The organism is Pseudomonas sp. NPDC086251 (assembly GCF_044746405.1).
Classification (GTDB): Bacteria; Pseudomonadota; Gammaproteobacteria; order Pseudomonadales; family Pseudomonadaceae; genus Aquipseudomonas.
Genome location: NZ_JBIVBY010000008.1, coordinates 1 through 169,851, shown reverse-complemented (window position 1 = coordinate 169,851; position 169,851 = coordinate 1). Strand labels below are relative to the sequence as shown.

166 protein-coding genes, 1 tRNA gene and 3 pseudogenes are annotated in these 169,851 nt (G+C 59.6%); 64 read left to right on the top strand and 106 right to left on the bottom strand.

The features are described 5' to 3' along the window. Positions 1-324: 324 nt before the first annotated feature. From der to trmJ, 19 genes and pseudogenes are all read right to left on the bottom strand, one after another. Positions 325-1,793, bottom strand: a pseudogene (gene der / locus ACIPL2_RS12330) (ribosome biogenesis GTPase Der). Positions 1,794-2,034: 241 nt separating this feature from the next. Then, positions 2,035-3,186, bottom strand: coding sequence for an outer membrane protein assembly factor BamB (gene bamB / locus ACIPL2_RS12325; protein WP_401356486.1), 1,152 nt, complete (start codon positions 3,184-3,186; stop codon positions 2,035-2,037). Further along, positions 3,179-3,820 (bottom strand): tetratricopeptide repeat protein, encoded by a 642-nt coding sequence (locus tag ACIPL2_RS12320; protein ID WP_401356483.1) that lies wholly within the window; start codon positions 3,818-3,820, stop codon positions 3,179-3,181. Before ACIPL2_RS12320 ends, bamB begins: the two co-directional genes overlap by 8 nt. 40 nt (positions 3,821-3,860) lie before the next feature. After that, positions 3,861-5,150 (bottom strand): histidine--tRNA ligase, encoded by a 1,290-nt coding sequence (hisS, locus tag ACIPL2_RS12315; protein WP_059403388.1) that lies wholly within the window; start codon positions 5,148-5,150, stop codon positions 3,861-3,863. 23 nt (positions 5,151-5,173) lie between these two features. After that, positions 5,174-6,283, bottom strand: a complete 1,110-nt coding sequence (ispG, locus tag ACIPL2_RS12310) for a flavodoxin-dependent (E)-4-hydroxy-3-methylbut-2-enyl-diphosphate synthase (protein ID WP_008147751.1) — start codon at positions 6,281-6,283, stop codon at positions 5,174-5,176. 3 nt (positions 6,284-6,286) lie between these two features. Beyond that, complete coding sequence (locus ACIPL2_RS12305; protein ID WP_401356480.1) at positions 6,287-7,327, bottom strand: RodZ domain-containing protein; 1,041 nt, start codon at positions 7,325-7,327, stop codon at positions 6,287-6,289. Next, positions 7,327-8,085 carry a type IV pilus biogenesis/stability protein PilW gene (gene pilW / locus ACIPL2_RS12300; protein WP_401356478.1) on the bottom strand — a complete coding sequence of 253 codons (759 nt, stop codon included), beginning with the start codon at positions 8,083-8,085 and terminating at the stop codon, positions 7,327-7,329. The genes ACIPL2_RS12305 and pilW overlap by 1 nt, the downstream gene beginning before the upstream one ends. Positions 8,086-8,097: 12 nt before the next feature. Beyond that, positions 8,098-9,246 (bottom strand): 23S rRNA (adenine(2503)-C(2))-methyltransferase RlmN, encoded by a 1,149-nt coding sequence (rlmN, locus tag ACIPL2_RS12295; protein WP_401356475.1) that lies wholly within the window; start codon positions 9,244-9,246, stop codon positions 8,098-8,100. Between the two features lie 28 nt (positions 9,247-9,274). After that, the gene (gene ndk / locus ACIPL2_RS12290; protein ID WP_007916882.1) at positions 9,275-9,700 is read right to left on the bottom strand and encodes a nucleoside-diphosphate kinase; all 426 of its coding nucleotides are present in this window, start codon (positions 9,698-9,700) and stop codon (positions 9,275-9,277) included. 92 nt (positions 9,701-9,792) lie between these two features. Beyond that, the gene (gene iscX, locus ACIPL2_RS12285; RefSeq protein ID WP_017340315.1) at positions 9,793-9,993 is read right to left on the bottom strand and encodes a Fe-S cluster assembly protein IscX; all 201 of its coding nucleotides are present in this window, start codon (positions 9,991-9,993) and stop codon (positions 9,793-9,795) included. Positions 9,994-10,008: 15 nt separating this feature from the next. Beyond that, entirely contained in the window at positions 10,009-10,350 is a 342-nt protein-coding gene (fdx, locus tag ACIPL2_RS12280) for an ISC system 2Fe-2S type ferredoxin (protein WP_059403383.1), read from the bottom strand. Continuing rightward, the gene (gene hscA, locus ACIPL2_RS12275) at positions 10,350-12,215 is read right to left on the bottom strand and encodes a Fe-S protein assembly chaperone HscA (RefSeq protein WP_401356472.1); all 1,866 of its coding nucleotides are present in this window, start codon (positions 12,213-12,215) and stop codon (positions 10,350-10,352) included. The genes fdx and hscA overlap by 1 nt, the downstream gene beginning before the upstream one ends. A gap of 51 nt (positions 12,216-12,266) precedes the next feature. Beyond that, the gene (hscB, locus tag ACIPL2_RS12270) at positions 12,267-12,788 is read right to left on the bottom strand and encodes a co-chaperone HscB (RefSeq protein ID WP_059403381.1); all 522 of its coding nucleotides are present in this window, start codon (positions 12,786-12,788) and stop codon (positions 12,267-12,269) included. 8 nt (positions 12,789-12,796) lie between these two features. Further along, entirely contained in the window at positions 12,797-13,120 is a 324-nt protein-coding gene (gene iscA, locus ACIPL2_RS12265) for an iron-sulfur cluster assembly protein IscA (protein WP_007903589.1), read from the bottom strand. Between the two features lie 34 nt (positions 13,121-13,154). Further along, positions 13,155-13,541, bottom strand: a complete 387-nt coding sequence (gene iscU, locus ACIPL2_RS12260) for a Fe-S cluster assembly scaffold IscU (RefSeq protein ID WP_003443374.1) — start codon at positions 13,539-13,541, stop codon at positions 13,155-13,157. An 82-nt stretch (positions 13,542-13,623) separates the two neighbouring features. Continuing rightward, positions 13,624-14,838, bottom strand: coding sequence for an IscS subfamily cysteine desulfurase (locus ACIPL2_RS12255; RefSeq protein WP_401356469.1), 1,215 nt, complete (start codon positions 14,836-14,838; stop codon positions 13,624-13,626). 51 nt (positions 14,839-14,889) lie between these two features. After that, complete coding sequence (iscR, locus tag ACIPL2_RS12250) at positions 14,890-15,381, bottom strand: Fe-S cluster assembly transcriptional regulator IscR (RefSeq protein ID WP_007903581.1); 492 nt, start codon at positions 15,379-15,381, stop codon at positions 14,890-14,892. A gap of 254 nt (positions 15,382-15,635) precedes the next feature. Next, positions 15,636-16,397, bottom strand: coding sequence for a serine O-acetyltransferase (gene cysE / locus ACIPL2_RS12245; RefSeq protein WP_401356467.1), 762 nt, complete (start codon positions 16,395-16,397; stop codon positions 15,636-15,638). A gap of 2 nt (positions 16,398-16,399) precedes the next feature. After that, positions 16,400-17,170: a tRNA (cytosine(32)/uridine(32)-2'-O)-methyltransferase TrmJ gene (trmJ, locus tag ACIPL2_RS12240; protein WP_059403378.1), complete on the bottom strand. Its 771-nt coding sequence runs from the start codon at positions 17,168-17,170 to the stop codon at positions 16,400-16,402. A 146-nt stretch (positions 17,171-17,316) separates the two neighbouring features. Here trmJ and suhB point away from each other — a divergent pair, with 146 nt between their 5' ends. Further along, positions 17,317-18,135: an inositol-phosphate phosphatase gene (gene suhB / locus ACIPL2_RS12235; RefSeq protein ID WP_008057724.1), complete on the top strand. Its 819-nt coding sequence runs from the start codon at positions 17,317-17,319 to the stop codon at positions 18,133-18,135. 248 nt (positions 18,136-18,383) lie between these two features. Here suhB and ACIPL2_RS12230 read toward each other — a convergent pair whose 3' ends face one another. The 6 genes from ACIPL2_RS12230 to queA all read right to left on the bottom strand — a co-directional run bounded on the left by ACIPL2_RS12230 (position 18,384) and on the right by queA (position 24,475). Then, positions 18,384-18,932 (bottom strand): glycine zipper 2TM domain-containing protein, encoded by a 549-nt coding sequence (locus ACIPL2_RS12230; protein WP_064392076.1) that lies wholly within the window; start codon positions 18,930-18,932, stop codon positions 18,384-18,386. A 122-nt stretch (positions 18,933-19,054) separates the two neighbouring features. After that, complete coding sequence (gene secF, locus ACIPL2_RS12225; protein ID WP_401356464.1) at positions 19,055-19,969, bottom strand: protein translocase subunit SecF; 915 nt, start codon at positions 19,967-19,969, stop codon at positions 19,055-19,057. Positions 19,970-19,978: 9 nt separating this feature from the next. After that, positions 19,979-21,847 carry a protein translocase subunit SecD gene (gene secD, locus ACIPL2_RS12220; protein WP_401356462.1) on the bottom strand — a complete coding sequence of 623 codons (1,869 nt, stop codon included), beginning with the start codon at positions 21,845-21,847 and terminating at the stop codon, positions 19,979-19,981. 63 nt (positions 21,848-21,910) lie between these two features. Then, positions 21,911-22,246 (bottom strand): preprotein translocase subunit YajC, encoded by a 336-nt coding sequence (gene yajC, locus ACIPL2_RS12215; protein WP_007982729.1) that lies wholly within the window; start codon positions 22,244-22,246, stop codon positions 21,911-21,913. Positions 22,247-22,289: 43 nt separating this feature from the next. Then, complete coding sequence (tgt, locus tag ACIPL2_RS12210) at positions 22,290-23,405, bottom strand: tRNA guanosine(34) transglycosylase Tgt (RefSeq protein ID WP_185076698.1); 1,116 nt, start codon at positions 23,403-23,405, stop codon at positions 22,290-22,292. A 5-nt stretch (positions 23,406-23,410) separates the two neighbouring features. Then, positions 23,411-24,475, bottom strand: coding sequence for a tRNA preQ1(34) S-adenosylmethionine ribosyltransferase-isomerase QueA (gene queA / locus ACIPL2_RS12205; protein WP_401356459.1), 1,065 nt, complete (start codon positions 24,473-24,475; stop codon positions 23,411-23,413). A 108-nt stretch (positions 24,476-24,583) separates the two neighbouring features. Here queA and ACIPL2_RS12200 point away from each other — a divergent pair. Next, positions 24,584-24,668: transfer RNA gene (locus tag ACIPL2_RS12200), tRNA-Leu, on the top strand. A gap of 164 nt (positions 24,669-24,832) precedes the next feature. Then, entirely contained in the window at positions 24,833-25,162 is a 330-nt protein-coding gene (locus ACIPL2_RS12195; protein WP_401356456.1) for a hypothetical protein, read from the top strand. A 118-nt stretch (positions 25,163-25,280) separates the two neighbouring features. Here the strand turns inward: ACIPL2_RS12195 and ACIPL2_RS12190 are convergent, their stop codons facing one another. Together ACIPL2_RS12190 and ACIPL2_RS12185 are read right to left on the bottom strand one after the other, a co-directional pair. After that, positions 25,281-26,192, bottom strand: coding sequence for a hypothetical protein (locus ACIPL2_RS12190; RefSeq protein WP_401356454.1), 912 nt, complete (start codon positions 26,190-26,192; stop codon positions 25,281-25,283). A 55-nt stretch (positions 26,193-26,247) separates the two neighbouring features. Continuing rightward, the gene (locus ACIPL2_RS12185) at positions 26,248-27,789 is read right to left on the bottom strand and encodes an ATP-binding protein (protein WP_401356452.1); all 1,542 of its coding nucleotides are present in this window, start codon (positions 27,787-27,789) and stop codon (positions 26,248-26,250) included. Positions 27,790-28,782: 993 nt separating this feature from the next. Between ACIPL2_RS12185 and ACIPL2_RS12180 the strand changes: the two genes are divergently transcribed. The 5 genes from ACIPL2_RS12180 (at position 28,783) to ACIPL2_RS12160 (ending at position 34,927) form a co-directional block, all read left to right on the top strand. Further along, positions 28,783-29,094, top strand: a complete 312-nt coding sequence (locus tag ACIPL2_RS12180) for a DUF3077 domain-containing protein (protein WP_401356449.1) — start codon at positions 28,783-28,785, stop codon at positions 29,092-29,094. A 715-nt stretch (positions 29,095-29,809) separates the two neighbouring features. Next, positions 29,810-30,286, top strand: a complete 477-nt coding sequence (locus tag ACIPL2_RS12175; RefSeq protein WP_401356446.1) for a formate dehydrogenase subunit gamma — start codon at positions 29,810-29,812, stop codon at positions 30,284-30,286. Then, complete coding sequence (locus ACIPL2_RS12170) at positions 30,283-31,839, top strand: formate dehydrogenase beta subunit (protein ID WP_401356443.1); 1,557 nt, start codon at positions 30,283-30,285, stop codon at positions 31,837-31,839. Before ACIPL2_RS12175 ends, ACIPL2_RS12170 begins: the two co-directional genes overlap by 4 nt. Then, on the top strand, positions 31,836-34,709 hold the full coding sequence (gene fdhF, locus ACIPL2_RS12165) for a formate dehydrogenase subunit alpha (protein WP_401356440.1): 2,874 nt from the start codon (positions 31,836-31,838) through the stop codon (positions 34,707-34,709). The genes ACIPL2_RS12170 and fdhF overlap by 4 nt, the downstream gene beginning before the upstream one ends. Further along, the gene (locus ACIPL2_RS12160; RefSeq protein WP_401356437.1) at positions 34,706-34,927 is read left to right on the top strand and encodes a formate dehydrogenase subunit delta; all 222 of its coding nucleotides are present in this window, start codon (positions 34,706-34,708) and stop codon (positions 34,925-34,927) included. Before fdhF ends, ACIPL2_RS12160 begins: the two co-directional genes overlap by 4 nt. A 312-nt stretch (positions 34,928-35,239) precedes the next feature. Here ACIPL2_RS12160 and ACIPL2_RS12155 read toward each other — a convergent pair whose 3' ends face one another. After that, on the bottom strand, positions 35,240-35,692 hold the full coding sequence (locus ACIPL2_RS12155; RefSeq protein WP_401356434.1) for a hypothetical protein: 453 nt from the start codon (positions 35,690-35,692) through the stop codon (positions 35,240-35,242). Continuing rightward, the gene (locus ACIPL2_RS12150; RefSeq protein ID WP_401356431.1) at positions 35,689-36,594 is read right to left on the bottom strand and encodes a LysR substrate-binding domain-containing protein; all 906 of its coding nucleotides are present in this window, start codon (positions 36,592-36,594) and stop codon (positions 35,689-35,691) included. The genes ACIPL2_RS12155 and ACIPL2_RS12150 overlap by 4 nt, the downstream gene beginning before the upstream one ends. 91 nt (positions 36,595-36,685) lie before the next feature. On the opposite strand from ACIPL2_RS12150, the gene ACIPL2_RS12145 reads away from it, so the two are divergent. The 5 genes from ACIPL2_RS12145 to ACIPL2_RS12125 all read left to right on the top strand — a co-directional run bounded on the left by ACIPL2_RS12145 (position 36,686) and on the right by ACIPL2_RS12125 (position 40,492). Continuing rightward, on the top strand, positions 36,686-37,234 hold the full coding sequence (locus tag ACIPL2_RS12145; protein ID WP_401356429.1) for an NAD(P)H-dependent oxidoreductase: 549 nt from the start codon (positions 36,686-36,688) through the stop codon (positions 37,232-37,234). A gap of 87 nt (positions 37,235-37,321) precedes the next feature. Continuing rightward, on the top strand, positions 37,322-39,238 hold the full coding sequence (locus ACIPL2_RS12140; protein WP_401356427.1) for an alkaline phosphatase D family protein: 1,917 nt from the start codon (positions 37,322-37,324) through the stop codon (positions 39,236-39,238). Positions 39,239-39,302: 64 nt separating this feature from the next. After that, positions 39,303-39,824, top strand: a complete 522-nt coding sequence (locus tag ACIPL2_RS12135; RefSeq protein WP_401356425.1) for an adenylate kinase — start codon at positions 39,303-39,305, stop codon at positions 39,822-39,824. Between the two features lie 162 nt (positions 39,825-39,986). Beyond that, positions 39,987-40,241 (top strand): type II toxin-antitoxin system prevent-host-death family antitoxin, encoded by a 255-nt coding sequence (locus tag ACIPL2_RS12130; protein ID WP_082069261.1) that lies wholly within the window; start codon positions 39,987-39,989, stop codon positions 40,239-40,241. Then, positions 40,238-40,492 (top strand): Txe/YoeB family addiction module toxin, encoded by a 255-nt coding sequence (locus ACIPL2_RS12125; RefSeq protein ID WP_401356422.1) that lies wholly within the window; start codon positions 40,238-40,240, stop codon positions 40,490-40,492. Before ACIPL2_RS12130 ends, ACIPL2_RS12125 begins: the two co-directional genes overlap by 4 nt. Here ACIPL2_RS12125 and ACIPL2_RS12120 read toward each other — a convergent pair. Then, positions 40,486-41,676, bottom strand: coding sequence for an aspartate aminotransferase family protein (locus ACIPL2_RS12120; RefSeq protein ID WP_401356420.1), 1,191 nt, complete (start codon positions 41,674-41,676; stop codon positions 40,486-40,488). The genes ACIPL2_RS12125 and ACIPL2_RS12120 overlap by 7 nt on opposite strands. Before the next feature lie 102 nt (positions 41,677-41,778). Here ACIPL2_RS12120 and ACIPL2_RS12115 point away from each other — a divergent pair, with 102 nt between their 5' ends. After that, complete coding sequence (locus ACIPL2_RS12115) at positions 41,779-42,684, top strand: LysR family transcriptional regulator (protein ID WP_401356418.1); 906 nt, start codon at positions 41,779-41,781, stop codon at positions 42,682-42,684. Positions 42,685-42,727: 43 nt separating this feature from the next. Here ACIPL2_RS12115 and msrA read toward each other — a convergent pair whose 3' ends face one another. From msrA to msrB, 3 genes are read right to left on the bottom strand one after another with little or no spacing between them, the layout of a single operon-like run. After that, positions 42,728-43,432 (bottom strand): peptide-methionine (S)-S-oxide reductase MsrA, encoded by a 705-nt coding sequence (msrA, locus tag ACIPL2_RS12110; protein ID WP_401356416.1) that lies wholly within the window; start codon positions 43,430-43,432, stop codon positions 42,728-42,730. A 31-nt stretch (positions 43,433-43,463) separates the two neighbouring features. Next, entirely contained in the window at positions 43,464-45,239 is a 1,776-nt protein-coding gene (locus ACIPL2_RS12105) for a cytochrome c biogenesis protein DipZ (protein WP_401356414.1), read from the bottom strand. 32 nt (positions 45,240-45,271) lie between these two features. Further along, positions 45,272-45,790 (bottom strand): peptide-methionine (R)-S-oxide reductase MsrB, encoded by a 519-nt coding sequence (gene msrB / locus ACIPL2_RS12100; RefSeq protein ID WP_401356411.1) that lies wholly within the window; start codon positions 45,788-45,790, stop codon positions 45,272-45,274. Positions 45,791-45,941: 151 nt separating this feature from the next. Here msrB and ACIPL2_RS12095 point away from each other — a divergent pair, with 151 nt between their 5' ends. From ACIPL2_RS12095 to ACIPL2_RS12080, 4 genes are all read left to right on the top strand, one after another. Continuing rightward, entirely contained in the window at positions 45,942-46,658 is a 717-nt protein-coding gene (locus ACIPL2_RS12095) for a response regulator transcription factor (RefSeq protein WP_401356409.1), read from the top strand. Further along, positions 46,655-48,175 (top strand): ATP-binding protein, encoded by a 1,521-nt coding sequence (locus ACIPL2_RS12090; RefSeq protein ID WP_401356407.1) that lies wholly within the window; start codon positions 46,655-46,657, stop codon positions 48,173-48,175. Before ACIPL2_RS12095 ends, ACIPL2_RS12090 begins: the two co-directional genes overlap by 4 nt. A 245-nt stretch (positions 48,176-48,420) precedes the next feature. After that, positions 48,421-49,125: a hypothetical protein gene (locus tag ACIPL2_RS12085; protein WP_401356405.1), complete on the top strand. Its 705-nt coding sequence runs from the start codon at positions 48,421-48,423 to the stop codon at positions 49,123-49,125. Positions 49,126-49,345: 220 nt separating this feature from the next. Further along, positions 49,346-50,776, top strand: a complete 1,431-nt coding sequence (locus ACIPL2_RS12080; protein WP_401356402.1) for a PLP-dependent aminotransferase family protein — start codon at positions 49,346-49,348, stop codon at positions 50,774-50,776. 164 nt (positions 50,777-50,940) lie between these two features. Here the strand turns inward: ACIPL2_RS12080 and ACIPL2_RS12075 are convergent, their stop codons facing one another. From ACIPL2_RS12075 to ACIPL2_RS12030, 10 genes are all read right to left on the bottom strand, one after another. Then, the gene (locus tag ACIPL2_RS12075) at positions 50,941-51,741 is read right to left on the bottom strand and encodes an N-acyl homoserine lactonase family protein (RefSeq protein ID WP_401356399.1); all 801 of its coding nucleotides are present in this window, start codon (positions 51,739-51,741) and stop codon (positions 50,941-50,943) included. A gap of 14 nt (positions 51,742-51,755) precedes the next feature. Further along, the gene (locus ACIPL2_RS12070; protein WP_401356397.1) at positions 51,756-52,715 is read right to left on the bottom strand and encodes a diiron oxygenase; all 960 of its coding nucleotides are present in this window, start codon (positions 52,713-52,715) and stop codon (positions 51,756-51,758) included. A gap of 66 nt (positions 52,716-52,781) precedes the next feature. Then, positions 52,782-53,540, bottom strand: coding sequence for a TauD/TfdA family dioxygenase (locus ACIPL2_RS12065; RefSeq protein ID WP_401356393.1), 759 nt, complete (start codon positions 53,538-53,540; stop codon positions 52,782-52,784). Positions 53,541-53,561: 21 nt separating this feature from the next. After that, positions 53,562-54,434 (bottom strand): branched-chain amino acid aminotransferase, encoded by an 873-nt coding sequence (locus tag ACIPL2_RS12060; RefSeq protein ID WP_401356391.1) that lies wholly within the window; start codon positions 54,432-54,434, stop codon positions 53,562-53,564. Positions 54,435-54,458: 24 nt separating this feature from the next. Continuing rightward, positions 54,459-55,799, bottom strand: a complete 1,341-nt coding sequence (locus tag ACIPL2_RS12055) for a KamA family radical SAM protein (protein ID WP_401356389.1) — start codon at positions 55,797-55,799, stop codon at positions 54,459-54,461. A gap of 31 nt (positions 55,800-55,830) precedes the next feature. Next, a complete protein-coding gene (gene yfcF, locus ACIPL2_RS12050; protein WP_401356386.1) occupies positions 55,831-56,475 on the bottom strand; it encodes a glutathione transferase in 645 nt (214 codons plus the stop codon). A gap of 216 nt (positions 56,476-56,691) precedes the next feature. After that, complete coding sequence (locus ACIPL2_RS12045; protein ID WP_401356384.1) at positions 56,692-57,144, bottom strand: cupin domain-containing protein; 453 nt, start codon at positions 57,142-57,144, stop codon at positions 56,692-56,694. Positions 57,145-57,228: 84 nt separating this feature from the next. Further along, positions 57,229-57,723: a RidA family protein gene (locus ACIPL2_RS12040; protein ID WP_059403340.1), complete on the bottom strand. Its 495-nt coding sequence runs from the start codon at positions 57,721-57,723 to the stop codon at positions 57,229-57,231. A 50-nt stretch (positions 57,724-57,773) separates the two neighbouring features. After that, positions 57,774-59,054, bottom strand: coding sequence for a biotin carboxylase (locus tag ACIPL2_RS12035; protein WP_401356381.1), 1,281 nt, complete (start codon positions 59,052-59,054; stop codon positions 57,774-57,776). 40 nt (positions 59,055-59,094) lie between these two features. After that, positions 59,095-60,195 (bottom strand): hypothetical protein, encoded by a 1,101-nt coding sequence (locus ACIPL2_RS12030; RefSeq protein ID WP_401356379.1) that lies wholly within the window; start codon positions 60,193-60,195, stop codon positions 59,095-59,097. Positions 60,196-60,343: 148 nt separating this feature from the next. Between ACIPL2_RS12030 and ACIPL2_RS12025 the strand changes: the two genes are divergently transcribed. Next, a complete protein-coding gene (locus ACIPL2_RS12025; protein WP_401356376.1) occupies positions 60,344-61,753 on the top strand; it encodes a PLP-dependent aminotransferase family protein in 1,410 nt (469 codons plus the stop codon). Between the two features lie 201 nt (positions 61,754-61,954). Here the strand turns inward: ACIPL2_RS12025 and cyoE are convergent, their stop codons facing one another. From cyoE to hmpA, 7 genes are all read right to left on the bottom strand, one after another. Further along, a complete protein-coding gene (cyoE, locus tag ACIPL2_RS12020; RefSeq protein WP_123435052.1) occupies positions 61,955-62,842 on the bottom strand; it encodes a heme o synthase in 888 nt (295 codons plus the stop codon). Between the two features lie 11 nt (positions 62,843-62,853). Continuing rightward, positions 62,854-63,201 (bottom strand): cytochrome o ubiquinol oxidase subunit IV, encoded by a 348-nt coding sequence (cyoD, locus tag ACIPL2_RS12015; protein ID WP_059403335.1) that lies wholly within the window; start codon positions 63,199-63,201, stop codon positions 62,854-62,856. Continuing rightward, on the bottom strand, positions 63,202-63,828 hold the full coding sequence (locus ACIPL2_RS12010; RefSeq protein WP_059403334.1) for a cytochrome o ubiquinol oxidase subunit III: 627 nt from the start codon (positions 63,826-63,828) through the stop codon (positions 63,202-63,204). Positions 63,829-63,831: 3 nt separating this feature from the next. Further along, complete coding sequence (cyoB, locus tag ACIPL2_RS12005; protein ID WP_401356372.1) at positions 63,832-65,862, bottom strand: cytochrome o ubiquinol oxidase subunit I; 2,031 nt, start codon at positions 65,860-65,862, stop codon at positions 63,832-63,834. A gap of 3 nt (positions 65,863-65,865) precedes the next feature. Further along, complete coding sequence (gene cyoA, locus ACIPL2_RS12000) at positions 65,866-66,810, bottom strand: ubiquinol oxidase subunit II (RefSeq protein WP_401356369.1); 945 nt, start codon at positions 66,808-66,810, stop codon at positions 65,866-65,868. A gap of 829 nt (positions 66,811-67,639) precedes the next feature. After that, positions 67,640-68,149 (bottom strand): disulfide bond formation protein B, encoded by a 510-nt coding sequence (locus tag ACIPL2_RS11995; protein WP_401356367.1) that lies wholly within the window; start codon positions 68,147-68,149, stop codon positions 67,640-67,642. Between the two features lie 290 nt (positions 68,150-68,439). After that, positions 68,440-69,621, bottom strand: coding sequence for an NO-inducible flavohemoprotein (gene hmpA / locus ACIPL2_RS11990; RefSeq protein WP_401356364.1), 1,182 nt, complete (start codon positions 69,619-69,621; stop codon positions 68,440-68,442). Positions 69,622-69,777: 156 nt separating this feature from the next. Between hmpA and norR the strand changes: the two genes are divergently transcribed. From norR to ACIPL2_RS11965, 5 genes are all read left to right on the top strand, one after another. Further along, positions 69,778-71,328 carry a nitric oxide reductase transcriptional regulator NorR gene (gene norR / locus ACIPL2_RS11985; RefSeq protein WP_401356362.1) on the top strand — a complete coding sequence of 517 codons (1,551 nt, stop codon included), beginning with the start codon at positions 69,778-69,780 and terminating at the stop codon, positions 71,326-71,328. Between the two features lie 269 nt (positions 71,329-71,597). Further along, complete coding sequence (locus ACIPL2_RS11980) at positions 71,598-72,500, top strand: chemotaxis protein CheV (RefSeq protein WP_401356360.1); 903 nt, start codon at positions 71,598-71,600, stop codon at positions 72,498-72,500. 27 nt (positions 72,501-72,527) lie between these two features. Further along, positions 72,528-72,986, top strand: coding sequence for a GNAT family N-acetyltransferase (locus ACIPL2_RS11975; RefSeq protein ID WP_401356358.1), 459 nt, complete (start codon positions 72,528-72,530; stop codon positions 72,984-72,986). Between the two features lie 159 nt (positions 72,987-73,145). Continuing rightward, a complete protein-coding gene (locus tag ACIPL2_RS11970) occupies positions 73,146-73,472 on the top strand; it encodes a hypothetical protein (protein WP_401356355.1) in 327 nt (108 codons plus the stop codon). 94 nt (positions 73,473-73,566) lie between these two features. Then, positions 73,567-74,316, top strand: a complete 750-nt coding sequence (locus tag ACIPL2_RS11965) for a YkgJ family cysteine cluster protein (RefSeq protein ID WP_401356353.1) — start codon at positions 73,567-73,569, stop codon at positions 74,314-74,316. 137 nt (positions 74,317-74,453) lie between these two features. Here ACIPL2_RS11965 and ACIPL2_RS11960 read toward each other — a convergent pair whose 3' ends face one another. After that, the gene (locus tag ACIPL2_RS11960; protein ID WP_401356351.1) at positions 74,454-74,711 is read right to left on the bottom strand and encodes a hypothetical protein; all 258 of its coding nucleotides are present in this window, start codon (positions 74,709-74,711) and stop codon (positions 74,454-74,456) included. 191 nt (positions 74,712-74,902) lie between these two features. Between ACIPL2_RS11960 and ACIPL2_RS11955 the strand changes: the two genes are divergently transcribed. Beyond that, positions 74,903-75,877 (top strand): 2-hydroxyacid dehydrogenase, encoded by a 975-nt coding sequence (locus ACIPL2_RS11955; RefSeq protein ID WP_401356348.1) that lies wholly within the window; start codon positions 74,903-74,905, stop codon positions 75,875-75,877. Positions 75,878-75,923: 46 nt separating this feature from the next. On the opposite strand, the gene ACIPL2_RS11950 is transcribed toward ACIPL2_RS11955, so the two are convergent. Further along, complete coding sequence (locus ACIPL2_RS11950) at positions 75,924-76,826, bottom strand: DMT family transporter (protein WP_401356346.1); 903 nt, start codon at positions 76,824-76,826, stop codon at positions 75,924-75,926. A gap of 138 nt (positions 76,827-76,964) precedes the next feature. On the opposite strand from ACIPL2_RS11950, the gene ACIPL2_RS11945 reads away from it, so the two are divergent. Next, a complete protein-coding gene (locus tag ACIPL2_RS11945; RefSeq protein WP_401356343.1) occupies positions 76,965-77,840 on the top strand; it encodes a helix-turn-helix domain-containing protein in 876 nt (291 codons plus the stop codon). Between the two features lie 100 nt (positions 77,841-77,940). On the opposite strand, the gene ACIPL2_RS11940 is transcribed toward ACIPL2_RS11945, so the two are convergent. From ACIPL2_RS11940 to ACIPL2_RS11905, 8 genes are all read right to left on the bottom strand, one after another. Continuing rightward, positions 77,941-80,370, bottom strand: coding sequence for a TonB-dependent siderophore receptor (locus ACIPL2_RS11940; protein WP_401356340.1), 2,430 nt, complete (start codon positions 80,368-80,370; stop codon positions 77,941-77,943). A gap of 217 nt (positions 80,371-80,587) precedes the next feature. Continuing rightward, the gene (locus ACIPL2_RS11935; RefSeq protein ID WP_401356338.1) at positions 80,588-81,577 is read right to left on the bottom strand and encodes a FecR family protein; all 990 of its coding nucleotides are present in this window, start codon (positions 81,575-81,577) and stop codon (positions 80,588-80,590) included. Further along, a complete protein-coding gene (locus ACIPL2_RS11930) occupies positions 81,574-82,137 on the bottom strand; it encodes an RNA polymerase sigma factor (RefSeq protein WP_401356335.1) in 564 nt (187 codons plus the stop codon). The genes ACIPL2_RS11935 and ACIPL2_RS11930 overlap by 4 nt, the downstream gene beginning before the upstream one ends. A gap of 4 nt (positions 82,138-82,141) precedes the next feature. Continuing rightward, positions 82,142-82,468 (bottom strand): DUF3325 domain-containing protein, encoded by a 327-nt coding sequence (locus ACIPL2_RS11925; protein WP_401356333.1) that lies wholly within the window; start codon positions 82,466-82,468, stop codon positions 82,142-82,144. After that, positions 82,469-84,049 (bottom strand): PepSY-associated TM helix domain-containing protein, encoded by a 1,581-nt coding sequence (locus tag ACIPL2_RS11920; RefSeq protein ID WP_401356331.1) that lies wholly within the window; start codon positions 84,047-84,049, stop codon positions 82,469-82,471. It abuts the gene before it with no gap. Beyond that, a complete protein-coding gene (locus ACIPL2_RS11915; protein WP_401356329.1) occupies positions 84,046-84,351 on the bottom strand; it encodes a DUF3649 domain-containing protein in 306 nt (101 codons plus the stop codon). Before ACIPL2_RS11915 ends, ACIPL2_RS11920 begins: the two co-directional genes overlap by 4 nt. A gap of 362 nt (positions 84,352-84,713) precedes the next feature. Further along, positions 84,714-85,124, bottom strand: coding sequence for an HPF/RaiA family ribosome-associated protein (locus ACIPL2_RS11910; RefSeq protein ID WP_059403312.1), 411 nt, complete (start codon positions 85,122-85,124; stop codon positions 84,714-84,716). A gap of 213 nt (positions 85,125-85,337) precedes the next feature. Next, positions 85,338-86,285 (bottom strand): LysR substrate-binding domain-containing protein, encoded by a 948-nt coding sequence (locus ACIPL2_RS11905; protein ID WP_401356326.1) that lies wholly within the window; start codon positions 86,283-86,285, stop codon positions 85,338-85,340. Positions 86,286-86,421: 136 nt separating this feature from the next. On the opposite strand from ACIPL2_RS11905, the gene ACIPL2_RS11900 reads away from it, so the two are divergent. From ACIPL2_RS11900 to ACIPL2_RS11890, 3 genes are all read left to right on the top strand, one after another. Next, positions 86,422-87,798, top strand: coding sequence for an L-serine ammonia-lyase (locus ACIPL2_RS11900; RefSeq protein ID WP_401356324.1), 1,377 nt, complete (start codon positions 86,422-86,424; stop codon positions 87,796-87,798). Between the two features lie 65 nt (positions 87,799-87,863). Beyond that, positions 87,864-89,165, top strand: a complete 1,302-nt coding sequence (locus tag ACIPL2_RS11895; protein WP_401356321.1) for a serine/threonine transporter — start codon at positions 87,864-87,866, stop codon at positions 89,163-89,165. 279 nt (positions 89,166-89,444) lie between these two features. Next, the gene (locus ACIPL2_RS11890) at positions 89,445-89,762 is read left to right on the top strand and encodes a DUF3509 domain-containing protein (protein ID WP_401356319.1); all 318 of its coding nucleotides are present in this window, start codon (positions 89,445-89,447) and stop codon (positions 89,760-89,762) included. Here the strand turns inward: ACIPL2_RS11890 and ACIPL2_RS11885 are convergent. Beyond that, positions 89,759-90,259 carry a phosphate-starvation-inducible protein PsiE gene (locus ACIPL2_RS11885; protein WP_059403308.1) on the bottom strand — a complete coding sequence of 167 codons (501 nt, stop codon included), beginning with the start codon at positions 90,257-90,259 and terminating at the stop codon, positions 89,759-89,761. The genes ACIPL2_RS11890 and ACIPL2_RS11885 overlap by 4 nt on opposite strands. Positions 90,260-90,582: 323 nt before the next feature. On the opposite strand from ACIPL2_RS11885, the pseudogene ACIPL2_RS11880 reads away from it, so the two are divergent. Next, a pseudogene (locus ACIPL2_RS11880) lies at positions 90,583-90,837 on the top strand (YebG family protein); the annotation flags it as partial. Between the two features lie 213 nt (positions 90,838-91,050). Here ACIPL2_RS11880 and ACIPL2_RS11875 read toward each other — a convergent pair. Continuing rightward, positions 91,051-92,070 carry a Glu/Leu/Phe/Val dehydrogenase dimerization domain-containing protein gene (locus ACIPL2_RS11875; protein ID WP_401356315.1) on the bottom strand — a complete coding sequence of 340 codons (1,020 nt, stop codon included), beginning with the start codon at positions 92,068-92,070 and terminating at the stop codon, positions 91,051-91,053. Positions 92,071-92,253: 183 nt separating this feature from the next. Here ACIPL2_RS11875 and ACIPL2_RS11870 point away from each other — a divergent pair, with 183 nt between their 5' ends. Next, complete coding sequence (locus tag ACIPL2_RS11870; RefSeq protein ID WP_401356313.1) at positions 92,254-93,057, top strand: SirB1 family protein; 804 nt, start codon at positions 92,254-92,256, stop codon at positions 93,055-93,057. Between the two features lie 391 nt (positions 93,058-93,448). Here the strand turns inward: ACIPL2_RS11870 and maiA are convergent, their stop codons facing one another. Genes maiA through hmgA form a run of 3 tightly spaced genes read right to left on the bottom strand, consistent with a single transcriptional unit; the run spans position 93,449 to position 96,709 of the window. Continuing rightward, a complete protein-coding gene (maiA, locus tag ACIPL2_RS11865) occupies positions 93,449-94,084 on the bottom strand; it encodes a maleylacetoacetate isomerase (RefSeq protein WP_401356310.1) in 636 nt (211 codons plus the stop codon). 12 nt (positions 94,085-94,096) lie between these two features. After that, complete coding sequence (gene fahA / locus ACIPL2_RS11860; protein ID WP_401356308.1) at positions 94,097-95,401, bottom strand: fumarylacetoacetase; 1,305 nt, start codon at positions 95,399-95,401, stop codon at positions 94,097-94,099. A 3-nt stretch (positions 95,402-95,404) separates the two neighbouring features. After that, the gene (gene hmgA, locus ACIPL2_RS11855; protein WP_401356305.1) at positions 95,405-96,709 is read right to left on the bottom strand and encodes a homogentisate 1,2-dioxygenase; all 1,305 of its coding nucleotides are present in this window, start codon (positions 96,707-96,709) and stop codon (positions 95,405-95,407) included. Between the two features lie 164 nt (positions 96,710-96,873). Here hmgA and ACIPL2_RS11850 point away from each other — a divergent pair, with 164 nt between their 5' ends. Then, positions 96,874-97,668 carry an IclR family transcriptional regulator gene (locus tag ACIPL2_RS11850; protein ID WP_401356302.1) on the top strand — a complete coding sequence of 265 codons (795 nt, stop codon included), beginning with the start codon at positions 96,874-96,876 and terminating at the stop codon, positions 97,666-97,668. 44 nt (positions 97,669-97,712) lie between these two features. Here ACIPL2_RS11850 and ACIPL2_RS11845 read toward each other — a convergent pair whose 3' ends face one another. From ACIPL2_RS11845 to ACIPL2_RS11830, 4 genes are all read right to left on the bottom strand, one after another. Beyond that, positions 97,713-98,036, bottom strand: coding sequence for a hypothetical protein (locus ACIPL2_RS11845; RefSeq protein WP_401356300.1), 324 nt, complete (start codon positions 98,034-98,036; stop codon positions 97,713-97,715). 129 nt (positions 98,037-98,165) lie between these two features. Continuing rightward, positions 98,166-99,386: a LuxR C-terminal-related transcriptional regulator gene (locus tag ACIPL2_RS11840; protein ID WP_401356600.1), complete on the bottom strand. Its 1,221-nt coding sequence runs from the start codon at positions 99,384-99,386 to the stop codon at positions 98,166-98,168. A gap of 1,472 nt (positions 99,387-100,858) precedes the next feature. After that, the gene (locus ACIPL2_RS11835) at positions 100,859-102,226 is read right to left on the bottom strand and encodes a DUF1329 domain-containing protein (RefSeq protein WP_401356299.1); all 1,368 of its coding nucleotides are present in this window, start codon (positions 102,224-102,226) and stop codon (positions 100,859-100,861) included. A 23-nt stretch (positions 102,227-102,249) separates the two neighbouring features. Then, a complete protein-coding gene (locus ACIPL2_RS11830; RefSeq protein ID WP_401356297.1) occupies positions 102,250-104,043 on the bottom strand; it encodes a DUF1302 domain-containing protein in 1,794 nt (597 codons plus the stop codon). A gap of 904 nt (positions 104,044-104,947) precedes the next feature. On the opposite strand from ACIPL2_RS11830, the gene ACIPL2_RS11825 reads away from it, so the two are divergent. Together ACIPL2_RS11825 and ACIPL2_RS11820 are read left to right on the top strand one after the other, a co-directional pair. Further along, entirely contained in the window at positions 104,948-106,996 is a 2,049-nt protein-coding gene (locus tag ACIPL2_RS11825) for an S-type pyocin domain-containing protein (protein WP_401356294.1), read from the top strand. Beyond that, on the top strand, positions 106,993-107,250 hold the full coding sequence (locus ACIPL2_RS11820; protein ID WP_401356292.1) for an immunity protein: 258 nt from the start codon (positions 106,993-106,995) through the stop codon (positions 107,248-107,250). Before ACIPL2_RS11825 ends, ACIPL2_RS11820 begins: the two co-directional genes overlap by 4 nt. Positions 107,251-107,308: 58 nt before the next feature. Here ACIPL2_RS11820 and ACIPL2_RS11815 read toward each other — a convergent pair whose 3' ends face one another. The 5 genes and pseudogenes from ACIPL2_RS11815 to ACIPL2_RS11795 all read right to left on the bottom strand — a co-directional run bounded on the left by ACIPL2_RS11815 (position 107,309) and on the right by ACIPL2_RS11795 (position 110,860). Further along, positions 107,309-108,220 (bottom strand): SDR family oxidoreductase, encoded by a 912-nt coding sequence (locus ACIPL2_RS11815; protein WP_401356289.1) that lies wholly within the window; start codon positions 108,218-108,220, stop codon positions 107,309-107,311. A gap of 239 nt (positions 108,221-108,459) precedes the next feature. After that, a complete protein-coding gene (locus tag ACIPL2_RS11810; RefSeq protein WP_401356286.1) occupies positions 108,460-109,362 on the bottom strand; it encodes an alpha/beta fold hydrolase in 903 nt (300 codons plus the stop codon). Beyond that, entirely contained in the window at positions 109,362-110,144 is a 783-nt protein-coding gene (locus ACIPL2_RS11805) for a class II aldolase/adducin family protein (protein WP_401356283.1), read from the bottom strand. Before ACIPL2_RS11805 ends, ACIPL2_RS11810 begins: the two co-directional genes overlap by 1 nt. Before the next feature lie 131 nt (positions 110,145-110,275). Continuing rightward, positions 110,276-110,383, bottom strand: a pseudogene (locus ACIPL2_RS11800) (LrgB family protein); the annotation flags it as partial. 21 nt (positions 110,384-110,404) lie between these two features. Then, positions 110,405-110,860, bottom strand: a complete 456-nt coding sequence (locus tag ACIPL2_RS11795) for a flavodoxin (RefSeq protein ID WP_401356280.1) — start codon at positions 110,858-110,860, stop codon at positions 110,405-110,407. A gap of 145 nt (positions 110,861-111,005) precedes the next feature. Between ACIPL2_RS11795 and ACIPL2_RS11790 the strand changes: the two genes are divergently transcribed. Both ACIPL2_RS11790 and ACIPL2_RS11785 read left to right on the top strand, forming a co-directional pair. Continuing rightward, on the top strand, positions 111,006-111,482 hold the full coding sequence (locus tag ACIPL2_RS11790) for a PAS domain-containing protein (RefSeq protein ID WP_401356278.1): 477 nt from the start codon (positions 111,006-111,008) through the stop codon (positions 111,480-111,482). Between the two features lie 54 nt (positions 111,483-111,536). Further along, positions 111,537-112,142 carry a hypothetical protein gene (locus tag ACIPL2_RS11785; protein ID WP_401356277.1) on the top strand — a complete coding sequence of 202 codons (606 nt, stop codon included), beginning with the start codon at positions 111,537-111,539 and terminating at the stop codon, positions 112,140-112,142. A 3-nt stretch (positions 112,143-112,145) separates the two neighbouring features. Here the strand turns inward: ACIPL2_RS11785 and ACIPL2_RS11780 are convergent, their stop codons facing one another. Next, the gene (locus ACIPL2_RS11780) at positions 112,146-113,105 is read right to left on the bottom strand and encodes a MerR family transcriptional regulator (protein WP_401356274.1); all 960 of its coding nucleotides are present in this window, start codon (positions 113,103-113,105) and stop codon (positions 112,146-112,148) included. A 212-nt stretch (positions 113,106-113,317) separates the two neighbouring features. Here ACIPL2_RS11780 and ACIPL2_RS11775 point away from each other — a divergent pair, with 212 nt between their 5' ends. The 11 genes from ACIPL2_RS11775 (at position 113,318) to ACIPL2_RS11725 (ending at position 122,265) form a co-directional block, all read left to right on the top strand. Further along, on the top strand, positions 113,318-113,923 hold the full coding sequence (locus ACIPL2_RS11775) for an antibiotic biosynthesis monooxygenase (protein WP_401356272.1): 606 nt from the start codon (positions 113,318-113,320) through the stop codon (positions 113,921-113,923). Between the two features lie 115 nt (positions 113,924-114,038). Then, positions 114,039-114,749 carry a dihydromonapterin reductase gene (folM, locus tag ACIPL2_RS11770; protein ID WP_401356269.1) on the top strand — a complete coding sequence of 237 codons (711 nt, stop codon included), beginning with the start codon at positions 114,039-114,041 and terminating at the stop codon, positions 114,747-114,749. Between the two features lie 21 nt (positions 114,750-114,770). After that, positions 114,771-115,346: a GTP cyclohydrolase I FolE gene (gene folE, locus ACIPL2_RS11765; protein ID WP_401356265.1), complete on the top strand. Its 576-nt coding sequence runs from the start codon at positions 114,771-114,773 to the stop codon at positions 115,344-115,346. A gap of 2 nt (positions 115,347-115,348) precedes the next feature. Continuing rightward, positions 115,349-115,720 carry a dihydroneopterin triphosphate 2'-epimerase gene (gene folX, locus ACIPL2_RS11760; RefSeq protein WP_401356262.1) on the top strand — a complete coding sequence of 124 codons (372 nt, stop codon included), beginning with the start codon at positions 115,349-115,351 and terminating at the stop codon, positions 115,718-115,720. A gap of 68 nt (positions 115,721-115,788) precedes the next feature. Then, positions 115,789-116,085: a DUF1244 domain-containing protein gene (locus tag ACIPL2_RS11755; protein ID WP_401356260.1), complete on the top strand. Its 297-nt coding sequence runs from the start codon at positions 115,789-115,791 to the stop codon at positions 116,083-116,085. Beyond that, positions 116,078-116,416: a HopJ type III effector protein gene (locus ACIPL2_RS11750; protein ID WP_401356258.1), complete on the top strand. Its 339-nt coding sequence runs from the start codon at positions 116,078-116,080 to the stop codon at positions 116,414-116,416. Before ACIPL2_RS11755 ends, ACIPL2_RS11750 begins: the two co-directional genes overlap by 8 nt. A gap of 221 nt (positions 116,417-116,637) precedes the next feature. Continuing rightward, entirely contained in the window at positions 116,638-117,888 is a 1,251-nt protein-coding gene (locus ACIPL2_RS11745) for an aspartate aminotransferase family protein (RefSeq protein WP_401356256.1), read from the top strand. A gap of 289 nt (positions 117,889-118,177) precedes the next feature. Then, positions 118,178-119,152, top strand: a complete 975-nt coding sequence (locus ACIPL2_RS11740) for an amino acid ABC transporter permease (protein WP_401356254.1) — start codon at positions 118,178-118,180, stop codon at positions 119,150-119,152. Positions 119,153-119,158: 6 nt separating this feature from the next. After that, complete coding sequence (locus ACIPL2_RS11735; RefSeq protein ID WP_401356251.1) at positions 119,159-119,950, top strand: amino acid ABC transporter ATP-binding protein; 792 nt, start codon at positions 119,159-119,161, stop codon at positions 119,948-119,950. A gap of 45 nt (positions 119,951-119,995) precedes the next feature. Continuing rightward, complete coding sequence (locus ACIPL2_RS11730; protein WP_401356248.1) at positions 119,996-120,823, top strand: transporter substrate-binding domain-containing protein; 828 nt, start codon at positions 119,996-119,998, stop codon at positions 120,821-120,823. A gap of 158 nt (positions 120,824-120,981) precedes the next feature. Continuing rightward, on the top strand, positions 120,982-122,265 hold the full coding sequence (locus ACIPL2_RS11725) for an NAD(P)/FAD-dependent oxidoreductase (RefSeq protein ID WP_401356246.1): 1,284 nt from the start codon (positions 120,982-120,984) through the stop codon (positions 122,263-122,265). A 177-nt stretch (positions 122,266-122,442) separates the two neighbouring features. On the opposite strand, the gene trxB is transcribed toward ACIPL2_RS11725, so the two are convergent. Continuing rightward, positions 122,443-123,405, bottom strand: a complete 963-nt coding sequence (gene trxB / locus ACIPL2_RS11720; protein WP_401356244.1) for a thioredoxin-disulfide reductase — start codon at positions 123,403-123,405, stop codon at positions 122,443-122,445. A gap of 315 nt (positions 123,406-123,720) precedes the next feature. Here trxB and cysZ point away from each other — a divergent pair, with 315 nt between their 5' ends. Next, positions 123,721-124,476 (top strand): sulfate transporter CysZ, encoded by a 756-nt coding sequence (cysZ, locus tag ACIPL2_RS11715; protein ID WP_401356241.1) that lies wholly within the window; start codon positions 123,721-123,723, stop codon positions 124,474-124,476. A gap of 40 nt (positions 124,477-124,516) precedes the next feature. After that, positions 124,517-125,716 carry a glycosyltransferase family 4 protein gene (locus ACIPL2_RS11710; RefSeq protein ID WP_401356238.1) on the top strand — a complete coding sequence of 400 codons (1,200 nt, stop codon included), beginning with the start codon at positions 124,517-124,519 and terminating at the stop codon, positions 125,714-125,716. A 126-nt stretch (positions 125,717-125,842) separates the two neighbouring features. Here the strand turns inward: ACIPL2_RS11710 and ACIPL2_RS11705 are convergent, their stop codons facing one another. From ACIPL2_RS11705 to ACIPL2_RS11695, 3 genes are all read right to left on the bottom strand, one after another. Beyond that, positions 125,843-126,946 (bottom strand): NADH:flavin oxidoreductase, encoded by a 1,104-nt coding sequence (locus tag ACIPL2_RS11705; protein ID WP_401356236.1) that lies wholly within the window; start codon positions 126,944-126,946, stop codon positions 125,843-125,845. A 205-nt stretch (positions 126,947-127,151) separates the two neighbouring features. Beyond that, positions 127,152-127,634 carry a glutathione peroxidase gene (locus ACIPL2_RS11700; protein ID WP_401356233.1) on the bottom strand — a complete coding sequence of 161 codons (483 nt, stop codon included), beginning with the start codon at positions 127,632-127,634 and terminating at the stop codon, positions 127,152-127,154. Positions 127,635-127,758: 124 nt separating this feature from the next. Further along, complete coding sequence (locus ACIPL2_RS11695) at positions 127,759-128,244, bottom strand: peptidylprolyl isomerase (protein ID WP_007901600.1); 486 nt, start codon at positions 128,242-128,244, stop codon at positions 127,759-127,761. Here ACIPL2_RS11695 and ACIPL2_RS11690 point away from each other — a divergent pair. From ACIPL2_RS11690 to ACIPL2_RS11680, 3 genes are read left to right on the top strand one after another with little or no spacing between them, the layout of a single operon-like run. After that, a complete protein-coding gene (locus ACIPL2_RS11690) occupies positions 128,213-128,539 on the top strand; it encodes a DUF3565 domain-containing protein (RefSeq protein ID WP_401356231.1) in 327 nt (108 codons plus the stop codon). The two genes, ACIPL2_RS11695 and ACIPL2_RS11690, sit on opposite strands and share 32 nt — an antisense overlap. Positions 128,540-128,598: 59 nt before the next feature. Next, positions 128,599-130,698 carry a phosphate acetyltransferase gene (pta, locus tag ACIPL2_RS11685; RefSeq protein ID WP_401356229.1) on the top strand — a complete coding sequence of 700 codons (2,100 nt, stop codon included), beginning with the start codon at positions 128,599-128,601 and terminating at the stop codon, positions 130,696-130,698. Next, a complete protein-coding gene (locus ACIPL2_RS11680) occupies positions 130,699-131,601 on the top strand; it encodes an acyltransferase (RefSeq protein ID WP_401356227.1) in 903 nt (300 codons plus the stop codon). A gap of 185 nt (positions 131,602-131,786) precedes the next feature. Here the strand turns inward: ACIPL2_RS11680 and cysN are convergent, their stop codons facing one another. The 3 genes from cysN to ACIPL2_RS11665 form a co-directional block, all read right to left on the bottom strand. Next, complete coding sequence (gene cysN / locus ACIPL2_RS11675) at positions 131,787-133,685, bottom strand: sulfate adenylyltransferase subunit CysN (RefSeq protein ID WP_401356225.1); 1,899 nt, start codon at positions 133,683-133,685, stop codon at positions 131,787-131,789. Between the two features lie 9 nt (positions 133,686-133,694). Continuing rightward, positions 133,695-134,612, bottom strand: coding sequence for a sulfate adenylyltransferase subunit CysD (gene cysD, locus ACIPL2_RS11670; RefSeq protein ID WP_059403267.1), 918 nt, complete (start codon positions 134,610-134,612; stop codon positions 133,695-133,697). 296 nt (positions 134,613-134,908) lie between these two features. Further along, the gene (locus ACIPL2_RS11665) at positions 134,909-135,667 is read right to left on the bottom strand and encodes a Nif3-like dinuclear metal center hexameric protein (protein WP_059403266.1); all 759 of its coding nucleotides are present in this window, start codon (positions 135,665-135,667) and stop codon (positions 134,909-134,911) included. Positions 135,668-135,769: 102 nt separating this feature from the next. On the opposite strand from ACIPL2_RS11665, the gene algW reads away from it, so the two are divergent. After that, positions 135,770-136,930 (top strand): Do family serine endopeptidase AlgW, encoded by a 1,161-nt coding sequence (gene algW, locus ACIPL2_RS11660; RefSeq protein WP_059403265.1) that lies wholly within the window; start codon positions 135,770-135,772, stop codon positions 136,928-136,930. A 174-nt stretch (positions 136,931-137,104) separates the two neighbouring features. Here the strand turns inward: algW and hisC are convergent, their stop codons facing one another. From hisC to ACIPL2_RS11610, 10 genes are all read right to left on the bottom strand, one after another. Next, positions 137,105-138,157, bottom strand: coding sequence for a histidinol-phosphate transaminase (hisC, locus tag ACIPL2_RS11655; protein ID WP_401356221.1), 1,053 nt, complete (start codon positions 138,155-138,157; stop codon positions 137,105-137,107). A gap of 2 nt (positions 138,158-138,159) precedes the next feature. After that, positions 138,160-139,485: a histidinol dehydrogenase gene (hisD, locus tag ACIPL2_RS11650; protein WP_401356218.1), complete on the bottom strand. Its 1,326-nt coding sequence runs from the start codon at positions 139,483-139,485 to the stop codon at positions 138,160-138,162. Positions 139,486-139,611: 126 nt separating this feature from the next. Continuing rightward, positions 139,612-140,247 carry an ATP phosphoribosyltransferase gene (gene hisG / locus ACIPL2_RS11645; protein ID WP_007901570.1) on the bottom strand — a complete coding sequence of 212 codons (636 nt, stop codon included), beginning with the start codon at positions 140,245-140,247 and terminating at the stop codon, positions 139,612-139,614. A gap of 126 nt (positions 140,248-140,373) precedes the next feature. Continuing rightward, complete coding sequence (murA, locus tag ACIPL2_RS11640; protein WP_059403262.1) at positions 140,374-141,639, bottom strand: UDP-N-acetylglucosamine 1-carboxyvinyltransferase; 1,266 nt, start codon at positions 141,637-141,639, stop codon at positions 140,374-140,376. A 22-nt stretch (positions 141,640-141,661) separates the two neighbouring features. Further along, the gene (locus tag ACIPL2_RS11635; RefSeq protein WP_007912386.1) at positions 141,662-141,901 is read right to left on the bottom strand and encodes a BolA family protein; all 240 of its coding nucleotides are present in this window, start codon (positions 141,899-141,901) and stop codon (positions 141,662-141,664) included. A 114-nt stretch (positions 141,902-142,015) separates the two neighbouring features. After that, complete coding sequence (locus tag ACIPL2_RS11630) at positions 142,016-142,321, bottom strand: lipid asymmetry maintenance protein MlaB (protein WP_401356216.1); 306 nt, start codon at positions 142,319-142,321, stop codon at positions 142,016-142,018. Then, positions 142,318-142,974 (bottom strand): phospholipid-binding protein MlaC, encoded by a 657-nt coding sequence (locus tag ACIPL2_RS11625; protein WP_401356214.1) that lies wholly within the window; start codon positions 142,972-142,974, stop codon positions 142,318-142,320. The genes ACIPL2_RS11630 and ACIPL2_RS11625 overlap by 4 nt, the downstream gene beginning before the upstream one ends. 11 nt (positions 142,975-142,985) lie before the next feature. Next, positions 142,986-143,453 (bottom strand): outer membrane lipid asymmetry maintenance protein MlaD, encoded by a 468-nt coding sequence (gene mlaD, locus ACIPL2_RS11620; RefSeq protein WP_401356211.1) that lies wholly within the window; start codon positions 143,451-143,453, stop codon positions 142,986-142,988. Continuing rightward, positions 143,453-144,250 carry a lipid asymmetry maintenance ABC transporter permease subunit MlaE gene (gene mlaE / locus ACIPL2_RS11615; RefSeq protein ID WP_059403258.1) on the bottom strand — a complete coding sequence of 266 codons (798 nt, stop codon included), beginning with the start codon at positions 144,248-144,250 and terminating at the stop codon, positions 143,453-143,455. Before mlaE ends, mlaD begins: the two co-directional genes overlap by 1 nt. Then, positions 144,250-145,059, bottom strand: coding sequence for an ATP-binding cassette domain-containing protein (locus ACIPL2_RS11610; RefSeq protein WP_059403257.1), 810 nt, complete (start codon positions 145,057-145,059; stop codon positions 144,250-144,252). The genes mlaE and ACIPL2_RS11610 overlap by 1 nt, the downstream gene beginning before the upstream one ends. A gap of 272 nt (positions 145,060-145,331) precedes the next feature. Between ACIPL2_RS11610 and ACIPL2_RS11605 the strand changes: the two genes are divergently transcribed. From ACIPL2_RS11605 to ACIPL2_RS11560, 10 genes are all read left to right on the top strand, one after another. Further along, positions 145,332-146,306 carry a KpsF/GutQ family sugar-phosphate isomerase gene (locus tag ACIPL2_RS11605; protein WP_401356207.1) on the top strand — a complete coding sequence of 325 codons (975 nt, stop codon included), beginning with the start codon at positions 145,332-145,334 and terminating at the stop codon, positions 146,304-146,306. Next, positions 146,306-146,830, top strand: coding sequence for an HAD family hydrolase (locus ACIPL2_RS11600; RefSeq protein ID WP_059403255.1), 525 nt, complete (start codon positions 146,306-146,308; stop codon positions 146,828-146,830). The genes ACIPL2_RS11605 and ACIPL2_RS11600 overlap by 1 nt, the downstream gene beginning before the upstream one ends. Before the next feature lie 7 nt (positions 146,831-146,837). Continuing rightward, positions 146,838-147,410, top strand: coding sequence for an LPS export ABC transporter periplasmic protein LptC (gene lptC / locus ACIPL2_RS11595; protein ID WP_401356205.1), 573 nt, complete (start codon positions 146,838-146,840; stop codon positions 147,408-147,410). Next, entirely contained in the window at positions 147,397-147,945 is a 549-nt protein-coding gene (lptA, locus tag ACIPL2_RS11590) for a lipopolysaccharide transport periplasmic protein LptA (protein WP_401356202.1), read from the top strand. Before lptC ends, lptA begins: the two co-directional genes overlap by 14 nt. Beyond that, entirely contained in the window at positions 147,945-148,670 is a 726-nt protein-coding gene (gene lptB, locus ACIPL2_RS11585) for an LPS export ABC transporter ATP-binding protein (protein ID WP_045061453.1), read from the top strand. The genes lptA and lptB overlap by 1 nt, the downstream gene beginning before the upstream one ends. A gap of 273 nt (positions 148,671-148,943) precedes the next feature. Further along, positions 148,944-150,437 carry an RNA polymerase factor sigma-54 gene (locus ACIPL2_RS11580; protein ID WP_401356199.1) on the top strand — a complete coding sequence of 498 codons (1,494 nt, stop codon included), beginning with the start codon at positions 148,944-148,946 and terminating at the stop codon, positions 150,435-150,437. A gap of 74 nt (positions 150,438-150,511) precedes the next feature. After that, the gene (gene hpf / locus ACIPL2_RS11575; RefSeq protein ID WP_007941242.1) at positions 150,512-150,820 is read left to right on the top strand and encodes a ribosome hibernation-promoting factor, HPF/YfiA family; all 309 of its coding nucleotides are present in this window, start codon (positions 150,512-150,514) and stop codon (positions 150,818-150,820) included. Positions 150,821-150,832: 12 nt separating this feature from the next. Further along, positions 150,833-151,297, top strand: a complete 465-nt coding sequence (gene ptsN, locus ACIPL2_RS11570; RefSeq protein WP_401356195.1) for a PTS IIA-like nitrogen regulatory protein PtsN — start codon at positions 150,833-150,835, stop codon at positions 151,295-151,297. A gap of 2 nt (positions 151,298-151,299) precedes the next feature. Continuing rightward, positions 151,300-152,157 carry an RNase adapter RapZ gene (gene rapZ / locus ACIPL2_RS11565; protein ID WP_401356193.1) on the top strand — a complete coding sequence of 286 codons (858 nt, stop codon included), beginning with the start codon at positions 151,300-151,302 and terminating at the stop codon, positions 152,155-152,157. A gap of 15 nt (positions 152,158-152,172) precedes the next feature. Then, complete coding sequence (locus tag ACIPL2_RS11560; RefSeq protein WP_401356190.1) at positions 152,173-152,448, top strand: HPr family phosphocarrier protein; 276 nt, start codon at positions 152,173-152,175, stop codon at positions 152,446-152,448. A 107-nt stretch (positions 152,449-152,555) separates the two neighbouring features. Here the strand turns inward: ACIPL2_RS11560 and ACIPL2_RS11555 are convergent, their stop codons facing one another. The 6 genes from ACIPL2_RS11555 to pmbA form a co-directional block, all read right to left on the bottom strand. Beyond that, the gene (locus ACIPL2_RS11555) at positions 152,556-153,449 is read right to left on the bottom strand and encodes a ZIP family metal transporter (RefSeq protein WP_401356188.1); all 894 of its coding nucleotides are present in this window, start codon (positions 153,447-153,449) and stop codon (positions 152,556-152,558) included. A 28-nt stretch (positions 153,450-153,477) separates the two neighbouring features. Next, positions 153,478-154,089, bottom strand: coding sequence for a superoxide dismutase (locus tag ACIPL2_RS11550; protein WP_401356186.1), 612 nt, complete (start codon positions 154,087-154,089; stop codon positions 153,478-153,480). A 1-nt stretch (position 154,090) separates the two neighbouring features. Beyond that, positions 154,091-154,519 carry a hypothetical protein gene (locus ACIPL2_RS11545; RefSeq protein ID WP_008148865.1) on the bottom strand — a complete coding sequence of 143 codons (429 nt, stop codon included), beginning with the start codon at positions 154,517-154,519 and terminating at the stop codon, positions 154,091-154,093. A gap of 27 nt (positions 154,520-154,546) precedes the next feature. Then, positions 154,547-155,923: a class II fumarate hydratase gene (locus ACIPL2_RS11540; protein WP_401356183.1), complete on the bottom strand. Its 1,377-nt coding sequence runs from the start codon at positions 155,921-155,923 to the stop codon at positions 154,547-154,549. Further along, entirely contained in the window at positions 155,904-156,311 is a 408-nt protein-coding gene (locus ACIPL2_RS11535) for a FagA protein (protein WP_401356181.1), read from the bottom strand. Before ACIPL2_RS11535 ends, ACIPL2_RS11540 begins: the two co-directional genes overlap by 20 nt. 249 nt (positions 156,312-156,560) lie before the next feature. Beyond that, positions 156,561-157,907 (bottom strand): metalloprotease PmbA, encoded by a 1,347-nt coding sequence (pmbA, locus tag ACIPL2_RS11530; RefSeq protein ID WP_059403244.1) that lies wholly within the window; start codon positions 157,905-157,907, stop codon positions 156,561-156,563. 108 nt (positions 157,908-158,015) lie between these two features. Here pmbA and yjgA point away from each other — a divergent pair, with 108 nt between their 5' ends. Continuing rightward, the gene (gene yjgA, locus ACIPL2_RS11525; protein ID WP_033058015.1) at positions 158,016-158,540 is read left to right on the top strand and encodes a ribosome biogenesis factor YjgA; all 525 of its coding nucleotides are present in this window, start codon (positions 158,016-158,018) and stop codon (positions 158,538-158,540) included. A 59-nt stretch (positions 158,541-158,599) separates the two neighbouring features. Here the strand turns inward: yjgA and tldD are convergent, their stop codons facing one another. The 8 genes from tldD to ACIPL2_RS11485 form a co-directional block, all read right to left on the bottom strand. Further along, on the bottom strand, positions 158,600-160,042 hold the full coding sequence (gene tldD / locus ACIPL2_RS11520) for a metalloprotease TldD (protein WP_401356176.1): 1,443 nt from the start codon (positions 160,040-160,042) through the stop codon (positions 158,600-158,602). 12 nt (positions 160,043-160,054) lie between these two features. Continuing rightward, positions 160,055-160,909, bottom strand: a complete 855-nt coding sequence (locus ACIPL2_RS11515) for a carbon-nitrogen hydrolase family protein (protein ID WP_401356173.1) — start codon at positions 160,907-160,909, stop codon at positions 160,055-160,057. A 190-nt stretch (positions 160,910-161,099) separates the two neighbouring features. After that, complete coding sequence (locus ACIPL2_RS11510) at positions 161,100-164,903, bottom strand: YhdP family protein (RefSeq protein ID WP_401356170.1); 3,804 nt, start codon at positions 164,901-164,903, stop codon at positions 161,100-161,102. Positions 164,904-164,978: 75 nt separating this feature from the next. Further along, entirely contained in the window at positions 164,979-166,436 is a 1,458-nt protein-coding gene (rng, locus tag ACIPL2_RS11505) for a ribonuclease G (RefSeq protein ID WP_059403239.1), read from the bottom strand. Positions 166,437-166,493: 57 nt separating this feature from the next. Further along, positions 166,494-167,090: a Maf family protein gene (locus ACIPL2_RS11500; protein WP_401356166.1), complete on the bottom strand. Its 597-nt coding sequence runs from the start codon at positions 167,088-167,090 to the stop codon at positions 166,494-166,496. 203 nt (positions 167,091-167,293) lie between these two features. Continuing rightward, positions 167,294-167,785 carry a rod shape-determining protein MreD gene (gene mreD / locus ACIPL2_RS11495; protein WP_401356163.1) on the bottom strand — a complete coding sequence of 164 codons (492 nt, stop codon included), beginning with the start codon at positions 167,783-167,785 and terminating at the stop codon, positions 167,294-167,296. Further along, the gene (gene mreC / locus ACIPL2_RS11490; protein ID WP_401356597.1) at positions 167,785-168,921 is read right to left on the bottom strand and encodes a rod shape-determining protein MreC; all 1,137 of its coding nucleotides are present in this window, start codon (positions 168,919-168,921) and stop codon (positions 167,785-167,787) included. Before mreC ends, mreD begins: the two co-directional genes overlap by 1 nt. A 143-nt stretch (positions 168,922-169,064) precedes the next feature. Beyond that, positions 169,065-169,851 (bottom strand): rod shape-determining protein (locus ACIPL2_RS11485; protein WP_401356161.1); only part of this gene is annotated, 787 nt, incomplete at its 5' end.

The following is a 169,851-nucleotide window of genomic DNA, read 5'->3' as shown; positions in this document are numbered from 1 at the left end:
AGCGCTTGTCGCGGTGCCGGCGCCCATAAAAAAGGGCGCCTTAAGCGCCCTTTTCAACCCGATCCTGTAGGAGCGAGGCTTGCCCGCGAAAGCCACACCGCGGTACATCGGTAGACCGCGTCATCGTTCTTCGCGGGCAAGCCTTGCTCCTACGGATTCAATCAGCGCTTGTCGCGGTGCCGGCGCCCATAAAAAAGGGCGCCTTAAGCGCCCTTTTCAACCCGATCCTGTAGGAGCGAGGCTTGCCCGCGAAAGCCACAACGCGGTACATCGGTAGACCGCGTTATCGTTCTTCGCGGGCAAGCCTTGCTCCTACGGATTCAATCAGCGCTTGTCGCGGCGCTTTTTGTCGGCTTTTTTGTTGTGCGACATCATCCGACGCTTCTTGTTGACCTGGCGATCGGTGAGCGAGTTCTTGTTGCCTTCGTACGGGTTCTCGCCGCCCTTGAACTCGATGCGGATCGGCGTACCGACCAGTTTCAAGACACGGCGATACGTGTTTTCCAGGTAACGCACGTAAGACTTCGGCACCTTCTCGATCTGGTTACCGTGAATCACGATGATCGGCGGGTTAGCGCCACCCAAGTGGGCGTAACGCAGCTTGATCCGGCGGTTGTTGACCATCGGCGGCGCGTGCTCACCCACCGCGTCTTCCAGAATTGTGGTCAGACGGTTGGTTGGCCAGCGGGTGACCGCAGACTTGAACGAGTTCTGTACGGAGGCGTAGAGGTTGCCCACGCCTGTACCGTGAAGGGCCGAGATGAAGTGAATGTCGGCGTAGTCAACGAAGAACAGTCGACGTTGCAGCTCGACCTTCACGAAGTCGCGCTCGCTCGGCGTCATGCCGTCCCACTTGTTGATCGCGATCACCAACGCACGACCCGACTCAATGGCGAAGCCCAGCAGGTTGAGGTCGTGATCGACCACGCCTTCGCGGGCGTCCATCACAAAGATCACCACGTTGGCGTCTTTGATCGCCTGCAAGGTTTTGACCACGGAGAATTTTTCGACTTCTTCGTGGATCTTGCCGCGCTTGCGCACACCGGCGGTGTCGATCAGCGTGTACTTCTCGTCGTTACGCTCGAACGGGATGTAGATACTGTCGCGGGTGGTGCCGGGCTCGTCATAGACGATAACCCGGTCTTCACCGAGCATGCGGTTGACCAGGGTCGACTTGCCAACGTTCGGGCGGCCGATGATCGCGATCTTGATCCCGTCTTTTTCGCTAGGGCCAGGAATGCGCTTGGCTTCCTCGCCTTCGGCAACGATCTCTTCCTCGCCTTCTTCCAGCTCGTCATCGTCTTTCGGGAAGTCGCTCAGGGCGATTTCCAGCATCTGGGTGATGCCACGACCATGCGCACCGGCGATCGGGATCGCGTGGCCCATGCCCAACGGGGCGAACTCGGCGCGGGCCATTTCAGGGTCGATGTTGTCGACCTTGTTGGCCACCACGTAGGAACGCTTGTTACGTTTGCGCAAATGCTCGGCGATCATCTGGTCGGCGGCGGTAAAACCGGCCTTGGCATCTACCAGGAACAGAACGACATCCGCTTCTTCAATGGCCAGCAGCGACTGCTCGGCCATTTTTTCGTCCATACCGTGCTCGTCACCGGAGATACCGCCGGTGTCGACCAGAATGTAGGAACGCCCTTGCCACTTGGCCTCACCGTATTGGCGATCACGGGTCAGACCGGACAAGTCGCCGACGATGGCGTCACGCGTCCTGTCAGGCGGTTGAACAAGGTGGACTTGCCGACGTTCGGTCGGCCCACCAGGGCGATTACGGGAACCATGCGGCTCTCCACTTCGTTATTTCAGAAAATACAAAAGCCGCTGCGAGGCAGCGGCTGGTGCTCGGGGCAACACTGCGCGCTTGTCTGTGGGAGCGAGCCTGCTCGCGATAAACGCAAAGGCACCGCGTTCATTCAGGACGCAAACGTTATCGTTGACGTCCATCGCGAGCAGGCTCGCTCCCACATTCATACCCACAAGTGAAGCAGCCTGGGGTGGTTAACCCCAAGCATAGTCAAACCTTTACTTGATGGTCAGGGCTTCCAGTTTGCCGCTGTTGCCATACAGATAAATCGTCTCACCCACCACCAGCGGACGGGCACGCAGGCCGTCGCTGTCGATACGTTCGCGGCCGACGAAACGACCGTCAACCTGGCTCAGCAGGTGCAGGTAGCCTTCCATATCGCCGACTGCAACGTAGCTGGAGAACACTTCCGGAGCCGACAATTGACGGCGGGCCAGCGAATCGTTGCTCCACAAGGCTGTGGTGGAACGTTCGTCGACGCCTTCAACAGTGCCCGAAGACAAGCTCACGTAGACGCTGCCAAAACCTTGGGCGACGCCGGCATAACTGGACGCATCACGCTGCCAGAGCTGACGACCGCTTTGCAGGTCCAGTGCCGCAACGCGACCCTGGTAGCTGGCGACGTACAGCGTTTCGCCGGACAGCAGCAGGCCACCGTCGATATCGACAACGCGCTCCAGTTCCGAACGACCTTGTGGAATCGCTACGCGTTGTTCCCACACCGGCACGCCGTTGGTGATATCCAGAGCAACCACTTTACCGGTCGACAGGCCAGCCACCGCGAGGCGGTTGGTGACGATCGGCGCACTGGTGCCGCGCAGGGTCAGGACTGCAGGAGTGCTGTCGTACAACCAGCGCTGGTTGCCGGTCGCGGCATCCAGACCGATCAGACGGTCATCCTGAGTCTGAACCACCACCACGTCACCGTTGTTGGCCGGCGGTGCAAGCACTTCGCTGGACACGCGAGCGCGCCATTTCTCTTCACCGTTGATGGAGTCCAGCGCAACGATTTCGCCCTTGGTCGTACCGATCAGGAGCAGACCGTAACCGACGCCAACGGCACCGGAAACAGGCAGATCGAGATCTTTCTTCCATTTGACGTCGCCGTTGCTGCGATCCATCGACATCACCACGCCGGTGACGTCGGCGGCATAGATGGTATCGCCCTCGATCGCCGGAACCAGCATGTTGTACGTTTCGCCCTGACCGTCACCGATCGAACGACTCCACTGCTTTTGCAAAACCACTTCTTCTTTGAAGTCGGTCAACTCGGCCGGTGGCAATTCCTTTTTGCTGTTGCTGCTGCAACCCGCGGCCAATATGGCCAGAGCCAGCAATGCTGCATGTTTCCAACGAATCACGTCACGCATCCCCTTTGGCCAGGTCGTCCAGCTTGATTTGAAGGCCACCGACCGCCGCTTCATCCGACAGCGCGGCCTTGGCTTTTTGATACGCCGTGTTCGCTTCGTCGGTACGACCCAACTGCACCAGCAGGTCGCCTTTGAGTTCTTCGCGAGTGGCCAGGAACGCCGTGTCGGCATCGCCTTCGAGCAGTTTCAGGGCTTCATCGGCCTTGTTCTGCGCGGCCAGTACCTGCGCCAGACGCTGACGGGCAATTTCGCCCAGCGCCGGGTTGGCCGGCTTGGCCACGATGGCTTTCAGCTCGGTGCCGGCGTCATCCAGCTTGCCGCTGTCGACCGCGACTTTCGCCACGAACAGGCTGCCGTATTGCGCATAGGCAGTACCGCCGAACTCGCTGTTGAGCTTGCCGGCCAAGTCCGCAACACGGGCCGCATCTGGCTTGCCGTCAGGCGTCAGCGTGGTTTCCAGCAGTTGCTGATAGAGCATCGAGGCGCCTTGCGACTGATTGCTCTGATACTTGTGAAAGGCCTGCCAGCCGAACACGATGACCAGCGCCAACAGGCCACCAGTAACCAGGGGCTTGCCGTTGCGTGTCCACCAGTCCTTCAAATCCGACAGCTGTTCGTCTTCGGTACTCGACACCCCAATACTCCTTAATCGCTAAATCGGCTGTTTGACAGCTTCAACCCTGCACGACGCAGGTGGCCAGGTGTGCAGCAAGCGCATCCCAGGCAATGCTTTGTTGTTCGCCCTGGCCACGCAGGGGTTTGAAACCTACCACTTGCTGGGCCATTTCGTCGTCACCGAGGATCAGTGCGTACAGCGCACCGCTCTTGTCGGCTTTCTTGAATTGGCTTTTGAAGCTGCCGGCGCCCGCATTGACTTGCAGGCGCAGGTTGGGCAATTGATCACGCACACGCTCACTCAGGGCCAGACCGGCGAGCTCGGCGGCTTCACCAAAGGCACAGAGGTAGACGTCGACCTGACGGGAAATCTCTTCCGGGATCTGCTCCAGGGTTTCCAGCAGCAGCACCAGCCGCTCGATACCCATGGCGAAACCAACGCCGGGGGTCGGCTTGCCGCCCATCTGCTCCACCAGACCGTCGTAACGACCGCCGGCACACACGGTGCCTTGGGCGCCCAACTTGTCGGTGACCCATTCGAAAACGGTCTTGCTGTAGTAATCCAGCCCGCGAACCAGCTTCGGGTTGATCACGTAAGGAATGCCGGCAGCGTCCAGGCGAGCCTTGAGGCCCTCGAAGTGCACGCGGGATTCTTCGTCGAGGTAGTCGGCCATTTTCGGCGCATCGACCAGGACCGCTTGAGTGTCGGCGTTCTTGGTGTCCAGAACCCGCAGCGGGTTGGTCTTCAGACGGCGCTGGCTGTCTTCGTCGAGCTTGTCCAGGTGCGCCGAGAGAAACTCGACCAGCGCGTCGCGATAACGACCGCGGGATTCGCTGGTGCCCAGGCTGTTGAGTTCGAGCTTGACCGCATCACGGATGCCCAGCTCGCCCCACAGGCGCCAGGTCAGCACGATCAGCTCGGCGTCGATGTCCGGACCGTCGAGGTTGAACACTTCGCAACCGATCTGGTGGAACTGGCGATAACGGCCTTTCTGCGGGCGCTCGTGGCGGAACATCGGGCCGATGTACCAGAGTTTCTGCACCTGGCCACCGCCAGTGATGCCGTGCTCAAGCACCGCACGCACGCAGGCCGCTGTGCCTTCAGGGCGCAGGGTCAGGGAATCGCCGTTGCGGTCGTCGAAGGTGTACATCTCTTTTTCGACGATGTCGGTCACTTCACCGATGGAGCGCTTGAACAGCTCGGTGAATTCAACGATCGGCATGCGGATCTGCTTGTAACCGTAGTTATCCAGCAGACGCGATACAGTGCCTTCGAAATGACGCCACAGGGGAGTCTGCTCGGGCAGGATGTCGTTCATGCCACGTATGGCTTGCAGAGACTTGCTCACTATAAATCCTTAAATTCGTTCGATCAGCCGCGGGCGATGACTGCCGCGTCGGCTTCGACCTTTTCGGCCGCTTTCTGGCGGATCAAGCGTTCAAGCTCATCCACCAGATTGTCATTCGTCAGTTTCTGCGACGGCTTGCCGTCGATGTAAATCAGGTTTGGCGTGCCGCCGGTCAAGCCGATATGGGCTTCCTTGGCTTCGCCCGGCCCGTTGACCACGCAACCGATGACCGCGACATCCAACGGCACCAGCAGGTCTTCGAGGCGCCCTTCCAGTTCGTTCATGGTTTTGACCACATCGAAGTTCTGCCGCGAGCAGCTCGGGCAGGCGATGAAGTTGATACCACGGGAACGCAGGTGCAGGGATTTGAGAATGTCGTAGCCGACTTTCACTTCCTCGACCGGGTCGGCCGCCAACGAGATGCGAATAGTATCGCCAATCCCTTCGGCGAGCAGCATACCGAGGCCCACGGCGGATTTCACTGTGCCTGAACGCAAACCACCGGCTTCGGTGATGCCCAAGTGCAGCGGCTGGACGATTTCCTTGGCCAGCAAGCGGTAAGCGGCGACGGCCATGAACACGTCGGAAGCTTTCACGCTGACCTTGAAGTCCTGGAAGTTCAGACGTTCAAGGTGCTCGACGTGACGCAAGGCGGACTCGACCAGCGCGGCCGGGGTCGGCTCGCCGTATTTCTTTTGCAGGTCTTTTTCCAGGGAACCGGCGTTGACGCCGATGCGGATAGGGATCCCGCGATCACGGGCGGCATCGACAACCGCACGTACGCGGTCTTCACGACCGATGTTGCCCGGGTTGATCCGCAGGCAGTCGACGCCCAGTTCGGCCACACGCAAGGCGATCTTGTAGTCGAAATGGATGTCGGCAACCAACGGCACCTTAACCAGTTTCTTGATTTTGCCGAAGGCTTCGGCGGCGTCCATGTCCGGCACGGAAATCCGCACGATATCGACACCAGCAGCTTCCAGACGGTTGATCTGGGCCACGGTGGCGGCCACGTCATTGGTGTCGCTGTTGGTCATGCTCTGCACAGCGATAGGCGCATCGCCGCCAACAGGCACGTTACCGACCCAGATCTTGCGAGATTCGCGACGTTTGATTGGAGATTCGCCGTGCATGACTTATTGACCCAACTTCAGGCGAGCAGTCTCGCCACTGGTGAACGGAGCGACATCGACTACCTGACCGTTGTAGCTCACCTGCGCGCCACGGGCGAAGCCCAGACGCACGGAGAACGGCGGTTTGCCGCTGACGGATACGTTTTCGCCTTTGCGCTTGAGACCGCTCAACAGCACTTTGCCGCTGCCGTCGGTCACTTGCGTCCAGCAATCAGCCGTGAACTGCAGTTGCACCTGGCCTTGGCCGGCCACCGGTGCCGCTGCTGCTGGGGCGGGAATGGTCGGAACCGGAGCGGTCACCGTCGCTGGCGGCGCTACTGGCGCCGGTGTGGCTGGCGTGGCAACAACGGGCGCCGCGCTGTGCGTCGGGGCAGCAGGCGCTGGGGCAGTGCTGTGCGTCGGGGCAGCGGGTGCAGTCGGAGCAGCAGCAGGCGCGGTGGCTTCAGCTTCGGCCGGTGCTTCAGTGGCGTTCTCGGCTTGCGGCAATGCCAGTGACGTCGAGCCTTCAGCCTGACCTTCCGCGACAGCCTGGTCTTCCGGCTCGTCCAGCGGATGGATCTGGGTGGTGCCGTCGGCGCCTTCGACTTCTACGTGTTCCGGGCTCAGGCTGATCGGGTCTTTGCTGCGTGATGAGGTTTGATCCTGCCACCAGACAAAACCACCGCCAATCACCGCGATCAGCAACAGCAGGCTGACAATTCGCAAAATGGTGTGGGAAACCCGAACCGGCTCTTCGATGCGACCCAGGCTATGAACGTTGCTGCCCTGGGAATCGGTGCCGGTGGATTGGTCGAACTGCTGGACCAGAACGGTCTGGTCCATGCCAAGCAATTTGGCGTACGCGCGAATATAACCGCGGGCGAAGGTATGCCCAGGCAGCTTGTCGAAAGCGCCGGCTTCCAGATTGCTCAGGGAATTGACGGTGAGGTTGAGCTTGAGGGCCACTTCGGCCAGCGACCAGCCATTGCTTTCGCGGGCCTGGCGCAATGTCTCACCGGGGTTTACGCGATTCGCTGCTACAACTTCGGGATGCGCCGCTTTCATCATTGCTCCGACAGGTATTGCTGATATTCCGGCGTACCGGGATAGAGTCGTTTTAGTTGCAGGCCAAAACTGGCGGCCTTGTCGCGATCTTCAAACACTTTTGCCAGCCGAACGCCGAGCAATAGACTACGTGCATTTTGTTCGGTGAGCAGGCTAAAACGGTCGTAATAGTCACGCGCGGGCACATAATGCCTGTCTTCGAAGGACAACTCAGCCATTTCGAGCAATGCACGGGGCTGTTGGCGATTCAGACGCAGGGCTTTTTCCAGTTGCTGCCGGGCCAGATCACGCTGACCAAGCTTCGAAGCGGTCATGCCAAGGTTTTCGAACACTCGCGAACGCTCAGGATACAGGGTATCGGCGGCGGCCTGTTCGAAGCGCTCGTAAGCCTCTTTGTAACGTTTTTCTTCGTAGAGAAAACTACCGTAGTTGTTGAGGATTCGCGCATCGGCGGGACGAGAGGACAGCGCCTTGCGAAAATGCTGGTCTGCCAGCTCCGGCTCCATCTCGGCCTGGAACACCAAGCCCAACGCCGCGTTGGCGTCCGGATCGGATTCATCCAGGTCCAAAGCTTTCTTCAACGGCACTTTTGCCCGTTCAGTCATGCCTTGCTGCAAGTACCCCAGGCCCAATTGCACGTAAGCGGCACGCGCTTCATCACGGCCCTTGCTGGTCTTCATCGGGTTGAAATCGCCCGACAGGACACAACCAGTACAGAGACTGGCCCACAGCAACAGCAGCGCGAAGCGCAGGGACATAGAGATCCTCTCTTAATTATTGTTCGCAGCGTTCAGTGCGATATCGTTTTCGGCGCTCAACTCGCGCACGGCGATATAACGTTCGCTGCGACGGGTGCGATCCAGCACCTGCCCTACCAATTGGCCACACGCGGCATCGATGTCTTCACCGCGGGTGGTGCGCACGGTGACATTGAAGCCGGCATGGTGAAGCTGATCCTGAAAACGGCGAATCGCGTTATTGCTCGGACGCTCGTAACCGGAATGCGGGAACGGGTTGAACGGGATCAGGTTGATCTTGCACGGGATGTTCTTGAGCAACTCGATCATCTCGACCGCGTGTTCAACCTTGTCGTTGATGTCCTTGAGCAAGGTGTACTCGATGGTCAGCACGCGCTTCTCGCCCAGGGACGACATGTAGCGCTGGCACGACTCGAGCAGCATCTTAAGCGGGTATTTCTTGTTGATCGGCACCAATTGGTTACGCAATGCGTCATTCGGTGCGTGCAGCGACAACGCCAGGGAGACGTCGATGTGCTTGGACAGCTCATCGATCATCGGCACCACGCCCGAAGTGGACAGGGTTACGCGGCGCTTGGAAATCCCGTAGCCCAGGTCATCCATCATCAGATGCATGGCGGCCACGACGTTGTCGAAGTTCAGCAGCGGCTCGCCCATGCCCATCATCACCACGTTGGTGATGGCACGGTCGGCGGTCGCCGGGATGCTGCCGAACGATTTATTGGCAATCCACACCTGGCCGATCACTTCGGCGGCGGTGAGGTTGCTGTTGAAACCTTGCTTGCCGGTGGAGCAGAAACTGCAATCCAGGGCACAGCCTGCCTGGGACGAAACGCACAGCGTGCCGCGTTTGCCCTGGGGAATGTACACGGTCTCGACGCAGCTGCCGGACGCCACACGCACCACCCACTTACGAGTGCCGTCGGTGGAGATGTCCTCGCTGACCACTTCGGGACCACGCACTTCGGCAATGGCCTTGAGCTTGTCGCGCAGGGCCTTGCTGACGTTCGTCATGGCGTCGAAATCATCGACGCCAAGGTGGTGAATCCATTTCATTACCTGACCGGCACGGAAACGCTTCTCCCCGATTGAGTCGAAGAATTTTTCCATTTCCAGCTGAGTCAGACCCAGCAGGTTAGTTTTAACAGTCGATGTAGTCATGGATTCACCTTCACTCTTAAGCCAATGCTTAGCGAGTGGTTACTTCAGTAGCTGCGAAGAAGTACGAGATTTCGCGAGCAGCAGCGGCTTCGGAGTCCGAACCGTGTACAGCGTTGGCGTCGATGGAATCAGCGAAGTCAGCGCGGATGGTGCCGGCAGCAGCTTCTTTAGGGTTGGTAGCGCCCATCAGCTCACGGTTCAGAGCGATAGCGTTTTCGCCTTCCAGAACCTGAACGACAACCGGACCGGAGATCATGAAAGCAACCAGGTCGCCGAAGAAACCACGAGCGCTGTGCTCAGCGTAGAAGCCTTCAGCTTCAGCTTTGGACAGTTGCTTCAGTTTCGAAGCTACAACGCGCAGGCCAGCTTTTTCGAAACGAGTGGTGATCTCGCCGATAACGTTTTTTGCAACAGCGTCAGGCTTGATGATGGAGAAAGTACGTTGAACAGCCATGGTGTAACTCCAGAAACGGTAATTTGTGAAAAATTAAACCCGCGAATTATACGCGGGTTCTTGGGTATTGCCTAACTGCGTACGGTGCAGACTCAGTCTGCTTCTTCGATCCAGGCGGCCTGAATGGCTTCAAGCACCTTCTCGCCACCGCGTGTCGGATCATCACTGAACTCCGGCAATGCCAGCACCCATTTGTGCAGATCGACGAAGTTCACGTAACGCGGGTCCACTTCCGGCTTGGATTCAGCCAGCTGGATCGCGATTTCCAGCACATCAACCCATTTCAGACTCATGTCGGTTCCCTTGAATCAGTGCGGCGCTTCGGCGGCATGGTTGAGCGAGTACTTCGGAATTTCGACGGTCAGGTCTTCAGTCCCGACGATCGCCTGACAGCCTAGACGCGATTGCGCTTCCAGACCCCAGGCCCGATCAAGAAAATCTTCTTCCAGTTCGTCGGCTTCTTCCAGCGAGTCAAAGCCTTCACGAATGATGCAATGACAGGTGGTGCAGGCACAAACGCCGCCACAGGCGCTTTCCATCTCGATATGGTGCTCGTGGGCCAGTTCGAGAATGGAGGTACCAGGCTCGGCCTCCACCACCATGCCGTCCGGGCAAAACTTATCGTGTGGCAGAAAAATGACCTGCGGCATCAGTTATCCTCGATTTCATTCAGGTTGCGCCCCGCCAGAGCGGCTTTCACCGTCGAGTCCAGGCGGCGGGCAGCAAAGGCATCGGTCACTTGCGACAGACGCTTGGTCTGCTGCTCGATGGCGTAACCATCGGTACCTTTCATCAGTTCGCTCAGTTCCTGCATCTGCAGTTCGATGACCATGCGTTCTTCGGCGTCGAGCAAGCGCTCGCCGTCGGCATCGAGGGCGCCCTGCACCGCTTCGAGCAGGCGCTGGGCATCGACCTGCTGCTCACGCAGTACGCGGGCGACTTTGTCGTCGTTGGCATGCTGGAACGAATCCTTGAGCATCTTGGCGATTTCGCCGTCGGTCAGGCCGTACGACGGCTTGACCTGGATGCTGGCCTCGACGCCCGAACCCAGCTCACGAGCCGAAACGCTGAGCAGACCGTCGGCATCGACCTGGAAGGTCACGCGAATCTTCGCCGCACCGGCGACCATCGCCGGGATGCCACGCAATTCGAAGCGCGCCAGGGAGCGGCAGTCGCTGATCAGCTCGCGCTCGCCCTGCAATACGTGGATCGCCATGGCCGACTGGCCATCTTTATAGGTGGTGAAGTCCTGGGCGCGAGCGACGGGAATGGTGGTGTTACGCGGAATCACCTTCTCCATCAGACCGCCCATGGTTTCCAGCCCCAGGGACAACGGAATCACATCCAGCAACAGCAGCTCGCCGCCGTCGCGCTTGTTGCCAGCCAGCGTATCTGCCTGAATCGCGGCACCGATGGCCACCACTTGATCCGGATCGATTTCAGTCAGCGGTTCACGGCCGAAGGCTTCGGCGACTGCTTCGCGAACGCGAGGAACGCGAGTCGAACCGCCAACCATGACCACGGCGTGCACTTCTTCCAGTTCGACACCGGAATCACGCACAGCGCGGCGGCAGGCTTTCAGGCTGCGGGCAACCATCGGCTCGATCAGCGCATTAAAGGCTTCGCGGGTCAGCTCGGCTTTCCAGTCGCCGTAAGCGACTTCAACCGCAGACGCCGTCGTCAGGGCTTCTTTGGCCGCACACGCGGTTTGCAGCAAATTACGTTGCGCCCCCGGATCGAGGTCAGCCGACAAACCGGCGCTCTCGATGATCCAGCCCGCGATCGCGTGGTCAAAGTCATCGCCGCCCAGGGCGCTGTCGCCACCGGTAGCCAGAACTTCGAAGACACCGCCGGTCAGGCGCAGAATCGAAATATCGAAAGTACCGCCGCCCAGGTCATAAATGGCGACCAGGCCTTCGGCATGCTGATCCAGACCGTACGCCACGGCGGCAGCCGTTGGCTCATTGAGCAAACGCAGCACGTTCAGACCGGCCAGCTTAGCCGCATCCTTGGTGGCTTGACGCTGAGCATCGTCGAAATAGGCCGGAACAGTGATCACCGCACCCACCAGCTCACCACCCAATGTCGCTTCGGCGCGCTGACGCAGCACCTTGAGGATATCGGCGGAGACTTCGACCGGGCTTTTCGGGCCCTGGATCGTTTCGATGAACGGCATGTGCGACTCGCCGCCGACAAAGCGGTACGGCAGTTGATCGCCCAATTGCTTGACGTCGGACAGACCACGACCCATCAAGCGCTTGACCGACAGCACGGTGTTCAAGGGATCGGTGGCGGCCGCCAGCTTGGCCGACTCGCCGACTTCGACGCGATCGGCGTGGTAGCGCACGGCGGACGGCAGGATAACCTGCCCGTCAGCGTCGGCCAGAGGCTCGGAAAGACCACTGCGCAACGCAGCGACCAGCGAATTGGTAGTGCCCAAGTCGATCCCCACAGCCAGACGACGCTGGTGCGGTTGAGGACTTTGGCCGGGTTCGGCGATCTGCAGTAGGGCCATCGTAATCAGGACTTATCTGTATATCAGGCGTGCGACCGGAGCGGCACTGGGTTAATCGTCGAGGCGCTCTTCTAACTGGCGCACTTCGTAGGTGAGCTTGTCGAGGAACTGCATGCGCCGCATCAGGCGTTCGGCCTGTTCACGTTGCGCTGCATCATCCCAACAGGCTGCGAAGCTTTCGTTCAGTTCATCCTGAGCTTTCTTCAGGCGACGCTTGAACACTGCAACACCGGCCAGGTCGGCACTGTCTTGCAGGTCTTCGAGCTCTTCACGCAGCTCCATCTGCTGCAGAAGAAACTCCGGATCATGCACCGTGACCTCCAGCGGCAGCTCGCCACCACCCAGCGCGAGCAAATATCGCGCGCGTTTCGGGGGACTTTTGAGCGTCTGGTAGGCCTCGTTGAGGCTCGCGGATTGCTCTAGCGCCAGCCGCTGCTCACGCTCGGAAGCGTCTGCAAAGCGGTCCGGATGAACACCGCGCGCCAACTCACGGTAGCGCGTGGCCAGCTGATCGAGATCCAGACGGAAGCTCGGTTTCAGCTCAAATAAAGCGAAATGACAAGGAGTACCCACGAGCAGCCTCAGATGTTGAAGCTTTCGCCGCAGCCACATTCACCGCGCACGTTGGGATTGTTGAACTTGAAGCCTTCGTTCAACCCTTCCTTGACGAAATCGAGTTCGGTGCCGTCCAGGTAGGCCAGGCTTTTCGGGTCGATGATCACTTTCTCGCCGTGACTTTCGAACACCTGATCCTCTGCAACCACCTCGTCGACAAACTCCAGCACGTAGGCAAGGCCGGAACAGCCTGTGGTGCGGACACCCAGACGAATCCCTTCACCTTTGCCGCGCCCGTTGAGGGAGCGTCGCACGTGTTGAGCAGCCGCTTCTGTCATGCTGATAGCCATCGGTGACTCCTTACTCGTCGCCAAATCTTGAAAGTCAGATCAAGCCTTTCTTCTGCTTGTAGTCGCGAACGGCCGCTTTGATAGCGTCTTCAGCAAGTACGGAGCAGTGAATTTTTACTGGCGGCAGGGCCAGTTCTTCGGCCAGCTGAGTGTTTTTGATGGTCTCTGCTTCATCCAGAGTCTTGCCTTTCATCCACTCGGTCGCCAGGGAACTGGAGGCGATAGCCGAACCGCAACCATAGGTCTTGAACTTGGCATCTTCGATGATGCCTTGCTCGTTGACCTTGATCTGCAGGCGCATCACGTCGCCGCACGCCGGAGCGCCGACCATGCCGGTGCCGACATCAGGGTCTTCCGCGTCCATCTTGCCGACGTTGCGCGGGTTTTCGTAGTGGTCGATGACCTTTTCGCTGTAAGCCATGATTCTTAATCCTCACTCATCAGAGAGTCGCTCTTGAGCCCTGAAACCCGGGTTTACAGGGCCGGTTTGCGGCGACTTGAAATCAGTGTGCCGCCCACTCGATCTTCGAAATGTCGACACCGTCTTTGTACATATCCCACAGCGGCGACAAGGTGCGCAGCTTGGTAACGGCCTCGCAGACTTTCTGCGCGGCGTAGTCGATTTCTTCTTCGGTAGTGAAACGGCCGAAGGTGAAGCGAATCGAGCTGTGTGCCAGTTCGTCGTTGCGGCCCAGGGCGCGCAGTACGTACGAAGGCTCAAGGGATGCCGAGGTGCAGGCCGAACCGGACGAAACCGCCAGGTCCTTGAGCGCCATGATCAGCGACTCGCCTTCGACATAGTTGAAGCTCAGGTTCAGGTTGTGCGGTACGCGGGCCGTCATGCTGCCGTTGATGTACAGCTCTTCCAGGCCTTCGACCTGTTTGAAGAAACGGTCGCTCAAGGCTTTGATGCGCACGTTTTCGGCAGCCATGTCTTCCTTGGCCACACGGAAAGCTTCGCCCATGCCGACGATCTGGTGGGTCGCCAGGGTGCCGGAACGCATGCCACGTTCGTGACCGCCGCCGTGCATGGTCGCTTCGATGCGAACACGCGGCTTGCGGCTGACGTACAGTGCGCCGATGCCTTTAGGGCCATAGGTTTTGTGGGCGGAGAACGACATCATGTCGACTTTCAGCTTCGACAGGTCGATGTCGACCTTGCCGGTGGACTGAGCGGCGTCAACGTGGAACAGGATGCCCTTGGAGCGGGTCAGCTCGCCGATGGCTTCGATGTCGTTGATGGTGCCGATTTCGTTGTTCACGTGCATGACCGATACCAGGATGGTGTCGTCACGCAGGGCAGCTTCGATCATGGCCGGGGTTACCAGGCCATCGGTCTGAGGCTCGAGGTAGGTCACTTCGAAGCCTTCACGCTCCAGTTGGCGCATGGTGTCGAGGACAGCCTTGTGCTCAATCTTGGTGGTGATCAGGTGCTTGCCCTTGGTGGCATAGAAATGCGCCGCACCCTTGATTGCCAGGTTGTCGGACTCGGTGGCACCGGAGGTCCAGACGATTTCACGCGGGTCGGCGTTGACCAGGTCAGCGACCTGACGACGGGCGTTTTCGACGGACTCTTCAGCTTTCCAGCCGAACACGTGGGAACGGGACGCCGGGTTACCGAAGTTTCCGTCGACCAGCAGGCATTCACTCATCTTTTGCGCGACACGCGGATCAACCGGGGTGGTCGCAGAGTAATCAAGGTAAATCGGCAATTTCATGGACTATCTCCTAAATCAGGCTGGCTGGCGTGCCGCTTAGCTCTTCGGCTGTCATTCGACGGCGGACGCTTCAATCTTGTCCAGGCGTGGCGCCTTGCTGTTGCAACGGCGCTGATCCTGACGCTGGGCTACTTCTTGTACCTCACGGCGAGTGACAAGGTCAGCCAAGCTGATACCGCTCAGAAATTCGTGAATCTGCAGGCTCAGATCGCACCACAAGTGGTGGGTCAGACAGGTATCGCCCTGATGGCAATCACCTTGGCCCTGGCATTTGGTTGCATCGACCGATTCGTTTACCGCATCGATCACCTGGGCGACCTGGATGCCCTGCATGTCGCGGGACAGTTGGTAACCACCGCCCGGACCGCGGACGCTGGACACCAGATTGCTGCGGCGCAATTTGGCGAAGAGCTGTTCGAGGTAGGACAGGGAGATGCCTTGGCGCTCGGAGATATCGGCCAGGGACACCGGCCCGTGCTGCGCGTGCAACGCCAGGTCAAGCATGGCGGTCACGGCGTATCGGCCTTTTGTAGTCAGTCGCATGGACAATTACCACGGAGTTCGGAATGGGGCGAGTATGCAATTCCCGAGTATTTAAGTCAACTATAAGACCTAGTACTTTAGTCAGGATTACCCGCAAAAGAGCGCGCGCATCATAGCAAAGGCTGGCGGCGTACAGCCAGCAATTGCGCATTATCGTTCTTCGCGGGCAAGCCTCGCTCCTACAGGGGCGGCGCCGATCCTGTAGGAGCGAGGCTCGCCCGCGAAGAATCCAACACGGTTTAGCTAGCCTGACTCTAATCCTTGTCCTTCACACAGGCGAAGTCTTCTTCGCGCAGTTCAGGCAGATCTTTCGCACAGTAATTACTGCCCAGATCCTTCAACGCTCCGCACATCCCCTCCAGACGCCCATCGACCGCCTGCAGGTGGTCGAGCAACTGATTGATGGCACGAGCCACCGGGTCAGGCATGTCTTCAGTCACGCCGTAGGCATCAAAACCAATCTTCTCGGCCATAGCCTTGCGCCTGGCATCCTGTTCTTCGTCGGATTTGACGATGATCCGCCCCGGAATCCCAACCACGGTCGCCCCCGGAGGCACTTCCTTGGTCACGACAGCATTGGAACCCACCTTGGCACCGGCACCGACGGTGAAGGGCCCGAGCACCTTCGCGCCCGCCCCGACCACGACGCCATCACCCAAAGTCGGATGACGCTTACCCTTGTTCCAGCTGGTGCCGCCCAGAGTCACGCCTTGGTAAATAGTAACGTCGTCGCCGATCTCGGCGGTTTCACCGATGACGATGCCCATGCCATGGTCAATAAAGAAGCGCCGACCGACCTTGGCCCCCGGATGGATCTCGATCCCGGTCAACCAGCGACCGAAGTTCGACACCAGGCGCGCCAGCCACTTCCAGCCCATGCCCCACAACGCCGACGACAGACGGTGGATCCAGATGGCGTGCATGCCCGGGTAGCAAGTCAGGACTTCAAAAGCGTTACGTGCCGCCGGGTCACGATGGAAAACACTCTGGATATCTTCACGCAAACGCTCGAACATCATTAATCCTTCCGCTTTAGAAGCTCACCACGGGCCGCTTTCTGGGTTTCCGTGAGGATGCCACGCAATATATTCATTTCCGCCCGGCTGACCGAGCTTCGTCCGTACAACCGACGCAGGCGCGCCATCAAGTGCCGTGGCTTTTCCGGGTCGAGGAATTCGATGGCCACCAGGGTTTGCTCCAGGTGCTCATAGAATCGCTCCAGCTCATCCATGGTCGCCAGCTCAGCGCTTTTGACGGAGGCCACTTCTTCCTTCTCGACCTTGCTCGGCTGCCCTTGGGCCGCCAGCCAGGACATGCGCACTTCATAACTCAACACCTGCACCGCCGCCCCAAGGTTCAGCGAACTGAACTCAGGGTCTGATGGGATGTGCACGTGATAATGACATCGCTGCAGCTCTTCATTGGTCAGGCCGGAATCTTCACGACCGAACACCAAGGCAATCTCGGCGCCCTGCGCAGCTTCCTCGACCACTTTCGTGCCGCATTCGCGGGGGTCAAGCAGCGGCCAGGGAATGCGCCGGTCACGGGCGCTGGTGCCGAGCACCAGATTGCAGCCGACCAAGGCATCTTCCAAGGTGGCGACGACTTGCGCGTTTTCAAGGATGTCCCCGGCGCCGGACGCACGTGCATCGGCTTCGTGGTGCGGGAACAACCGCGGTTCGACCAGCACCAGCCGCGACAGGCCCATGTTCTTCATGGCACGCGCAGCACCGCCGATATTGCCGGGATGGCTGGTATTGACCAGGACGACACGAATGTTTTGCAGCACGGGAGGCGTTCTCGAACACATTAATGGGGAGCAGAATCTTACAGCTCAACCTACCGTTAAGCTATGAAAGCGAACACCGACCTTCTCCTGTAGAAACTTTCTGATAGAATGCCCGGCTTTCTTTAACAACCTTAGGTGACACATCCATGCAGCCCATGCTGAATATCGCGCTGCGCGCCGCCCGCAGCGCCAGTGAATTGATCTTCCGCTCCATCGAGCGCCTGGATACCATCAAGGTCGACGAAAAAGACGCCAAGGATTACGTATCCGAGGTGGATCGCGCCGCTGAGCAAAAAATCATCGACGCGCTGCGCAAGGCTTACCCGAACCACTCGATCCTCGGTGAAGAAACCGGCATGCACGCTGGTAGCGGCATCGAAGGCGAAGAGTACCTGTGGATCATCGATCCGCTGGACGGCACCACCAACTTCCTGCGCGGCATTCCTCACTTCGCTGTCAGCATCGCCTGCAAATACCGCGGTCGCCTGGAACACGCTGTTGTTCTGGACCCGGTTCGCCAGGAAGAATTCACCGCCAGCCGTGGTCGCGGTGCTCAACTGAACGGTCGTCGCCTGCGCGTCAGCGGCCGCACCAGCCTGGACGGCGCCCTGCTGGGTACCGGCTTCCCGTTCCGTGACGACCAGATGGACAACCTCGACAACTACCTGGGCATGTTCCGCGCCCTGGTTGGCCAGACTGCCGGCATCCGTCGCGCTGGCTCGGCGAGCCTGGACTTGGCTTACGTCGCTGCCGGCCGTTTCGACGCCTTCTGGGAGTCGGGCCTGTCCGAGTGGGACATGGCTGCGGGCGCCCTGCTGATCCAGGAAGCCGGCGGTTTGGTGAGCGACTTCACCGGCGGTCACGACTTCCTTGAAAAAGGCCACGTCGTTGCCGGCAACACCAAGTGCTTCAAGGCAGTACTGACTGCGATCCAGCCGCACTTGCCGGCCTCGCTGAAGCGCTAAGCGCTTAGCCACAAAAAAGCACCCTTCGGGGTGCTTTTTTATGCATGGATTTTGGTTTTGGAAACACCAATAATCCAATGTGGGAGCGGGCTTGCTCGCGAAAGCGGTGTATCAGCCAGCATGAATATAGAATGTTAGACCGCTTTCGCGAGCAAGCCCGCTCCCACATTGGATTAGCGCTGCTCATAAATCTGCGGCACAAAAAAAGCACCCCGCAGGGTGCTTCTTTTTGAATCTGTTTCAGCTGCTTATTGAGCCGGCTCATTCTGCGACAGGATCAGCTTACCTTCCTTGTCGACCGGAATCTGGTTGCCCGGATCGCGATCCATCCGCACTTTGCCTTCCTTGCCATCCAGCGAATAACGCACGTCGTAACCGACAACTTTGTCGCTGATGTCATTTACGGTGTTACAGCGAGTCTGGGTCGTGGTGTAGGTGTCACGCTCCTGCATGCCTTCCTGAACCTTGTTGCCGGCGTAACCACCACCGACCGCGCCTGCAACCGTGGCAATTTTCTTGCCGGTGCCGCCGCCGATCTGATTACCCAGCAGACCACCTGCCAGCGCACCGACCACCGTACCGGCAATCTGGTGTTGATCTTTGACCGGCGCTTGCCGGGTTACTGCAACGTCCTTGCAGACTTCACGTGGCGTCTTGATCTGTGTTTTAACCGGTTCAACGGCCAATACTTGCGCATACTCAGGGCCGCTTTTAACCAGGCTGTAGGTGGCAACAGCGCCCCCGGCAGTCACACCGACAGCACCCAGTACCGCACCAACCAGCAACGACTTGTTCACATGAACCTCCTGACCATCACATGCGGGTCAAAGCCCGCGCTTCTCCCAGCCTTGGAGCACAAAAAAAGGCGCGAGTTCAATACTCGCGCCTTTTCGGCCGACAGCTGGAAAAACGATAGCCGTTATGGGCGGTCGTCGACTTCCTTATCGGTAGCCACTGCAGGAATCAGATCCTCGGTGCTCAGGTTCAGCCAGATCAGCACGACGTTGGCGATGTAGATCGACGAGTAGGTACCCGCCAACACACCGACAAACAGCGCGATAGAGAAGCCGAACAGGTTGTCGCCACCAAAGAACAACAGGGCGGCGATCGCCAGCAACGTGGAGATCGACGTCGCCATCGTCCGCAGCAGGGTCTGCGTGGTCGAGATGTTGATGTTGTCGATCAGGGAAGCCTTGCGCAGTACGCGGAAGTTCTCACGAACCCGGTCGAATACCACGATGGTGTCGTTGAGCGAGTAACCGATAATCGCCAGCACCGCCGCCAACACCGTCAGGTCGAAGGTGATCTGGAAGAACGACAGGATACCGATGGTCACGATCACGTCGTGGATCAGCGAAACAATAGCACCGACCGCGAACTTCCACTGAAAGCGGAAAGCCAGGTAGATCAGGATGCCGCCGAGCGCCATCAGCATGCCGAGGCCGCCCTGGTCGCGCAGCTCTTCACCGACCTGCGGGCCGACGAACTCGACGCGCTTGACCGTCGCCGGGTTATCGCCGCCGACCTTCAGCAGCGCTTCAGCTACCTGATGACCCAGTTGCGGGTCTTCGCCAGGCATACGCACCAGCAAATCGGTGGTCGCACCGAAGCTCTGCACGATGGCCTCGTGATAACCCGATGTCACCAGCTGCTCACGCACCTTGGTGACATCGGCCGGACGCTCGTAGGTCAGCTCGATGAGCGTACCGCCGGTGAAGTCCAGGCCCCAGTTCATGCCCTTGGTGGCAACACTGAACAAGGCCAGTGCGGTCAGGAACAATGTGACGCCGAACGCAAAGTTGCGAACGCCCATGAAGTTGATTGTACGTAACATGGCAGCCCCTTAAATCCACAACTTCTTGAAGTCACGACCGCCGAAGATCAGGTTGACCATCGCGCGGGTCACCATGATGGCCGTGAACATCGAGGTAAAGATCCCGAGGGACATGGTCACTGCGAAACCTTTGACCGGGCCGGTGCCCATCGCAAAGAGAATCCCGCCGACCAACAAGGTTGTCAGGTTGGCGTCGAGAATCGCGGTGAATGCCCGGCCGAAGCCTTCGTTGATTGCCCGCTGTACGGTCATGCCCGCCGCGATCTCTTCACGTATCCGCGAGAAGATCAGAACGTTGGCGTCGACGGCCATACCCATGGTCAAGACGATACCGGCGATACCCGGCAGGGTCAGCGTTGCACCCAGCAGCGACATCAATGCCAGCAGCAACACCATGTTCACCGCCAGCGCGACGGTGGCGATGATGCCGAAGAAGCGGTAGATGGCGATGATGAACAGCGAGACAAACAGCATGCCCCACAGCGATGCATCGATACCTTTGACGATGTTGTCGGCACCCAGGCTTGGGCCAATGGTGCGCTCTTCAGCGAAGTACATCGGTGCCGCCAGACCACCGGCACGCAGCAGCAGCGCCAGTTCGGACGACTCACCCTGGCCATTCAGGCCAGTGATGCGGAACTGAGCACCCAGCGGCGACTGGATGGTCGCCAGGCTGATGATCTTCTTCTCTTCTTTAAACGTCTGAACCGGCACGTCTTTCTCGACGCCGTTAACCACTTGCTTGACGTAAGTGGTGACCGGACGTTGCTCGATGAAGATAACCGCCATGCTGCGACCGACGTTGCTGCGCGTCGCACGACTCATCAGCTCGCCACCGTGGCCATCCAGACGGATGTTCACTTCTGGCGTGCCGTGCTCGCCGAAGCCAGCCTTGGCGTCAGTCACCTGATCGCCAGTGATGATCAAGCCACGCTCGATCTGTGCTGGCGGACGATTGCCTTCACGGAACTCGAAGGTTTCGGAAGTGGCTTTCGAAGCGCCCGGCTCAGCGGCCAGACGGAACTCAAGGTTGGCCGTCTTGCCGAGGATACGCTTGGCTTCGGCGGTGTCTTGTACGCCCGGCAGCTCAACCACGATGCGGTTGGCGCCCTGACGCTGAACGATCGGTTCGGCAACACCCAGCTCGTTGACGCGGTTACGTACCGTGGTCAAGTTCTGCTTGATGGAGTATTCACGGATTTCCGCCAGCTTGGCCGGGGTCATCGCCAGACGCAGTACCGGTTGGCCATTGAGGTCGGCCGGAACAATGTCGAAATCGTTGAAGTTCTTGCGGATCAGCGCACGGGCTTGTTCGCGGGCTGCTTCATCAGTGAAGCCCAGCTGAATGGCACCGTTGAGTTGCGGCAGGCTGCGATAGCGCAGTTTCTCTTTACGCAACAGGCTCTTCACATCGCCTTCGTACACTTTCAAGCGAGCGTCGAGGGCTTTGTCCATGTCCACTTCCAGCAGGAAGTGCACACCACCGGACAAGTCCAGACCCAGCTTCATCGGGTGCGCGGCCAGGCTGCGCAGCCATTGCGGGGTGGTTTGTGCCAGGTTCAGTGCAACGACGTAGTCATCACCCAATGCCTTGCGCACGACGTCCTTGGCAGGCAGCTGGTCTTCAGCCTTGGTCAGACGAATCAGACCGCCCTTGCCGTTCGCTGCCAGAGTGGCAGCCTTGACGTTGATCCCGGATTCCTTGAGCGCTGCGCTCACACGATCCAGATCAGCCTGATTGACCTGCAGCGCAGTGCTTGCACCGCTGACCTGAATGGCCGGGTCATCAGGATATAGATTGGGAGCGGAATAAATCAGACCGACCGCTAGCACCGCCAGGATCAGAATGTATTTCCACAGAGGGTATTTGTTCAGCATCACGCCGCCCGCTTATGACGCGGGGCGCCTTGCGCGCCCCGTCGATTGAGTAGAAGTTGAAACTTAGATCGCTTTCAGCGTGCCTTTTGGCAGCGTGGCGGCGATGGCGCCTTTCTGGAATTTCATTTCGACGGTGTCGGAAACTTCCAGAACAACGAAATCGTCGGCCACTTTAGTGATCTTGCCGGCGATACCACCGGTGGTCACAACTTCGTCGCCTTTTTGCAGGCTGCTCAGCAGGTTTTTCTGCTCTTTGGCGCGCTTGGCCTGTGGACGCCAGATCATCAGGTAGAAGATGACCAGGAAGCCGACCAGGAAAATCCACTCAAAGCCGCCGCCCATTGGGCCTGCCGCAGGTGCAGCAGCGTCAGCCATGGCATTAGAGATAAAAAAGCTCATTTAGCACTCCAGTTGCAAATGTTGAATCTTGGGGTCAGAAAACTCAGTCCAAAGGCGGAACAGGTAACCCGCGTTTGGCGTAGAAGGCATCGACAAAGGCGGCCAATGTACCCTGTTGAATAGACTCGCGCAAACCAGCCATAAGCACCTGGTAATGGCGCAAATTGTGGATGGTATTCAACATGCTACCCAGCATTTCGCCACACTTGTCCAGATGGTGCAGATAAGCACGGGAGAAGTTCTGGCAGGTGTAGCAATCGCAGGTCGGATCCAGCGGCGAATCATCATGGCGATGGAACGCGTTACGGATCTTCAGCACGCCTGTATCAATGAACAGATGCCCATTGCGGGCATTACGGGTTGGCATCACGCAATCGAACATGTCCACACCGCGGCGCACACCCTCAACCAGATCTTCCGGTTTGCCAACGCCCATAAGGTAACGAGGTTTGTCAGCCGGCATCAGACCCGGCAGGTAATCCAGCACCTTGATCATCTCGTGCTTGGGCTCGCCCACTGACAGACCGCCGATGGCCAGGCCATCGAAGCCGATTTTGTCGAGGCCTTCCAGGGAGCGCATGCGCAGGTCCTGGTGCATGCCGCCCTGGACGATGCCGAACAACGCTGCCGTATTATCGCCATGAGCGTTTTTCGAACGCTGGGCCCAGCGCAACGACAGCTCCATCGATACTCGCGCGACGTCTTCGTCGGCCGGGTACGGGGTGCATTCGTCAAAGATCATCACGATGTCGGAGCCCAGGTCACGCTGGACCTGCATCGATTCTTCGGGGCCCATGAACACTTTGGCGCCATCAACCGGAGAGGCGAAGGTCACGCCCTCCTCCTTGATCTTGCGCATGGCGCCCAGGCTGAACACCTGGAAACCGCCGGAGTCAGTCAGAATCGGGCCTTTCCACTGCATGAAATCGTGCAGGTCGCCGTGCTTCTTGATCACTTCGGTGCCAGGACGCAGCCACAAGTGGAAGGTGTTACCCAGAATGATTTCCGCGCCCGTGGCGGTGATATCCCGCGGCAACATGCCCTTGACCGTGCCGTACGTGCCCACCGGCATGAAGGCCGGGGTCTCGACGGTACCGCGCGGGAAGGTCAGACGACCGCGACGAGCCTTGCCGTCAGTGGCCAGCAGTTCAAACGACATACGACTCATACAGTGTCCTCAGGGCCCGATTCTTTAGGGGCAGTCGGCGCAGGATTACGGGTGATAAACATCGCATCACCGTAGCTGAAAAAGCGGTAACCATGCTCCACCGCTGCTTTATAGGCAGCCATGGCTTCGGGATAACCGGCGAACGCCGAAACCAGCATCAACAGCGTGGATTCGGGCAAATGGAAGTTGGTGACCAAGGCATCGACCACATGAAACGGCCGGCCCGGGTAAATAAAGATATCGGTGTCGCCACTGAACGGCTTGAGCACGCCATCGCGCGCGGCGCTTTCCAGGGAACGCACGCTGGTGGTCCCCACCGCCACTACGCGACCACCGCGAGCGCGGCAGGCTTCGACGGCATCGACCACGTCCTGGCTGACTTCCAGCCACTCGCTGTGCATGTGGTGGTCTTCGATCTTCTCGACCCGCACCGGCTGGAACGTGCCCGCACCGACGTGCAGGGTTACGAAAGCGGTCTCGACGCCCTTGGCGGCAATCGCCTCCATCAGCGGCTGATCGAAATGCAGCCCCGCCGTCGGCGCCGCCACTGCGCCCAGGCGCTCGGCGTACACCGTCTGATAACGCTCGCGGTCCGAGCCTTCATCCGGGCGGTCTATATAAGGCGGCAACGGCATGTGCCCGACGCGATCGAGCAGCGGCAACACCTCTTCGGCGAACCCCAACTCAAACAACGCATCGTGCCGCGCCAGCATTTCAGCCTCGCCACCGCCATCGATCAGGATCTTCGAACCGGGCTTGGGCGACTTGCTGGAACGCACATGCGCCAGCACACGATGACTGTCGAGCACCCGCTCCACCAGGATTTCCAGCTTGCCGCCGGAAGCCTTCTGGCCAAACAGCCGCGCCGGAATCACCCGGGTATTGTTGAATACCATCAAATCGCCGGGGCGCAAATGCTCCAGCAAATCAGTGAATTGACGGTGTGCCAGGGCGCCGCTGACCCCATCCAGGGTCAACAGGCGACTGTTGCGACGCTCGGCCAAAGGGTGGCGAGCGATCAGCGAATCAGGGAGTTCGAAAGTAAAGTCAGCAACGCGCATGATGGGGTGTCGTCTAGCAGGGGCCGGAAGTCTAGCCGAAATAGTGAAAATTCTCTATGTACCTGATTGACCGACGGTAATCTCATCTCTATACTTCGCCGCCATTGAGCCCTGATGGCGGAATTGGTAGACGCGGCGGATTCAAAATCCGTTTTCGCAAGAAGTGGGAGTTCGAGTCTCCCTCGGGGCACCAAAATTAAGAAAGGTCTTGCTTTGCAAGGCCTTTTTTTTTCGTCTGTAGAAAAGTGAGCCCACCCCGCCATCCCGTAGGAGCTGCCGAAGGCTGCGATCTTTTGATCTTGCTTTTAAGGCGCCACAACCCGAACCCGCCCAGCTAACGAATCAAGGATTCACACAATGGAATTGCCACTGGAAACCGTTGCCCTTTTCGCCCTCAAGCTGGCTTATGAGACGGAAGGTGAAAGTCCGATTCTGCGGGATGATCCGATCATGAGTGATTATGAGCGGGAGGTGTTTGGGTTGTTGGTGCGGCGGGGGGATGTTGAGGGGATTCAGTTTCGGGTGGCGCACTGCATTGGTTTGGCGCTGGAGGCTATCGGTGGTGTTGATACGCCGCTTGGGCGGGAGCTGTATCGGTTGGCTGCTGATTTTGGTAATGCGCGGACGATGGAGCAGCTTGAAGCGTCGGTCATAGCGCTCAAGGGCTATCTGATAGATATTCAGTGAAAAAGAACGGACCAGCCAATATATAGACAAGAGCGGTTCAAAATACAAACCGCCTCCTATCCACTGGCCTGATGCCATTTTATTTACCATCAGGCATCTTCTCGCCCCACATTCAGATCTATCTTGTTAAAGGAACACCTCTGACGCTCGCAAACTTAGACATTCCAAAATGAACCTTGTGGATCGCCTCACTAATAGTCCACTGAGGCTGCAAACCTAACCTCAAGATCGACCTATGAATACACCCCGCAATACTATCTAACTTTGCGGGACTACCCTCACTCATCTCAAAGCCCAACCACCCCTCATTTATTAGTGGCTTAACATGTACAACCCCGTCGATATAATTAACGTCATGATGAGTTTCGATATGCCCATCTATAAAAGGACTCAGCAAAAAACCAACAGGAGCATCAAATGCCATTCGAGCTATTTGATCAAATGATAAAAAACCTTCACCCCCACCTGTAACCACATACAGTCTTGCAAAATCTATAACATCCGCATTGAACGCAGAAGCACGACTCCCCACAACTAACCGAGTCAAATCATCTGCTGAATTTTTATCAAAATATTCGAGCTGCCTTTCAGCCCATGCCTTCATAGTCTGTTCGGATGCAAGAAACCCGTTGACATCCCGACTTGCAGTTTTAGGGCTGCATTCAATATAACCAATGAAGCTACTTTCTGATCGAGTGGAATTACTGACAACCACACCTCCAATTGTTCTAACACCAAGCATTTTTCTGTCAGAATCAAGTTTATTTGCAAGTGCTGCGTAGCCTAAGACTCTTCCACCCTCCTCAATTACTTGCATTCGAGGCGCCACTTCATTTATCTCATCTTCTAGAGCGTCAACTCCCAGTGGATAACTATCACCACAACCGATTTCTCTCAAAACAGATCGACAATCTAACATCCCACGACTAATATCCTTATGAATCAACTCAAGCTCACCACTTTCCTGCGCATAGAAAACATCAACATCCAAGGCCACGACAAGCGCGGAAACAAATTGCTTTAGCGGCACTCGGCCCTTCACTGAATTTTGACTATTATTAGTTAGAGGAAGACAAGCATCCGATTCAAGAAGTTAAACCCTTGGCAAAATATAGCGCGCAGGAATAACTTCTATTTTCTCTCCAACGCCGAGTACTAACTTCGACAGCACTAGCAGCCATAAAAATAGAGTAAAACCCAATACCAAAACGTCCTATCGATTGGAATTTTGATGAGCGTAGGCCTGGTAGTTCGGATTGCAAAGACTGCGAACTCCAAAAACTAGATCCAAAATCAAGAAATGATCCAGTGAGAACCGACTTTGACATACCTACGCCATCATCTGATATTAAGATTTCCCATGCCCCAGATGCCCCTTTTACTAGCCTTACAAAAATGCGTCCTTGATACCCCTCGTCCAAGTATCTTCTGGCAACAACAGCATCTCGAGCATTCTGAACTAATTCTCGAAGTACAACCTCCAGCTTCCTGTCATCACCATATAATTTCTCCCCACCCAAACTACCAACTAACCTTTCAATATCACTAACATGTATTTGGGTATTGTACGGAGTCCATCCTGACACGCGAATATAATTTCGAAATGCATCTATGCGCCCAGCACCGGCCACTGATCTAACTTGAAATGGCCGTGACACCATAGGGATTCTGCTCTCCAAAAGCTCATTACACGCTTTAATTTCTGAGTCAATCATCAAAACGGTGTCATAAGCGACCCACCAAGCGTCGGCCTCTCCCTCTAAATACGGCATCGTGGATGTGTATACAACCGTCGCCCCAGTTGAGTCTGACAAATCACGCTGAGGTCCAGATATTTTATTTTGAGCCAACCAATGGCTAAGTGATATACCTACACGTCGATTTAATGCCAAAAGAAAATCCGGAGCCCTTGCATTGCTGATATGCGCCGCATCAGCAACTCTTAATAAACAAGCAATTTTTATTGGGTCTACGGTCCAAAAATAAGGAAGAAAATCAGGCGCATTGAACTGAACACTCAATCTTTCAGAAACACTCCCAATATCCCAATGATGACTTGCCGCTATTAACCCTATAAGCTCCCCTAGATGCATTCTTATAGATTCGTCGGCAATCAAGTAAATCTCATCCGTCCGACCGGGCACTTTCCAACTTAATCCTAGCAACTCAGCGGCACGACTTGCATGCATTTGCCTTATCGCCGAAAAATCTGCAGCAGCCTCTGCCTCACTTTTAGGTACTTGCCGACCGACTTCAAAAGCATAGGCATCCTTCCAAACAACCGTAGAGCGCACCCCATCTTGTCCACCATCATATGCCTCCCAGCACATCGCTGCGTCATGCAGAAGTATTGCCCCACCAAGTATGAATGTTTCCAGTGGGTTAAGAGGATAATCATCCCCCGCAATTATTTCCGCAGTGGTCCAAAGTGAGTCTAGATGGCTGGCATCATGGATGGTTAAACCCGGCAAAACCTCCCCTATCTTAGAAACCAGTGATATAACTTTTTCTCGGAACCTCAAAAATTCCGTTTTTAAGCGAGAAGCTTCATCGGAGTACAATGCGTGGTCATCCACTTCAAAAGCTTTCTTCCAAATATTCGTTCTTTTAATCTGCTCCAAAGACATTACCACCCCCACCACAAATCAGCTTATTTATTATTTAATATAGATCAGCACAACATTCTTGAGCACTTTTTCTCTTTACACGCGCATCAACCTTTTACTCATCCACTCGCCATAAAACTCATTTTTGTTTTCGACCTCGGTCCAGCAAGCCATGGCTTGGGCTTGGTTGACAAAGTTTTCGCATTGGGCGAATTAACGAAATTGTAGTGTGGTAGGCACAAGGTGCCGCGTTGACATTCCATGGTCTTCATAACTCTATGCAGTTCGCTTTGGACTTCGCGATCGTTGCTCACGCAACTTTTCTGAATGTCGGTCATGTCGCACAGTAGCCTCTGACAATCGGCGCTTTAGCATTGCGTACTTTTGCATTGATTGCTTGTACGATTTCTGACCAAAAAAAGCAGCGCCTTTCGTTGTGAAACCCGTAGCACCGAGAGCAAGAGTCGGGCGCGGAGCCTCGAAGATAGCGAGCATTTTGTAATCCTTCACACATCGGAGCAGTGGCGTGAAGCTACTATCTTGATATCTTGCCGTCTACTGGCTGCAGGAATAGTAATGGACTGCATGATTACTGAAGAAGTGGCGTATCACTTTTCACTTCTCGGGTGGTTTGCGGATGAGGTTGCAGGAAAGGAATCTGCACGATACCCTCCCACCGTCGCTGCCAATTCAGCGACCGGGTGTGGAAACCCGTGTAATTCAAGGCGCAACAGCGCCCCCATCACGTCTGCCGGCGCTTTTTTTATGCCTGCGGCGTGAGTTATGGCGGCTGTGCGTGGGACGTCTTCGGGCGTGCCGGTTTCCTTGATTCCCGGTTTTCCACCCTGCGCACAGCTGTCACCCATTCGTGTGGAAACGAACGTGGCGGCTCCCCATATCAAGGAGTCTGATAATGCGCAGCATCAATCCGTACAAAAATTGGCTTTTCCCTCAACGCAATTCCCAATCGCGTAACACCCTCCCCTGCCGCATCTCCCTCATCGGAGGTGGCCAATGACCGATCAACCCGAACTCAAAACCATCGGCCTAACACCCGCCATCTACTGCGCGGATCAAGCCCTGTTCCATGTCACTCGCGGCGTCCCCCTCGGCGACGCGTTAGCCATGGCTTCTGACTTCCTATTTCTCGCCAAGAAGCTAACCGAAGATGCTGCCTACGCAAGAGCCACCGACCGCCACGCCTGGGCCGCGCATTATTTGACGGCGATGAGTAAGGCGGTGGTGGATGATGCGGTGAAGGTGCTGAATCGGGATCGGGATAATGAGCTGGCGTCTAAGCGGGCGGGGGCGAAGGCTGACGCTTAGTGTTTGAGGCCTGTGGGGTGTGGGTGGCTTGCGAGGGTGGCAGCTGATTCAGCATTTATGTTGGCTGGGCTGGCGCTATCGCGAGCAGGCTCGCTCCCACAGGGGTTGCGGTGAGCTGATAGGGATTATTTGGCCCGCCGAGGTGGCTGGGTTGTCATTGCGGGGCATCTTCAGCATTGATGGTGGCTGGGCTGGCGCTATCGCGAGCAAGCTCGCTCCCACAGGGATTCGGTGCACCTTTAGCATTGATGTTGGCTGATCTGGTGCTATCGCGAGCAGGCTCACTCCCACAGGGGTTGTGCGTTGCACCGCTGGGGAATACGTCAACGCATCTGCTCCGTAGATTTGCTCATAGTTCTGATGCTTCTTCCCACCTGAAATGCTTGATATACATCAGGCATCGACAAGCCCGCAGGGCATTAGGCCAGTGAGTGAACGCCCCTTCCGGCGCTCATCTAGACTTAATGGAGAGTCGTAGGCAGAACCGAACACGTCGCTTTGGTGCAGTTCGATCAATAGCCGCGTGGCAAGCTGCCCTTTATGCCCAGTAGAGGTGCGACGAAGATCGCGCCGGGTACAACAAGATGCCCGCCAAGGGTGCCCTGGCCAACGGCCTGAAATTGCCACGATACCGTGACGTGGTGTGAGTGCCGCAGCCGACACTTTCGGACAAACGACAACCGCCTGGTTTGTCCGTGACCGTGAGGAATGCTGTATGCCTGATGAGATGTTGCACGTGCCTTTGGTCAACAGCCTGCTGGAGCGCCATAAAGGCTCCCCGGGCGCACTGTTGCCCATTCTTCATGATATTCAGGAACGCATCGGTTACATCCCCGATGCGGCCGTCCCCGAGATTGCCCACGCCCTCAATCAGAGTCAGGCCGAGATTCGTGGGGTCATCAGCTTTTACCATGACTTCCGTACCGCGCCGCCGGCCCGGCATATTCTGCGGCTGTGCCGGGCTGAATCGTGCAAGAGTCGCGGCGCCGAGCAGCTGGCCGCGCAGTTGCGCGAGCGTCTGCAACTGGACGATCACGGCAGCAGCGCCGATGGCAGCATCAGTTTGCGCCCGGTGTATTGCCTCGGTGCCTGCGCCTGTTCGCCTGCTCTGGAACTGGATGGCCGGGTGCATGCGCGGCTGAGTGCCGAGCGTCTGGATGCCCTGCTTGATGCTTGCCGGGAGGACGTATGAGCCTCTACTTACCTAGTGACTCCCTGGCCCGTGCCGTGGGTGCCGATGAGGTGGCTGTCGCCCTTATCACTCAGTCTCAGGAGCGCAATCTACCGCTGGAGTTGCAACGCACCAGTTCGCGCGGCTTGTACTGGCTTGAACCGTTGCTGGAAGTGGACAGCCCGCAAGGCCGAATCGGCTTCGGCCCGCTGACTGCTGACGATGTGCCGTCCGTGCTCGAAGCCCTGCGTGGCGATCCATCCGCGCATCCACTGGCCTTGGGCCTGGTGGAAGACTTGCCGTATCTGAAGACTCAACAACGATTGCTGTTCGCTCGCGCCGGCATTACCCGGCCGTTGTCGTTGGACGATTACCGGGCCCACGGCGGTTTCGAGGGCTTGCAAAGGGCCGTCACCCTTGGCGGCGATGAGACTGCGACGGCGGTGTTCGATTCAGGCCTGCGTGGCCGTGGCGGCGCGGCGTTCCCGGCCGGGATCAAATGGCGCACGGTGCGCGCCACTCAGGCGGCGCAGAAATACATTGTGTGCAACGCCGACGAAGGCGACTCCGGCACCTTCGCCGATCGCATGTTGATGGAAGGCGACCCCTTCCTGCTGATCGAAGGCATGGCCATTGCCGGCATTACCGTCGGCGCCACCTACGGCTACATCTATGTGCGCTCGGAATATCCGGATGCTGTCGCCACCCTGCGCCAGGCGCTGAACATTGCTCGGACCGCTGGTTACCTCGGCGCCAATGTCGGCGGCAGCGGCCAGGCCTTCGACATGGAAGTGCGGGTCGGCGCCGGCGCCTACATCTGCGGTGAAGAAACCGCGTTGCTGGACTCGCTTGAAGGCAAGCGCGGAATCGTCCGCGCCAAGCCGCCGATCCCGGCCTTGAAGGGTCTGTTCGGCCAGCCGACGCTGGTGCATAACGTGCTGACTTTAGCCTCGGTGCCGCTGATTCTGGCCAAGGGTGCGCAGTTCTATCGCGATTACGGCATGGGCCGCTCGCTGGGCACGATGCCGTTTCAACTGGCGGGCAATATTCGTCATGGCGGCTTGGTGGAGCGGGCTTTTGGCCTGACCCTGCGCGAGCTGGTGGAAGACTACGGCGGTGGAACCGCCAGTGGCCGGCCGCTGAAGGCTGCACAGGTCGGTGGGCCACTTGGCGCCTGGGTGCCGCCGTCGCAATTCGACACGCCGCTGGATTACGAAGCCTTCGCCGGTATCGGCGCGATGCTCGGTCACGGTGGTGTGGTAGTGGCTGACGACACGTTGGACATGGCTCAGATGGCGCGTTTCGCGATGGCGTTCTGCGCCGAGGAATCCTGTGGCAAATGCACGCCGTGCCGCATCGGCTCGACCCGTGGCGTCGAGGTGATCGACCGAATGCTGGCCGCACCGGACCAGAGCGGTCGCGATAAGCAGGCGATCATCCTCAAGGACCTGTGCGACACGATGCAATACGGTTCGCTGTGCGCCTTGGGCGGCATGGCCCCCTTTCCGGTGGTCAGCGCCCTCAAGTACTTTCCTGCCGACTTCGGTCTGCAAGCTTCGGAGGCCGAGCAATGATTACTCTCTTCGACCCGAAAACCGATATCGATCTCGGCACCCCTGCCCGCGACAGTCAGGTGCAGGTCACCCTGAACATCGACGGCCGCAGCATCAGCGTGCCCGAAGGCACCTCAGTGATGCGCGCCGCCGCGTTGCTGGGCACCACCATTCCGAAATTGTGCGCCACCGACAGCCTCGAAGCCTTCGGCTCCTGCCGCATGTGCCTGGTGGAGATCGACGGCATGCGCGGCTACCCGGCGTCCTGCACCACGCCGGTCACTGAAGGCATGAGCGTGCACACCCAGACGCCGAAGCTCGCCACGCTGCGGCGCAACGTCATGGAGCTGTACATCTCCGATCACCCGCTGGATTGCCTGACCTGCTCGGCCAACGGCAACTGCGAGCTGCAAACCGTCGCCGGCCAGGTCGGCCTGCGCGAAGTGCGTTACGGCTATGAAGGCGACAACCATCTGGCCGACGTCAAGGACACGTCCAACCCCTATTTCGACTACGACCCGAGCAAGTGCATCGTCTGCAACCGCTGCGTGCGTGCCTGCGAAGAAACCCAGGGCACCTTTGCCCTGACCATTACCGGGCGCGGGTTTGAATCCCGGGTTGCGGCGGCTGGTGGTGAGAATTTCCTCGACTCGGAATGCGTGTCCTGCGGCGCCTGTGTGCAGGCCTGCCCCACCGCGACCCTGATGGAAAAAAGCGTGGTTGAACTCGGTCAACCCGAACGCAGCGTGATCACCACGTGCGCCTATTGCGGCGTGGGCTGCTCATTCCGCGCGGAGATGAAAGGCGACCAGCTGGTGCGCATGGTTCCGGACAAGAACGGCCACGCCAACCACGGCCACTCTTGCGTCAAAGGACGCTTTGCCTGGGGCTACGCCACTCACCCGGATCGCATCACCAAACCAATGATCCGCAAACACATCAGCGATCCGTGGCAGGAAGTCAGCTGGGATGAAGCGGTGACCTACGCCGCCAGCGAGTTCCGTCGGTTGCAGCAAACCTATGGCCGCGATTCCATTGGTGGCATCACCTCCAGCCGCTGCACCAACGAAGAAACCTATCTGGTGCAAAAACTGGTGCGCGCCGCGTTCGGCAACAACAACGTCGACACTTGCGCGCGGGTCTGCCACTCGCCGACCGGCTATGGCCTGAAACAAACCTTGGGCGAGTCCGCCGGCACCCAGAGTTTCGACTCGGTGATGCAGGCCGACGTGATCCTGGTGATGGGCGCCAACCCCAGCGACGCCCACCCGGTGTTCGCCTCCCAGCTCAAACGCCGCCTGCGTGAAGGCGCGCGGTTGATCGTCATCGATCCACGCCGCATTGATCTCGTGGACTCTGTGCATGCCCGCGCCGAATACCACTTGGCCCTGCGCCCCGGCACCAACGTCGCCATGCTCAACGCCCTGGCCCACGTCATCGTCACCGAAGGCCTGCTCAATCAGGCCTTCATCGATGCCCGTTGCGAGGACGGCAATTTCGCCCACTGGAGCGAATTCGTCAGCCGCGCGGAAAACTCGCCGGAAGTCCTTGGCGAGATCTGCGGCGTACCCGCTGCCGATATCCGTGCCGCTGCGCGTCTGTATGCCACCGGCGGCAATGCGGCGATCTATTACGGGCTGGGCGTTACCGAGCACAGCCAGGGCAGCACCGCCGTCATGGGCATCGCCAACCTGGCCATGGCCACGGGCAACATCGGCCGCGAAGGCGTGGGCGTGAACCCGCTGCGCGGGCAGAACAACGTTCAGGGCTCCTGCGACATGGGCTCCTTCCCCCATGAGTTGCCGGGTTACCGACACATTTCCAACGAAGTGGTACGGGCGCAGTTCGAACAGGCGTGGAACGTCACCCTGCAACCGGATCCGGGCCTGCGTATTCCCAATATGTTTGAGGCAGCCCTCGGCGGCAGCTTCAAAGGCTTGTATTGCCAGGGTGAAGACATCGCCCAGAGCGATCCGAATACCCAACACGTCACCGCCGCTTTGTCGGCCATGGAGTGCGTGGTGGTGCAGGACATTTTCCTCAACGAAACCGCCAAGTTCGCCCATGTGTTCCTGCCGGGCAGCTCGTTCCTGGAAAAAGACGGCACCTTCACCAACGCTGAACGACGCATCTCCCGAGTACGCAAAGTCATGGAGCCGCTGGGCGGCAAGGCCGACTGGGAAGGCACCGTGGCCCTGGCCAACGCGCTGGGTTACCCGATGAATTACCAGCATCCGTCGGAAATCATGGATGAAATCGCCAGCCTGACGCCGACCTTCACCAACGTCAGCTACGCTGAACTGGACCGCCACGGCAGCCTGCAATGGCCGTGCAACGCCGCGGCACCGGACGGCACGCCGACCATGCACATCGAGGAGTTCGTACGCGGCAAAGGGCGCTTCATGCTCACCGGCTACGTACCCACCGAGGAGAAGGTCAACAATCGCTACCCGCTGCTGCTGACCACCGGACGCATCCTCAGCCAGTACAACGTCGGCGCCCAGACCCGGCGCACCGAGAACGTCGCCTGGCACGACGAAGACCGCCTGGAAATCCACCCGACCGACGCCGAGAGCCGTGGAATCAACGAAGGCGACTGGGTCGGCATCGGCAGCCGCGCCGGGCAGACCGTACTGCGTGCGCGGGTCACCGAACGGGTCGCCCCGGGCGTGGTGTACACCACGTTCCACTTCCCTGAGTCGGGGGCCAACGTCATCACCACCGACAACTCCGACTGGGCCACCAACTGTCCGGAATACAAGGTCACGGCGGTGGAAGTCAGCCGCGTCTACCACCCTTCGGAATGGCAAAAACGCTTCCAGGCCTTCAGTGACGAACAGCACCGTCTGCTGAAGGACCGCCGTCAGGCGAAAGCGGAGGTACGCCGATGAGCACGGCCAACCTGATCAAAATGGTCAACCAGATCGCCCAGTACTTCGCCAATGAACCGGACCAGCAACAGGCCGTGCTCAGCGTGCGCAATCATCTGCAGATGTTCTGGACGCCCGGCATGCGCAAGGAGTTGCTGGCGTGGCAGACGGAGCATCACGGGGCGGAGTTGCACCCGTTGGCGCAGGCGGCGGTCAGCGGGGCGGGTTGGGAGGCTTAGGGCTCACTCGGTCTTGATATTGGCTGAAAAACTTGTGGGAGCGGGCTTGCTCGCGAAGGCGATACACCAGTCACCTTCATCATTGACTGACACGCCGCTTTCGTCAGAACGCCGCCCGGAGCAAGCCCGCTCCCACAATGTTCATGGGTCGAAGCCGAATTCCGCGTACGCAACCAATCCACCGTGGGAGCTGGCCTGCCAGCGATGGACTCACAGCCGCTGCGGTTTTCCATCGAAAACGCGTCATCGTTAACGACCATCGCTGGCAGGCCAGCTCCTACAGGATCGGGTAGGTTCGCAAAAGCAGTGTGGCTACTCGATCTCAATCGGTCCTTTCGTCTTGGCATCACTGTCCGTCCAGTAATCCTCTCCCATCAGCCGTCGATCACCTTGAATGGTGAAGGTGAGTTTGCCCTGGCGAAATTGCAGCGTGCCATCGGTGCGCTTGGCATTTACCCGTTTGCCATTGACCCAGACCTGTTCCTTGGCATCGATGCGGATGGTGGCAACGGTCGCGCCGGCATCGCTCTTGGCGACCCATTGCCCGGCATACGGCGTCTGGACGTTTGAGCTGTCCGCAGCGGGATTGGTGAAACCGGCCTTGGCATTTTCGGCCTTGCTCTTGTGGATATCACAGCCTTGGGCTTCGCTGACTTGCGTGCAACCGGATTGCTCAAGTTGTTTGCGGTACTTGTCGTTGATGGCGTACGCCGGGGATTGCGCCAGCATCAACATGGCCAGTGCCGGCAGGATAATTTTGTTCATGGGTTTTCTCCTTTTATCACCTCTTCCAACACCCGTGCCACGCACTGCACGGCTGCATCTTCATCGCGCCGTTTATGCCAGGCCAGATGCAGTGCAAACCCTTCCACCTCAATCGGCGGCGCCACGGTGTGCAGCGCCTTGGCGATGGGCATCGACAGACACTGGCTGGGCAGCATTGCAATCAAGTCCGACCCCAGCAGCAGGTCCGGAACCATGACGAAGCTTGGCACAACGATCCCGACGCGTCTCGCCAGCCCCAACCCTTTCAGCATGTCATCGAGCGGGCCCCAGATCGCGCCCCGGCCCGACACCAGCACGTGTGGATAACTCAGCCAACGGTCGAGATCGAAGTCCGCGATTGCAGGATGCCCCGCGCGCATCGCCACCACGAAATGTTCGTGCAGCAACAGGCGCCGGGTGAAGTCAGGACCGAGCGGGGGAAACACCGACATCGCCAGATCACTTTGCCCGCGACTCAAACTTTCCTGAGCCGCCTCGCCGCCCTGCCAGGGCTGAATCACCAGATCGATGCCGGGCGCCAACCCGGCGAGTCGTTGGTGCAACTGCCGCGCGACGATGATGGCCGGGAAGTCGGCCATGACGATACGCACGGTTTGGCGCAGGGTGCTCAGGTCAGCACTGGCGGCACCGACCAGCGTGCTGACCGAGCCCAATATCTGCTTCAACGGGCCGCGCAAGGCCTGGGCCTTTGGGGTCAACTGCATACCGCCAGGCAGGCGTTCGAGCAAGTGATCCTGGAACAGATGCCGACAACGCTCCAAGGCATTGGATGCCGCGGGTTGCGACAGGCCGACACGTTCGGCGGCGCGGGAAACGTGGGCTTCGTCGAGCAGCGCATCGAGCACGGTCAACAGGTTGAGGTCCACCGAACGCAGATTCATTGAATCAATACCTAATCAGACAAACCATCCATTGGAGCAATGTATAACACGCTGGCACGCTGTGGCTCCCTTCACTTGAACCGGCCAAGCCATGAACGACACCACCCTGATTCTGAGTTTTCACCCTGACCTGGGACGCTCCCACGCCAACCGCGCCATGCTCGATGCCGTGAAGGATCTGCCTGGGGTTTGCATCGTCGATGTGTATGGGCTTTACCCGACCGATGAAGTGGACATCACGGCGGAGGTCCAGCGTTTATTATCGGTGCAGCGGCTGGTGCTGCAGTTTCCGGTGCAGTGGTACTCGACACCGGCGCTGCTGAAAAACTGGCAGGACCAAGTGCTGACACAGATGTACTACATTGCCTACGAGGCTCAGGGTCAGAAGCTTGAAGGCTTGCCGGTCATGGTCGTGGCCACCGCCGGAAACACGCTCGAGGCCTACAGCGAAACGGGCGCTAATCTGTTTCCCCTCGAGCAACTGTTGCAGCCTTTGCGCGCCACTGCGCACCGCTGCCAATGGGCTTGGAGCGATCCGTTTCTGGTTTATCGGGCCAATAAACTGCCGGGAACAGAACTAGATGCCGTCGCCACTCACTACCGCGCCCGGATAGAGCGTTTTCAACATACCCGTGCGTGACAGGCCAATCGTTCACATGGCGTGACAGGCATCTGCAGTCACCTGCGTTATCATCCCCCGCCTGTGCGCCAAGAGCCTTGACCCCGGATGTCCGAATCACTGCCGTTGCCTGACGATTGCACCTCACTGCCACCCGTTCTGGTCGGGCCGCTGTTGCGGCGGCTGGAGCCCACGCGTCTGGTGCTGTGGCTGGTGGGTTCCCGGGCGCTATCGCTGACGTTACGGCTGGAGGGTATCGGCGATATCCGCTTGAACACTGAACAGTGCACGGTCATCCCGGTCGGCACTCACGCGTTTATCCATTTGATCGATGTGCCGCTGGAGGCCGCCCTGCCCTGCGATACGTTGATCGAATACGACCTGTTGATTGATGACACGGGCATCGCTGAATGGGCGCCGCATCTGCTGTATGGCGAGGCGAGCCGTCCGAATTTCGCGCTGCACTCGCGCATCGATCAACTGCTGCATGGCTCTTGCCGCAAGCCCCACTTCCCGGCGCCGGACGGGTTGCTGTGCGTGGATCGTTTGCTGGCGTCCGAGCCCGACGTGTCGAAGCGTCCGGCCCTGTTGATGATGAGCGGCGATCAGGTCTACGCCGACGATGTCGCGGGGCCGATGTTGCGGGCCATTCATGCGTTGATCGAGCGGCTTGGGTTGTTCGATGAGCACCTCGAAGGTGCGGTGGTCAGCGACAGCGCCAAACTCTACGAACACTCGGCCAGTTACTACCATCGTGCGGATTTGTTACCGGCCCTGCAGAGCAACGAAACCCTGCGCGAGCGATTTTTCGGTGGGGTGCGTAAGCCGATTTTCACCAGCAGCAGTGCTGACAACCATCTGGTGACCTTCGCTGAAGTCATGGCCATGTACCTGCTGGTGTGGTCACCGACACCCTGGACGTTGATCGCGCCCAAACCACCCAAATTGATCCCCGAAAGACGCGAGCGATATGCGCTTGAGCAAACGCGCATCGATGGCTTCAAGGCTGGCCTTGGTGGTGTCGCCCGCGCGTTCGCGCACCTGCCGTGCCTGATGATTTTCGATGATCACGATATTACCGATGACTGGAATCTTTCCGCGCAATGGGAGGAAACGGCCTACGGCCATCCGTTCTCCAAGCGCATCATCGGCAACGCGTTGATCGCTTATATGTTGTGTCAGGGTTGGGGCAACAACCCGGATGCGTTCGGCGGGGTGCTGGAAAAAACCCGCCTGTTGAGTGCCACGGGGCATGATCACTACCTCGACAGCGACGTGCAGGATGCGTTGATCGATGAGCTGCTGACCTTCCAGAACTGGCATTACGTGCTGCCCACCAGTCCGGCGTTGGTGGTGCTCGACACCCGCACCCGGCGCTGGCGCAGTGAGATGACGCTCAAGCAACCGTCGGGTTTGCTGGACTGGGAAGCCCTCAGCGAACTGCAACAGGAACTTCTGGATCATCCCTCGGCAATCATCGTTTCGCCAGCCCCGATCTTCGGCGTCAAGCTGATCGAAACCGTGCAGCGCGTGTTCAGCTGGTTCGGTTATCCGCTGCTGGTGGATGCCGAAAACTGGATGGCCCATCGCGGCGCCGCCCAAGTGATCCTGAACATTTTCCGACACTCGCGCACACCCGGTAACTACGTGGTGCTGTCGGGTGATGTGCATTATTCCTTCGTCTACGAAGTACTGATCCGACACCGCAAGGCCGGTCCGCGAATCTGGCAGATCACCAGCAGCGGCATCAAAAACGAATTCCCGCCCGCATTGCTGGAATGGTTCGACCGCCTCAATCGCTGGCTCTATTCGCCGCGCTCACCGCTCAACTGGCTGACCAAGCGGCGGCGCATGCGCATTGTTCCGCACATTCCCGAACATGCTGAGGCCGGTGAGCGGTTGTGGAATTCGGCGGGGATCGGGCAGGTGTTCTTTAATGAAAAGGGCCAGCCGCGGGAGATTTATCAGCTGAATGCGGATGGTTCGGAGAAGACGAGGATGGTGGCGCCTGAAACTGGCGAGTGAGGCTGGTGGACCGCGTCGCCTGCTTCGCGAGCAAGCTCACTCCCACATTTGATCGGTGGCGTTTATGAACCTCACTCGAACTCTGATTATCGGGAACTCGGGGTCCGGGAAGAGTTGGCTGGCCCAGCGATTGGCCGAGCATCTGCGAGTGCCGTGGGTTGATCTTGATTCGATTCACTGGCTGTCTGACGAAGGCAGCATCGCTCGTCCACGGGCCGAGGCGTTGGGGATGGCGCGTGTTGCGGCGAGTGCTGAACGCTGGGTGATTGAGGGCGTTTATGGCTGGATGGTCAGCGAGCTTATCTACCGAGCCACGGCGCTGATCTGGCTGTGTGTTGAGGATGAAGAATGCGTCGCCAACATTCGCCAGCGCGAGGCGCAGCGCGATGAGCATGACGAGTTGTTGATTGCGCTGCTGGACTGGGCCGGCAGCTATCACCTGCGCGAAGGGTCCAGTGGGTTTGCTGCGCACCAGCGTCTGTTTGATGGGTTTAGCGGTTCGAAGCTGCAACTGATCGACCGCTCTGAGGTGACGGCGTTCATACGGGTGCACAGGTCGGAAAAACAACCAGGGGATGGCGTTTAAATCGGATTGGGATTACATCGATCACGGAAACGTCTCGAAGAACCTTCGGCGATACTTAATGCAAGCGCAGACGCGTCGTCTGCGTAACAACCACTCGTAGGTATCGCCTTGTCATCCTGTACTCATTTCTGTACGTTCTTTGCATCGAGCGAGGACTACAACATGCAAACCATTAATTACACCACCGCACGTGCGCACCTGGCCGAAACCATGGATCGGGTCAATGAAGACCGTGCCCCATTGTTAGTAACGCGCCAGAAAGGCGAGCCCGTCGTGATGATGTCACTGGCGGAGTACAACGCCCTCGAAGAGACCGCTTATCTGCTTCGTTCCCCAGCCAATGCCGAACGCCTGATCAAATCGATCGGCAACCTTCGAGCCGGGAAAACCAAAGCAAGGCAACTCATCGAAGAATGAATATCGAGTTCACGACAGAAGGTTGGAATGACTATCTATGGTTCCAACAAAACGACAAGGCCGGACTGAAACGAATCAACCTGTTGATTAAAGCGATCCAGCGGGAGCCATTTGAAGGCGTGGGTAAACCTGAGCCGCTCAAACACAATTTGAGCGGCCTCTGGTCCCGTCGGATTACCGCTGAGCATCGGTTGATCTACGCAATTGAGGACGGTGAGATACGCGTCGTAATGTGCAGATACCACTACTGAATACGGCCACAGGCCACATTCAGCGCCCGACACACGCCCCTGACAATCATCTCCACTTCCCGCTCATCAATCGTCAGCGGCGGCAGCAGGCGAATGGTCTTGCCTCGGGTCACGTTGATCAGCAAGCCGTGATCCCGTGCGGCAATCAGGGTCAGGTCGCGTATCGGTTGCTTGAGTTCGATGCCGATCATCAAGCCCTGGCCACGGATCGCCCGGACGTTCGGGTCATCGGCCAACTCGATGCGCAATCGGGCGAGCAGGCGTTCGCCCTGAAGCCTGGCGTTTTCCAGGAGGCCTTGTTCTTCGATGATCTCCAGCACGGTGCAACCCACGCGGCACGCCAATGGATTACCGCCGAAGGTGCTGCCATGGCTGCCGGGTGTGAAGAGGTCGGCGGCTTTGCCCCGAGCGAGGCAGGCGCCGATGGGGATGCCGTTGCCCAGCCCTTTGGCCAGGGTCATGACGTCGGGGACGATGCCTTCGTGCTGGAACGCGAACCACTGGCCGGTGCGGCCGACGCCGGTCTGGATTTCGTCGAGCATCAGCAGCCACGAGCGCCGGTCGCAGCGTTCGCGCAGGGCTTTCAAGTAGCCGGGCGGGGCCAGTTGGACGCCGCTTTCTCCCTGGATTGGCTCCATCAGAATCGCCACGATGCGCGCGCCATGGGCCTGCTGAATCCTATCCAGCGCCTTGAGGTCGCCGAACGGTACTTTGACGAAATCTCCCGGCAATTCATTGAAGCCCAGGCGCACCGCCGGGCCATCACTGGCGGACAACGTGCCGAGCGTCCGGCCGTGAAAAGCGTTCTCCATGACCACCACCAGCGGTTGCTCGATGCCTCTGTGCCAGCCGTATAGCCGCGCCAGTTTCAGCGCAGTTTCGTTGGCTTCGGCACCGGAGTTGTTGAAGAACGCCCGCTCCATGCCCGCCAGCCGGGTCAGTTTCTGCGCCAGCCGCTGTTGCCAGTCGATGCTGTAGAGGTTGGAGGTGTGCAACAACAGGCCCGCTTGTTCACTGATGGCCGAAACAATTTTCGGGTGCGAATGGCCAACGTTGGTCACCGCCACGCCCGCCACCGCGTCCAGGTATTCACGACCGGCCTGATCCCACAGGCGCGTGCCCAGGCCCTTGATGAAGCTCAAGGCCAGTGGTTGGTAAGTGGTCATCAGGCAGGCGGCGGTCATGACATCAAGCTCCATCAATTGTCGGTGTTTTTGCAGTATGGTTAGCCACCTGAGCTGGATAAACGCTGCAACACTTCAATCATTTTAAAGCTGAGCTTGATAATGGATTTATTCCAGGCAATGACCGTTTACGTCAGGGTGGTGGAAACCGGCAGCATGACCGCCGCCGCTTTTCAGTGCGATATGTCCACGACCATGGTCGGCAATCACCTGCGGGCACTGGAGCAGCGACTGGGCGTGCGCTTGCTTAATCGCACGACACGGCGCCAGCGGTTGACGGAATTCGGCACGGCCTACTATCAACGTTGCCTCGAAGTGCTGGGGTTGGTGGCCGACTCCGAGCGCCTGGCCGAGCAGGCCCTTGATGAGCCGAGCGGCACCCTGCGCATTACGGCCCCGCTGACCTTTGGCACCGAGAAACTGGCACCGGCATTGAGTGAATTCACGTTGCGCCATCCGCAGGTCAAACTGGACGTGGTGCTCACCAATGCGCGACCGGACCTTCTCGAAAACGGTTTCGATGCAGCCTTTCGTTTGGGGGAAACAGAGCCTTCCAACATCATCGCCCGCCCGCTCATCGACTACACTCTGACGATGTGCGCATCGAAGGAGTACCTGGCGCGCCGCGGAATCCCGGAGCACCCCGATGATCTGCAACACCACGACTGTCTGTCCTTTGCCTATCCGGATGGGGATGACTGGCACTCGGTCGCGAAACAATGGCGCCTGGCCGGGCCCGAAGGCGAAATCCGCGTGGCGGTCAGCGGACCGATGCTGATAAACAGCTCGGCAGGGCTGCATCAAGCGGCTCGAACAGGGATGGGCATCGTGATGTTGCCCGACGCGTTGATCGAGCAAGACCTGAAGGACGGAAAGCTGGTGGCCGTGATGCACGGATATCAATTGCCAAGCCGCCCCCTGAACCTGGTATACGCCCAGGATCGCTACCGTTTGCCGAAACTGCGCCGCTTCGTCGACTTTGCCATGCAGAGGTGGGGTAAGCGCTAGCCCATTCTATTGCGCGCCCACGCAGGACATAGTCCATCGTCACTTACATTCCCGCTTTCACCAAGACCGGTTTCTCCTGATACCGGTCCGGGTACAACTGCTTCAACTGCGCAACTTTCGGTAAATCGTTGATCACGATGTACGGATAGCTAGGGTGTTCGGTCAGAAAATCCTGATGCTCTTCTTCTGCCGGGTAGAACCCGTTGTAGGTTTCCAGTTTGGTCACGATGGGTTTGTTGAACGAATGGGCGGCGTCGAGCTGGGCGATGTACGCCTGGGCGACGCGTTGCTGCTCGCTGTTTTTTGGAAAAATAGCCGACCGGTACTGAGTGCCGCTGTCAGGGCCCTGACGATTGAGTTCGGTAGGGTTGTGGGCCACCGAGAAGTAGATTTGCAGCAAGGAGCCGTAGCTGACCTGACCTGGATCGAAGGTGACTTCCACCGATTCTGCATGGCCGGTATTGCCGTCGCTGACGCGTTCGTACTGAGCGGTATTGGCTGCGCCGCCGGCATAACCGGAGACCGCGTTCTTCACGCCTTTGACATGCTGGAACACGCCTTGGACGCCCCAGAAGCAGCCACCGGCAAACACTGCAGTTTCACTGTGAGCCTGGGTGGTTTCGTCGAGGGCCGGTGGTGGGATGACGACCGCGTCTTCGGCACCGAAAGAGAACGCCGAGCATTGGCCGATGATCCCGGCAGCGGCCACGCCCAACAGGGTGCGGCGCCAGGTGAATAGGGATTTCATGGTGCTGACTCCTGAGTAGATGAAAGAGTGATCAACCGAAGGTAAACGCATACGCCGACACACCCGGATCGAGAAACTCGATGCTGAAGGTCCGGTCCGTTACACCGCCGGTTTGGCGCACCAGTTGATACAGGCGTTGTTCGGTTACGCTGCCGCTGCCATCCGACTTCACGTCCGTACCGTGGGCATCGCCAGGGGCCTTGCCATCAATCAGCACCTTGAAGCGCACCGGTTTACCGTCAGGTCCAGGGCCGAGCACCAGATGCAGGTCTCGAGCGTGAAAGCGGTAGACGATACGGCTGGCTGGCGCACTTGATATCGCCCGCTCCGAACCGACATTCCACTGACCGCCCAGGCCCCAGTCGTTGAGTGCCAACTCGGACGGTGGGGTGTAAGCCGACACCTTGTCCGGCACCAGGCTGGTTTCAGGCACGAAATGCTCCGCACGCTGGTAGCCGACATAGGTTTCTGGCGATAGCACTTCACTCATGTCCGGTGCGAGTTGAACACCCTCGGCGCTGGCATTGATCAGACCGTCTGCGACCTTCGCGGCGCCCGCTTCACGCAGCAGTTGCTGGATTACCCGCTCCGATTCGGCGTAATCGCCTTCACCAAAGTGGTGATAACGAATGCGCCCCTGAGCGTCGGCAAAGTAGTGGGCTGGCCAGTATTCGTTGTTGAAAGCGCGCCAGATCTTGTAGTCGTTATCGATGGCCACCGGGTAGTTGATGCCCAGGTCCTTCATGGCTTTGGTGACATTGCCAACATTGCGTTCGAAGGCAAATTCGGGCGCATGGACGCCGATCACCACAAGGCCCTGATCGCGGTATTTCTCGGCCCAGGCCTTCACATACGGCAATGTGCGCAGGCAGTTGATGCAGGAGTAAGTCCAGAAATCCACCAGCACGACTTTGCCTTTCAAGGCCGGCGCGGTCAGCGCTGGCGAGTTGAGCCATTGCACCGCACCGTCCAGCGCTGGAAGGTTGCCTTCAACCGGCAGTGTGCCCGGTGTTTTGTCAGCCGCTTTCATCGCATTACCGGAGGCCGCGTTCTGCGCCATCATTGCCCCGCCACCGCTCGGTGACTTACCGGACAACCGGTTGACCAAGGCCTGCTCGATACCGCCCGTGGACGCCGTCGACACCTGCGCCAGAATGCCGGTGTCGAGCCCAAGGGCGATCGCGGCCACACCGGCCAGCATCGCCGCGCCCAAACCTCGACGCACCCACTCGCCAGCGCCAATCGACCGCTTCATTGCCGCGAAAACCTTACCGCCCAGCAGTAGCGCCACGGCGAGGGACGTGGCGGCACCGGCGGCGTAAGCCAACAACAGCAAGGTGGTTGCGATGCTTGCACCTTGCAGCGCTGCGCCCGTCAGCAACAGACCGAGGATCGGCCCGGCACAAGGCGCCCAGAGCAAGCCCGTGGCGACGCCGATCAGGAACGAAGCGCCGGGACGCGGCCGGGCATCAGCACCCGCCGCTTCCGACAATCGACTGCCGGCCGCCACCAATGGTCGGGTCAGTCGCTCGGCCAGTCGAGGCAGCAACAGCGTCAGCCCGAACAAGGCCACAAACACCAGCGCCAGCCAGCGGCCGTACTGATTGACTTGCACCACCCAACCGCCACCCACCGCGGCCAGCGTGGCAACCAGCGCGAAGGTGAGCGCCATCCCCGCCAGCAACGGCAAGCCACTCTTCATGAACGGTTGCCCGGTGCGGGCGAAGACAAACGGCAGTACCGGCAAAATGCACGGGCTGACAATCGTCAGCACACCACCGAGATAAGCGAGGACCAGAAGCCACATAAACGTCGACCTGCGTGAATGAGTGAAAGGAATCAGGCCGCCAGAGGCTCGAATTTCATCGCCAGGCCGTTCATGCAGTAGCGCAGGCCAGTCGGTTTGGGACCGTCATCAAAGACATGCCCTAAATGACCGCCACACCGACGGCAGTGAACTTCTTCACGGACCACGCCGAAGGACCGGTCCTGACGGGTCGCCACCGCCTTGTCCAGCGGTGCCCAGAAACTTGGCCAACCGGTGCGGCTGTCGAATTTGGTCGCGGAGGAAAACAGTGGCAGGTCACAACCGGCACAGGCGAATGTGCCGTCACGGTGTTCATTGTTCAGCGCGCTGCTGTAGGCCCGCTCGGTGCCCTCTTCACGGAGGATTTCATACTGTTCGTCACTGAGCAGCGCGTGCCATTCGCTGTCGCTGTGCGTCACCTCGAACACCTGCGCCGCACTCGCCTCGCTGATCAGCGCAGAACTCGCGGCAAATTTTGGCAATACACCGATTGCCAGGGCTGCAACCCCCAGCCCGCCGCTCGCTAAAAGAAACTGCCGTCGTGAAAACATGGTCTGCTCCGAAAATCCAGGGGGCCTTTCATGGAACACAGCCTAGGCTTGGGTTGATCGCCAAATCCTCACGAAGAGTTAAATAATTCGTGATAACTCAGGCGCCGGAAAACCCGCACAATGCGCTCATTGCGCTGAAGGATTGAGCTTGATGGAACAGACCAAACGCGTCCTCGTGGTCGAGGACGACCTGCATATCGCCGACCTTATCTGCCTGCATCTGCGTGATGAGCAGTTCGAGGTGGTGCACTGCGCCAATGGCGATGAAGGCATGCGATTGCTGCAGCAAGGAAGCTGGGACGCGCTGATCCTCGACTTGATGCTGCCCGGTGTCGACGGCCTGGAAATCTGCCGCCGCGCCCGGGCCATGGCGCGCTACACACCGATCATCATCACCAGTGCGCGCTCCAGCGAAGTGCACCGGATTCTCGGGCTCGAACTGGGTGCCGACGACTACCTGGCCAAACCGTTTTCCATGCTCGAACTGGTGGCTCGGGTCAAAGCGCTGCTACGTCGGGTCGACGCCATGGCCCGCAACCTGAAAATGGACGCCGGCAGCCTGATCACCGATGGCCTGTCCATCGACCCGATCACCCGCGACGTATCCCTCGACGGTCGCCGCCTCGACCTCACGCCACGGGAGTTCGACCTGCTGTATTTCTTCGTCCGGCAGCCCGGAAAAGTGTTTTCGCGCATGGACCTGCTCAACGCCGTGTGGGGTTACAGCCATGAAGGCTACGAACACACGGTCAATACCCACATCAACCGCCTGCGAGCGAAAATCGAGGCCGATCCGGCGCAGCCGGCACGCATCCTCACCGTATGGGGGCGTGGCTACAAATTCGCGGCCAAGGAGGAGCAGCCATGAGGCTGACCCTGACTCAACGCCTGTCGCTGGTGTTTGCCGTGTTGCTGCTGGTGTGCTGCGGCACATCGGCGTGGATGCAGGTGCGTTCCAACCAGATGCATGAACTGGAAGTGGTGCAAGGGTTGTCGCGCGATCTCGCTCAACACATCGCCCGTGACACCGTGCTGATGGACACCCAAGGCTTGATGCCCGGTGCCGTGCGCAACCTGTTCAGCCAACTGATGCTGGTCAACCCGAGTGTCGAGGTCTACCTGCTGGACACCGAGGGCAAAATTGTCGGCAGCGCGGCGCCCGAAGGTCGGATACGTCGGGAGCGCGTCGACCTGGCGCCGGTCCAGCGCCTGCTCAACGGCGATGCCCTGCCGATTCTTGGCGACGACCCGCGCAGCGTCGAGGGTCGCAAGGTGTTCAGCGCCGCGCCGCTGAAGGTCAACGGTAAACCGGCGGGTTATCTTTATGTGGTGTTGCTCAGTGAAGAACACGACCGCTTCGCCGAGCGCGGCGCCACCAGCGCGGCCCTCAATACCGCCCTGTGGTCCATCGGGCTGGTGGCGCTGTTATGCCTGATCGCCGGTCTCACGGCATTTGCCTTGATCACCCGTCCTTTGCGCCGCTTGACCGAAAACGTCAGCCAGTTCGACATCGACGGCGTTCCGCAAGCGCCACCGGCATCCGTTCCGGTGGAAAAAGCCGCCAGCCACGATGAAATCGCCGTACTCGATGCCGCCTTCCGCCAGATGCAAGCGCGCCTCAGTGAACAATGGCGATCGTTGACCCGTCAGGATCAGGAGCGCCGCGAACTGGTGGCGAACATCTCCCATGACCTGCGCACGCCATTGGCCTCGCTGCACGGCTATCTGGAAACCCTGTCGCTGAAGGACGCGACGTTGTCTCCTGCCGACCGTCGCCGCTACCTGGGCATTGCCCTGGACCAAAGCCGCAAGGTCGGTGGACTGGCGCAATCGCTGCTGGAACTGGTGCGACTGGAGCACGGCTTTGTGCAACCGGTGCTGGAGCGCTTCTCCCTGACCGACCTGGTGCAAGACATCTTTCAGAAATTCGAACTGACGGCCGAGGCACGCCAGGTCGAACTGAAAGCCACCTTCGCACCGAATGTTGCAGCGGCCTGCGCCGACCTCGGGTTGATCGAGCGGGTGCTGACCAACCTGTTCGACAACGCCCTGCGCCATACACCTCAAGGTGGCGAAATAGAACTCAGCCTGCGCCCTCAAGGCGCTTTTATCGAAGTCATTGTCAGCGACACCGGCCCCGGCATCGCGGCCGAACTGCGCGAAGGCCTGTTCCTGCGCCCATTCAACATCGGCGGTGCCCGGCGCGATGGCGGACTGGGGCTGCGCATCGTGCATCGCATCCTGCAATTGCATGGTCGCGATATCCAGTTGATCGATGTTCCGGGACGCGGCGCGACCTTCCGTTTCTCGTTACCGGTGGATCAACAGACCGCAGAGCAATGGGCAGTCCGCTCGTCGCTGGGTAATGGTCATACCCCCCTGTAGGAGCGAGCTCGCTCGCGAAAAACCTGAGAGCGCCGCGGGCTATCAGGCTTAACACGTCATCGTTAACGATCTTCGTCGGAACGCCGCCCGGAGCAAGCTCGCTCCTACAGAGGATTGAGGTCGATCTTTTGCCCGTTGGCCTGTTGGGCCGTGACAACGCCGCCGCGGTCCAATAGATTAGACGGCCTGAAAAGGCCCTGTGCTTTCTCGCCTCAATCCAAGTTAAAAGAAGTAGTGAAATTTCAATGTCCGATTCCAATACCGCTGAATCCGTAGTCACCTTGTCGTCCAAAGCGGAATACGAAAACTCCATCAATCTTTCACAGCACGTGCCCCAGGCCAAGACCATCGCCGAGATGGTTCTGGACGCTTTCCAGTCCACCCGTGAAAGTGACCAGATTCGCGAGCTGCGCACCGCGATTCGCCAGGCTCACGACAGCTTCGACGACGATAAAGCCTACGAACTGATGGGCGAACTCAAGCAACTCAAGGACGCCGAGGCTGCCGACATTGCGGCCCTGGAAGACCTGAGCAGCAAATTCCCGATCAGCCGCATTCTCTCCAGTTTCAAGGACGACCCGGCGTTTCAGGAAATCGTCTACGGTCTGGCGCTGAAAGTGCTGAACCAGACACACCAGGCCCTCAGCAGCCCGAGCAGCGGCAAAAGCAAAGCGGCTCGCGCCAAGAAAGATGTCGAAGTGTTCACCATCAGCAAAGACGGCATCAGCGTCACACTGCCGCTGCGCACCCCGCGTTCGCGACTGAACGTTGACCGTGAAGCGCTGGAATTCCTGGGCTTCTCCTTCGTCGGCGAAGGCGAAGAAGCAGAACTGGAAAGCGAAACGTTCCTGGACAATGCCGGGACCGAACAAGCGGTTAACCGCAAGAACATCATCACCGCACTTCAGCAGCAAACTGCATTTGACGGCTACAGCATCGCCGCGCAGTAACTCGCCCTCCCAGCGGCGCGTCCAGCGCCACTGACCCAAGAGCCCCGCCCTAGAGCGGGGCTTTTTATTGCCTGCGTCTCCACAAAAACCACGATTACTCTTCCAGTATCAACAGCAGAAAAACACTTTCCCTAACCCTTCAGCATCACGGGTCCGCTTGCAGGGATCGTCAACTCACTTTCCAGCCCAAGACCTCGGTGGTGCGATTGCTGAGGTCACCATGCACACACCTCCCCTCTACCGTCAGTTAGCCAATCATTACCTCGACGCCATCCGCAGCGGCACCTTGAAAACCGGTGAACGGTTTCCTTCCATTCGACTGATGATGGAAAAACATGCGGTCAGCCTGTCGACCGCGGTGCAGGTTTGCCGGGAGCTTGAAGACTGTGGCGTGCTGGAAGCCCGACCGCGCTCCGGCAACTACATTCGCCAGCCCGACAAATTGGCCAAACCCATCACGTTCGCACCTCCCCCGCCACTGGACATGGGCGTGTACGCCGGCATTCACCCACAAGTGTCATCGGTACTCAAGACCAGTCAACGCGCGGCGATCAGGGTCAATTTAGCCAGTGCTTACTGCGCGCCGGAGCTCTATCCATTGAAGACCCTGCAGGACCACATGATCAAGGCACTGCGGCACGACACGCATTTGCTCGGCGCGGCCGGTTCGACCTGTGGCAACAGCGCGCTGCGCCACATCCTTGCCCGACGGGCGCTGACCGCCAAAGCCAACCTGACAGCGGAGCGGATAGTGATCACCAACGGTGCGACCGAAGCGATCAACCTGGCCTTGCGCGCGGTCACCCAACCCGGCGACACCGTGGCGGTGGAGTCACCGACCTTTTTTGGTCTGCTACAAATTCTCGAGAGTCTTAACCTGCGGGTGCTGGAAGTCCCGGCGACGGCGCACGCGGGAATCAATCTGTTTGCCCTCGAACAACTGCTGCAAAGCTCCGAACGGGTTCACGCGCTGATTGTCATCCCCAACCTGCAAAATCCGCTGGGCAGCATCATGCCCGACGCCAACAAAGCACGATTGGTGCAACTGTGCGCCGAGCACAACACCGTGCTGATCGAAGACGATTCCTACGGTGACCTGGTGGATACCGAGCAACCGTTGTCCACGCTCAAACACTGGGACCGTACCGACTCTGTGATTTATTGCGCATCGCTGAACAAAACCCTGGCGCCAGGCATGCGTTTGGGCTGGATCAGCGCAGGGAAATGGCACGATCGCGTGGAAATGCTCAAACACACGCAGTCCCGGGGATGCGAAGCGTTGTCGCAACTGGCGGTCAGTGCGTTCATGAGGACACCGTCCTACGATCGTTACCTACGCCGATTGAGGAAAATCCTCACGCAACAACGCGAGCAGATGAGTGCCTCAATCATTCGATATTTTCCCGAAGGCACCCGGGTGACCCAACCTCAAGGCGGAACGTTGCTGTGGGTGGAACTGCCACGTCACCATTCGTCCATGGCGCTGTTTCATGAGGCGTTGAAAGTCGGCATCCAGATTTCACCTGGGGATATCTTTTCCAACACCAAGCGTTTCAGCCACTGCGTGCGCATCGGCTGCGGCGCGCCGTACTCACCGCGAATCGATGAAGCCCTGGCGACCGTCGGCCAACTACTCAAAAATCAAAACTGATGCACACCCCAATCCCCTGTAGGAGCGAGGCTTGCCCGCGAAGGCGTCCTCACTGACGCTAAAAGCTTCGCGGGCAAGCCTCGCTCCTACAGGGTTTGGGGTTGGATTTTAGATTGGGGTTTGGGGTTGGGTTTTAGATTGGGGTTGGGTGTTGTGTGTTGGGTTTAGATTGGGGTTTGGTGCAGGCAGATGATGTGCGGGTCGTCGTTCCAATGCGGGAAGCGTTCGGCAATCAGCGGGTCGTGTCCGGGGATCACATGGTCTTCACTGTCGGCCAGGCTGTCGATCAGGCTGAACGCTTCCAGTGTCTGCGCCAGATCATCCAGGATCGGAAACGGACTGCGCTGACGGATGTTCGCCCACAAATGCGCCGCATCCGACGCCAGAACAATCCACCCGCGCCCGGTATTGACCCGCACCACCTGGCTACCGGGTGTATGTCCGCCCACCGGGTGCAGTGTCACGCCTGGAATCACCTCGACAGTACCGGTGTGCAAACGCATGCGCCCTTCGAATAGCGGCGGCAGCGCCGACATCACGTCGTCGACTTCGTAGGTTTTGTTCACCGTGCGATGGGCCATTTTCGGTCCGGTGCAGAAACGTAATTCTGCCTCCTGCAAATGCACCGTCGCCTTCGGAAACAGCCCGAGGTTGCCCGCGTGATCCCAGTGCAAATGGGTCAGGATCAAGGTCTCAACCTGCGCCGGATTGATGTCCAGTTGACGTAGGGATTGTTCCGGCAGGCGGTACATCTGACGGTTGCGCCGATCTGCCGTGGCCGGTTGAAAACAGGTGTCGACCACCACCACATGCTGATCGTTACGGATGACCCAGAAGTAGTAATCCAGCGGCATCGACGCATTCGGATCACCACAGCAGGCGTCGTAGAGAAAATTCTCCCTGGCGGTGCGCTGAGCGTTGGCGCCGACACGGATGGCGAACACTTCATACACAGGAACGGACATATTCACCTCCTGACTCAGGCTGCGGCGGTGGCTTTGAGGGTCGGACGGAAGTCGAAATCGATCTGGTCGCTGATGCCCAGGTCCTGCGCCAGACGATGCAGGCCACTGTAGTCACGCATGATCGTCGCGTTCTTGTTGCTCTCCCGGGTGTCGGCGATGATCAGCGCGGCGTCCTCGACCCCCAGCTGCGTCAGAATCGCCTCCCACATCGAGTAGTCCTGAGCGACAAAAGCACTCAGCGCCACCGACAAGGTGCGTGCGAAAAATTCCCGTTGGGTCGGCTGCATGTTCACGTACATGACCTTCGCCACCTCGGCGAGGATCTTGCTGTGGGCATATTCGTCACGGTTGTGCAGATCGGCCACGCGGCGGTTTTGCGGTTGAATGCTCTGGTCGTCGGCGAGCAGGTCGAGATAGGCGTTGACGCTGATCTCGGCGACCACCGCAAAGGTGATCGCCGCCAGGTCACGTTGCCATTGTTCCGACAGTTGTTCGCGCAGTGCGACCAGGCGCAGGTAAGTCACCGATGGCGGCAAGTCCAGATCCTGATCGAGCGCCCGCTCCACTTTGGTCCGTTCGACGGCCCGCAGGTGCATGAGCGTGTGGTAGTGCTCGTCGATCAAGGTCTGCTGCATCGCCTCGCGAAAATGCCAGTCGTCCTTGCCCAGGTATTGATTGGCAATGACGCTGAGCGCCGGGTTTACCACGTGTTCTTCCGCTGTCACTGTGCGCAGGTTGTAGCCGATCCAGCCCCAGGTCACCACGGTGCTCTTGAGTTCATCGCTCAGCGCCTGGAATTTCGGGTGATGGAAAAACGGCACCATGCACTCCGGATAATCCGGGCGTGTCGGGTCGAACGCTTCACTGACGCTGGCCCGGTCCGGTGAACAGACCGTAGCCCGTTTGGTCCACGCCTGATTCAGGCGTATCACCAGTTGATGATCGACTGTGGCGATCTCGATTGCAGTTTGCATGACGCGATACCTGTAGGACGCGTACCCCCGAGGGGTACGCCGATGGAATGTTGGGCGACGGATGATTCAGGCCAGCCAGTAGCGGGTCAGGTTTCGCGCCGGGTCAGTGTAACGACTGCGCGCATGAATCATTCGCCAGTTGTCCCAAATCAGCATGCACCCGTCGGGAATCAGCACCGGGGTGTTGTGCTCAACGAAATAGGCCTCGCCCAGCACCGCGAACCTGGCCAGGGGCGATGAGTTATTGGCGACCTGCGAGTGAAGCAGGTCCTCCTTGGAAGGATTCACGTCGCCGTAGTGAAACTGGTTGTAGCTGAAGCGGAAAATATCCCCGGCCTCTGTAGGCGTCAGGATGTATTCCTTGACCCGACGCTGCGCGGCTTCGCCCGGTTTGGCGGTGGCGACGAACTCGACAGGCGTGTCGTTGATCCACTCGCGCAATTCAGGATCGGTGTGTTCGAGAAAACCCAGAAACTCAAGGCCGTCGACCAGCCCCGTATGCCCGCCACCGCAGGTCGCCTGTTGGTGACAATGCAACGCCAGATAGCGCGGCGGCGGTCCATACACCGGCGCTTCGGTGTGCGGGCCGATGCCATTCATGCTCTGGGAATACGGCAAGTCTTCGTACCCCGGCTTACGGGTAATGGCGAACGCCATTTGCCCATTGAATTGCGGAATGATCGGACCGAACTCCTCCAGCGTGCCTACAACATCATCGGCGAATTCGTCGGGCGTCAGCACCGTCCAGCCTCGCGCCGACAGTTCTTCATGACGGTGGCCCAGTGAAACGTAAGGTGCAGACGCAGCAATCCCTTGATCGGTCATGGTGGTATTCCTGGCGGTTGATCAGGCGTTTACGGTTGAGGTGTAGGCGGCAATGAATTCGCTGCAGGCAGTGCCCGGTCGATACGGCTGTTCATCGATGCTTTGCACGGGTGTGATTTCGGCGGCGGTGCCCGTCAGAAAACACTCGTCGAAATCGCCAAGCTCTGTGGGAAGAATGGTTCTTTCGATCACTTGATAATCCAGTGCCTTGGCCAGGTCGATGACGGTCTGACGGGTAATGCCGTTGAGGAAACACTCCGGCAGCGGCGTGTGCAGCGTCCGGTCTTTGACGAAGAACACGTTGGCGCTAGTGGCTTCGGCCACATGGCCGCGCCAGTCGAGCATCAAGGCATCGTGATAGCCGTGGTTTTCCGCGTCGTGCTTGCTCAGCGTGGCGATTTGGTAGTGCCCGGACGCCTTGGCCTCGAAGGGGCTGCAACTCGGTGGCGGACGACGCCAAGCGGCGGTCTTCAACCGTATGCCCGCCATGCGCGCCGCCGGGTCGAAGTAACTCGGCCATTGCCAGCAGGCAATCGCCAGATGAACGCGATTGAAGCGCGCCGAGGTGGAAATCATTTCACTGCCGCGCCAGGCCACCGGCCGCAGATAACCGTCGACCACGTTGTTGCGCTTGAGCAGTTCATGGCTCGCCGCTTCCAGTTCGGCGAGCGCATAGGGAATGGCAAAGTCCATCAACTGCGCCGAGCGATATAACCGCTCGCTGTGTTCGCGCAACTTGAAGATCTTGCCGTTGTAGACGCGCTCCCCCTCATACACCGTGCTTGCGTAATGCAGGCCGTGGGTCAGCACGTGCAGCCGCGCCTGGGACCACTCGACAAACTCGCCGTCGAGCCAGATCAATCCTTCGCGTTGATCAAACGGGATGCCACTCATATCCCTATCTCCTGATGAATCGTCCTACGCCGTTTCGAGCAGGACCGGTATCAATTCGGGTGCCGCCACAGCTTCGGTCTGAAAGAAGAACGAGCGCTCGCCGAACGCCGGTCGCAACTCATCAAACCAGGTCGCCTGTGGATCGAAGCGCGCACAGAACGTGCGCAGCACCCACTGTGGATTGCGCGCCTGAAGGAACTGCAGCACGAAGACTTTTTCCCCCGCGATGGTTTCGATGCCATTGATCAACACCTTGCCGTAGAAGGTGCTCATGGACGGCCCGCGAACCGTACGCGCCAGCCCGGACACCGTGCGATACGCCGCCTGGAAAATCTCGAACGCCCGGGCCAACGGCATTGCGAAATAGTGGCTGGGGCCGGTGTCGCGCTCGACGAACATGTAATAAGGGATCGCCCCCAGTCGCACGCCTTCGGTCCAGAGCGCGGCCCAATCGGCGGGGTTTTCGTTGATGTGCCGAATCACCGGCGCCTGCATGCGCAAGGTCGCTCCGGTCGAACGAATGCGTTCGACGGCCTGGCGGGCGATGTCCTGGTGAAGCTCTACCGGGTGGTTGTAGTGCCCCATGATCGAGAGATTTTTCCCTACGGCGACGATCCGTTTAAACAGCTCGAGCAGTTCGGGCGCGTCCTTGTCGCTGACAAACCGCTGCGGCCAATACGCCACGGATTTGGTGCCGATGCGGATGCTCTTCAGGTGGCTCAGTTCCAGCAACGGCTCGATGTACCCCGCCAACGAGCGAGTGTTCATGATCAGCGGATCGCCACCGGTAATCAGCACATCGGTGACTTCAGTGTGCTCGCGCAAATAACTCACCAGTTCCTGGGATTCACGGGCGTTGAACTTGAGTTCTTCCTCGCCGATGAACTGCGCCCAGCGGAAACAGAAGGTGCAGTAGGCGTGACACGTCTGACCGGCACCGGGGAAAAACAGCACGGTTTCGCGGTACTTGTGCTGAATGCCCGACAGGACTTTGCCGTTGTGCATCACGCTGTTGTGCGTCAGTTGCCCGGCCGGATGCGGGTTCATGCGCAGCCAGATCGCCTCGATCCGACGTTTGATGGCGACCGCATCATCCTGCTCGATCAGCTGCTTGAGCGACGTGTACTCGTCCGGCAGCAACATGTCCTTGTGGGGAAAGGTCATGCGAAAAATCGGATCGTCGGGGATGTTGTTCCAGTCGATCAGCGTACCCAGGACGTATTCGTTGGTACGAAACGGCATGACCCGGGCCACCACCGTCATGGCTTCCTGCAACGCTGGCGTCAATTTCTGCCAGTACGGCGTGTCGCGAATGGTGCGTGAGTTAAAGGGTTTGTATCTTTCGTGCTCCGACATTCCCTGCATGGCAGCGCTCCTGATAATGGCTGGGCCGTTCTTACTGGATGGCGGGCGTTACTCGCTCTATATCCATCCATGCCCGAACGCTGTCGCGATCCCACTGCCGCTGGACATACGCGGCGAGTCGGGCGGGAACGTGATCGCCATTGGCGACCAGCCGGTTGAGCATGATTGCCAGGTCGGTGTCGGCAATGCTCCAGTCACCAAACAGGTGTTCAGCGCCTCCTTCCAGCAATCGATCGGCGACGAAGAACAAGCGGTCGACGGCGGCCAAAGCCTCGTCGGACAGCGGGTTGTCTTTCTTGCCGAAGTAGATGAGGTCCGCCGGGCGCTCTTTGCGAATAACCAGCAGATCACTGCGCAGCCAGGCCTGGAGTTGACGGGCACGGGCGCGCTGTTTGATGTCCAGCGGGTATAGTTTTTTATGGCCGGGAGAGAGTTCATCCAGGTATTCGGAGATGGCCGAAGATTCCGACACCGCAAAACTTCCGTGAACTAACGTCGGGATTTTGCAGGTTAACGATAAAGTCTGATAAGGCCTTAGATAGTTCTCACGACTCTTTAAGTCGACCGTCGCCAAGTCAAACGGAAGTTGCTTTTCCTTGAGTGCCACAAATGCCGACATGGCAAATGCACTGACAAAATCCACACCCACATAGAGTTTAAGCTTCGTACTTTCCATAGATCGGTTCCTTGCTTTAACCACATTAATCCGTTGCATGGAAGTGATCGTAGTAAGTTGCTCAAGCGCTGAACAGATACAGAAATTATCTGTTTCTATCGATACAGACATTCGAAAAAGGCGGGTTTCGGAGGGGCGACAAAAAAACAAAAAGGGAGTCAGCGAACGCGGACTCCCTGGTGTGCAACGGAAGGAAAATTAGAGTGGGCGGGCGGATCAGGAATTGGAGAGCTGCGCCATTTGCGGCATGTTGCTCATGTTCAACATGGCCAGCGGTTCAGTGGCGCTGGTGTTGACAAAGCCGTGGTGGGTCCAGGCAGGCACCAGCAACACATCGCCGGGGCTGACGCTGACTTCATCGGCATCGCCCAGGCTTAACGCGCCGCTGCCGGACTGAATGATGAACAGGTGCCACCACGCATGAGCATGGCCATTGAGCACCGCGCCCGGTTTCAACCATTGCATCGACACCGCCATCCCGGGTGTCAACTTGCACCCTTCGATGCTGTTGTCGTGGGCCAGCGCGACAATATCGATTTCACTGGCCTCAAGGCGCTGACGCATGTCTGTCAGTTCTCCGCCCTTCCACACCCGTGCACTGACCGATGGCTGGTGCAAACTCTGACGAAAGTCGTTGTATGAAAAAAACCCACCTTGAACGTTATTCATCCGCGCGCACCAACTTATCTAGTCGACTTTAGTGACCGAACCTTAGGCCAACTCTTAAACACTGTAAAGTCGAATACCTTTAACTCATAACGCCGACGGACGCAGTGCCGCAATCATGTCCACTTCAACAGCCGCATTTTTCGGAAGTTGATAAACCCCGATGGTCGTCCGGGTATGTTTCCCGGCATCTCCCAGCACATGGCTGAATACATCTGACGCGCCATTGGCCACTTCACTGAGATCAACAAAGTCCGCCGTGGATTTCACATACACCGTTACCCGGATCAATGACTTGATTTTATCCAGTGAACCGATGGCATCGACAATCAGCGCCAGCGCACGCATCGCGCTGATACTGGCGGCCGCCTGGGCATCCGCCAGGCTGAGTTCCAGCCCCACTCGGCCGGGGTACTGAATTTTGCCATTCATGCGTGGCACCATTCCGCTGATGTACAGCTCATCGTGATGCCGGACCAGCGGGGCGTAATGCCCGCCGGCGGTGTTCTCGCCGTAGATGTCGTAGTCGAGTTCTTTTGCCAGGGTGATGAAACGTTCATCACAACTCATGCGCTCAATCATTTACCAAACCCTCTCAATCAATACTGCAAAAAATCATTGATCCCGCAGGCTCAGCCCACGGCTCTTGAGGCCGATACCAGGCAGGTGACCTCGACGCGTGATTCGATCGCCTCGGCCAATCGCAGCAGGTTGTCGCTGAGCTGTGCGTAGTCCTCGCTGAACAACACGATGTGGCCGATGAACGAAGTGTTGTCTTGCACCAGCGCCGTGACCGAGTCACTGAGGCGCTTGGCGTATACCGCTTCCACCAGTTCGATGTTCAGTTCCTGGGCCAGGGACTCGATGTCCGGCACGTAGCGCAACAGACCGCCGGCCGGTGCCCGGAGCAGGCGAATGCCGCAATAGCCGCGAGCGACGGGGTCGTGAGCGTCGGTCGTGCCCTCCACCGCCCATCTGACCCAGCGTTCCCATGGATCGAAGTCGACGAATGCAAGGCGCGCGAGGTCCCAGATGTGCATGCCGCCGGGACGCATGTTGGTTTCCACCGCCGAGGTCAGGCCGTCACGGCGCAGGAAGATCTCGTTGTGATAGGCGCCGTTATCCAGCGAAACCAGGCCCGACATGTGTCGACCAGCCGCCGCCAGTCGAACCTGTGCGTCGGCGGCCAGCGGTGCCGGCACGATTTGCTGGATCTCCGCGCGGTAGGCGCCTTCGGTGGTGGTTTTTTCGGTGACCCAGGTGCTGCCGGCAACGTAATCCCAGCTGTACTCCCGGGCGTTCTGGATCAACTCTTCGAGGACGATGCCGCCTTCGCGATACGGCTTGAGCGCCTGCCAGACCTCGTCACATTCGGACGGATGATGGATGACCCGGCAGCCTCTGCTCGCACCTTCGCAGGCCGGCTTGATGAATGCTTTGCCGCCCAGTTCGACGACCTTTTTGCGCAGCTCGGCGACGCTCTCGATGCGCGCGGAAAACACCGGACGGTAATCGTCTGGCGACGTCTTGGCGGCCGCTTCCAGTTTGCGGAAAATCTGCTTGTCCAGGCCCGCTCGCGCTTCACTTGGGGTGATGCCGGGCAAGCCGTAGTGGGTGGCCAGCGCCGCGCCGAGCAGCACACCGCGGTCGGAGAACGGCAGCACGCCGATCAGCTTCCAGCTGTCGGCATTCAGGCAGCCCGCCACCAGTTCGAGAGAGCTGGCTACGTCTTCCGGTGCCAATGAGGTGCTGCAAACGTGATCGGCCACCTGATCGTCATCGGCTTGGATTTTCTCGACCAGCAGGATCAGTCGGGCGTTATAGAGTTTTCTGCAGAGGTCGCGCAACTTCTGGATATCGTGAACCCGATTGCCGTTGTACCCGACCACCACTACGCAAGATGTCGTATTCATGAAGCACCCGACCTGTGAAGAAAATAACGGAAACGCTGACTTAGTCGTGCAGTGACGCATTGGATTTTCGGTTGAGCCAGTACCAGGCCAGAATCCCGCCGGCGCCGATGGCGGCCAGCACCAGTGCGTTGTACGGCGGCGGCACCACGCGCATCAGCAGCACTGTGAGCCCGGCACCCACGCCGAGGGAGACTTCCTTGACGAACATGTTGTTTTGTTTGACGGAGAAGTAATCGAGGTAGCTGAACGCGCATTCGGCGATGGACAACAGCGCCACCCAGATCAGCGCGCCGGCGAGGGTTTCGACGTGGAACGCGGCCGGCGACGAGAGCACCGCGAAGCCGCCGATGATGATCCCGATCACCGCGACCACCTTGAAGCGCCCGGTGCGTTCGATGAGTTTCATCACCGGCACCTGCGCGAACACCACCACGGCGCTGTTGAGGATCAGCATCAAGCCATACCAGGCCGGCAACTCACCGGTTTCGAGAAGGATGGCTTGAGGCAGGATCGAGAACACGCCGAACAGCTTGATGCCCATGATGACGCCCGCGATCACCCACGGCAGTTTGTTGCGCCAGCCGCTGCCGTCCTGGGTCGCCGGGCGGGCAACCACCGATTCGGTGGTAAACGTTGCCCCCATGGCAATGGGCAGGCACAGCAGGACAAAACTCGCGGCGCCAAGGAAAAACATCGTTGGCGTTAACAGCGGCGAAAGCAGGATCAGCCCCGCCAGCAGGCTGCCCATGTTCATCGCGACACGGTTGTAGGCGGCGCCCTCTTTGGTTTGCGCGGCTTCGCTTTTGATCAGATAACCGGCGATGGCGATGCCATAGGCAAACAACGCGGCGGCAAACATCACCACGCCTTGATTGCTCGTGACCGCGAGCAGCACCAGACCGAGGGCGGCACAGAGCAGCGTGACGCTCAGGGAACGGCGGCCCAGCACCAGCAATGTCAGCGGCAACAGCAACAGCAAGGCCCGATAGCCGATGGCCAGGATGCTGTTGGTGGCCGTGTCGAGCCAGACGTTGGCCTTGCCCAACACCGCGAACAGCGACACGGCCGTGATGATCCGGATCGTGAACAGGCGGATGTTGATCACCGGTTTGGCGATGGCGACCGTTGTTTCGACACTCATGCAACACCTCTGAAACCAAGCGATTGCGGGGCTACGTGCACCGACAATGAAGAAAGTCTGTAAGGTGATAGTAGAGAGCGACACTTGTTCTGATCAGAGCAAGTTCGTATAGAATCGAACGAACTTTACTGCCGGAGAGACCAGTAAAATGCAGGTTCAACGTGCAGTGATCGCCGCCATCGAGTTCCAGCCCGGCGTGCCACTGGTCCAGCAAATCGTCGATCAGCTGACCGTGGCGATCAACCAGGGCGGCCTGCCCCACGGCTCCCGGCTGCCGCCGATTCGCGAACTCTCCGACTTGATGAACGTGGGCAAGTCCACGGTGGTCGATGCCCTGGACCGCTTGCGAGCCAAGGGCCTGGTGGTTTCACGCCAGGGCTCGGGGCATTTTGTGCACCGCTCCAGCGCCGCGACCCAAACCGATGCCGGCCCCGACCTGCAACCACAAGACACCCTCAGCGTGGTTCGCCGCGCGGTGTTGCAAGACAATGGTTCGTTGCGCCCGGGTGCCGGTTTTCTGCCATCCTCGTGGCTGCCGGCGGACGAATTGCTCAAAGCCGTGCGCGGCACCCTGCGCGCCACTTCCCTGCGCATGGGCGAGTACGGCGTTGCCGGTGGTTACCTGCCGCTGCGCGAGGCGTTGCGGGTCAAGCTGTCGACCTTGGGCATCGAAGTGCCGGTGGACCAGATCATCACCACGGCCAACACCGTGCAGGCCATCGACATGCTGATGCGCCTGCTGGTCAAACCCGGCGACACGGTGCTGCTCGACGACCCGTGCTACTTCACCATGCACGCCAACCTGGCGTTGCACGGCGCGAAGGTCATCACCATCGCGCGCGATTGTGACGGCATGGACCTGGAGGCTTTCGAGCAACTGCTGATCGCCCATCGTCCTGTTCTCTACATGACCAACAACGCCCTGCACAACCCGACCGGGCACTCGTTCTCCCCGGCGCAGGTCTATCGCCTGCTGGAGTTGAGTCACCGTTATGGTTTCCACATCCTCGAAGACGATTTGTACTGCGACATGCAGCAACGAAGGACGCCGCGCCTGGCCGCAGGCGGGCTGGACAATGTCACTTACGTCTCCGGTTTTTCCAAAACCCTGACCGCCAACAGCCGCGTCAGCTACGCGGTACTGTCACCGCAACTGGCGGCGCGGATGGTCGTGCTGAAAATGACCTGTGGCGGCATGACCTCGGAATTGGCGGAGCAAATCATCTGCACGATGCTCAGTGATGGCAGCTACGCCAAACATACCCGACGCACCGTGGACCGGCTTTACGAGTCGAGCAGTCGGGTGTCGAGCTGGCTGCAGGAGGCCGGTTGCTCAGTGTCGTCGCTGCCGCATGAAGGCTTGTTCCTCTGGACGCGTTTGCCCGAAGGGCTGCATGCCGAAACGCTGGCGAGAAAAGGCCTGGACATCGACCTTGTACTGGCCCCCGGCACCCTGCTCAGCAAAGCGCCGAACGCGAGCCAATTCCTGCGTTTCAACGTTGCCCATAGCGATAATCTGCAAGTGCGGGAGCGGTTTTTCCGGTTGCTCGATAGCTGAGTTATCCTGATACACCGCGGTGCGGCTTTCGCGAGCAAGCCCGCTCCCACATTTGATCGGCGTTGCCAGCACTTTTGTGATCGACGCCAAACTAATGTGGGAGCGGGCTTGCTCGCGAAGGCGGCGACTCGGTCCAGCAGAAAATCCCCAATAAAAAACCCCGCGCATCTCTCGATGGCGGGGTTTTTCTGCGTTTGACGCTTAAGGCGCGTAAGTCAGCAACAGCTCGCTCGGTACCTTGAAGTCCAGCGACATCATGACGCTCAACGCAGTGATGGTGAAGATCGAGAACACGAACAGCTTGCGTGCCCAGACCGTGTCATCCACTGCCTTGTAGCCGGTCCAGGCCATGTACAACCAGTACATGCCCATGGCGGCGGCGACGGCGAGGTAGCTCATGCCGGCGTAACCGCTGAAGGTCAGCATCAAGGTCGCCACGAGGAAGGCCAGGATGTAGATCAGGATGTGCTTCTTCGCCACTTGAATCCCGCGCTTCACCGGCAGCACCGGAATCGAGGCGGCCAGGTAATCGTTGAAGCGGAAGATCGCGATGGCGTAGGAATGCGGCATCTGCCACAGGCTGAACATCACCAGCAACGTCAGCGCGGCCATGTCGAAGCTGTTGGTGACGGCAACGTAGCCGATCACCGGCGGCATCGCCCCCGACAGACTGCCCACCAGCGTGCCGTGAACCGACTTGCGCTTGAGGTACAGGCTGTAGAAACCGACGTAGATGACGAAGCCAATCACCGCAAACAGCGCGGCCAACGGGTTCGCCACCTTGTACAACAACGCCACGCCGGCCACACCCAGGACGGTCGCAAAGGCCAGGGCCAGTTTCAGGGAGATCAAGCCCTGGACCAACACCCGGTTCTTGGTGCGTTCCATCTTCAGGTCGATGTCGCGGTCGATGCAGTTGTTGAACACGCAACCGGAGGCCACGACCAGGGAGGTGCCGATCATCGCCGCCAGGAAGATGGCCAGATCGACATGCCCTTTCGAGGCCAGGAAAAATCCGCCCGCCACAGAAAGCACGTTACCGAAAATGATCCCCGGTTTGGTGATTTGGATAAAGTGCTTAAAGGACATTCGGACTTTCCTCAGTGCGCCATCATGTTGGTGTGGATGCTGAACATGATCCACAGCGACAGGCCTACCAACAGAACGATCACCAATGCTGCGAAGACAAACGCGATCACGTTGTTACGCTGGGCAGCGGAGCGGTCCAGGTGGAGGAAGTACACCAGGTGAACGAGCACCTGGATTACTGCGAAGGCCAGTACGATCCACAGGGTCATGGCTTTCGGCAGCGATGGGTACATCACCAGGCCGAAAGGAATGACGGTCAGGATCACCGACAGGATGAAGCCGATGGCGTAGGACTTGACGCTGCCGTGGCTGGCGTCGTGGTCATCGTGGCCAGCGTGGGAATGAGCTGAGTTAGCCATTTACATAGTCCCCATCAGATAAACAACGGTGAATACGCAGATCCACACGACGTCCAGGAAGTGCCAGAACAGGCTCAGGCAGCTCAGACGGGTCTTGTTGGTCGCCGTCAGGCCGTTTTTCTGCACCTGGTACATCATGATCGCCATCCAGATCAGACCGCTGGTCACGTGCAGACCGTGGGTGCCGACCAGGGTGAAGAACCCGGACAGGAAGCCGCTGCGGCTAGGGCCGTAGCCCTCGGAGATCAGCATGTGGAACTCGTTGATCTCCATGCCGATGAAGCCGGCACCGAACAGGAAGGTCATCGCCAGCCAGCCCAGCACTTGAGTCTTCTTGCCTTTGAACAACGCCAGCATGGCGAAGCCGTAGGTGATCGAGCTGAACAACAGCAGAGCGGTTTCGCCCAGCACGTATGGCAGCTCGAAGATGTCGTGGCCCGACGGGCCACCCGCTACGTTGTTAACCAGTACCGCGTACACCGCGAAGATCGACGCAAACAAAATGCAGTCGGTCATCAGGTAGAGCCAGAAACCGAATACGGTCATCTCGCCCGAGTCGTGGTGATGGTCATCGTGCCCATGTCCATCGACATGGGTGTGTCCAGCATTGGTCACTAAGTTCGACATGGTTTAAGCCTGTTCCAACGAGGTTTCAACACGGGTGGCGGTGGCTGGAATTTTCCCGGCCGCTACCAGACGCTTGTGCTGCTCGGCTTCGATGCGTTCGATTGTCTCGACCGGCACCATGTAGCCTTGGTCATCACGTGCAGCGTGGATCGCGAAATAGATCACGGTGCCCGCCAGACCGACGATGGCCAACCACCAGATGTGCCAGATCATCGCGAAACCGAACACGGTCAGCAGAGCGCCCATGACCACACCGGTGGCGGTGTTGTTTGGCATGTGGATCGGCTCGTAGCGAGTCGGAGCCTGGTACGCGGTACCGTTTTCCTTGGCCTCGGTGAACGGGTCGATGCTTTCTGCTTTTGGCAGCACGGCAAAGTTGTAGAACGGCGGTGGCGAAGAGGTCGACCATTCCAGGGTGTGGGCATTCCACGGGTCGCCGTGTTCGCACATGTTTTCTGGCTTGTTGCGATCACGCACGCTGACGTAGAGCTGGATCAGCTGGCAAGCAATACCGCAGGCGATCAGTACCGCACCGAACAGTGCCACGTACAGGTACGGCACCCACTCAGGGTTGGTGGAGCTGTTCAGACGACGGGTCATGCCCATGAAGCCCAGTACATAGAGCGGCATGAACGCGACGAAGAAGCCGGTGATCCAGAACCAGAACGCTGCTTTACCCCAACCTTCGTGCAGCTTGAAGCCGAACGCTTTCGGGAAGTAGAAGCCGAAGCCTGCGATGTAGCCGAATACCGCGCCGCCGATGATCTCGTTGTGGAAGTGAGCGATCACGAACAGGCTGTTGTGCAGGACGAAGTCAGCACCCGGGATGGCCAGCAGTACGCCGGTCATGCCGCCGATGGCGAAGGTCACCATGAAGCCCAGGGTCCAGAGAACCTGGCTGGTGAAACGCAGACGGCCCTGGTAGATGGTGAACAGCCAGTTGAATAGCTTCACCCCCGTCGGGATCGAAATCAGCATCGTCGCCAGACCGAAGAAGGCGTTGACGTTGGCACCCGAACCCATGGTGAAGAAATGGTGCAGCCAGACCATGAAGCCCAGGATCGAGATCGCGCCCGATGCGTAGATCATCGAGTGGTGGCCGAACAGTTTCTTGCCCGAGAACGTCGAGATGACTTCGGAGAAGATACCGAACGCCGGCAGAATCAGGATGTAAACCTCGGGGTGACCCCAAGCCCAGAACAGGTTGACGTACATCATTGGATTGCCACCAAGTTCATTGGTGAAAATGTGGAAATCCATGTAACGGTCAAGCGTCAGCAGTGCCAGGGTAGCGGTCAGGATCGGGAACGAAGCCACGATCAGGACGTTGGCCCAGGTGCAGGTCCAGGTGAAGATCGGCATGTCCATCAGCTTCATGCCAGGGGTACGCATTTTCAGCACGGTGGCCAGGAAGTTGACCCCCGTCAGCGTCGTACCTAACCCGGATAGCTGTAGCGCCCAGATGTAGTAATCCATCCCCACGCCAGGGCTGTATTGCAGGCCCGACAGCGGCGGATAGGCAACCCAACCGGTCTTGGCGAACTCGCCAACGCCCAGGGACAGGTTGATCAGCACTACGCCGGAAACCAGCAGCCAGAAGCTCAGGGAGTTCAGGAACGGGTAGGCAACGTCACGCGCGCCGATCTGCAGCGGCACTGCAAGGTTCATCAGGCCGGTGAAGAATGGCATCGCCATGAAGATGATCATGATCACACCGTGAGCGGTGAAGATCTGGTCATAGTGTTCAGGCGGCATGTAGCCTGGCGTACCCTCGGTGGCCTTGGCCAACTGGGTACGCATCATGATGGCGTCGGCAAAACCGCGCAGCAGCATGACCATGGCGACGATGATGTACATCACGCCGATTTTCTTGTGGTCGACGGAGGTCAGCCACTCGGTCCACAGGTAGGTCCACTTCTTGAAGTAGGTGATGCCTGCGAACAGCGCCAGACCACCGAGCGCGATCATGGCGATGGTTATCATCACGATCGGTTCGTGGAACGGGACCGCTTCCCAACTTAATTTACCAAACATCGTTTACTCCTCTGCCCCGGCAGCTGAATGCGCGTTCATGTCCATCCCTTGCGTGGCGGCCACTTCCTTCTCTTTCTTCTCGTGGTTCACTTTCGGACCCGGTTTCATGCCTTCGTACTTGTCGACGATGATCTGGAACAGGTTTGGCGTGACCGAGGAGTAGAGCTCGACTGGGTTGTTCTGGCTTGGCTTGGAAAGGGCTGCGTATTCAGCTTGTTCAAGCTGTTTAGGTGCCTTTTTGACTTCACTGACCCAGGCGTCAAAATTTTCCTGAGACGTTGAGATCGCTTTGAATTTCATACCGGTGAAACCCGCGCCGCTGTAGTTGGCGGAGATGCCTTCCATTTCAGCGTCACGGTTGGCAATCAGGTGCAGCTTGGTCTGCATGCCGGCCATCGCGTAGATCTGGCCGCCCAGGCCCGGGATGAAGAACGAGTTCATCACGGAGTCCGACGTCACCTTGAAGTTGACCGGCGTATTCGTCGGGAACACGATCTTGTTGACGGTGGCGATGCCCTGCTCCGGATAGATGAACACCCACTTCCAGTCCAGCGCGACCACTTCAATGGTGATCGGCTTGACGTCGGATTCCAGCGGACGGTACGGGTCCAGTTCGTGGGTCGACTTGTAGGTGATGTAACCCAGGGCAATGATGATCAGGATCGGAACGGTCCACACCGCGATTTCAATCTTGGTGGAGTGGTTCCATTTCGGGGTGTAGGTCGCGCTGGTGTTGGACGCGCGGTATTTCCAGGCGAACAGGAAGGTCATGACGATGACCGGGACCACGACCAACAGCATCAGCAACGTTGCGGTGATGATCAGGTTTCGCTGCTCCAGGCCAACCTGGCCCGTGGGATTGAGCAAGGTCATGTTGCAGCCTGACAGCAACAGTGTGCCGAGCAGCGGCAATAAGCCTAGTAGTCTGGGGTACCTGTTTTTACTCATCTCACGACCTCTAAAGCAGCTTGCGCAATGCAGTTGGGTTTTGATCGCCAACACTTCACCCTGCCAAGGGTTGGCATTTTTCTTGGATTGAATAAGTGGCTGCCCGTCGCGCGTCAGACGCTGTTCGACAAATCCTGGGGCAGCGTTGAGTTCTTATTCGAATTCGTGGTCAAAGGCCTTGTTACAGACCAATTCCATTTGGTGCGGAAAATGGGAAGGCACCGACACCTGGGAGTCGCATGAAGCCATCCGGCCTCTCGACGCCCTATTACTGCTCAAGCACCTGAGTACAGGTGAGCAGCGCCGGGAATTCAGTGGTGGCGATTGTAGATACGTAGCGATTCATAAACCATGTCTCATCCCGAAATAATTTTTATCCATTCCAGCAACAATCATTAACGGTTTCTGCAAAAGTCCGGCATGTTATCGAAATTAATTCTCAACAAAAACACCAAAAATAGTAGGTCTACCACACGCAGTTCAGACAGTATCGAAGGCTCTGAACCGTCCTCCGACCTCGCTCAAGCCCCTACATGACAAGGGCTCCGGCCATTCGCCAAGACTTGTTAAAACTGCCTGTTACGGCTTTTCCGGTCTGACATCGCCTGCTGTTAAAAAACGCCCATTCTGTTGCAAAGCCGTACACCAATCAGGCATCTTGAAATGCCCTGCGACACTCGCGCTGTGACAACATGTCGCACATGTGCCGCACCCGAACTTGTCACGCATCAAGGTCATTTTGCCGACCACCGAAATGCAAAACGCCCTGGCCCTCTGAATGAGGACCGGGGCGTTTTTTTTGCGTTACGTAACGAGGGGGCGGACGACCTCAGCGCAGCGCTTTTCGATTACGCGAAATGAGCAGCGGCACCAGCACCACGATCAATACAAAGGCAATCAGCGCCCATTGGGCGAGCGACAGGCCGAGGATCGGCGGATACGGCGTGGAGCAGAAACCGTCGACCTGGAACCCCAGCGGGAAGATCTTCGCCAGCGGCAGACCGTCGACAATCGGTTGCAGCACATCGATGCCGCAGCTGACCGCCGGATAGAACTGGGTAAAGACGTGATGCCCGGCCACCCCGACGCCCGCCAGGGCGCAGATCACCACCAGGGTTTCAAACACCGTGATGCTGCGACGCGTGCGCATCGCGGCGCCGATGAAGGCGAAGATCGCGATCAGCAGCAATGCGTAGCGCTGCAGGATGCACAACGGGCACGGTGCCTCGCCCAAGACAATTTGCATGTACAGCGCGCCGCCGATCAGCGCCAGGCAGATGATGCCCAGCAGCACCAGATAGCGCCGCTCACGTCCCAACCGCATCGTTTCCTCGCTCATCGCGTTTCCCTTCTGAATATCGATTGCCCGCAAGTCTACACGCAGGCTCGGACCTTTGAGAGCCCGGTGCGTGTTGGGGGATGTCGGGGGGAATAGACGACAGACCGGTTAAGGAGGGATTAACTTTTGCGGGTTTTTGTAAATTGAAACCGAGGTGCGGCCATTCGCGAGCAAGCCCGCTCCCACACTTGACCGCGTCGTACCTAAGTTATGCTTACGACGCAGATCCAATGTGGGAGCGGGCTTGCTCGCGAAGCAGACGACTCGGTCCCCCAAGTCGCCGCAACCGTTTACTCCAGCGCCGAAGCCGGCCCGAAGAACTCATAACGACTTTGCTTCTCCGGCACACCCAACGCCTTGAGGTGACGCTTGATCGCTGCCATGAAACCTTTAGGCCCGAGGAAATAAGCGTCCAGGTCACGCTGCTGCGGCAACCATTCGCCGAGCTGCTCCTGACTCAACAGGCCAACTTTGTCTGCCGCCGGGCTCACGCCGTCATCCTCGGCGTAGCAATAGAAGCGCTTGAGTTGCGGGTGACGCTCGGCCAATCCGTCAATCCAGTCGCGGAAGGCATGGACGCTGCCGTTACGTGCGCAGTGAATAAAGTGCACCGGCCGCTCGGTGGCCAGCGCCGCTTCGAGCATCGCCAGGGTCGGGGTAATGCCGACGCCGCCGCTGATCAGCACCAACGGCTTGTCGCTGGCGGTCAGGATGAACTCGCCCGAGGGCGGGAACAGCTGGATGCTCGAACCGACGTGCAGTTGATCGTGCAGGTGATTGGAGGCGCGGCCACCGGCTTCACGTTTGACGCTGATGCGGTACTGGCCCTTGTTCGCCAAGGCCGACAACGAATAGTTGCGACGAATCTCTTCGCCATCGAGGATCAGTTTCATGCCGATGTACTGGCCTGGCTCTGCCGCCAGAATCGGGCCTTTGTCAGCCGGTTCGAAGTAGAACGAAGTGATTTCCGCGCTTTCTTCCACCTTGGCCGCGACGATGAAGTCCCGCGCGCCACGCCAGCCGCCCGGTGCCTGTTCCTTCTGGTCGTAGATGCTGGTTTCGGCACCGATCAGGATCTCGGCCAATTGACCGTATGCCGCGCCCCAGGCGCTCATCACTTCAGGGGTGGCGATCTCGTCGCCCAGCACTTCGGAGATGGCTCGCAGCAAGCAGGTGCCGACGATCGGGTAGTGCTCCGGCAGGATTTGCAAAGCCACGTGCTTGTTGATGATCTTCGCCACCAGATCGCCCAACTGGTCGAGCTGGTCGATGTGCCGCGCGTACATCAAGACGCCGTTGGCCAACGCACGCGGCTGATCACCGCTGGCCTGGTGAGCCTGGTTGAACAGCGGGCGGACTTCCGGGTATTCGGAGAGCATCATGCGGTAGAAGTGAGTGATCAACGCTTCGCCACCGCTTTCCAGCAACGGCACGGTGGATTTGACGATTGCACGGTCTTGAACGCTAAGCATAGAGTGACTCCTGAGCTTCTTGGATTACCAAATGACTGCCCCATGCTTATCAGTTTTCGTGCCAATAATTAAATTCTTATAAATCAATAGCTTAATAACTCTATAGTCATATCGACCAAGACTGCTTTATAGTCATACCGACTACATGGAGTCACTATGACTGCAAAATCCTTGCTGACCGCCCTGCTGCCCCTGGTCTCGGACCTGTCCCGCGAACTGCCCGAAGGCGAGCGCTATCGACGGCTGCTCGAAGCCATGCGCGCCCTGCTCCCTTGCGATGCGGCCGCCCTGCTGCGCCTCGATGGCGAATGGCTGGTGCCGCTGGCCGTCGACGGGTTGAGCACCGACACCCTGGGCCGACGTTTCAAGGTCAGCGAACACCCACGCTTTGAAGCCTTGCTCAGCAGTCCCGGCCCGACCCGCTTCGCCGCCGACAGCGACTTGCCCGACCCTTACGACGGGTTGATCGACGGCCTCGACGATCACCTGGAAGTCCACGACTGCATGGGTTGCCCGTTGTTTATCGATGAGCGTCCGTGGGGCTTGGTGACGCTCGACGCACTCGATCCGGAACGCTTCGAGCCGATCGAACTGGACGCCCTGCAAGCCTTCGCCAGCCTCGCTGCGGCCACGGTCAACGCCGCCGAGCGCATCGAACGCCTGGCTAACCGCGCCGAAGACGAACACCAGCGCGCCGAGGTTTACCGTCAGGCCAGCGGCCAACAGAACCGCGAGATGATCGGCCAGAGCAAGGCCCATAAACGGCTGGTCGAAGAGATCAATCTGGTCGGCGGTAGCGACCTCACCGTGCTGATCACCGGCGAAACCGGCGTCGGCAAGGAACTGGTGGCGCAGGCCATTCATGCCGCCTCGCCCCGAGCCGACAAACCGATCATCAGCCTCAACTGCGCCGCACTGCCCGACACACTGGTGGAAAGCGAATTGTTCGGCCATGTCCGCGGCGCCTTCACCGGGGCGATGAATGATCGGCGCGGCAAGTTTGAACTGGCGAATGGCGGCACGCTGTTTCTCGATGAGGTGGGTGAACTGTCGCTGACGGTGCAGGCCAAATTGCTGCGCGTGCTGCAAAGCGGTCAGTTGCAGCGACTGGGTTCAGATAAGGAACATCAGGTCGACGTGCGCCTGATCGCGGCGACCAACCGCGACCTGGCCGAAGAAGTGCGCAGCGGTCGCTACCGCGCCGACTTCTATCATCGCCTGAGCGTTTACCCGTTGCTGGTGCCGGCATTGCGTGATCGTGGGCGCGATGTGCTGCTGCTCAGCGGCTATTTCCTGGAGCAGAATCGCTCGCGCATGGGCCTCAACAGCCTGCGCCTGAACAGCGATGCCCAAGCGGCATTGCTGGCGTATGACTGGCCGGGCAATGTGCGCGAACTGGAACACTTGATTGGCCGCAGCGCCCTGAAAGCGTTGGGCAACTGCAAGGAACGACCGAAAATCCTCAGTTTGAGTGCGGCAGACCTGGACTTGCCCAATGGCAGCCTTGAAGTCGCCACCGAGCAATCAAGCGCTGCGCCGATACCGTTGGTGGCGGGAGATTTGCGTGAAGCCACCGAGAATTATCAGCGGCAACTGATCAGCGCGTGCCTGGAACGGCACCACGATAACTGGGCGAGTGCCGCCCGTGAACTGGGCCTGGATCGGGCGAACCTCGGGCGGATGGCCAAACGGTTAGGCATGAAATAACGCCCCGTGTAGCAGCTGCCGAAGGCTGCGTCCGGCTGCGAAGCAGTCGTAAATCCCGGGCACGCGGTGCAACAGATACAGCGCGGTGAATGGTTTAGCGAGGACTGCGTCCTCGAACGCAGCCTTCGGCAGCTGCTACACAGGGTCGCGTTGGTCGGCAATACCGGGGAATCGGCCTAAAGCCTGCCCCCGACAAGTCGATAACCCGGCATCGATAGCTGTTGGCGATCCTCGCGGTCGCCCATCACCTTTTTCTACAGAAGGTTTTTATGTCCTCCAACAAAGCCCGCGCAGACTCACTTTCGCTTCTGCTGTTTACCTTGCGCAGCGGCAAGCTGATGGCGATCAACCTGCTGAAAGTCAGTGAAATCATCCCCTGCCCGCCGCTGACCAAACTGCCGGAGTCGCACCCGCACGTCAAAGGCATCGCCACCTTGCGCGGCGCGTCGCTGTCGGTGATCGACCTGAGTCGCGCCATTGGCGAGCGACCGCTGGAAGACCCGAACGGCGGTTGCCTGATCGTCACCGACGTCAGCCGCTCCAAGCAGGGCCTGCATGTTCAGGCGGTGAGCAAGATCGTCCATTGCCTGACCACTGACATTCGTCCGCCACCCTTTGGCTCTGGCGGCGTGCGCTCGTATATCACCGGGGTGACGTCGGTCGACGGCACGCTGGTGCAGGTGCTGGACATCGAAAAAGTCATCCACGGCATCGCCCCGGCGCAGATCGAAATGGCCCCGACCGAACTGAGCATGGAAGACGCCGAAGTCCTCGGCAGCGCGCGGATTCTGGTGGTCGATGACAGCCAGGTGGCCCTGCAACAATCGGTGCACACCCTGCGCAATCTCGGTCTGCAATGCCACACCGCCCGTAGCGCCAAGGAAGCGATTGACTGCCTGCTGGACCTGCAAGGCACTGCCCAGCAGATCAACCTGATTGTCTCGGACATCGAAATGTCCGAGATGGACGGCTACGCCTTCACCCGCACCCTGCGCGAAACCCCGGACTTCTCGCACCTCTACGTGTTGCTGCACACCTCGCTGGACAGCGCGATGAACAGCGAAAAGGCGCGGCTTGCCGGGGCGAATGCGGTGCTGACCAAGTTCTCCTCGCCGGAGCTGACCAAGTGTTTGATCGAAGCGGCCAGGGCGGTCGCTGAACAAGGTCATTGAGGGGTGGCCGAGGACTTCTGCTTTCTGATGCGGCGCAACCTCGCTGAGGCTGTGCCTGCGATCACCTGGCCGCAGGGCATTGTCCTCAGCGAATATCGCCCGGAACTGGCAACGGACGTTCATCGATTGATGGAACTGGGCTTTCAGGAAGGTGGCGGTCGCGTGCCGGCGCTGGACGTCTGGCAACAGCGTTTTGAAACCGACCCCGAATACGATCCGAGCCTGTGCTTCATTGCCCTGGATGCAGACGGCATCGTCGGCGTGTGCCAGTGCTGGACCAGCGCCTACATTAAAAGCCTGGTGGTGCATTCGCGGGCTCAAGGGTTGGGATTAGGCCGTGCGTTGCTGCTGCATGCTTTCAACGTGTTTGCACAGCGGCGTGAAGGTTTTGTCGATTTGAAGGTGCTGGAAGACAACCTTCGGGCACAGCGGCTGTACGAAAGTGCCGGGATGTACGTGGTCCGCCGGGAGCCGGTTCCGGCCTGACACACCGCCTTCGCGAGCAAGCCCGCTCCCACATTAGATTGAGTTCGACCGGGCAACTCGGTCGAATGTGGGAGCGGGCTTGCTCGCGAAGGGGCCGACACAAACAACCTCGTACCTTCAGGCATACTCCTCGGCTAAAACCCCAAGGACGCCTGAATCATGAAAGCTGTCACCCTGACCTTCCTCTGCCTCACCGCCCTCGCCACCCAGGCCCACGCCTCCAGCCCCGACGCCTGGGCCGCCTACGACAAAGCCGTGCTCGCCAGTTGCACCAAGGCCAGCGGCCTGAAGAACGCCAAACCCGTCGGCAACGCCGCGCAGTTCGATGACCGAGTGGGCTATACCGCACTGCTGCTGCAAGGCCAGTACCCGCAAAAACACATGAAAGGCCAGCAAGGCACCGAGCTGTGCCTCTATAGCAAGAAGGACAAAACCGCCTACATCACCGAATGGGACTCCATTCGCCCAACCGCCAAGGCCCAATGACCCGAAAGGGTCTGGCGCATAACTTGCTTCGACAGCGGTCTTTGCGGCGGCATTCTGTCGCCGTTGCAAGCCCTGATAGGCGACTGACCGCTCAATGAATACGACGTTTTCCTGCGTAGGTTGCGGCAAATGCTGCAATGACCATCATGTCCCCCTGACCCTGCCTGAAGCCCGCTCATGGGCTGCCGACGGTGGCCAGGTGATCGTGTTGGTGGAAGGTTTCCTGGCCAATGGCCTGGGCCTGCCGGTGCAACAACGCGAGCATGCCGAACGCCGCTCGGCGCGGGTTCAAAGCGGCGCCGCCGAGGCCTACGTCGCCATCACTTTTGCGGCGTACAACGTCGGCGCCTGCCGGAATCTTGACGAAGACAACCTCTGCCGCATCTATGAGCGCCGGCCGCTGGTGTGCCGTATCTATCCGATGGAAATCAACCCGCACATTCCACTGAACACCGCCGTGAAGGAATGTCCGCCGGAGTCGTGGGAAAAAGGACCGGAGTTGATTGTGGGCGGTGAGTTGGTGGATCGGGAACTGGCGGGTTTGATTGAACGCTCGCGTCAGGCGGATCGCGATGACATCCCGTACAAGGATGCGATTTGCGCACTAATGGGGTTCAGGACGACCGCGTTGAAGGGCGATGGCTTTACCGCTTATCTGCCGGACATGACCGAGTTCGCGACGATCATTGATGAGTTGAGCGGGCAGACGTTGCCGGAGTGGAGCAGCGAATGGCTGTTTCATGTATCGGGGGATGATGTTGCCGGGCAGGTGCTGGCGGCGGGTGCGCAAGTGGTGGCGGATGAGCCTGCGAACTATGCGTTTATTTCGTTGCGGGCGGCTTGAGCTGAAAGGTGCGTTGATTGTGATGGACCCATCGCGAGCAGGCTCGCTCCCACAGTTGATCTGTGGCGTTCACAAAACCAATGTGGGAGCGGGCTTGCTCGCGAAGACGGCAGCGGCATCACCGCAAAACCTGAAACCTAGCGCTTACCCATCGAACGACGAGTACCCGGAGGCGCAGCGCCCGGGGTCTTGGTGTGGCCGTTCTTCGCGCCATTCTTGTACCACGGCTGGCTGGCGTTCTTCGCTGCCGCCAGTTCGCCCGGTTTGAACGGGAACTTGAACGCCGGGATCGCGGCTTTGGTTTCGCTGTCTGCGCTGGAGTCGACGCTGTCTGGCAGGTCTGCCGAGTCGTCGCTCAAGGCGTCGGCAACCGGCGGTTGTGTCGGGGAAGTCATGAAAGCTCCGGGTGATACACATAAAGTCGGGCCCGGTGAGCGAGCCGCGAAAGGCAGCAGTATAACTGGATGGCGCGCCGCAAGCTTCAAGCTTGCACCGGCCGTTGAGCGGTTGACGTGCGGCTCGCACAAATCCCGCGAAGAATGTTAGCGTGCTTACCATTCACCTCCGCCCGACGAGCCCTCCTCCGATGAAAAAGACCGTCCTCGCCTTCAGCCGCATCACCCCCGAAATGATCGAACGCCTCAAACAGGACTTCGACGTCATCGTGCCGAATCCGAAAAACGGTGACATCAACGCGCAATTCAACGAAGCCCTGCCCCACGCCCACGGGCTGATCGGGGTGGGCCGCAAACTGGGCCGCGCGCAACTGGAAAACGCCGCCAAACTGGAAGTCGTCTCCAGCGTCTCGGTCGGCTACGACAACTACGACGTCGCCTATTTCAACGAACGCGGGATCATGCTGACCAACACGCCGGATGTGCTCACCGAAAGCACCGCCGACCTGGCCTTCGCCTTGCTGATGAGCAGCGCCCGCCGCGTGGCCGAACTGGACGCGTGGACCAAGGCCGGCCAATGGCAAGCGACCGTCGGCGCACAGCTGTTCGGTTGCGATGTGCACGGCAAGACTCTGGGCATAGTCGGCATGGGCAATATCGGCGCGGCCATTGCCCGTCGCGGTCGGCTCGGCTTCAACATGCCGATCATCTACAGCGGCAACAGCCGCAAGACCGAACTGGAACAGGAACTCGGCGCGCAGTTGCGCAGCCTTGATCAACTGCTGGCCGAAGCCGATTTCGTCTGCCTGGTGGTGCCGCTCAGCGAGAAAACCAGACACCTGATCAGCCATCGCGAACTGGCGCTGATGAAGCCGAGCGCGATTCTGGTGAACATCAGCCGTGGTCCGGTGGTGGACGAAACGGCACTGATCGACGCGCTGCAAAACAACCGCATCCGTGGCGCCGGCCTGGATGTCTACGAGAAAGAACCGCTGGCCGAATCGCCGCTGTTCCAGCTGAAAAACGCCGTGACCTTGCCGCACATCGGCTCAGCTACGAATGAAACCCGCGAGGCCATGGCTAATCGTGCCTTGGCCAACTTGCGCAGCGCCTTGTTGGGTGAACGGCCGCAGGATCTGGTGAACCCGCAAGTCTGGAAAGGCTAAGCGAAACGGGCAGGCGTTTCGGCGCCTGCCCGTCGGTTACGCACGATCAAGCCAGCTTGCCATTGCCCTGCACCAGCGGCGCCTTGGGTTTGCGAAACACCAGCACATTCCCCAGCATCACCAGCACCAACCCGACCAGCGCCGGCGCGGTCCATTGGTAGCCTTCGACAAACGCCGAGACATTCAGCGCCACCACCGGAAATAGCACGGTGCAGTAGGCTGCACGCTCAGGCCCCATGCGCCCGACCAGCGTCAGGTACGCGGTGAAGCCAATTACCGAGCCCGGAATCACCAGGTACAGCAGCGACCCGATGTAACGTGCATTCCACTCGATATCGAACGGAATGCCTTTGACCAGGCACCACACCGAGAGCATCGCCGCGCCATACGCCATGCCCCAGGCGTTGGTGGTCAACGGCTTGAGCCCGGCCTTCTGCTGCAAACTGGACAACATGTTGCCCGCCGAAAAACACAGGGTGCCGAGCAGTGCCAAGGCCAAACCGAGCAAGGTTTCCGGGCTCGCGGTATGGCCGGCCAGTTCAGGCCAGAACAACAGGCCCAACCCGAACAAGCCCAGCGCACCGCCCATCAGCACATTGCGGGCGATTCTCTGGCCAAAGAACACCCGCGCATTGAGGGCGTTCCACAGGGTGGCAGTGGAAAAAACCACGGCGACCAGGCCGCTGGGGATCCATTGGCTGGCGGTCAGGAAGCACATGAAGTTGATGCAGAACAGGCACAAGCCCTGCGCCAGGCAGATCAGGTGTCCGCGCCGGTTCATCACTTGCAGGCGTCGACTCAGCAGCAACATCACGAACAGCACCAGCGCGGCGAGGCCGAAGCGATAGACGATCGACACCGGGATGGCCACCACGCCCAACTGCCATTTCAGGGCGATCCAGGTGGTGCCCCAGATCAGCACGGTCAGCAGATACAACGAAAGGTTCATGGCACAGACTCCTGAATAGGTGTTCAGTGTCCTGCGCCGCGCCTTGGCGCACTTGCATAAACTTGCGCTTTTGTCGGGCCACGGGCTGGCAGCCGAATGTCTACGGAGTAGGATGCAAGGCGTTGGAGAGAACCGATCATGGCCGCACTGGAAACCCTGCAAGTCTTTCAAGCCCTCAACCGCTCGCCCAATGCTCGCCTCGAGCACAGCGCCGAGCTCGGTGACGGCATGGCTGCAGCCTTGTGGAGCAACCATCACGACGCCCAGGACTACGAAGCGCCGAGCCACCACACCTTGTCCTGCTACATCGCCGGTGGCACCGGCACCTTCCGCCGCGATCAGCCCGGCACCAAGGGCGGCCCGGACAAACTGTGCATCCTGCCGGCCGATCATCAGTCTGGTTGGGTGATCAATGGCGACATTCGCCTGGCCCACCTTTATTTCAGCCCCGAACAATTCGCCCTCGGCTGCGTCACGCTGCTGGACCGCGAACCGCGTGAATTGCAGCTGCGCGAAAGCACCTTTCTCGACGACCCGCAGCAAGCCCGACGCTTTCGGCAGATGATCACGCTCAATTGGGAGGAACCGGGCGAACGCGTGCTCACCAGCAGCCTGGCCCATGAAATGCTCAGCCACGCGCTGCTCAGCCAGGTCGGCATGCGCGAAGGCTTGCGGCTCAAGGGCGGGTTGGCGGCGCATCAGCGACGGCAGTTGGTGGAGTTCATCGACAGCCAATTGGCGGAGGCCATCAGCCTGGGGCAATTGGCGGGATTGTGTGCGCTGTCGGAATACCACTTTGCGCGAATGTTCAGGGAGAGCTTTGGCTTGCCGCCGCATCAGTACGTGTTGTCGCGGCGACTGAGCCGGGCGCGGGAGTTGTTGCGCTCGACGTCGCAGCCGTTGGGGGAGATTGCCTTGGCGTGCGGGTTTGCCAGTGCCAGTCACTTTACCAATCGGTTTCGCCAGGCGTTGGGTGGGACGCCCGGGGAGTATCGGCTGGCGTTTTTGCGCTAGATGTCAGGCCGTCTTCGCGGGCAAGCCTCGCTCCTACAAAGGCAACGCTGAACCTGTAGGAGCGAGGCTTGCCCGCGAAGAACGATGACGCGGTCTACCGTCAGAACTCCAAGGTGCTGGACAACATCACCTGCCGCGAATCCCCCATCGACACAAAGAACCGGCTCGCCGCCGAGGTGTAGTAGGTGCGGTCGAACAGGTTCTTCACGTTGAGCTGAAACTTGACCTTCTGCCCGTCGACCTTGGTGTCGTAGGTGGCAAACGCATCGGCCACGGTGTAGCTCGGCAAGTCGAAATCGTTCACCGCATTACCCGCCCGCTCCCCGACATAACGTGCCCCCGCGCCAACCCGCAACTGGTCACCGCCAACGATGGTGCCGAAGTCATACACCGCCGACAGCGAGCCGCTGTTCTTCGCCACGTTCTGCAGTTTTTTACCCTTGTAGTCCGGGTCTTCGGTGACTTCGGCATCGGTGTAGGCATAGCTGCCGATCAGGCTCCAGCGATCGCTGAGTTGGCCGCTCAAGTCCACTTCCAGGCCACGGGAACGCACTTCACCGGCGGCGCTGTAGATCGTCGTCGGGCCTTCGGCGTTGGCGACCAGCACGTTGCGTTTCTTGATGTCGAACAGCGCGACGTTGCCGGTCACGCGACCCGGCATATCGAGCTTGGCGCCGACCTCCCAGGACTTGGCTTCTTCCGGCGCAATGCTGCCGTCGAGCACGGTACTACTGCCGCTTAAGGGCGCGATGGTCGAGTTGGGTTTGAACGATTCGGTGTAGCTGCCGTAGAACGACAACGCGTCGGTGTAGCGATACACCAGGCCGGCGCGGGGCACCCATTTCTGCCCATTGCTGTCGGTGTTGGCCTGGAACGGCACACCTTTACCGGCGTACTGGTCGTACGTCTGGAAGCGCGCGCCGCCGACCAGAATCCACTGGTCGGTGAGGTGGATCGAATCCTGCAAAAACACCGAGTCGCTGCGCAGTAAATCAGTCTGCGCACTGTCCGCCGGGCTGACCGTGGTGCCGGCGACTTCGCGGCCGTACACCGGATTGAGGTAGCTGAACGTGGTCAGGCTTTTCTGACGGATCAGGTCTTCGCGGTAGATCTTGCGGTATTCGTCATCGATGCCGAATACCAAGTCATTTTGCATCCCCAAGACATTGACGTTGCCTTCGAGGCTGGCAGTGGTGAAACGGTCGGTGCTGATTGCGTTCTGCGTGCCGTCCATGCTCCGCGTTAGCGTGCCTTTGGTGGTGTCGATGGCGGTGACGCGCACCTGGCTGGCGTCGTAGGTTTCACGGTTCCAGCTGTAGCCGAAGTGGGCGTTCCAGTTGTCGTTGAGCTCGTGATCAGCCTCGAAGTGGTACAGGTCCGAGCGACCTTCCATGTTGTTGAACGGCTCGTCGAGGCGACGCTCACGGGAGATGTCCAGCGGGTGGTTATCACGCGGGTCGATCACCGTGCCACGATCGAACGGGGTCAGAAACTCGCGGTGCTCATAGGCGAACAACAGCTGGGTGCTTTCGCCGAACCAGGCCAGCGACGGCGCCACCAACGTCTCGCGATGGGTGCCGAAGTTGCGCCAATAATCTTCGTCCTCGTGGTCCAGCACCATGCGGTAAGCGAGGCCGGATGTGCCCAGTGCGCCGGTGCTGTCGAGGCCGCCGCCGCTGCCGTTTTTGCCGTCGCCGTAGGTCGAGCCACGCACGGTCAGGGCGTTGTACTGCTCAAGCTCAGGCTTTTTGCTGACCATGTTGACCACGCCGCCCGGGTCCTGGATGCCGTAGAGCAACGAGGCCGGGCCCTTGAGCACCTCGACCCGGTCGACACTGGCGTTGAGGCCCCGGCCCTGCACGATCGGCATGCCGTCGCGCATGATCGAGCCGTTGCGGTTGTCGCCGAAGCCACGGGTCATCACCGAGTCCTGGGTGCTCGCCAGCGTGTTGCCCTGGGTGATGCCGCTGACGTTGGCCAGTGCGTCGTCGAGGTTACGCGGCGCCTGATCGCGAATGACTTGGGCGGCAACGACGTTAACCGTCTGGGGGATTTCCTGGAGCAAGGCCGACGAGCGCATCACCGAACTGGTGGGCGGCGGCTGATAGCTCATGGATTGATCCATCACCGAGGTGATGGTGGTCGCGCCCAGGTTCAGCGCGCCTTCGGTCGGCAGCGGTTCCAGGACCAACGTGTGGCCATCGGTGCGACGGAAGGTGAAGCCCGAACCGCCGAGCAACCGTTGCATCGCTTGTTCGGCGCTCATCTGCCCGCTGACGGCCGGCGCATTGAGGCCGTAGGGCGCTTCATCGGTGTAGACCACGCTGATGCCGGTGATCCGGCTGAAGTCGCTCAAGGCCTGGGGCAGCGGTTTGGCGGCCATCGCGAAGCTGAACTGCGTACGCGGCTGGCTAGTGCCGGTTTCAGCGGCCAGCGCCACACTCAGCGGCAGCAAGGCCAGCGCCGAAAAGCTCAATGCAGAAACCCCCAACCATTGTTTGACCGAACCCGATTTTGCCCTGGACTTCATTGCTCATGACCTGTGTAGAACCGCTACGGAATGCGAATGACTCGCAGTTTCAGTCACTACACGAATGGCGTCGGGGTTTACCTCATCAAATAGTTGAAAATATTTTTATTCGGGTTCGGTGGTGTTTGATCTGACGCCTTCGCGGGCAAGCCTCGCTCCTACAGTGGATTGCGTGATCCTGTAGGAGCGAGGCTTGCCCGCGAAGAGGCCGGTGGCCTCAACGCAAAATAATCAAATGCCCCAAAACGCTGTGCTGCTCAAACCCCAGAACGCCTTGCAACGAACTCAACACCGCCTGCGGATCCTTGCTCGGAAAGCTGCCACTGACCCGCCGTGCCGCCAGCTCATCGTTGAGCAACACAATCCGCCCAGGGTAATAACGCCCCAAATCCTGCACCACATCGGCGAGTGTCGCCTTGTAGTAATTGAGCCAGCCCTGACGCCACGCCAACTGCGCTTCGCTGTCGACCGCGTGGAGTTTCTCTGCCGAGCCACCGCCATACGCCACTTGCTGGCCAGCCGTGAGGATTTGCTGCTCGGCGTTTTGGCTCGCCGTCACACCCACCCGCCCGGACAACACCGTGACCTGCGCGCCGCGAGGTTGCAGGCGCACTTCAAACTGCGTGCCGAGCACCCGCGCCTGACCCTGTTCAGCGTCGACCACAAACGGCTCGCCGGTGTGGGTGACGCTGAAAAATCCGGCACCACGACGCACCTGGACATGCCGCTCGCCACCGCTGAAATCCACGGCAATCGCGCTGTCGGCATCCAGGGTCACTTGCGACTGATCGGCCAAGGTGACTGTGCGAATTTCCCCCGGCGCCGACACATAATCCGCCCCCAGGTCATCGATCCAGCGCGTCGGCTGCCAGCCCGCACCGAGGCTGACCATCAACAGCAGACACGCAGCCATCGCCAGCACACCGGACCATCGCCGCACGCTGCTGCGGCGCGAACGATTCATCGCATTCAGATAACCCTGCAAGGCCAACGCCTCTTCATTGGCCAGGGTCCGCGCCGGCCCTTCGCTCAATTCCCACACCACTTGCGCCTGGGCGTACGCCTCGGCGTGGGCCGGATCGGCCTGCAGCCATTGGCTGAAAGTGAATTGATCGCCGCTGCTGGGCTGGTCATGCAACAGACTCAGCCAGGCAAAAGCCGCCTGTTCCTGAGCCAGCGTCGGGGTGACGCGTTCGATGGTGTTCACGGTGCTTTCCCTGGCGTACGCGGTTCGGGTTCTCGAAGGCTGGCCTTGCAGGCTTCGAGGGCGCGCATCATATGTTTTTCCACGGCACTTTGGGACAGGCCCATGACCTTGGCGATTTCGGCGTATTTGCGGCCATGAATGCGATTGAGCAAAAAGATCTGTCGCGTGCGCTCAGGCAACGCGCGCAACGCCGCTTCGACATGCCGCAAATCGTTGCCCGCCTCCAGCGCCGCTTGCGGTTCACTGCCCTGGCTGTCCGGCGCCTCCGGCATCCAGCCTTCGTTGACCCGCACCCGCGTGCCTTCGCTGCGCAAATGATCGATGGCGATGTTGCCGGCGCAGCGCAACAGGTAAGTGCTGAGTTCTTCAACCTGCACCAGTGGCCGACGCCAGAAACGCACGAACAAGTCCTGCACCAGGTCCGCCGCCGTCGCCCGGCAACCGACGCGACGGTTCACCAGCGCTTCCATCTGCGAGCGCTGCGACAGGAACACCTGCAGGAAATGCGCACGCGCACCGCGGTGTTCATCGTCATGGGATTCCGGGGGGCTGGCGATCATCCGGTCAGCCCTGCACGAACACGGCAACCGGGCTGGCGAGCAGGCTGAAGCCGGCCAACCCCAGCGCCAGACGCGGGCGATACGGCATCAACAGCACCAGCAGCAAGGCACTGAGCATCAACACCGCGAACCATTCCACCAATCCCAGCCCCCAACCGGTTGCTGACACCGCCGCCCACAGCGACAGGCTCAGCAACAGCCAGCCACCGAGTTTCATCGATTGCCGGCGCCGGGCCGACGGTTTGCGGCCCAGCAGGTCACTGTGATGCCGATCCATTGATAAACACAGCGCGGTGAAACCGCCATAGCAGAGCATCAGCGCCAGCAACATTCAGTTGATTCCTCGCTCAAGCGTGATCGGTTGAGCGCGCTTGCGAACAACAGCATCGGCCTTCCCCGCGCGCTGCATTTTCCACGCGGCCCAGGCGAGAAACAGCCCACTGCCCAAGCACGCCAAATCGAAACCGGCCAAGGCGTAATCACCCTGCACCAACGTCACGCCCAAGTGATACGGCGTGGTCAGGGCGTTCAACAACGGCACCGCGCAATACAACAGTGCCGCCAGCGCCAACTGTTCGACCCACGCCGAGCGACCACGGCGGACCATGGCATGCAACACGCTAAGCCCCCAGAGCATGAAGAAGCTGTTCACTTCCCACTCCGCTCGCCCGGCCATCTCGACCGGCAGCAAGCGATTGGCCCAGAAGAACGCTGCTACCGCGATCACCAGCCCGGACATGCTGGCGATGTTCAGCACTTCCACCAGGCGCAACTCGAACGGCATCACAGCGCTTTTGGCATGTTTGAGCTGACGCTTGCCGAGCCAGATCACCAACCCGGTGCCGATCATCGCCGTGCTCGCCAGACCGCACATGAAGTACAGCCAGCGCAACACCGGGCCGGCGAAATGGCCCATGTGCAAACCGTAGAAACTCCCGGCAATCGCCACTGGCAGCGCTTGCTTCGGGGTGGTGCCGAGCAGTTCGCCGGTCACGCCGTTGAACGTCACCGCACTGCCAAAGTCGTGGACCACCCGGTCGCTGCCGTCACGTGCCAGCACGACAGAGGCATTTGCGTCGCCCGGATTGTTCACCGTCAGCCGCCCTACTCGCCCACCGGACCACTGTTCGCGAGCCTTTTCCAGCAGCGGCGCCAAGGGTGCCAAATGCGTGGGTTGGCCAACGGCTTCCGGTGTATTGGAAGCCGGAAACACCTCGGCGTAAAACTGGCTGGCATGACCCTTGTACGAGGCGAGAATGCTCGCCGGCATGACCATCGCCATGAAAATCACCAGGCTGCTGTAGGTGATCATCAGGTGAAACGGCAACACCAGAACGCCGACGGCATTGTGCCCATCGAGCCACGAACGCTGGCCTTTGCGCGGGCGAAAGGTGAAGAAGTCTTTGAAGATTTTCTTGTGGGTGATGATCCCGGTGATCAGGCCGATGAACATCACCATCGCGGCGATCGTCGATAACCAACGGCCCCACGGATAGGGCATTTGCAGCTGGAAATGGAAGCGATAAAAGAAGTCTCCGCCCATCGTGTCGCGGCCCTGCAGTTCGGCGCCGGTTTGCGGGTCGAGCAGTTTTTCAGTGAAGCGGCCGCGTTCACCGCGCTTGACTGGTGACTGCTGCCAGCGCACTGACAGGCCAGGTTCCCGCACGCTCGGCAACTCGATGAGCCAACGCGAAGCACCGGTGGCGTGCTGCTGAAGATAGTCCTGCGCCAGAATCAAACTGGCTTCGGAGGACACCGAACGCGCGGGAATTTCCGGCTGCATCCAGTGGCTGATCTCGTCCTTGAAGTAGGCCAGTGTGCCGGTCAGGAAAATCGCAAACAGCAGCCAGCCGAAGATCAAACCGGCCCACGTGTGCAGCCAGGCCATGGCTTGGCGGAAACCCTCCTTCATGAGTGACCCATCCAGTACGCCAGCCCGGAAACGGCCGCCAACACCAGGCTCGGCACCATCAAACCGATCCAGGCTTGCCACGCAGTGCGGCAGGCAAAGCACCAGAGCACCGCGACCAGATAGACCAGAAACGAGCTCATCATTCCGCTCACGACGGCTTCGGCGCGCGCCATCGGCAACCACATCGTCAGGCTGACGCTGGCCAACGCCGAAACGAGATAACCGCCCAGCACGGCGGCGAGCACCCGCGAAGTGACCGCCAATCGATAGGAAACGGGGAGCGTGGTGGATTTGCCTTTCATGTTTCGACCTTGAAACCGGGTGAGGCCACGCGAAAGTCACGGAGCCAGCAAGGCCGCAATATTAATGATAAATATTCTCATACGCAAAAGACTCCGACGATATCGCCTATACGACAGGAGAAACGCCACCTGTAGCAGCTGCCGAAGGCTGCGTTCGGCTGCGAAGCAGTCGTTAAGTCAGACGCCGCGGTTATTCAAGGAATCGTGCACTTAGGTTTCACGACTGCTTCGCAGCCGAACGCAGCCTTCGGCAGCTGCTACACGAAAATGCGTTGGGGCGGAGATGACTGAACGCGCAAACAAAAACGGGCCTGCATAAGCAGACCCGTTTGTCGGAGGAAAGGTAAAAATTAAATCAGGCGTCAGCCGTTTTGCGCAGCCTGTTCGTTCTCTAGAAACTCTTCTTCCAGCAGCACATCAGCATGTGCGCCCCTTTCAAACGGCACTACCGCGGCACGTGGTTTGCCCCGCAGTTTGCCGAACAGGTGATCCAGAGCATGTTCAAGTTTGGTGGCCGCCCCGTCGATCGCCAGTTCCAGGGAGTCAGCTTTATGGGTGACAGAAATCGGTTGGTGGCCTTTTGGCCGCGCTTCCAGCTGGCAGCGCATGTCATGCGGTCCGGGCTTGTCGCCGTTTTCGTCCCGCAGGTGGACCTCGACGCGGGTCAGGTCCTCTTCGTATCGTTCGAGCGTGCTCTCAATGGTAGTACGTACCCACTCCTCCAGTCGGATGCTGCTTTGAATATGGTTATCACTGTTGACTTGGATTTGCATAGTTCATCCCTTATTTCAGCTAGCTCGCTAGAGGCCCTCCGGCTAGCCCTTGGGCGTCATCACCGTGACCTCTTACTTACACAATCGGTCTGTGCGCCGAACAATTCAACCCCTAAAAAAAGATAAATATGGATTCGCAAAAAAAGCCGGACAACCGGTAAAAGCGCTGTTAAGGTCGGGAGTTGGGTCGCCTCGCCTCTTTGTCACAATTGCTCACATCTGCTGCTCCGCCAACGGGTGCAGACTGCGAAAAACCGCCGCCTCCTCTACCAGCCAATCATGCACCGCCCGCACGCCCGGATGGCTCAGCGCGCCCGGTGCGTAAAGCAATACATAGCGTTTGTGATTGGGCACCGCCAGACCAAACGGCACGATCAGCGTCCCTCGCTCCAGCTCATCGTTGAGCAACGTGCGCCGCGCAATCGCCACGCCCATCCCGGCGATCGCCGCTTCGATGGTCAGGTGGTTGCGATTGAAGGTGTGCCCGCGCCGCACATCCGCGCCCTCAAAGCCGATGGCATTCAGATAGAACTCCCATTCCGCATACTCATAACTGCCGCGCCAGGCGGTGATGTCATGCAGCAACGGAAAATGCACCAGGTCCGCCGGGCCGTGCAGCGGCGGTCGACCGCGCAACAGGCTTGGGGCACACACCGGAAAGATCTGCTCATCGAGCAAGGCTGTGGATAACAAACCGGGATAACTACCGTCGTTCAGGTCGATAGCCAAGTCGAAGTCACCCTCGTGCAACGGCACGCTGCTGTCCTCGGCCACCAGGCGCAATTGAATGTCCGGAAAACGCTGCTGCAATCGCGGCAGACGCGGGGTCAGCCACTTGCTCAGGAACGAAGGAATCGAGCGCAGGCGCAAAATCCCGCTGATCATTCCCGCGTCCAGTCGTCGCAATTCTGCGTCGATGCTGCCGTAAGCCTCGTTGACGGTGATGGCCAGTCGCTGGCCCTCGGCGCTCAATTCCACGCCGCGAGCGCGACGGTGAAACAGGCGAAAACCCAAGCGTTCTTCCAGCTGTCGGATTTGCTGACTGACCGCACCCGGCGTGATGTGCAGCTCTTCGGCACATCGGGTGAACGACAAGTGCCGCGCAGCACAGGAAAACACGTGCAGCCAGACATAAGTCTGGGCGTGCAATTGACGACTCATCGTTTAGTCCTGCTAAAGGCTGTCTTAGGAAGTTTCGTTGGTCACGTAGGACCGAGGTGGGCAGTATCGCCCACATTGCGCTTGGCCTACAAAACATGGCAGCGATTCCTCTTCCATTGCTTGTATAGGCTTTAGCATGGCTATCAGTGTTTTCGATCTCTTCAAAGTCGGCATCGGTCCGTCCAGTTCCCACACCGTCGGCCCAATGCGTGCCGCCGCGACGTTTGCCCAGGCCCTCATCGATCAAGGTTTACTCGATGACGTACGGCGGTTAGAAATCCGCCTCTACGGCTCCCTTTCCGCCACCGGTGTCGGCCACGCCACCGACCGCGCCTGCGTCATGGGCCTGATGGGCGAATGGCCGGACAGCATTGATCCGACCTGTATCGAAAGCCGAATTCAAACCCTGCGCGAAACCAGCCAACTGAACCTGGCCGGTAAAGCGACCATTGCCTTCAACTGGCAACGCGATCTCCTGCTGCTCGACGAGAGTTTGCCCTACCACCCCAATGCGATGTCCCTGACAGCCTTTGGCGAAACCGGTGAACTGTCGGAGCAAACGTACTACTCGATCGGCGGAGGTTTCATCATCGAGGCAGCGGAAGCCGAGTCTGGCATTGCGCCTTCCAGCGACGTGGTGCTGCCCTACGATTTTTCCAGCGCCGCCGAATTGCTCAAGCTCTGCAACCAGCATGGCCTGCGGGTTTCCGAGCTGATGATGGCGAATGAATTGGCTTGGCGCAGCGAAGCAGACATCCGCCAGGGTTTGCTGCACATCTGGTCGGTGATGCGCGAGTGCGTCGAGCAAGGGTTGCGCCACGAAGGTATCTTGCCCGGAGGCCTGAATGTTCCGCGCCGCGCGGCGAAATTGCACCGCAGCCTGCTGGAAATCGGCAAGCCGAATGTCATCACCTCCACGCTGTCGGCCATGGAGTGGGTGAACCTGTTCGCCCTCGCCGTGAACGAAGAAAACGCCGCCGGCGGACGAATGGTTACCGCACCCACCAACGGCGCGGCCGGGATCATTCCAGCGGTGCTGCACTACTACATGAAATTCAATCCCGATGCGTCGGACGATGACGTGGTGAATTTCTTTCTGGGCGCTGCGGCCGTCGGCATTCTCTGCAAGAAAAACGCGTCGATCTCCGGCGCCGAAGTCGGCTGCCAGGGCGAAGTCGGCTCCGCCTGCGCGATGGCTGCCGCGGGCCTGGCGGACATCCTCGGCGCCACCCCGGAGCAACTGGAAAACGCCGCCGAGATCGGCCTGGAACACAACCTCGGCCTGACCTGCGATCCAGTCGGCGGCCTGGTGCAAGTGCCGTGCATCGAGCGCAACGCGATTGCCGCCGTGAAGGCGATCAACGCCACGCAAATGGCTCTGCGTGGCGACGGCAAACACTTCATTTCCCTGGACCGGGTGATCCGCACCATGCGCGATACCGGCGCCGACATGCACGACAAATACAAAGAGACTTCACGGGGCGGCCTGGCGGTGAGCTGGGTGGAGTGCTGAGGCGCATTCCCTGACCGTCCGCGACACGTGAGCCCGAGCAAGAACAATAACGAGGCCAAAAAACGATGACCGATGTAAGTACACCTGCTGCTGATAATCCTGCTGTAGAACTCAAACGCGATGCCGCGACAGTCACCCAGGGCTGGAGCAAACACGACACCACCTGGATGCTCGGCCTCTACGGCACGGCGATTGGCGCTGGCACGCTGTTCCTGCCGATCAACGCCGGGGTCGGTGGTTTCTGGCCGCTGTTGATTCTGGCGGTGCTGGCGTTCCCGATGACCTTTTTCGCCCACCGTGGCCTGACCCGCTTCGTGCTGTCCGGTCGTTCCGGGGACATCACCGAAGTGGTGGAAGAACACTTTGGCGTCGGTGCCGGCAAGCTGATCACGCTGCTGTATTTCTTCGCGATCTTCCCGATTCTGCTGGTGTACAGCGTGGCACTGACCAACACCTTGAGCAGCCTGATGGAACACCAACTGCACATGACGCCGCCACCGCGAGCCATCCTGTCGCTGGGCTTGATTCTCGGCCTGATGGCGATCGTGCGTTGCGGCCAGGGCGTCATCGTCAAATGCATGAGCGTGCTGGTTTACCCGTTCGTCGCGGCGTTACTGCTGCTGGGCGTGAGCCTGGTGCCGAACTGGAACGGCGCGTTCTTCGCCACTGCCAGTGAAGGCATGCCGCTGCCGCTGTTCTTCAAGACCTTGTGGCTGGCGATCCCGGTGATGGTGTTCTCGTTCAACCATTCGCCGATCATCTCCGCCTTCGCCGTCGATCAGAAACAACGCTACGGCGAGCAAGCCGAGCGCAAGAGCGGCGGCATCCTCGCCATCGCTCACGCCATGATGGTGGTGACGGTGATGTTCTTCTGCTTCAGCTGTGTGCTGGCGCTGTCTCCGGCGGATTTGGCCGCGGCGAAAGCGCAGAACATCTCGATCCTGTCGTACCTGGCCAACCACTTCCAGACGCCGGTGATTGCGTACGCCGCGCCGTTGATTGCGCTGGTGGCGATCACCAAATCCTTCCTCGGGCATTACATCGGCGCCAGCGAAGGCTTTCAGGGGCTGATCGTTAAAAGCCTGCGCGGCCGTGGCCGGGTGATGTCGGCGAGCTGGCTGAACCGCGTGACCGCATTGTTCATGATCCTCAGCTGCTGGGCCGTGGCGACCTTCAACCCGAGCATTCTCGGCATGATCGAAACCCTCGGCGGGCCGATTATCGCATGCCTGTTGTTCCTGATGCCGATGTACGCCATCCGCCGCGTGCCGGCCTTGCGCCAGTACTCCGGGCAGGCCTCGAACGTGTTCGTGGTGCTGATCGGTTTGATTGCACTGTCTGCGATCATCTATTCATTCATGCCCTGAAACGGGCAGGAAACCTGTAGGAGCGAGCTTGCTCGCGATGGGGCTGAGGGCGACGCGTTTATCCAGTGAACACGGGTTATCGTTGACGTCCATCGCGAGCGAGCTCGCTCCTACAAGGGGTAGCGTTTATTCCGGCATGCCCCTTGCTAAGTGTCCTGTGTAGAAAAACAACAGCGATGATGGCGATATGGCTACGGAATGGCCGATGGTCTGGTGTTGCGAACTAATCCCGATCATGGCCAGTCAATTACTGCACGTTCAATCAGGCGGTGACGCATCATGGACAACCCCTTTCAGCTCATTACCGATGCCTTTGCACCGGATTACCAGATCAACCTGAGCATTCAGGGCCTGGATGGCAGCATCATGCTGACCTTGTCCAACAACGGCCATGTGGTCGCCAAACGGATGATCAGCGCCGAACAACGCAACGATCCCCAGCGCCTCAAGCGCCTGGTGCAAAGCATTCAATTCGGCATTGCGATCGAACAGGGCCACAGCGCCGTGGCCATTCTCGAAGCCATGACCGATGGTGACAATCGCAACCTGCCGCCACCACCGGCCAAACGCCACAGCCGTCCGGCGATGCGGCTTTAAATCTCGCCCTTCTCTACTTCGGGATGTTCACCGGAACCCGCACCAATCTTGCGTTGCGGGTGTTCGATCTTCACCGAAGGGAATTGCGACGAGGCGTAACGCACCACCAGAATCGCAAACGCCAACAGCAGAATCCCGCCGCACAGGTAGATGATCCCCAGGTCCGGCGGGTTGTGGTGCGAGACGTTGGAGATCAGCAGTCGCGTCAGTGCGGTGATCGCCACGTAGATCAGGAAACGCACCGGCATGTGATTGGTCTTGAAGTAAATCCCGACCATCGCCCCCAGTTCCAGGTAGATGAACAGCAGCAAGATGTCATCGATCTTGATGTGCCCTTCCTCGATCATCTGCAGAAATTCCATCACCGCGGCCCATGCGGTCACTGCGCCGATGGCGAACAGCGCCAGGTAGTGGAAGGTCTCGACGAACAGGTTGCCCAAGGACTCGGCCAGTTGATGCACGTTCTGCCGCAGGTTCTCGGCCCAATTGATTTTCACGATGATGCTTCCTTAGGTCGGCTTGACCGGATGATGCGGGTTGGACGTGACGGTTGTTCTGCATGCAGAAAAAAGGCCAGAGGTTGTTGGGTGAGATGTAGGTTGGGTGAAAAGAGGCACGTTGGTGGTGTTTGGGCGGACGCCTTCGCTGTAGGAGCGAGGCTTGCCCGCGAAGGGGGCAACACAGTTCACCTGACAAACCCTGAATTCGGTCTACATTGAAAAGCCACTACCCAAACCGAAGGGATTCGCTTATCCTTTTCGCTGTATATAAATACAGTAGTCGAACAGACAACTTAATGTGAAGGCATGTGAGGTGGTGAATGGCCGTCGAAGTGGTATACCGCAGCAGCCGAGATCTGGAGCGCTTGTTCATGGATAAAGCCGAAGCTGACCGTCATGACAAAATGCTCGAACTGGCCGAATTGCTGGCTGAAGTGTTGCAAAAAGCCGTTCCGTCCCTGACCGAGCAGCAAGTGGAAGAAGCCGGGATCTACATGGCGAAGAATCGCGATGTGTTCGCCAAGGCGTTCAAGAGCCAGCCGGACGCCCTGTCCGAACTGCTCAATGCGCCGGCTGAAGTCGTTGAGAAAGCGGCTCCCGTAGAAGTGGCTGAACCTGTTGAAGAGGCGAGCGCTGCGCCGACCAAGCCAGCCAAGGCTGCCAAAACAGCAAAGTAAGCAACGCCCGAATTGAATAGGCCCTGAGTCAAATGGCTCAGGGCCTTTTTCATGCCCGCAGGAAACTGGACGTCGGGTGGCTCAAGCGCCTCGACCGGCGCCCCTGCTCCTTTATCGGTACAGCACTCTCTCCGCCAATTCATCCGCCACCCGCGCCGGCGAACGTTTTTCCGCTTGGGCATGGGCGAAGACTTCGGTCAGCCGTGAGCTGATTTTCGACAGGTGCGCGGTGATGGTCGTCAGCGCTTCGCCACGGTGTTTGAGCGAGACGTAGATCAGCCCGCCCGCGTTGATCACGTAATCCGGGGCATACAGAATGCCCCGCCGCTCCAGCTGATCGGCAACTTCCAGATGGGTCAGTTGATTGTTCGCCGAACCGGCCACCGCCGCGCAGCGCAATTGCGTCACGCTGTGGCTGTTGAGAACGCCGCCCAGACCGCAGGGCGCGAGGATGTCGCAAGGCGTGCTGAGCAGCGCATCGTTGGCGATCGGATGCGCGCCAAGTTGCTCCATCGCCAGTTGCACTTTGCCGTGATCGATGTCGCTGACCAGCAGCTCGGCACCGGCGGCGTGCAGTTGTTCGGCGAGGGCAAACCCGACGTTGCCCAACCCTTGAATGGCCACGCGCAAGCCTTCAAGGTTGTCGCTGCCCAGACGCGCCATGGCGGTGGCACGAATGCCGGTGAACACGCCCATCGCCGCGTGGGGCGCCGGGTCGCCGGCGGACGTGGTGCTGGTGACGTGTTGGGTCTGCTGGGCAATGCAATCCATGTCGGCCACGGAAGTGCCGCTGTCGATCGCGGTGATATAGCGCCCGTCGAGCTGATTGATACAACGCCCGAAGGCTTCGAACAGCGCCGCGCGGTTTTCCACATGGACCGGACGCACAATCACCGCCACGCCGCCGCCCTGGGCCAGGCCGGCCAGCGCTGCCTTGTAACTCATGCCTTGGGCAAGGCGCACAGCGTCCTCGACGGCGGATTCGTCGCTGGGGTAGGCAAGATAACGACAACCGCCCAGGGCAGGCCCCAGGCGGCTGTTATGGATGGCAATGACCGCCTTCAACCCGGTGACCGGGTCGACGCTCAGATGCAGCGATTCAAGGCGAGTGCTTTGCATGAGAGCGAACATCGTGGGGCTCCCGAATCACTTCTTGTAGTCGCCAGTATAGGCTTGCGCCCAAAATTTGCTGAAGCGCACCGGAATAAGCGACACCGCCATGCAGGCTTTCGGAAATAACCCGCACCAGCCTGTGTACGGCACTGGACGAATGGCGGAGACGGGGCTAAAACGAGGCATTGCCCGGAGATTTTGATGACCCCCCGTCAGCGCTTTTTCGACTGTCTGCAACGTACACCGCCCGCGCTGTTCGAGGCGGCGCTGTGGATGGCTGCCGAACATGACAAAGAGGTGAATCCCGAGGCGGTACTCAACGACTTCAAGGACCTGCGACTGCGGGTCAGTTATGGCTTGCCGATGTTGCCGGTGAGCGAATTGGCCCAGCCGTTGTTACGGCGCATGAATGACCTGGGGTTCGCCCAAGACGACTTCACGCCGTTGCGCCCGCAAGCGGCGTTGGTCAACAAAGTGCTGGAACGTCGGCGTGGCCAACCGCTGGCCCTGGGGTTGATCGCGCTGGAGCTGGCCAAAGGTCTGGAGATCCCCCTGGTCGGGGTCAATTTCCCGGGGCATTTCCTGCTGCGGGTTCCGGGCGCCGATCACTTGCTCGACCCTTGCGGCGGCCGTCGCCTGTACCCCAACGATTGCCGGGAATTGCTGCAACGCCAGTACGGCCCGAACATGAAGCTCAGCGCTGAACATTTGCTCACCGCCGAACCCGTGCAGATGCTGCAGCGGCTGTCGCGCAACCTGCGCCAGTTGCACCTGTCCCACGATGATTACATCGGCGCCTTGATCGACGCGGAACGCGTGCTGGAACTGGGCAACGCCAGTGCGGCCGATTACCTGGCCCGGGCCAGCCTGTATCAACGGCTGGACTGCCCGAACGCCGAGCGCTTCGACCTGGAGCATGCCCTGCTGCTCAGCGACGACCCGATCCAGCGGATTCGCCTGACTGAACGACTGGGGCACCTACCGCCCAACTCAATCGTCCACTGATCCCCGCCTTTTGTAGGAGCGAGGCTTTCCCGCGAAAGCGATCTGTCCATCACATCAATGCTGGATGAACCGCCGTCTTCGCGGGCAAGCCTCGCTCCTACAGGGGTGGTGTGTTGACCGTGAATCTTGTGTAGGGCATCGGCCAAATGTGGGAGGGGGCTTGCTCGCGAAAGCGGTGTGTCCGTCAAATCGATGCTGGATGTACCGCCGCCTTCGCGGGCAAGCCTCGCTCCTACAGGAGTGATGTGTTGACTGTGAATCTTGTGGTTGGCATCGGCCAAATGTGGGAGCGGGCTTGCTCGGGAAGGCGGTGTGTCAGTCAGCAGTGATGTTGACTGGCAGATTGCATTCGCGAGCAAGCCCGCTCCCACATTTCGTTCGGTGTGAGGCTTTATGGGGTGTCTGGCTGGTTGGCCGGGTGGGCCTTGATGAAGGCGGGATGTGTTGCTGCCAGTGCCGCCACTCGGCGAATTCGTGGGTACGCTTCAAGGGAAATGTTGAATCGCTCTGCCGCGTACAGCTGCGGGATCAGGTACAGGTCAGCCAACCCTGGCTGCGGGCCGAAGCAGTAAGCCTCATCACCTATCAACCGTTCCACCGTCGCCAACCCTTGGCTGATCCAGTGGCCGATCCACTCCATCACCTGCGGTTCATCGTGGCCCAACTGGCGCAGTTTGTTAAGCATGCTGACGTTGTGCAGCGGGTGCACGTCGCAGCCGATCAGCGCCGCGACGCCGCGCTCACGGGCGCGTGCAACGAGGTCCTTGGACAGCAGCGGCACCTGTGGATAACGTTCCTCCAGGTACTCGATGATGGCCGGCGACTGGATCAGCAGGTCGCCCTCGTCGGTGCGTAACGCCGGAACCCGACCTTGCGGATTAACGCCCAGATACGCCGGCTGCCGGTGCTCGCCACCGGGCGGTGCGATCAGGTTGACCGGCAGTGCCTGGTAATCCAGGCCCTTGAGCGCCAGCGCGATACGTACCCGATAGGACGATGTCGAACGGTAGTAGGTATAGAGTTCCATGACCCGATCTCCTTAGCGCGCCGGCAGTACTTTGCCACGGCATTCGCCGAAACCGATAGAGGCAAACCCCTCGCGGCTGCAACGGGCGCGCAGGATGATTTCGTCGTCGTCTTCGAGGAACTTGCGCACTTCACCGGACGCCAGTTCGATCGGCTTTTTACCGCCCTCGGTGATTTCCAGCAGGCTGCCGAACTGACCGTTTTCCGGCCCCGACAACGTGCCCGAACCGAACAGGTCACCGGCCTGCAACTGGCAGCCGTTGACACTGTGGTGCGCGACCATTTGCGCCACGGTCCAGTACATGTGTTTTGTATTGCTGAGGGTCAGGCGATGAGCCGGCAGTTTTTGCTCGCGCAGGCCTTCGGTGAGCAGCAGCACTTCCAGTTCGATGTCGAAGGCGCCAGCGGCCTGATCGCGTTTGTCGAACAGGTACGGCAGTGGCTGCGGATCACCTTCCGGGCGCGCCGGCTGGGCACAACGGAACGGCTCCAGTGCCTCGGCGGTCACCACCCACGGCGAAATACTGGTGATGAAACTCTTGGACAGGAACGGGCCCAGTGGCTGGTATTCCCAGGCCTGGATATCCCGCGCTGACCAATCGTTGAGCAGGCAGAAACCGGCAATGTGATCGGCGGCATCGCCAATGGCGATCGAGTCGCCCATGTCGTTGCCCTGACCGATCCAGATGCCCAGTTCCAGCTCATAGTCCAGACGTGCGCACGGACCAAACGTCGGCTCGGTCTGACCGGCTGGCAAAGTCTGGCCTTTCGGGCGACGCACATCGGTGCCGGACGGGCGAATGGTCGAGGCACGACCGTGATAACCGATCGGTACGTACTTGTAGTTCGGCAGCAGCGGATTATCCGGGCGGAACAGTTTGCCAACGTTTTGCGCGTGCTCGATGCCGACGTAAAAGTCGGTGTAATCGTTGATTTTCGCCGGCAGGTGCATCTCGCAGTTTGCCGCCAGTGGCAGCAACTTCGAACCTTGTGCTTCGATCTTGCCGTGCAGGGCGCTGCCTTCTTTCAGCAGCTCTAGCAGACGCTCGCGCAACGCCACTCGCGCTTCGCGACCGAGTTCAAAGAATGCGTTCAACTGACCGCCACGGGTGGCTTCGATGGCCGTTTTCGCAAGGCCGTCGAACAGGCCCGCATCGAGCGCGGCTTCCAGGTCAAAGATGTGTTCACCGATGGCCACGCCGCTACGAGGCGCGCAACCCTTCACACTGAACACGCCCAAAGGCAGGTTTTGCAGCGGGAAATCAGCGTGGCCGTTGGCGGAGGCAACCCAGCTACGAGTGATGGTTGTCTGAGTCATGGGTTATCTCCGGGTCGGGTCGAAAGTGGCGGGCAACGTGGCCCAGCAGGCATCGTAGTTGGTTTGCAGTTGCGGGCAGTCGAGGGCGAATTGGCTCGGGCGCAGCACCTGGCTGGTCTCGAACATGAAGGCCATGGTGTTGTCGATTTTCGCCGGCGCCAGTTCGGCGTTGATCGCCTTGGTGCAGGTCTCGCCGTCCGGGCCGTGGGCGCTCATGCAGCTGTGCAAGGACGCGCCACCGGGCACAAAACCTTCGGCCTTGGCGTCGTACTCGCCCTTGATCAGGCCCATGAATTCGTTCATCAGGTTGCGGTGGAACCACGGTGGACGGAAGGTTTTCTCCGCGACCATCCAGCGTGGCGGGAAGATCACAAAGTCGAGATTGGCCAGGCCGTGGACGCTGGTCGGCGAAGTCAGGACGGTGAAGATCGACGGATCCGGGTGATCGAAACTCACCGTGCCGATGGTGTTGAAACGCCGCAGGTCATATTTGTACGGCACGTTATTGCCGTGCCAGGCGACCACGTTCAGCGGCGAATGATCGAGCTCGCAGCCCCACAACTGGCCGAGAAATTTCTGCACCAGCGTGGTCGGTTGCTTGAGGTGTTCGTAATGGGCGGCCGGGGTCAGGAAGTCCCGCGCATTGGCCAGGCCATTGCTGCCGATGGGCCCGAGATCCGGAAGACGCAGCGGCGCACCATGGTTCTCGGCAAGGTAGCCGCGCGCTTGCGGGTCGAGCAGTTCAACGCGGAACTTCAGACCGCGCGGCAACACGGCAATTTCCAGCGGCTCCAGTTCCAGCACACCCAACTCGGTGGCAATGCGCAGGCGCCCCAATTGCGGCACCACCAGCCATTCACCGTCGGCGTTGAAGAACACGCGCTCCATGGAGCGGTTGGCGCGGTAGCTGTAGATGCTGATCCCGGCCGGTTTTTCCGGGCCAGAGTTGGCGGCCATGCTCACCAGGCCATCAACGAAATCGGTCGGCTCGCTCGGGATGTCCAACGGGTTCCAGCGCAGTCGATTGGGGGTCACTTCACCCAACGGGCCGCCAGCCAGTTGCCGCTCCAGCTTGACGAACGCCGGGTGATTGGCCGACGGCTGAATGCGGTACATCCAGGTGCGTCGCGCTTCACTGCGGGCCATGGTGAACGCGGTGCCGGAGAATAATTCTGTGTAGAGGCCGTACGGGGCTTTTTGCGGGGAGTTCTGGCCGACAGGCAGTGCGCCGGGCAACGCTTCACTGCTGAATTCATTGCCGAAGCCGGACTGATAAGCCAGCGCGGGCGCCGTTGAATCGAGGTTCATGGAGCCTCCTGAACAGGGAGTAGGCAATGGCCTGTCCTCCGTCGAAGAGCTCTCGGCACGCCCGGGTTATTTTTATCGTAATTCGATTACGCATAACGTAATTTGATTGGTATTGACCGTCAAGCTATAAAGACGCCCATTCGTCCCGGGATCACACCGCCTCCATGGAAAAGCCGCTAAGCAACGGTAAACAGAAAGTCCGCTCGGCCGAGGTCGGCACCGACATCCTCAAGGCATTGGCCGAGTTGTCGCCCTCGACGTCGCTGTCGCGCCTGGCCGAACACGTGCAAATGCCGGCGAGCAAGGTTCACCGCTATTTGCAGGCCTTGATCGCCAGCGGCTTTGCCGAGCAGAACACCGCCACCAACCATTACGGCCTGGGCCGCGAAGCCTTGCGCGTCGGCCTCGCCGCACTCAACAGTATGGACGTGCTGAAAGTCGCCGCCCTGCCCTTGGCCGAGTTGCGCGATGACTTGAACGAGACCTGCTTTTTGGCGGTATGGGGCAATCAAGGCGCGACCGTGGTGCATATTGAACCGGCCGTGCGTGCGGTGACGGTAGTGACACAATTGGGCTCGGTGTTGCCGTTGCTCAGTTCATCCACCGGTCTGGTGTTCGGCGCGTACCTGCCCAAGCGCGAAACCATCGACTTGCGCGAGCAGGAACTAAAAGCCGCGAGCGCCCATGCCCTGGCGGACGACGAAACTTATGCAGCATTGTGCGAACAGATCCGCGAGCGCGGTCTGCATCATGTGCATGGTTTGTTGATGCCGGGCGTGGATGCGTTGTCCGCGCCTGTGTTTAACGCAGTCGGCAAAGTCGCTGCTGTACTGACGGTAGTTGGGCCGACGTCGCTGTTTCATGCCGATGAAAACGGCCCTGCCGCCCAACGCCTGTTGTCCGCCACCCGTGCCGTTAGTTGGCGAATGGGGTTTGAACCCGCAGCACCAACATCATAAGAAAAGCGGTTGTGCATAAACGTACGCGGCACAACCGCTTTTTATTAAATCACTGATTCAGTCAAAAAAATCTTTGCCATATCGGCACCCAGCCCATTCACTTCGTCAAACTCCAGACCTTTGAAGCGATACTGCGAATCGAAGGTATAGGCTTCGGAAAACAGCCCCAAATGTTCGCCTTCGAAATACGGTACTTCGCCGTCCTGTAGCTTCAGGAAAAAGGCCCACACCAGTGTTTGGGAATAGGTGACCAATGGGTCCTCAGGGGTGTTAACGCCGTTGATGTAGACGTTATCGACATCAATTCCGCGACCGCCGACTTTCGCATGCAGAATGGCACGCACGCGTTCGATATTCAGATCTTCCATGATTCAAAACTCCATAACTAATAGTTGATAGCGACTGACCTCAGGCGCTGATTGGCATATTAACGACAATCACAACTAATGCACGCGGCAGTCTGTTTGCATTAGTTACCGTTATTCACTGCTCAACTATCAGGCCTGCGATATAAGACCCAACTTCTTCGCTGTAGCCACGGCTTGTGTTCGACGCTCGACACCCAACTTGCTATGTATGCGTCGCGCATGGGTTTTCACCGTGTGCAAAGAAATAAACAACTGCTCGGCAATCTGCTGATTCGAGCTGCCTTGGGCGATCAGGCCCAGCACCTCCAGCTCTCGCCCACTCAGCGGGTTGGCCTCCAGCGCCACTGGGTGCAATTGACCCTCTTCACCGAGGCGACACAGCAGACTTGGCTGGCGCAGGCGCACTTCGCGCAAAGCCTGCTGCAAGTTGCAGCGGTTCACCAATTCCAGGCCTGCCTCCAGTGCCGATCTGGCCAGCGAGGGTTCGCCGGTGAGGTCGGCCACTTCGCTGATCGCCAGGTGCAGCTCGGTTTCCAGCGCAAGAAGAGCATGGCGTTGCGCGTGATCGAGCAAGGCCTTGAGCTGATCCAGCGGGTTTTTCGCCCGTTGCAGATAGGTTTCCGCCAGCACCAACAGGTACTCGATGCGCGCGATCAGCTCCAACGTCGCCGGTGGCGCCTGGCGCGCGTTAGGTCCGCGGTAGTGGCGCAGCACACGACTCAGGGCCTCACGTGCCAATTCCGGGCGCCCTTGCTGCAACCAGAACTGACTGCTGACCTGCAGCAATACCCCGCGATAGACCGTTTCGGGAATCTGCCGCTGTTGCATCAGCCGTTCGGCATCGCGCAAGCGGACGAACGCTTGGGCGTAATCACCTTGATTGGCGGCCATTTGCGCTTGCCCGAGAAAACCATACAACGCGCGCTTGTCCTGACTGAGCAGGCAGTCCTCGAGGCCGGACTGGAAGAACCCGCTGGCCTCCTCGTCTTGTCCCTGACACAGCGCCAGACGCCCGCGTCGCAGGGCAATTCGTCCCAGCAACGGCACAGGACGATTGGCTTGTCGGCTCAGTAACGCATGAATATTGGCGAGTAGACTCTCAGCGCGTCGGGGTGCACCGCGCTGTTCCAGCAACTGGGCGTGATCGAGTTCCAGCAACCCTTCGTACAGGAGCGAACCTTGCGCCCGCGCCAGGCACAGCGCCTCACGATTGAGCGCCTGGGCAGCGTCGAGGTCAGCGCTGAGCAAGGCTTGTTGGGTCAGCCCGGACAGGCAGAGCAAGCGCGCCGGCCAGGCGTCGGTGCCGAGTTCGTTTAGCGCATCGATAAAGTGCGCGCGGGCCGATTCCATGCGTCCCTGTAAATGCAGAAGCCAGCCTTGCAGCGCCTGCCAACGCGCCAACAGTTGCCGCTGCAATGTCGCCGTCGGCTGCGGTGCGAACCGCACCAGTTGCTCGATGCACGCAGCGGCCTGATCGAAGCGTCCGGCGAACAGCAGCGCAGCGCTGATCAACCCCACCAGTTGCGGCGAGCCGAGGGTCAACTCCTCACCTTGGCGCTCGTGCAGGCTCAGCAACAAGGTCACGTTCTGGCCCATGAACAAATGTTCGAAGCTGAAGTGCTGCAACAGACTGACCGCCACCTCGAACTCTTCGGCCAACAGCGCCTGTTCGAACGCCGCCTGCCAATCTTCCTCGGCGACAAACCATTGGCAGGCGCGTCGATGCCAGGAACGGCCCGCCGAGCGTTGTTCGTCGCGCATCGCCTGGGCCAGTGGCACGAAGACTCGCCACCAATTGGCAGCGTCGTCCCAGGGCTCGATGAAACAGCCCATCTCCTGCAACGCGTGCAAGCCCTTTGCGCCCTCTCCGGCGCCGAACAGATGCTCGCACAGGCTGGCGTTGAATCGCGGCAAATGGGCCAGCACTTGCCAGGCTTCTGCGAGTTCCGGGGGGCAGGCCGTTGAACAGTTCATGCTGCAAGTAGTTGAGCAGGGTCGCCGAGCGCGCCTGTTTGTCCTGTTCGCCCGCCCACTGACAACCCTCGAGTAACGCAATCCGCACACCCGCGCACCAACCACCGCTGCGCTGGACAACCTTTCTGGCGTTCCTCGCCGCCACCGGTTGGGCGACATGGCGGAGCACCTGCTCAATCTCGTCCTCGGTGAATGCCAGCGTTCGCCCCTCGCATTCATACAACTCATCATCGAGCAGCAACCGGGGCCAATTGCAGTGCGGACGTCGGCGGGCGCTCAGCCACCAACTGAGCGCCGGGCTGCTGACCGCCAACAGCCGATCGAGCAAGGTGTCGAGTTCCGGGTTCGGGACACGGCAGTAATCATCGAGAAACAGCCAGGTCGGCACCTGCACACGAGCCAGATGTCTTAGCAGCGCCCCTTCATCTTTCGATGGCAGGCCCAACGCCTCCGCCAAGCGACCACACAAATCGGCGCCATTCAATGTCGCGCCGGCCAATGGCAACCAGTGGACAACGCACTGCGACGGCGCCTGTAAAAGGCATTCGGCGAGCAATGCACTTTTGCCGCTGCCGGCCGGTGCACAGAGCAGTTTCACCCGGGCGGTCGAGGCAAGCAGCGGTTCGCTCAAGCGCAGCCGCGACAGGTGATGGGACGACAAGCGAGGTAAAAATCCAGGGCGGTCCAGACACAGACTCATGGCGGTCATCGGGTGTGCCTTTTTATAGTTGTGAGGCTACCCTAGCCCTCTGCGAACCGCTTGTTGAGAAGTATTCAGCACGCTGATTGGCCCCCATAAAAAAGGCGACCCGAAGGTCGCCTCGCACGTTATCAATGTATCAAAACACTTACCGGACGCCCTCGGCACGCAAGGCCGATGGTGTGTAGTCGGCAGCCTTGGCTTCGAAGCCGAATTCGAAACTGTGCTTCTCTTCGTTCTTCATTCCCAGGGCAATGTATCGGCCAGCGATGATGTCGTAGAGCGCTTCGAGGGTGTAGGCCTGGGCCTGGTGATCGTAGTAGTACTGAGCGTGACCTTCGGCCACGCGCCACAGCTGACCGCGCCCGTCGTAATGGTCTGCCAGCGCCACTTGCCAGCTGTCTTCGTCGAGGTACATGTGGCGTTTGGCGTAGATGTGTCGTTCGCTGGGCTTGACCGTGCCGACCACTTCCCAGACCCTGTGCAATTCATAGCGGGTCAGGTCCTGGTTGATGTGCCCGGCTTTTACAATGTCGTCATACTTGAGGCTCGGTGAGTCGAGCTTGTAGCTGTTGTAGGGGATGTACATTTCCTTCTTGCCGATCAACTTCCAGTCATAGCGATCCGGTGCGCCGGAGAACATGTCGAAGTTGTCGGAAGTGCGCAGGCCGTCAGCGGCAGTACCCGGTCCGTCGTAGGCCACTTGCGGCGCACGACGAACACGACGCTGGCCGGCGTTATAGATCCACGCCAGCCGTGGCTCTTTCACTTGATCGAGGGTTTCGTGCACCAGCAGCACGTTGCCCGCCAGACGCGCTGGCGCAGTCACCGACTGCTTGAAGAAGGTCAGGACGTTGGCGGCTTTTTCCGGGTCCAGGTCCTTCATCAGTTGCGGTACCGCGATCTCTTCCTCGAAGCGGATCGGCGTGTAGCTGCCGTTAGTCTGCGGCGTCACCTGAGTGATGATGCGGCGCAGGTTGCCGCCGTGATAGCGGGTGATGTGGTTCCACAGCACCTCCACGCCAGTCTTCGGAATCGGGAACGCGTAGTAACGGTTGCCGGTGAAATTGGCCAGGCCGTTACCGTCGTTGATACTGTTCACGTTCAGCGCGCTGCGCTTGGCCGACTCGTAGATTTCCGGCGGCACGGCCACGGTGCGGTGAGTCGGGTAGACCGGAATCTTGTAGGTTTCCGGGTAGCGCTTGAACATCGCCACCTGGCCTTCAGAGAGCTTGTCCTTGTACTTGTCGACGTTCGCGGGAGTGATGACGAACAGCGGTTTTTCACTGGCGAATGGGTCAGCCAGGAAGCCTTTGCTGTCCACCGCACCGGCGTTTTTCGGGATGCCGCCGGTCCAGGCCGGGATGGAACCGTCGGCGTTACCGGCCTTCTCGGCGCCCAGTGGCGTGAGGCTGGTGCCGAGTTTGTTGGCTTCATCCGGCGACACCGCCGCCATCACGTTGGCCGCCAGCAGGCTCAGGGCCAGGGCGCCGCATTGCAGAATCATCTTGCGCATTAAAGTCATCCTTCTCAGCCAGATCAGAAGTTCACGCCGAAGCTCAGTGCCAGGAAGTCGCGGTCTTCCAGGACGTTGTAGTCACCCCCGAAAAAGTCGGTGTAACTGAGGCTCGCGGTATAGGTGTTGCGGTAGTCGGCATCGACGCCGACGCTGACCGCCTTGGCGCCTTCGTTGAACAGCCCGTTGGGGCCATAACCGGCGACGTCATGGGACCAGGACAGGTTGGGTTTGAGGTTGACCCCGCCGATAACGTTGGCGTAATCGAGGATGGCCCGGGCGCGATAACCCCAGGACGTCGAGGTGACGAAGCCGTCGGTATCGCCACCGAAACCGTATTGGCCATAGACCGAGTCGCGGCCGTAGCGCAGTTTGGTCCGGGATTCCAGTCCACCGACGTGCACCACCGCGGCTTCACCCACCAGCGTCAGCCGTTGCGCGCCGAGCACCTGGTCGAAGAAATGGGTCAGGGTGCTCTGGACTTGCGTCACTTCCTTGCGGCGATAGCCTTTGTTGTCGGCGCCTGGCGCGGTAGCAATCGGCGATGCAGTGCCGCCGGCGATCGGGTTGAGCAAGGCCAGGGTCAGGTCATTGGTGTTGACCTGCACCGGAGCGTTGGGGCGATAGCTGATCTCACCGGTCCACGCGGTGCCCGTGGGCAAGGTGGTGGAGAAGCTCGCGCCGTAGAGTCGAATGTCTTCCGGGTAATCGAGGTAATACTGGCCGCGACCGAGCATCACACTTTGGGCGAGGCCCGACCCGCTGCCCGGTGCAAGACGGTTGGCGGTAGTGACGATGCCCGGAATACTCGCCAACGTACTCAAGCCTGCGGTGACGGTGCCGACCGTTGGGGATCGGCTGTGGTAATTCATGAAGTACAGGCCGTACTCGGTGTCATCGCCGAGCCAGCGCAACGCGGTCCCCCATTGCCCGGAATCCCGGGCATCGCGGTCACCGCCACGGGGAACGATCACGCCTTCCTGACTGACTTCGAAGCCTTGGCCAAACGCCGCCGCGATCGGTTGCAACGGTGCGATCGCCGGGCTGGCCACCGTGTAATTCTTGTTGCAACCGTCCGCCGCCACGTCGACGCCAAAGAACGTACCGCAGTTGTCGAGAACGGTCTGGTCCCACTCCAGTTGATAGAAACCTTCCACCGAGAGCTGGTCGGTCAGGCCCTGGGAGGCAAACAGCATGTTCACCGGAATCAGGCCTTCCTTGATCTCGGCACCGGGACGGCGGAACGCGGAAACGTCGATCGGGTTGATGCTGTTGATCGAGTTGCCGATGAATGTACTTTCACCCCAGCTGACCACTTGCTTGCCGGCACGCACGGTGCCCGGCAGATCGGCGATGGCGTAGTTGTGATAGACGAAGGCATCGAGAAGTTGCGCGCCGGAGGACTTGGCGCCTTCCTTGCGGCCGTTGTCACTGATCTGTTTGAACTCGCGATCCTCGTCCTTGAGTTCGAAGTCGTACCAGTACTTGCCACGGACGAACACACCGGTGTCGCCGTACTTCAGTTCAAGGTCGTGGATGCCCTTGAAGATCTTCGAGAAGGTTTCGCCTTTCTTGAAGTTCAGGCGGCCATCGTCCCCCGTCGAAGACTGGCCGGACCCGCCGTTGACGGTGCCCACCAGGGATTTGTCGGCATCACGCATGCCCCAGCTCGCGCCGACCGACAGCGAGGAATCGAACTGCCCCTCGATTTCCCCGATGTTGAATGAAACAGCCTGCGCCTGGGCACAGCAGCCCAAGGCCACCGCAGCGGCCAGCGCCTGCGGCTTGAAGATGGCGCGCATTGTTGTTTTTGTCATGCGTCTTCCCCGGTGAGTGACAGAAGGCCACACCCTACTGCCGCACGCCGGGAGCGATAAGCGCACCAAGGAGGTATTCGTGGTGTACCTCTAAAGGATGACTGCCCGCATGGCGCGGCGTTTTGAGCGAGGTATGGATGGGCTGGATGGCGGGTTATCAGTCAGACGCATCGGGCGCTATGAACACACACCTGCAGCGTCCGCCTCTGTAGCAGCTCGAGCTTGCGAGGCTGCGTTCGGCTGCGAAGCAGTCGTGAGATCAGGCACCGCGGTGTGCCAGGGGGAAAGTGCATGCCGGGTTTACGACTGCTGCGCAGCCGAACGCAGCCTTCGGCAGCTGCTACAAGGAACGTTATAGCCCATAGGGATGGGACTGTTACCCAGACTGCAACAGTGCATGTCTGGAATCGCTGTTTTTCCTTTGCCAGCAAGCGCTTATGCTGACCGGGCTTTCAAGGCAAACGGCCTGAAAGCACGAAGCCGTGGCGCATGACCCGCCCGCTTCACTAGCGACAGATTTCAGATGAATTGAATATTTTCGACTCATCACCCCGTGTTCACTGACGTTGATTTATAGCTCCTGATCAATCGTCTTACTTTGGCCGCTGCGTTTGCAGCGGCCTTTTTTATGGGCGCGTTTCAGCGCCAGGTACTTAAAACAGTCCTACAAGAAATTTCCTATAACAGCATAGGAAACATCTTTTTAAGCAAAGGACAATCTTGCCTTTGTTCCTTCCTTGTCGAAATCCCTCTCGACATCACAAGTAAAAACTCACACGTCTCTCAGACCCACCGTATCCATTTCCGCTGTAACTTTAAATGGCACAAAGCAACAACTGGCATCCATTTTTTTCGATGACCAACCAGCAACCCTTTTTAAAAACATGAAGCACATTCAAAGGATATGAATATGCAAAAGCCCCCAGGGCCACACGACAAAAACAGACCAGGCTTTCTTAATATAGATACGCCGGTCGTAACAATAGGTGTTGCACCCGACCACATGATGCCCGCCCCTCGAACATCAAACGAAAATAGAGCAGGGCCATTCGGTCACGGCTTCGTGGGGACCTACAATCAAAATATGGTAACGATCCAACGCACAACCAAAGCACTGGAGCAAGAACTTCAGATCCAATCCAGTCAACTACCGTATTCCATTGAGTCCGAACTTGCGGTGGTTAGATCTGAAGGCCCCACTGATCCTGTTCCGCCGTTGCAGTCGATAGTCCGTGAGCTGGGAGCTTTAAATACACTTTGGCAACGAAAAGTCGCTGAACACAATAATAAAACAGCAACGGCCAATGCGTTTTACGGAGGAGATCCTTTCTACCGGCATACTAACGAATTCATGGTAAAAGCCACGACGCTGGAAAAGTGGCCAGGGCCGAACGGCATCGCGATGCAGGCCCTGAATCAATCACTCAGAGCCGCTGTCGACGTCAGGTTACTGTCGCAAACCATTCACTCGCTAAATCAGCGATCTCTAAATCTGCAGCATTCCCTCAGTGTTTTGCAGGCGTCTGAACAAGCGCGCATCAAGGCAGAAGCTGAAGCACTGGCACATGCTCAAGAGCAGGCACGATTAACCGCGCTGGCAGAGGCCGAACGGATGGCCGCCGAGCAAGCACGAATTGCCGCTGAAGCCGCCGCTCGGTACATCGCTGCTGAACAAGCGCGTCTCGAAGCTGAGGCCGAGGTTCAACGACAAGCCGAGCAACTGCGCCTCGAAAAGCAACAACAAGCAGAGGAAGAAGCACTACTCAAAGCGATGGAGTCACTGGACGCGGCTCAAGTTAATCGACCGTTTCCCGTATCCGGATCAGTGGCAGCATCCGGCCCCGTGTTCACTGTTGCAGCAGGGACGCTCGCTACCGATGCGGCGATTTCCCTCGCCATTAAAACTGCCCTGCAAAGAGCCGTGGCGGGAGTGATCGCAGCATCCGTCACATCGGCAGGTGCGGTAGTTGGCGGGTTTGCAACGCTGCTATTCCCCTCATCACTGGGTAACAGCGACCTACACGCCTTAAGTGTGCCGCTCTCCGACCTCACGCCCCACCATCTCGATGACTTGCATGCGATTGCTGCAGTCAATGGGGACGTCGAACTGCCGGTAGTGATCGGTTCCAGAAACACGGATTACACAACGGAGTTTTTTGCTGCCGCCGCAAATGGAACGACGGTGCCCTCCAAAGTCCCGGTGCGGCTCGCGACTTTCGATCCAGGTTTGAATGCTTATAGGACCTATAGTCCGGATGCAGCTTCGACCGGAATGACCTGGACACCCATTGTCCGGCCGGACAACGCGTCAACGACTATACCTGCGCAAGAGCCGAGCATTGTTGTCTACAACGGCACGACTGTAACCGCTGTCGAAGGAAGAATAGATACGTCCCCGGCGCTGGATCTTTATAGCTTTGGTGGATTCGTCTATGTGTTCCCGATTGAGTCGGGTATTCCGCCGCTGTATGTTGTATTCAACAGTCCTTATGAGGGCGCATCTGTCAAAGGCAGATTCAGTGGACGCTACTACAATCCGGAGCAGGCAGGCGGACCTATAGTTTATTTGAACTGGCGTATAGCAGTAATCTCCCGGAAAGGAATCGATACTGTCAGATTACATACTGCTCGCTTCGAACAATCTGATGCTAACGACATAATGATTGAGCGTCTTGACAGAATATTTAACGGCCACCTGGAAATAACAGATACTGACCTGCGCTATTACACCCATGAAATACGGGAACTGGAGCGATATAGAGCACTCGGCTACAGCGACGACGTTTCCCCGCCCGATAATTCTCCAGTGTGGAACAATGCGCATACAGCTACGCTTGAGGATTACCAACTTGGAAGCAGCCTTTCACTCCTGTACACCGAAGAAGCAATCAATGCGATGAATGCACAAGACCAAAGAGAATACGAAAAAGATATCAAGGGGCGTGAACAATGAGTACTGTCGAGCAAATCATAAAAAACGAACCTGTAGAAGATGTTGTTTCAGTGTTCGCTTTATTCAGAACTGCCTCAGCATTGGACAGAATGTACGGATGCTTCCGCCAAGAAGCGATATTAAACGGCGAACTAGTGAAAGCTTATAACTTGCTTTTCAAGGAAGGTGTATTAATGAGTGACGAAAATGGCAAGACAGTCAAAGGTCCAAACTGGAAAGCCCCTGATTTTTTCATAGAGAAACGATACGTCTGAGGTGCTCTAAATTTTAAATACCAAGCCGCACTGCGCAGCAGCTTGGTATCTCGATCTATTAAATCGAATACCGCTGCAAATTCCCCATCATTTCCTTCAGCGCCTCAATATTGTCCTTCGGATGCGCCGCTCCGTCGAAATCACAGATCTGCTGCCAATGCGCCGCCACATCTTCCGGCGAAAACCCCACCCGTGGATCAAACCCGGCGCCCAGGCTACGCTCCCAGCGCACCTTGCCCATCCACCCACCACCGACTTCAAACAGTCCCGACGTTTCCTGGCAATTTTCGCTGGCGAGGTACACCACCAACGGGCTGACCAGTTCCGGTTTCAGTTGTTCGAATACTTGCGGCGGGATCAGGCCTTCGGTCATGCGGGTGCCGCCGGTGGGGGCGATGGCGTTGACCAGGATGTTGTTCTTGCGGCCTTCGATGGCCAGGGTGCGGGTCAGGCCGTAGAGGCCGAGTTTGGCCATGCCGTAGTTGGACTGGCCGAAGTTGCCGTAAATGCCCGAGGTCGATGCGGTGAAGATGATGCGCCCGTAGTTTTGCTCGCGCAGGTGCGGCCAGGCGGCGCGGGTGACTTTGTAGGCGCCTTCGACGTGGACGCGGTAAACCAGGTCCCAGTCGCCGTCTTCCATTTTGTGGAAGGTCTTGTCCCGCAGGATCCCGGCGTTGTTGACCACCACGTCGACCCGGCCGAAAACGTCGAGGGCGTTCTGAACGATTTTGTCGCCGTCGGTAACGGAGTCGTGGTTGGCCTCGGCGATGCCGCCCGCTTCGCGAATTTCCGCCACTACGCGGTCTGCCGCCGAAGCGTTGGCGCCCTCGCCCTGAGCCGAGCCGCCGAGGTCGTTGACCACTACTTTGGCGCCCTGTTTGGCGAACAGCAGTGCATGCGCCCGGCCAAGGCCGCCACCTGCCCCCGTGATGATCACGACTTTATCTTCGAAGCGCACAGACTCATTCATTGGGGGGACTCCAGCAGGCCAAGGGACAATGGGGTCCAGTGTCGGGCACGGCGCTGCGGGTCACAATGAACTGGGGTGAGGCTGAATGGTGCGCGATAAGGCTGGGGGATGATGAATTTGAAATGGGGGTGTACGTGAAAGATCGCAGCCTCGTTGCACTCGACAGCTCCTACAGGGCGTACGCCATCCCAATGTAGGAGCTGTCGAGTGCAACGAGGCTGCGATCTTTTCGGCGCAACTCAGGAACAGGCGGCCTTGCGCGGCGCTGAAACCAGCCGGTCGCGAAACTCCAGATAATGCTTGAGCACTTGCCCCGGCGCCTCGGTCTGCGGGTAGTGGCCGATGCCGGGCAACAGGACCGTGTCCGGGTTCGGGATCAGCTCCCGATAGCGTTCGACCATGTGGCCGCCGGAGATCGGATCGACCTCGCCATCGATCACCCGCAGCGGCACTTCATCACGCTGCATCGCGCGGACCCAACGGTCGCGCTGGGCACGTCGTTCGGGGATGTAGGCGATCAGCTTGTGCATGATCCGCGGCCCGTGATTGCTCTCGACCAGGCTCCAGAAGTCGTCCATCTCGCTTTCGCTGGGGCGGCTCTGCGGACCGAAGATCTGCCGGAAACTCTTCACCAGACCGTCCCGGGAAAAGGCGCGGCCAATCATCCAGCCCAAGGGGCTGAGCAGCAGTTTTTGCATCAGGATCGGGCGATGGGTTTCGGGAAACAGGCCACCGTTGAGGAACACGCAACTGGCGATATGAATGCGCGCTTCGTAATGCCGGGCCAGCAGTTCCTGAGCGACGCTGTCACCGTAATCGTGAGCGAGCACATGCACCGACGGCTCCACCTTCAAGTGTTCCAGCAAGGCCTGTTGCAGATCGGCCTGCTCCAGCAAGCTGTATTCGTGGCTCACCGGTTTGGCGGAGTCACCGAAACCGAGCATGTCGCAGGCAATCACCCGAAAACGCTGAGCCAATGGTTGCCACAGGTAATGCCAGTCCCAACTGGCAGTTGGAAAGCCATGAATGAGCAGCAGCGGCTCGCCCTGCCCCGCCGTCCAGTAGCGGACAGTGTGGCCACGGAACACGAACGTCTGGCCGCGTTTGCGCCAGACACACAGAGGGATCTCGGCGAGAGGCATCAGAGTTTATATCCCGCGTCTTGTTTATCGAGTTTGCGCAGCAGCGCTGGCCACGCCAGTGCACCGCCCATCCCTTGAGCACTTTTGGTGACGCCGGCAATCATCGCCTTGGCGCCCGCCAGAATCTGCGGTTCAATGGCGATCAGTTCGGCGCCGCCGTTCTGCGCCAGCACCTGAATATCGCAGGCACGCTGAAAGGTAAACATCATCAGAAAGGTATCGGCGATGGTGCTGCCACAGGTCAGCAGACCGTGGTTGTGCAGCATCAGGAAATTGTTTTCGCCGAGGTCGGCTTGCAGTCGCGCCTTCTCTTCGTGGTTCAGCGCCACGCCTTCGTAGGCGTGATACGCCAGGCTCGACAGGACAAACAACGATTGCTGGCTGATCGGCAAAACGCCTTGTTTCTGCGCCGACACCGCGACGCCTGCAGCCGTGTGCGTGTGCAGCACGCAAACCACGTCGTGACGCACTTCATGCACCGCGCTGTGGATGGTGTACCCCGCCGGATTGATCTCGTAGGGACTGTCCATCAGCTTGTTACCGGCCTGGTCGACTTTAACCAGGCTCGACGCGGTGATCTCGTGGAACATCAGCCCGAACGGGTTGATCAGGAAGTCTTCAGTGCCCGGCACCTTGGCCGAGATGTGCGTGAAGATCAGATCATCCCAGCCATGCAGGGCCACCAGACGGTAGCAGGCAGCCAGATCGACACGGGTCTGCCACTCGGCGGCGCTGACCTGGTCTTTGATAGTGGAGGGGGATTGGACGGGGGCTACGCTCACGGCAAGGAACTCCTGTTCTTATTGTTTTGCTCACGTAAAGCAGTCTAGTCAGCCCCCGAGGTTCGTGTAGTTGCATTGGCAGCCAGCTTGATGGCCTAGCGAGTCAGTGCGTCGACGCCTTTGGATCCGTGTCAAAGTATTGCCGCCAGCAACGGCGCCGCGAACACGTTCAGCAGCCTGGTCAGAACGATGACCAGCCCCGCCACCGAGCCTTCTTCACCGCCGACTTCATGGGCTCGCCCTCTTGCGCGAGCAGCCGGTCAGCCCTGCAGCGCGCTGACCAACTCTGCCAGCCAAGGCTCGGCGTCGGTCTCCGGGGTCACGCTTTCACTGGCATCGAGGCGCAGCATCGGCAGCACTTCGCGGATGCCCAGCTCGCCGAACAATTCGCGCATCAACTCACCGCCACCGCAAAACGTGTCGCCGTAACTCGCATCGCCCAGGCCGATCACGGCGCCCGGCAAACCACGCCAGGCGGCCGGCAACTGGTCGCGAATCGAAAAATACAACGGTTGCAGGTTGTCCGGCAATTCGCCCATGCCCGTGGTGGACGTCACCGCCAGAAAAGCTTCGGGACCGAAGGCCTGCACATCGGCGAGGCTTGCGCGCGGGTTGTGAAAGGTTTCGAAACCTGCGGTTTGCAAAATGCTCGCGGCATGGCGAGCGACTTCTTCAGCCGTGCCGTACACCGAGCCGGAAAGGATGGCGACTTTCATCAAACTGATCCTGAAGCTGAGTAAAAAGACGGAGATATTAACAGCCGCAGCCCAGAAGATGCGATACGCTCTCAATAGCGCTGGCGGCCAGTGCCTGGTGTGCCTCTAGCATGCACCGCTCAATCAACTTGGAAAGGATTCTCTGATGATCAACGCCCAATTGCTGCAAATGGTGATCAACGCGTCCAATGATGGAATCGTGATTGCCGAAAAGGAAGGCGAGCAAGACAACATCCTGATTTACGTCAACCCGGCGTTCGAGCGCCTCACCGGATACACCAGTGAAGAAATCCTCTACCAGGATTGCCGTTTCCTGCAATCCGGAGACCGTGACCAAGAGGCTCTCCCGTTGATTCGCGAGACGTTGCAAAGAGGCGACTCCTGTCGGGAAATCCTCAGGAATTACCGCAAGGACGGTACGCCGTTCTGGAACGAGCTGTCCCTTTCAACGGTAAAAAACCCGAGTGACGGGCAGACCTATTTTGTCGGGGTACAGAAAGACGTCAGCGTGCAGGTCAAGGCACAGCAGCGAGTTACGCAGCTCGAAGCGCAGCTGGCGGAAGTCCAGGCGGAATTAGCCGCTTTAAAAGCGACGAACGGCAAAAACAAAACCGCGAATTAATTGTCATTAACTACAATCACCGATGGGTTTGTAACTTTTTCTTTCGAGCAGATCATGCAGCGCGACGCACTCCTGACACAGGATGAGCTGGATTTTATCCAGACCATGCAACACAACCCGCAACTCAATGTGCGGGATGCGACGTCGAGCCTGCTCGTCAACGGTGGTTCGCAGATCCGTGATTTGCTCACGCGCCTTGCCGCGCATGAGCAAGTCACTATCCAGGCCAACTTCGAAAACCAGCAAATGACCTTCCCGCTGCACTTGGTGGAAGACGAATTTCATGCGCTGCATTTACGCCTCGGCGTCCCCAGCATCTATGAAGACGGGCCGTCGGTCCGGCCATGGCGGCTGGTGCTCGAAGAGCCGGTGGCGCTGGAAAACGCCAGCGGCCAACCCGGTACGATGTGGGTACACGAAGTGTCGTTCAAAGGGGTTTTGCTGGAAGTTCGCAACAGGACCAAACCGCCGAAACATTTCGCCTTGTGGTTCAGCCCGTCAGGCTATGAGCGGATCGCGTTGCGCGGCACGTTCGAGAAAGAAACCGAACAGGGTTTTTATGCTTACCAGTTGAGCCAGAGCGACAAGGACGAAACCGAGCGCCTGCGCCAATACATCCTTCAGCAGCATCGCCTGACTCATCCCGCCATGCACCTCTGAATCTCAAGTGTCCAGGTTACCCGCCAGGAACTGTTTCAGACGCTGACGCATCACCACTCCCTCGCGCCCCAGGCAACCGATCGACGAACCGGACAGGCTCTCCTGCGCGAGGTCGGACGCATCACCGGCCAGCATCAACTGGCAATCGAGACTCATGGCCAGGCGATTCAAACGCCGTGGCAATTCGGTGGTCGGCGCGTGATTGGAAACCAGCACCAGCGCCTTGGGCTTGATCCGTTCGCAGAGCAAGGTCAATTCCTCGAATGGCTGACCGATAGCCAACACTTGAATCGCCGAATCGACACTGCTCAGAAACAGCGCCGTGACCAGCACGTCGAGTTCTCGACACTGATCGGTCAAGGCGCAGACAATCACTCGCCGTGGCTGCATCACACGCACCAGCAGCAGACGCTGCAACACCCGCGAACGCAGAAAACCATCGAGGAAAAGCCACTCGCTGGCCTGACCGAACGCTTCCTGGCGCTGCAACAATCGAGTCCAGAGCGGCATCAGGATGTCCTGGAACACCACCGTCAGCGGATAACTGGAAAAGATCTGTCCATAGACCTGCTCCAATTGAACCTCGTCAAAGTCATTCACTGACGCCTGAACTTGCTGTTGCCATTGCGCGTAGTCAGCCTGCACCCGTTCAGTGGGAATGATTTGCGCCAGCGCCTTGAGCGGTTCGGACCTGGCCAATAGCTTGCCGACCTTGCTGACGGCAACACCGCGATCGATCCAGCCGATAATGCTGCGGACCCGATCGATATCGGTCATCGAGTACAGCCGATGCCCGCTTTCGGTGCGGGTTGGCTCGATCAGACCATAACGACGCTCCCATGCGCGTAGCGTGACTGGATTGACCCCGGTCAGGCGCGCCACCTCACGAATCGGAAAGAGTTCGTCCCGTTCAAGAGTGGCAGCGTTTGGCACACCTGGTTTAGCGTCAGTCAGGACAGGCATTTTGTCGGTGTACGTCCTTGTATAAATTGGATCCCATTCTACCCCTCTTGCCCCATCACCCTTCAACACAATGATCGGCACCGATTGTCACTGACGCCACAGGCCGAATCAGGAATAATCCTTGCTAGTCCCAAGACGCAGCCCACCACCCCGGCGCTGCGCCTGGCGGAACTCCTACCCGGAGTGACGCGTTTGTCATATGGAGATACACAATGTCTACCTCACCCGTCACGCTGATGGTTGCGCGCCGCGTCGCCGATGGACGTTATCAGGACTTGATCGCCTGGCTGCGCGAAGGTGAACAACTGGCCACCGATTTTCCCGGTTATCTCGGCTCTGGCGTGCTCGCCCCGCCGCCCGACGATGACGAATTCCAGATTATTTTCCGCTTCGCCGACGAGCAAACCCTGCACGCCTGGGAGCATTCCGTCTCGCGCACAGCCTGGCTCGGGCGCGGTAGCGACCTGTTTGCCCACCCTACCGAGCATCGCGTCAGCGGCATCGAAGGCTGGTTCGGTACTGCCGGTCAGCGTCCACCACGCTGGAAGCAGGCCGTGGCGATCTGGCTGGCGTTCTTCCCGGTTTCGCTGCTGCTCAACGTTGTGCTCGGGCCATTGCTCGGCGAGATGACCCTGCTGCCTCGCGTGCTCATCAGCACCCTGTGCCTGACCCCGCTGATGGTCTACTTCTTCATCCCGTTGTCGACCCGCCTGCTGGCCAACTGGCTGAACAGCACACCCACGCGTCGATTGCCCACCGAGCCCTCCCACCAAACCCCTAACCCTGTAGGAGCGAGGCTTGCCCGCGAAGAACGATGACGCGGTTAACGAATAGACCGAGTCGTTCCGTTCGCGGGCAAGCCTCGCTCCTACAAAAGCCACCTCGTGGCTTGTCGCTGGTATAGTTTTGCTCTCACCGCGACGCGAGCCGTTCATGACCTCTTCCGCAGCTCCGATCCTCATCACCGGTGCCGGCCAGCGTGTCGGCCTGCATTGCGCGCAGCGCTTGCTCGAAGACGGCCATCCGCTGATCTTCAGCTACCGCAGCGAGCGCCCCGGCGTGCAAACCCTGCGCGACCTGGGAGCGATCGCGGTGTTTGCCGACTTCTCCACTGAAGCCGGGATCTTCGCCTTCATCAGCGAATTGAAAACCCACACCGACAGCCTGCGGGCGATCGTCCATAACGCCTCCGAATGGTTGGCCGAAACCCCGGACACCGACGCCACGGCGTTCACCCGCATGTTCAACGTGCACATGCTTGCGCCGTACCTGATCAACCTGCATTGTGCGGACTTGCTGCAACGCACCAGCCCCGCCGACATCGTGCACATCAGCGATGACGTAACGCGCAAGGGCAGCAGCCAGCACATCGGCTACTGCGCCAGCAAAGCCGGGCTCGACAGCCTGACCCTGTCCTTTGCCGCGAAATACGCGCCGACAATCAAGGTCAACGCAATTGCGCCAGCCCTGCTAATGTTCAATCCCGACGATGACGCGGCCTACCGCGCCAAGACGCTGGCCAAGTCCGCGCTGGGCATCGAACCCGGCGCTGAAGTGATCTACCAGAGCCTGCGTTATTTGCTCGACAACCCTTATGTCACCGGCACGACCCTGACCGTCAACGGCGGACGGCACATCAAATAAGCTGCCCCGCGAGGATGTTCCATGACGTTATCCCTGCCTCAGAACGCCCTATCCCAGAGCTATCGCGAAATCCTCATCGGCCTCGGTGAAAATCCCGATCGCGAAGGCCTGCTCGACACCCCGCTGCGCGCGGCCAAGGCCATGCAGTACCTGTGTCATGGTTACGAACAGAGTGTCGAAGAGATCGTCAACGGTGCGCTGTTCGCGTCCGACAACGATGAAATGATCATCGTCGACAACATCGAGCTGTACTCGCTCTGCGAACATCACATGCTGCCCTTCATCGGCAAGGCCCATGTGGCTTATATTCCAACGGGCAAGGTGCTGGGCCTGTCGAAGATTGCGCGGCTGGTGGACATGTTCGCCCGCCGCCTGCAAATCCAGGAAAACCTCACCCGGCAGATCGCCGATGCGGTGCAGCAAGTGACCGGCGCGGCAGGCGTCGCGGTGGTCATCGAAGCCAAGCACATGTGCATGATGATGCGCGGCGTCGAGAAACAGAATTCGACCATGAACACCTCGGTCATGCTCGGCGCCTTCCGCGACTCGAGCAACACCCGCCAGGAGTTCCTGCAATTGATCGGACGGAGCAAGTAGCAATGCCACAACTTCAACCAGGAACGGCACGCATCCGGGTCAAGGACCTGTGCCTGCGGACCTTTATCGGGATCAACGAGGATGAAATCCTCAACAAGCAGGATGTGTTGATCAACCTGACCATCCTGTATGCGGCCCAGGAAGCGGTGCGTGACAACGACATCGATCACGCGCTGAATTACCGCACCATCACCAAGGCGATCATCGCTCACGTGGAAGGCAATCGCTTCGCCCTGCTCGAACGCCTGACCCAGGAAATTCTCGACCTGGTCATGGCCAATGCGTCGGTGTTGTACGCCGAGGTCGAAGTCGACAAGCCCCACGCCCTGCGATTCGCCGAGTCGGTGTCGATCACCCTGGCCGCGAGCCGCTGACGGCGTCTGGCGCATTGTTCGCCAGGCTTTTATCATTCCGCGCACGAACTGAACGCACAGAGCCCATCATGACCGAGCAACAACGCCTGGAACTCGAAGCCGCCGCCTTCCGCCGGCTGGTCGCGCACCTGGACAGCCGCAAGGATGTGCAGAACATCGACCTGATGAACCTCTCCGGTTTCTGCCGTAACTGCCTGTCCAAGTGGTACAAGGCGGCGGCGGATGAACGCCAGATCGAGGTCAGCCTCGACGATGCCCGCGAAGTGGTTTACGGCATGCCGTACGCCGATTGGAAAGCCCAATACCAGCAAGAAGCCAACGCCGAACAACAAGCGGCGTTCGCCAAAGGAAAACCCAATGAGTGATTTGAACACCCTGCGCGCCAGCCTCCAGAGCGGCGAACACGTATTTGCCGACACCCTGGCGTTCATCGCCGCCGGTTACGATTACCAGCCCCAGGCCTTCACCAATGGCAGCGTGGAAAACGCCGCCGGGCAGAACGAAGGTTCGTGCAAGACCCTGGGTCTGGCCCTGCTGGAAGGCTTGAGCGATGAAGAGGCGCTGCTGGCGTTCGGCGAGCATTACCGCTCGGTAGTGGCGACGCCTGAGGGCAGCGACCACGGCAACATCCGCGCGTTGATTGCTCATGGATTGGCTGGTGTGAAGTTCACTCAGCAACCCCTCACCCGCCGTTAACCTGTAGGAGCGAGCTTGCTCGCGATGGTCGTCAACGATAACGCGTTAAACCAGATGCCCAGTGGCGCCCTTGTGTTTTTCGCGAGCGAGCTCGCTCCTACAGTGGGTTAGCGGCACATCCCGACTTTTAAGATTGACCCGGCGACTTTATTTCGTTTGCCGGGTACCGCTGCTCACGGCTTAGATAAAAAGAAGCAACCCTTCTTCTGAGTCAGGTATCCATGAGCAGCGAAACCATCAGCCAGTCGATCAACATCGTTCACCCCGTCACGCTCAGCCACGGCAAAAATGCCGAGGTCTGGGACACCGATGGCAAACGCTACATCGATTTTGTCGGCGGCATCGGCGTGCTCAACCTCGGCCATTGCCATCCGCGCATCGTCGAGGCCATTCGCGAACAAGCCACCCGGCTGACCCACTACGCGTTCAACGCCGCCCCGCATGTGCCCTACATCGAACTGATGGATCGCCTGACGGCGTTTATCCCGGTGGACTATCCGGTCAGCGGCATGCTCACCAACAGCGGCGCCGAAGCGGCGGAAAACGCCCTGAAGATCGTCCGTGGCGGCACCGGCCGCACGGCCGTGATTGCCTTCGACGGCGCCTTCCACGGCCGCACCCTGGCCACCCTCAACCTCAACGGCAAAGTCGCGCCCTACAAACAGAAAGTCGGCGTGCTGCCGGGCCCGGTGTACCACTTGCCCTATCCGAGCAAAGACAATGACGTGACCTGCGCCGAAGCCTTGAAGGCCATGGAGCGACTGTTCAGCGTCGAAATCGATGTCGATGACGTTGCCTGTTTTATCTTCGAACCGGTGCAGGGCGAGTCTGGCTTCCTGGCGATGGACATTGAATTCGCCCAGGCACTGCGGCGCTTCTGTGACCAGAAAGGCATCCTGCTGATCGCCGATGAAATCCAGTCCGGCTTCGGCCGCACCGGCCAGCGTTTCGCGTTCTCACGACTGGGTATCGAGCCGGACTTGATCCTGCTGGCCAAAAGCATTGCCGGCGGTGTGCCGCTGGGTGCGGTGGTCGGACGCAAGTCGCTGCTCGACACCTTGCCCAAGGGCGGATTGGGTGGCACCTACTCGGGCAATCCCATTGCCTGCGCCGCCGCGTTGGCGACGCTGGATGAAATGACTGATGCGAATCTGCAAGCCTGGGGCACGCAACAGGAAGAAGCGATTGTCAGCCGTTACCAAGCCTGGCGCGCCAGCAAGCTGTCGCCGTATCTGGGCCGTTTGACCGGCGTGGGTGCGATGCGCGGCATCGAGCTGAGCAATGCCGACGGCACGCCGGCATCGGCACAACTGACCCAACTGCTGGCGCTGGCGCGGGACGCCGGGTTGCTGCTGATGCCCAGCGGCAAGTCGCGCCACATCATTCGGCTCCTGGCACCGTTGACCACCGAAGCGGCGGTGCTGGAGGAAGGGCTGGATATTTTAGAGTCGTGCCTGGCGAAGCTTTCCTGAAAAGCAAACTACGATCAGGGACTGACATAGCGAATTATGTTCGCTTGTCGTCGCCGATTTGGCGTCGCAATACTGAGCAAAGACCCGACTCATGCCGATCAATTAACGGAAAACGGAAAATGAAACAGTAGGAGCCAGGCTTGCCGGCGAAGGCGATCTCAAGGACGCCTTCGCCGGCAAGCCTGGCTCCTACATAAAATAAAAAACGGTTCGCCTGACCGTTCGGAATTTACCAAACACCCTCTTTTTATTTAGCGAGATCACGACCACCTACAAGCCAGAGGCATTCATGTATCACGACAATATAATTTATAAGAAAAAGTCCAATGATCCTCAATTCCTGCTTGGCGTCGCCGTGGTGTTGTTTCTCGGCGCCTACCTGATGAACCTGGGTAACAGCGCCCTCAGCCATTTCCTGCAGCCATTGCTGGGCGATGCCCCCGACAGCCTGCCCGCACGCAACATCGCCATCGGCCTGGCGATCGCCTTTCTGGGCACGCTGAACTTCCACGTCCTCGGACGCTTGAAGTTCAAGGTGCAGACCACCGTGGTCTGGATCGAACTGCTGATCCTGTTCCTGGCGTTTTTCGACACCTTCGACCTCTCCTACAGTTTCATCCTCGACAAGATCGGCTTCCTGATTGTCCAGGGCACCGCCACCACCCTGTACATCTCCGCCATCGCCATTGTGATTGCCTTCGTGCTGGCGTTGATCGGCGCGGTGGCCAAGCTGTCGAACAACGGCCTGGCCAACGCCATCGCCTCGTTCTACACCTCGTTCTTTCGCGGTGTGCCACTGCTGATTCAGATCTACCTGATTTACCTGGGGCTGCCGCAACTCGGTTATGTGGTCGACGCGGTGCCCGCCGGCATCCTCGCGTTGTCCCTGTGCTACGGCGCTTACATGACCGAGATTTTCCGCGCGGGTATCCAGAGCATTCCGGTCGGCCAGTGGGAAGCCTCACGCGCCTTGGGCATCAGCCCATTCAAGACCCTGAGCCGGGTGATCATGCCGCAAGCCTTGCGGGTGATCATCCCGCCCACCGGCAACCAGTTCATCGCCATGCTCAAGGACAGTTCGCTGGTGTCGGTCATCGGCGTGTGGGAACTGATGTACCTGGCCAAGACCCAGGGTCGCGCGGACTTCCGCCACCTGGAAATGCTGATCACCGCCGCGATGATTTACTGGGCCCTGTCGTTCATCCTCGAACGGGTGCAGGCGCGGATCGAAAAACGGGTCAACCGATCCATCGCAAGGGGTTGATGCGTGATGACTCGAACCACTACCGCTGAACGACTCGACCTGGCGCCTGTTTCACAGGCCAGTCCTTCCATGATTTCGATCACCGGCCTGAACAAGTGGTACGGCGATTTTCACGCCTTGCGCGATGTCGATCTGACCGTCGCCACCGGCGAAATCCTGGTGGTGTGCGGGCCGTCGGGCTCGGGCAAGTCGACAATGATTCGTTGCATCAACCACCTGGAAAACTTCCAGAAAGGCCACATTGAGGTCAACGGCATCACCCTCACCAGCGAGGCAGAAAGTGTCAGCGCGGTGCGCCGGGAAATCGGCATGGTGTTCCAGAGCTTCAACCTGTTTCCGCATTTGAGCGTGTTGGACAACCTGACCCTGGCGCCGCAATTGGTGCAGGGCGTGTCGAGCACCGAGGCCAAAAAACGTGCCCAGGTTTACCTGGAACGGGTGCGCATTGCCGAGCATGCGCACAAGTATCCCTCGCAACTGTCCGGTGGCCAGCAGCAACGCGTGGCGATTGCCCGGGCGCTGTGCATGAACCCCAAAGTAATGCTGTTCGACGAACCGACTTCGGCCCTCGACCCGGAAATGGTCCACGAAGTGCTGGACGTCATGGGCGAACTGGCCACCGACGGCATGACCATGATTTGCGTGACCCACGAAATGGGTTTTGCCAGCAAGGTCGCCGACCGCGTGCTGTTCATGGACCAGGGCCAGGTCATCGAGCAAGCCACCCCCGCCGAGTTTTTCAACAACCCGCAAACCGAACGCGCACAGAAATTCCTGTCACAGATCATTGGTCACTGAGTACCGTTTTGCCCTTCATAACAATAACCATAAGTGGAGATGGACATGGTCAGCAAAAAACACGTAATCGCAGCCGCACTCTCACTGGTGTTCGTCGGCACCGCCAATGCCGGTGCCGTCCTGGATAAAATCCAGAGCAGCAAAACCATGACCGTCGCCACGTCGGCGACCTGGCCACCCCAGGGTTTTATCAACGACAAAAATGAAATCGACGGGTTTGACATCGACGTGTCCAAGGAGATCGCCAAGCGTCTCGGCGTCGCGGTCAAGTTCATCACGCCCGATTGGGACGTGATCACGGCGGGCAAATGGAACGGGCGTTGGGACATGTCCGTGGGCTCGATGACCGCCACTAAAAGTCGCGCGCGAATCCTCGATTTCCCGGCCACCTATTACTACGTGCCGTACGTGTTTGCGGTTCACAACAAGTCCACGCTCACCGACCACAAAGCGCTGAATGACAAAACCATCGGCGTCGAAGGCGGCACCACATCCGAGGACTTCCTCAACCAGGCACTGGCCATCGAAACCACGGATGTGCCGCCGGTAATCTACGACGTAAAAACCAAAAAAATGAAAACCTACTCCGGTTCCGTCGGGCCGCTGGACGACCTGCGCCTGGGCGACGGCACTCGCCTGGACGGCATCCTCACGCAACGCAGCACGCTCGACGCAGCCGTCAAGAAAGGCTACCCGTTGCGCGCCGTCGACAATGCCGTGGCGTTCTACGAACCACTGGCCATTGCCACCGACAAGGGTGACCCGGAGCTGACCAGCAAACTCAATGAAATCGTCGGCCAGATGCACAAGGACGGCACACTGACCAAGCTCTCGGACAAGTGGTACGGCGTGGACTACTCGACCATCAAGTAACCCCTCCCACCTGTAGGAGCGAGCTCGCTCGCGATGGACGTCAACGATAACGAGTGCTGTCTGAATGCACGCCGTCGCCTTACGTTTTTCGCGAGCAAGCTCGCTCCTACAGTATTGGGTGTATGCATTATTTATTGGCCATTTCTCAAGGATTGACCATGTCCTTTCCCAGCACCTGGTATTCCCAAACCTCGCAGCCTCGCCCGGCCAGGCCGCAACTGGCCGCGGACAAAAACTGCGATGTCTGCATCATCGGCGCCGGTATCGCCGGCCTCACGGCCGCCCTGGAACTGACCCGACGCGGCAAACGCGTGATCATCCTCGAAGCCCATCAAGTGGCCTGGGGCGCGTCCGGGCGTAATGGCGGCGTGGTCTCGCCGGGCTGGGCGGAAGGGTCGGGAGCGATTCGCAAGAAACTCGGGCTGGAACAAGCCAAGGCGCTGTTCCAGATGTCGGTCGAGGGCGTGGAGATCGTCCGTCGCAACATTGCCGAACTGGCGCTGGCGGGTTGCGATCCATCCGCCGGCACGATTCGGGTCAAGCGGTACGATGACAGCGCCAGCGTGAAAAAGCACATTGAAACCATGCGCCGCGACTTCGGTTATGAACTCAACTTCCTCGACACTGCCCAGGTCCGCGAACGGGCACACACCCTGCGCTATTTCCAGGGCATCGAGGACCCGAACGCCCTGCACTTTCACCCACTGAATTACTGCCTGGGGTTGGCCCTCGCCATCGAAGCGGCTGGCGGTCGAATTTTCGAACAATCAAAAATGCTCGCCTGGCATCGCAAAGGCGCGCACAAAATCGTCGAGACCGCTCACGGCACGGTGCGTTGCCAGGACCTGGTGTTCTGCGCCGGCGGTTACGGCGGGCCGGAGCTGCAAAAACTCAGCCGCGCCTACCTGCCCATCGCCACCTACGTGGTGTTGACCGAGCACCTGGGCGACTCGATCAAAAACGTCCTCGACTCTGGCGCCGCCTTCTCCGACGATCGCCGCGCCTCGGACTATTACCGCGTGGTCGAAGGTGATCGGCTGCTGTGGGGCGCACGCATCACCACCCGCAACGAGCAAAACGAAAAAGCCCTGGCCACGATGCTCAAGGCGGATATGGTTGCGGTGTACCCGCAACTGGCCCCGGTCAAAATCGAACTCGCCTGGTCCGGCCTGATGGGTTACTCCACCAACAAAATGCCCAACCTGGGATTGCTGGAACCCGGCGTCTGGGCCTGCACCTCGTTTGGTGGTCACGGTTTGAATACCGGCTCGATCGGCGGCAGGGTCATCGCCGAAGCGGTGTGCGGGGAAAGTGCCCGTTATGAAATGTTCAAGCCGTACTTGCTGGACTGGAACGGCGGGCCGTTCGGGCGGGTGGCTGCCAATGCGATCTATCAATCGCTGAAGCTCATGGATTTCGTCCAGGAACGCTTTCGCGGCTGATCAACACACTCCCTTGTAGGAGCGAGGCTTGCCCGCGAAGGCGATTTAAAGTCCAGCATTGATGTCGACTGACACGACGCCTTCGCGGGCAAGCCTCGCTCCTACAGGGGGTGAGGTGAACGTATTTTTTGGGCACAAAAAAAACCGGCCGAAGCCGGTTTTTTCATTTCAACGAAATCAGAACGAAGCGTTCTGCAGGTCGTCGAGGTAGCGCTCAGCGTCGAGTGCCGCCATGCAGCCGGCGCCGGCCGAGGTGATGGCCTGACGATAAACGTGGTCAGCCACGTCACCGGCGGCGAAGATGCCTTCGAGGCTGGTCGCTGTGGCGTTGCCGTCGCGGCCGCCCTGCACCACCAGATAACCGTCTTTCAAGGTCAACTGGCCTTCGAACAACGAAGTGTTCGGGGTGTGGCCGATGGCGATGAACACGCCGTCGACGGTCAGCTCGTCGAAGGTGCCGTCGTTGTTCTTCAGGCGAGCACCGGTCACGCCCATGTTGTCGCCCAGGACTTCGTCCAGGGTCGCGTTCAGCTTCAGGATGATCTTGCCTTCGGCAACGCGGGCATTCAGCTTGTCGATCAGGATCTTCTCGGCGCGGAAGGTTTCGCGACGGTGGATCAGGGTCACGGTGCTGGCAATGTTGGCCAGGTACAGCGCTTCTTCGACAGCCGTGTTGCCGCCACCGACCACAGCCACTGGCTTGTTGCGGTAGAAGAAACCGTCGCAGGTGGCGCAGGCCGAAACGCCTTTGCCCATGAACGCTTCTTCCGACGGCAGACCCAGGTAACGCGCGCTGGCGCCGGTGGCGATGATCAGGGCGTCGCAGGTGTAGGTCGCGCTGTCACCGGTCAGGGTGTATGGCTTGGCAGCGAAGTCGACGGCATTGATGTGATCGAAGACGATCTCGGTTTCAAAGCGCTCGGCGTGCTCTTTCATGCGCTCCATCAACGCCGGGCCGGTCAGGCCGTGGACGTCGCCCGGCCAGTTGTCGACTTCGGTGGTGGTGGTCAGTTGACCGCCGGCCTGCATGCCGGTGATCAGCAGTGGCTTGAGGTTGGCACGGGCGGCATAGACCGCGGCGCTGTAACCGGCAGGGCCGGAACCGAGAATAATCACTCGCGAATGACGGACTTCAGACATGACCTGCTCCTGTTGACCGGCCCAACCATCTGGGGCGGAACGCCGGGTTGCCGGCGGGAATAAAAAAGGACCGTTGAATGCACTTGGGGAAGCGCTTGAACTCGACAGTCCTGTAAAAAGATTGGGTGCAGCGTATCGAGGGGGCGAAGATTAAGGAAATACGGTTTAACAATCCAGCTCATAGGCGGTCTCTATCCCGTTGCGATGCATTTATAGACGCCTTTGTTACAGTTAATGTCGATACCCACACCGCGCTATCGCCCCTCTGGCAAAGCCGGTAAGGTCGGCGCGTTTTCCCTCTGTTCGGAGCACGTTATGCCCGCCCCCGTTCTGTCCGGCCCGCAATACCTGCGCGAAGGCCTCAAGCTGGTCCTGAGCCCAGGCCTGCGTTTGTTCGTGTTGTTGCCCCTGGCGATCAACCTGGTGCTGTTCGTCGGATTGATCTATCTGGCCAGCCATCAATTCAGCCTGTGGGTCGATACGCTGATGCCGTCCCTGCCCGACTGGCTGAGTTTTCTCAGTTACGTCCTCTGGCCGATTTTTGTCGTGCTGGTGGTGTTGATGGTGTTTTTCACCTTCACCCTGCTCGCCAACGTCATTGCCGCGCCGTTCAACGGCTTCCTCGCGGAGAAAGTCGAAGTGGTGGTGCGTGGCACCGACGATTTCCCGTCCTTCAGCTGGGGCGAACTGATTGCCATGATCCCGCGCACGTTCGCCCGGGAGATGCGCAAACTCGGCTACTTCCTGCCGCGAGCGCTCGGGCTGCTGATCCTCTCGTTCATCCCGGTGGTGAACATCATTGCCGCGCCGCTGTGGCTGCTGTTCGGGGTGTGGATGATGGCGATCCAGTACATCGACTACCCGGCGGACAACCACAAACTGGGCTGGAACGAAATGCTCGCCTGGCTGCGCGAAAAACGCTGGCAGAGCATGAGCTTCGGCGGGATCGTCTACCTGGTGCTGCTGATTCCGGTGGTCAACATCCTGATGATGCCGGCCGCCGTGGCCGGGGCGACCTTGTTCTGGGTGCGTGAGCGCGGGGCCGAAAACCTGGTGGTGGCGCAACGCTGATCCGGTCACAAATCCATCATCCTATCGTCACAACGACGACATGGCCCCGGTCGACACTGGGGTCATGACGACAGCTCTGCATATCACCCTGATCACCGAAACCTTCCCTCCCGAAATCAACGGCGTGGCCAATACCCTCGGCCGCTTGTGCGATGGATTGCGCGCGCGCGGGCATCAGGTGGAGCTGGTACGGCCTCGTCAGGGTTGCGACCAGCAGATGGGCAGCGACGATGAACTGCTGCTGTGCCGGGGCTGGCCGCTGCCGGGTTATCCCGGTTTGCAATGGGGCCATTCGTCGATGCACAAGCTGCTGCGGCGCTGGAAACGCCATCGCCCTGACGTGCTGTACATCGCCACCGAAGGCCCTTTGGGCTTGTCGGCATTACGCGCGGCTCGGCGCTTGGGCATCTCGGTGGTCAGCGGCTTTCACACCAATTTCCAGCAGTACTCCAGCCAGTACGGGCTCGGGTTGCTCGCGCGGTTGCTGACCCATTACCTGCGCTGGTTTCACAATCGCTCAACCCTGACCCTGGTGCCGAGTGTCAGCCAGCGCCTGGAGCTGGAACGCCGGCATTTCGAACGCCTGGCGTTGCTGTCCCGAGGGGTCGACAGCCAGTTGTTCCACCCGAGCAAACGCTTGAAAGCGCTGCGCGAACAGTGGGGCCTGGCGGACGATGACATCGCCGTGATTCACGTAGGACGCCTCGCTCAGGAGAAAAATCTAGGCTTGCTCAAGCGTTGTTTCGACACGCTGAAAGCGACTTATCCACAGCGAATCATCAAGTTGATTGTGATCGGCGACGGTCCGCAACGACTGTTCCTGGAGAAGGAACTGCCCGAGGCGATTTTCTGCGGTTCACAGCGCGGCGAAGCCTTGGCCAGCCACTATGCGTCGGGGGATATGTTTGTGTTCCCGAGCCTGACCGAAACCTTCGGCAATGTAGTGCTGGAGGCGCTGGCGTCGGGTCTGGGCGTGGTGGCGTACGATCAGGCGGCCGCCGCTCAGCATATTCGCCATGGTTACAACGGCGTGCTGGCGATGCCGGGGGATGAAGCAGCGTTTTGCGATGCCGCGGTGTGGTTGCTGGAACAGGACGAAACCTTGCGGTGCGTGCGGCTTAATGCGCGCCAGCATGCGAGCCGGCAGGGTTGGGCGGCGATTATCGAGCAGTTTGAGGGGCAGTTGCGGGGGGCTTGTGTTGGGGAGCAGGTGATGCCGAATGCACCGACTGTACCCTGAAGTTTCGGTGTTATTGAGTCAGCCTTCGCGAGCAAGCCCGCTCCCACATTCGACCGATTTCTGCCTGAAGAATGCCAATAAATGTGGGAGCGGGCTTGCTCGCGAAGGGGCCATACCTGACGCCGCTTAAACCAGCGTCATCAACGCCTCACGGCTGAACGGCAGAATGTCTTCCTCACGCCCATCACGCACTTTCTGCGCCCAATCCGGGTCAACCAACAACGCACGCCCTACGGCAACCAGGTCGAACTCATTGTTGTTCAAGCGCTCCAGCAGTTTTTCCAGGCTGGCCGGCTGGGCGATCTTGTCGGTATTGACCATGAACTGCAGGAACTCGCCATCCAGACCGACGCTGCCCACGGTGATCGTCGGCTTGCCAGTCAGTTTGCGTGTCCAGCCTGCCAGGTTCAGTTCGGAACCGTCGAACTCCGGCTCCCAGAAACGGCGCGTCGAGCAGTGGAAAATGTCCACGCCGGCGTCGGACAACGGCTTTAGGAATTCGCCCAATGCCTCCGGGGTTTGCACCAGTCGCGCGGTGTAATCCTGCTGCTTCCACTGGGAGAAACGGAAGATGATCGGGAAGCCTTCGCCGACGGCCGCACGCACCGCTTGAATCAACTCGATGGCGAAACGCGAACGGTTGGCCAGGTCGCCACCGTATTCGTCGGTGCGCTGGTTGCTGCCTTCCCAGAAGAACTGGTCGACGAGGTAGCCGTGGGCGCCGTGGATTTCCACGCCGTCCATGCCGATGCTCTGGGCATCTTTGGCCGCCTGGGCGAATGCGGCGATCACGTCCTGGATGTCCTGTTGGGTCATGCCGTGCACCACGACTTGACCGTCCTTCAATTTTTCCGACGGGCCGTAACCCGGCACGCTGGCATCCGGCTCGGTGCCGATGCGGCGCACGCTGCCGACGTGCCACAGTTGCGGAACGATCTTGCCACCTTCGGCGTGGACCGCGTCGACCACTTTCTTCCAGCCCGCCAATGCCGCTTCACCGTAGAAATGCGGGACGTTCGGGTAGCCGTTGGAGGCCTGGTGACCGACGGTGGTGCCTTCGGTGATGATCAGGCCAACGCCCGCAGCCGCGCGACGACGGTAGTATTCGATGACTTTGGAATTGGGTACGCCACCCGGCGAAAACGAGCGGGTCATCGGCGCCATGACGACGCGAGTCGGCAGTTCGAGGGTGCCGAGGTGGAACGGTTTGAACAAGGCTTTGACAGGCATGAGGGCGCTCCACGGGGAATGACTTTATGACGGGGATAATATGGAGACTGAAGCGCCTTGAACAGCACTATTGATTTTGGTGATTAAGGATCAAAAGACAGAAACAAAAGATCGCAGCCTCGTTTCACTCGACAGCTCCTACACAAACACGCGTTCATGTAGGAGCTGTCGAGTGAAACGAGGCTGCGATCTGTTGATCTTTCTCTTAGCTCAGCGCCTTTTCGATCGCATGAACGACCGTCGGATCATCCGGCGCCGTACGCGGCGAGAATCGCGCCAGTACACGCCCATCCTTGCCCAGCAGGAATTTTTCGAAGTTCCAGGTAATGTCACCCGGGAACTCGGCGCCCTCGCCCGCCAGCAGACGGTACAACTGATGACGATCATGACCGTTGACTTCCAGCTTGCTGGACAACGGAAAGGTCACGCCATAGTTGAGCTCGCAAAACGCCTGGATCTCTTGCTCGGTGCCCGGTTCCTGACCGGCAAACTGGTTGCACGGCAAGCCCAGCACGCTGAAACCCTGCCCCTTGAATTTCTGGTGAAGGTTTTCCAGCGCTGCGTACTGTGGGGTCAAACCACATTTGGAGGCCACGTTGACCACCAGCACGACTTGCCCTTTGAAAGGAGCCAGCGGTAGCTCCTGACCATCCAGGGCTGTCAATTTAAGGTCGTGAAAAGCACTCATGACGAACTCCAAATTCCCGTGTTCTTCTCGAAACAGCCTCTTGGCGGCGCCGCCAGGGACAGCCGCGGACTAAAAAAGGCGCCCCTCGGGCGCCTCTCCAGTTCTCGAAGCTTAGCGCAGAAAATCAGTGGTGATGGCCACCTTCGCCATGGACGTGACCATGAGCGATTTCTTCCTGGCTGGCATCACGGATGTCGATGATCTTGACCTGGAAATTCAGGCGCTGACCGGCCAACGGGTGGTTGCCGTCGACGGTGACATCGTCGCCGTCCAGATCGCGAATGGTGACGATCTGCATCTGGCCGTCCGGCGCGGAAGCGTGGAACTGCATGCCCACTTCCAGTTCGTCGACGCCTTCGAACATGCTGCGGCTCAGGGTGCTGACCAGTTCGGCAGCGTATTCGCCGTAAGCATCTTCAGGTTCAACGGCTACGGTCAGCTCGTCGCCGACTGCTTTGCCTTCCAGCGCCTTTTCCAGGCCCGGAATGATGTTACCTGCGCCTTGCAGGTAGACCAGCGGCGCGCCGCCGGCGGAGCTGTCGATGACCTCACCAGCGTCGTTGGTCAGGGTATAGTCGATGGAGACAGCCTTATTGGCGGCGATCAGCATGGGGCGAGACCTTTTGCATAAGAATGAAGAATGTCCAAGTTTAGCGAAGCAATCGTCCGAAAGCGAACACAACCCGGACAGACGGGGTGCGACGATCACAGGCTTCCATCAAGACGAGGACGGCCACTGGGTGGCCGAGCTTTCCTGCGGCCACACACAGCACCTGCGACACCAGCCGCCCTGGCAATCCCGGGCCTGGGTGATGGAGCCGTTGCTGCGCAATGAAAAAATAGGTCAGCCCTTTGATTGCGGTTGGTGCGCACAAGGCATGGTTAGCGATAACCTTGGCGACTGATTTCGGCAGATAGCCAGATATAGGCTATCGCCACTGCCATGCACCTCCAGAGAATTCGCATGCAAACTTTTTTTATCGCACCCACCGATTTTGGTGTGGGTCTGACCTCCATCAGCCTCGGGCTGGTACGTACCCTTGAGCGGGCCGGCCTCAAAGTCGGCTTTTTCAAACCGATTGCCCAACCCCATCCGGGTGATACCGGGCCTGAACGCTCCACCGAGCTGGTGGCGCGCACCCACGGTCTGAAACCGCCCCAGCCGCTGGGCCTGGCGCATGTCGAGCGCATGCTCGGCGACGGTCAGCTGGATGAGCTGCTGGAAGAAATCATCACCCTCTATCAGCAAGCCGCGATCGGCAAGGACGTGCTGATCGTCGAGGGCATGGTCCCGACCCGCAGCGCCAGTTACGCCGCGCGGGTCAACTTGCATTTGGCCAAGAGCCTCGACGCCGATGTGATTCTGGTGTCGGCACCGGAAAACGAAGTGCTGACCGAACTCTCGGGCCGCGTGGAATTGCAGGCGCAATTGTTCGGCGGGCCGAAAGACCCGAAAGTGCTCGGCGTGATTCTCAACAAGGTCAAGACCGACGAGAGCATGGACGCCTTCGCCGCACGCCTGAAAGAGCATTCGCCGTTACTGCGCAGCGGCGATTTTCGCCTGTTGGGTTGCATTCCGTTCCAGCCAGAACTGAACGCGCCGCGCACCCGCGACGTAGCCGACCTGATGGGCGCGCAAATCCTCAACGCGGGTGATTACGAAACCCGGCGCATGACCAAAATCATTATCTGCGCCCGGACCATGCGCAACACCGTGGAGTTGCTCAAGCCCGGCGTGCTGGTGGTGACCCCTGGCGATCGCGACGACATCATCCTCGCCGTCAGCCTCGCCGCCATGAACGGCGTGCCGTTGGCCGGCCTGTTGCTGACCAGCGACACCCTGCCCGACCCGCGCATCATGGACCTGTGCCGTGGCGCGTTGCAGGCGGGCTTGCCGGTGTTGTCGGTGAGCACCGGTTCCTACGACACCGCCAACCAGCTGAACGGCCTGAACAAGGAAATCCCGATCGACGACCGTGAGCGCGCGGAGATCATCACCGATTTCGTCGCCAGCCACCTCGACGCCAACTGGCTGCACCAGCGCTGCGGCACCCCACGGGAAATGCGCCTGTCGCCGGCGGTGTTCCGCTATCAATTGATCCAGCGCGCCCAGGCTGCGAACAAGCGCATCGTCCTGCCCGAAGGCAGCGAGCCGCTGACCGTACAAGCGGCGGCGATCTGCCAGGCGCGCGGGATTGCCCGCTGCGTGTTGCTGGCGAAACCGGAAGACGTCGAAGCCGTTGCTCGTGCCCACGATATCGAGTTGCCGCCAGGACTGGAAATTCTCGATCCGGACCTGATCCGCGAACGTTATGTCGAGCCGATGGTGGCGCTGCGCAAGAGCAAAAGCCTCAACGCGCCGATGGCCGAGCAGCAACTGGAAGACACCGTGGTGATCGGCACCATGATGCTGGCGCTGGATGAAGTCGACGGCCTGGTGTCCGGCGTCATTCACTCCACCGCCAACACCATCCGCCCGGCTTTGCAGCTGATTAAAACGGCGCCGGGCTGCACGCTGGTGTCGTCGGTGTTCTTCATGCTGTTTCCGGAGGAAGTGCTGGTCTACGGCGACTGCGTAATGAACCCGCACCCGAGCGCCAGCGAACTGGCCGAAATTGCCCTGCAAAGCGCGGATTCGGCAGCCGCGTTCGGCATCACCCCACGCGTGGCGATGATCAGCTACTCCAGCGGTGAATCGGCCAGCGGCGAAGAGGTCGAGAAAGTGCGCGAAGCGACGCTGCTCGCCCACGAACAACAGCACTCGCTGCTGATCGACGGCCCGTTGCAGTACGACGCCGCCGCCAACGAAACCGTGGCGCGGCAACTGGCGCCGAACAGTCAGGTGGCCGGTCGCGCCACGGTGTTCGTGTTCCCCGACCTGAACACCGGCAACACCACCCACAAAGCCGTGCAACGCAGCGCCGACTGCGTCAGCCTCGGGCCGATGCTGCAAGGCCTGCGCAAACCGGTGAACGATTTGCCGCGCGGCGCGCAAGTCGACGACATCGTCTACACCATCGCGTTGACCGCGATTCAAGCTGCCAACCGACCTTTGGATCTTTAAATGCTGGCGTCCCTCCCTGCACCGCTGCGAGGCGTGATTGCCTCGTTGCTGTTGGCACTGAACACGATTTTGCTGTGCTCGTTTCTGTTCTGCGTGGCGATCTTCAAAGTGTTGCCCTTCGCCCTCACCCAACGTTTCACGCGTTGGTTGATGAGCCACACCCATGAAGCCTGGATCAGCAACAACAAGGCCTGGATGAACCTGGTCTGCCGCACCCGCTGGCACCTCAGCGGCCTTGAAGGGCTGGACTACCAGCACTCGTACCTGATCACCAGCAACCATCAGAGCTGGGTCGACATCATGGTGCTGCAATACGTGCTCAACCGGCGTATCCAGCCGCTGAAGTTCTTTCTCAAGCAAGAGCTGATCTGGGTGCCGGTGATTGGTCTGGCCTGGTGGACCCTGGGCTTTCCGTTCATGAAACGCTACTCCAAGGCGTATCTGGAAAAACACCCGGAGAAGAAAGGCAAAGACCTGGAAACCACCCGCAAGACCTGCGACAAGTTCCGCAATAACCCGGTGGGGATTTTCAACTTCGTCGAAGGCACGCGCTTTACCGAGGGCAAACATGCCCAGCAGAAATCACCGTTGCGCTACTTGTTGAAACCCAAGGCCGGCGGCATTGCGTTTGTGCTGGATGCGATGGGCGAGCAGCTGGAATCGATCGTCAACGTGACCATTCACTACCCGGGCGGGCGTCCGGGGTATTGGGATTTGCTCTGTGGCAACGTTGCGGACGTGGTGGTGCATTTTCAGGAACTGAAGATTCCGCCGCAGTTCATTGGCAAGAATTACGACCAGGATGGCGAGTACCGCTTGCAGTTTCAGGGCTGGATCAATCAGTTGTGGGAAGACAAGGATGCGTTGCTGGGGCAGATGCATCGGGAGTATCCCGCTAAGTAGTCGGGTGTCAGTACCGGCCTCTTCGCGAGCAAGCCCGCTCCCACATTAGATCTTCAGTGAACACAGATTTTGCGAACGCCAGAGATTAAATGTGGGAGCGGGCTTGCTCGCGAAGGCGTCCTCCCAGACACAAAAAAACCCGCCGATGATCACTCATCGGCGGGTTTTTTATTAACGGCTAACGCTTAGATCGCGCCACGCTTGCGCAGCAGATCCAGCACTTGCTTGACGCTTTCTTCCAGCGACAGCGACTGGGTGTCGACCACGAGGTCGGCGTCCAGCGGCACGTCGTACGGGAAGGAATCGCCTGGGATGTTATCCCCGGCCGCCGCGTACAGGCCTTGTGGATCACGCTCGGCGCAGACTGTCGGCGAGGCCTGGACATAGACCGTCAACAGACGTTCCTTGCCGATCAGCTCCCGAGCCTGCTCACGACCTTCGGCACTCGGTGCCACGAAGGCCGCCAGCGTCAACAAACCGGCTTCGTTGAACTGACGCGCAACGTGCGCCGCACGACGCCAGTTCTCGGTACGCCCGGCGCGATCCTGTGGCAGACCTTTGTTCAGGTCGTGACGCAGGTTCTGGCCATCGAGTACGAACACCGCACGGCCCATGTCGAACAGCTTGCGTTCAACCGCGTAGGCCAGGGTGCTTTTACCGGCGCCCGACAAACCGCTGAACAACACGGTGGCCGGTTGCTGGCCGAAGCGCTGGGCGCGTTCCTCGGTGGCAACGTGTGCCAGTTTGCCGTGGTGCGTGCTGGTGCCATGGCTCGACGGCTGAGCGATGATCATGCCGGCGGCAACGGTGCCATTGGTCAAACGGTCAATGACGATGAACGAACCGGTAGTGCGGTTGCTTGCGTAACCGTCCAGCGCGATGGCCGCGTCGAGGCTGATCTTGACGCGACCGATCTCGTTCAGGTTCAACGAACTGGCCGCGCCTTCTTCCAGGGTGTTCACGTCAACGCGGTTGACGATGCTGGTGATCGAACCCGGCACATAAGTCGTGGCGCGCTTGATGTCGTATTTCTTGCCCGGCAGCATCGGTTCTTCAGCCATCCACACCAGCATGGCGTCGAAGGCGTCAGTCACTTGCGGCAGGTTGTCGGCGTGCACCAGCAAGTCGCCGCGAGAGATGTCGATTTCGTCTTCCATGGTCAGCGTTACCGCCTGACCCGGACCTGCGTGTTCCAGTTCACCTTCGAAGGTGACGATGGATTTCACGCGGCTGCTCTTGCCCGACGGCAGCACAACGACTTCGTCGCCCTTGTGCACGACGCCGCTGGCCAGGGTGCCGGCGAACCCACGGAAGTTCAGGTTCGGACGGTTGACGTACTGCACCGGGAAACGCAGGTCGGTGTAGTTGCGGTCGCTGGCGATTTCGACGGTCTCGAGAATCTCCATCAGCGATTGGCCGGTGTACCACGGCGAACGCTCGGACTTGTTCACCACGTTGTCGCCCTTCAGGGCGGACATCGGCACGAACGCCATGGTGGTCGGCTTGAAGGCGATGCCTTCGGCGAACTTCAGGTAATCGGCCTTGATCGATTCGAAGACGGTTTCGTCGAAGCCGTTGAGGTCCATCTTGTTGATGGCGACAACAATGTGCTTGATGCCGAGCAACGAGGCGATGAAGCTGTGGCGACGGGTCTGGGTCTGCACGCCGTAACGGGCGTCGACCAGGATGATCGCCAGGTCACAGGTGGAGGCACCGGTGGCCATGTTGCGGGTGTACTGCTCATGGCCAGGGGTGTCGGCGATGATGAATTTGCGCTTGGCGGTGGAGAAATAACGGTAGGCGACATCGATGGTGATGCCCTGCTCCCGCTCGGCCTGCAGGCCGTCGACCAGCAATGCCAGGTCGATGTCATCACCGGTGGTGCCGACTTTTTTCGAGTCGCGGGTAATGGCTTCCAGGTGATCTTCGTAGATCATTTTGGAGTCGTGCAGCAGGCGCCCGATCAGGGTGCTCTTGCCGTCGTCGACGTTGCCACAGGTCAGGAAGCGCAGCATTTCCTTGCGTTCGTGCTGGCCCAGGTAGGCGAGGATGTCCTCGCTGATCAAATCAGATACGTGCGACATGACAACCCCTTAGAAATAACCCTGACGTTTCTTTTCTTCCATCGAGCCTGCGCCATCGTGATCGATGACCCGGCCCTGGCGTTCGGAAGTTCGCGTCAGGAGCATTTCCTGAATGATGTCGGTCAGGCTGGTGGCCTCGGACTCGACCGCACCGGTCAGCGGGTAATCGCCGAGCGTACGGAAACGGACCTTCTTCTTGACGATGCGCGCCTTGTCTTCGTCGCTCAGGTGATTGAGCAGGCGTTCGTCGTCGATCATGATCCAGGTGCCATTCATCTCGATGACGTCGCGCTCGGCGGCGAAATACAGCGGCACGATCGGGATGCCTTCGAGGTAGATGTACTGCCAGATGTCCAGCTCGGTCCAGTTCGACAACGGGAACACACGAATGGACTCGCCCTTGTTGACCTTGCCGTTGTAGACGTTCCACAACTCCGGACGCTGGTTTTTCGGGTCCCAGCGGTGCTTGGTGTCGCGGAAGGAGTACACGCGCTCTTTGGCACGGGACTTCTCTTCGTCGCGACGGGCACCGCCGAAAGCGGCGTCGAAACCATGCTTGTCGAGGGCCTGCTTGAGGCCTTCGGTTTTCATGATGTCGGTGTGCTTGGCGCTACCGTGGGTGAGCGGGTTGATACCCTGCGCAACGCCCTCGGGGTTGACGTGCACAATCAGGTCCAGGCCCAGTTCTTCGACCATGCGGTCGCGGAACGCGTACATTTCCTTGAACTTCCACCGGGTGTCGACGTGCATCACCGGGAACGGCAGCTTGCCCGGGAAGAATGCCTTGCGCGCAAGGTGCAGCATCACGGCGGAGTCTTTACCGACGGAGTACAGCATCACCGGGTTATCGAACTCGGCGGCGACCTCGCGGATGATGTGGATGCTTTCGGCCTCCAGCTGTTTCAGATGCGTCAGTTTGTCGACCATGGCTACTCACGAAAACGATCTTATGGACGGCCAGCGGGCCGTGTTCGAGCGGGGAATCCTAGCACAGCGACCTCTAATGATCAGGACGTGGGCTAGATCGAAAGGGTATATGAATATACCCCCTCGTTTGGGCACTGCTGACCCTTGTGGGAGCGGGCTTGCTCGCGAATGCGGACTTACATTCAACATTGATGTCGACTGACACACCGCTTTCGCGAGCAAGCCCGCTCCCACACTTGATCGGTGTTCACCGCACATTTTGCGAATGACACCGGTCCCCGCGGGTGTGGATTGATTCAGATCGGGTTTGGGCAATCGATGAAGATGTGCTCGAGGGCGAAGCGTCGCGCCAGGTAATCGCCCAGCGCTTGCACGCCATAGCGCTCGGTGGCGTGATGACCGGCGGCGATGAAGCTGATGTCGTTTTCCCGGGCGCTGTGGAAGGTTTGCTCCGAGGCTTCACCACTGAGGTACAGATCGACGCCGGCCAAAACCGCCTGGTCGATGTAACCCTGGCCACCACCGGTGCACCAGCCGACCCGGCGGATCATCTCGCTGCCTTCGATCAGCAACGGCTCGCGGCCCATGACTTCCTGTACGCGGCGGGCGAAATCCCGTGGTGTCACCGGTTCGTTCAATGAACCGACCAGGCCAACGACCTTGAGGTTATCCGGGTCAAGCGGACCTTCCACGGTGATGTCCAACTGACGCGCCAGTTGCACGTTGTTACCGACGTCCGGGTGCAGATCCAGCGGCAGGTGATAGGACAGCAGGCTGATATCGTGCTTGAGCAACGTTTTCAGGCGACGCTGCTTCATGCCGGTGATGCACGGGTTCTCGCCTTTCCAGAAGTAACCGTGATGCACCAACACCAGATCGGCGTTGGCTTCCACGGCGGCGTCGAGCAAGGCCTGGCTGGCGGTGACGCCACTGACGATGCGCATCACCTGCGGCCGGCCTTCAACCTGCAAGCCGTTGGGGCAGTAATCGGCAATCTTGGCACTGTTGAGGTAACGGTCGGCTTCTTCGACCAGGGTGCTCAGGGCGACGGCCATAAAAGACTCCTAAATATCCCGTTCAGAGGCGCGCGCGGCCTCGTATAATGCGCGACATTATGGGCGGTCTCATACCGCCTGCAACCTCTCAGGACGTGCTTAATGCTCAAGGCGCTGCGTTTTTCCGGCTGGCCGCTGTTGGCCGGCGTGCTTATCGCTCTGTTGATCATCCAGCGTTACCCGCAGTGGGTCGGGCTCCCAAGCCTCGACGTCAACATGCAGCAAGCGCCGCAAACCACCACCATGCAGCAGGGCCCAGTGTCCTATGCCGACGCGGTGACGACAGCCGCGCCGTCGGTGGTCAACCTGTACACCACCAAAGTGGTGAACAAACCGAATCATCCGCTGTTCGAAGACCCGCAGTTCCGCCGCTTCTTCGGCGACAACTCGCCCAAGCAGAAACGCATGGAATCAAGCCTCGGCTCCGGTGTGATCATGAGCCCGGAAGGCTACCTGCTGACCAACAACCACGTGACCAGCGGCGCCGACCAGATCGTCGTCGCCCTCAAGGACGGCCGCGAAACCCTGGCCCGCGTGATCGGCAGCGACCCGGAGACCGACCTCGCGGTTCTTAAGATCGACTTGAAGAATCTTCCGGCGATCACCGTTGGCCGCTCCGACAACATCCGCATCGGCGACGTGGCCCTGGCCATCGGCAACCCCTTCGGCGTCGGCCAGACCGTGACCATGGGCATCATCAGCGCCACCGGGCGCAATCAGTTGGGCCTGAACAACTACGAAGACTTCATCCAGACCGACGCGGCGATCAACCCCGGCAACTCCGGTGGTGCGCTGGTGGACGCCAACGGTAACCTGACCGGGATCAACACGGCGATTTTCTCCAAGTCTGGCGGCTCGCAGGGCATCGGTTTCGCGATCCCGGTCAAGCTAGCCATGGAAGTGATGAAGTCGATCATCGAGCACGGCCAGGTGATTCGTGGCTGGCTGGGCATTGAAGTGCAGCCGCTGAGCCAGGAACTGGCGGAGTCGTTTGGTCTGTCGGGGCGTCCGGGGATTGTGGTCGCGGGGATTTTCCGTGACGGTCCGGCGCAGAAGGCCGGCTTGCAGTTGGGTGACGTGATCCTCAGCATCGACGGCGAACCGGCTGGCGATGGTCGCCGTTCGATGAACCAGGTGGCGCGGATCAAACCGACCGACAAGGTCACGATTCAGGTGATGCGCAACGGCAAGGAACTCAAGCTCACCGCAGAAATCGGCTTGCGTCCGCCACCGGCACCGGTCAAAGAGAAAGAAGAAGAGTAAACCGCCGCCGCCCCCTGTAGGAGCGAGGCTTGCCCGCGAAGAACGATGACGCGGTGTACCTGATGCACCGAGTCATCGTTCTTCGCGGGCAAGCCTCGCTCCTACAGGGGGCGGCGGCGTGGTTTGATCGTTCCCACGCAGGGCATAAGAACGATCAGACAGGGGCAGCGTGGTTTAGAGGTGGTCGAGGCCGTCGATCAGGGCTTGATTCTGCTCTGGCGTGCCAATGGAGATCCGCAGGAACTGGGCAATCCGCTCCTGTTTGAAGTGCCGAACGATCACCCCTTGTTCACGCAACTTCGCCGCCAGGCCAGCCGCATCGTGTTGCGGGTGCCGGGCGAAAATGAAGTTCGCCGCCGACGGCAACACTTCAAACCCCTTCGCCTGCAACTGCCCGACTACCTTGTCACGGTGCTCGATCACCAATCGGCATGTCTTGTCGAAGTACTCGCGATCCTCGAACGCCGCCGCCGCCCCGACAATCGCCAGGCGATCCAGCGGGTAGGAGTTGAAGCTGTTCTTGATCCGCTCCAGCGCTTCGATCAAGTCTGGATGCCCCACCGCCAGCCCTACCCGCAAACCGGCCAGCGAGCGCGACTTGGACAGTGTCTGAGTGACTAGCAGATTCGGATAGCGGTCCACCAGCGTGATCGCCGTTTCGCCGCCGAAGTCGATGTACGCCTCATCCACGACCACCACCGAATCCGGGCTGGCCTTGAGGATTTGCTCGACCGCGTCCAGTGCCAACAGGCAACCGGTCGGTGCGTTCGGGTTCGGGAAAATGATCCCGCCGTTCGGCTTGGCGTAATCCGTCGGGTCGATCTGGAACTGCTCGTCCAGCGGCACCGCGTCGAACTTGATGCCGTACAAACCGCAGTACACCGGGTAGAAGCTGTAGCTGATGTCCGGGAACAGCAGTGGCTTATCGTGTTGCAGCAGACCGTGGAAGATGTGCGCCAGGACTTCATCGGAACCGTTGCCGAGGAACACCTGATTGCCCTGCACGCCGTAGTACTTGGCCACGGCTTGCTTGAGCACGTCACTGTTCGGGTCCGGGTACAGGCGCAGGTTGTCGTTCAGTTCGGTTTGCATCGCCGCCAACGCCTTGGGCGATGGGCCGTACGGGTTTTCGTTGGTGTTGAGCTTCACCAGTTTCGCCAGTTTCGGCTGCTCGCCCGGCACGTAAGGCACCAGATCCTTGACGAACGGGCTCCAGAATTTACTCATGTTCAGTTTCCCTCTTGATCGTCGACGATGCGGTATTCGGCGCTGCGGGCGTGGGCGGTCAGCGACTCGCCACGGGCCAGCACGGAAGCGGTCTTGCCCAGTTCGGACGCACCCTGCTCGGAGCAGAAGATGATCGACGAGCGTTTCTGGAAGTCATACACGCCCAGCGGCGAGGAGAACCGCGCGGTGCCCGACGTCGGCAACACGTGGTTCGGACCTGCGCAGTAGTCGCCCAGGGCTTCGGAAGTGTGACGGCCCATGAAGATCGCACCGGCGTGGCGGATCTGCGGCAGCCAGGCTTGCGGATCGGCCACCGACAACTCCAGGTGCTCCGGCGCGATGCGGTTGGCCACTTCGATGGCTTGTTCCATGTCGCGAACCTTGATCAGCGCACCGCGACCATTGATCGAAGTCTGGATGATCTCGGCGCGTTCCATGGTCGGCAGCAGCTTGGCGATGCTGGCCGCCACCTGGTCGAGGAACTCGGCGTCCGGGCTGACCAGAATCGCCTGGGCGTCTTCGTCGTGTTCGGCCTGGGAAAACAGGTCCATGGCGATCCAGTCCGGATCGGTTTTGCCGTCGCAGACCACGAGGATTTCCGATGGGCCGGCAATCATGTCGATGCCGACCTGACCAAACACGTGGCGCTTGGCAGTGGCGACATAGATGTTGCCCGGGCCGACCACCTTGTCGACCTTCGGCACGCTTTCGGTGCCGTAGGCCAGCGCGGCGACCGCTTGCGCGCCGCCGATGGTGAACACGCGGTCGACGCCGGCGATGCAGGCCGCAGCCAATACCAGCTCGTTGATTTCACCGCGCGGGGTCGGTACGACCATGACCACTTCGTTCACGCCCGCGACCTTGGCCGGAATCGCGTTCATCAGCACCGAGGACGGGTACGACGCCTTGCCGCCCGGTACATACAGACCGGCGCGGTCCAGCGGCGTGACCTTCTGGCCCAGCACGGTGCCGTCGGCTTCGGTGTAGCTCCAGGAATCCTGTTTCTGTTTTTCGTGGTAGCTGCGCACGCGGGTCGCGGCAACTTCCAGGGCTTCGCGCTGCGGCACGGTAATGCGCGTGAGCGCCAGTTCCAGGCGTTCGCGCGGCAGGATCAGGTCCGCCATGGACGCAACGTCCAGGCCGTCGAACTGCCGGGTGAATTCCACCAGCGCCGCATCGCCACGCTCGCGCACAGCCTTGATGATGTCCAGCACCCGCTGATTGACCGAGTCGTCAGACACACTTTCCCAGCTCAGCAGATGATCCAGATGGTGCGCGAAATCCGGGTCAGCAGCGTTGAGTCGGCGAATTGCAGTCGGTGCGGTCATAGCGAGAGCCTCATAGAATTGGCAAAAACTCAGGCGCCCTAAATTAGCAGTCGTTTCCGCTTGGGCACCTGAGAATTCTGGCTATGAGGCGGATAGACGGGCGCGGTTTATGGCCGCGCGGGTGAGTCAGCCGCGGTGTCGAGACTCCACTGCCTTGCGCAGGGTGTCGATCAACGCCTGGATACGGGCGTGCTGCATTTTCATCGAAGCTTTGTTGACGATCAGCCGGGAGCTGATGTCGGCAATGAAATCCTGGGGTTCCAGGCCATTGGCGCGCAGGGTGTTGCCGGTGTCGACCACGTCGATGATCTTGTCGGCAAGACCGATCAGCGGCGCCAGCTCCATCGAGCCGTAGAGCTTGATGATGTCGACCTGCCGGCCCTGTTCGGCGTAGTAGCGCTTGGCAACGTTGACGAACTTGGTCGCCACCCGCAAGCGGCCCTTGGGCTCGACATCGCCGACACGGCCAGCGGTCATCAGCTTGCAGAGGGCAATTCTCAGGTCCAAAGGCTCGTACAGGCCCTGGCCGCCATATTCCATCAGCACATCTTTACCGGCGACGCCCAGGTCCGCGGCACCATGCTCGACGTAAGTCGGCACATCGGTGGCGCGCACGATCAGCAGGCGTACATCGGCCTGGGTCGTGGGGATGATCAGCTTGCGGCTCTTGTCCGGATTCTCGGTCGGCACGATGCCCGCTTCAGCCAGAAGCGGCAGGGTGTCGTCAAGGATGCGGCCCTTGGACAGTGCGATGGTCAACATGGGAAACGTCAGTCCTTATCAAGGTACTCATGCCCGGTCGCAAATGGCGCCGGACACACATCGAGCCGGTAACCGGCTCGACTTCAACAAATCATCGGGCGCGTCCTTGCGCCCATACAGCAGAAACTAGCCCGGTACGCGGCGAATCTTGGCGCCGAGCATCTGCAGTTTCTCTTCGATGCACTCGTAACCACGGTCGATGTGGTAGATGCGGTCGATCAGGGTGTCGCCTTCGGCGATCAGCGCCGAGATCACCAGGCTGGCCGAAGCACGCAGGTCGGTGGCCATGACTGGCGCGCCCTTGAGCTTTTCGGTACCAGTAACGATGGCGGTATTGCCTTCGACCTGGATCTTGGCGCCCATGCGGTGCAGTTCGTACACGTGCATGAAGCGGTTTTCGAAGATCGTCTCGATCACTGCGCCTGTGCCTTCGGCAATGGCGTTGAGGGAGATGAACTGCGCTTGCATGTCGGTCGGGAACGCCGGGTACGGAGCGGTCCGCACGTTGACGGCTTTAGGCCGCTTGCCGTGCATGTTCAGCTCGATCCAGTCTTCGCCGCAGGTGATTTCGGCACCGGCTTCACGCAGTTTTTCCAGAACGGCTTCGAGAATGGTCGGATCGGTGTCCTTGACCTTCACGCGGCCGCCCGTGACCGCCGCCGCCACCAGATAGGTGCCGGTTTCGATACGGTCAGGCATGACTTTGTAAGTGGCCGGGTGCAGACGCTCGACGCCATCGATGGTGATGGTGTCGGTGCCGGCGCCAGTGATCTTCGCGCCCATGGCGATCAGGAAGTTCGCCAGGTCGATGACTTCAGGTTCGCGAGCGGCGTTGGCCAGGACGCTGCGGCCCTTGGCCAGAGCGGCTGCCATCATGATGTTTTCGGTACCGGTCACGCTGACGGTGTCGAAGAAGAAGTGCGCGCCGCGCAAACCGCCTTCAGGCGCCTTGGCCTTGATGTAGCCGCCTTCGACGTCGATGACCGCGCCCATGGCTTCGAGACCACGGATGTGCAGGTCAACCGGACGCGAACCGATGGCGCAACCGCCAGGCAGTGCGACTTCAGCTTCACCGAAACGGGCAACCATCGGGCCCAGCACCAGGATCGACGCACGCATGGTTTTAACCAGTTCGTACGGAGCGATCAGGGTCTTGATGGTGCGCGGGTCGATTTCGACGCTGAGTTTCTCGTCGATCACCGGCTCGATGCCCATGCGACCGAACAGCTCGATCATGGTGGTGATGTCGTGCAGGTGCGGCAGGTTGGCAACGGTAACCGGGCCGTCGCACAGCAGCGTTGCTGCCAGGATCGGCAAGGCAGAGTTCTTTGCCCCGGAGATGCGGATTTCGCCATCAAGACGAACGCCACCGGTAATAATCAATTTATCCATAAGAATCTCGACGCCCTTGGGCTCAGGTGCGCTCGGCCCAGGCCGCGCTGCTGAAAAATTTCATAGTGACCGCATGGATGCTGCCATCGGTGATCCATGGGTTCAAATGGGCATAGATCTGCTGCTGACGCTTCACCGGGCTCAACGCCGCCAGTTCATCGCTAATCACGTTCAGCTGAAAGTTGCAGCCTTCGCCCTCAACTTCTACCAGCGTTCCGGGCAGCTTTCCTTCAAGGAAGCTCTTCACTTCTACGGCCTGCATGCTCAACCTCAATCGGCGCCCTGTGCGCGCGGGTCGGACATCATACAAAAAAGCCCCGCGCCTGCGAACCCCGGGAAGCAGGACTCTGACGGGGGGCTTCTTTATAGATGCGGGTTAGGGATGCGCCAACAGCTCGGTCAGCTCGCTGACCTGAGCAATTTCACGCATGTCTTCTGGCATCCCACGGATGCTCCACGCCTTGCCGGCCGCCTCTGCATCACGCATGAAGCACAGCAACAGCGACAAGCCGACGCTGCTGGACTTCAACACCGCCGTGCAATCGACCACCAGCGTAGCGGCCTTGCTGGAATTGATCAGCGCCTGGCCTTGCTTGCGCAGGCCCGGGCCGGTGCGGTAATCCAGCATCCCGCTGAGCATCAGCTCGCCGGCATCGCTCATGCGAATGGCCGACACACTCATTGGGCTTGCTTCGCAGGCGGTTGCTTCTCGGTGGCTTCCTTGGCTTTGGCGACTTCCCCGGCCCAATTGTTGATGGTCTTGTCCAGGTCGTTGCCATTGCGCTGCATCGCATCAGCGAACTGATCGCGGAACAGCTTGCCGATGTTGATGCCGTTGATGATGACGTTACGCAGCTTCCACTCGCCATTGATCTTTTCCAGTGTGTAGGACACCGGATAGATCGCGCCGCTGCTGCCTTTGACCGTCATGCCAACGCTTGTACGGTCGCCCGACTCATCCTTGGCAGGATCAACGGTGATGCCCTGGTTGTTGTACTCGAGCAAGGCGTTGCCATAAAACTGGAACAGGCCCTTCTTGAAGTTTTCCTGAAAGGTCTTCATTTGCTCAGGCGTGGCTTTGCGCGAGTACTTGACCGTCATGATGCTCTTGGAAATGCCCTCGGCATCCACAACGGGCCCAACGATCGTATCCAGCGCCGTATAAAAATCTTTCGGATCCTGTTTGTACTTTTCTTTATTGGCCGCCAGATCGGCCAGCATCCGGGTCGTGGTGTCTTGTACCAGATCATGCGCGGAAGGCGCCGCCACGGCGTTAGCCATCAACGGCAGGGCCGCGAGTAATACCAACAGGCCACGTCGCAAGGTAGAGATCATTTAAAAGCTCCTCATTTGGCGTCTTTACTAACGGTATTGAGCAGGAATTTACCGATCAGGTCCTCGAGCACCAGCGACGACTGGGTGTCGTGGATGGTCGAACCATCCTTGAGCAACGCTTCTTCGCCGCCCACGCTGATACCGATGTACTTCTCGCCCAACAGGCCAGCGGTCAGGATAGATGCAGTGGAGTCATTCGGCAGATTATCGACGCTCTTCTCCAGCTGCATGGTCACTCGACCGGTGAAACTGTCGCGGTCCAGATCGATCGCCGTGACCTTGCCGATGGTCACACCGGCCATGGTCACTTTAGCTCTGACCGTCAAACCGGCGATATTGTCGAAGTAGGCATAAAGTTTATACGTATCGGTGGTCGCGCTCGGGGACAGGCCACTTACCCGCAACGCCAGCAACAGCAAAGCCAGGATGCCAGCGAGCAAGAAAAGGCCGACACCGATTTCCAGGGTGCGGTTTTGCATCAGAAATCTCCAAACATCAAGGCGGTCAGAATAAAGTCCAGGCCGAGTACAGCCAAAGAGGCATACACCACGGTCTTGGTAGTGGCACGACTGATCCCCTCGGAAGTGGGCTCGCAGTCATAGCCTTGGAATACGGCGATCCAGGTCACGACAAAGGCGAAAACAACGCTTTTGATGATGCCGTTGAGCACATCGTCGGTAAACGTCACGCTGTTTTGCATGTTCGACCAGTAGGAACCTTCATAGACACCCAGCCAGTCGACGGCCACCCACGAACCGCCCCAGATGCCCACCACGCTGAAAATCATCGCCAGCACCGGCAGGGAAATGAAGCCGGCCCACAGGCGCGGGGCAATGATGTACTTGAGCGGGTCGACACCAATCATTTCCAGGCTGGACAACTGCTCGGTCGATTTCATGTTGCCGATTTCAGCGGTCAGGGCCGAACCCGCACGCCCGGCGAACAGCAAGGCCGTGACCACCGGGCCCAGTTCACGCAGCAGGGTCAGCGCAACCATCTGCCCGACCGCCTGCTCCGAACCGTAGCTGGACAGGATGTTGAACCCTTGCAGCGCCAGCACCATGCCGATGAACACCCCGGAGACCACAATGATCACCAGGGACATCACGCCTACCGAGTGCAGTTGCTTGACCAGCAGGCCAAACCCGCCGCCGATGCCACCACGGCCGAGCAAGGCATGAAACAGGAAGATCGCCGAACGGCCGAACACCCCCAGCACATCAATGCCGGAGTGACCGAAGCGGCGAACGCGTTCTATCAGTGAAATCTTGCGCATCAACGCTTCCCCAGAAGATCTGCGCGGTAATCCGTCGCTGGAAAGTGGTATGCGACCGGACCGTCAGGCTCGCCTGTCATGAATTGACGGATGCGTGGCTCCTGCGAGTTCATCAGCTCCTCGGGCGTGCCCTGCCCCAACACCTGGCCTTCGCCGACGACATAGATGTAGTCGGCGATGCTCGCGGTCTCGGCCAAATCGTGGGAGACCACGATACTGGTGATGCCCAGCGCATCGTTGAGCAGGCGGATCAGGCGCACCAGCACGCCCATGGCGATCGGGTCCTGGCCGACAAAGGGCTCGTCATACATGAGGATCTGCGGATCGAGTGCAATCGCCCGGGCCAGCGCGACCCGGCGCTTCATGCCGCCGGACAACTCGTCAGGCATCAGGTCGATGGCGCCACGCAAGCCTACGGCCTGCAATTTGAGCAGGACGATGTCCCGGATCATTTCTTCCGGCAGCTCGGTATGAACGCGCAGCGGAAAGGCGACGTTCTCGAACACATCGAGGTCGGTAAACAGCGCGCCGCTCTGAAACAGCACGCCCATGTGCTTGCGCGCATCGAACAGATCGCTGCGAGACAATTTCGGCAGATTCTGGCCGTTGACCCAGACTTCGCCCTTGGTGGGCCGCAACTGTGCACCCATCAGCCGCAACAGCGTGGTCTTGCCACACCCGGAAGGCCCCATGATGCCGGTGACCTTGCCGCGCGGGATACGGATATCGACGTTATTGAAAATGCTGCGCGCGCCGCGCTTGAAGGTCAGTCCCTTCAGCTCGACCGCGTAGGCTTTATCGGCACTCATCTAAACTCCTTGCGATGCAGCCTCTCACTCGGACGCCTGACTTTCTGGCGAAAGCACATACCTCCCGGGCAGGCCGAACTGGCGGCGAACTATATCACTGCGCAGGCCAAGCGCCAAAGGCCCAAGCCGGGCCATATTCAGCAACATGACAGGTAAAACGCTTCATTTAGAAGGATTAAGTAACAGCGAATGACAATGCACGACGAACTTGCGTGAGGGTTTCGATCATTACCGTTATAATCGCCGCCTTTTCAGGCTATACGATTTCTAACATGAGCCAATCCAGCGACCTGATTCAATCAGCACAACGCACCATCCGCCTCGAAGTGGAAGCCGTCAAAGGCTTGCTGCCCCGTATCGACGCAGATTTCGTACGCGCTTGCGAGATGATTCTGGCCAGCAAGGGCCGCGTAGTCGTGGTCGGCATGGGCAAGTCAGGGCACATCGGCAACAAGATCGCCGCCACCCTGGCCAGCACCGGCACCACGGCCTTTTTCGTGCACCCGGCCGAAGCCAGCCACGGCGATATGGGCATGATCACCCGCGACGACATCATCCTGGCGCTGTCGAATTCGGGCTCCACCAATGAAATCGTCACCCTGCTGCCGCTGATCAAGCGCCTGGGCATTCAACTGATCAGCGTGACCGGCAACCCCGATTCACCGCTGGCCAAGGCCGCCGAGGTGAACCTGAACGTTCACGTCGAGCACGAAGCCTGCCCGCTGAACCTGGCTCCGACCTCGTCGACCACCGCCGCCCTGGTCATGGGCGACGCCCTGGCCGTTGCGTTACTGGAAGCCCGCGGCTTTACCGCCGAAGATTTCGCCTTTTCCCACCCGGGTGGCGCACTGGGCCGACGCCTGCTGCTGAAAGTGGAAAACGTCATGCACGCCGGAAAAGAGCTGCCGCAAGTCCCGCGCGGCACCCTGCTCAAGGACGCGCTGATGGAAATGACCCGCAAAGGTTTGGGCATGACGGCAATCCTCGAAGCCGATGGCAAACTCGCCGGGATCTTCACCGACGGCGATTTGCGTCGCACGCTGGACCGCCCCGTCGATATCCATCACACAACCATTGACGAGGTCATGACCCTTCACGGCAAGACGGCGCGCCCCGACATGCTGGCGGCCGAAGCACTGAAAATCATGGAAGACCACCGAATCAACGCGCTGGTGGTGGTGGACAAGGAGGACCGTCCGATCGGCGCCTTCAACCTGTCCGATCTGCTGCGCGCAGGAGTCATGTAATGAGCACCGATCTGCTGCAACGCGGCAAGCACATCAAACTGGCGGTTTTCGACGTCGATGGCGTGCTGACCGACGGACGCCTGTACTTCCTCGAAGACGGCAGCGAATTCAAGACGTTCAACACCCTCGACGGCCAGGGCATCAAGATGTTGATGGCAGCCGGCGTGCAGACCGCTATCATCAGCGGTCGCAAGACCCCGGTCGTGGAACGACGCGCAAAGAACCTCGGCATTCCACACCTGTTCCAGGGGCGCGAAGACAAATTGGTGGTACTCGACGGGCTTCTTGCCCAGCTCAACCTAAGCTATGAAGAAGTGGCTTATCTCGGCGACGACCTGCCGGACCTGCCGGTGATTCGCCGTGTGGGCCTGGGCATGGCGGTGGCCAATGCCGCCAGCTTCGTGCGTGAACACGCCCACGGCATCACCCAGGCCCGCGGTGGCGAGGGTGCCGCTCGCGAATTCTGCGAATTGATCCTGCGCGCCCAGGGCCGCCTCGATGCGGCCAACGCTGCGTACCTGTGAGCCAACTATGCTGAGCAAAAAGTTTCGCAACATCCTGGTGTTCGGTTGCATCGCAGCGATATTCGCGGCGGTCGGCTACTGGAACATCAGCCCCGAACGCTTCCTCGACAAGCCTGTGGCCAAGGTCGATGAAACCGCGATCGACTATTACGCCATCAACGCCCACAGCGTGCAGTACTTGCCCGACGGCGGGCTGCAATACGATATGACGTCCGACAAGGTCGAACACCTGAAAGCGACCGAAGTGACGTTGCTGACCAATCCGGACCTGAACATGTTTCGCGGCACCGCATTCCCCTGGCACGTCCAGAGTGAACGCGGCGAAGTCAATCCGGACGGTACTCAAGTCGAACTGATCGACTCGGTACGCATCACGCGTTTCGACGAGAAAAACCGCAAGACCCTGATTACCACCACCCGTATGACTGTGTTCCCGCAGCAGCAATATGCGCAGACCGATCAACCCGTTAGAATCGACGGCGCTGGCGGTGTATCGACAGGCAACGGCATGAAAGCGTACTTGAAAGAAAGCAGGATACACCTGCTATCGAACGTAAGAGGACAGTATGAGGCTCGTTAAAACCCTCCCTATTTTGCTCAGTCTGGGCGCAGCACTGGGAAGCGTGAGCGCCTGGGCTCTGCCGAACGATCAAGACCAGCCAATCCGCATTCAGGCCGACGACGCCCAGCTGGACGACAAGAATGGCGTTGCCACTTACAAAGGTGATGTGATCATCACCCAGGGCTCGATGATTGTTAAGGGCAACACCGTGACCATCACTCGTACGCCGACCGGCGACATCGACGTCGTGACCTCGGTCGGCAACCTCGCCTACTTCGAGCAGCTGCAAGCTGCAGGCGACACCAAGCCTGTCCAGGGTTACGGGGTGACTATCCAGTACCACGCCTCGCAAAACCGCGTCGTCCTGATCGATCGCGCCAAAGTGATCGACAAGGACAACAACGTCACCCAAGGCGAGAAAATCGTCTACGACACGGTTAAAAAGCTTGCGAGCGCCGGTCGCGCTACAGGCAACAAGGTCACCGAGTCGCGTCCACGCATCGACATGGTGATTCAGCCGAAGAAGAAAACCGACGAGCAAAAGGCCCAGTAATGGCAACTCTGAAAGCTCAGCACTTGGCCAAGAGCTACAAGAGCCGCCAGGTCGTGCGTGACGTCAGCCTGTCCATCGACAGCGGTCAGATCGTCGGTCTGCTTGGCCCGAACGGCGCCGGCAAAACCACCTGTTTCTATATGATTGTCGGCCTGGTACAGGCCGATCAGGGTCGCGTGCTGATCGACGATCTGGACGTCAGCCACCAGCCGATGCACGGCCGTGCGAAGGCCGGTATCGGCTATCTTCCGCAAGAAGCGTCGATCTTCCGCAAACTCTCGGTCGCCGATAACATCATGGCCATCCTCGAGACCCGCAAAGAACTCGACAAGGCCGGTCGTCGCAAGGAGCTGGAAAGCCTGCTGCAGGAATTCCACATCAGCCACATCCGCGACAACCTCGGCATGAGCCTGTCCGGTGGCGAACGCCGCCGCGTGGAAATCGCCCGCGCACTGGCCACCAACCCGAAATTCATCCTCCTCGACGAACCCTTCGCCGGCGTGGACCCGATTTCGGTGGGCGACATCAAGCAGATCATCCATCACCTCAAGGCCAAGGGCATTGGCGTGCTGATCACCGACCACAACGTCCGTGAAACCCTGGATATCTGCGAAACCGCCTACATCGTCAACGATGGCCAGCTGATCGCCGAAGGTGACTCTGCCACCATCCTGGCCAACGACCTGGTCAAGGAAGTGTACCTGGGCCATGAGTTCCGCCTGTAAGCGCCAAGGTGCCTGGCTAGTCGGCCGAGCGCTTGTCTCGATAAAAAATCAACAATTTTTTATTGTTACGGCGCTCTAGGCAAACGCGACGCTTCAAAGATTTTCCAGAGCCAGTCGGTTCATTGTGTCAATAAAACTTTGCAGCTTTTTATTGTTACGGCGCTCTAGGCAAACGCTGCAGTTTCGGGCATATAATTTGCTTATGTTTGGCGCTCCGGCGCTCTGTAGTGGATGGCGCATGTGCGCCGGCGAATAAGGTGTTAAGCCCCTGCCATGAAACCATCGCTAGTCTTGAGAATGGGCCAGCAGCTGACGATGACACCGCAGCTGCAACAGGCCATCCGCCTGCTCCAATTGTCGACCCTGGACCTGCAACAGGAAATCCAGGAGGCCCTGGAGTCCAATCCGATGCTCGAACGCCAGGAAGAAGGCGACGACTTCGATAACGCCGACCCCTTGGCCGACAAAGCCGAACAGCTACCCAACGCCGATGTTTCGGAACCGTCCTACCAGGAAACCGCCCCGACGGTGGATAACCTCGAGGAAGGCGACTGGAACGAGCGCATTCCCAACGAACTGCCGGTCGATACCGCCTGGGAAGACGTCTACCAGACCAGCGCCAGCAGCCTGCCGAGCAACGATGACGACGAGTGGGATTTCACCACCCGCACCTCGGCCGGTGAAAGCCTGCAAAGCCACCTGCTGTGGCAACTGAACCTGGCACCGATGTCCGACACCGATCGTCTGATCGCCGTGACCTTGATCGACTGCATCAACAATCAGGGCTACCTGGACGAAACCCTCGAGGAAATCCTCGAAGCCTTCGATCCGGAACTGGACATCGAACTGGACGAAATCGAAGCCGTCCTGCACCGCATCCAGCAATTCGAACCCGCCGGCATCGGCGCCCGTAACCTGGGTGAATGCCTGCTCCTGCAATTGCGCCAGTTGCCCGCCAAGACCCCATGGCTGGCCGAGGCCAAGCGTCTGGTCAGCGATTACATTGACCTGCTCGGCAGCCGCGACTACAGCCAATTGATGCGGCGCATGAAGCTCAAGGAAGATGAACTGCGCCAGGTCATCGAACTGGTGCAGAGCCTCAACCCGCGCCCGGGTTCGCAAATCGAGTCCAGTGAAGCCGAATACGTGGTACCCGACGTGATCGTGCGCAAGGACAACGAGCGCTGGCTGGTGGAGCTCAATCAGGAATCGGTGCCACGCCTTCGGGTCAACGCGCAGTACGCCGGTTTCGTGCGCCGCGCCGACACCAGCGCCGACAACACCTTCATGCGCAATCAGCTGCAAGAGGCCCGCTGGTTCATCAAGAGCCTGCAAAGCCGCAACGAAACCCTGATGAAAGTAGCCACCCAGATCGTCGAGCATCAGCGCGGCTTCCTGGAATACGGCGACGAAGCCATGAAACCGCTGGTACTGCATGACATCGCCGAAGCGGTCGGCATGCACGAGTCGACGATTTCGCGGGTCACCACGCAAAAATTCATGCATACCCCACGGGGTATTTATGAACTGAAATACTTTTTCTCCAGCCACGTCAGCACCTCCGAGGGCGGCGAATGCTCGTCCACGGCGATTCGCGCGATCATCAAAAAACTGGTTGCTGCGGAAAATCAGAAAAAGCCGTTGAGTGACAGCAAGATCGCTGGTTTACTGGAGGCACAAGGCATTCAGGTGGCTCGCCGCACCGTCGCCAAGTACCGCGAGTCCTTAGGAATCGCGCCTTCGAGCGAACGCAAGCGGTTGATGTAGAGCCACGCCACAGCGTTCCAGTGGCAGGCATTTCTGCCTGCCGCTTTATGCACTGGCAACGAAGGAGAAGCTGTATGCAAGTCAACATCAGTGGACACCAACTGGAAGTGACCGAACCTCTTCGCACCTACATCGGCGAAAAACTCGAACGATTGGAACGGCATTTCGACAAGATCACCAACGTTCAAGTGACGATGACGGTCGAAAAGCTCAAGCAGAAAATCGAAGCCACGCTGCATATTCCCGGCAATGAAGTGGTCGCTAACGCGGAACATACCGATATGTACGCAGCGATCGACGCATTGACCGACAAGCTGGATAAACAACTCAAAAAGCATAAGGAAAAGACCCAGAGCCTCCTCCAGGGTGCGACCGGTCGTTAACACTCCCAACTCATGATCCGACTTGAAAGCATCCTGACCCCCGGCCGTTCCCTCGTGAACGTGCCGGGCGGCAGTAAAAAGAAAGCCCTCGAGCAAATTGCCAACCTAATCCATCGCGAAGTGCCGGATCTGGCCATGCAGGATGTCTTCGAGAGTCTGGTCGCCCGTGAAAAACTCGGTTCTACCGGTTTTGGTAACGGCATCGCCATCCCCCACTGCCGTCTGAAGGGTTGCTCCGCACCCATCAGCGCCTTGATGCACCTAGACGCCCCTATTGATTTCGACGCCATCGACGGCGCCCCGGTTGACCTGCTGTTCGTTCTGCTGGTCCCGGAAGCCGCCACCGATGCGCACCTGGAGCTATTGCGCCAGATCGCCAGCATGCTCGATCGCAAGGAAGTGCGCGAAAAACTGCGCAGCGCCCCGAGCAATGAAGCCTTGTATCAGGTTGTCCTGGACGAGCAAAACGGTCAGTAATCATGCGTTTGATCATCGTCAGTGGCCGTTCCGGCTCAGGTAAAAGTACCGCGCTCGATGTCCTCGAGGACAACGGCTACTACTGCATCGACAACTTGCCCGCCGGCTTGCTGCCGGAGCTGGCCGAACGCGCGTTGATTCACACCGAGCTGGCACAACCGCTGGTTGCCGTGTCGATTGACGCGCGCAACTTGCCAAGTCACCTGTCGCGCTTTCCGGAACTGCTCGAAGAAGTCCGCAGCCGGCATATCCAGTGCGATGTCCTGTACCTGGATGCCGACGAAGAAACCCTGCTCAAACGCTTTTCGGAAACCCGTCGTCGCCACCCGCTGAGCAGCGCCAATCGCTCGCTGGCCGAGGCGATCAACGATGAAACCAGCTTGCTCGGCCCGATTGCCGACCTCGCTGATCTCAAAGTCAACACCACCAACCTGAACCTGTACCAGCTGCGCGACACCATCAAGCTGCGCCTGTTGAACCAGCCGGAACCCGGTACTGCGTTCCTGGTGGAGTCTTTCGGTTTCAAGCGTGGCATGCCGGTGGACGCCGACCTGGTGTTCGACGTGCGCTGCCTGCCGAACCCGTACTGGAAGCCGGAGCTGCGCGCGCAGTCCGGGCTCGACCAGCCGGTGGCGGAATACCTGGCCGCACAGCCAGACGTGGAAGAGATGTTCCAGGACATCTCCACGTACCTGCTCAAATGGCTGCCCCGCTTTGCCGCCAGCAACCGTGCTTATGTCACCATTGCCATTGGCTGCACCGGGGGGCATCACCGCTCCGTCTACCTGACCGAACGTCTGGGTCAGACCCTGCAAAAAACCCTGAAGAACGTCCAGGTCCGCCACCGCGACCTCAGCTAAAGGATTCACATCGCGATGCCTGCTCTGGAAATCGAAATCATCAACAAGCTGGGCCTGCACGCCCGCGCGTCTGCAAAATTCGTCGGTGTCGCCGGTGAGTTCAAGGATTGCACGATCAGGGTAGGACGCACGCCGGAAACCACGGTCGACGGTAAAAGCATCATGGCCATGATGATGCTGGCGGCGGGCAAGGGCACCAAGATCCACTTGAGCACCGAAGGCGAAAGGGCTGATGAGGCGCTACAGGCATTGGTAGCGCTGATCAACGACTACTTCGGCGAAGGCGAGTAAACCCGCCCCTGCAGGAGCGAGGCTTGCCCGCGAAGAACGATGACACGCTTCATCAGCTCCACCGCGTCACGGCATTCGCGGGCAAGCCTTGCTCCTACATGTCCGCGTTAAGCCAATGCGGTATCCATGACCATCATCAGGCAAAACCCGATCAGCAGCCCAAGGCTGGCCAGTTTATCGTGACCATGGCGGCGCGATTCGGGAATGACTTCGTGGGTCACCACTAACAGCATGGCCCCGGCCGCCAGCGCCAGGCCCAAGGGCAAGAGCAGTTCGGCCAAGCTCACCAGCCAGGCGCACAACAAGGCGAATACCGGCTCGACCAACCCTGACGCAGCACCGATCAGGAACGCCTTGATCCGCGACATCCCCGCCCCGGCCAGTACCAACGCGATCACCAACCCTTCCGGCACATCCTGCAAGGCAATGCCCATGGCCAGGCTGTCGGCATCCGGCATGCCGCCACCGGCCGAGACACCGACCGCCATGCCTTCAGGGATGTTGTGGGCAATGATGGCAAACACAAACAACCAGATCCGTGGTGGAATCACCGGTCGCTCCAGCGTGCCCACCAACATTTCCGGACTGGCCCCGGAGACCTTGCGGTCCACCAGATACAACCCGAATGCACCGAGCATGATGCCGACGCTGATCAGGCCGCTGGCCGCCCAAGGCGTCAGCCCCAGGCCTTCAGCGGCGGAGATGCCCGGGACGATCAGCGAAAACGCGGTCGCCGCCATCATCACCCCGGCACCGAAACCGAGCAGCGTATCGCTGACCGCCTGCGGCATGCGCCGAATCACCAACACCGGCACCGCGCCCAAGGCCGTACCCAAGGCGCAGATCGCCCCACCTTGCAAGGCGCGCAGCAGTTTCGGCTCGAGGTCCAGCCACGCCAGTCCCTGGGCCACCAATAGACTCATGCCCGCCAGCAGTAAGAGCGATCCGAACGCGTAACGAAACAGTCGTCCGCTGCCGATCGCCAGTGTTTCAGTGCCCATAGTCAGCCTTGGATTTTTTATAGAAGACTCAAACCAGCGCAGCCTGATAGCGCGCGGCGACTTCGGGCCAATTGATCACGTTGTAGAACGCGTTGATGTATTCCGGGCGACGGTTCTGATAACGCAGGTAATAGGCGTGCTCCCAGACGTCCAGACCGAGGATCGGCGTATTGCCGTTCATCAGCGGGCTGTCCTGGTTGCCGCTGCTTTCCACGACCAGGGTCTTTTGCGGCGTGACGCTCAACCAGGCCCAGCCACTGCCGAAGCGGGTCAGCGCGGCTTTGGTGAAGGCTTCCTTGAAACTGTCGAGACCGCCCAGTTGTTCATCGATGGCCTTGGCCAGTTCGCCTTCAGGCGTGCCGCCACCGTGCGGTGCCATCACTTCCCAGAACAGCGAATGGTTGGCGTGACCGCCGCCCTGATTGATCACGGCAGCGCGGAGCTTCTCTGGCAGTTGCTGCACAGCGGCCACCAGTTTTTCCACCGGCCATTCGGCAAACTCGGTGCCTTCGACCGCGGCGTTGAGGTTGTTGATGTAAGTCTGGTGGTGCTTGGTGTAGTGGATTTCCATGGTCTGCGCATCGATGTGCGGTTCCAGGGCATCGTAAGCGTAAGGCAAGGCAGGCAAGGTAAAAGCCATTTCAATGAACTCCATGATGTAGGGGCGCAGGCGAGGCGGCGTCGATGTGCAGCAACCGATGGGTGCGCGGGTACTCGCCGTGTTCGCTGATGAAATTCAGCAGCTCGACATAGGTTTTGCTGCTCTGGCGCAGCGCTGCTTCACGCAGTGCCGGTGCCAGTCGGGGGTCCTGCATGGTCTGTAGCAAGCGTTGATGGATCGCGCACAGGTACTCGGCACTCTCCTCCGGTTGGTTCAGGCGCAAATGCAGGTCAGCCAGGTTGTGGTGGGAAATCACGCAGGCCGCCACCGCTTCGTCGGCATCCGCCCAGCGTTCGAACAACACCTGGGCCAGGGCCAGTGCCTGCAAGTAAGCCTCGCGGGCATCGACCAGTTCACCCAGCATGAAACAGCGATTTGCTCGTTCGATCGTGCGTTTCCAGTGCTCCATGGTGAGCCTCCAAAGCGGTTGCGGGGATTACACGCCGCCTGCGGTGAGCTTTTCCGGGTTGAGTAACTCTTCCAGTTGGCTGCGCGACAGGTCGGTGTGTTCCAGGGCGACATCGATCACCGGACGGCCTTGCTGATAGGCCTTCTTGGCGATCTCCGCGGCTTTTTGGTAACCAATGATCGGGTTGAGTGCCGTGACCAGAATCGGGTTGCGCGACAGCGCTTCCTTGAGCCTGGCTTCGTTGACCTTGAAGCTGGCAATGGCTTTTTCGCCCAGCAGATGGCTGGAGTTGGCCAGCAATTCGATGCTGTTCAGCAGGTTCTGGGCGATAATCGGCAGCATCACGTTCAGTTCGAAATTGCCCGACTGACCGGCAATGGTGATCACCGTGTCGTTGCCAATCACCTGTGCGGCGACCATGGCAGTAGCTTCCGGGATCACCGGGTTGACCTTGCCCGGCATGATCGAAGAACCCGGTTGCAAGGCCTCGAGTTCGATTTCACCGAGACCGGCCAACGGGCCGGAGTTCATCCAGCGCAGGTCGTTGGCGATTTTCATCAACGAGACCGCTGTCGCTTTAAGCTGCCCGGAAACGGCGACGGCGGTGTCCTGAGAGCCAATCAACGCAAACAGATCTTTGCCTGGGGTGAACTGAACGTGCGTCAGCTCGCTCAGTTGCTGACTGAAACGCGCCGCAAACTGCGGGTGCGCGTTAATCCCGGTGCCCACCGCCGTGCCGCCCTGCGCCAGGGATTGCAGGCTCGGCAGCAGATTCTGCAGGTGGCCGATATTGGCCTTGAGCTGCTGCGCCCAACCGTTGAGCACCTGGCTCATGCGCACCGGCATCGCGTCCATCAAGTGCGTGCGACCGGTTTTGACGTGGTGATGAACCTCTTCAGCCTTGCGCTCGATCACCTGCACCAGACGCACCAGCGCCGGCAGCAGTTGCTCATGCAACGCCAGCGCGGCGCTGACATGGATGGTGGTCGGGATGATGTCGTTGCTGCTCTGCCCGCAATTGACGTGGTCGTTGGGGTTCACCGGCTCGCCGAGCAGACGGCTGGCCAGCGTCGCGATCACTTCGTTGGCGTTCATGTTGGAACTGGTGCCGGAACCGGTCTGGAAGATGTCCACCGGAAAATGCTGCATGAAATCGCCCTTGAGCAGGTTCAGCGCCGCATCGACGATGGCGTTGCCCTGGGACTCGCTGATTTGCTTGAGCTCGATGTTGGCTCTGGCGGCAGCGGCTTTGGCCAGGATCAACGCGCGGATGAATTGCACCGGCATCGGTTTGCCGCTGATCGGGAAGTTATCCACCGCACGTTGAGTCTGTGCGCCGTAGAGGGCGTCCACCGGGACCTGAAGCTCGCCCATGCTGTCGCGCTCAATACGAGTCTTGTTCATCAGAAAATCCTTGCACCAGTTCGTTTAGGGGAATCGAGGGCTGCAACTCGCAGGTCGCCAGTTGCCAGGTGTAGCTTTGCCAGCGCTTGAGGCGGCATTTGCACAGAGAAAGGCGTTCGAGCTCGCGCAATGGGCGCCAGGCCTGATCCAGGCAGTAAGTGCGCCAGTGCCAGGGCAACGCGACGTCGGCGGCGGTGTCGAGCAATAAACGCAAGGAGGTTTCGGCGATGGTCCAGGGCGAGGTCGCCGTGCAACAGGCGAGATACCGGCCTTCAGCCAGGTAATGGTCGATCAGGCGGGGCTCGTCGGGATCCATCGCGCAACGGATCTGGCGACTCATCCAGCGCCAGCTTTCGAGGTAGGGCTGCTCGTGCAAGGCAGAACTCATGATCCGGGCTCATTCGGTAATGAGATTTATTATTAGATGATAATGAGAACCAAAACAACCCCAAACAATGCACGCGCGATTCAGTGTGGGAGCGGGCTTGCTCGCGAAGGCGGCGCATCAATCGACGAAGATGTTGAATGTGATGGCCTCTTCGCGAGCAAGCCCGCTCCCACAAGGATTTGTGCAAGGCTCAATAAAAAAGGCGCGTCACCCGATAGGTGACGCGCCTTTTTGTGTAACGGGCGGGGGCTAGCTACCCGCCACGGTCATCCGCTCGATCAGTACCGAACCGGTGCGAATGTTGCTGCGCAACTCCAGGTCATTACCGACGGCAACGATCTGCTTGAACATGTCGCGCATGTTGCCGGCGATGGTCACTTCCTGAACCGCGAACTGGATTTCGCCATTTTCGACCCAGTAACCCGCCGCGCCACGGGAGTAATCGCCGGTGACCATGTTCAGGCCCTGGCCCATCAACTCCGTCACCAGCAACCCACGGCCCATGCGGCGCAACAGGGCCGCCTGGTCTTCATCGCCATGGGTGACGAACAGGTTGTGCACGCCACCGGCGTTGGCGGTGCTCGGCATGCCGAGCTTACGACCGGAGTAGGTGCCCAGTATGTACGAGACCAACTCGCCCTTTTCGACGAACGGTTTGGCATAGGTCGCCAGACCATCACCGTCGAAGGCCGAACTGCCCATCGCACGCATCAAGTGTGGACGCTCATCGATGGTCAGCCATTCCGGGAACAGTTTCTGCCCCAGCGTGCCTTCAAGGAACGACGATTTGCGATACAGGCTGCCGCCGGATATCGCCGAGAGGAAACTGCCGAACAAGCCCCCGGCCAGTTCCGCGGAAAACAACACCGGCACTTCGCAGGTCGGTACCGGACGCGCGCCCAGACGGCTCGCCGCCCGTTGCGCGGCACGCTGGCCGATGCTCACCGGGTCGGCCAGCAAGGTGCCCTGACGGTTTACGTCGTACCAGTAATCGCGCTGCATCTGGCCATCGGCCTCGGCGATCATCACGCAACTCAGGCTGTGGCGTGTCGAGGCATAACCACCGATGAAACCGTGGCTGTTGCCGTAGACGCGGCAGCCCTGATGCGTGCTGAGGGTGGTGCCGTCGGCGTTCTTGATCCGGCTGTCGGTGGCAAACGCCGCCGCTTCACAGGCCAGGGCCATCTCGATGGCTTGTTCCGGGGTGATGTCCCATTCGTGGAACAGGTCGAAATCCTGCAGGTCCTTGGCCATCAACGCGGCATCGGCCAGGCCTGCGGCTTCGTCTTCCGAGGTGTGCTTGGCAATGGCCAACGCCGCCGCGACGGTTTCGCGAATGGCCTCAGGACCACTGGCCGAGGTGCTGGCCGAGCCCTTGCGCTGACCGACGTACAAGGTGATGCCAAAGCCCTGATCGCGGTTGAATTCGACGGTTTCGACTTCACGCTGACGCACCGAGGTCGACAGGCCCTGCTCCAGGGACACCGCCACTTCACAGGCACTGGCACCCTGGCGCTTGGCTTCAGCGATGATCTGCTCGACTTGCTCTTGCAGTGCCGGCAACGCTTGTGGGCCGACGCTTTCAACTGCACTCATGCTGTTCTCCACTCAAATTCTGCTTTCGGCGAGGGCCTTCGAGCGACCGGGCCGGACAAGCGGCCCCCGACTGGTTATCATGGCGGCGTTTCTTTGCGGACGGCCACCATGGTTGATTCTTACGACGACTCCCTCGATACGGGAGAAAAAAGCAAATCCCAGGTTAAACGCGAGCTGCATGCTCTGGTTGACCTCGGCGAACGCCTTACAACGCTCAAGCCTGACTTGCTGGCAAAACTGCCGTTGACCGACGCTATGCGCCGGGCCCTGGCCGATGCGCCCAAGCACACCGCGAATATCGCGCGTAAACGGCACCTTATGTTCATCGGCAAACTGATGCGCGACCAGGACACTGACGCCATTCTGACTCTGCTCGATCAACTCGATGCCTCCACTCGGCAGTACAACGAACGTTTCCATGGCCTGGAACGCTGGCGCGATCGCTTGATCGCGGGCGACGATGCAGTCCTGGAGAAGTTCGTTGTCGACTACCCGGAGGCTGATCGCCAGCAATTGCGCTCCCTGATCCGTCAGGCCCAGCACGAACTGGCGACCAACAAGCCACCGGCATCGAGCCGTAAAATCTTCAAGTACATCCGTGAGCTGGACGAGACTCAACGCGGTCTGCGTTAAGTCTCGAATCGGGTGAGTTGCCTCGCAACTCACTCGAAGCTTCACTTATTCAAGAGCCCTCAAGATCCTGTGCCCCCTACAGTGATCGCATCGATTTTCAGCGTTGGCTGGCCGACACCCACCGGCACCGACTGCCCATCCTTGCCACACGTCCCCACACCGCTGTCCAGCGCCAGATCGTTACCGACCATCGACACTTTGCTCATGGCTTCCGGGCCGTTGCCGATCAACGTTGCGCCTTTGACTGGAGCGGTGATTTTGCCGTCTTCGATCAGGTACGCCTCGCTGGTGGAGAACACGAACTTGCCGCTGGTGATGTCCACCTGTCCGCCGCCGAGGTTGGCGCAATAGATGCCGCGCTTGACCGACTTGATGATTTCTTCCGGGTCGCTTTCGCCCGCCAGCATGTAGGTGTTGGTCATGCGTGGCATCGGCAGGTGCGCGTAGGATTCGCGGCGACCGTTACCGGTGCGGGCCACGCCCATCAGGCGTGCGTTGAGCTTGTCTTGCATGTAACCCTTGAGCACGCCGTTTTCGATCAGCGTGGTGCACTCGGTCGGGGTGCCTTCGTCGTCGACGCTCAAGGAGCCGCGACGCCCGGCGAGGGTGCCGTCATCGACGATGGTGCAGAGCTTGGACGCTACCATCTCGCCCATGCGGCCGCTGTAGGCGGAGCTGCCCTTGCGGTTGAAATCGCCTTCCAGACCATGGCCGACCGCCTCGTGCAGCAACACACCGGACCAGCCGGAACCGAGCACCACCGGCAACGTACCGGCCGGCGCCGGAATGGCCTCCAGGTTGACCAGCGCCTGACGCAGCGCCTCGCGGGCATAGCTCATGGCGCGGTCTTCGCCGAGGAAATAACGGTAATCGGTACGACCGCCGCCGCCATGACCGCCGCGCTCACGACGGCCGTTCTGCTCGACGATCACGCTGACGTTGAAACGCACCAGTGGCCGCACATCCGCCGCCAGGCTGCCGTCGGTGGAGGCCACGAGAATGCGCTCCCAGACACCGGCCATGCTCACGGTGACTTGCTGGATACGCGGGTCGAGGGCACGAGTCGCGACGTCGATGCGTTTGAGCAGTTCGACTTTCTCGGCGCGGGTCATCACTTCCAGTGGGTTATCTGGCCCGTACAACTGGGCGACGTCCTGGGTGGTGAACGCATGCACGGAGCCGTTCTGCCCGGCGCGGGAGATTGAACGGGCAGCACGAGCTGCCGCGCCCAAGGCTTCCAGGGTGATCGCATTGCTGTAGGCAAAACCGGTTTTTTCACCCGATTGCGCCCGCACGCCGACGCCTTGGTCGAGGTTGAAACTGCCTTCCTTGACGATGCCGTCTTCCAATGCCCAGGACTCGGAGATCTGCCCCTGGAAATACAGGTCGGCGGCATCGATGCCCGGGCCGGCCAGATCGCCGAGCACGCCTTGCAGGCTCTCGATCGTTACGCCGCCGGGCGCCAGGAGGTGTTCACTGACTGAGGACAACAACTCGCTCATATGCTTTACGCCTTAAATTCGTCGTTCTGAGGCAGGTCGCTGGGCGCCCTGCGAGAAAAAGCGCCGGTGACTGGACACCGGCATCCGCGCCCTGATGGACGCCTGTTCGCTGCTGTCGCGTTCGGCCAGCAGCACGGCCTCGCCTTGATCCTGTTGTGCCAGCACACGGCCCCACGGGTCGATGATTGCGGCATGCCCCCAGGTTTCTCGTGGTCCCGGATGGGTCCCGCCCTGGGCGGCCGCGAGCACGTAACATTGAGTCTCGATGGCTCGCGCGCGAATCAGCACATCCCAATGCGCCGCACCGGTCACCGCTGTAAACGCTGACGGCGCGGTAATCAATTCCGCCCCGGCAGCGCGCAATTCGCTATAGAGCTCTGGGAAGCGCAGGTCATAACACACCGTCAGGCCAACCCGACCGACGGGCGTGTCAGCTACCACTACCCCACTGCCATAAGCATAGTCATCGGATTCGCGATAACGCCCGCGAGTGTCCGCCACGTCGACGTCGAACAGGTGCAGCTTGTCGTAGCGCGCCACGGTCTCACCCTGATCGTCCACCAGCAACGAGCAGGCATGCACTTTGGCCGTCGGTTGATCCACCGGCGGCAACGGCAATGTGCCGGCCACTATCCATAACTTGAGGTCGCGGGCGGTCTGTTTCAACCATGGCAGGATCGGACCGTCGCCCAACGCCTCGGCGCGGCCGATGTCAGCGATGTCGCGACGGCCCATCGCGGCGAAGTTTTCCGGCAGCACAGCCAGCTTCGCGCCACCGGCGGCCGCCTGCTCCAGCAGAACACGGGCCTGGGCCAGATTGGCCAGCACATCGCTCTGGCTGACCATTTGAATCACCGCTACTGACATGGTCTTTCCTTATCTGCAATCAACGCTGCCCTGTAGGAGCTGCCGAGTAAAACGAGGCTGCGATCTTTTGAATTTGATCTTTAAAGTCAAAAGATCGCAGCCTCGTTTTACTCGACAGCTCCTACAGGGGTTAGCGTCCGCGCGTTAGAACCTAGGGACATGCTACTCCATAGGCGTAGAAAGAGGCTTTTCAAAAAGGCTTGTCGAAGGTGATTTTCGGCTCTTTCCAAGGGCCTTTGACGGTGTATTTGACGCTGGCGAAACGCGCCACGCGGTCACCGATCAGCTTGTCGATCAGGAACAGCGCGCCGCCGATGGCCGGTGCACCAACGATCAGTGCGGCAATTGGCAGGTTGTTGGTCACCGGCAAGGTCACCAGCAACTTGGCATCGACCTTATCGCCCACCAGGTCCAGCGTGCCATTGAGCTCGATGTTGCTCGACGGTCCGGTCAGCAATATCGGCTCGCGGGTGACGTACACCCCGTTGGTCGCTTCCAGCAACCCTTTGACCCGGTCATAGCTCAGGCCTTTGCCGAACAGGTCGGAGAAGTCCAGGCGCAGGCGGCGGCCGATGGAGTTGAAGTTGAGCAGGCCAAACACGCGCAACGCCTGGGCGCTGCCCTCGACCTCGACAAACTGGCCCTTGTTCAACGAAGCATCGAGGGTGCCGGAGAAACGCTTGGTGGCCAACCAGGCGGGCGAACCCGGCCAGCGACCATCGACATCCATATGAAAGTCTTCGCTGGTGACGCTCGGCGCAAAGCCCCAGCCCTTCAGCACATCGGCGAGGTTCTTGCCGCTGACCCGGCCTTTGAACCAACTGCTGGATGAACCAGGAATACCCTCCCAACCACCACTGCCCTGCAAGAGAATGCCTTTGAGGCCAAGGTCCAGCGTATTGAGCGCAATGCCCTTCGCCGTCGGACGGACTTTCAGGTACCAGGCGCCGACCAGGTCCTGCCCCTGAAACAGCTGATTGATGGTGATATCCAGCGCAGGAATTTTCGTCGGGTCGACTTTGACCAGCGGATCCGGCGAGTTTTCGTCAGCCAGCACGGTCGGATCCGGTGCCGGTAAACGCACGTACTGCAGATTGATTGCAATCGGCGTAGCTTTCGCATCGGGGATGTTCGCGGTGCCTTTGACCTGCTGACTGTCGAGCTGCAAACCCCACGCGCTCGGCTTGCGGTTTAACTGCACTGACGCCCGATCGAGGGTGGTGCCAATACCGCTGAGCTTACCGACCTTGAAGTCCGCACTGCTGAGCAACTGTTTGGCGCTGCCACCCGGATCCTGGCCAGCATATTTGTCCACCAGATCCTTCCAGGGCCCTACATCCAGTTCCGAGAGCACGCCACGTACGCGCAGGCCCTTGGCACCGGGCAATACGGCATTGCCTCCACCAAGGTACAACTCACCGCGACCGTCGGCGAAATTGCCGGGCGGTGCCGCAAACGTGAAGCTCGCCAACTCACCATAGTTGACCCAATAGCGCCGCTCCGGCCCTTGCAGGGTCATGCGGAACGTGGTGTCGCGCCCCACGTCCGCCGCCATGCCGAACGGCGCCGGTAAATCCACGGCCACCCCTTTGAGGTTCGAATTGACCATCAACTGGCTGTCGGCGCCATCGAGGTTCAGTTGCAGCTGATAGGGGATCAAGCCAGACACCGGCAACGGCTGAGTGACGCTCAACCAGTCGGTGAGTTTCTTGACCTCGACCTGACCCGATGCGGTGACGCGAGTCTTGAGCTTGCCCGGGCTGCCATCGGCAAAAATCTGTGCGGTGACCGGTTTATCGAAAGCGCGCGCGGTGATGTTCTGCCCGCTCAATCCCTTGGCGCTGTCAAAGCGGAAATCGCCTTTGAGCTGAGTCAGCTCCAGCGCGGGTTCGGCCAGTTTCAGCCGGGCCTTGGCCGTCTTGAAGTCGACCAGAATCTTCGGTTCCTCGCCTTTGACCAGCGGAATATCGAGCTTCAGCTTGCCTTGCAGATCCCCCTCGCCTTCCCAACCGGCAAACGTGTCGGCGGTGCCGATCGGCGCTTGCTGCAGAATTTTCAGGCCATCGCCCAGTCCGCCGGCGAATCCACCCTCGAGGAACAGGTGCACGCTTTGCCCGGCAGGCGCGTGAGGAATATTGACGTAAATATCGCTGACCTGGGTGTCGAGCAACTGGCCTTTGCTGGCCAGGATCCGCACACCGCTGTCTTCGACGAACACGTCACCCGTGACTTTGCTGACATGGGGCCAGCCCGGCTGGAAGGCCAGTTCGGCATCGTGAACCTTGAAGAACAGGCTGATACTGCGGGCGGTGTCCTCCGCCCCATGGTTCAGCGAGCCCTGGTACTGGAAGAAGCCTTGGTCCACCGCGCCTTTGAGAATTGCGGTCCGCAGCCATTCGTCCAGCGCCGGGCTGAGCATTGCCGGCAGGTATTTGGCCGTGTACTTGCCGTCACCGTCCACCAGGACGACTCGCAGGTCCATGTAGTCTTCCTGGGTGTGATCGAAATGCAGGCGGATCAGGAAGTCACCGGCAATCTTGCCCTCTTCACCCAGCACTTTCAGGTACGGCGCGATCAGGGTGAAGCCTTCTTTGTCGAGCTTCCAGGTCAAGGTGGCGTTGGCCTGGAGGTATTGCCATGGCTTGGCGAAGATCGGGTCGAGGTGCAAGACAAAGTCTTTGCTGTCCATGCGCAGTTCGCCCTTGCCGAGGTCACCGCTGATGCTGCCGCTGACATTGCGTGCCGCCGGCGCGCCGTGATAGGCGTCGAAGCCGACCCGGTCGAGGTTCGCGGCAAAGCTGAACTTGCTGTCGTCGGTGGCGTTGGGCCGGAAGTCGATCAGCACGTTGCGCAAACCACCCGTGACCTTGAGTCGCTCGACGGCGGTGGCGACGCCTTCGGGCAGCGGCCCCAAGGCATTCAGCAACGGTGTGAGCGGGGTCAGGTCCAGGCGGTCGGCTTGCAGGTGCCAGAGCTCTTCGGTTTTGTCGGTGGCGACGCTTTGCTTGAGTTGCAGGTGCGATTCCCAGCGGCTCTCGCCGAGGTTCATGGCCAGGGAATCCAGGGTCACCAGCACGCCTTCGGCACTGCGCTGGAAATAACCGTTGAGCGCCAGATTGTTGATCTGGATCGGCTTGCGCTCGGCGTAGGCGCCCTTGAGTTGCGGCGCATTCAAACGGATCGCAGCGCTTTGCAGGGCGCCCTTGCTCCAGTTCACCCAGAGCTCGCCACCGGCCTTGATCTCGGTGAAGTTCCATTGGCGGGTCACACGTTCGGGCAACCATTTCGACCAATCGCTTTGCGGCAGGCTCACGTACGCATCCGCCGCGCCGTCCCTCCATTCGCTGGCACGTATACGGGTGCGCAGACTCATGGCCACCGGCTGGCCGTCCGGCAGAGTGAATCGAGCGTCGAGACGCTGGTGGGAGGCACCGGTTTTCAGATTCAGACCGACGTAAGTCAAGGTCAATGGCGGATGATCCAACGGCTGCAAGGTGACCTGGCTGTCGAGCACCGATAACTGCTGAACCATCTGCAGGCGATTGAGCAACTGCTCCGGGTCCAGCGGCTGATCTTGCTGCACCGGCAAACCTTCCAGCGCCCAATGACCGTCTTCACCTTCCTTGAGGCTGATCTTCAGGCCGTTGAGTTCCAGGTGCGCGATGCGCACTTCGCGCGCCAGCAGGCTGGCCCACAGATCCGGCACCGCGCGTACCTGGTCTAGGCGCAGGGTATTGGCGCCCTCGCCGACCATCACATCGTGAGCCAGCAGGATCGGTGCAAAACCGCTCCAGTTGCCTTCCAGTTCGCCGATATGCAGCGGCATGCCCAAGGCTGCGCTGGCCTTGATTTCAACTTCGGCGCGGTATTCGGCCACCAACGGCGTCAGCTCTCGGCCGAGGCTGACGTACAACGCCATCAACACCAAGACCAACGCGCACAGGCCCAGACCCCAGCGGGTCAGTGCGGCCAAAATGCGTGTCAGACGTTCCATGTCAGTTGGCTCCCATGGCGAAATTAGTGCAAAAAGCTGAAGCCAGCCGTTCTAGTCGGGTTGCAACGCAGGGATTCAGAGCAGCACCACGTCGTATTGTTCCTGGGAATACATGGTTTCTACCTGGAACCGAATGGTGCGTCCGATAAAGCCTTCCAGCTCGGCGACGTTGCCCGATTCTTCATCGAGCAAACGGTCGACCACTTTCTGGTTCGCCAATACACGATAGCCTTCCGCCTGATAGGCACGCGCCTCACGGAGGATTTCGCGGAAAATTTCGTAGCAAACGGTTTCCGGCGTCTTCAGCTTGCCGCGGCCCTGACAGCTGCTGCACGGTTCGCACAGCACTTGTTCGAGACTTTCGCGGGTGCGCTTGCGGGTCATCTGCACCAGGCCCAACTCGGTGATGCCGATGATGTTGGTCTTGGCGTGATCGCGCTCCAGTTGCTTCTCGAGCGTGCGCAGCACCTGGCGCTGGTGCTCTTCATCTTCCATGTCGATGAAGTCGATGATGATGATCCCGCCGAGGTTGCGCAGGCGCAGCTGACGCGCGATGGCGGTCGCCGCTTCGAGGTTGGTCTTGAAGATGGTTTCTTCAAGATTGCGATGACCGACGAACGCCCCGGTGTTGACGTCGATGGTGCTCATGGCTTCCGCCGGATCCACCACTAGGTAGCCGCCGGACTTCAGCGGGACTTTGCGTTCGAGGGCTTTCTGGATTTCGTCTTCGACGCCGTACAGGTCGAAAATCGGCCGCTCGCCCGGATAATGCTCCAGACGATCAGCGATTTCCGGCATCAGTTCGGCAACGAATTGCGTGGTTTTCTGGAAGGTTTCCCGGGAATCGATGCGGATCTTTTCGATCTTCGGGCTCACCAGGTCGCGCAGGGTACGCAGCGCCAGGCCGAGGTCTTCGTAGATCACACTCGGCGCGCTGATGGTTTTGATCTGCTCGTTGATCTGGTCCCAGAGGCGGCGCAGGTAGCGGATGTCCATGAGGATTTCATCGGCGCCGGCACCTTCGGCGGCGGTGCGCAGGATGAAACCACCGGCCTCTTTGATGCCTTCCTTGGCCACGCAATCGGTGACCACTTGCTTGAGGCGTTCGCGCTCGGCTTCGTCCTCGATCTTCAGGGAAATGCCGACGTGGGCCGTGCGCGGCATGTACACCAGATAGCGCGAGGGAATCGACAGCTGCGTCGTCAGGCGCGCGCCCTTGGAGCCGATCGGGTCTTTGGTGACTTGCACCACCAGGCTCTGGCCTTCGTGAACCAGCGAGCTGATGCTCTCCACCGCCGGGCCTTCACGCAGGGAAATTTCCGAGGCATGAATGAACGCGGCGCGGTCCAGGCCGATGTCGACGAATGCCGCTTGCATGCCCGGCAAAACTCGCACGACCTTGCCTTTATAAATGTTGCCGACGATCCCGCGCTTTTGCGTGCGCTCGACGTGGACCTCTTGCAGAACACCGTTTTCAACCACCGCCACGCGCGATTCCATCGGCGTGATGTTGATCAGGATCTCTTCACTCATGGCAGGGTCTCGTTCAGGCATGTTCACGATAATGGCCGCATCTTGTCAGTACGGCGCTCAGCGCGCGTTAAGGGTTTGCCAACAGGGTATGCCGAAATGGCCGAGCAGCTCCGAGGTTTCGCACAGCGGCAGCCCGACCACCGCCGAGTAACTGCCATTGAGCCCGGCGACGAACACCGCGCCCAGTCCTTGAATCCCGTAGCCACCGGCCTTGTCTCGCGGCTCGCCACTGGCCCAGTAGGCCGTCGCTTCCTCGCGAGCGATGGGGCGAAAACGCACCAGGCTTCGCACAACCCGTGACTCGCAACGTTCACCATCAAGCACGGCAATGGCCGTCAGCACTTCATGCTCGTGACCGGCCAACATCATAAGCATGGCGCACGCATCGGCTTCGTCCACCGGCTTGCCAAGAATTTTCCCGTTCAGCACCACGGCGGTATCAGCACCCAGCACGCAAAACGCTTCGTCGCACACGACCGCGCCGCGCCCGGCTTCAGCCTTGCCGCGCGCCAAGCGCTCGACATAGGCCGACGGGGATTCATTGTTTAAAGGGGTTTCATCGATGTCCGCACTGATGGCGGAGAACGGCACGCCGATCTGCGTGAGCAGCTCACGTCGACGCGGTGAGCCTGAGGCGAGGTATAGCTGTTTCATCAAGACATCTCCCTTGTTTAGTGCCCCGTCTCACAAATACTGTTCCTTTTTGGCGGCGTCTGTTGTTGCCATACTGCGTTGCCGCTCCTCGCCATAGCCAGCTATGACTTGTCGCGGCGCCTTGTCTGGCAACAACAGCCACTCGCCAAAAAAGGAACGTATTTGCGAGACAGGGCACCGGTGCGGGCCCATGCCTGACCGAATTAATTGATTTTGTAGCGTCGACGCAAACCGCGCAAACCGTAGCTGATCCAGGGCCAGAGCAATGCACTGACCAGTGCCGGCAAGACCAGCGCCAGCGTCGGCTGACGGTTGCCGGTCAACGCGCTGAGCCACAGCTGAACCAGTTGTGCGAGGCCGAAAATCACCAGGATCACCAGGCTCTGTTGCCACATCGGGAACATGCGCAGGCGCTGTTGCAGCGACAGCACCAGGAACGTGATGAGTGTCAGGATCAGCGCGTTCTGCCCGAGCAGCGTGCCGTAGAGCACGTCTTCGGCCAGGCCCAGGCACCACGCGGTGACCATGCCGACTTTCTGTGGCATGGCCAATGCCCAGAAGGCCAGCAGCAAGGCCAGCCACAACGGGCGGAGGATTTCCATGAATTGCGGCAGCGGCGAAACGCTGAGCAGCATGCCGATGGCGAAGGTCAGCCAGACGATCCAGCCGTTTCGGGATGCAGTAGCACCGACCATTATTCTCGTCCCCCAGTGGTAGCCGGCGCGGAGACAGGCGGTTTGGCAGCAGGCTTCACGGCAGCGGGTTGCGCTGCGGGCGGCTTGGCAGCGGCAGGTTTCGTGGCAGCGGGTTTGACCGGAGTTGCAGCCGCAGGTTTGGCCGGTGTCGCAGCCGCTGGGGTTGCGGCCGGAGCAGCAGGTGCAGCGGGCGCGGCAACAGCGGCCGGGACGATCGCCGGTTTCGGCACGGTCGCCGGAATGATCGGGCCACCGCCGTGCTGGTCCAGCGCTTCCTGAGCCTGGGCGGCTTCGTTGGCGCGCTCTTCGGCGGTGCGGCCGTCGCTGAACACCAGCAGCAGGTAACGGCTGCGGTTCAACGCGGCGGTCGGCACGGCACGGACAATCGCAAACGGCTGACCGGAATCGTGAATCACTTCCTTGACCGTCGCCACCGGGTAACCCGCCGGGAACCGCTGACCGAGACCCGAGCTGACCAGCAGATCGCCTTCCTTGATGTCAGCCGTATCTGCGACGTGACGCAATTCCAGGCGTTCCGGGTTGCCGGTGCCGCTGGCAATCGCGCGCAGACCGTTGCGGTTCACCTGCACCGGAATGCTGTGGGTGGTGTCGGTCAGCAACAACACACGGGAGGTGTACGGCATCAACTCCACCACCTGGCCCATCAGGCCACGGGCATCGAGCACCGGTTGGCCGAGGACCACACCGTCGCGCTCACCCTTGTTGATGATGATGCGATGGGTGAAGGGGTTGGGGTCCATGCCGATCAATTCGGCCACTTCGACCTTCTCGTTGACCAGCGCCGAAGAATTGAGCAACTCGCGCAGGCGAACGTTCTGCTCGGTGAGGGCGGCAAGCTTTTGCATGCGCCCCTGCAACAGCAGGTTTTCGGTCTTGAGTTTTTCGTTTTCGGCGACGAGCTCGGTCCGGCTGCCGAATTGGCTGGCCACACCTTGCCATAGCCGCTGCGGCAGGTCGGTGATCCAGTAAGACTGCATCAACACCAGCGACATTTGGCTACGCACTGGCTTGAGCAGTGTGAAGCGGGCATCGACCACCATCAGCGCGACCGAAAGCACGACCAGCACCAACAAGCGCACGCCCAGTGAAGGCCCTTTGGTGAAAAGCGGTTTAATAAGCCGCTCCTCCCAGGCAAATGTTCTCTTTATTCATACGGCATCAAACCGGCCTGGATGCAGACTGACAGAAGATAAACGCCAACAGGCAGCACTGCAAAGTGCTGCCTGTGCGCTCAACAGCATAGAGGCAACCCAACGACTTATTCGCTGGAGAGCAGGTCCATGGTGTGTTTATCCATCATTTCCAATGCACGGCCACCGCCACGAGCAACGCAGGTCAGCGGATCTTCGGCAACGATCACCGGCAGACCGGTTTCCTGGGCCAGCAACTTGTCGAGGTCACGCAGCAAGGCGCCACCACCGGTCAGTACCAGGCCACGCTCGGCGATATCGGAAGCCAGTTCCGGAGGCGATTGCTCCAGTGCACTTTTCACCGCTTGAACGATGGTGGCCAGGGACTCTTGCAGAGCTTCCAGCACTTCATTGGAGTTCAGGGTGAATGCGCGTGGAACGCCTTCGGCCAGGTTACGGCCACGAACGTCGACTTCGCGAACTTCGCCGCCCGGGTAGGCCGTACCGATTTCCTGCTTGATGCGCTCGGCGGTGGATTCGCCGATCAGGCTGCCGTAGTTGCGACGCACGTAGGTGATGATCGCTTCGTCGAAGCGGTCGCCGCCAACCCGTACGGACTCGGCGTAAACCACACCGTTTAGGGAGATCAGGGCGATTTCAGTGGTACCGCCACCGATATCGACCACCATCGAACCGCGCGCTTCTTCAACCGGCAGGCCGGCACCGATCGCAGCGGCCATTGGCTCTTCGATCAGGAACACTTCACGGGCACCGGCACCGAGGGCCGATTCACGGATGGCACGACGCTCAACCTGGGTGGATTTGCATGGAACGCAGATCAGCACACGAGGGCTAGGCTGCAGAAAGCTGTGTTCGTGAACCTTGTTGATCAAGTATTGCCGCATCTTTTCGCAA

What these genes read in the sequence shown, in the direction of transcription:
- ACIPL2_RS11690 (WP_401356231.1), top strand. Translation starts at nt 128,213, where the DNA reads ATGGAGACAGCCTTATTGGCGGCGATCAGCATGGGGCGAGACCTTTTG.
- cyoA (WP_401356369.1), bottom strand. Translation starts at nt 66,810, where the DNA reads ATGAGTAAAAACAGGTACCCCAGACTACTAGGCTTATTGCCGCTGCTC.
- ACIPL2_RS11965 (WP_401356353.1), top strand. Translation starts at nt 73,567, where the DNA reads ATGAATACGACGTTTTCCTGCGTAGGTTGCGGCAAATGCTGCAATGAC.
- ACIPL2_RS11735 (WP_401356251.1), top strand. Translation starts at nt 119,159, where the DNA reads ATGACTCGAACCACTACCGCTGAACGACTCGACCTGGCGCCTGTTTCA.
- ACIPL2_RS11905 (WP_401356326.1), bottom strand. Translation starts at nt 86,285, where the DNA reads ATGAGTCGTCAATTGCACGCCCAGACTTATGTCTGGCTGCACGTGTTT.
- ACIPL2_RS11955 (WP_401356348.1), top strand. Translation starts at nt 74,903, where the DNA reads ATGAAAAAGACCGTCCTCGCCTTCAGCCGCATCACCCCCGAAATGATC.
- ACIPL2_RS12130 (WP_082069261.1), top strand. Translation starts at nt 39,987, where the DNA reads ATGCAAACCATTAATTACACCACCGCACGTGCGCACCTGGCCGAAACC.
- iscU (WP_003443374.1), bottom strand. Translation starts at nt 13,541, where the DNA reads ATGGCTTACAGCGAAAAGGTCATCGACCACTACGAAAACCCGCGCAAC.
- ACIPL2_RS11745 (WP_401356256.1), top strand. Translation starts at nt 116,638, where the DNA reads ATGAGCAGCGAAACCATCAGCCAGTCGATCAACATCGTTCACCCCGTC.
- ACIPL2_RS12185 (WP_401356452.1), bottom strand. Translation starts at nt 27,789, where the DNA reads ATGTCTTTGGAGCAGATTAAAAGAACGAATATTTGGAAGAAAGCTTTT.
- ACIPL2_RS11980 (WP_401356360.1), top strand. Translation starts at nt 71,598, where the DNA reads ATGTCCTCCAACAAAGCCCGCGCAGACTCACTTTCGCTTCTGCTGTTT.
- ACIPL2_RS11945 (WP_401356343.1), top strand. Translation starts at nt 76,965, where the DNA reads ATGGCCGCACTGGAAACCCTGCAAGTCTTTCAAGCCCTCAACCGCTCG.
- lptB (WP_045061453.1), top strand. Translation starts at nt 147,945, where the DNA reads ATGGCAACTCTGAAAGCTCAGCACTTGGCCAAGAGCTACAAGAGCCGC.
- ACIPL2_RS11725 (WP_401356246.1), top strand. Translation starts at nt 120,982, where the DNA reads ATGTCCTTTCCCAGCACCTGGTATTCCCAAACCTCGCAGCCTCGCCCG.
- mlaE (WP_059403258.1), bottom strand. Translation starts at nt 144,250, where the DNA reads ATGCGCAAGATTTCACTGATAGAACGCGTTCGCCGCTTCGGTCACTCC.
- ACIPL2_RS12040 (WP_059403340.1), bottom strand. Translation starts at nt 57,723, where the DNA reads ATGATTGAGCGCATGAGTTGTGATGAACGTTTCATCACCCTGGCAAAA.
- ACIPL2_RS11910 (WP_059403312.1), bottom strand. Translation starts at nt 85,124, where the DNA reads ATGCAAATCCAAGTCAACAGTGATAACCATATTCAAAGCAGCATCCGA.
- ACIPL2_RS12055 (WP_401356389.1), bottom strand. Translation starts at nt 55,799, where the DNA reads ATGCAGGGAATGTCGGAGCACGAAAGATACAAACCCTTTAACTCACGC.
- ACIPL2_RS11705 (WP_401356236.1), bottom strand. Translation starts at nt 126,946, where the DNA reads ATGCCTGTCAAAGCCTTGTTCAAACCGTTCCACCTCGGCACCCTCGAA.
- ACIPL2_RS11940 (WP_401356340.1), bottom strand. Translation starts at nt 80,370, where the DNA reads ATGAAGTCCAGGGCAAAATCGGGTTCGGTCAAACAATGGTTGGGGGTT.
- ptsN (WP_401356195.1), top strand. Translation starts at nt 150,833, where the DNA reads ATGATCCGACTTGAAAGCATCCTGACCCCCGGCCGTTCCCTCGTGAAC.
- folX (WP_401356262.1), top strand. Translation starts at nt 115,349, where the DNA reads ATGCCACAACTTCAACCAGGAACGGCACGCATCCGGGTCAAGGACCTG.
- ACIPL2_RS12170 (WP_401356443.1), top strand. Translation starts at nt 30,283, where the DNA reads ATGAGCCTCTACTTACCTAGTGACTCCCTGGCCCGTGCCGTGGGTGCC.
- ACIPL2_RS11560 (WP_401356190.1), top strand. Translation starts at nt 152,173, where the DNA reads ATGCCTGCTCTGGAAATCGAAATCATCAACAAGCTGGGCCTGCACGCC.
- mreD (WP_401356163.1), bottom strand. Translation starts at nt 167,785, where the DNA reads ATGGTCGGTGCTACTGCATCCCGAAACGGCTGGATCGTCTGGCTGACC.
- hisD (WP_401356218.1), bottom strand. Translation starts at nt 139,485, where the DNA reads ATGACCGCACCGACTGCAATTCGCCGACTCAACGCTGCTGACCCGGAT.
- ACIPL2_RS11810 (WP_401356286.1), bottom strand. Translation starts at nt 109,362, where the DNA reads ATGCCTCTCGCCGAGATCCCTCTGTGTGTCTGGCGCAAACGCGGCCAG.
- ACIPL2_RS12090 (WP_401356407.1), top strand. Translation starts at nt 46,655, where the DNA reads ATGAGGCTGACCCTGACTCAACGCCTGTCGCTGGTGTTTGCCGTGTTG.
- ACIPL2_RS11625 (WP_401356214.1), bottom strand. Translation starts at nt 142,974, where the DNA reads ATGATCTCTACCTTGCGACGTGGCCTGTTGGTATTACTCGCGGCCCTG.
- iscA (WP_007903589.1), bottom strand. Translation starts at nt 13,120, where the DNA reads ATGGCTATCAGCATGACAGAAGCGGCTGCTCAACACGTGCGACGCTCC.
- ACIPL2_RS11920 (WP_401356331.1), bottom strand. Translation starts at nt 84,049, where the DNA reads ATGAAGGAGGGTTTCCGCCAAGCCATGGCCTGGCTGCACACGTGGGCC.
- ACIPL2_RS11555 (WP_401356188.1), bottom strand. Translation starts at nt 153,449, where the DNA reads ATGGGCACTGAAACACTGGCGATCGGCAGCGGACGACTGTTTCGTTAC.
- ACIPL2_RS11515 (WP_401356173.1), bottom strand. Translation starts at nt 160,909, where the DNA reads ATGTCAGTAGCGGTGATTCAAATGGTCAGCCAGAGCGATGTGCTGGCC.
- ACIPL2_RS11545 (WP_008148865.1), bottom strand. Translation starts at nt 154,519, where the DNA reads ATGGAGCACTGGAAACGCACGATCGAACGAGCAAATCGCTGTTTCATG.
- cysZ (WP_401356241.1), top strand. Translation starts at nt 123,721, where the DNA reads ATGCCCGCCCCCGTTCTGTCCGGCCCGCAATACCTGCGCGAAGGCCTC.
- ACIPL2_RS11960 (WP_401356351.1), bottom strand. Translation starts at nt 74,711, where the DNA reads ATGACTTCCCCGACACAACCGCCGGTTGCCGACGCCTTGAGCGACGAC.
- ACIPL2_RS12010 (WP_059403334.1), bottom strand. Translation starts at nt 63,828, where the DNA reads ATGTCGAACTTAGTGACCAATGCTGGACACACCCATGTCGATGGACAT.
- hmgA (WP_401356305.1), bottom strand. Translation starts at nt 96,709, where the DNA reads ATGAACCTCGATTCAACGGCGCCCGCGCTGGCTTATCAGTCCGGCTTC.
- ACIPL2_RS11635 (WP_007912386.1), bottom strand. Translation starts at nt 141,901, where the DNA reads ATGCAGGCCGTAGAAGTGAAGAGCTTCCTTGAAGGAAAGCTGCCCGGA.
- secF (WP_401356464.1), bottom strand. Translation starts at nt 19,969, where the DNA reads ATGTTACGTACAATCAACTTCATGGGCGTTCGCAACTTTGCGTTCGGC.
- ACIPL2_RS11825 (WP_401356294.1), top strand. Translation starts at nt 104,948, where the DNA reads ATGAATATGCAAAAGCCCCCAGGGCCACACGACAAAAACAGACCAGGC.
- ACIPL2_RS11510 (WP_401356170.1), bottom strand. Translation starts at nt 164,903, where the DNA reads ATGGAACGTCTGACACGCATTTTGGCCGCACTGACCCGCTGGGGTCTG.
- lptA (WP_401356202.1), top strand. Translation starts at nt 147,397, where the DNA reads ATGAGGCTCGTTAAAACCCTCCCTATTTTGCTCAGTCTGGGCGCAGCA.
- ACIPL2_RS11755 (WP_401356260.1), top strand. Translation starts at nt 115,789, where the DNA reads ATGACCGAGCAACAACGCCTGGAACTCGAAGCCGCCGCCTTCCGCCGG.
- trxB (WP_401356244.1), bottom strand. Translation starts at nt 123,405, where the DNA reads ATGTCTGAAGTCCGTCATTCGCGAGTGATTATTCTCGGTTCCGGCCCT.
- ACIPL2_RS11780 (WP_401356274.1), bottom strand. Translation starts at nt 113,105, where the DNA reads ATGCCTGTCCTGACTGACGCTAAACCAGGTGTGCCAAACGCTGCCACT.
- bamB (WP_401356486.1), bottom strand. Translation starts at nt 3,186, where the DNA reads ATGCGTGACGTGATTCGTTGGAAACATGCAGCATTGCTGGCTCTGGCC.
- mlaD (WP_401356211.1), bottom strand. Translation starts at nt 143,453, where the DNA reads ATGCAAAACCGCACCCTGGAAATCGGTGTCGGCCTTTTCTTGCTCGCT.
- iscR (WP_007903581.1), bottom strand. Translation starts at nt 15,381, where the DNA reads ATGCGACTGACTACAAAAGGCCGATACGCCGTGACCGCCATGCTTGAC.
- secD (WP_401356462.1), bottom strand. Translation starts at nt 21,847, where the DNA reads ATGCTGAACAAATACCCTCTGTGGAAATACATTCTGATCCTGGCGGTG.
- ACIPL2_RS12160 (WP_401356437.1), top strand. Translation starts at nt 34,706, where the DNA reads ATGAGCACGGCCAACCTGATCAAAATGGTCAACCAGATCGCCCAGTAC.
- suhB (WP_008057724.1), top strand. Translation starts at nt 17,317, where the DNA reads ATGCAGCCCATGCTGAATATCGCGCTGCGCGCCGCCCGCAGCGCCAGT.
- cysE (WP_401356467.1), bottom strand. Translation starts at nt 16,397, where the DNA reads ATGTTCGAGCGTTTGCGTGAAGATATCCAGAGTGTTTTCCATCGTGAC.
- ACIPL2_RS12085 (WP_401356405.1), top strand. Translation starts at nt 48,421, where the DNA reads ATGTCCGATTCCAATACCGCTGAATCCGTAGTCACCTTGTCGTCCAAA.
- ACIPL2_RS11840 (WP_401356600.1), bottom strand. Translation starts at nt 99,386, where the DNA reads ATGGAATCGGCCCGCGCGCACTTTATCGATGCGCTAAACGAACTCGGC.
- fdhF (WP_401356440.1), top strand. Translation starts at nt 31,836, where the DNA reads ATGATTACTCTCTTCGACCCGAAAACCGATATCGATCTCGGCACCCCT.
- ACIPL2_RS12195 (WP_401356456.1), top strand. Translation starts at nt 24,833, where the DNA reads ATGGAATTGCCACTGGAAACCGTTGCCCTTTTCGCCCTCAAGCTGGCT.
- ACIPL2_RS11820 (WP_401356292.1), top strand. Translation starts at nt 106,993, where the DNA reads ATGAGTACTGTCGAGCAAATCATAAAAAACGAACCTGTAGAAGATGTT.
- rlmN (WP_401356475.1), bottom strand. Translation starts at nt 9,246, where the DNA reads ATGACTACATCGACTGTTAAAACTAACCTGCTGGGTCTGACTCAGCTG.
- ACIPL2_RS11970 (WP_401356355.1), top strand. Translation starts at nt 73,146, where the DNA reads ATGAAAGCTGTCACCCTGACCTTCCTCTGCCTCACCGCCCTCGCCACC.
- ACIPL2_RS11890 (WP_401356319.1), top strand. Translation starts at nt 89,445, where the DNA reads ATGGACAACCCCTTTCAGCTCATTACCGATGCCTTTGCACCGGATTAC.
- ACIPL2_RS11795 (WP_401356280.1), bottom strand. Translation starts at nt 110,860, where the DNA reads ATGAAAGTCGCCATCCTTTCCGGCTCGGTGTACGGCACGGCTGAAGAA.
- iscX (WP_017340315.1), bottom strand. Translation starts at nt 9,993, where the DNA reads ATGAGTCTGAAATGGGTTGATGTGCTGGAAATCGCGATCCAGCTGGCT.
- ACIPL2_RS12180 (WP_401356449.1), top strand. Translation starts at nt 28,783, where the DNA reads ATGACCGATCAACCCGAACTCAAAACCATCGGCCTAACACCCGCCATC.
- ACIPL2_RS11835 (WP_401356299.1), bottom strand. Translation starts at nt 102,226, where the DNA reads ATGCGCAAGATGATTCTGCAATGCGGCGCCCTGGCCCTGAGCCTGCTG.
- ACIPL2_RS12305 (WP_401356480.1), bottom strand. Translation starts at nt 7,327, where the DNA reads ATGAAAGCGGCGCATCCCGAAGTTGTAGCAGCGAATCGCGTAAACCCC.
- ACIPL2_RS12120 (WP_401356420.1), bottom strand. Translation starts at nt 41,676, where the DNA reads ATGACCGCCGCCTGCCTGATGACCACTTACCAACCACTGGCCTTGAGC.
- ACIPL2_RS12105 (WP_401356414.1), bottom strand. Translation starts at nt 45,239, where the DNA reads ATGTGGCTTCTGGTCCTCGCTTATCTCGGTGGTGTGCTGACGATTGTC.
- norR (WP_401356362.1), top strand. Translation starts at nt 69,778, where the DNA reads ATGACTGCAAAATCCTTGCTGACCGCCCTGCTGCCCCTGGTCTCGGAC.
- ACIPL2_RS11785 (WP_401356277.1), top strand. Translation starts at nt 111,537, where the DNA reads ATGCAGCGCGACGCACTCCTGACACAGGATGAGCTGGATTTTATCCAG.
- ACIPL2_RS11700 (WP_401356233.1), bottom strand. Translation starts at nt 127,634, where the DNA reads ATGAGTGCTTTTCACGACCTTAAATTGACAGCCCTGGATGGTCAGGAG.
- ACIPL2_RS11535 (WP_401356181.1), bottom strand. Translation starts at nt 156,311, where the DNA reads ATGAGTTCTGCCTTGCACGAGCAGCCCTACCTCGAAAGCTGGCGCTGG.
- ACIPL2_RS12035 (WP_401356381.1), bottom strand. Translation starts at nt 59,054, where the DNA reads ATGAATACGACATCTTGCGTAGTGGTGGTCGGGTACAACGGCAATCGG.
- ACIPL2_RS11550 (WP_401356186.1), bottom strand. Translation starts at nt 154,089, where the DNA reads ATGGCTTTTACCTTGCCTGCCTTGCCTTACGCTTACGATGCCCTGGAA.
- ACIPL2_RS12125 (WP_401356422.1), top strand. Translation starts at nt 40,238, where the DNA reads ATGAATATCGAGTTCACGACAGAAGGTTGGAATGACTATCTATGGTTC.
- ACIPL2_RS11925 (WP_401356333.1), bottom strand. Translation starts at nt 82,468, where the DNA reads ATGTTGCTGGCGCTGATGCTCTGCTATGGCGGTTTCACCGCGCTGTGT.
- maiA (WP_401356310.1), bottom strand. Translation starts at nt 94,084, where the DNA reads ATGGAACTCTATACCTACTACCGTTCGACATCGTCCTATCGGGTACGT.
- ACIPL2_RS12095 (WP_401356409.1), top strand. Translation starts at nt 45,942, where the DNA reads ATGGAACAGACCAAACGCGTCCTCGTGGTCGAGGACGACCTGCATATC.
- ACIPL2_RS12080 (WP_401356402.1), top strand. Translation starts at nt 49,346, where the DNA reads ATGCACACACCTCCCCTCTACCGTCAGTTAGCCAATCATTACCTCGAC.
- ACIPL2_RS12030 (WP_401356379.1), bottom strand. Translation starts at nt 60,195, where the DNA reads ATGAGTGTCGAAACAACGGTCGCCATCGCCAAACCGGTGATCAACATC.
- ACIPL2_RS12065 (WP_401356393.1), bottom strand. Translation starts at nt 53,540, where the DNA reads ATGACCGATCAAGGGATTGCTGCGTCTGCACCTTACGTTTCACTGGGC.
- ACIPL2_RS11930 (WP_401356335.1), bottom strand. Translation starts at nt 82,137, where the DNA reads ATGATCGCCAGCCCCCCGGAATCCCATGACGATGAACACCGCGGTGCG.
- ACIPL2_RS12025 (WP_401356376.1), top strand. Translation starts at nt 60,344, where the DNA reads ATGCAGGTTCAACGTGCAGTGATCGCCGCCATCGAGTTCCAGCCCGGC.
- ACIPL2_RS11580 (WP_401356199.1), top strand. Translation starts at nt 148,944, where the DNA reads ATGAAACCATCGCTAGTCTTGAGAATGGGCCAGCAGCTGACGATGACA.
- pta (WP_401356229.1), top strand. Translation starts at nt 128,599, where the DNA reads ATGCAAACTTTTTTTATCGCACCCACCGATTTTGGTGTGGGTCTGACC.
- ACIPL2_RS11600 (WP_059403255.1), top strand. Translation starts at nt 146,306, where the DNA reads ATGAGCACCGATCTGCTGCAACGCGGCAAGCACATCAAACTGGCGGTT.
- tldD (WP_401356176.1), bottom strand. Translation starts at nt 160,042, where the DNA reads ATGAGCGAGTTGTTGTCCTCAGTCAGTGAACACCTCCTGGCGCCCGGC.
- cyoD (WP_059403335.1), bottom strand. Translation starts at nt 63,201, where the DNA reads ATGGCTAACTCAGCTCATTCCCACGCTGGCCACGATGACCACGACGCC.
- ACIPL2_RS11850 (WP_401356302.1), top strand. Translation starts at nt 96,874, where the DNA reads ATGGAAAAGCCGCTAAGCAACGGTAAACAGAAAGTCCGCTCGGCCGAG.
- rapZ (WP_401356193.1), top strand. Translation starts at nt 151,300, where the DNA reads ATGCGTTTGATCATCGTCAGTGGCCGTTCCGGCTCAGGTAAAAGTACC.
- ACIPL2_RS12150 (WP_401356431.1), bottom strand. Translation starts at nt 36,594, where the DNA reads ATGAATCTGCGTTCGGTGGACCTCAACCTGTTGACCGTGCTCGATGCG.
- ACIPL2_RS11915 (WP_401356329.1), bottom strand. Translation starts at nt 84,351, where the DNA reads ATGAAAGGCAAATCCACCACGCTCCCCGTTTCCTATCGATTGGCGGTC.
- hpf (WP_007941242.1), top strand. Translation starts at nt 150,512, where the DNA reads ATGCAAGTCAACATCAGTGGACACCAACTGGAAGTGACCGAACCTCTT.
- ACIPL2_RS11875 (WP_401356315.1), bottom strand. Translation starts at nt 92,070, where the DNA reads ATGTTCGCTCTCATGCAAAGCACTCGCCTTGAATCGCTGCATCTGAGC.
- hmpA (WP_401356364.1), bottom strand. Translation starts at nt 69,621, where the DNA reads ATGCTTAGCGTTCAAGACCGTGCAATCGTCAAATCCACCGTGCCGTTG.
- ACIPL2_RS11950 (WP_401356346.1), bottom strand. Translation starts at nt 76,826, where the DNA reads ATGAACCTTTCGTTGTATCTGCTGACCGTGCTGATCTGGGGCACCACC.
- pmbA (WP_059403244.1), bottom strand. Translation starts at nt 157,907, where the DNA reads ATGAGTGCAGTTGAAAGCGTCGGCCCACAAGCGTTGCCGGCACTGCAA.
- cysD (WP_059403267.1), bottom strand. Translation starts at nt 134,612, where the DNA reads ATGGTCGACAAACTGACGCATCTGAAACAGCTGGAGGCCGAAAGCATC.
- ACIPL2_RS11900 (WP_401356324.1), top strand. Translation starts at nt 86,422, where the DNA reads ATGGCTATCAGTGTTTTCGATCTCTTCAAAGTCGGCATCGGTCCGTCC.
- ACIPL2_RS11695 (WP_007901600.1), bottom strand. Translation starts at nt 128,244, where the DNA reads ATGCTGATCGCCGCCAATAAGGCTGTCTCCATCGACTATACCCTGACC.
- rng (WP_059403239.1), bottom strand. Translation starts at nt 166,436, where the DNA reads ATGAGTGAAGAGATCCTGATCAACATCACGCCGATGGAATCGCGCGTG.
- lptC (WP_401356205.1), top strand. Translation starts at nt 146,838, where the DNA reads ATGCTGAGCAAAAAGTTTCGCAACATCCTGGTGTTCGGTTGCATCGCA.
- ndk (WP_007916882.1), bottom strand. Translation starts at nt 9,700, where the DNA reads ATGGCTGTTCAACGTACTTTCTCCATCATCAAGCCTGACGCTGTTGCA.
- ACIPL2_RS11665 (WP_059403266.1), bottom strand. Translation starts at nt 135,667, where the DNA reads ATGGCCGTCGCCCTGAGCACCCTGGTCGAAGAAGCCGACCGTTACCTC.
- ACIPL2_RS12045 (WP_401356384.1), bottom strand. Translation starts at nt 57,144, where the DNA reads ATGAATAACGTTCAAGGTGGGTTTTTTTCATACAACGACTTTCGTCAG.
- ACIPL2_RS11710 (WP_401356238.1), top strand. Translation starts at nt 124,517, where the DNA reads ATGGCCCCGGTCGACACTGGGGTCATGACGACAGCTCTGCATATCACC.
- yfcF (WP_401356386.1), bottom strand. Translation starts at nt 56,475, where the DNA reads ATGGAAAGTACGAAGCTTAAACTCTATGTGGGTGTGGATTTTGTCAGT.
- ACIPL2_RS11975 (WP_401356358.1), top strand. Translation starts at nt 72,528, where the DNA reads ATGCGGCGCAACCTCGCTGAGGCTGTGCCTGCGATCACCTGGCCGCAG.
- ACIPL2_RS11830 (WP_401356297.1), bottom strand. Translation starts at nt 104,043, where the DNA reads ATGACAAAAACAACAATGCGCGCCATCTTCAAGCCGCAGGCGCTGGCC.
- hisG (WP_007901570.1), bottom strand. Translation starts at nt 140,247, where the DNA reads ATGTTGACCATCGCACTGTCCAAGGGCCGCATCCTTGACGACACCCTG.
- msrB (WP_401356411.1), bottom strand. Translation starts at nt 45,790, where the DNA reads ATGTTTTCACGACGGCAGTTTCTTTTAGCGAGCGGCGGGCTGGGGGTT.
- ACIPL2_RS11815 (WP_401356289.1), bottom strand. Translation starts at nt 108,220, where the DNA reads ATGAATGAGTCTGTGCGCTTCGAAGATAAAGTCGTGATCATCACGGGG.
- algW (WP_059403265.1), top strand. Translation starts at nt 135,770, where the DNA reads ATGCTCAAGGCGCTGCGTTTTTCCGGCTGGCCGCTGTTGGCCGGCGTG.
- ACIPL2_RS12115 (WP_401356418.1), top strand. Translation starts at nt 41,779, where the DNA reads ATGGATTTATTCCAGGCAATGACCGTTTACGTCAGGGTGGTGGAAACC.
- yajC (WP_007982729.1), bottom strand. Translation starts at nt 22,246, where the DNA reads ATGAGCTTTTTTATCTCTAATGCCATGGCTGACGCTGCTGCACCTGCG.
- yjgA (WP_033058015.1), top strand. Translation starts at nt 158,016, where the DNA reads ATGGTTGATTCTTACGACGACTCCCTCGATACGGGAGAAAAAAGCAAA.
- ACIPL2_RS12255 (WP_401356469.1), bottom strand. Translation starts at nt 14,838, where the DNA reads ATGAAATTGCCGATTTACCTTGATTACTCTGCGACCACCCCGGTTGAT.
- msrA (WP_401356416.1), bottom strand. Translation starts at nt 43,432, where the DNA reads ATGAAATCCCTATTCACCTGGCGCCGCACCCTGTTGGGCGTGGCCGCT.
- ACIPL2_RS12140 (WP_401356427.1), top strand. Translation starts at nt 37,322, where the DNA reads ATGTCCGAATCACTGCCGTTGCCTGACGATTGCACCTCACTGCCACCC.
- ACIPL2_RS11895 (WP_401356321.1), top strand. Translation starts at nt 87,864, where the DNA reads ATGACCGATGTAAGTACACCTGCTGCTGATAATCCTGCTGTAGAACTC.
- hscA (WP_401356472.1), bottom strand. Translation starts at nt 12,215, where the DNA reads ATGGCCCTACTGCAGATCGCCGAACCCGGCCAAAGTCCTCAACCGCAC.
- ACIPL2_RS11790 (WP_401356278.1), top strand. Translation starts at nt 111,006, where the DNA reads ATGATCAACGCCCAATTGCTGCAAATGGTGATCAACGCGTCCAATGAT.
- ACIPL2_RS11605 (WP_401356207.1), top strand. Translation starts at nt 145,332, where the DNA reads ATGAGCCAATCCAGCGACCTGATTCAATCAGCACAACGCACCATCCGC.
- ACIPL2_RS12135 (WP_401356425.1), top strand. Translation starts at nt 39,303, where the DNA reads ATGAACCTCACTCGAACTCTGATTATCGGGAACTCGGGGTCCGGGAAG.
- fdx (WP_059403383.1), bottom strand. Translation starts at nt 10,350, where the DNA reads ATGCCGCAGGTCATTTTTCTGCCACACGATAAGTTTTGCCCGGACGGC.
- ACIPL2_RS11740 (WP_401356254.1), top strand. Translation starts at nt 118,178, where the DNA reads ATGTATCACGACAATATAATTTATAAGAAAAAGTCCAATGATCCTCAA.
- ACIPL2_RS11610 (WP_059403257.1), bottom strand. Translation starts at nt 145,059, where the DNA reads ATGAGTGCCGATAAAGCCTACGCGGTCGAGCTGAAGGGACTGACCTTC.
- folM (WP_401356269.1), top strand. Translation starts at nt 114,039, where the DNA reads ATGACCTCTTCCGCAGCTCCGATCCTCATCACCGGTGCCGGCCAGCGT.
- ACIPL2_RS11750 (WP_401356258.1), top strand. Translation starts at nt 116,078, where the DNA reads ATGAGTGATTTGAACACCCTGCGCGCCAGCCTCCAGAGCGGCGAACAC.
- ACIPL2_RS12175 (WP_401356446.1), top strand. Translation starts at nt 29,810, where the DNA reads ATGCCTGATGAGATGTTGCACGTGCCTTTGGTCAACAGCCTGCTGGAG.
- cysN (WP_401356225.1), bottom strand. Translation starts at nt 133,685, where the DNA reads ATGTCGCACGTATCTGATTTGATCAGCGAGGACATCCTCGCCTACCTG.
- ACIPL2_RS11730 (WP_401356248.1), top strand. Translation starts at nt 119,996, where the DNA reads ATGGTCAGCAAAAAACACGTAATCGCAGCCGCACTCTCACTGGTGTTC.
- ACIPL2_RS11540 (WP_401356183.1), bottom strand. Translation starts at nt 155,923, where the DNA reads ATGAACAAGACTCGTATTGAGCGCGACAGCATGGGCGAGCTTCAGGTC.
- ACIPL2_RS12075 (WP_401356399.1), bottom strand. Translation starts at nt 51,741, where the DNA reads ATGTCCGTTCCTGTGTATGAAGTGTTCGCCATCCGTGTCGGCGCCAAC.
- ACIPL2_RS12070 (WP_401356397.1), bottom strand. Translation starts at nt 52,715, where the DNA reads ATGCAAACTGCAATCGAGATCGCCACAGTCGATCATCAACTGGTGATA.
- ACIPL2_RS11870 (WP_401356313.1), top strand. Translation starts at nt 92,254, where the DNA reads ATGACCCCCCGTCAGCGCTTTTTCGACTGTCTGCAACGTACACCGCCC.
- queA (WP_401356459.1), bottom strand. Translation starts at nt 24,475, where the DNA reads ATGCGCGTTGCTGACTTTACTTTCGAACTCCCTGATTCGCTGATCGCT.
- murA (WP_059403262.1), bottom strand. Translation starts at nt 141,639, where the DNA reads ATGGATAAATTGATTATTACCGGTGGCGTTCGTCTTGATGGCGAAATC.
- ACIPL2_RS11500 (WP_401356166.1), bottom strand. Translation starts at nt 167,090, where the DNA reads ATGAAACAGCTATACCTCGCCTCAGGCTCACCGCGTCGACGTGAGCTG.
- tgt (WP_185076698.1), bottom strand. Translation starts at nt 23,405, where the DNA reads ATGTCGTTTGAACTGCTGGCCACTGACGGCAAGGCTCGTCGCGGTCGT.
- folE (WP_401356265.1), top strand. Translation starts at nt 114,771, where the DNA reads ATGACGTTATCCCTGCCTCAGAACGCCCTATCCCAGAGCTATCGCGAA.
- fahA (WP_401356308.1), bottom strand. Translation starts at nt 95,401, where the DNA reads ATGACTCAGACAACCATCACTCGTAGCTGGGTTGCCTCCGCCAACGGC.
- ACIPL2_RS12155 (WP_401356434.1), bottom strand. Translation starts at nt 35,692, where the DNA reads ATGAACAAAATTATCCTGCCGGCACTGGCCATGTTGATGCTGGCGCAA.
- ACIPL2_RS12060 (WP_401356391.1), bottom strand. Translation starts at nt 54,434, where the DNA reads ATGAGTGGCATCCCGTTTGATCAACGCGAAGGATTGATCTGGCTCGAC.
- ACIPL2_RS11845 (WP_401356300.1), bottom strand. Translation starts at nt 98,036, where the DNA reads ATGGAAGATCTGAATATCGAACGCGTGCGTGCCATTCTGCATGCGAAA.
- cyoE (WP_123435052.1), bottom strand. Translation starts at nt 62,842, where the DNA reads ATGTCCTTTAAGCACTTTATCCAAATCACCAAACCGGGGATCATTTTC.
- ispG (WP_008147751.1), bottom strand. Translation starts at nt 6,283, where the DNA reads ATGCACGGCGAATCTCCAATCAAACGTCGCGAATCTCGCAAGATCTGG.
- ACIPL2_RS12145 (WP_401356429.1), top strand. Translation starts at nt 36,686, where the DNA reads ATGAACGACACCACCCTGATTCTGAGTTTTCACCCTGACCTGGGACGC.
- ACIPL2_RS11680 (WP_401356227.1), top strand. Translation starts at nt 130,699, where the DNA reads ATGCTGGCGTCCCTCCCTGCACCGCTGCGAGGCGTGATTGCCTCGTTG.
- pilW (WP_401356478.1), bottom strand. Translation starts at nt 8,085, where the DNA reads ATGTCCCTGCGCTTCGCGCTGCTGTTGCTGTGGGCCAGTCTCTGTACT.
- cyoB (WP_401356372.1), bottom strand. Translation starts at nt 65,862, where the DNA reads ATGTTTGGTAAATTAAGTTGGGAAGCGGTCCCGTTCCACGAACCGATC.
- ACIPL2_RS11995 (WP_401356367.1), bottom strand. Translation starts at nt 68,149, where the DNA reads ATGAGCGAGGAAACGATGCGGTTGGGACGTGAGCGGCGCTATCTGGTG.
- ACIPL2_RS11630 (WP_401356216.1), bottom strand. Translation starts at nt 142,321, where the DNA reads ATGAGTGTGTCGGCCATTCGCATGAGCGATGCCGGCGAGCTGATGCTC.
- ACIPL2_RS11775 (WP_401356272.1), top strand. Translation starts at nt 113,318, where the DNA reads ATGTCTACCTCACCCGTCACGCTGATGGTTGCGCGCCGCGTCGCCGAT.
- hisC (WP_401356221.1), bottom strand. Translation starts at nt 138,157, where the DNA reads ATGAGTAAATTCTGGAGCCCGTTCGTCAAGGATCTGGTGCCTTACGTG.